Annotated in this window: 210 protein-coding genes, 2 tRNA genes and 2 pseudogenes (1 of these 214 running past the window's edge); 113 read left to right on the top strand and 101 right to left on the bottom strand. The window is 60.8% G+C overall.

The window, feature by feature from the left end; all coding sequences use genetic code 11:
* Positions 1 to 364 precede the first annotated feature (364 nt).
* The 4 genes from KVG91_RS16350 to KVG91_RS16365 are packed head-to-tail and all read left to right on the top strand — an operon-like array spanning position 365 to position 3,072.
* The gene (locus tag KVG91_RS16350; protein WP_169378559.1) at positions 365 to 655 is read left to right on the top strand and encodes a hypothetical protein; all 291 of its coding nucleotides are present in this window, start codon (positions 365 to 367) and stop codon (positions 653 to 655) included.
* Positions 655 to 1,515, top strand: a complete 861-nt coding sequence (locus tag KVG91_RS16355; RefSeq protein ID WP_169378558.1) for a DUF72 domain-containing protein — start codon at positions 655 to 657, stop codon at positions 1,513 to 1,515. The genes KVG91_RS16350 and KVG91_RS16355 overlap by 1 nt, the downstream gene beginning before the upstream one ends.
* 27 nt (positions 1,516 to 1,542) lie before the next feature.
* Positions 1,543 to 2,370, top strand: a complete 828-nt coding sequence (locus KVG91_RS16360) for an isocitrate lyase/PEP mutase family protein (protein ID WP_169378557.1) — start codon at positions 1,543 to 1,545, stop codon at positions 2,368 to 2,370.
* Positions 2,371 to 2,373: 3 nt separating this feature from the next.
* A complete protein-coding gene (locus tag KVG91_RS16365; protein WP_169378556.1) occupies positions 2,374 to 3,072 on the top strand; it encodes an extensin-like domain-containing protein in 699 nt (232 codons plus the stop codon).
* A 3-nt stretch (positions 3,073 to 3,075) separates the two neighbouring features.
* Here KVG91_RS16365 and KVG91_RS16370 read toward each other — a convergent pair whose 3' ends face one another.
* Positions 3,076 to 3,696: an energy transducer TonB gene (locus KVG91_RS16370; RefSeq protein ID WP_169378555.1), complete on the bottom strand. Its 621-nt coding sequence runs from the start codon at positions 3,694 to 3,696 to the stop codon at positions 3,076 to 3,078.
* A 96-nt stretch (positions 3,697 to 3,792) separates the two neighbouring features.
* On the opposite strand from KVG91_RS16370, the gene KVG91_RS16375 reads away from it, so the two are divergent.
* Entirely contained in the window at positions 3,793 to 4,575 is a 783-nt protein-coding gene (locus tag KVG91_RS16375) for a class I SAM-dependent methyltransferase (protein WP_169378554.1), read from the top strand.
* A 213-nt stretch (positions 4,576 to 4,788) separates the two neighbouring features.
* Here the strand turns inward: KVG91_RS16375 and KVG91_RS16380 are convergent, their stop codons facing one another.
* Positions 4,789 to 5,424, bottom strand: coding sequence for a TetR/AcrR family transcriptional regulator (locus KVG91_RS16380; protein ID WP_169378553.1), 636 nt, complete (start codon positions 5,422 to 5,424; stop codon positions 4,789 to 4,791).
* A 93-nt stretch (positions 5,425 to 5,517) separates the two neighbouring features.
* On the opposite strand from KVG91_RS16380, the gene KVG91_RS16385 reads away from it, so the two are divergent.
* On the top strand, positions 5,518 to 6,618 hold the full coding sequence (locus KVG91_RS16385) for an efflux RND transporter periplasmic adaptor subunit (protein WP_169378552.1): 1,101 nt from the start codon (positions 5,518 to 5,520) through the stop codon (positions 6,616 to 6,618).
* 5 nt (positions 6,619 to 6,623) lie between these two features.
* Positions 6,624 to 9,692 (top strand): efflux RND transporter permease subunit, encoded by a 3,069-nt coding sequence (locus tag KVG91_RS16390; protein WP_169378551.1) that lies wholly within the window; start codon positions 6,624 to 6,626, stop codon positions 9,690 to 9,692.
* A 123-nt stretch (positions 9,693 to 9,815) separates the two neighbouring features.
* Here the strand turns inward: KVG91_RS16390 and KVG91_RS16395 are convergent, their stop codons facing one another.
* Positions 9,816 to 10,271 (bottom strand): Lrp/AsnC family transcriptional regulator, encoded by a 456-nt coding sequence (locus KVG91_RS16395; RefSeq protein ID WP_169378550.1) that lies wholly within the window; start codon positions 10,269 to 10,271, stop codon positions 9,816 to 9,818.
* A 165-nt stretch (positions 10,272 to 10,436) separates the two neighbouring features.
* Here KVG91_RS16395 and KVG91_RS16400 point away from each other — a divergent pair, with 165 nt between their 5' ends.
* Genes KVG91_RS16400 through KVG91_RS16415 form a run of 4 tightly spaced genes read left to right on the top strand, consistent with a single transcriptional unit; the run spans position 10,437 to position 13,831 of the window.
* On the top strand, positions 10,437 to 11,201 hold the full coding sequence (locus KVG91_RS16400; RefSeq protein WP_169378549.1) for a HalD/BesD family halogenase: 765 nt from the start codon (positions 10,437 to 10,439) through the stop codon (positions 11,199 to 11,201).
* Positions 11,202 to 11,233: 32 nt separating this feature from the next.
* On the top strand, positions 11,234 to 12,550 hold the full coding sequence (locus KVG91_RS16405) for a serine hydroxymethyltransferase (protein ID WP_225927017.1): 1,317 nt from the start codon (positions 11,234 to 11,236) through the stop codon (positions 12,548 to 12,550).
* Positions 12,551 to 12,571: 21 nt separating this feature from the next.
* Positions 12,572 to 13,189, top strand: coding sequence for a LysE family translocator (locus tag KVG91_RS16410; protein ID WP_169378547.1), 618 nt, complete (start codon positions 12,572 to 12,574; stop codon positions 13,187 to 13,189).
* Between the two features lie 48 nt (positions 13,190 to 13,237).
* Positions 13,238 to 13,831, top strand: a complete 594-nt coding sequence (locus tag KVG91_RS16415) for a LysE family translocator (protein WP_169378546.1) — start codon at positions 13,238 to 13,240, stop codon at positions 13,829 to 13,831.
* 37 nt (positions 13,832 to 13,868) lie between these two features.
* Here KVG91_RS16415 and KVG91_RS16420 read toward each other — a convergent pair whose 3' ends face one another.
* The 3 genes from KVG91_RS16420 to plsB are packed head-to-tail and all read right to left on the bottom strand — an operon-like array spanning position 13,869 to position 17,570.
* Positions 13,869 to 14,558, bottom strand: a complete 690-nt coding sequence (locus KVG91_RS16420; protein WP_169378545.1) for a DUF4197 domain-containing protein — start codon at positions 14,556 to 14,558, stop codon at positions 13,869 to 13,871.
* Between the two features lie 39 nt (positions 14,559 to 14,597).
* A complete protein-coding gene (locus KVG91_RS16425; RefSeq protein ID WP_169378544.1) occupies positions 14,598 to 14,999 on the bottom strand; it encodes a YbaY family lipoprotein in 402 nt (133 codons plus the stop codon).
* 51 nt (positions 15,000 to 15,050) lie between these two features.
* Positions 15,051 to 17,570: a glycerol-3-phosphate 1-O-acyltransferase PlsB gene (gene plsB, locus KVG91_RS16430; protein ID WP_169378543.1), complete on the bottom strand. Its 2,520-nt coding sequence runs from the start codon at positions 17,568 to 17,570 to the stop codon at positions 15,051 to 15,053.
* Between the two features lie 182 nt (positions 17,571 to 17,752).
* Here plsB and KVG91_RS16435 point away from each other — a divergent pair, with 182 nt between their 5' ends.
* Positions 17,753 to 17,962 carry a cold-shock protein gene (locus KVG91_RS16435; RefSeq protein WP_169378542.1) on the top strand — a complete coding sequence of 70 codons (210 nt, stop codon included), beginning with the start codon at positions 17,753 to 17,755 and terminating at the stop codon, positions 17,960 to 17,962.
* Positions 17,963 to 18,100: 138 nt separating this feature from the next.
* On the opposite strand, the gene KVG91_RS16440 is transcribed toward KVG91_RS16435, so the two are convergent.
* From KVG91_RS16440 to KVG91_RS16455, 4 genes are all read right to left on the bottom strand, one after another.
* Entirely contained in the window at positions 18,101 to 18,478 is a 378-nt protein-coding gene (locus KVG91_RS16440; protein WP_169378541.1) for a hypothetical protein, read from the bottom strand.
* A 48-nt stretch (positions 18,479 to 18,526) separates the two neighbouring features.
* Positions 18,527 to 19,336, bottom strand: a complete 810-nt coding sequence (locus KVG91_RS16445) for a putative RNA methyltransferase (protein WP_169378540.1) — start codon at positions 19,334 to 19,336, stop codon at positions 18,527 to 18,529.
* Positions 19,336 to 20,487, bottom strand: coding sequence for a succinyl-diaminopimelate desuccinylase (gene dapE / locus KVG91_RS16450; protein WP_169378539.1), 1,152 nt, complete (start codon positions 20,485 to 20,487; stop codon positions 19,336 to 19,338). Before dapE ends, KVG91_RS16445 begins: the two co-directional genes overlap by 1 nt.
* A gap of 251 nt (positions 20,488 to 20,738) precedes the next feature.
* Positions 20,739 to 23,330: a glycosyltransferase gene (locus tag KVG91_RS16455; RefSeq protein WP_169378538.1), complete on the bottom strand. Its 2,592-nt coding sequence runs from the start codon at positions 23,328 to 23,330 to the stop codon at positions 20,739 to 20,741.
* Positions 23,331 to 23,547: 217 nt separating this feature from the next.
* Between KVG91_RS16455 and tcdA the strand changes: the two genes are divergently transcribed.
* The gene (tcdA, locus tag KVG91_RS16460) at positions 23,548 to 24,357 is read left to right on the top strand and encodes a tRNA cyclic N6-threonylcarbamoyladenosine(37) synthase TcdA (RefSeq protein WP_404822409.1); all 810 of its coding nucleotides are present in this window, start codon (positions 23,548 to 23,550) and stop codon (positions 24,355 to 24,357) included.
* Between the two features lie 116 nt (positions 24,358 to 24,473).
* On the opposite strand, the gene KVG91_RS16465 is transcribed toward tcdA, so the two are convergent.
* From KVG91_RS16465 to KVG91_RS16490, 6 genes are all read right to left on the bottom strand, one after another.
* On the bottom strand, positions 24,474 to 24,887 hold the full coding sequence (locus tag KVG91_RS16465; protein ID WP_169375583.1) for a SufE family protein: 414 nt from the start codon (positions 24,885 to 24,887) through the stop codon (positions 24,474 to 24,476).
* On the bottom strand, positions 24,884 to 26,089 hold the full coding sequence (locus KVG91_RS16470) for an aminotransferase class V-fold PLP-dependent enzyme (protein ID WP_169375584.1): 1,206 nt from the start codon (positions 26,087 to 26,089) through the stop codon (positions 24,884 to 24,886). Before KVG91_RS16470 ends, KVG91_RS16465 begins: the two co-directional genes overlap by 4 nt.
* A gap of 64 nt (positions 26,090 to 26,153) precedes the next feature.
* Positions 26,154 to 27,188, bottom strand: a complete 1,035-nt coding sequence (gene dapD, locus KVG91_RS16475) for a 2,3,4,5-tetrahydropyridine-2,6-dicarboxylate N-succinyltransferase (protein WP_169375585.1) — start codon at positions 27,186 to 27,188, stop codon at positions 26,154 to 26,156.
* Positions 27,189 to 27,221: 33 nt separating this feature from the next.
* Positions 27,222 to 27,530: an arsenate reductase gene (locus KVG91_RS16480; protein WP_232005376.1), complete on the bottom strand. Its 309-nt coding sequence runs from the start codon at positions 27,528 to 27,530 to the stop codon at positions 27,222 to 27,224.
* A gap of 235 nt (positions 27,531 to 27,765) precedes the next feature.
* Complete coding sequence (locus KVG91_RS16485) at positions 27,766 to 28,602, bottom strand: DUF3037 domain-containing protein (RefSeq protein WP_169375586.1); 837 nt, start codon at positions 28,600 to 28,602, stop codon at positions 27,766 to 27,768.
* Positions 28,599 to 29,345, bottom strand: coding sequence for a HipA family kinase (locus tag KVG91_RS16490; protein ID WP_169375587.1), 747 nt, complete (start codon positions 29,343 to 29,345; stop codon positions 28,599 to 28,601). Before KVG91_RS16490 ends, KVG91_RS16485 begins: the two co-directional genes overlap by 4 nt.
* A 248-nt stretch (positions 29,346 to 29,593) precedes the next feature.
* Here KVG91_RS16490 and KVG91_RS16495 point away from each other — a divergent pair, with 248 nt between their 5' ends.
* The gene (locus tag KVG91_RS16495) at positions 29,594 to 31,237 is read left to right on the top strand and encodes a Na+/H+ antiporter (RefSeq protein ID WP_169375588.1); all 1,644 of its coding nucleotides are present in this window, start codon (positions 29,594 to 29,596) and stop codon (positions 31,235 to 31,237) included.
* On the opposite strand, the gene KVG91_RS16500 is transcribed toward KVG91_RS16495, so the two are convergent.
* The 4 genes from KVG91_RS16500 to map all read right to left on the bottom strand — a co-directional run bounded on the left by KVG91_RS16500 (position 31,227) and on the right by map (position 36,964).
* Positions 31,227 to 31,961 carry a M12 family metallopeptidase gene (locus KVG91_RS16500; RefSeq protein ID WP_169375589.1) on the bottom strand — a complete coding sequence of 245 codons (735 nt, stop codon included), beginning with the start codon at positions 31,959 to 31,961 and terminating at the stop codon, positions 31,227 to 31,229. The genes KVG91_RS16495 and KVG91_RS16500 overlap by 11 nt on opposite strands.
* 121 nt (positions 31,962 to 32,082) lie before the next feature.
* The gene (gene dapC, locus KVG91_RS16505) at positions 32,083 to 33,282 is read right to left on the bottom strand and encodes a succinyldiaminopimelate transaminase (RefSeq protein WP_169375590.1); all 1,200 of its coding nucleotides are present in this window, start codon (positions 33,280 to 33,282) and stop codon (positions 32,083 to 32,085) included.
* A 134-nt stretch (positions 33,283 to 33,416) separates the two neighbouring features.
* Positions 33,417 to 36,119: a [protein-PII] uridylyltransferase gene (locus KVG91_RS16510; RefSeq protein ID WP_169375591.1), complete on the bottom strand. Its 2,703-nt coding sequence runs from the start codon at positions 36,117 to 36,119 to the stop codon at positions 33,417 to 33,419.
* Positions 36,120 to 36,181: 62 nt separating this feature from the next.
* Positions 36,182 to 36,964: a type I methionyl aminopeptidase gene (map, locus tag KVG91_RS16515; protein ID WP_065893367.1), complete on the bottom strand. Its 783-nt coding sequence runs from the start codon at positions 36,962 to 36,964 to the stop codon at positions 36,182 to 36,184.
* Positions 36,965 to 37,350: 386 nt separating this feature from the next.
* On the opposite strand from map, the gene rpsB reads away from it, so the two are divergent.
* From rpsB to ispD, 23 genes are all read left to right on the top strand, one after another.
* Positions 37,351 to 38,088: a 30S ribosomal protein S2 gene (gene rpsB, locus KVG91_RS16520; protein WP_003219330.1), complete on the top strand. Its 738-nt coding sequence runs from the start codon at positions 37,351 to 37,353 to the stop codon at positions 38,086 to 38,088.
* 191 nt (positions 38,089 to 38,279) lie between these two features.
* Positions 38,280 to 39,143 (top strand): translation elongation factor Ts, encoded by an 864-nt coding sequence (gene tsf / locus KVG91_RS16525; RefSeq protein ID WP_024073825.1) that lies wholly within the window; start codon positions 38,280 to 38,282, stop codon positions 39,141 to 39,143.
* Positions 39,144 to 39,352: 209 nt separating this feature from the next.
* The gene (gene pyrH / locus KVG91_RS16530; RefSeq protein ID WP_003189161.1) at positions 39,353 to 40,096 is read left to right on the top strand and encodes a UMP kinase; all 744 of its coding nucleotides are present in this window, start codon (positions 39,353 to 39,355) and stop codon (positions 40,094 to 40,096) included.
* A complete protein-coding gene (gene frr / locus KVG91_RS16535; protein WP_049709667.1) occupies positions 40,093 to 40,650 on the top strand; it encodes a ribosome recycling factor in 558 nt (185 codons plus the stop codon). The genes pyrH and frr overlap by 4 nt, the downstream gene beginning before the upstream one ends.
* Positions 40,651 to 40,667: 17 nt before the next feature.
* Positions 40,668 to 41,423, top strand: coding sequence for a polyprenyl diphosphate synthase (uppS, locus tag KVG91_RS16540; protein WP_169375592.1), 756 nt, complete (start codon positions 40,668 to 40,670; stop codon positions 41,421 to 41,423).
* Positions 41,424 to 42,230, top strand: coding sequence for a phosphatidate cytidylyltransferase (locus KVG91_RS16545; RefSeq protein ID WP_169375593.1), 807 nt, complete (start codon positions 41,424 to 41,426; stop codon positions 42,228 to 42,230).
* On the top strand, positions 42,227 to 43,417 hold the full coding sequence (ispC, locus tag KVG91_RS16550; RefSeq protein ID WP_169375594.1) for a 1-deoxy-D-xylulose-5-phosphate reductoisomerase: 1,191 nt from the start codon (positions 42,227 to 42,229) through the stop codon (positions 43,415 to 43,417). Before KVG91_RS16545 ends, ispC begins: the two co-directional genes overlap by 4 nt.
* Before the next feature lie 53 nt (positions 43,418 to 43,470).
* Complete coding sequence (rseP, locus tag KVG91_RS16555; RefSeq protein WP_169375595.1) at positions 43,471 to 44,823, top strand: sigma E protease regulator RseP; 1,353 nt, start codon at positions 43,471 to 43,473, stop codon at positions 44,821 to 44,823.
* A 74-nt stretch (positions 44,824 to 44,897) separates the two neighbouring features.
* Positions 44,898 to 47,285: an outer membrane protein assembly factor BamA gene (gene bamA, locus KVG91_RS16560; protein ID WP_169375596.1), complete on the top strand. Its 2,388-nt coding sequence runs from the start codon at positions 44,898 to 44,900 to the stop codon at positions 47,283 to 47,285.
* Between the two features lie 45 nt (positions 47,286 to 47,330).
* Positions 47,331 to 47,834 (top strand): OmpH family outer membrane protein, encoded by a 504-nt coding sequence (locus tag KVG91_RS16565; protein WP_033902788.1) that lies wholly within the window; start codon positions 47,331 to 47,333, stop codon positions 47,832 to 47,834.
* A gap of 3 nt (positions 47,835 to 47,837) precedes the next feature.
* Positions 47,838 to 48,893, top strand: a complete 1,056-nt coding sequence (gene lpxD / locus KVG91_RS16570; protein WP_169375597.1) for a UDP-3-O-(3-hydroxymyristoyl)glucosamine N-acyltransferase — start codon at positions 47,838 to 47,840, stop codon at positions 48,891 to 48,893.
* A 111-nt stretch (positions 48,894 to 49,004) separates the two neighbouring features.
* Positions 49,005 to 49,445, top strand: a complete 441-nt coding sequence (gene fabZ / locus KVG91_RS16575; RefSeq protein WP_003172281.1) for a 3-hydroxyacyl-ACP dehydratase FabZ — start codon at positions 49,005 to 49,007, stop codon at positions 49,443 to 49,445.
* The gene (gene lpxA / locus KVG91_RS16580; protein ID WP_169375598.1) at positions 49,442 to 50,218 is read left to right on the top strand and encodes an acyl-ACP--UDP-N-acetylglucosamine O-acyltransferase; all 777 of its coding nucleotides are present in this window, start codon (positions 49,442 to 49,444) and stop codon (positions 50,216 to 50,218) included. The genes fabZ and lpxA overlap by 4 nt, the downstream gene beginning before the upstream one ends.
* A 2-nt stretch (positions 50,219 to 50,220) precedes the next feature.
* Positions 50,221 to 51,360, top strand: coding sequence for a lipid-A-disaccharide synthase (lpxB, locus tag KVG91_RS16585; protein WP_169375599.1), 1,140 nt, complete (start codon positions 50,221 to 50,223; stop codon positions 51,358 to 51,360).
* Entirely contained in the window at positions 51,357 to 51,989 is a 633-nt protein-coding gene (gene rnhB / locus KVG91_RS16590; RefSeq protein ID WP_169375600.1) for a ribonuclease HII, read from the top strand. Before lpxB ends, rnhB begins: the two co-directional genes overlap by 4 nt.
* A gap of 106 nt (positions 51,990 to 52,095) precedes the next feature.
* The gene (dnaE, locus tag KVG91_RS16595; protein WP_169375601.1) at positions 52,096 to 55,617 is read left to right on the top strand and encodes a DNA polymerase III subunit alpha; all 3,522 of its coding nucleotides are present in this window, start codon (positions 52,096 to 52,098) and stop codon (positions 55,615 to 55,617) included.
* 151 nt (positions 55,618 to 55,768) lie between these two features.
* A complete protein-coding gene (locus KVG91_RS16600) occupies positions 55,769 to 56,716 on the top strand; it encodes an acetyl-CoA carboxylase carboxyltransferase subunit alpha (protein WP_012722607.1) in 948 nt (315 codons plus the stop codon).
* A gap of 159 nt (positions 56,717 to 56,875) precedes the next feature.
* A complete protein-coding gene (tilS, locus tag KVG91_RS16605) occupies positions 56,876 to 58,195 on the top strand; it encodes a tRNA lysidine(34) synthetase TilS (protein ID WP_169375602.1) in 1,320 nt (439 codons plus the stop codon).
* 273 nt (positions 58,196 to 58,468) lie between these two features.
* Positions 58,469 to 60,100: a CTP synthase gene (locus tag KVG91_RS16610; protein ID WP_169375603.1), complete on the top strand. Its 1,632-nt coding sequence runs from the start codon at positions 58,469 to 58,471 to the stop codon at positions 60,098 to 60,100.
* 5 nt (positions 60,101 to 60,105) lie between these two features.
* Positions 60,106 to 60,951: a 3-deoxy-8-phosphooctulonate synthase gene (gene kdsA / locus KVG91_RS16615; protein WP_169375604.1), complete on the top strand. Its 846-nt coding sequence runs from the start codon at positions 60,106 to 60,108 to the stop codon at positions 60,949 to 60,951.
* Between the two features lie 157 nt (positions 60,952 to 61,108).
* A complete protein-coding gene (eno, locus tag KVG91_RS16620) occupies positions 61,109 to 62,398 on the top strand; it encodes a phosphopyruvate hydratase (RefSeq protein WP_169375605.1) in 1,290 nt (429 codons plus the stop codon).
* Positions 62,399 to 62,569: 171 nt separating this feature from the next.
* Positions 62,570 to 62,848, top strand: coding sequence for a cell division protein FtsB (ftsB, locus tag KVG91_RS16625; protein WP_049709653.1), 279 nt, complete (start codon positions 62,570 to 62,572; stop codon positions 62,846 to 62,848).
* Positions 62,845 to 63,552: a 2-C-methyl-D-erythritol 4-phosphate cytidylyltransferase gene (gene ispD, locus KVG91_RS16630; RefSeq protein WP_169375606.1), complete on the top strand. Its 708-nt coding sequence runs from the start codon at positions 62,845 to 62,847 to the stop codon at positions 63,550 to 63,552. The genes ftsB and ispD overlap by 4 nt, the downstream gene beginning before the upstream one ends.
* Before the next feature lie 129 nt (positions 63,553 to 63,681).
* Here the strand turns inward: ispD and KVG91_RS16635 are convergent, their stop codons facing one another.
* A complete protein-coding gene (locus KVG91_RS16635; RefSeq protein WP_169375607.1) occupies positions 63,682 to 64,578 on the bottom strand; it encodes a LysR substrate-binding domain-containing protein in 897 nt (298 codons plus the stop codon).
* A 109-nt stretch (positions 64,579 to 64,687) separates the two neighbouring features.
* On the opposite strand from KVG91_RS16635, the gene KVG91_RS16640 reads away from it, so the two are divergent.
* The 8 genes from KVG91_RS16640 (at position 64,688) to rpoS (ending at position 71,810) form a co-directional block, all read left to right on the top strand.
* Positions 64,688 to 65,800 (top strand): S-(hydroxymethyl)glutathione dehydrogenase/class III alcohol dehydrogenase, encoded by a 1,113-nt coding sequence (locus tag KVG91_RS16640; RefSeq protein ID WP_169375608.1) that lies wholly within the window; start codon positions 64,688 to 64,690, stop codon positions 65,798 to 65,800.
* Positions 65,801 to 65,808: 8 nt separating this feature from the next.
* Positions 65,809 to 66,654, top strand: coding sequence for an S-formylglutathione hydrolase (gene fghA, locus KVG91_RS16645; RefSeq protein WP_078047218.1), 846 nt, complete (start codon positions 65,809 to 65,811; stop codon positions 66,652 to 66,654).
* A 54-nt stretch (positions 66,655 to 66,708) separates the two neighbouring features.
* Positions 66,709 to 67,182: a 2-C-methyl-D-erythritol 2,4-cyclodiphosphate synthase gene (gene ispF / locus KVG91_RS16650; protein ID WP_058412401.1), complete on the top strand. Its 474-nt coding sequence runs from the start codon at positions 66,709 to 66,711 to the stop codon at positions 67,180 to 67,182.
* Positions 67,179 to 68,237, top strand: a complete 1,059-nt coding sequence (gene truD / locus KVG91_RS16655; RefSeq protein ID WP_169375609.1) for a tRNA pseudouridine(13) synthase TruD — start codon at positions 67,179 to 67,181, stop codon at positions 68,235 to 68,237. The genes ispF and truD overlap by 4 nt, the downstream gene beginning before the upstream one ends.
* The gene (surE, locus tag KVG91_RS16660) at positions 68,225 to 68,974 is read left to right on the top strand and encodes a 5'/3'-nucleotidase SurE (protein ID WP_169375610.1); all 750 of its coding nucleotides are present in this window, start codon (positions 68,225 to 68,227) and stop codon (positions 68,972 to 68,974) included. Before truD ends, surE begins: the two co-directional genes overlap by 13 nt.
* A 41-nt stretch (positions 68,975 to 69,015) precedes the next feature.
* Positions 69,016 to 69,651 (top strand): protein-L-isoaspartate(D-aspartate) O-methyltransferase, encoded by a 636-nt coding sequence (locus KVG91_RS16665; RefSeq protein ID WP_010563544.1) that lies wholly within the window; start codon positions 69,016 to 69,018, stop codon positions 69,649 to 69,651.
* A 208-nt stretch (positions 69,652 to 69,859) separates the two neighbouring features.
* Positions 69,860 to 70,696, top strand: coding sequence for a peptidoglycan DD-metalloendopeptidase family protein (locus KVG91_RS16670; RefSeq protein ID WP_169375611.1), 837 nt, complete (start codon positions 69,860 to 69,862; stop codon positions 70,694 to 70,696).
* Between the two features lie 109 nt (positions 70,697 to 70,805).
* Positions 70,806 to 71,810 carry an RNA polymerase sigma factor RpoS gene (gene rpoS / locus KVG91_RS16675; RefSeq protein WP_076950045.1) on the top strand — a complete coding sequence of 335 codons (1,005 nt, stop codon included), beginning with the start codon at positions 70,806 to 70,808 and terminating at the stop codon, positions 71,808 to 71,810.
* 221 nt (positions 71,811 to 72,031) lie between these two features.
* On the opposite strand, the gene KVG91_RS16680 is transcribed toward rpoS, so the two are convergent.
* The gene (locus tag KVG91_RS16680; RefSeq protein WP_002554837.1) at positions 72,032 to 72,241 is read right to left on the bottom strand and encodes a cold-shock protein; all 210 of its coding nucleotides are present in this window, start codon (positions 72,239 to 72,241) and stop codon (positions 72,032 to 72,034) included.
* 527 nt (positions 72,242 to 72,768) lie between these two features.
* Between KVG91_RS16680 and dcd the strand changes: the two genes are divergently transcribed.
* Both dcd and KVG91_RS16690 read left to right on the top strand, forming a co-directional pair.
* On the top strand, positions 72,769 to 73,335 hold the full coding sequence (gene dcd / locus KVG91_RS16685) for a dCTP deaminase (protein WP_169375612.1): 567 nt from the start codon (positions 72,769 to 72,771) through the stop codon (positions 73,333 to 73,335).
* A 108-nt stretch (positions 73,336 to 73,443) separates the two neighbouring features.
* Positions 73,444 to 73,641 carry a hypothetical protein gene (locus KVG91_RS16690; protein ID WP_065886112.1) on the top strand — a complete coding sequence of 66 codons (198 nt, stop codon included), beginning with the start codon at positions 73,444 to 73,446 and terminating at the stop codon, positions 73,639 to 73,641.
* 3 nt (positions 73,642 to 73,644) lie between these two features.
* Here KVG91_RS16690 and pdeM read toward each other — a convergent pair whose 3' ends face one another.
* The 5 genes from pdeM to KVG91_RS16715 form a co-directional block, all read right to left on the bottom strand.
* Positions 73,645 to 74,295, bottom strand: coding sequence for a ligase-associated DNA damage response endonuclease PdeM (pdeM, locus tag KVG91_RS16695; protein ID WP_169375613.1), 651 nt, complete (start codon positions 74,293 to 74,295; stop codon positions 73,645 to 73,647).
* The gene (locus tag KVG91_RS16700; protein ID WP_169375614.1) at positions 74,295 to 76,775 is read right to left on the bottom strand and encodes a ligase-associated DNA damage response DEXH box helicase; all 2,481 of its coding nucleotides are present in this window, start codon (positions 76,773 to 76,775) and stop codon (positions 74,295 to 74,297) included. The genes pdeM and KVG91_RS16700 overlap by 1 nt, the downstream gene beginning before the upstream one ends.
* Before the next feature lie 65 nt (positions 76,776 to 76,840).
* Entirely contained in the window at positions 76,841 to 78,241 is a 1,401-nt protein-coding gene (locus tag KVG91_RS16705) for an ArnT family glycosyltransferase (RefSeq protein WP_225927018.1), read from the bottom strand.
* A gap of 8 nt (positions 78,242 to 78,249) precedes the next feature.
* Entirely contained in the window at positions 78,250 to 79,185 is a 936-nt protein-coding gene (locus KVG91_RS16710; protein ID WP_318840892.1) for a glycosyltransferase family 2 protein, read from the bottom strand.
* The gene (locus KVG91_RS16715) at positions 79,157 to 79,543 is read right to left on the bottom strand and encodes a GtrA family protein (RefSeq protein WP_169375616.1); all 387 of its coding nucleotides are present in this window, start codon (positions 79,541 to 79,543) and stop codon (positions 79,157 to 79,159) included. Before KVG91_RS16715 ends, KVG91_RS16710 begins: the two co-directional genes overlap by 29 nt.
* Before the next feature lie 114 nt (positions 79,544 to 79,657).
* Here KVG91_RS16715 and KVG91_RS16720 point away from each other — a divergent pair, with 114 nt between their 5' ends.
* Both KVG91_RS16720 and KVG91_RS16725 read left to right on the top strand, forming a co-directional pair.
* Positions 79,658 to 80,335, top strand: a complete 678-nt coding sequence (locus KVG91_RS16720) for a response regulator transcription factor (protein ID WP_217894917.1) — start codon at positions 79,658 to 79,660, stop codon at positions 80,333 to 80,335.
* A gap of 40 nt (positions 80,336 to 80,375) precedes the next feature.
* A complete protein-coding gene (locus KVG91_RS16725) occupies positions 80,376 to 81,524 on the top strand; it encodes a sensor histidine kinase (RefSeq protein WP_169375618.1) in 1,149 nt (382 codons plus the stop codon).
* Here the strand turns inward: KVG91_RS16725 and KVG91_RS16730 are convergent.
* The 12 genes from KVG91_RS16730 to KVG91_RS16785 all read right to left on the bottom strand — a co-directional run bounded on the left by KVG91_RS16730 (position 81,517) and on the right by KVG91_RS16785 (position 93,245).
* Positions 81,517 to 82,281, bottom strand: a complete 765-nt coding sequence (locus tag KVG91_RS16730; RefSeq protein WP_169375619.1) for an ABC transporter ATP-binding protein — start codon at positions 82,279 to 82,281, stop codon at positions 81,517 to 81,519. The genes KVG91_RS16725 and KVG91_RS16730 overlap by 8 nt on opposite strands.
* Positions 82,282 to 82,294: 13 nt before the next feature.
* Entirely contained in the window at positions 82,295 to 83,413 is a 1,119-nt protein-coding gene (locus KVG91_RS16735) for a succinylglutamate desuccinylase/aspartoacylase family protein (RefSeq protein WP_169375620.1), read from the bottom strand.
* 26 nt (positions 83,414 to 83,439) lie between these two features.
* Positions 83,440 to 84,150 (bottom strand): ABC transporter permease, encoded by a 711-nt coding sequence (locus tag KVG91_RS16740; protein ID WP_169375621.1) that lies wholly within the window; start codon positions 84,148 to 84,150, stop codon positions 83,440 to 83,442.
* Complete coding sequence (locus tag KVG91_RS16745) at positions 84,147 to 84,875, bottom strand: ABC transporter permease (RefSeq protein WP_169375622.1); 729 nt, start codon at positions 84,873 to 84,875, stop codon at positions 84,147 to 84,149. The genes KVG91_RS16740 and KVG91_RS16745 overlap by 4 nt, the downstream gene beginning before the upstream one ends.
* A gap of 57 nt (positions 84,876 to 84,932) precedes the next feature.
* Entirely contained in the window at positions 84,933 to 85,712 is a 780-nt protein-coding gene (locus tag KVG91_RS16750; RefSeq protein WP_169375623.1) for a transporter substrate-binding domain-containing protein, read from the bottom strand.
* 253 nt (positions 85,713 to 85,965) lie between these two features.
* Positions 85,966 to 87,600: an ATP-dependent DNA ligase gene (locus tag KVG91_RS16755; protein ID WP_169375624.1), complete on the bottom strand. Its 1,635-nt coding sequence runs from the start codon at positions 87,598 to 87,600 to the stop codon at positions 85,966 to 85,968.
* The gene (locus KVG91_RS16760; RefSeq protein ID WP_169375625.1) at positions 87,597 to 88,601 is read right to left on the bottom strand and encodes a ligase-associated DNA damage response exonuclease; all 1,005 of its coding nucleotides are present in this window, start codon (positions 88,599 to 88,601) and stop codon (positions 87,597 to 87,599) included. Before KVG91_RS16760 ends, KVG91_RS16755 begins: the two co-directional genes overlap by 4 nt.
* A gap of 298 nt (positions 88,602 to 88,899) precedes the next feature.
* Positions 88,900 to 91,341 carry a penicillin acylase family protein gene (locus KVG91_RS16765; RefSeq protein WP_169375626.1) on the bottom strand — a complete coding sequence of 814 codons (2,442 nt, stop codon included), beginning with the start codon at positions 91,339 to 91,341 and terminating at the stop codon, positions 88,900 to 88,902.
* 222 nt (positions 91,342 to 91,563) lie between these two features.
* Complete coding sequence (locus KVG91_RS16770) at positions 91,564 to 91,776, bottom strand: SEC-C metal-binding domain-containing protein (RefSeq protein WP_076950063.1); 213 nt, start codon at positions 91,774 to 91,776, stop codon at positions 91,564 to 91,566.
* Positions 91,773 to 92,255, bottom strand: a complete 483-nt coding sequence (locus KVG91_RS16775; RefSeq protein WP_169375627.1) for an LEA type 2 family protein — start codon at positions 92,253 to 92,255, stop codon at positions 91,773 to 91,775. Before KVG91_RS16775 ends, KVG91_RS16770 begins: the two co-directional genes overlap by 4 nt.
* A gap of 17 nt (positions 92,256 to 92,272) precedes the next feature.
* Complete coding sequence (locus KVG91_RS16780) at positions 92,273 to 92,743, bottom strand: YchJ family protein (protein WP_169375628.1); 471 nt, start codon at positions 92,741 to 92,743, stop codon at positions 92,273 to 92,275.
* Positions 92,744 to 92,747: 4 nt separating this feature from the next.
* Positions 92,748 to 93,245, bottom strand: a complete 498-nt coding sequence (locus KVG91_RS16785; RefSeq protein WP_169375629.1) for a DUF6231 family protein — start codon at positions 93,243 to 93,245, stop codon at positions 92,748 to 92,750.
* Between the two features lie 200 nt (positions 93,246 to 93,445).
* Here KVG91_RS16785 and KVG91_RS16790 point away from each other — a divergent pair, with 200 nt between their 5' ends.
* Positions 93,446 to 94,204, top strand: a complete 759-nt coding sequence (locus KVG91_RS16790) for a collagen-like protein (protein ID WP_169375630.1) — start codon at positions 93,446 to 93,448, stop codon at positions 94,202 to 94,204.
* Positions 94,205 to 94,260: 56 nt separating this feature from the next.
* On the opposite strand, the gene KVG91_RS16795 is transcribed toward KVG91_RS16790, so the two are convergent.
* Entirely contained in the window at positions 94,261 to 94,725 is a 465-nt protein-coding gene (locus KVG91_RS16795; protein WP_169375631.1) for a CopD family protein, read from the bottom strand.
* Between the two features lie 99 nt (positions 94,726 to 94,824).
* Between KVG91_RS16795 and dinG the strand changes: the two genes are divergently transcribed.
* The 6 genes from dinG to KVG91_RS16825 all read left to right on the top strand — a co-directional run bounded on the left by dinG (position 94,825) and on the right by KVG91_RS16825 (position 103,286).
* Positions 94,825 to 96,969: an ATP-dependent DNA helicase DinG gene (gene dinG, locus KVG91_RS16800; protein WP_012722636.1), complete on the top strand. Its 2,145-nt coding sequence runs from the start codon at positions 94,825 to 94,827 to the stop codon at positions 96,967 to 96,969.
* 88 nt (positions 96,970 to 97,057) lie between these two features.
* Positions 97,058 to 99,355 carry a beta-galactosidase gene (locus KVG91_RS16805; RefSeq protein WP_169375632.1) on the top strand — a complete coding sequence of 766 codons (2,298 nt, stop codon included), beginning with the start codon at positions 97,058 to 97,060 and terminating at the stop codon, positions 99,353 to 99,355.
* Positions 99,356 to 99,437: 82 nt separating this feature from the next.
* Positions 99,438 to 100,583, top strand: a complete 1,146-nt coding sequence (locus KVG91_RS16810) for a serine hydrolase domain-containing protein (protein WP_169375633.1) — start codon at positions 99,438 to 99,440, stop codon at positions 100,581 to 100,583.
* A 143-nt stretch (positions 100,584 to 100,726) separates the two neighbouring features.
* Positions 100,727 to 101,917, top strand: a complete 1,191-nt coding sequence (locus KVG91_RS16815; RefSeq protein ID WP_169375634.1) for an OmpA family protein — start codon at positions 100,727 to 100,729, stop codon at positions 101,915 to 101,917.
* A gap of 27 nt (positions 101,918 to 101,944) precedes the next feature.
* Entirely contained in the window at positions 101,945 to 102,592 is a 648-nt protein-coding gene (gene pdxH / locus KVG91_RS16820; RefSeq protein WP_169375635.1) for a pyridoxamine 5'-phosphate oxidase, read from the top strand.
* Between the two features lie 229 nt (positions 102,593 to 102,821).
* Complete coding sequence (locus tag KVG91_RS16825) at positions 102,822 to 103,286, top strand: outer membrane lipoprotein (protein WP_003231137.1); 465 nt, start codon at positions 102,822 to 102,824, stop codon at positions 103,284 to 103,286.
* Positions 103,287 to 104,050: 764 nt separating this feature from the next.
* Here KVG91_RS16825 and nhaA read toward each other — a convergent pair.
* The gene (nhaA, locus tag KVG91_RS16830) at positions 104,051 to 105,238 is read right to left on the bottom strand and encodes a Na+/H+ antiporter NhaA (protein WP_169375636.1); all 1,188 of its coding nucleotides are present in this window, start codon (positions 105,236 to 105,238) and stop codon (positions 104,051 to 104,053) included.
* 217 nt (positions 105,239 to 105,455) lie between these two features.
* On the opposite strand from nhaA, the gene KVG91_RS16835 reads away from it, so the two are divergent.
* Positions 105,456 to 106,550: a PLP-dependent cysteine synthase family protein gene (locus tag KVG91_RS16835; protein WP_169375637.1), complete on the top strand. Its 1,095-nt coding sequence runs from the start codon at positions 105,456 to 105,458 to the stop codon at positions 106,548 to 106,550.
* Positions 106,551 to 106,685: 135 nt separating this feature from the next.
* Here KVG91_RS16835 and KVG91_RS16840 read toward each other — a convergent pair whose 3' ends face one another.
* The 3 genes from KVG91_RS16840 to KVG91_RS16850 all read right to left on the bottom strand — a co-directional run bounded on the left by KVG91_RS16840 (position 106,686) and on the right by KVG91_RS16850 (position 109,773).
* Positions 106,686 to 108,299, bottom strand: a complete 1,614-nt coding sequence (locus KVG91_RS16840) for an NAD(P)/FAD-dependent oxidoreductase (protein ID WP_169375638.1) — start codon at positions 108,297 to 108,299, stop codon at positions 106,686 to 106,688.
* Between the two features lie 106 nt (positions 108,300 to 108,405).
* Positions 108,406 to 109,077: a COG3650 family protein gene (locus KVG91_RS16845; RefSeq protein ID WP_169375639.1), complete on the bottom strand. Its 672-nt coding sequence runs from the start codon at positions 109,075 to 109,077 to the stop codon at positions 108,406 to 108,408.
* A 96-nt stretch (positions 109,078 to 109,173) separates the two neighbouring features.
* On the bottom strand, positions 109,174 to 109,773 hold the full coding sequence (locus KVG91_RS16850) for a short chain dehydrogenase (protein WP_169375640.1): 600 nt from the start codon (positions 109,771 to 109,773) through the stop codon (positions 109,174 to 109,176).
* Between the two features lie 101 nt (positions 109,774 to 109,874).
* Between KVG91_RS16850 and KVG91_RS16855 the strand changes: the two genes are divergently transcribed.
* The gene (locus KVG91_RS16855; RefSeq protein ID WP_169375641.1) at positions 109,875 to 110,783 is read left to right on the top strand and encodes a LysR family transcriptional regulator; all 909 of its coding nucleotides are present in this window, start codon (positions 109,875 to 109,877) and stop codon (positions 110,781 to 110,783) included.
* Here the strand turns inward: KVG91_RS16855 and KVG91_RS16860 are convergent.
* From KVG91_RS16860 to KVG91_RS16900, 9 genes are all read right to left on the bottom strand, one after another.
* Complete coding sequence (locus KVG91_RS16860) at positions 110,780 to 111,265, bottom strand: DoxX family protein (protein WP_169375642.1); 486 nt, start codon at positions 111,263 to 111,265, stop codon at positions 110,780 to 110,782. The two genes, KVG91_RS16855 and KVG91_RS16860, sit on opposite strands and share 4 nt — an antisense overlap.
* Positions 111,262 to 112,038 carry an HvfC/BufC N-terminal domain-containing protein gene (locus KVG91_RS16865; RefSeq protein ID WP_169375643.1) on the bottom strand — a complete coding sequence of 259 codons (777 nt, stop codon included), beginning with the start codon at positions 112,036 to 112,038 and terminating at the stop codon, positions 111,262 to 111,264. The genes KVG91_RS16860 and KVG91_RS16865 overlap by 4 nt, the downstream gene beginning before the upstream one ends.
* A complete protein-coding gene (gene bufB / locus KVG91_RS16870; RefSeq protein ID WP_169375644.1) occupies positions 112,035 to 112,910 on the bottom strand; it encodes an MNIO family bufferin maturase in 876 nt (291 codons plus the stop codon). Before bufB ends, KVG91_RS16865 begins: the two co-directional genes overlap by 4 nt.
* Before the next feature lie 25 nt (positions 112,911 to 112,935).
* Positions 112,936 to 113,232, bottom strand: a complete 297-nt coding sequence (locus KVG91_RS16875; protein WP_169375645.1) for a BufA1 family periplasmic bufferin-type metallophore — start codon at positions 113,230 to 113,232, stop codon at positions 112,936 to 112,938.
* 246 nt (positions 113,233 to 113,478) lie between these two features.
* Entirely contained in the window at positions 113,479 to 114,180 is a 702-nt protein-coding gene (locus tag KVG91_RS16880; RefSeq protein WP_017844798.1) for an ABC transporter ATP-binding protein, read from the bottom strand.
* 1 nt (position 114,181) lies between these two features.
* Positions 114,182 to 114,949, bottom strand: coding sequence for a high-affinity branched-chain amino acid ABC transporter ATP-binding protein LivG (gene livG, locus KVG91_RS16885; RefSeq protein WP_169375646.1), 768 nt, complete (start codon positions 114,947 to 114,949; stop codon positions 114,182 to 114,184).
* A complete protein-coding gene (locus KVG91_RS16890; protein ID WP_169375647.1) occupies positions 114,946 to 116,199 on the bottom strand; it encodes a high-affinity branched-chain amino acid ABC transporter permease LivM in 1,254 nt (417 codons plus the stop codon). The genes livG and KVG91_RS16890 overlap by 4 nt, the downstream gene beginning before the upstream one ends.
* Positions 116,196 to 117,119, bottom strand: coding sequence for a high-affinity branched-chain amino acid ABC transporter permease LivH (gene livH / locus KVG91_RS16895; protein ID WP_076950084.1), 924 nt, complete (start codon positions 117,117 to 117,119; stop codon positions 116,196 to 116,198). The genes KVG91_RS16890 and livH overlap by 4 nt, the downstream gene beginning before the upstream one ends.
* 226 nt (positions 117,120 to 117,345) lie before the next feature.
* A complete protein-coding gene (locus KVG91_RS16900) occupies positions 117,346 to 118,473 on the bottom strand; it encodes a branched-chain amino acid ABC transporter substrate-binding protein (protein WP_169375648.1) in 1,128 nt (375 codons plus the stop codon).
* A 341-nt stretch (positions 118,474 to 118,814) separates the two neighbouring features.
* Here KVG91_RS16900 and KVG91_RS16905 point away from each other — a divergent pair, with 341 nt between their 5' ends.
* Positions 118,815 to 119,126 (top strand): DUF2288 domain-containing protein, encoded by a 312-nt coding sequence (locus KVG91_RS16905; RefSeq protein WP_169375649.1) that lies wholly within the window; start codon positions 118,815 to 118,817, stop codon positions 119,124 to 119,126.
* Between the two features lie 252 nt (positions 119,127 to 119,378).
* The gene (locus KVG91_RS16910) at positions 119,379 to 120,470 is read left to right on the top strand and encodes a hypothetical protein (protein WP_169375650.1); all 1,092 of its coding nucleotides are present in this window, start codon (positions 119,379 to 119,381) and stop codon (positions 120,468 to 120,470) included.
* A 36-nt stretch (positions 120,471 to 120,506) separates the two neighbouring features.
* On the opposite strand, the gene KVG91_RS16915 is transcribed toward KVG91_RS16910, so the two are convergent.
* The 3 genes from KVG91_RS16915 to KVG91_RS16925 all read right to left on the bottom strand — a co-directional run bounded on the left by KVG91_RS16915 (position 120,507) and on the right by KVG91_RS16925 (position 125,648).
* Positions 120,507 to 122,684 (bottom strand): hypothetical protein, encoded by a 2,178-nt coding sequence (locus tag KVG91_RS16915; RefSeq protein ID WP_169375651.1) that lies wholly within the window; start codon positions 122,682 to 122,684, stop codon positions 120,507 to 120,509.
* 204 nt (positions 122,685 to 122,888) lie between these two features.
* Positions 122,889 to 125,144, bottom strand: a complete 2,256-nt coding sequence (locus tag KVG91_RS16920; protein WP_169375652.1) for a putative bifunctional diguanylate cyclase/phosphodiesterase — start codon at positions 125,142 to 125,144, stop codon at positions 122,889 to 122,891.
* Between the two features lie 138 nt (positions 125,145 to 125,282).
* Positions 125,283 to 125,648: a YkgJ family cysteine cluster protein gene (locus tag KVG91_RS16925; RefSeq protein WP_169375653.1), complete on the bottom strand. Its 366-nt coding sequence runs from the start codon at positions 125,646 to 125,648 to the stop codon at positions 125,283 to 125,285.
* Between the two features lie 251 nt (positions 125,649 to 125,899).
* On the opposite strand from KVG91_RS16925, the gene KVG91_RS16930 reads away from it, so the two are divergent.
* Entirely contained in the window at positions 125,900 to 127,246 is a 1,347-nt protein-coding gene (locus KVG91_RS16930; protein ID WP_169375654.1) for a spinster family MFS transporter, read from the top strand.
* A gap of 342 nt (positions 127,247 to 127,588) precedes the next feature.
* Here KVG91_RS16930 and rapA read toward each other — a convergent pair whose 3' ends face one another.
* On the bottom strand, positions 127,589 to 130,435 hold the full coding sequence (gene rapA, locus KVG91_RS16935; protein WP_169378657.1) for an RNA polymerase-associated protein RapA: 2,847 nt from the start codon (positions 130,433 to 130,435) through the stop codon (positions 127,589 to 127,591).
* A 219-nt stretch (positions 130,436 to 130,654) separates the two neighbouring features.
* Here rapA and KVG91_RS16940 point away from each other — a divergent pair, with 219 nt between their 5' ends.
* The 3 genes from KVG91_RS16940 to ccoM all read left to right on the top strand — a co-directional run bounded on the left by KVG91_RS16940 (position 130,655) and on the right by ccoM (position 131,520).
* Positions 130,655 to 130,996 carry an aspartate-semialdehyde dehydrogenase gene (locus KVG91_RS16940; RefSeq protein WP_169378656.1) on the top strand — a complete coding sequence of 114 codons (342 nt, stop codon included), beginning with the start codon at positions 130,655 to 130,657 and terminating at the stop codon, positions 130,994 to 130,996.
* Positions 130,997 to 131,098: 102 nt separating this feature from the next.
* The gene (locus KVG91_RS16945) at positions 131,099 to 131,260 is read left to right on the top strand and encodes a hypothetical protein (protein ID WP_169378655.1); all 162 of its coding nucleotides are present in this window, start codon (positions 131,099 to 131,101) and stop codon (positions 131,258 to 131,260) included.
* A gap of 143 nt (positions 131,261 to 131,403) precedes the next feature.
* Positions 131,404 to 131,520: a cytochrome c oxidase subunit CcoM gene (ccoM, locus tag KVG91_RS27895; protein ID WP_003172387.1), complete on the top strand. Its 117-nt coding sequence runs from the start codon at positions 131,404 to 131,406 to the stop codon at positions 131,518 to 131,520.
* A gap of 275 nt (positions 131,521 to 131,795) precedes the next feature.
* Here the strand turns inward: ccoM and KVG91_RS16950 are convergent, their stop codons facing one another.
* A complete protein-coding gene (locus KVG91_RS16950) occupies positions 131,796 to 133,271 on the bottom strand; it encodes an inorganic phosphate transporter (RefSeq protein WP_169378654.1) in 1,476 nt (491 codons plus the stop codon).
* Between the two features lie 315 nt (positions 133,272 to 133,586).
* Complete coding sequence (locus KVG91_RS16955; RefSeq protein WP_003189295.1) at positions 133,587 to 133,787, bottom strand: hypothetical protein; 201 nt, start codon at positions 133,785 to 133,787, stop codon at positions 133,587 to 133,589.
* A 546-nt stretch (positions 133,788 to 134,333) separates the two neighbouring features.
* Here KVG91_RS16955 and pcaR point away from each other — a divergent pair.
* From pcaR to pcaC, 11 genes are all read left to right on the top strand, one after another.
* Positions 134,334 to 135,176, top strand: a complete 843-nt coding sequence (gene pcaR / locus KVG91_RS16960; protein WP_169378653.1) for a pca regulon transcriptional regulator PcaR — start codon at positions 134,334 to 134,336, stop codon at positions 135,174 to 135,176.
* Positions 135,177 to 135,321: 145 nt separating this feature from the next.
* Positions 135,322 to 136,662, top strand: coding sequence for an MFS transporter (locus KVG91_RS16965; protein ID WP_169378652.1), 1,341 nt, complete (start codon positions 135,322 to 135,324; stop codon positions 136,660 to 136,662).
* A gap of 180 nt (positions 136,663 to 136,842) precedes the next feature.
* Positions 136,843 to 137,700 carry a CoA transferase subunit A gene (locus KVG91_RS16970; RefSeq protein WP_169378651.1) on the top strand — a complete coding sequence of 286 codons (858 nt, stop codon included), beginning with the start codon at positions 136,843 to 136,845 and terminating at the stop codon, positions 137,698 to 137,700.
* Positions 137,700 to 138,479, top strand: coding sequence for a CoA-transferase subunit beta (locus KVG91_RS16975; protein WP_169378650.1), 780 nt, complete (start codon positions 137,700 to 137,702; stop codon positions 138,477 to 138,479). Before KVG91_RS16970 ends, KVG91_RS16975 begins: the two co-directional genes overlap by 1 nt.
* On the top strand, positions 138,476 to 139,678 hold the full coding sequence (gene pcaF / locus KVG91_RS16980; protein ID WP_178115312.1) for a 3-oxoadipyl-CoA thiolase: 1,203 nt from the start codon (positions 138,476 to 138,478) through the stop codon (positions 139,676 to 139,678). Before KVG91_RS16975 ends, pcaF begins: the two co-directional genes overlap by 4 nt.
* Before the next feature lie 23 nt (positions 139,679 to 139,701).
* Positions 139,702 to 140,406, top strand: coding sequence for a protocatechuate 3,4-dioxygenase subunit beta (gene pcaH, locus KVG91_RS16985; protein WP_169378648.1), 705 nt, complete (start codon positions 139,702 to 139,704; stop codon positions 140,404 to 140,406).
* 1 nt (position 140,407) lies between these two features.
* Positions 140,408 to 140,974, top strand: coding sequence for a protocatechuate 3,4-dioxygenase subunit alpha (gene pcaG / locus KVG91_RS16990; protein ID WP_169378647.1), 567 nt, complete (start codon positions 140,408 to 140,410; stop codon positions 140,972 to 140,974).
* A 188-nt stretch (positions 140,975 to 141,162) separates the two neighbouring features.
* A complete protein-coding gene (locus KVG91_RS16995) occupies positions 141,163 to 142,458 on the top strand; it encodes an MFS family transporter (RefSeq protein WP_169378646.1) in 1,296 nt (431 codons plus the stop codon).
* 10 nt (positions 142,459 to 142,468) lie between these two features.
* Positions 142,469 to 143,833: a 3-carboxy-cis,cis-muconate cycloisomerase gene (locus tag KVG91_RS17000; protein ID WP_169378645.1), complete on the top strand. Its 1,365-nt coding sequence runs from the start codon at positions 142,469 to 142,471 to the stop codon at positions 143,831 to 143,833.
* Between the two features lie 10 nt (positions 143,834 to 143,843).
* Positions 143,844 to 144,635, top strand: a complete 792-nt coding sequence (gene pcaD, locus KVG91_RS17005; RefSeq protein WP_169378644.1) for a 3-oxoadipate enol-lactonase — start codon at positions 143,844 to 143,846, stop codon at positions 144,633 to 144,635.
* Between the two features lie 10 nt (positions 144,636 to 144,645).
* Entirely contained in the window at positions 144,646 to 145,044 is a 399-nt protein-coding gene (pcaC, locus tag KVG91_RS17010) for a 4-carboxymuconolactone decarboxylase (RefSeq protein WP_169378643.1), read from the top strand.
* A gap of 329 nt (positions 145,045 to 145,373) precedes the next feature.
* Here pcaC and KVG91_RS17015 read toward each other — a convergent pair whose 3' ends face one another.
* The 7 genes from KVG91_RS17015 to KVG91_RS17045 form a co-directional block, all read right to left on the bottom strand.
* Positions 145,374 to 146,273, bottom strand: coding sequence for a polysaccharide deacetylase family protein (locus KVG91_RS17015; protein WP_169378642.1), 900 nt, complete (start codon positions 146,271 to 146,273; stop codon positions 145,374 to 145,376).
* Between the two features lie 117 nt (positions 146,274 to 146,390).
* A complete protein-coding gene (locus tag KVG91_RS27820; protein ID WP_169378641.1) occupies positions 146,391 to 147,854 on the bottom strand; it encodes a M91 family zinc metallopeptidase in 1,464 nt (487 codons plus the stop codon).
* Positions 147,855 to 147,992: 138 nt separating this feature from the next.
* Positions 147,993 to 149,609 carry a J domain-containing protein gene (locus KVG91_RS17025; RefSeq protein WP_169378640.1) on the bottom strand — a complete coding sequence of 539 codons (1,617 nt, stop codon included), beginning with the start codon at positions 149,607 to 149,609 and terminating at the stop codon, positions 147,993 to 147,995.
* Between the two features lie 11 nt (positions 149,610 to 149,620).
* Positions 149,621 to 151,318: a molecular chaperone HscC gene (locus KVG91_RS17030; RefSeq protein WP_169378639.1), complete on the bottom strand. Its 1,698-nt coding sequence runs from the start codon at positions 151,316 to 151,318 to the stop codon at positions 149,621 to 149,623.
* A 303-nt stretch (positions 151,319 to 151,621) separates the two neighbouring features.
* Positions 151,622 to 153,079: an AdeC/AdeK/OprM family multidrug efflux complex outer membrane factor gene (gene adeC / locus KVG91_RS17035; protein WP_169377200.1), complete on the bottom strand. Its 1,458-nt coding sequence runs from the start codon at positions 153,077 to 153,079 to the stop codon at positions 151,622 to 151,624.
* Positions 153,076 to 156,237 (bottom strand): efflux RND transporter permease subunit, encoded by a 3,162-nt coding sequence (locus KVG91_RS17040; protein WP_169377201.1) that lies wholly within the window; start codon positions 156,235 to 156,237, stop codon positions 153,076 to 153,078. Before KVG91_RS17040 ends, adeC begins: the two co-directional genes overlap by 4 nt.
* Positions 156,238 to 156,240: 3 nt before the next feature.
* Positions 156,241 to 157,386, bottom strand: a complete 1,146-nt coding sequence (locus KVG91_RS17045; RefSeq protein WP_169377202.1) for an efflux RND transporter periplasmic adaptor subunit — start codon at positions 157,384 to 157,386, stop codon at positions 156,241 to 156,243.
* A 286-nt stretch (positions 157,387 to 157,672) separates the two neighbouring features.
* Here KVG91_RS17045 and KVG91_RS17050 point away from each other — a divergent pair, with 286 nt between their 5' ends.
* Complete coding sequence (locus tag KVG91_RS17050) at positions 157,673 to 158,305, top strand: TetR family transcriptional regulator (protein WP_169377203.1); 633 nt, start codon at positions 157,673 to 157,675, stop codon at positions 158,303 to 158,305.
* Positions 158,306 to 158,664: 359 nt separating this feature from the next.
* Here KVG91_RS17050 and KVG91_RS17055 read toward each other — a convergent pair whose 3' ends face one another.
* From KVG91_RS17055 to KVG91_RS17065, 3 genes are read right to left on the bottom strand one after another with little or no spacing between them, the layout of a single operon-like run.
* Positions 158,665 to 159,720, bottom strand: coding sequence for an alkene reductase (locus tag KVG91_RS17055; RefSeq protein WP_169377204.1), 1,056 nt, complete (start codon positions 159,718 to 159,720; stop codon positions 158,665 to 158,667).
* A gap of 25 nt (positions 159,721 to 159,745) precedes the next feature.
* Complete coding sequence (locus tag KVG91_RS17060) at positions 159,746 to 160,912, bottom strand: MFS transporter (protein ID WP_169377205.1); 1,167 nt, start codon at positions 160,910 to 160,912, stop codon at positions 159,746 to 159,748.
* A gap of 14 nt (positions 160,913 to 160,926) precedes the next feature.
* Entirely contained in the window at positions 160,927 to 161,253 is a 327-nt protein-coding gene (locus tag KVG91_RS17065; RefSeq protein ID WP_169377206.1) for an ArsR/SmtB family transcription factor, read from the bottom strand.
* Between the two features lie 154 nt (positions 161,254 to 161,407).
* Here KVG91_RS17065 and KVG91_RS17070 point away from each other — a divergent pair, with 154 nt between their 5' ends.
* The gene (locus tag KVG91_RS17070; RefSeq protein ID WP_169377207.1) at positions 161,408 to 161,992 is read left to right on the top strand and encodes an acyl carrier protein phosphodiesterase; all 585 of its coding nucleotides are present in this window, start codon (positions 161,408 to 161,410) and stop codon (positions 161,990 to 161,992) included.
* Between the two features lie 109 nt (positions 161,993 to 162,101).
* On the opposite strand, the gene KVG91_RS17075 is transcribed toward KVG91_RS17070, so the two are convergent.
* A complete protein-coding gene (locus KVG91_RS17075) occupies positions 162,102 to 162,893 on the bottom strand; it encodes a lysophospholipid acyltransferase family protein (RefSeq protein ID WP_169377208.1) in 792 nt (263 codons plus the stop codon).
* Complete coding sequence (gene olsB / locus KVG91_RS17080; protein ID WP_076950140.1) at positions 162,893 to 163,648, bottom strand: L-ornithine N(alpha)-acyltransferase; 756 nt, start codon at positions 163,646 to 163,648, stop codon at positions 162,893 to 162,895. Before olsB ends, KVG91_RS17075 begins: the two co-directional genes overlap by 1 nt.
* 186 nt (positions 163,649 to 163,834) lie before the next feature.
* Between olsB and KVG91_RS17085 the strand changes: the two genes are divergently transcribed.
* Positions 163,835 to 164,908, top strand: coding sequence for a serine hydrolase domain-containing protein (locus KVG91_RS17085; RefSeq protein WP_169377209.1), 1,074 nt, complete (start codon positions 163,835 to 163,837; stop codon positions 164,906 to 164,908).
* On the top strand, positions 164,905 to 165,219 hold the full coding sequence (locus KVG91_RS17090; RefSeq protein ID WP_169377210.1) for an amidase: 315 nt from the start codon (positions 164,905 to 164,907) through the stop codon (positions 165,217 to 165,219). The genes KVG91_RS17085 and KVG91_RS17090 overlap by 4 nt, the downstream gene beginning before the upstream one ends.
* A 57-nt stretch (positions 165,220 to 165,276) precedes the next feature.
* Here KVG91_RS17090 and KVG91_RS17095 read toward each other — a convergent pair whose 3' ends face one another.
* From KVG91_RS17095 to KVG91_RS17105, 3 genes are all read right to left on the bottom strand, one after another.
* Complete coding sequence (locus KVG91_RS17095) at positions 165,277 to 165,666, bottom strand: hypothetical protein (RefSeq protein WP_169377211.1); 390 nt, start codon at positions 165,664 to 165,666, stop codon at positions 165,277 to 165,279.
* A complete protein-coding gene (locus KVG91_RS17100) occupies positions 165,663 to 167,078 on the bottom strand; it encodes a PAAR domain-containing protein (RefSeq protein ID WP_169377212.1) in 1,416 nt (471 codons plus the stop codon). The genes KVG91_RS17095 and KVG91_RS17100 overlap by 4 nt, the downstream gene beginning before the upstream one ends.
* Before the next feature lie 236 nt (positions 167,079 to 167,314).
* A complete protein-coding gene (locus KVG91_RS17105; RefSeq protein ID WP_169377213.1) occupies positions 167,315 to 167,608 on the bottom strand; it encodes a DUF3077 domain-containing protein in 294 nt (97 codons plus the stop codon).
* Positions 167,609 to 168,177: 569 nt separating this feature from the next.
* Here KVG91_RS17105 and KVG91_RS17110 point away from each other — a divergent pair.
* Complete coding sequence (locus tag KVG91_RS17110) at positions 168,178 to 168,768, top strand: YceI family protein (RefSeq protein ID WP_169377214.1); 591 nt, start codon at positions 168,178 to 168,180, stop codon at positions 168,766 to 168,768.
* Position 168,769: 1 nt separating this feature from the next.
* On the top strand, positions 168,770 to 169,927 hold the full coding sequence (locus KVG91_RS17115; protein ID WP_169377215.1) for a phospholipase D-like domain-containing protein: 1,158 nt from the start codon (positions 168,770 to 168,772) through the stop codon (positions 169,925 to 169,927).
* A gap of 23 nt (positions 169,928 to 169,950) precedes the next feature.
* On the opposite strand, the gene KVG91_RS17120 is transcribed toward KVG91_RS17115, so the two are convergent.
* A complete protein-coding gene (locus KVG91_RS17120) occupies positions 169,951 to 172,914 on the bottom strand; it encodes an autotransporter domain-containing protein (RefSeq protein ID WP_169377216.1) in 2,964 nt (987 codons plus the stop codon).
* Positions 172,915 to 173,152: 238 nt separating this feature from the next.
* Positions 173,153 to 175,444, bottom strand: a complete 2,292-nt coding sequence (bglX, locus tag KVG91_RS17125) for a beta-glucosidase BglX (protein WP_169377217.1) — start codon at positions 175,442 to 175,444, stop codon at positions 173,153 to 173,155.
* Positions 175,445 to 175,682: 238 nt separating this feature from the next.
* Between bglX and KVG91_RS17130 the strand changes: the two genes are divergently transcribed.
* The 4 genes from KVG91_RS17130 to KVG91_RS17145 all read left to right on the top strand — a co-directional run bounded on the left by KVG91_RS17130 (position 175,683) and on the right by KVG91_RS17145 (position 179,143).
* Positions 175,683 to 176,294 (top strand): LemA family protein, encoded by a 612-nt coding sequence (locus tag KVG91_RS17130; RefSeq protein ID WP_010212287.1) that lies wholly within the window; start codon positions 175,683 to 175,685, stop codon positions 176,292 to 176,294.
* A gap of 18 nt (positions 176,295 to 176,312) precedes the next feature.
* Positions 176,313 to 177,050, top strand: a complete 738-nt coding sequence (locus KVG91_RS17135) for a TPM domain-containing protein (RefSeq protein ID WP_169377218.1) — start codon at positions 176,313 to 176,315, stop codon at positions 177,048 to 177,050.
* A 28-nt stretch (positions 177,051 to 177,078) separates the two neighbouring features.
* Positions 177,079 to 177,696 (top strand): TPM domain-containing protein, encoded by a 618-nt coding sequence (locus KVG91_RS17140; RefSeq protein ID WP_169377219.1) that lies wholly within the window; start codon positions 177,079 to 177,081, stop codon positions 177,694 to 177,696.
* A gap of 244 nt (positions 177,697 to 177,940) precedes the next feature.
* Complete coding sequence (locus tag KVG91_RS17145; protein WP_169377220.1) at positions 177,941 to 179,143, top strand: class I SAM-dependent methyltransferase; 1,203 nt, start codon at positions 177,941 to 177,943, stop codon at positions 179,141 to 179,143.
* 315 nt (positions 179,144 to 179,458) lie between these two features.
* Here KVG91_RS17145 and KVG91_RS17150 read toward each other — a convergent pair whose 3' ends face one another.
* Complete coding sequence (locus KVG91_RS17150; protein WP_169375094.1) at positions 179,459 to 180,475, bottom strand: DUF4917 family protein; 1,017 nt, start codon at positions 180,473 to 180,475, stop codon at positions 179,459 to 179,461.
* Positions 180,476 to 180,598: 123 nt separating this feature from the next.
* On the opposite strand from KVG91_RS17150, the gene yiaY reads away from it, so the two are divergent.
* From yiaY to KVG91_RS17180, 6 genes are all read left to right on the top strand, one after another.
* Positions 180,599 to 181,747, top strand: a complete 1,149-nt coding sequence (yiaY, locus tag KVG91_RS17155; RefSeq protein ID WP_169375095.1) for an L-threonine dehydrogenase — start codon at positions 180,599 to 180,601, stop codon at positions 181,745 to 181,747.
* 92 nt (positions 181,748 to 181,839) lie between these two features.
* Positions 181,840 to 182,514, top strand: coding sequence for an NAD(P)H-binding protein (locus KVG91_RS17160; RefSeq protein ID WP_169375096.1), 675 nt, complete (start codon positions 181,840 to 181,842; stop codon positions 182,512 to 182,514).
* Complete coding sequence (locus KVG91_RS17165) at positions 182,514 to 183,452, top strand: LysR family transcriptional regulator (protein ID WP_169375097.1); 939 nt, start codon at positions 182,514 to 182,516, stop codon at positions 183,450 to 183,452. The genes KVG91_RS17160 and KVG91_RS17165 overlap by 1 nt, the downstream gene beginning before the upstream one ends.
* Before the next feature lie 118 nt (positions 183,453 to 183,570).
* Positions 183,571 to 184,764 carry a CaiB/BaiF CoA transferase family protein gene (locus KVG91_RS17170; protein WP_169375098.1) on the top strand — a complete coding sequence of 398 codons (1,194 nt, stop codon included), beginning with the start codon at positions 183,571 to 183,573 and terminating at the stop codon, positions 184,762 to 184,764.
* Positions 184,761 to 185,714, top strand: coding sequence for a hydroxymethylglutaryl-CoA lyase (locus tag KVG91_RS17175; protein ID WP_169375099.1), 954 nt, complete (start codon positions 184,761 to 184,763; stop codon positions 185,712 to 185,714). Before KVG91_RS17170 ends, KVG91_RS17175 begins: the two co-directional genes overlap by 4 nt.
* 59 nt (positions 185,715 to 185,773) lie before the next feature.
* Positions 185,774 to 187,105, top strand: coding sequence for an MFS transporter (locus KVG91_RS17180; protein WP_169375100.1), 1,332 nt, complete (start codon positions 185,774 to 185,776; stop codon positions 187,103 to 187,105).
* Here the strand turns inward: KVG91_RS17180 and KVG91_RS17185 are convergent.
* Positions 187,106 to 187,595: pseudogene (locus tag KVG91_RS17185) on the bottom strand (DMT family transporter).
* A 77-nt stretch (positions 187,596 to 187,672) separates the two neighbouring features.
* Between KVG91_RS17185 and KVG91_RS17190 the strand changes: the two are divergent.
* Both KVG91_RS17190 and KVG91_RS17195 read left to right on the top strand, forming a co-directional pair.
* On the top strand, positions 187,673 to 188,596 hold the full coding sequence (locus KVG91_RS17190; RefSeq protein WP_404822412.1) for a LysR family transcriptional regulator: 924 nt from the start codon (positions 187,673 to 187,675) through the stop codon (positions 188,594 to 188,596).
* Between the two features lie 92 nt (positions 188,597 to 188,688).
* On the top strand, positions 188,689 to 189,216 hold the full coding sequence (locus KVG91_RS17195) for a DUF4142 domain-containing protein (protein WP_169375102.1): 528 nt from the start codon (positions 188,689 to 188,691) through the stop codon (positions 189,214 to 189,216).
* Positions 189,217 to 189,266: 50 nt separating this feature from the next.
* Here the strand turns inward: KVG91_RS17195 and KVG91_RS17200 are convergent, their stop codons facing one another.
* The 6 genes and pseudogenes from KVG91_RS17200 to KVG91_RS17225 all read right to left on the bottom strand — a co-directional run.
* Positions 189,267 to 189,692 carry a low affinity iron permease family protein gene (locus KVG91_RS17200; protein ID WP_169376308.1) on the bottom strand — a complete coding sequence of 142 codons (426 nt, stop codon included), beginning with the start codon at positions 189,690 to 189,692 and terminating at the stop codon, positions 189,267 to 189,269.
* Between the two features lie 106 nt (positions 189,693 to 189,798).
* Positions 189,799 to 190,299, bottom strand: coding sequence for a methylated-DNA--[protein]-cysteine S-methyltransferase (locus KVG91_RS17205; protein ID WP_169376307.1), 501 nt, complete (start codon positions 190,297 to 190,299; stop codon positions 189,799 to 189,801).
* Positions 190,300 to 190,387: 88 nt separating this feature from the next.
* Positions 190,388 to 190,711, bottom strand: a complete 324-nt coding sequence (locus tag KVG91_RS17210; protein ID WP_217894918.1) for a hypothetical protein — start codon at positions 190,709 to 190,711, stop codon at positions 190,388 to 190,390.
* 77 nt (positions 190,712 to 190,788) lie between these two features.
* Positions 190,789 to 191,199: a type II toxin-antitoxin system HicB family antitoxin gene (locus tag KVG91_RS17215; RefSeq protein ID WP_169376306.1), complete on the bottom strand. Its 411-nt coding sequence runs from the start codon at positions 191,197 to 191,199 to the stop codon at positions 190,789 to 190,791.
* 22 nt (positions 191,200 to 191,221) lie between these two features.
* Complete coding sequence (locus KVG91_RS17220) at positions 191,222 to 191,404, bottom strand: type II toxin-antitoxin system HicA family toxin (RefSeq protein WP_012722731.1); 183 nt, start codon at positions 191,402 to 191,404, stop codon at positions 191,222 to 191,224.
* A 168-nt stretch (positions 191,405 to 191,572) separates the two neighbouring features.
* Positions 191,573 to 192,163, bottom strand: a pseudogene (locus KVG91_RS17225) (LysR family substrate-binding domain-containing protein); the annotation flags it as partial.
* Between the two features lie 342 nt (positions 192,164 to 192,505).
* Between KVG91_RS17225 and KVG91_RS17230 the strand changes: the two are divergent.
* On the top strand, positions 192,506 to 192,745 hold the full coding sequence (locus tag KVG91_RS17230) for a DUF6124 family protein (RefSeq protein ID WP_076950179.1): 240 nt from the start codon (positions 192,506 to 192,508) through the stop codon (positions 192,743 to 192,745).
* A gap of 80 nt (positions 192,746 to 192,825) precedes the next feature.
* On the opposite strand, the gene KVG91_RS17235 is transcribed toward KVG91_RS17230, so the two are convergent.
* The 6 genes from KVG91_RS17235 to KVG91_RS17260 form a co-directional block, all read right to left on the bottom strand.
* The gene (locus tag KVG91_RS17235) at positions 192,826 to 193,131 is read right to left on the bottom strand and encodes a DUF6482 family protein (protein WP_169376305.1); all 306 of its coding nucleotides are present in this window, start codon (positions 193,129 to 193,131) and stop codon (positions 192,826 to 192,828) included.
* A 195-nt stretch (positions 193,132 to 193,326) separates the two neighbouring features.
* A tRNA-Gly gene (locus KVG91_RS17240) sits at positions 193,327 to 193,400 on the bottom strand.
* Between the two features lie 345 nt (positions 193,401 to 193,745).
* Positions 193,746 to 194,630, bottom strand: coding sequence for an alpha/beta fold hydrolase (locus tag KVG91_RS17245; protein ID WP_169376420.1), 885 nt, complete (start codon positions 194,628 to 194,630; stop codon positions 193,746 to 193,748).
* A gap of 110 nt (positions 194,631 to 194,740) precedes the next feature.
* Positions 194,741 to 195,433: a 16S rRNA pseudouridine(516) synthase gene (locus KVG91_RS17250; protein WP_169376421.1), complete on the bottom strand. Its 693-nt coding sequence runs from the start codon at positions 195,431 to 195,433 to the stop codon at positions 194,741 to 194,743.
* Complete coding sequence (locus KVG91_RS17255) at positions 195,433 to 195,645, bottom strand: cysteine-rich CWC family protein (protein WP_169376422.1); 213 nt, start codon at positions 195,643 to 195,645, stop codon at positions 195,433 to 195,435. The genes KVG91_RS17250 and KVG91_RS17255 overlap by 1 nt, the downstream gene beginning before the upstream one ends.
* Positions 195,646 to 195,729: 84 nt before the next feature.
* Positions 195,730 to 197,352: a methyl-accepting chemotaxis protein gene (locus KVG91_RS17260; RefSeq protein WP_169376423.1), complete on the bottom strand. Its 1,623-nt coding sequence runs from the start codon at positions 197,350 to 197,352 to the stop codon at positions 195,730 to 195,732.
* A 263-nt stretch (positions 197,353 to 197,615) separates the two neighbouring features.
* On the opposite strand from KVG91_RS17260, the gene KVG91_RS17265 reads away from it, so the two are divergent.
* On the top strand, positions 197,616 to 197,981 hold the full coding sequence (locus KVG91_RS17265; protein WP_169376424.1) for a hypothetical protein: 366 nt from the start codon (positions 197,616 to 197,618) through the stop codon (positions 197,979 to 197,981).
* A 153-nt stretch (positions 197,982 to 198,134) separates the two neighbouring features.
* Positions 198,135 to 198,566, top strand: coding sequence for a DUF3757 domain-containing protein (locus tag KVG91_RS17270; protein ID WP_169376425.1), 432 nt, complete (start codon positions 198,135 to 198,137; stop codon positions 198,564 to 198,566).
* A 4-nt stretch (positions 198,567 to 198,570) separates the two neighbouring features.
* Here KVG91_RS17270 and KVG91_RS17275 read toward each other — a convergent pair whose 3' ends face one another.
* A complete protein-coding gene (locus KVG91_RS17275; protein ID WP_169376426.1) occupies positions 198,571 to 199,683 on the bottom strand; it encodes an enoyl-CoA hydratase/isomerase family protein in 1,113 nt (370 codons plus the stop codon).
* A gap of 135 nt (positions 199,684 to 199,818) precedes the next feature.
* Here KVG91_RS17275 and ung point away from each other — a divergent pair, with 135 nt between their 5' ends.
* Complete coding sequence (gene ung / locus KVG91_RS17280; RefSeq protein WP_169376427.1) at positions 199,819 to 200,520, top strand: uracil-DNA glycosylase; 702 nt, start codon at positions 199,819 to 199,821, stop codon at positions 200,518 to 200,520.
* Positions 200,521 to 201,000: 480 nt separating this feature from the next.
* On the opposite strand, the gene KVG91_RS17285 is transcribed toward ung, so the two are convergent.
* From KVG91_RS17285 to KVG91_RS17300, 4 genes are all read right to left on the bottom strand, one after another.
* Positions 201,001 to 202,029 (bottom strand): AbrB family transcriptional regulator, encoded by a 1,029-nt coding sequence (locus tag KVG91_RS17285; RefSeq protein ID WP_169376428.1) that lies wholly within the window; start codon positions 202,027 to 202,029, stop codon positions 201,001 to 201,003.
* Positions 202,022 to 203,536 carry a tripartite tricarboxylate transporter permease gene (locus tag KVG91_RS17290; protein ID WP_076950201.1) on the bottom strand — a complete coding sequence of 505 codons (1,515 nt, stop codon included), beginning with the start codon at positions 203,534 to 203,536 and terminating at the stop codon, positions 202,022 to 202,024. The genes KVG91_RS17285 and KVG91_RS17290 overlap by 8 nt, the downstream gene beginning before the upstream one ends.
* Before the next feature lies 1 nt (position 203,537).
* Entirely contained in the window at positions 203,538 to 203,996 is a 459-nt protein-coding gene (locus KVG91_RS17295; protein WP_169376429.1) for a tripartite tricarboxylate transporter TctB family protein, read from the bottom strand.
* A 127-nt stretch (positions 203,997 to 204,123) separates the two neighbouring features.
* Positions 204,124 to 205,107 (bottom strand): Bug family tripartite tricarboxylate transporter substrate binding protein, encoded by a 984-nt coding sequence (locus KVG91_RS17300; protein WP_169376430.1) that lies wholly within the window; start codon positions 205,105 to 205,107, stop codon positions 204,124 to 204,126.
* Between the two features lie 230 nt (positions 205,108 to 205,337).
* Here KVG91_RS17300 and KVG91_RS17305 point away from each other — a divergent pair, with 230 nt between their 5' ends.
* Together KVG91_RS17305 and KVG91_RS17310 are read left to right on the top strand one after the other, a co-directional pair.
* Complete coding sequence (locus tag KVG91_RS17305) at positions 205,338 to 206,009, top strand: response regulator (protein ID WP_169376431.1); 672 nt, start codon at positions 205,338 to 205,340, stop codon at positions 206,007 to 206,009.
* A complete protein-coding gene (locus KVG91_RS17310) occupies positions 206,002 to 207,390 on the top strand; it encodes a sensor histidine kinase (RefSeq protein ID WP_169376432.1) in 1,389 nt (462 codons plus the stop codon). Before KVG91_RS17305 ends, KVG91_RS17310 begins: the two co-directional genes overlap by 8 nt.
* A gap of 49 nt (positions 207,391 to 207,439) precedes the next feature.
* On the opposite strand, the gene KVG91_RS17315 is transcribed toward KVG91_RS17310, so the two are convergent.
* A complete protein-coding gene (locus KVG91_RS17315; protein ID WP_169376433.1) occupies positions 207,440 to 208,261 on the bottom strand; it encodes an HDOD domain-containing protein in 822 nt (273 codons plus the stop codon).
* Positions 208,262 to 208,297: 36 nt separating this feature from the next.
* Complete coding sequence (ygfZ, locus tag KVG91_RS17320) at positions 208,298 to 209,239, bottom strand: CAF17-like 4Fe-4S cluster assembly/insertion protein YgfZ (RefSeq protein ID WP_169376434.1); 942 nt, start codon at positions 209,237 to 209,239, stop codon at positions 208,298 to 208,300.
* Positions 209,240 to 209,378: 139 nt separating this feature from the next.
* Between ygfZ and KVG91_RS17325 the strand changes: the two genes are divergently transcribed.
* Together KVG91_RS17325 and KVG91_RS17330 are read left to right on the top strand one after the other, a co-directional pair.
* Entirely contained in the window at positions 209,379 to 209,633 is a 255-nt protein-coding gene (locus tag KVG91_RS17325; RefSeq protein WP_169376435.1) for an FAD assembly factor SdhE, read from the top strand.
* On the top strand, positions 209,617 to 210,063 hold the full coding sequence (locus KVG91_RS17330) for a protein YgfX (protein WP_169376436.1): 447 nt from the start codon (positions 209,617 to 209,619) through the stop codon (positions 210,061 to 210,063). Before KVG91_RS17325 ends, KVG91_RS17330 begins: the two co-directional genes overlap by 17 nt.
* On the opposite strand, the gene nadB is transcribed toward KVG91_RS17330, so the two are convergent.
* Positions 210,032 to 211,648, bottom strand: coding sequence for an L-aspartate oxidase (gene nadB / locus KVG91_RS17335; protein ID WP_169376437.1), 1,617 nt, complete (start codon positions 211,646 to 211,648; stop codon positions 210,032 to 210,034). The two genes, KVG91_RS17330 and nadB, sit on opposite strands and share 32 nt — an antisense overlap.
* Before the next feature lie 463 nt (positions 211,649 to 212,111).
* Between nadB and rpoE the strand changes: the two genes are divergently transcribed.
* From rpoE to KVG91_RS17355, 4 genes are all read left to right on the top strand, one after another.
* Positions 212,112 to 212,693 carry an RNA polymerase sigma factor RpoE gene (gene rpoE / locus KVG91_RS17340; protein WP_003172477.1) on the top strand — a complete coding sequence of 194 codons (582 nt, stop codon included), beginning with the start codon at positions 212,112 to 212,114 and terminating at the stop codon, positions 212,691 to 212,693.
* 32 nt (positions 212,694 to 212,725) lie between these two features.
* The gene (locus KVG91_RS17345; RefSeq protein ID WP_169376438.1) at positions 212,726 to 213,313 is read left to right on the top strand and encodes a sigma-E factor negative regulatory protein; all 588 of its coding nucleotides are present in this window, start codon (positions 212,726 to 212,728) and stop codon (positions 213,311 to 213,313) included.
* Positions 213,314 to 213,328: 15 nt separating this feature from the next.
* On the top strand, positions 213,329 to 214,291 hold the full coding sequence (locus KVG91_RS17350; protein WP_169376439.1) for a MucB/RseB C-terminal domain-containing protein: 963 nt from the start codon (positions 213,329 to 213,331) through the stop codon (positions 214,289 to 214,291).
* A gap of 233 nt (positions 214,292 to 214,524) precedes the next feature.
* Entirely contained in the window at positions 214,525 to 215,964 is a 1,440-nt protein-coding gene (locus KVG91_RS17355; RefSeq protein ID WP_169376440.1) for a DegQ family serine endoprotease, read from the top strand.
* Between the two features lie 61 nt (positions 215,965 to 216,025).
* Here KVG91_RS17355 and KVG91_RS17360 read toward each other — a convergent pair whose 3' ends face one another.
* Entirely contained in the window at positions 216,026 to 217,459 is a 1,434-nt protein-coding gene (locus KVG91_RS17360) for a M48 family metalloprotease (RefSeq protein ID WP_169376441.1), read from the bottom strand.
* Between the two features lie 94 nt (positions 217,460 to 217,553).
* Between KVG91_RS17360 and KVG91_RS17365 the strand changes: the two genes are divergently transcribed.
* Together KVG91_RS17365 and KVG91_RS17370 are read left to right on the top strand one after the other, a co-directional pair.
* Positions 217,554 to 217,793, top strand: coding sequence for a sulfurtransferase TusA family protein (locus tag KVG91_RS17365; RefSeq protein WP_010212198.1), 240 nt, complete (start codon positions 217,554 to 217,556; stop codon positions 217,791 to 217,793).
* Between the two features lie 29 nt (positions 217,794 to 217,822).
* Positions 217,823 to 218,893, top strand: a complete 1,071-nt coding sequence (locus KVG91_RS17370; protein WP_169376442.1) for an AI-2E family transporter — start codon at positions 217,823 to 217,825, stop codon at positions 218,891 to 218,893.
* Between the two features lie 193 nt (positions 218,894 to 219,086).
* Here the strand turns inward: KVG91_RS17370 and KVG91_RS17375 are convergent, their stop codons facing one another.
* A complete protein-coding gene (locus KVG91_RS17375) occupies positions 219,087 to 219,560 on the bottom strand; it encodes a peroxiredoxin (RefSeq protein ID WP_169376443.1) in 474 nt (157 codons plus the stop codon).
* 10 nt (positions 219,561 to 219,570) lie between these two features.
* Positions 219,571 to 220,131, bottom strand: a complete 561-nt coding sequence (locus KVG91_RS17380) for a glycine cleavage system protein R (RefSeq protein WP_012722773.1) — start codon at positions 220,129 to 220,131, stop codon at positions 219,571 to 219,573.
* A 272-nt stretch (positions 220,132 to 220,403) separates the two neighbouring features.
* On the opposite strand from KVG91_RS17380, the gene dapA reads away from it, so the two are divergent.
* From dapA to mntA, 6 genes are all read left to right on the top strand, one after another.
* Complete coding sequence (gene dapA, locus KVG91_RS17385) at positions 220,404 to 221,282, top strand: 4-hydroxy-tetrahydrodipicolinate synthase (protein ID WP_169376444.1); 879 nt, start codon at positions 220,404 to 220,406, stop codon at positions 221,280 to 221,282.
* Between the two features lie 17 nt (positions 221,283 to 221,299).
* Positions 221,300 to 222,415, top strand: a complete 1,116-nt coding sequence (gene bamC / locus KVG91_RS17390; RefSeq protein WP_169376445.1) for an outer membrane protein assembly factor BamC — start codon at positions 221,300 to 221,302, stop codon at positions 222,413 to 222,415.
* A 4-nt stretch (positions 222,416 to 222,419) separates the two neighbouring features.
* The gene (locus KVG91_RS17395; protein WP_169376446.1) at positions 222,420 to 223,178 is read left to right on the top strand and encodes an MBL fold metallo-hydrolase; all 759 of its coding nucleotides are present in this window, start codon (positions 222,420 to 222,422) and stop codon (positions 223,176 to 223,178) included.
* Between the two features lie 27 nt (positions 223,179 to 223,205).
* Positions 223,206 to 223,919, top strand: coding sequence for a phosphoribosylaminoimidazolesuccinocarboxamide synthase (gene purC, locus KVG91_RS17400; protein WP_027604309.1), 714 nt, complete (start codon positions 223,206 to 223,208; stop codon positions 223,917 to 223,919).
* Between the two features lie 83 nt (positions 223,920 to 224,002).
* A tRNA-Ser gene (locus tag KVG91_RS17405) sits at positions 224,003 to 224,092 on the top strand.
* Positions 224,093 to 224,213: 121 nt separating this feature from the next.
* On the top strand, positions 224,214 to 224,375 hold the start of the coding sequence (gene mntA, locus KVG91_RS17410) for a type VII toxin-antitoxin system MntA family adenylyltransferase antitoxin (protein ID WP_169376447.1). Its footprint extends 234 nt past the window's final position; the window shows 162 of its 396 coding nt (coding positions 1-162); the start codon lies at positions 224,214 to 224,216; the stop codon falls past the right edge of the window.

Here is a 224,375-nt window from a genome sequence, read left to right on the forward strand (position 1 = left end):
CAAGCGAGGTGCCGAGTGGTGGGGCAAGAGCCCTTTGGTTACTTTGGGGCTTTTCCAAAGTGACCCGCCGTAAGGGCGGAACCAATAGCCGCCGTTACCGCAGAAATGGATATGTACGCGGCCACCCCCAGCCACATGGTCGGCCTGAAGGCCGCCACGGCAGCAAGTCCCAAGGCAATACCACAGCCACACACCCAGCGAGCTGCCAAAGAAATCGCAAACGCGCGTCTATTGAGCACCAATCGTCAGAATCTGCCCCCGTTTTTAAACCTTTTTCAAATTATGTGTTCTAGTTATCACCAGAGCATTTGCGCGCAACGGAAGTCGCCACTAAAATGCCATCACTGATACCGAGTTCGCATATATGCGTATAGATGGATTTTCTTCACCGTCCTACCCCGTCAAGCGTAAGCCGCGAAAGGCCAACGTCACGGTAGACGAGTCCGTCGAGGATTCGCCGGACTTCATCGAAGTCCAATCCGAGGCGCAGGCCAACGCTCAAGCACGTATCAGCGGTCTTCCCGCCCGTCAGCAAGACATGGTCTTCCCGCGCTCAATGAGCAAAAGCGTCGCCACCGCCCTGGCCAGCTACCTGACCACCGCCGGTTTTGTCGACTGGGATATGGAAGTGCTGGGTCTCGACATCCACATCTGATGCGTTTGCCTTATTACCTCGGTTGCCCGTCCTGGAGTGAAAGCGCCTGGCGCGAGTACCTGTACCCGGCCGATGCGCGCTCCACCGATTACCTCGCGCTGTATTCCCAAGTCTTCAATGCCGTTGAAGGCAACACCACGTTTTATGCCAGACCCTCGGCCGCCACCGTGCAGCGCTGGGCCGAGATCATGCCTGCAGATTTTCGCTTCACCGCCAAGTTCCCCGGTGATATCAGCCACAGTGGCAACCTGATCGAGCAATTGCCGGCCGCCGAGAGCTTCGTCGGGTTGATGAGCCCACTGGGCGAGCGGGTTTCGCCGTTCTGGCTGCAACTGCCCGCGACATTTACAGCGCAGCGCCTGGGGGAGTTGGCGGGCTTCATCGACGGGGTCGAGCGCCCGATGGCCGTCGAAGTGCGGCACTCGGAATTCTTCGCCAAGGGCGATGCAGAACGCAAGCTCAACCGTTTGTTGCGTGACCGTGGCGTCGAGCGGATTTGCCTTGATCCACGTGCCTTGTTCAGTTGCACATCCACCGCGCCGGCGGTGTTGCATGCGCAGTCAAAAAAGCCCAAGGTGCCAACCCGCCCGGCCGCGCTGACGCAGTTTCCCCAAGTGCGTTTTATCGGCCATCCCGACCTGGACGCCAACGACCCGCTCCTCAAGCCCTGGGTGGAAAAGGTCGCGGGCTGGATCGAAGAAGGCCGTACCCCTTACGTGTTCCTGCATACCTCGGACAACCGTCTTGCCGCGCAACTGGCCCTGCGTTTCCACGACCAATTGATGGCACGCCTGCCCGGCCTGCCGCCACTGGCAACCCTGGATCGCGCTCCCGCAGGGGAGCAACTGGGGTTACTCTAGGGCTCCTTTTCCGCCCAGGAGCCAGACATGGATGCCCAAACCCTTCGCGCCGATACCTTCAAGGCCTTGCATGAACGCGACCGTGCGTTCGTGATGCCCAACCCATGGGATGCAGGCTCCGCCGTGATGCTGGGCAGCCTGGGTTTTGAAGCATTGGCCACCACCAGTGCGGGCTACGCGTTCAGCTTGGCGCGGCCCGATGCGGAAGGAGCGTTGTCCCTGGAAGACACATTGATCAATGCCGCGATGATCGTCCAGGCCACTGCGTTGCCGGTGGCTGCCGATCTGGAGAACGGCTTCAGCGACACGCCCGAAGGCTGCGCCCGGACCATCCTGCGTGCCGCTGCCACCGGTATCGTCGGCGGCTCCATCGAAGATGCCACGGGTATTGCCGCCGACCCGGTCTATTCCTTCGAGCTGTCCGTCGAGCGCGTGGAAGCCGCCGTTGCCGCCGCCCGCAGCCTGCCATTCGCCTTTACGTTGACGGCCCGCGCGGAAAATCTCCTGCACGGTCGCCTGGATTTGCCTGACACCATCCGTCGCCTGCAGGCCTACGCCGAAGCCGGTGCCGACGTGTTGTATGCGCCGGGCCTAAGCACTGCCGAGGAGGTGCTCGCAGTGGTCAAGGCGGTGGCGCCCAAACCGGTGAATGTGTTGATGTCCGGCGGCCTGAACCTCAGCGTTGCGCAGCTCAGCGCGATGGGCGTACGGCGTATCAGTGTCGGCTCGGCGCTGGCGTTGGCCGCCTATGGCGAGTTCTACCGCGCGGCCCGGGAAGTCTCTGAGTTGGGCACATTCACCTTTACCGAGCGCAAGATGCCGTTCAGTCAGGCCAACCAGTTCTTCAAGGGGTAAGCGGTGCGTTTGTTCAATGTGATCGGCGTGCTGCTGATCCTGGCTGGAGCTTTTGCCGTTGGCGTCTGGCGTGGCTGGGTGCCGCTGCCTGCGCAGTGGAACCCGTGGGCGCCGCTTGATGTGCGCGCCAACCCGAATCTGCTGACGCGCTATAAGCTGGGGCGCCTGCAGGACGACCCGGCACTGTGCGACCAAGTGCTGAAAACGTCAGGCCTGCGCGTCAGCCACCAGGCCGATTCGCCTGCCGATGCCGCTTGCCCGCTGCGCAATACCTTGCGCGTACAGGGCGCGGCGGTTGGGCTAAGCAGCAGTTTTCTCGCCAGTTGCCCACTGGCGGTGGCGTTTGCCCTGTTCGAGCGTCACAGCCTGCAACCGGCGGCCCAGGCGATCTTCAGCCAGGCGGTAACGCGGGTCGATCACCTCGGCAGCTTTGCCTGCCGCAATATGTATAACCGGGCCAGCGGGCGACTTAGCCAGCATGCCTCGGCGAACGCGTTGGACATCGCCGGTTTCCGCCTGGCGGATGGGCGCAGCATCAGTGTGCTCAAGGATTGGCCGGGGGAGGGCGATAGTGCGCGGTTCCTGCGCCAGGTGCGCGAGGGCGCCTGCGACAATTTCAACGTGGTGCTGGGCCCCGACTACAACGCGGCGCACCGCAATCATTTTCATCTGGACATGGGACGTTGGTGGGTGTGTCGCTGAGGTTCAAGCGGCCAGGCGCAGGTTCTGAGCGACCAGCGGGCGCGCCCAGTAGCAATCGAAGTCCAGCGCCTTTTGTTGCGCGATCAGTTCTTCGGTCGGGTACGGCGTGGCGGCGGGAGGCAGCAGGTCCAGCTCGAATTCGGCGATGGGCAGGTGCAATGGGCGTGGCTGCGGCGCCGGGCCCGGTTCCGGCAATGGAAGGCCGGCGGTCAGTACGATTGGCCGTACCCAGCCGCTTTCGAAGTTCTGCTGGCGTTGCTGGGCGACGATTTCTTCTGCCGGGAACGGCGTGGCGGCGGGTGGCAGCAGTTCGGTTTCGAACTCAGCGATCGGCAGGAACAACGGCTCCGGCGGGGCGATCTCGGTGTCTTTTACGTCGCACTCACGCTGGGTGAGGATCTGCGACAGCACGTCGGCGCCTTCGCTGGGTTCCACCGCCGGGTCCACCGCAGCCGGTGCTTGAACCGCGAGCGCGTCCGGCGTATCGCCGAGCTGCTCGGCCAATGCCCGGGCGAAGAAGTCCTGCCACACGTGACTCACCCCGGCCAGCGCTTGAGTATTGCGCAGGCCGTAGTGGTTGTGGGTCGGCAGTACACCGATGGTTAGGGGGAGAATGTCTGACATTTTTCTCGGTCGACGCTCAGCTCTGGCAAAATACCTGACTGTTGTTTTTATCGGCCGGTATTGGCCGATCCTTAATATTTTTGAGCGTAGCGATTGATGAGCGAACAACCAGCGGCCAGCCGCATCCAGGTCGAGGCCTTGGGCGAAGGGTTCAAGCACCGTGCCGAGCAATGGGCGCAGCAGCTTGGCTTGCCGTTAGCGGTAGCGGATGCGGAGTTTTCGTTGCAGGTTGGCGAGCATGGACTGCAGTTGCAACAGCTCGGGCCGGATGCGCCCGGGCCCGTGCGTGTGGACTTCGTCGAAGGCGGCGCGGCGCATCGACGCCTGTATGGCGGCGGCAGCGGGCAGATGATCGCCAAGGCCGTGGGCATCGCCCAAGGCGTACGTCCACGGGTGCTGGACGCCACGGCCGGCCTGGGCAAGGACGCCTTTGTGCTCGCCAGCCTGGGCTGCGAGATGAGCCTGATCGAGCGCCAACCGCTGATCGGCGCCTTGCTCGAAGACGGCTTGGCGCGCGGTGCCCGGGACAGTGAGGTGGCGCCCATCGTCGCGCGCATGAAGCTGCTCAAGGGCAACTCCATCGACGTGATGCGCAGCTGGGAAGGCGAGCCGCCCCAGGTGATCTACCTCGACCCGATGTTTCCACACCGTGAAAAAACCGCCCTGGTGAAGAAGGAAATGCGTCTGTTCCGGCCGCTGGTCGGCGATGATCCGGATGCCCCCGCGCTGCTCGCCGCCGCCCTGGCCCTGGCCAGCCACCGCGTGGTGGTCAAGCGCCCGCGCAAGGCGCCGTGCATTGAAGGGCCCAAGCCGAGCCATGCGCTGGATGGAAAGTCCAGCCGGTATGACATTTATCCCAGGAAAGCGCTCAAGCCTTGAGCCTTCACTGGTCTTGAGAAGGCCTGGGTATCTGCATAACTTTCTGTAGTGAGCGGGCTTGTCCCGCGCTGGGTGGCGAAGCCGCCCCAAAATTAGGCGCCTGAGTTCTACCTGGAAGAATGCGCCGGCCGGTTTGGGGCGGCTTCGCCACCCAGCGCGGGGCAAGCCCGCTGACTACAAATATTGTGTAGAAAGCTATGCTTATCGCGGGTTTCAAGGCCGGTACGCCCGCATAAACAACCCCACCACCTCCCGCACATGCTCCTCGGCAGCTGCTTCACTCAGCTGCCCACCGCAGCCATACAGCAAGCAAAAGTTCGCCGTGCCCTTGAGCAGGCAGAAGAAGTGCTCGGCCGCCCTGAACGGTTTGTCGATGCTCAGCGCGCCGCTCTGGTCGATCTTGCCGAGCAGGCGCTCCATGCCCTGCAGCATGCGCATGGGCCCTGCCTCGAAGAAAATCTGGGAGAGTTTCACGTCCTGATTGCCGGTGGTCATCATCAGGCGATGCAGGTTGACCGACTCTTCGCTGTTGATCAGCCGGTGAAACCCCCGCGCGATATTCAACAACACGGCCTCTACGGGCATGCCTGCGGGCAGCTCGAAGTACATCACCGGCAGCTGTTCCTCGCACTTGGCCACCACCGCAGCGGTAAACAACGTTTCCTTGTCGTTGAAGTGGCTGTAGACCGTCAGTTTCGAGACGCCGGCCTCCAGTGCCACGGCATCCATGCTGGTATTGGCATAGCCATTGCTCAAAAACAGGTTTTTTGCGGCTTCGAGGATAGCCTGGCGTTTTGCCATGTCCTTGGGGCGCCCGGGGCTATTGGTGTTTACGGGATTGTCGGACATTTTCACCTTTAATACTGGACTGGCGAGTTTGGTATTAATAACATACCCGCCAGTATAATAATTCCTCGCTTCATTTGCGAAAGGTCCTCCAGCATGCGCAGCACTTTCCTGCCCTTTGCTTTGCCTATCAGTCTGGTGTACCTGCTGGCCGGTTGCGGCCATGAAGAGGCGGTCCAGACCGCGGTTCGCCCGGCGATGGTGGTGCAGCCACAGCCTGCTTCGCAGTCGATGGACAGCTACCCCGGTGAAGTACGCGCACGCTATGAGCCGGACCTGGCCTTTCGCATCGGCGGCAAAGTCAGCAAGCGCCTGGTGGAGGAGGGTGAGCGGGTCAAGGCCAACCAGGCGTTGGCGGAGCTCGACCCGCAGGATGTGCGCCTGCAGTTGGAAGCGACTCGCGCCCAAGTCGCCGCCGCCGAGGCCAATCTGAGCCTGGTGCGTGCCGAGCGCGACCGCTACAAGACGCTGATGGACCGTCAGATGGTCAGCCGTTCCCAGTACGACAATTCCGAAAACCTCTACCGAGCAGGTGTTGCACGCCTCAAGCAGATCAAGGCGGAGTTCGACGTGGCCAGCAACCAGGCGGGCTACGCGGTACTGCGTGCGCCCCAGGACGGAGTGGTTGCCAAGCGCGCGGTGGAGGTCGGCCAAGTCGTGTCCGCTGGCCAGACCGTGTTCACGCTGGCGACCGATGGCGACCGCGAAGTGCTGATCAGTCTGCCGGAGCAGGGTTTCGGCCGCTTCGAGATCGGCCAGCCGGTATCGGTTGAACTGTGGAGCCAGCCCGACCAGCGCTTCAGCGGACGTATTCGTGAGCTGTCGCCGGCGGCCGATCCCAAGTCGCGTACGTTCGCTGCCCGCGTGGCGTTCACCGGCGGCAAGGTCCCGGCTGAGCTGGGCCAGAGCGCTCGCGTGTTCATACAGGCTGAAGGTGCTACCCCCCTGTCGGTGCCGCTGTCTGCCGTCAGCGCCGAGAACGGTGCGTCCTATGTCTGGCGTGTGCAGCGAGGCAATACCCTCAAGCGCGTGCCGGTTCGCATCGGCGCCTTTGGTGAAAAAACCGTCCCGGTGCTCGAAGGCCTGACCCCGACGGATTGGGTCATCGCCGCCGGCGTGCATGTGCTCCACGAGGGCCAGCAAGTGCGCCCGGTGGATCGCTCCAACCGTGTGGTGAATCTGGCGGCCAAGGAGTAGTCCCCATGGGTTTCAATCTTTCCGAATGGGCGTTGCGTAATCGCCAGATCGTACTGTTCCTGATGATTCTGCTGGCCGTCGTCGGCACCTTGTCCTACTCCAAACTGGGACAAAGTGAAGACCCGCCGTTCACCTTCAAGGCGATGGTGATCAAAACCAACTGGCCCGGCGCGACGGCCCAGGAAGTCTCGCGGCAAGTCACCGAACGCATCGAGAAAAAACTCATGGAGACCGGTGAGTACGAACGCATTGTTTCCTTCTCGCGCCCCGGTGAATCCCAGGTCACCTTTATGGCGCGTGACGCCATGCATTCGGCGCAGATCCCCGAGTTGTGGTACCAGGTGCGCAAGAAGATCGGCGACATCCGCCAGACCTTGCCGCCGGACATCCAGGGACCGTTTTTCAACGATGAATTCGGCACCACCTTTGGCAATATCTACGCCCTGACCGGCGAGGGTTTCGACTACGCCGTGCTCAAGGACTACGCAGATCGTATCCAGATACAACTGCAGCGTGTAGCGGATGTGGGCAAGGTCGAGCTGCTTGGCCAGCAAGACGAAAAAATTTGGATCGAACTGTCCAACCTCAAGCTCGCCACCCTCGGCTTGCCCTTGGCAGCGGTGCAACAGGCGTTACAGGAGCAGAATGCGGTCTCCACCGCCGGCTTCTTTGAAACGCCTAGCGAACGCGTGCAACTGCGCGTGTCGGGCAACTTCCAGAGCGTCGAAGAAATCCGCAACTTCCCGTTACGCGTCGGTGACCGAACCTTGCGCATCGGCGATGTGGCCGACATCCACCGTGGTTTCAATGACCCACCGGCACCGCGCATGCGCTTCATGGGGGCGGACGCCATTGGCCTGGCCGTGGCCATGCGTGACGGCGGTGACATTCTGGTACTGGGCAAAGCGCTGGAAGGCGAATTCGCACGCCTGCAGAAGAATCTTCCGGCGGGCATGGAGCTGCGCAAGGTGTCGGACCAGCCGGCGGCGGTGAAAACCAGCGTCGGCGAATTCGTGCAAGTGTTGGCCGAAGCCTTGGCCATCGTGCTGCTGGTGAGTTTCTTCTCCCTCGGTGTTCGCACTGGCATGGTGGTGGCTTTGGCGATTCCGCTGGTGCTGGCGATGACGTTTGCCACCATGTATTACCTCGGCATCGGCCTGCACAAGATCTCGCTCGGGGCCCTGGTGTTGGCGTTGGGTTTGCTGGTGGATGATGCCATCATCGCCGTGGAAATGATGGCGATCAAAATGGAGCAAGGCTATGACCGGCTCAAGGCCGCCAGCTTCGCCTGGACCAGCACCGCGTTCCCGATGCTCACGGGAACGCTGATCACGGCGGCGGGCTTCCTGCCGATTGCCACCGCGCAGTCGAGCACCGGCGAGTACACCCGTTCGATTTTCCAGGTCGTGACCATTGCGTTGCTCGCTTCCTGGGTCGCCGCCGTGGTGTTCGTGCCTTACCTGGGCGAAAAACTCCTGCCGGACCTGGCGAAAATTCATGCAGCCAAGCACGGCACCGATGGCCCGGATCCCTACGGCACACCCTTCTACCAGCGCGTCAGGCGCGTGGTGGAGTGGTGCGTGCGGCGGCGTAAAACCGTGATCGTGCTGACCTTGCTGCTGTTTATCGGTTCGGTCGCCCTGTTCCGTTTCGTACCGCAGCAGTTCTTCCCGGCGTCCGGTCGTCTGGAGCTGATGGTTGACCTGAAGCTGGCCGAAGGCACCTCGTTAAGCAACACCGCCGAGCAGGTCAAGCGCCTGGAAGGGCTGCTCAAGGGCCACGCCGGCATTGACAACTATGTGGCCTATGTCGGCACGGGTTCGCCGCGCTTTTACTTGCCGCTGGACCAGCAGTTGCCGGCCGCCAGTTTTGCCCAGTTGGTCGTAGTGGCTAAAACCATCGAGGAACGTGAAAGCCTGCGCACCTGGCTGATCGAAACCCTCAATGAACAATTCCCCGACCTGCGTTCACGCGTCACGCGGCTGGAAAACGGCCCGCCCGTGGGCTACCCGGTGCAGTTTCGCGTGACCGGCGAGCATATCGAAGAGGTGCGTGCCCTGGCACGCAAAGTGGCGGCCAGGGTTCGCGAGAATACCCACGTGGTCAATGTGCACCTGGACTGGGAAGAGCCCAGCAAGATCGTCTACCTCAATATCGACCAGGACCGCGCCCGTGCCCTCGGCGTGAGCACGGCCGACCTGTCGAAATTCCTGCAGCGTTCGTTGACCGGCTCCAGCGTCAGTCAATACCGGGAGGACAACGAGTTGATCGAGATTCTCCTGCGCGGCACCGTGCATGAGCGCACCGAACTGTCATTGCTGCCGAGCCTGGCAGTGCCCACCGACAATGGCAAAAGCGTGGCGCTGTCGCAGATCGCCACCCTCGAATACGGCTTCGAAGAGGGCATCATCTGGCACCGCAACCGCCTGCCAACGGTGACCGTCCGCGCGGATATCTATGGCAAGGAGCAACCGGCGACGTTGGTCCAGCAGATCCTGCCCACCCTCGAAGGCGTGCGTGCCGAGCTGCCGGACGGTTACCTGCTGGATGTTGGCGGTACGGTCGAGGACTCCGCCCGCGGCCAGAACTCGGTCAAGGCCGGCGTGCCGCTGTTTATCGTGGTGGTGTTGACCCTGTTGATGCTGCAACTGCGCAGTTTCTCCCGCACGGCGATGGTGTTTCTGACCGCGCCGCTGGGGCTGATCGGGGTGACGTTGTTCCTGCTGGTATTCCGTCAGCCTTTCGGCTTCGTGGCGATGTTGGGCACCATCGCGCTGTCGGGCATGATCATGCGTAATTCGGTGATCCTGGTGGACCAGATCGAACAGGACATCAAGGCCGGCCTGGCACCCTGGCAAGCGATCATCGAAGCCACCGTCCGACGCTTCCGTCCGATTGTGCTGACCGCCCTGGCGGCGGTGCTGGCAATGATTCCGCTGTCGCGCAGTGTGTTCTTCGGGCCAATGGCCGTCGCGATCATGGGTGGGTTGATTGTGGCGACGGCGTTGACGTTGTTGTTTCTGCCGGCGCTGTATGCGGGATGGTTTCGCGTCAAGAACGAAACTCGGCCATAACAAAGGGGTATTGGCTATGAGGCGTATGTAATACGCATGCGCCTGATAAGCGTTGGGAAAAGTGGGAAATGCCTGAAATCCGATAACTGCTTATAAAGCCTGAATGACGCCCACTCTAATTATCTAGAAGTTGGGCAGCTTTTTGTCGACCGTTTTAATAATTGACGTATTGGTGTCGGCCAGTGGCGTGATTTTTTGCAGCGTCAGGTCCAAGTGTCCCACCGACTCTGTATAGAGATGGCAAACGAAACTGTCTTCTCCGGTTATTTTGTAGCACACCACGCATTCGCTCATGTTTGTAAGTAACTGTTCCACCTCCTGGAACTTTCCTGTCAAGGGTTTAACCCTGACTAGTGCTTGCAGTACATACCCCAATGCCTCGGCGCCCAGTTCGACGCTGAACCCGACGATGATACCTGCCACCTCCAAACGCTTGAGGCGCTCGCTGCAACCTGGCGCGGACAGACCCACCTGACGACCCAGTGCGCGAATAGACGTGCGTGCGTTCTGATGGAGGGCAACAATCAGCGCGCTATCAATAGAGTCTAATTTATGGCCGCTCTTTGTAAGCTTTTTCATTAGGGAGACCTTACGAACATTGATGAAATAGCGTGAAATTATTACATACCACAGATCCCTAAAAAAAGAATGGATTTTTTTAAGTATCCTGCCTATGGTTTTTGTGCAGTCATGCGCAGTACTGTGCTGTTTTTTTTGACTTAATCTATTTATCGAGGAGTTCAAATGAACTACGTACTTGATGAGGCTCGTCTGCAACAATACCATGCCGATAATTTTTCCGAAAAAAGAGTGTTTGCGTTGCGTAATGAATTTTCGCGTAATGGCTTTATAAAATTGCGCGATATCGTCGATGACGCATTACGCGAAACAATAACTGCGGATGTCCATAGTCTGATCGAGCGCCAACTCGAACGTCGTGACCTGCACTTGGCAACAACCGATAACACACCGCGCTACATGAGCGTGGTACGCAGTGAATTTATTGCTGAAAACAGCCCGTTGATCGGTGCGCTGTCCAAATCCGACGTGCTACTCGGCACGTTGTCTTTAATCGCCAACACGCGGATCGTCGCTTCCGTTTCCCAGGATGAGGAGTTCCTGATCACAAAGCAGGAGCGCAAAGGCGATACCCATGGCTGGCATTGGGGTGACTACAGTTTCGCGTTGATCTGGATCATTGAGACACCTCCCATCGCCAAGGGCGGCATGTTGCAATGTGTGCCTCATACCTCATGGGATAAATCCGATCCCAGGATTCACGAACTGTTGTGCAGTAATCCGATTGCCACTTATGGCTTCACGACAGGGGATATTTATTTCCTGCGCACGGATACCACGCTGCACCGCACAATTCCACTGAATGAAGATGCCACTCGCATCATCCTGAACATGACATGGGCTGCTGAAAAAGATCTCTCCAGAAACCTGCACGGCAATGATCGTTGGTGGGAAGACCAACACGCAGAGGCTGCAAAAAGCCTGGCATAGAGCACTAAAATTCCACCCACGGGATGACGATCATGCACGATATCCGCTGCTTGCAGCACGCCAGTACCTTACTCAAACAGGCGCAGTCGCACGCGGCCATGGCTGACCTGGTTCGCGCGGCGGTAGTTCGTAATGAACAATGGCGCGGGCAGCAGTGCATTAACCTTGTGGCCGCCGAGTCACCGACCAGCCCGTCCGTGCGCGCCTTGCTGTCCAGTGAGGTCGGCACGCGCGCTTCGGGCGGGCATATTGGACGTGACAACCGTTTTTTCTCCGGTATGAAGAATATCGACGAGCTGGAATCGCTTTGCGTGGAATTATTGAAAACCACGTTTCGCGTCCAGCACGCCGATCATCGGCTGATGGGGGGCATGGCAGCCGTTCTGGCGGCGTACACGGCTTTGACCCGTCCCGAAGACAATGTCATGACCGTACCGGTGATTAGGGGAGGCGATACCAGCAATCGGACCAATGGCCCGCCTGGTGTAAGGGGGCTCAAGGTTTGGGATGTTCCCTTTGTGCACAAGACCAGTGATATCGATCTCACGCGTTTCAGCGAAGTTGCCCAAACCCTCAAACCAGCCGTGATTGGCCTCGGCATGACATTGACCCTGTTTCCCCTGCCGGTTTCTGACATCAAAGGCATCGTTTCACCCTGGGGTGGAAAGGTCTATTTCGACGCCGCCCACCAATTGGGCTTGATCAGTGCCGGCCTGTTTCAGGACCCGCTGGCGGAAGGTGCGGACCTGATGACCGGTTCTTCCGGAAAAACGTTCAGCGGCCCCCAGGGCGGTGTGATCGTGTGGAATGAGACGGCGTTGACGGCACCTGTGCATGAGGCGATTTTCCCCACGCTGACCGGCAGTCACCAGATCAACCGGGTGGCGGCACTCGCGGTGGCTGCCACCGAGATGCTGGAGTACGGGCAGGCCTACATGAAGCAAGTCGTGAGTAACGCACAGGCGCTGGCCACGCACTTGGATCTTAGGGGCGTGACCGCTTTTTATAGAGAGCAGGGTTACACCCGTACTCATCAGATTGTGATCGATTCAAAGCCTTTTGCCAGCGGTCGTGAGGCCGTGGAACGCCTGGAGGCGGCCAACATCATCACCAACGAAATGCCACTGCCGTGGGATACGGACCCCTACAAGGAATCGGGTATTCGCCTCGGTACTGTGGAAGTGACTCGGCTGGGCATGAAAGAGCGGGAGATGGCATGGATAGCCGACCAGATTGTCAGCGTATTGCTGCATAAAGAGGACCCGATGGCAGTTGCCAACGGTGTGATCGATTTCATGAAGAACTACAGAACTGTCTATTACTGCCATGAGAACGGACTACCCCGCTAGTCATTCTCAAAGGAGGCTCATATGCCCGACACCGTCGTTTCCGTTTATCAGGCCACGTTGACCTTTGCCGTCGCTGCCATCGCGTTGCTCGCCAGTCCCGGTCCGGCAACATTGGCACTGGCGGCAAGTGGCGCCGCTTATGGCCTGAAACGTTCGGTTGGGTTTTTTGCCGGGATTACGCTGGGCTTGGTGATTGCCATGACATTGGTTGCCACGGGCCTGTATGTGGTATTGCACAGCTTTCCGATAATGGCGACGGTGCTGACCGTCCTCTCCATCTTTTATATGGTTTGGCTGGCTTATCGCATTGGAACTGCGCCGCCCATCAAGGATGAACAAGCCGTCGTCACGCCAGGCTGGGGAGCCGGTTTTTTTCTGGGAGCCGCCAACGTCAAGGCCTATGCCGCGTTTGCGGCGCTGCTGGGCAGTTTTACCCTGGGTACGGCGCCAGCCTGGGAACAAGCGATGAAGGCTTTGATTTGTCTGTTGGTTTGCGTGGTGTTCGATTTCCTATGGTTATTTGCGGGGAGCAAGTTGCGCCGATTATTCATCCATCCCACTTGGAGCCGAGTACTCAACGTCAGCTTTGCGATTTTAATGATAGCGACGGTCGCCTGGTCCTTCACGCTGACGCAATAGCGCTATCGGTGGAAAAACGCTATATCATTTCCCGCCGAGGATTTACCCATGCTTGGAACCGTTTCTGCATTGGCGCTGCTGTTGGTGGTGCCTGGCCCGACCAACACGCTGTTGCTGCGCGCAGGGGTGTTGTTTGGCTTCATGGCGTCCTGGCGGCTGGCGTTCATCGAGTGCGTGGCGTATCTGATACAGGTATCGGTGTGGGGTGGCTCGCTGTTCTACCTGTCAGCCTGGTCGCCGTGGGTGGTTAGAGCGACGCAACTGGCCGCTGCATGCTATCTGCTCTTTCTCTCCTGCTCGTTGTGGCAGCGCAAGAATGGCGGAGGCAATCCTGACCGCGATCGCTTTTCAGGGCCGTCTTTCTTTTTGCTGACGGTGATGAATCCCAAGGGCTTACTGATCGTTTCATTCATCGCGCCGATGGATGCCTTCGTTACCCTGCACGGGTATGCCGCCTTCATGAGCACCCTGGCGTTGGTCATCATACCGGTGGGCTCCACGTGGATTCTGTTTGGCAGCCGAATCACCGGTACAAACAAGACTTGGCTGACGCCCCTGAAGATTAACCGGGCAACCTCCATTGCAATCGGGTGCTTTGCGACACTGATGATAGGGCGTCTGGCTGGTTCGGTCCTGCATTAGGAGCGCTCCCGGTTACGGGGAACGCTCCGCTCGGGGTTTACAGCGCCCCGAAGACCTTCTTCGCCAAACTGGTCGCGGCAGCCGCAGGGTTCTCGCGAATGGTTTCTTCCTGCTTGGCGATCATCTTGAACAACCCATCCAGCGCCTGCTCGGTCACGTAGTTTTCGACGTTGGCACTCTTGGCGTCCAGCGCGCCAAAGGCTGCGGCCTTGCCGGCCAGGGCGTTGTACTGCTGGGCGACGCCGACCTTGTCGGTGGCGGCCTTGACGATCGGCAGGAACTTGGCGCGGATCTGGTCGCGGCTGCTTTTGTTCAGGTACTGGGTGGCGGAGTCCTGACCACCACTGAGGATGCCCTTGGCGTCGGTCACGCTCATGTTCTTGACGGCGTTGACCAGGATCGGCTGTGCCTGGGTGACGGCGGTTTCCGCCGCCTTGTTCATGCTGGTTTCCAACTGCGTGACCTGGTCACCCATGCCGAACATTTTCAGCTTGTCGGCGACCTTTCCCAACTTGCCAGGCAGGCCGATCTTCACCTCCGGGTTATTGCTGAAACCGCCGGGTGTGCCCAGTTGTTTCACTGCGATCTGCGCGCCTTGGGTCAATGCGTCCTTGAGGCCGCCGCTGGCGTCACCCTGGGACAGGCTGCTCAAGTCCAGGGCCATGGCGTTGGCGCCGAACAGCAGGCTGGCACACAGGGCAGTGAGGCGAAGGGATTTACGGAGCATGGGTGCTTCCTTTTGATATGGCTTTTGTTCTAGAGGCTATCAGTGGGTCACAGCGTCAACGCGCACGCGCAACGGTTGTGGATCCTGGCCGTTGAGCTGCACCGCGTGCCGTTCGGTGGTGATGAACATTAGCTTGCCGTCCACTTCGATGCGAGCGCTGACCGAATAACGGTGGCCGGGCTTGACCTGCGCCGGGTCGTAGCTCAGGTGAAACGGCAGCGGCACCTGGCCTGTGACCGGGCCTTTCTGCTCGGCCAGGGTGACGGCCGGGGCGTCCATCACAGACACGTCTTGCAGGCTGACGCTCAAGGTCGCAGTCGGTGGCAAGGCGATGCGTTGCAGGTAGAACACTTCGCCGTCGAGGCTGGACTTGGGTATAGGGCTCATGGACTGGCAGGCTCCAAGCAGGGCAGTGAGGCCCAGGAGAATGATCTTTTTCATGGTGCAGCTCCTTTTCAACGGCGCCGGCATCCCACCGGCGCCTTTTTAAATCTAGCGGGTTTGTTCAGGATCTGGCGTTTGCGCTTCCTCGGGCGCTTCGGCTGCACCATCTACCCGGTGCAGGGCTACCTGGCGAATCGACAGGCGAATCTCCGCCGGCAACACACGCTTGGCGGCGCCTTCCGCCAGCTCGCCCAACAGATCGTGGTAGCTCAATTTGCCGGCCTCATCGCGGCGGAGCACATCTTGCTCCAGCAAGGTCTGGATGAAATGTCGGAAAAGGCTCTTGTCGAAGAATTCCGGGGCGTTGAGGCCATGCAGGATCGACAGGCGCTGGGCCATGATCGTGCACAGGTCTTCCAGCTCCTCGGCGCTGATGCTGTTCTGGCCGCTGTTGAGCAGCAGCGAGATCGCCATGTAGAAGCGTTGCAGCGTCTGGGCGATGCTCTTGGACAGCAGCGTCAATAATACAAAGTGCCGGGAGCTCGGCGCCGGGCGCAGGTAGACGTTGTTCTCGAAACGCAGCAGGCCTTGTTCGACAAAGGCGTCCAGCCACTGGTCGATCACGGTGTCCAGCTCTTCCAGCGACCAGCGGATAAACAGCTCCGATTGCAGATACGGATACAGCGCGTGGCTGTAGCGCAGAATCTGATCGCGGCTCATCCGCGAGCTGCTCTGGAAAAAGCTCGCCAGCAAGGCCGGCAGCGCAAAGATGTGCAGCACGTTATTGCGGTAGTAGGTCATCAGGACGGCGTTTTGCTCGTCCAGGTACAGAATCTTGCCCAGGGCATCACTCTGTTCCGACAACAGGCCCATGTCTTTCACATGCTTGATCAGCGCCAGGCCATCGCCATCGGGCAGGGTGGTGTGGGGCGAGTAAGGCACGCGGCGCAGCAAGGCCAGGTACAGGTCCAACTGGCGCGCCATGGCTTGCTCGTCCAGCGCCATGCGCGTGGTGGACAGCAGTGCCAGCGCCACCAGGTTCACCGGGTTCACCGCCGCGGCTTCGTTCAAATGGCGCGCCACTTGTTCGCTGAGGCGGTGGGTGGCTTGGTTGAGCCAGGCGGGCTTGTAGTTCGGGCCCAGCTCCTGCGTGCGCCAGTCCGGTTGCTCGGCGTCGAGGAATTCGGCCAGCTTGATCGGCTCGCCGAAGTTGACCGCGACCTGGCCAAAGCGCTGCTTGAGCGCGCCGACCACTTTGAAAATATCGAAGATCGACTCTTTCTTCTTGCTCGCGCCGCGCAGCTCACCCAGGTAGGTGCGGCCTTCGAGCACGCGTTCATAGCCGATATACACCGGCACAAACACGATGGGCATGCGCGAGGAGCGCAAGAAACTGCGCAGGGTAATCGCCAGCATGCCGGTCTTCGGTTGCAGCATGCGCCCGGTGCGCGAGCGGCCGCCTTCGACGAAGTACTCCACCGGAAAGCCCTTGGTGAACAGGGTGTGCAGGTATTCGTTGAACACCGAGGTGTACAACGGGTTGCCCTTGAAGGTGCGGCGCATGAAAAACGCACCACCACGGCGCAGCAGGCTGCCGATCACCGGCATGTTCAGGTTGATCCCGGCGGCGATATGCGGCGGCGTCAGGCCATTCTTGAACAGCAGGTAGGACAGCAACAAGTAGTCGATATGACTGCGGTGGCACGGTACGTAGATCACCTCGTACCCCTGGGCAACCTGTTGCACACCTTCGATGTTATTGACCTTGATCCCGTCGTAGATCTTGTTCCAGAACCAGCTCAGCACCACTTCCAGGAAGCGGATCGCCGTGTAGGTGTAGTCCGAAGCGATCTCATTGCCGTAGCGCAGGGCCTGGGCCTTGGCTTTTTCCGGGGAGATTTTCTCCCGCTCGGCTTCGTCGGCAATGGCCTGGCGCACCAGTGGCATGTTGACCAGGCCCTTCACCAGGTTACGCCGGTGGGACAGGTCGGGGCCGATCACCGCGGTCTTCAGGTTACGAAAGTGCACACGCAGGATGCGCTGGGCCATGCGCACGGTGCGTTCGTGACCTTTATTGTGCTCGATCAATTCACGCAGGTTGATAGGCGCGGAGAATTGCACGCGGGTCTTGCGCCCCAGGATCAGGATGCTCAACAACCGGCGTAGGCGCCCGGTGACCGCCCAGCTGTCGGCAAACAACAGCTTCCACGGGCTGGACTCGCTCTCGGGAGATTGGCCCCAAAACACGCTGACGGGAATGATTTGTGCATTCTCTTCGGCGTGCTCGGCCAGGGTGTTGACCAGACGGGTCAGGGTTGGCGGTGCGCCGCGCTTGTCCTGGCGGCCGAGCCAGTCCGGCTCCGGTGTGAGGTAGAAGAACGCCGCCGCCTCCATCAGCGGACCGACCGATACCGGCAGCACCGGGCGCGGCAGGCCGGCCTTGGTGCATTCGGCATCGACCACGGCCAATTCGCTGAGGGAGGGCGATTGCAGGACGTAGAACACCGGCCGGCTGCGGTCCAGGTTGAGGGTTAGGGACGACTGGTTGATCGTCTCTGAGCGGACCCAGAGGTACAACAGTCGGCGCAAGGTGCCAAACACTAGACGGCGGAACGGAGAGCGGGTCATAGGCGTGCTGCTTCAAGTGGAGAAAACCGAGCAGGCGCTCGGGCGCGTAGTGTGCCGTATTCGCCGAAAATCGGCAAAAAAGCAGCGATGTAAACTTGAGTTGATCGTTTTTGAGCCTGTCATATACTCGGCAGTTCAACACCGCTCACTCAACAATAAAAATGCATGTGGGAGTAAGACAGATGGCAGAGCGCGAAACCGGTAACGTGAAGTGGTTCAACGATGCAAAGGGCTATGGGTTTATCCAGCGCGACGACGGCAAGGATGTGTTCGTACACTACCGCGCCATTCGCGGTGAGGGCCATCGCTCCCTGGCGGAGGGTCAGCAGGTGGAATACGCCGTGGTGACCGGCGAGAAGGGCTTGCAGGCGGAGGATGTGGTGGGTCTGTAAAAACCTTGGTTTGGTAACCCAACCCATGTGGGAGCTGGCTTGCCTGCGATAGCATCACTGCGGTCTTACTGACAGACCGAGGTGTCTGCATCGCAGGCAAGCCAGCTCCCACATTTTGATTGGGTTAGCAGGTTTGGATCAGGCGGTTTTCCAAGTGATCTCTTCTTCACCGTCCGCGCTGATGCGCATCCAGCGATCAGCGCTTTCTTCACCTTCTTCCTCAACCCAGGTCCCCGGTGCGCAACGCACTTCCACGTTCAGCGCGGCAAACGCGGCGCGGGCGCAGGCGATGTCGTCGTCCCATGGGGTCTGGTCGCTTTCCAGGTACAGGCTGTTCCATTTGCCTACCGCTTTGGGCAACCAGGTCACCGGCACGGTGCCAGCCTTGCACTTGTAGGTCTGGCCCTTCTGGACCCAGTCGGTGCACGGGCCCAAGGCGGCGCCCAGCCAGGCGGCGATCGCTTTGTGGTCGACGTCGGTGTCCTTCAGGTAAATCTCGATATCGGGTTGGCGCATGGATGTTCCTCGTTGCGGGATTCGAAAATCCATTCGCGGAAAAGTCGGTTATTGAAGCACGAAATAGTCGTAGCGCATCGACACAGTGACCAGCAGCGGTTCGGCCGCCTCGATCACCTGGTTGCGGCGCTCGGCACTGGCGCGCCAGCCGTGGGGCGTCATCGCCAGCAGGTTGGCGCGGTCCTGGGGTTTGGCCAGGCTCAGCGTGAATGCCAGGGTTTCGCTGTGCGCCAGGCTCATGCCGTCCGGTACCAGGGCCAGGTGCTTGTCGTCGGTGTACTCACGCACTTCGTCGTACAGGCGTTCGCGCAGTTCCATCAGGTGGCCGCTGGTCGGCCCGACCTTCATCAAGCCGCCGCCCGGGCTGAGCAGTCGCTTGGCCTCCTGCCAGTCCAGCGGGCTGAACACGCTGGCCAGGAACTGGCAGCTGGCATCGGCCAAGGGCACGCGGGCCATGCTGGCGATCAACCAGGTCAGCGCCGGGTTGCGCTTGCAGGCGCGCTTGACCGCTTCCCTGGAGATGTCCAGCGCATAGCCGTCGGCGTGGGGCAGGGCCTCGGCAAGCTGTGCGGTGTAGTAACCCTCGCCACAACCGATGTCGACCCAGCGCGCCGGGGCACGCTCGGCGGCCAGCTCGGCCAGGCGCCTGGCCACCGGGGCGTAGTGCCCGGCGTTGAGAAAGTCGCGGCGCGCCTCGACCATCGCCAGGTTATCGCCCGGGTCGCGGCTGTTCTTGTGCTGCACCGGCAACAGGTTCAGATAACCCTGGCGCGCGCGGTCGAAACGGTGCCCGGCAGGGCAGGCCACGCCATTGTCCACCGCGTTGAGCGGTGCGCTGCAAATGGGGCAGGCGAGCATCAGGCGAGCAACTTGATCAGGGTCTGGTAATAGATTTCGGTCAACACATCGAGGTCACTGGCGAGAATGCGCTCGTTGACCTGGTGGATCGTCGCGTTGACCGGGCCCAGCTCGACCACCTGGGTGCCAAGGGTCGCGATGAAACGCCCATCGGAGGTGCCACCGCTGGTGGAGGCCTTGGTCTCACGCCCGGTGATGGCCTTGATGCTCGATGACACCGCATCCAGCAGCGCACCCGGTTCGGTGAGGAACGGCAGGCCCGACAGCGCCCACTCCACGTGCCAGTCCAGGCCATGCTTGTCGAGAATTGCCGCAACGCGTTGTTGCAGGCCTTCGACGGTCGATTCGGTCGAGAAGCGGAAGTTGAACACCGCGGTCAGGTCACCGGGGATCACGTTGGTCGCGCCGGTGCCGGAATTGAGGTTGGAGATCTGGAAGCTGGTCGGCGGGAAAAACGTGTTGCCGTCATCCCAATGCTCGGCGGCCAGTTCCGCCAAGGCCGGCGCCGCCAGGTGGATCGGGTTCTTCGCCAGGTGCGGGTAGGCCACGTGACCTTGCACACCGCGTACGGTCAGGGTCGCGCCGAGGGAGCCGCGCCGGCCGTTCTTGACCACATCGCCCACCAGCGTGGTGCTCGAGGGTTCGCCGACGATGCACCAGTCCAGGCGCTCCTTGCGCGCGGCCAGGCGTTCGATCACGGCCTTGGTGCCGTGATGCGCCGGGCCTTCTTCATCGCTGGTGATCAGGAACGCCACCGAACCCTTGTGGTCGGGATAGTCGCTGACGAAACGCTCCGCAGCGACCAGCATCGCCGCCAGGCTGCCTTTCATGTCCGCCGCGCCACGCCCGCAGAGCATGCCGTGTTCATCGATCAGTGCGTCGAACGGGTCGTTCTGCCACGCCTGCACCGGGCCGGTCGGCACCACGTCGGTGTGGCCGGCAAAACACAGCACCGGGCCGTCGTGTTTGCCATGGGTGGCCCAGAAGTTGTCCACCTCGACGATGCGCATCGGCTCGAGCGCAAACCCGGCATCGCCCAGGCGCTGCATCATCAGCTTCTGGCAATCGGCGTCGATCGGCGTGACCGACGGGCGACGGATCAGGTCGATGGCAAGTTGAAGGGTCGGCGAAAGGTCGGCATGGGCCGTCATGGGGAAACTCCGGGAAGCATTGTATGGGCGCTGGACGAATGTACAGAATCTGAAACGACGCAGGTCCACTGTGGGAGCGGGCTTGCTCGCGAATGCGGTGGTTCAGTTAAAACATCTGTGACTGACACACCGCATTCGCGAGCAAGCCCGCTCCCACAAGGGAACTCAGCGCCTGCCAGGTCTCACAAACGGCCGTTATCTTATAGCAAAACGGCGGCCACAGGCCGCCGTTTAGTGCATTGCGCAAGTTTTTACAGCGGCGTAACAGGCTCAACCTTCACCGAAGGTTTCGGCAGCGAAGACAGGAAAGCCATGATCAGCGCCGCCACATACGGCAGCGACTGCACCAGCAACATCACCACCCAGAAGCGCATGTCATTGCTTGGCAGGCCCTGCACCAGGTAGATCCCCAGCGCCGCGCCCCACAACAGCAGCATGATGAACATTTCCTCACGGGCTTCGGAAATCGCCACCCAGAAACCGTGGTTATCCGCGTTTTTCGGTGTACGAAAGAACGGAATGCTGGTGGTGAAGAAACCATACAGCACCGCCTTGGCGATGGTGTGCGACAACGCCAGGCCGGCCAGGGCCGCGCAGAACGCGTCCTTGAGATTCACGCCGACGGCGCGGCGGTACAGGAAGATGATCTTGCCCACCTTGAACACGAACAGCGCCAATGGCGGGATCGCGAAAATCAGCAGCGGCGGATCAACCCGCGTCGGCACGATGATCATCGCCGCCGACCACAACAGAGCGCCGACGGTGAAGAAGATGTTCATGCCATCCGCCACCCACGGCAACCAGCCCGCAAGGAAGTGGTAGCGCTGGCCACGGGTCAGTTCGGTGTCCTTGCCGCGCAACAGGCTGGCGGTGTGGCGCTTGATGATCTGGATCGCGCCGTAGGCCCAGCGGAAACGCTGTTTCTTGAAGTCGATGAACGTATCCGGCATCAAGCCCTTGCCGTAGCTGTCGTGGTAATACGCCGCCGACAGACCTTTCTCGAATACGCGCAGGCCCAGTTCGGCGTCTTCGCAGATACACCAATCGGCCCAGCCCAGTTCTTCGAGCACCGAGCGGCGGGTCATGGTCATGGTGCCGTGCTGGATGATCGCGTCGCGGTCGTTGCGGGTGACCATGCCGATGTGGAAGAAGCCCTTGTATTCGGCGTAGCAGAGCTTCTTGAAGGTGCTTTCGTTCTGGTCGCGATAATCCTGGGGCGATTGCACCACGGCGATTTTCGGGTCGGCGAAATGCGGCACCATGTGCTTGAGCCAGTTCGGTGACACGCAGTAGTCGGAGTCGATCACCGCGATCACTTCGGCGTCCTTGGCGGTATGCGGGATCAGGTAGTTCAGCGCGCCACCCTTGAAACCGGCCAGGGGCGCGACGTGGAAGAACTTGAAGCGCGGGCCGAGGGTTTCGCAGTAGTCGCGCACCGGCTCCCACACCGCCGGGTCCTTGGTGTTGTTGTCGATGATCAGGACTTCATAGTCCGGATAATCAAGAGCAGCAAGAGCGTCAAGAGTCTGTTTGACCATGTCCGGCGGTTCGTTGTAGCACGGCACATGGATCGATACTTTCGGGCGGTAGTCCGAATCACCCTCTACCGGCAGGAATTCACGCCGGCGCTTGTGGGTCCATACCGCTTCCGCCAGTTCGTGAGCTTCGGTCAGCAACACGATAAACACGCCCAGAGCGCCGAGGGCCAAGAGGATGCCCACGGTGACGCTGAACCAGGTGCTGTATTGCTGGCTGTAGTCGTAGCCGATCCACACCAGCACCGAACCGCACAGGAACGCGATAAAGGTGAGGAAGGTCCGGCCACGCTGGCGCAGTGCCGAGCCGTCAATCATCAACAGCGTCAGGGACAGCAGCGCGAGCACCACCGAACCGATGGCCAGTACGCGCCATTGCGGGATCGCGACCACCGGCCCTTCAAAGTTGAATTTCTGCTGGCGCGCGGCGTTGAACACGCCCCAGTAAGCGCCCGCCGAGCCTTCGTCGCTGACCTTCCAGGGCTGGTCGAAGGCCTCGATCACGAAGTAGTTGAAGCCCTGGCGGTTGAGCTTGTTCACCAGGGTGCGCAGGTAAATGGCCTGGTCTGCCGGCGACGTTTCATTCCCACCGCGCATGCGTCCGTTACTCGGCCAGCCAATTTCCGACAGCAGCAGCGGCTTTTTCGGGAACAGTTTCTTCAGGTCCCTGGCGCGGTCGAGCACGTACTGGCCGGCCTTGTCCATCGGGATGTATTCCCAGAACGGCAGGATGTGCGCGGCGATCAGGTCGACGTGCTTGGCCAGCTGTGGGTTCTTTTCCCAGATGTGCCATTGCTCGGACGTCGTCACCGGTACTTTCACGGCGGCGCGCACCCGGTCCAGCAGCACGATCAGCGCCTCGGGAGTAATCTCTTCACGGAACAGGGCTTCGTTACCGACCACCACGCGCACGACACTGCGCGAGCTGTTGGCGATTTCGATGGCGCGCTGGATTTCCCGCTCGTTGCGTTCAAGGTCCGGGCTGATCCAGATCCCCAGCGTCACGCGCAAACCGAATTCTTCCGCCAGCTTGGGAATATCGCCCAGCGTACCGTCGACCGAGTAGGTACGGATGTTGTCCGTCAGCTTGCTCATGATCTCGAGGTCGCGACGCATCTCGTCGTCGCTCGGGTACTGGGCTTTTTGTGGGTACTGGCCCTGCTGGAACGGCGAGTAGGAGAACCCGGAGATCTGCTCAGGCCAGTTAGGGGCGGTGACCGGGCGGTTGATCAACGCCCAGAAACCGGTGAACAGCGCGGCAATTGCCAGCACGATCACCAGGTTGAGTCCAAATTTACGCGATGCCATGGCTATTTCGGGTTCCAAAGGGTGTGGAACGAAAAGAGGTGTCGGCCTGCGCCAACCGGCGCGCATCCTACACCGGCCTTTCCCTGAGCGTACAGCAGACAGAGAAAAACCGGACGTTAGTCCGCGAATGTTTATCTAAGTTCTCAACTTGTCACTTGTCGCTTAAAACTTGCCGCTGCGTAGCCCATAATGCGCGCCGGTTTTTAGGGTAATGGTCATGAGCACAGAAGATCCGCGGTTTGCAGGCGTCGCCCGCTTGTATGGCATTGAAGGCCTGGAACGCTTGAAAGCGGCCCATGTGGCGATCGTCGGCGTTGGCGGGGTAGGCTCGTGGGCGGCGGAAGCGATGGCCCGTTGCGGGGTGGGCGAGATTTCGCTGTTCGACCTGGACGACGTCTGCGTGAGCAACAGCAACCGCCAGTTGCACGCGCTGGACAGCACCGTCGGCAAGCCCAAGGTCGACGTGATGGCCGAGCGCCTGCGCGGCATCAACCCGGATTGCACGGTGCATGCGGTGGCGGACTTCGTGACCCGCGACACCATGGCCGAGTACATCACCCCCGATATCGACTGCCTAATCGACTGCATCGACGCCGTCAACGCCAAGGCGGCGCTGATCGCCTGGTGCAAGCGGCGCAAGATCCAGATCATCACTACCGGCGGTGCTGGCGGGCAGATCGACCCGACGCTGATCCAGGTGTGCGACCTGAACCGTACGTTCAATGACCCGCTGGCGTCGAAAGTGCGCTCCACCCTGCGCCGTGATTACGGCTTCTCGCGCACCGTCACCCGCCATTACAGCGTGCCCTGCGTGTTTTCCACCGAGCAGCTGCGTTATCCGAAACCCGATGGCAGCATTTGTTTGCAGAAGAGTTTTGTCGGGGACGGGGTGAAGCTGGACTGCGCCGGTGGGTTTGGTGCGGTGATGATGGTGACCGCCACGTTCGGCATGGTGGCGGCGACCAAGGCAGTGGACAAGATCGTGGCCGGGGTGCGCAGGCCGTCGGAGCGGGTCAAACCCACTTAAACCTTAGATATCTACACCGCCCAAAATGTGGGAGCTGGCTTGCCTGCGATAGCGGTCTATCAGTCACAGTAGTAGTGACTGACCCACCGCTATCGCAGGCAAGCCAGCTCCCACATTCAGTTTTGTGTAAGGCTCAATTCGCGCATACGTTGCAGCACCGCATTCAGGCCATTGCTGCGCGACGGTGACAATTGGCGGGCAAGCCCCAGTTGTGCAAACCACTGCGGCAAATCAACCGCCTGCAACTCAGCCGCCGACAAGCCATTGACCCGCGCCAGCAACAACGCCACCAACCCGCGAATCATCCGCGCGTCGCTGCTCGCGGCGAACTGCCAATGGCCATCGTGCAGGCGACCCACCAGCCACACCAGGCTTTCACAGCCCTGTACCCGATTGGCCTCGACCTTCTCCTCATCGGCCAAGGCGGGCAAGCGTTCGCCCCATTGCATCAGCATGCGTGCGCGCTGTTCCCAACTGCCGACGGCTTGAAAAGCCTCCAGCGCGTTGGCGGCTTCACTGGGCAAACTCATCGCAGCATGTCCAAGGCCTGGTCCAGCGCTTCAAAGAAACGTTCCAGGTCATCGGAGTCGTTATACAGCGCCAGGGACACACGGATCGCCCCCGACAACTGCATCGCCTTGAGCAGCGGCATTGCGCAGTGATGGCCGGCGCGTACGGCAATGCCTTGCTCGGTAAGCAAGTGCGCAAGATCGGCGTTATGCACGCCATCGACGACAAAGCTGACCAAGGCCACCTCGGGCGACCCGAGCACGTGCACGCCATTGCGCGCTTTCAGGCCGCGCAGCAGATAGTCGTGCAGGGACGCTTCATGGGCGATCACCGCCTGCTGATCCAGTGAACTGAGATAGTCCAGGCTGGCACCCAGGCCGATCACGCCGGCAATCGGCGGCGTGCCCGCTTCAAAGCCCAGCGGCGCCGGGCGAAAGCTGGCGCTTTGGTAGTCCGCCTGTTGCACCATCTCGCCGCCAAACTGCCAGTGGCGCAGGTGGTGCAGGGCTTCGTTGCGGCCGAACAACGCGCCGACGCCGTCCGGGCCGTACAGTTTGTGGCTGGAAAACACATAAAAGTCGCAGCCCAGGGCCTGTACGTCATGGCGGCCGTGGACAACGCCTTGGGCGCCGTCGACTACCGTCAGTGCGCCGTGTGGCTGGGCCAGTGCCAGCAAGGCCGGCAGCGGCTGCCAGGCGCCGAGCACGTTGGACAATTGGCTCACCGCCAACAGGCGGGTGCGTGGGCCGATCAGCTCGGCCGCCGCTTGCAGGTCGATCACGCCGTCATCATCCAGTGGCAGTACCACCAGCGTCAGCGCGCGACGTTTGGCCAGTTGCTGCCAGGGCAACAGGTTGGCGTGGTGCTCCAGGGCGCTGATGACAATTTCATCGCCCGCATTGAATAAGTGCTCAAGGCCGTAGGCCAAGAGGTTCAGCGCAGAGGTCGCGCCATGGGTGAACACAATTTGCCCGCTGTCACCTGCGTTCAACCATTGCGCGACCTTGCTGCGGCTGTCTTCGAACGCCTGGGTCGCATGGGCACCTGGCAAATGCTGGGCACGGTGCACATTGGCTGCGCCATTGGCGTAGTAATGGCTGATGGCATCCAGCAGGGGCTGGGGCTTTTGCGTGGTGGCGGCGTTGTCCAGGTAAGTCTGGTCTTGCCGTTGCAGGGTGGCGATGGCCGGGAAATCGGCGCGCCAGGGGGAGGGCACTCGCATGGTGTTCAAGACTCGTATAAGCGAGCCCCAGGGTCGGGGCCCGCTAGTGGCATCGAGTGGCTGCTTAGTTGTGAGCGTGCAGCGCTTCGTTCAGTTCGATGGCCGATTTGTGGGTTTTGCATTCCACGGCACCGGTCTCGGAGTTGCGGCGGAACAGCAGGTCCGGCTGGCCGGCCAGTTCGCGCGCCTTGACCACCTTGACCAGTTGATTCTGCTCGTCCAGCAGCGCGACCTTGGTGCCAGCCGTGACATACAGGCCCGACTCCACGGTGTTGCGGTCGCCCAGCGGGATACCGATACCGGCATTGGCGCCGATCAGGCAGCCTTCGCCGACCTTGATCACGATGTTGCCGCCGCCCGACAGGGTGCCCATGGTGGAGCAGCCGCCGCCCAGGTCCGAACCCTTGCCCACGAACACGCCAGCCGACACACGGCCTTCGATCATGCCCGGGCCTTCGGTGCCGGCGTTGAAGTTGACGAAACCTTCGTGCATCACGGTGGTGCCCTCGCCCACATACGCACCCAGGCGGATACGCGCGGCGTCAGCGATACGCACGCCGCTCGGCACCACGTAGTCGGTCATTTTCGGGAACTTGTCCACCGAGAACACTTCCAGCAGTTCGCCACGCAGGCGTGCTTCCAACTGGCGCTCGGCCAGTTCGTTGATGTCGATTGCGCCCTGGCTGGTCCAGGCCACGTTCGGCAGCTGTGGGAACACACCGGCCAGGCTCAGGCCGTGGGGCTTGACCAAACGGTGGGACAGCAAGTGCAGCTTGAGGTAGGCCTCGGGCGTGGACGTCAGCGCGGCGTCTTCGGCCAGCAAGGTCGCGACCAGCGGCGTGTGGCTTTCAGCCAGGCGGCTGAGCAGGGCGGCTTGGGCGGTGTCGACGCCCTTGAGTGCGTCAGCCAGTTGCAGGGCCTGGGTCACGGTAAAGGTGATGGCCTGGTTGCCTGCGGTGTAGCCAAGGATTGGCGCGATGGCCGCGACGATTTCAGCCGATGGGTTGAGCAACGGTTGTGCGTAAAACACTTCCAGCCAAGCACCTTGGCGGTTCTGAGTGCCGACGCCGAAGCCCAGGCTGAACAGGGAATTGGACATGCTGTTACCTCTACAAAAATGGTAAGGGCTGGCCTACTTGAGGGCCGCCGAATAACTATCTGGCTTGAAGCCAATCAGGGTTCTGTCACCGAGGTCAAGCACCGGGCGCTTGATCATCGAGGGTTGCGCCAGCATCAATTCAATGGCTTTCGACTGATCGAGATCGGCTTTGCGTTCGTCTTCGAGTTTGCGAAAGGTGGTGCCCGCACGGTTCAAAACCACCTGCCAACCGTGCTCGTTGCACCATTGGGTCAAGTGTTCGCGGTCGATACCGGCCGTTTTGTAGTCGTGGAACGCGTAGCTCACCGCGTGCTCATCGAGCCAGGTGCGCGCCTTTTTCATGGTGTCGCACGCTTTGATGCCGAAAAGGTGCAACGTTTTGCTTGAAGCGGTCAAGGAATTGCCCCCTTTGAGCGAATGAAAACGAAAGGTCACGGATTATGCCACGTCAATTCGCTCGGTGGCGCGACAGTCTGTATACGGGCACGTTATGACGATTGCACTAGGTAAGGAGGGAGCATCTTAGAAAGCTTGAGAGATGCAGGCAGAAAAAGCCCGGCGCTTGGCCGGGCTGTTTCTAGTGAGGCATCTCGGGGACGCCTATCTCTATTTCTTGGAGTTTTTGTGCGTTGGGGATATGCGCGCTGATAACCCTTACACCGTCGAACTCAGCCAGTGCCCGGGTAACCTCGTTATAAGCTTTTAAAAGCTTTGTTTTTCCTGGAGCAGGCGGTTCGGCAATGAAAAGGGTGTCTTTGGCCAATTTTTCAGCCTTATTAAGACGCATGATTTTTGAAAGCCAAGCGTCACCATGCTCAAGTATTTTTGCGGACTCAGCTTGGCCAAAAAAAATCGGTTTTATGGCTTGCTCGACGATTTGGTCGGTGAGCATGACAAATGGAAACCTGACATCGTAATCTTTCGTACCCAAGCGCTGTTCTTTGTAGCGCTGTTTGAGGTTCGACGAAGCCAAAAGATTGCCAAGCTGTCGCTCCAGCACTTTTTCCTGGTATTCCTTGTTAGCAAAACTGTGATTTACATAATGCTCGAACAGTTCGTCCAAAGCCCGCCCAGCGTTTTCGGTCGCCATAGACCCTGGTTGACTGAAGCGCATCATCGTTTCACGTGGATGGATGAGGTGCTTGAAAGTGCTAGTTAGCAGGCTTGTCTCATTTTCATGGCGCGCGAAGAAATCGACCAGACGGTTGAGCTCGTCTTCAACTTCACCCTTGGCGCGTAGATAAACCTTATGCTCAAGGGTCTCGAAAAATCGGGTTACTCGCTGGCGCTTGGCAGCAATTTTGAACTTGAACTCCCCGGTATTTGCGAGCAGCACGACTCCGATATTCACGAACTCACCCGTTTCCGGGTAAGGCTGGAACCTGAGAATCGAGTAGTTACAGATAAGTTTCATAGTTGCCCCCAGAACTGCTCGTCCTTGAACCTTTCCAGTATTTGAAGTCTTTGCTGAAGGGTTGGTTCGTACTCGTCGTCGGCGTCATGGTCGCGACAAATCCATTCCTCCGGTAGAAGGGAGATGATCCTACCCCAGTCCGCGAGGGCGGCGTCAAGCATTGGCAGGTAATCCAGACGAGCGAGCAGGTTTCCCTCGAACGAGCCGAGTTGGTCTCTGAAGACGTGATACGTCCGAAATTCCTCAAAACTAAGATTCGGATCAAACGCTACATTGTGGTCAATCACGACGAGTTTGCCTTTCGGATCAAGAATCAGGTTGACGTTCCCACCAGCCTCCCCTAGGCCGCGGTCACCGTTGAGAATCCACCAGTCAAAAAGCAAGACAGTTCTTTTTAGATCGTCGGGCAGCGCGTTGAGGTTTGCCCACATGAGATCAGATGCATTTTCGACATGAAGTGACGCGAATGCGGGGCCGCCACTCAGATCTTCTACCCCGTCGATAACGCTGAAGTCGATCAAGGCCTGAGGAATGTCAATTACTCTCCATGGAGGTATGGGTAACCCGAGATGCTTACCTAGTTCTGCACTTATTGCCTCTGAAACCAGACCATTACCAAGCGCTCTGGAGAGTCCTTTCACAAAGTAGGTTTGATCGTCCTCCGCCCTTATGAGGAATGGCTGAACAGAGATGCCTTGCTGACTCTGCCTTATGATTTCCTTCGCGGTAATGCGTCCTAGCATGTGCATTCCTGGCTGATTACATGGTCGCGACAGTTGGATGGACGAAGAGGTCTGGTTGCTTGAGGCGAAAGGTCACGGATTATGCCACGACCAGCGCGTTTTGTTGCCGCTTGTCAGCGCTGTGCGACTTCTGTGCAGAAGCCAGCACGTAGCATAGACGAGTAGCATGGCCGGGCAATATGGCACTTCAACAGCCAGTTGTTGCCTGATGTGTGTCGTAGTTTGTTGATTGTCCGGGAACCTGCGTTATGCAAACCGCCTATACCGTGCTTATCCTGCTGATGCTCGTCAGCGTCTCGCGTCTGGTCGGACGTGTCATTCCTCTGCCGTTACCCCTGGTGCAGATCGCAGCAGGTGCCTTGCTGGCCTGGCCTACACTGGGTTTGCATGTCGCGCTGGACCCGGAGCTGTTTCTCTTTCTGTTCCTGCCGCCGCTGTTGTTTTCCGATGGTTGGCGCATGCCCAAGCGTGAGTTATGGCGCCTGCGCGGGCCGATCCTGACGCTGGCGGTGGGGCTCGTGCTCTTTACCGTCGTCGGTGCCGGTTACTTTATCCATTGGATAGTGCCCACGATCCCCCTGCCGGTGGCCTTCGCTTTGGCGGCGGTGTTGTCGCCGACGGATGCCGTGGCCGTGTCGGCGATTTCCCAGAACCGCTTGCCCAAGCCGCTGATGCACATGCTCCAGGGCGAGGCGTTGATGAATGACGCCTCGGGCCTGGTGACGTTCAAGTTTGCCCTGGCGGCCGCGTTGACCGGGGTATTTTCCCTGGCCGATGCGAGCCTTACGTTCGTCCTCGTGGCCGTCGGTGGCCTGGCGGTCGGCGTGGCACTGAGCTGGTTGGTCGGGCGCTTGCGTGCCTGGATGATTGCGCGGGGCTGGGATGACCCGGCGACTCACGTGGTGTTTATGTTGCTGCTGCCGTTCGCCGCGTATGTGCTGGCCGAGCGTTTGGGCGCATCGGGTATTTTGTCGGCAGTGGCGGCGGGCATGATGCAAAGCTGGCTCGATCTGCTGCCGCGCCAGACCAGCACGCGCTTGCTCAACCGCAGCGTGTGGGCGTTGCTGGAGTTTGCCTTCAACGGCTTGATCTTCCTGCTGCTGGGCTTGCAATTGCCGGACATCATCAAGGCGGTGGTGAGCCATGAACCGACGTTGTGGCCAGCGTTGTTCTACCGCTGCCTGGATGTGATCGCGATCTTCCTGGTGCTGGTGGTGTTGCGGTTTATCTGGGTGCAAAGCATCTGGCGATTGTCTGGGCTGCTGCGCAGGTTGCGCGGCAAGAGTGAGTTGACGCTGGTACCGACGGCCCGTTCCTGCTGGTTGTTGACGGTAGGCGGCGTGCGCGGTGCAGTGACCTTGGCCGGTGTGATGTCGGTGCCGTTGCTGTTGGCGCCGGGCCAGGATTTCCCCGAGCGCGACCTGCTGATTTTCATTGCTGCCGGGGTGATCCTGTTGTCGTTGGTCGCCGCCTGTATTGCCTTGCCGCTGTTGTTGCGTGGTATCGAAAAAAGTCCGGACGAAAAGCGCGATAACGAAGTCCGCGAAGCCTGGAAGAAAACGGCCGTGGCCGCCATCCATGCCCTGGAGGCCGAGGAGTCTGCGCAGACCGAAACCCAGGACGCCGCCCAGGCCGCGCTGGCGACCGAGCTCAAGGCACGATTGATGTCGGAATATCGCCATCAGTTGGACGTGTTCAACGACTCGGCCGAAGCCCAGGCGCTGGCGCAGCAGATGGACCTTCTTGAGCGCAAGCTGCGGCTGAAGGCCCTGCGGGCGCAACGATTGGCGTTGTACAGCCTGAGCCGTCACCACCAGATTGGTGATGACGTGCTGCGTGAGGTGCTGGCGGAACTGGATATGAGCGAGGCGAACCTGGGACTCAAGAAGTAGCGGGTACGGCCTTGGGGTAAGCTTTTTTTGCCCAGGCGATGTCGCCATCGCTCAGGGACCAGGATTCCGATTGACCCCAGCTTCCGTCAGTCAGACGGGGATCGATTTCATAGTGCATGACCGAGTCGCCATCGTAGGGCATGAAGTCGTATTGGCTGGAACGGGGCAGGGGTAGCACGTTATTTTGCACCCTTTGCCGGTCCCAGCCATCCGTATGCCTGTACCCCTCATACACCTTGCTCATATCCCACGGAATGTTGGCATCCGGGTGTTGATGAGCGTGATGCGCACCGAGCATGTGTCCGAATTCGTGCATCACCATGTACGCGAATCTGGGGTGCTTGTGGTCTCTTGGCAGTGACATGGTTGGGTGTGAGGCAGGGGCGTCGAGCGCTTCTGTGCCTACTGCGGATGAGCCACCCTTGTCGTCGCTTATATTCTGCGTGATGCGCACGTCGCCGGCCTCTCCAGATACAAACTCGAACTTGAGATTGATGTGGGGCAGCCATTCGCTGGCGGCTTTTTTGACGGACTGCACGTATTCGTCGTCCAGGTCGTAGTCATACATGGCGATTTTAATCGTGCTGTTCTGCGGCCAATATCTGGCGGGTTCGCCGATGTTGCGCCGGCTTCTGGAAAGGCGCTCCGCCGAGTCGGCCGTATCGTCGACGGGTGAGGCCGCGGGCGTGTACTGGAAGGGAGTTGGCGATGTGGCGCTTATCATGGGACTCTCCTGCGACGGGGGTACGAATATGAACTTATTCGTCCAGGTCGCAGCAAAGTTCCGATCGTATTGCCTGGTCATGTAAGCCCGCGTTACCTGAGGATAACGAGGGCCCGCGTGCTCAGCGGCGGCGCAGAATGAAATCCCGGATCCGCTGCGCGGCTTCCACGCATTCCGCCAATGGGGCAACCAGCGCCAGGCGCACACGCCCGGCGCCAGGGTTGATCCCATCCACGTCCCGCGACAGGTACGAACCCGGCACCACGGTCACGTGCTCTTCCACGAACAAGTCGCGGCAGAACGCGGCGTCGTCGCCATTCACCTTCGGCCACAGGTAAAAGCCGCCATCCGGGCTCTGCACGTCCATTACCGGTTTGAGGATCGCCAGCACGGCGTCGAATTTTTCGCGGTACAGATCACGGTTAGCCAATACATGGGCTTCATCCTGCCAGGCCGCGATGCTGGCCAGCTGGGTTTGCACCGGCATCGCGCAGCCGTGGTAAGTGCGGTAGAGCAGGAAGGCTTTGAGTATATCGGCATCGCCCGCCACGAAGCCGGAGCGCAGGCCCGGCAGGTTGGAGCGCTTGGACAGGCTGTGGAACACCACGCAACGCTTGAAGTCCTGACGGCCCAGTTCCACACAGGCGCTCAGCAGGCCCGGCGGCGGGGTGTGTTCGTCGAAGTACAGTTCGCTGTAGCACTCGTCGGCGGCGATCACAAAATCGTACTCATCAGCCAGGCCGATGAGTTTTTTCAGGGTGTCGACCGGGATCAGCGCGCCGGTCGGGTTGCCGGGCGAGCACAGGAACAGGATCTGGCAGCGTTTCCAGATGTCCGGCGTGACCGCATCGAAATCCGGGTTGAAGCCATTGGCGTCCAGGCACGGCAGGTAGTGCGGCTTGGCTCCGGCGAGGAAAGCGGCGCCTTCGTAGATCTGGTAGAACGGGTTCGGGCTGACCACCAGTGCGTCGTCGCCACGGTTGACCACGGTCTGGGTGAAGGCGAACAGCGCTTCACGGGTGCCGTTGACCGGCAAAATATTACGCGCCGGATCGAGCCAGCCCTTGGGCACATTGAAGCGGCGTTCGCACCAGGCGCCGATGGCCTCGCGCAATGCAGGAATGCCCAGGGTTGTCGGGTAGACGGCCATCTGGTCGAGATTGTTGCTCAGTGCTTCTGCCACGAAGGTCGGAGATTTATGCTTGGGTTCGCCGATAGACAGTGCAATCGGGCGTCTCTCCGGGTTCGGCGTGACACTGCCGAGCAGGGCGCGCAGTTTCTCGAAGGGGTAGGGCTGCAGTTGGTTCAGGGCGTTGTTCATGTAAACCTCTATTAGGGTAAACACAGACCTTGTGGGAGCTGGCTTGCCTGCGATTGCGTTGTGTCAGTCATTGGAGATGTTGACTGATCCACCGCTATCGCAGGCAAGCCAGCTCCCACAGGGATCGCGTTCAATCAAATGGTCAGGCGCGTCAGTTCGACGCCAGGTTCCAGGGTCACGCTCAGTTGCTGCACGATGGCGTCCTGCAGGCGGCGACACAGTTCCGGGTCGGACAACGGCTGGTTGTCGGCATCGGTGATGAAGAACACGTCTTCGACGCGCTCGCCGAGGGTGGCGATCTTGGCGTTCTGCAACGACAGGTCGAACTCCAGGAAAATCCCACCAATGCGCGCCAGCAGGCCGGGGCGATCCGGGGCGCTGAGCTCCAGCACCGTCACCGGACGCTGGGCGTCATTGGAAATGGTCACCTGAGGCGCAAACGCAAAATGCTTGAGCTGGCGCGGCACCCGGCGCTGGATGATGGTCGGGTAGTCGTCAGGGTTGCGCAGAGCCTCGGTCAGGCCTTCGCGGATCTTTTTTACACGCGCCGGGTTGTCGCCAATCGACTCGCCCTCGGTGTCGAGCACGATGTAGGTGTCGAGGGTGAACTGGCTGCTGGAGGTGATGACCCGAGCGTCGTGAATGTTCAGGTTGAGCTGGTCCATGGCAGCCACGGTCACGGCGAAGAAGTCATGCTGGTCGGGCGCATAGATGAAGATCTGCGTACCGCCCTCGAACTCGCGCTGCGTGGTTTCCTTGATCAGTACCAGCGGGCCGCCATCGGCTGGCTGTTGCAGGATCGCGTCGGTGTGCCAGGCCACATCGCCGGCGGTGTGGCGCAGGAAGTAATCATCACCCAACTGCGACCACAGCTGTTCGACATCGTCCGGGTCGTTGCCGCCGCGCACCAATATATCCAGGGCCGCGCTTTGGGTGCGGCGGATCTGCTCTTCGCGGTCCACCGGGTTTTCCAGGCCGCGGCGCAGGGCGCGCTTGGTCTCGGTGTACAGCTGGCGCAGCAAGCTGGCGCGCCAGGAATTCCACAGCGTCGGGTTGGTGGCGTTGATGTCGGAGACGGTCAGCACGTAGAGATAGTCGAGGTGGGTTTCATCGCCGACGATCTGCGCGAAGTCGTGGATCACCTGCGGATCGGACAAGTCCTTGCGCTGGGCGGTGGTCGACATCACCAGGTGGTTCTGCACCAGCCAGACGATCAGGCGGCTGTCCCACAACGGCAACTGATGGCGCTGGCAGAAGGCCTCGGCATCCACCGCGCCAATTTCGGAGTGATCACCGTGCCGCCCTTTACCAATGTCGTGGTATAGACCGGCCAGGTAGATCAGCTCGGGCTTGGGCAGCTTGGCCATCAGCTTGCTGGCCAGCGGGAATTTCTCTGACACCTGGGTGTATTGCAGCTTACGCAGGTGCTTGATCAGGTTCAGCGTGTGGGCGTCCACGGTATAAATGTGGAACAGGTCATGCTGCATCTGCCCGACGATAAAACCGAACTCCGGCAGGTAGCGCCCGAGAATGCCGTAACGGTTCATGCGCCGCAGGTTGCGGTGGATGCCGATCTTGCACTTGAACAGCTCGATAAACAGGCTGGTGTTACGGATGTCGTTGCGAAAATCATCGTCGATCAGGTGTCGGTTTTCCCGCAGCAGGCGAATGGTGTCGGCGCGCACGCCTTTGATCTCCGGCTGCTGGGCCATCAGCACAAAGATTTCCAGCATGGCGAACGGTGTGCGGCGGAACACGTTGTCGTTGCGTGCCTCGATATAGCCGTCGTGCAGTTGGAAGCGCGCATTGATCGGTTGTGGCGGCGCTTCGTCTTCGGGAGCGAGGATCACTTCTTCGAAGTGCTGGATGATCAGGTCACTGAGCTGGGCAATGCTCATCACCACCCGGTAATACTGCTGCATGAAGCTTTCGATGCTGGTCTTCGCGTCTTCGCCTTCAAAACCCAGCAACGTGGCGATGGAGCGCTGGTGGTCGAACAGCAGGCGGTCTTCGGAGCGCCCGGCAAGCATGTGCAGGGCGTAGCGCACTTTCCAGAGGAATTCCTGGGACGAGGCCAGCAGGGCGTTTTCACTCTCGACCAAAAAGCCTTCGCCGGCCAAAGCGCGCAGGTTAAGGGTGCCGTACTGGCGCCTTGCGACCCACAGAATCGTCTGGATATCCCGCAGCCCGCCCGGTGAGCCTTTGACGTTGGGTTCCAGGTTGTACTCGGTGTCGTTGTACTTGTGGTGCCGGGCCTTTTGCTCGGCACGCTTGGCCAGGAAAAAGTCCTTGCTCGGCCACATGTGCGCGGTGCTGGTGACTTCGAGCATGCGCTGGCGCAGGCGCTCGGGGCCGGCAATGGTGCGGCTTTCCATCAGGTTGGTAATGATCGTCAGGTCGGCGCGGGCCTCCTGGGCGCACTCGTCGACCGAGCGCACGCTCTGGCCGACTTCCAGGCCGATGTCCCACAACAGCGTGAGAAAACGCTCAATGGAATCGCGAAAAATTTCATGGTCGGCGCTTTCCAGCAGGATCAGCAAGTCGATGTCGGAGTAGGGGTGCAACTCACCGCGACCGTAGCCGCCGACCGCGACCAGCGCGATGTCGGCGTCTTCGCTCCAACTGAACTGCTCCCAGGCCTTCTGCAGGATATTGTCGACGAACCAGGCGCGGTCCTCGATCAGCCGGCGGATGTCCCGGCCGCTGCGAAAGCGCGCATCGAGTACCTCGCGGGCCTGGCGGATAGCCTTCTTGAAGGCGGCGATGGGGCTTGCCTTCAAGGCCAGCTCGGCCTGGAATTGGCCACGGTCGAAGAGTTCGGGATCCACCTGGGGCATTGATCGGCTTTCCTTTCTATCTGTCAGTCAGTCATTACACCGTGGGAAAACCTTTGCTGCCGTTACGCCGATACGCGTGGGATCGTGTCGTCGGCGCGCAGGGTGAAGATTTCATAGCCGGTTTCGGTCACGAGCAGGGTGTGTTCCCACTGGGCCGAGAGCTTGCGGTCCTTGGTGATGGCGGTCCAGCCGTCGCCCAGCACCTTGGTGTCGGCCTTGCCCTGGTTGATCATCGGCTCGATGGTGAAGGTCATGCCTGCCTTGAGCTCCATGCCGGTGCCGGCGCGGCCGTAGTGCAGGATCTGCGGCTCTTCATGGAACACGGTGCCGATGCCGTGGCCGCAGAATTCGCGTACCACCGAGAAACCGTTCTTTTCCGCGTGCTTCTGGATCACTTCGCCGATGTCGCCCAGCCGGCAGCCGGGCTTGACGATTTCGATGGCTTTGTACATGCATTCCTGGGTGACCTGGGACAGGCGCTCGGCCCACGGCGCCACGGTGCCGACATGGAACATGCGGCTGGTGTCACCGAAGTAGCGGTCCTTGATCACGGTGACGTCGATGTTCAAGGTGTCGCCGTCCTTCAGCGGTTTGTCACCTGGAATTCCGTGGCAGACCACGTGGTTGACCGAGGTGCAGATCGATTTGGGGAAGCCCTTGTAGTTCAGCGGAGCAGGGATGGCGCCTTGCACGTTGACTATATAGTCGTGGCAGATCTGGTTCAGGGTTTCGGTGGTGACGCCGGGCTTGACGTGCTCGGCAATCATTTCCAGCACGTCGGCGGCCAGTTTGCCGGCAATGCGCATGCCGGCGATGTCTTCGGCGGTTTTCAAACTTACGGTCATACAGGCTCTCTCTGGCGTAATACGCCGAAATCAATTCGGTTTACGGGCGTGCGACAAAAGGTTGCAGAGTTCGCACAAGCCACAAAAAACGCGATTCTAACAGACGATGGCGTCAAATTATGAGCCTGCGATGATCGCTTCTCTCTATGAGGTAGGGGTATGTCGGCTCTATTCAAGGGGTTGCATGAAAGCCACCGGCGGCAAATGTGATTGCGTGTTCCGTTTTTGCCGATGCTGTGGTATAAAATGCGCCGCTTTCCGGGGATACCCCGCAGAGCTTAAATCCACACACGTGTCGACACGATGACCTGGGTGCCGGAGGCTTGAAGCCGCTGGTTGGTCATTGGGATACGTGGAGGCCAAACCCGACTTATTAAGGAACTATCATGTCCCAAGTCAACATGCGCGATATGCTGAAGGCCGGTGTGCACTTCGGCCACCAGACCCGTTACTGGAACCCGAAAATGGGCAAGTACATTTTCGGCGCACGTAACAAGATCCACATCATCAACCTTGAAAAAACCCTGCCGATGTTCAACGAAGCTTTGACTTTCGTAGAGCGCCTGGCCCAGGGCAAAAACAAGATTCTGTTCGTCGGCACCAAGCGTTCCGCTGGCAAGATCGTTGCTGAAGAAGCAGCACGTTGCGGCTCGCCGTACGTCGATCACCGCTGGTTGGGCGGCATGCTGACCAACTTCAAAACCATCCGTGCTTCCATCAAGCGTCTGCGTGACCTTGAAGTGCAAGCCGAAGACGGTACCTTCGCCAAGCTGACCAAGAAAGAGGCGCTGATGCGCACTCGCGACCTGGAAAAGCTCGATCGTTCCCTGGGTGGTATCAAGGACATGGGCGGTCTGCCTGACGCACTGTTCGTTATCGACGTTGATCACGAGCGCATCGCGATCACCGAAGCCAACAAGCTGGGCATCCCTGTTATCGGCGTAGTCGATACCAACAGCAGCCCGGAAGGCGTTGACTACATCATCCCAGGCAACGATGACGCCATCCGCGCTATCCAGCTGTACATGGGTTCGATGGCTGACGCTGTAATCCGTGGTCGCAACCACGTTGCTGGTGGTACCGAGCAGTTCGTTGAAGAAGCTCCGGTAGCTGCCGCTGAGTAACTGACGCCCTGGCGTTGACTCAGTAAGCAAAAAGGGGGCTTGGCCCCCTTTTTGCCACCTCGAAAACCATTTGTCGGCAGCGCAGCTACACCATCTGTAACGTGCAGCGGCCTACAAGGGTGATTCGGGAAGAATTGATCGCCCGTTTGATCGGGTGGAATGGTTGAAAACCTATCCAAGAGGATTTTGAAATGGCAGAGATTACTGCAGCGTTGGTTAAAGAACTGCGTGAGCGTACCGGCGAAGGCATGATGGATTGCAAAAAGGCCTTGACCAAGGCCGGCGGCGACATCGAAAAAGCCATCGACGACATGCGTGCTTCCGGCGCCATCAAGGCTGCCAAGAAAGCAGGCAACGTAGCTGCTGAAGGCGCTATCGCTCTGAAAGAGGACGGCAAATCCGCCGTTCTGCTGGAAGTGAACTCCCAGACCGACTTCCTGGCTCTGCAGGACGACTTCAAGGCATTTGTTGCTGCCAGCGTTGAAAAAGCGTTTGCCGACAAACTGACTGACGCCGCTCCGCTGATCGAAGCTCAAGAAGCGGATCGCCTGGTACTGGTCGGCAAGGTTGGCGAAAACGTCAACATCCGCCGCCTGGTTCGCGTTGAGGGTGATGTGGTCGGTGGTTACCTGCACGGCAACAAGATCGGTGTGGCGGTTGTTCTCAAGGGCGGCACCGTTGAGCTTGCCAAAGACATCGCTATGCACGTAGCGGCCAGCAACCCTGAGTTCCTGCTGCCTTCGGAAGTGTCCGCTGACGCAATCGAACGTGAAAAAGCTGTGTTCCTGAGCCTGAACGCCGACAAGATCGCCGGCAAGCCAGAGAACATCGTTGAAAACATGATCAAGGGCCGTATCAGCAAGTTTCTGGCTGAAGCCAGCCTGGTTGAGCAGGCGTTCGTCAAGAACCCTGAAATCAAGGTCGGCGAACTGGCCAAGAAAGCCGGTGCTGAAATCGTTTCCTTCACTTACTTCAAAGTAGGCGAAGGCATCGAGAAGCCGGTCGACAACTTCGCTGAAGAAGTTGCCGCCCAGCTGGCTGCCGCCAAGCAATAAGACAGTTTTCAACTGTCGCCCGAAAGAGGCTGCCCGCTCACGCGCGCAGCCTCTTTTCAAATGGGAAGGCCGATTTTGATTGGCTTCCCTTCGGAACTGGCTTACAAAGCCGTGTTCCGATGGCGCTGTAGCAGCGTCTGCTGGAGTGAACGCAAGCCGTAAACGGCTCGCCATGAATTTTTTAAAATACGCCGCAGGAGAGATTCGCAATGGCTCAGCAGGGCAGTGGTTATCAGGCTCGCTATAAACGCATTCTACTCAAGCTTAGCGGCGAGGCCCTGATGGGCTCGGAAGAGTTCGGGATCGATCCCAAGGTACTCGACCGCATGGCGCTGGAAGTCGGCCAACTGGTCGGCATCGGCGTACAGGTCGGGCTGGTGATCGGCGGCGGCAACCTGTTCCGTGGCGCGGCACTGAGTGCGGCCGGTATGGATCGGGTTACCGGCGACCACATGGGCATGCTGGCCACTGTGATGAACGCCCTGGCCATGCGCGACGCCCTGGAGCGTGCCAATATCTCGGCTATCGTGATGTCGGCTATTTCCATGGTCGGTGTGACCGATCACTATGATCGCCGCAAAGCCATGCGCCACCTGAACTCGAAGGAAGTGGTGATATTCGCCGCCGGCACGGGTAATCCGTTCTTCACTACCGATTCGGCGGCGTGCCTGCGCGCCATCGAAATCGACGCCGACGTGGTGCTCAAGGCCACCAAGGTGGATGGCGTATACACCGCAGATCCGTTCAAAGACCCGCATGCCGAGAAGTTCGATCATCTGACCTACGATGAAGTACTGGATCGCAAGCTGGGCGTGATGGACCTGACGGCTATTTGCCTATGCCGCGACCACAAGATGCCGTTGCGCGTATTTAACATGAACAAGCCCGGCGCCCTGCTGAATATCGTACACGGCGGCGCAGAAGGGACTCTGATCGAGGAAGGCCAACAATGATCAACGAAATCAAGAAAGACGCTCAAGAGCGTATGCAGAAATCCCTGGACTCCCTGAACCATGCATTTGGTCAGATTCGTACGGGCAAGGCTCACCCAAGCATCCTGGGTAGCGTGATGGTGCCGTACTACGGCGCGGATACGTCCATCACCCAAGTGGCCAACATCACCGTAAAAGACTCGCGCACCCTGCAGGTCGTGGCCTTCGAGCGCAACATGCTCGGCGCCGTCGACAAGGCTATCCAGAGCGCCGGGCTGAACCTCAACCCGACCAACCTGGGCGAGTTGCTGCTGATCTCCATGCCGGCGCTGACGGAAGAAACCCGCAAGGGCTTCACCAAGCAGGCGCGCAGTGCCGCCGAAGACGCGCGCGTTGCCGTGCGCAACATCCGTCGCGATGCGCTGGGTGACCTGAAGAAGCTGGTCAAGGACAAGGAAATCAGCGAAGACGAAGAGCGTCGTGCCGTTGCTGATATCGACAAGCTGACCAAGGATGCCGAGGCCCAGATCACCAAGGCCACGGAAGAAAAAGAAAAGGACCTGATGGCCGTATAAGGGGTCAGGACGCCTTCATGGAAAAGACCAAGCAGACTGTACCCTCCGTGGTGCCGCGCCATGTCGCGATCATCATGGATGGGAATAATCGCTGGGCGAAGAAACGCTTCATGCCGGGCGTCGCCGGGCATAAAGCGGGTGTCGATGCGGTACGGGCTGTGATCGAGGTATGTGCCGAGGCCAAGGTCGAAGTGTTGACCTTGTTTGCCTTCTCCAGTGAAAACTGGCAACGGCCCGCCGAAGAAGTCAGTGCCTTGATGGACCTGTTCTTCAAGGCGTTGCGTCGTGAGGCCAAGCGCCTCAACGACAACAACATCAGCCTGCGCATCATTGGCGACCGCTCGCGCTTCCACCCGGAACTGCAGGCCGCCATGCGCGAAGCCGAGGCGATCACTGCCGGTGCCAATCGTTTTGTGCTGCAGATCGCAGCCAATTACGGTGGTCAGTGGGATATCGCCCAGGCCGCACAGCGGCTGGCCCGTGAAGTGCAAGCCGGTCATCTGCGACCCGACGACATCACGCCCGAACTGTTGCAAACCTGCCTGGTCACCGGCGACCTGCCGCTGCCGGACTTGTGCATCCGTACCGGTGGTGAGCACCGCATCAGCAATTTCCTGTTGTGGCAGCTGGCCTACACTGAGCTGTACTTCTCCGACCTGTTCTGGCCGGACTTCAAACACGATGCCATGCGTAAAGCACTGGCCGATTTCGCTTCCCGTCAGCGTCGCTTCGGTAAAACGAGCGAGCAGATCGAAGCTGGAGCCCGGGTTTAAATGCTTAAACAACGAATCATTACAGCCCTGATCCTGTTGCCGATCGCCTTGTGTGGGTTTTTCCTGCTCGAGGGTTCCGGCTTTGCGCTGTTTATCGGCCTGGTCGTCACCCTGGGTGCCTGGGAATGGGCGCGCCTGGCAGGTTTCAGTGCCCAGTTGCCGCGCGTGGTGTACGCCGCTGTCGTGGCGGCCCTGGCGTTTCTCTTGTACATCCTGCCGGACATTGCGCCGTGGGTGTTGGGGGCGGCAGTCCTGTGGTGGGCGCTGGCAACCTTCCTGGTGCTGACCTATCCGCGCACCAGCGGCAAGTGGTCCAGTGTGGCCTGCAAGTTGGTAATCGGGCTGTTGATCCTGTTGCCGGCTTGGCAAGGGCTGGTGGAGATCAAGCGTTATCCGATGGGTAACTGGCTGATCCTGGCTGTCATGGTGCTGGTCTGGGGGGCCGACATTGGCGCGTACTTCTCCGGCCGGGCGTTCGGCAAGCGTAAGCTGGCGCCCTCGGTCAGTCCGGGCAAGAGCTGGGAAGGCGTCTATGGCGGCCTGGCGTTGACGCTTGTGATCGCGCTGGTGGTCGGTGTTGTGCGTGGCTGGTCAGTGAAGGATATCCTCCTGGCGCTGGTGGCCACGGCCATTGTCGTCTTCATCTCGGTGGTGGGTGACCTCACCGAAAGCATGTTCAAGCGCCAGGCCGGGATCAAGGACAGCAGCAACCTGTTGCCGGGCCATGGCGGCGTGCTGGATCGTATCGATAGCCTGACGGCTGCGATCCCGATCTTTGCCGTGCTGCTCTGGATGACTGCCTCGTGAGCCGCCTGCAACAAGTGACCGTGCTGGGTGCAACCGGCTCGGTGGGGCTGAGCACCCTGGACGTGATTGCTCGTCATCCTGATCGCTATCAAGTTTTCGCCCTCACCGGTTTCAGCCGTTTGAGCGAGTTGCTGGCGTTGTGCGTGCGACATGTACCGCGTTTCGCCGTCGTGCCTGAAGCCATTGCTGCGCGGGGGCTGCAGGACGATCTGCGGGCTGCCGGGCTGGCCACTCAGGTACTGGTGGGGGAGGCGGGGCTGTGCCAGGTATCCGCTGATGCCGAAGTCGATACCGTGGTCGCCGCCATTGTGGGTGCTGCGGGCTTGCGTCCTACCTTGGCTGCCGTTGATGCGGGCAAGAAAATTCTGCTGGCCAATAAGGAAGCGCTGGTCATGTCCGGCGCGCTTTTCATGCAGGCGGTGCGCAACAGCGGCGCCGTGCTGTTGCCTCTCGATAGCGAGCACAACGCAATCTTCCAGTGCATGCCCGGTGACTACGCCCGCGGCTTGAGCCAGGTTGGCGTGCGTCGGATCCTGCTGACCGCCTCCGGTGGGCCGTTTCGGCAAACCCCGCTGGCGGAGCTTGAGCATGTATCGCCTGACCAGGCGTGCGCCCACCCGAACTGGTCCATGGGGCGCAAGATTTCGGTCGACTCGGCCAGCATGATGAACAAGGGGCTGGAGCTGATCGAGGCGTGCTGGTTGTTCGATGCGCGTGCGGAGCAGGTCGAAGTGGTGATTCATCCGCAGAGTGTGATTCATTCTCTGGTCGACTACGTGGACGGTTCGGTGCTGGCGCAGTTGGGCAACCCCGATATGCGCACACCGATCGCCAATGCGCTGGCCTGGCCGGAGCGGATCGACTCCGGCGTCGCGCCCCTGGACCTGTTTGCGGTGGCCCGTCTGGACTTCGAAGCGCCGGACGAACAGCGCTTCCCTTGTTTGCGCCTGGCGCGGCAAGCTGCGCAAGCGGGTAACAGTGCGCCGGCGATGCTCAATGCGGCGAATGAGGTGGCGGTGGCGGCGTTTCTTGAACGGCGCATCTGCTTTCCGCAGATCGCGAGTATCATCGAGGACGTCCTGGCACTTGAGCCAGTCGTCCCGGTGAGTGATCTGGGGGCGGTGTTCGAAGCTGATACCAAGGCCCGAGCCCTGGCACAGCAATGGTTGAACCGCAACGCGCGTTAGCCTGCAGGCGGGTTTGAGTCTTCAGGCACTGGATTGGAATGCGGAGAAATTAGATGAGTGCGCTTTACATGATTGTCGGCACCCTGGTTGCTCTGGGCGTGCTGGTTACCTTCCACGAATTCGGCCACTTCTGGGTGGCGCGGCGTTGCGGCGTCAAGGTATTGCGCTTTTCCGTCGGTTTCGGCATGCCGCTGTTGCGCTGGCATGACCGCCGTGGCACCGAGTTCGTGATTGCGGCCATCCCGTTGGGCGGCTACGTCAAGATGCTCGATGAGCGCGAAGGCGAAGTGCCGGCAGACCAGTTGGACCAGTCTTTCAATCGCAAGACCGTTCGTCAGCGTATCGCCATTGTCGCCGCCGGCCCGATCGCCAACTTCCTGTTGGCGATGGTGTTCTTCTGGGTCTTGGCCATGCTGGGCAGCGAGCAGGTGCGTCCGGTCATCGGCGCGGTCGAGTCGGACAGTATCGCCGCCAAGGCCGGGCTGGTGGCCGGGCAGGAAATTGTATCCATTGATGGCGAACCCACCACGGGCTGGGGCGCGGTCAATTTGCAGCTGGTGCGTCGTCTCGGCGAAAGCGGCACGGTCAAGGTCGTGGTGCGCGAGCAGGATTCCACCACCGAAACCCCGCGTGAGCTGGCTCTTGATCAGTGGCTCAAAGGCGCTGACGAGCCTGATCCGATCAAATCCCTGGGCATTCGACCGTGGCGTCCGGCCCTGCCACCGGTGCTGGCCGAGCTTGACCCCAAAGGTCCGGCCCAGGCCGCTGGTCTCAAGACCGGCGATCGCCTGCTGGCCCTCGATGGCCAGGCATTGGGTGACTGGCAGCAGGTGGTCGACCTGGTCCGTGTACGTCCTGATACCAAAATTGTGCTGAAAGTTGAGCGCGACGGTGCTCAAATCGACGTCCCCGTCACCCTGTCGGTGCGTGGGGAGGCCAAGGCGGCCGGGGGTTACCTGGGTGCCGGGGTCAAAGGAGTCGAGTGGCCGCCATCGATGGTGCGCGAGGTCAGTTACGGGCCGTTGGCAGCGATTGGCGAGGGTGCAAAACGCACCTGGACCATGAGTGTGCTGACCCTCGACTCCCTCAAGAAAATGTTGTTCGGCGAGCTCTCGGTAAAAAACTTGAGTGGACCGATAACCATTGCTAAAGTGGCGGGCGCTTCTGCCCAGTCGGGTGTCGCGGATTTCCTGAATTTCCTGGCTTATCTGAGTATCAGCCTGGGTGTTCTGAATTTGTTGCCCATTCCAGTATTGGATGGGGGGCATCTGTTGTTTTATCTGGTCGAGTGGGCGCGTGGTCGCCCCTTGTCGGATCGGGTGCAGGGTTGGGGGATACAGATCGGTATCAGTTTGGTGGTCGGGGTGATGTTATTAGCCTTGGTCAACGATCTGGGTCGACTGTAACGCTTCGCTGAATTGCGAATCTGCCGCATTTTGCGGCAGTTTGTTTATTGCCAGTTGGAATAAGAAAGGACTTCATGAAACGTCTGCTGCTAACTGCGGTTCTCACCGTATTGATGATCGCCGAAGTTCACGCCGAGTCCTTCACCATCTCCGATATTCGTGTCAACGGCCTCCAGCGGGTTTCCGCCGGTAGCGTCTTTGGTGCCTTACCGTTGAACGTCGGTGAACAGGCTGATGACCGTCGCCTGGTGGAATCCACTCGTGCGCTGTTCAAAACCGGTTTCTTTCAAGACATCCAACTGGGTCGCGAAGGCAACGTCCTGGTCATTACTGTCGTCGAGCGACCTTCCGTCGCCAGTATCGAGATCGAGGGCAACAAGGCGATCTCTACTGAAGACCTCATGAAGGGGCTGAAACAATCCGGCCTGGCCGAGGGCGAGATCTTCCAGCGCGCCACCCTCGAAGGTGTGCGTAACGAGTTGCAACGTCAGTACGTTGCCCAGGGCCGTTATTCCGCCACCGTGGAAACGGAAGTGGTGCCGCAGCCACGCAACCGTGTCGGTCTCAAGGTCAACATCAACGAAGGCACCGTGGCGGCGATCCAGCACATCAACGTGGTGGGCAATACCAAATTCGCCGACGAAGACCTGATCGACCTCTTCGAACTCAAGACCACCAACTGGCTGTCGTTCTTCAAGAACGATGACAAGTACGCCCGTGAGAAACTCTCCGGTGACCTGGAGCGCCTGCGCTCCTACTACCTGGATCGTGGCTATATCAACATGGATATCGCTTCGACCCAGGTGTCCATCACCCCGGACAAGAAGCACGTCTACATCACGGTCAACGTCAACGAAGGCGAGAAGTACAAGGTTCGTGACGTGAAGCTCAGCGGCGACCTGAAAGTGCCTGAAGACCAGGTCAAGGCGCTGCTGCTGGTGCAGAAGGACCAGGTGTTCTCGCGCAAGCTGATGACCACCACGTCCGAACTGATCACCCGCCGCCTGGGTAACGAAGGCTATACCTTCGCTAACGTCAACGGCGTGCCGACCCCGCACGATGATGATCACACCGTGGACATCACCTTCGTGGTCGATCCTGGTAAGCGTGCCTACGTGAACCGCATCAACTTCCGTGGCAACACCAAGTCTTCGGACGAAGTGCTGCGTCGGGAAATGCGCCAGATGGAAGGTGGCTGGGCATCGACCTACCTGATCGACCAGTCCAAGACGCGTCTTGAGCGCCTGGGCTTCTTCAAGGAAGTCAACGTCGAAACCCCGGCCGTGCCGGGTGTGGATGACCAGGTTGACGTGAACTACGCCGTGGAAGAGCAGGCGTCGGGCTCGATCACCGCCAGCGTGGGCTTCGCACAAAGTGCCGGCCTGATCCTCGGTGGTTCGATCACCCAGAACAACTTCCTGGGTACCGGTAACCGAGTGTCTATCGGCCTGACCCGAAGCGAATACCAGAGCCGATACAACTTTGGTTATACCGACCCCTACTGGACTGCCGACGGTGTGAGCCTGGGCTACAACGCCTTCTACCGCACCACCGACTACAAAGACCTCGACGTTGACGTTGCAAGCTATGCGATCGACAGCCTGGGTGCCGGTGTCAACGTGGGTTACCCGATCAGCGAGACCTCGCGCCTGACCTTTGGCCTCACTGCGCAACAGGATGAGATCAAGACCGGTGTTTACACCGTGGACGAAATCTTTGATTTCACCCGCCGTGAAGGTGACAAGTTCCTGAACTTCAAGGCGTCTGCCGGCTGGTCCGAGTCGACCCTGAACAAAGGTGTACTGGCGACCCGTGGTCACTCCCAGAGCCTGACCCTGGAAACCACCACGCCGGGCAGCGACCTGTCGTTCTTCAAGCTCGACTACCGTGGCCAGTTGTTCACGCCGTTGAGCGATAACTACACCATGCGCCTGCACACTGAGCTGGGCTATGGCGACGGTTACGGTTCGACCGATGGCCTGCCATTCTATGAAAACTACTATGCCGGTGGTTTCAACTCGGTTCGTGGTTTCAAGGACAGCACCCTGGGCCCGCGCGGTACGCCAAGCCGTGGGGTGGACCGGACCGGCAACGTCGGGACGCGACTTGATTCGGACAATGACCCGCTGCCATTTGGTGGTAACGTGCTGATTCAAGGTGGCGCAGAGATTCTTTTCCCTCTGCCGTTCGTCAAGGATCAGCGTTCCCTGCGTACTTCGGTTTTCTGGGATGTGGGTAATGTATTCGACTCCAAGTGCGAACAGATCACTAACCCGAGTGGCTTGAAATCCGACACCAAGTGCAACGACGTGAGTCTCAGCAACCTGGCAAGCTCCGTGGGTGTGGGTGTGACCTGGGTGACCGCGCTTGGCCCATTGAGCTTTGCTCTGGCCATGCCGATCAAGAAACCGGATAACGCTGAAACCCAGATTTTCCAATTCTCCCTCGGCCAGACGTTCTAAGCGTCTGACCCAAGATAACGACAACGGATTCTGTAGGAGTACATCGTGCGTAAGTTGACTCAATTGGTTCTGCTGGCAACCGTGCTGGTAGCGACCCCGGCCTTCGCCGAAATGAAAATCGCCGTGCTGAACTATCAGATGGCTCTTCTGGAGTCCGACGCGGCCAAGCGTTATGCGGTGGATGCCGAGAAGAAATTTGGTCCGCAACTGACCAAGCTCAAGACGCTGGAAAGCAGCGCCAAGGGCATCCAGGATCGTCTGGTAGCCGGTGGCGACAAGATGCAGCAAGGCGAACGCGAGCGTCTGGAGCTTGAGTTCAAGCAAAAGGCCCGTGACTACCAGTTCCAGTCCAAGGAACTGAACGAAGCCAAAGCTGTTGCCGACCGTGAAATGCTGAAACAGCTGAAGCCGAAACTCGACAGTGCTGTGGAAGAAGTCATCAAGAAGGGTGCCTTTGACCTGGTGTTCGAGCGTGGCGCTGTGATCGACGTCAAGCCTCAATACGACATCACCCGTCAGGTGATCGAGCGCATGAACCAGCTGAAGTAAGCCATGACCGCGACTATCAAGCTCGGCGAGTTGGCCGAGTTCCTGGGGGCCACGTTGCATGGCTCCCCGGAGAAGGAAATTACTGGGCTAGCCACCTTGCAGGAGGCTGGCCCAGCTCAGTTGAGCTTCCTCGCAAATCCTCAATACCGTAAATACCTGGTCGACAGCAGAGCCGCAGCCGTGTTGCTCAAAGCCGCTGACGCCGAGGGGTTTGCCGGGGAGGCGCTGGTGGTGGACGACCCGTACCTGGCTTATGCGCGGGTGTCGCACCTGTTCGATCCGAAACCCAAGGCAGCCGGCGGTATTCATCCGTCTGCGGTGATTGCCGATGATGCCCAGGTTGACCCCGCAGCCAGCATCGGTGCCTTTGCGGTGATCGAGAGCGGTGCGCGCATTGCTGCAGGTGTCACGGTCGGTGCTCATTGCTTTATCGGTGCGCGCTGTGAAATCGGCGCCGACGGTTGGCTCGCACCGCGCGTAACCCTGTATCACGATGTGCGTATCGGTAAGCGTGTGGTCATCCAGTCGGGTGCCGTGATTGGTGGCGAAGGCTTCGGCTTTGCCAACGCCAAGGGCATCTGGAACAAGATTGCCCAGGTTGGCGGCGTAGTGATCGGCGACGACGTGGAGATTGGCGTGAACACTGCTGTCGATCGGGGGGCCCTGGCCGATACCGTGATCGGCAACGGCGTGAAGCTCGATAACCAGATCCAGATCGCCCACAACGTGCAGATTGGCGATCACACCGCCATGGCCGCTTGTGTGGGGATCTCCGGCAGCACCCGGATCGGCAAGCATTGCATGCTCGCCGGCGGTGTAGGGCTGGTGGGGCATATCGATATTTGCGACAACGTCTTCATCACTGGCATGACCATGGTCACCCACTCGATTACCGAGCCCGGGGCCTATTCTTCCGGTACCGCCATGCAGCCCGCGGCTGAATGGCGCAAGAGTGCAGCGCGGTTGAGGCAGCTCGACGACATGGCTCGACGTCTCAAACAGCTGGAAAAGCGTGTTGGGGACGTGACCCCTGGCGGTAATGCTTCATCAGAAGGCTGATACCATTTCCATATCAAGTGTGCACAGCCGCTAGACTGCCTCCTTGATTTGCTAGCGGGGCGTGCGCTTAGTTCGCCCGCCCCCAATCTTTATTACAGGCTTCCCCCCGAAATGATGGACATCAACGAGATTCGCGAATACCTGCCTCACCGTTACCCGTTCCTGCTGGTGGATCGCGTAGTGGACCTCAACGTCGAGGAAAAGCGCATTCGTGCCTACAAGAATGTCAGCATCAACGAACCGTTCTTCAATGGTCACTTTCCCGCGCATCCCATCATGCCGGGCGTGTTGATCATCGAGGCGATGGCCCAGGCTGCCGGTATCCTTGGTTTCAAAATGCTCGACCTCAAGCCTGCCGATGGCACGCTCTACTATTTCGTGGGCTCCGACAAGCTGCGTTTCCGCAACCCGGTCACCCCGGGTGACCAGTTGATCCTGGAAGCCAAGTTCATCAGTTGCAAGCGCCAGATCTGGAAGTTCGAATGCCAGGCCTCGGTGGACGGCAAGCCGGTGTGCTCCGCCGAGATCATCTGTGCGGAACGCAAACTATGAGTTTGATTGACCCTCGCGCAATCATCGATCCGTCGGCCGTACTGGCCGCCGACGTTGAGGTCGGCCCCTGGTCGATCATCGGCGCAGGTGTGGAAATCGGCGAGGGGACTGTCATCGGGCCGCACGTGATCCTCAAAGGTCCGACCCGCATTGGCAAACACAATCGCATCTACCAGTTCTCCTCGGTAGGCGAAGACACCCCGGACATGAAGTACAAGGGTGAAGAAACGCGCCTGGTAATCGGTGATCACAACATCATCCGTGAAGGTGTGACCATTCACCGTGGCACCGTGCAGGACCGGGCCGAGACCACCCTGGGCGATCACAATCTGGTGATGGCCTACGCGCATATCGGCCATGACAGCGTGATCGGCAACCATTGCATCCTGGTCAATAACACCGCGCTGGCGGGCCATGTGCACGTTGATGACTGGGCGATCCTGTCCGGGTTCACCCTGGTGCATCAGTACTGCCATATCGGTGCCCACAGCTTTTCCGGCATGGGCACCGCCATCGGCAAGGACGTTCCTGCGTTCGTGACGGTCTTTGGCAACCCGGCCGAAGCGCGCAGCATGAACTTCGAGGGCATGCGCCGTCGCGGGTTCAGCGAAGAGGCCATCCATGCGCTGCGCCGTGCCTACAAGGTGGTTTACCGTCAGGGGCTCACCGTGGACCAGGCGTTGATCCAACTGGCCGAGCCGGCAGCGGCGTTCCCGGAAGTCGCTGTGTTCCGTGACTCGATCCAGTCGTCGACTCGCGGCATCACCCGCTGATCATGGCTAATCTGCGTATCGCGCTGGTGGCCGGAGAAGCTTCCGGTGACATTTTGGGCGCAGGTCTTATGCGGGCCCTCAAGGCCCAGCATCCGGCGGTGGAATTCATGGGGGTCGGCGGCCCGCTGATGCAGGCCGAAGGGCTCGTTTCCTATTTCCCCATGGAGCGCTTGTCGGTCATGGGGCTGGTGGAAGTACTGGGCCGTCTGCGCGAGCTGCTCGCGCGGCGCAAACTGCTGATCCAGACCCTGATTGAAGAAAAGCCCGACGTGTTTATCGGAATCGACGCGCCGGACTTCACCCTCACTATCGAACTCAAGTTGCGTCAGGCCGGGATCAAGACTGTGCACTACGTCAGCCCGTCCGTGTGGGCGTGGCGGCAGAAGCGCGTGCTCAAGATCCGCGAAGGCTGCGACTTGATGCTGACCCTGCTGCCATTCGAAGCCAGGTTCTACGAAGAGAAGGGCGTGCCGGTGCGGTTTGTCGGGCATACCCTGGCCGACACCATTCCATTGGAGGCTGACCGCGCCGCGGCGCGCGCCGAGCTCGGCTTGGCAGCCGGCCCGCTGGTCGCGCTGATGCCCGGCAGTCGTGGCGGCGAAGTCGGGCGCCTGGCTTCGGTATTCTTTGACGCTGCCGAGCGCCTGCAAGCCTTGAAGCCAGGCGTACGTTTCGTACTGCCCTGCGCGAGTCCGCAACGTCGTGCACAGATCGAAACGCTGCTTGAAGGCCGCAACCTGCCGTTGACCTTGCTCGACGGCCAATCGCACCTGGCGCTCGCGGCCTGTGATGCGGTGCTGATCGCTTCGGGTACGGCCACTCTGGAGGCCTTGCTGTACAAGCGACCGATGGTCGTGGCGTACCGCCTGGCGCCATTGACGTTCTGGATCCTCAAGCGCATGGTCAAAAGCCCTTACATCTCCTTGCCGAACCTGTTGGCCCAGCGCCTGTTGGTGCCGGAGTTGTTGCAGGACGATGCAACACCCGAAGCCCTCGCGAAAACCCTACTACCCTTGATTGACGGCGGTGAAGAACAGACCCGCGGTTTCGACGACATCCACCGCACCCTGCGCCGTGATGCGTCGAATCAGGCGGCGGACGCCGTGTTGACCTTGATCGGCAAAAAACAGGACGCTTTATGACGACGCAAATGGGCCTGGATTTCAGTCTGGTTGCCGAAGCCCACGAGCTGGTGGCCGGGGTTGACGAAGTCGGCCGCGGGCCTTTGTGCGGCGCCGTCGTCACGGCGGCGGTGATCCTCGATCCGAACCGTCCGATTCTCGGCCTCAACGACTCGAAAAAACTCACCGAAGCGCGCCGCGAAAAGCTCTACGACGAAATTTGTGAGAAGGCCCTGAGCTGGCACATCGCCCGCGCCGAAGTCGAAGAGATCGACGAGCTGAACATCCTCCACGCAACCATGCTTGCCATGCAGCGCGCGGTGGAAGGCCTGCATATTACCCCCAAGCTGGCGAAGATCGACGGCAACCGCTGTCCGAAACTGGCAATGCCGGCCGAGGCGGTGATTCAAGGCGACGGCAAGGTACCTGCCATCGCTGCTGCGTCGATCCTGGCCAAGGTCAGCCGCGACCGTGAAATGGCCGCGTTTGAACTGATCTACCCGGGCTACGGCATCGGTGGGCATAAAGGCTACCCGACGCCCGTTCATCTGGAAGCCCTGGCTCGCCTCGGGCCGACGCCGATCCATCGCCGCTCCTTCGCCCCGGTGCGCCAGGCTTACGAGCTGCGCGAGAGCCTCATCGAGGTATAGCCGCAAGGCTGATGTTTTTGCCAGGGCCCGGTACAATCCGGGCCTTGCTGTCTTCAAATATAGTTGTCTTCACATAGTTGTCCCCTCGTATAAGAACAGGATCATCATGCCGGCTTCATTCGTTCATCTACGCCTGCACACTGAATACTCCCTGGTCGACGGCCTGGTACGGATCAAACCGCTGGTCAAAACCCTGGTGGGCATGAATATGCCTGCTGTAGCGGTTACCGATCAGAACAACATGTGTTCCCTGGTCAAGTTCTACAAGAACGCCATGGGCGCCGGCATCAAGCCGATCTGCGGCGTCGACCTGTGGCTGTCCAACAAAGACCCGGACAACGCACTGAGCCGCATCAGCCTGCTGGCCATGAACGGCGTGGGCTATCGCAACCTCACCGAACTGATTTCCCGTGGCTTTATCGACGGCCAGCGCAACGGTTCGATCATCATCGAGCGCGAATGGGTTGCCGAGGCCAGCGAAGGGGTAATCATGCTCTCGGCAGCCAAAGAGGGCGAGATCGGTCTCGCACTGCTCGGCGGCAACCCGCACGAAGCCGAGGTGCTGGCGCGCGAGTGGATGCAGGTGTTCCCCGATCGCTTCTACCTGGAAGTGCAACGCACCAACCGCCCCAACGACGAAGAACATCTGCACGCTGCCGTGGCCCTGGCCGACAAGCTGGGCGCGCCGCTGGTGGCAACCAACGATGTGCGCTTCATCAAGAAGGAAGACTTCGAGGCCCACGAAACCCGCGTGTGTATCGGCGAAGGCCGGGCCCTGGATGACCCGCGTCGCTCGAAAAACTACAGCGAAGAGCAATACCTCAAAAGCGCCGAAGAAATGGCCGAGTTGTTCAGCGACTTGCCCGAGGCCCTGGAAAACTCCGTCGAAATTGCCAAGCGCTGCAATATCGAAGTGAAGCTGGGCAAGCACTTCCTGCCCAACTTCCCGATTCCCGATGGCATGACCATCGATGAGTACTTCCGCAAAGTATCGTTCGACGGCCTTGAGGATCGCCTCAGCGTCCTGTTGCCCAAAGACACCACCGAAGATTACGAGGCCAAACGCCAGGTCTACGTCGACCGGTTGAATTTCGAGCTGGATATCATCATCCAGATGGGGTTCCCCGGTTACTTCCTGATCGTGATGGACTTTATCCAGTGGGCCAAGAACAACGGCGTGCCGGTCGGCCCGGGCCGTGGGTCAGGTGCTGGCTCGCTGGTCGCCTATGTACAGAAGATCACCGACCTCGACCCGTTGGAATATGACCTGCTGTTCGAACGCTTCCTGAACCCGGAACGGGTCTCCATGCCCGACTTCGACGTCGACTTCTGCATGGACGGCCGTGACCGCGTCATTGAATACGTGGCCGAGAAATACGGCCGCAACGCGGTCAGCCAGATCATCACCTTCGGTTCCATGGCCGCCAAGGCGGTGATTCGCGACGTGGCCCGGGTGCAGGGCAAGTCATACGGCCTGGCCGATCGCCTGTCGAAGATGATCCCGTTCGAAGTCGGCATGACCCTTGAAAAAGCCTACGAGCAGGAAGAAATCCTGCGCGACTTCATCAAGGTCGATGAAGAAGCCGCCGAAATCTGGGACATGGCGCGCAAACTCGAAGGCGTGGTGCGTAACGTCGGTAAACACGCCGGTGGTGTGGTTATCGCTCCGACCAAGCTCACCGACTTTTCGCCGATCTATTGCGATGAAGAAGGCGACGGCCTGGTCACCCAGTTCGACAAGGACGACGTGGAGGCGGCCGGCCTGGTGAAGTTTGACTTCCTCGGCCTGCGTACCCTGACGATCATCGACTGGGCGCTCAAGACCATCAACCGCGACCGCGCCAAGGTGGGTGAAGCACCGCTGGATATCGCCTTTATCCCGCTGGATGACAAGCCGACCTACAGCCTGCTGCAAAAAGCCGAAACCACTGCGGTGTTCCAGCTTGAGTCGCGCGGCATGAAGGAGCTGATCAAAAAACTCAAGCCCGACTGCCTGGAAGACTTGATCGCCCTGGTGGCCCTGTTCCGTCCGGGCCCGTTGCAATCGGGCATGGTGGATGACTTCATCAACCGCAAGCACGGCCGCGCCGAACTGGCGTACCCGCACTCCGACTACCAGTACGAAGGCCTCAAGCCCGTACTGGCGCCGACCTACGGCATCATCCTGTATCAGGAACAGGTGATGCAGATTGCCCAGGTGATGGCTGGCTACACCCTGGGCGGCGCCGACATGCTGCGTCGTGCAATGGGTAAGAAAAAGCCCGAGGAAATGGCCAAGCAGCGCGGCGGTTTCATTGAAGGTTGCGCCACCAACAATATCGATGCGGACCTGGCCGGTAACATCTTCGACCTGGTGGAAAAATTCGCCGGTTACGGCTTCAACAAATCCCACTCCGCCGCCTACGGCCTGGTGTCGTACCAGACCGCCTGGCTGAAAGCCCATTATCCGGCGCCGTTCATGGCCGCGGTACTCTCGGCGGATATGCACAACACCGACAAGGTCGTGACCTTGATCGAGGAAGTGCGCACCATGAAGCTGCGCCTCGATGCGCCGGACGTGAACGCTTCGGAGTTCAAGTTCACGGTGAACGACGAAGGCCGCATCATCTATGGCCTCGGCGCGATCAAAGGCGTGGGCGAGGGGCCGGTGGAAGCGATCACCGAAGCGCGCCAGGACGGGCCGTTCAAGGACTTGTTCGATTTTTGCGCGCGGGTGGACCTCAAACGCATCAACAAGCGAACCCTCGATGGCCTGATCCGCAGCGGCGCGCTCGACCGTCTCGGCCCGTATTTCCATGACGAGCCCAAGGCTTACCAGGCAAATATCGACCGCAACCGCGCGGTGTTGCTCACCGCGATGGAAGAGGCGATCAAGGCGGCCGAACAGACCGCCCGCACCCATGACAGCGGCCACGCCGACCTGTTTGGCGGGCTGTTCGTCGAAGAAGATGCGGATGTGTACGCTAACCACCGCAAGGCCAAGGAACTGACCCTCAAGGAACGCCTCAAGGGCGAGAAAGACACCCTGGGCCTGTACCTCACCGGTCACCCGATTGACGAATACGAAGGCGAGATCCGCCGGTTCGCCCGTCAGCGCATCATCGACCTCAAGCCCGCGCGAGACACCCAGACCGTCGCCGGCATGATCATCGCCCTGCGGGTGATGAAAAACAAAAAGGGCGACAAGATGGGTTTTATCACCCTAGACGACCGCTCGGGCCGCATCGAAGCGTCGCTGTTTGCCGACGCGTTCCACTCCGCCCAGTCGCTGCTGCAGACCGACGCCATGGTGGTGGTGGAAGGGGAGGTCAGCAATGATGATTTCTCCGGCGGCCTGCGCCTGCGGATCAAGCGGGTGATGAGCATGGAAGATGCGCGTACCAATTTGGCCGAGAGTCTGCGCTTGAAGGTCAAGACCGAAGCGCTCAAGGGCGATCAGCTACGCTGGTTGGGTGATTTGCTCAAACGCCACCGTGGCGCGTGCCCGGTGACCATGGAGTACACCGGCAACGACGCCAAGGCCATGTTGCAGTTTGGCGAGACGTGGCGAATTGATCCGGCTGATGGCTTGATTCAAGCATTGCGTGACCAGTTCGGCCGTGACAACGTCTTCCTCCAATACCGTTGATGGCCAGGCGCTTTCTTTTTTATACGGAAAATCGCCTGATCTCGACGAAACATTTAATCTCGACCTGGACGCGCCTCTCCCTTAAGGTAGGGCGCGAACAGACAACCGGCTGGCCAGGCACCCCCTGGCCGTCGACCCAAGACGGACGCTTATGAACCCGAATTTTCTTGATTTCGAACAGCCGATCGCTGACCTGCAAGCCAAGATCGAAGAACTGCGCCTGGTCGGCAATGACAATTCGCTGAACATCGGCGATGAGATCGCTCGCCTGCAAGACAAGAGCAGCACGCTCACCGAAGACATCTTCGGCAAGCTGACCAGCTGGCAGATCGCGCGCCTGGCTCGCCACCCGCGCCGTCCGTACACCTTGGACTACATCCAGCACATCTTTACCGAGTTCGACGAGCTGCATGGCGACCGCCACTTCTCCGATGACGCGGCCATCGTGGGCGGTATCGCTCGCCTGGACGACCAGCCGGTGATGGTGATCGGTCACCAGAAAGGCCGCGAAGTGCGCGAGAAAGTGCGGCGCAACTTCGGTATGCCGCGTCCGGAAGGCTACCGCAAGGCGTGCCGCCTGATGGAAATGGCCGAGCGCTTCAAGATGCCGATCCTGACCTTTATCGACACGCCGGGTGCCTACCCAGGTATCGACGCCGAAGAGCGCAACCAGAGCGAAGCGATCGCCTGGAACCTGCGTGTCATGTCGCGCCTGAAAACCCCGATCATTGCCACCGTGATTGGTGAAGGTGGTTCCGGCGGTGCACTGGCTATTGGCGTCTGTGACCAACTGAACATGCTGCAATATTCGACCTACGCGGTGATCTCGCCGGAAGGTTGCGCCTCGATCCTGTGGAAAACCGCCGAAAAGGCGCCAGACGCTGCCGAAGCCATGGGCATCACTGCTGATCGCCTCAAAGGCCTGGGCATTGTCGACAAAGTGATCGCCGAGCCACTGGGCGGCGCCCACCGCGACCCGGCTGCGGCTGCCGCGACCATCCGTGGTGAGCTGGCTTCGCAACTGGCGATGCTCAAGAAGCTGGATAACGAAGCGCTGTTGGCCCGTCGTTATGAGCGTCTGATGAGCTACGGTCTCTAAGACCAGCGCAGGACCCAAATGTGGGAGCTGGCTTGCCTGCGATAGCATCACCTCGGTGCAGTTGATAGACCGAGGTACCTGCATCGCGGGCAAGCCCGCTCCCACATTTGCTTGCGTATGCTGGGATAGTGCATTCCAGATGGATGGCGGTACTTTGCTATGAAGCCCACCTTAATCGCCCAACTCCTGCAAACCCTGGCCCCCTGGCGCTCTGCCCCGGCCTGGCACATCGCGTTCTCTGGCGGACTTGATTCCACCGTCCTCCTGCATCTTCTCGTTACCCTGGCAAAAACCGAAACCCTGCCGCCCCTCAACGCCGTGCATGTCCATCATGGCCTGCAAGCCGCCGCCGATGCCTGGCCAAGTCATTGCCAGTCAGTGTGTGACAGCCTGGGTGTGCCCCTGCGCATCCTGCGTGTGCAAGTGCAACCCGGCGCCAGTCTTGAGCGTGCCGCCCGTGAGGCGCGTTACCAGGCGTTTGCCGAGGTGACTGGGGTAGGGGAGGTGTTGTTCACCGGCCAGCATCGCGATGACCAGGCTGAAACCCTGTTGTTCCGCCTGCTGCGCGGGGCTGGCGTGCGAGGGGTGGCGGCAATGCCGGCACAGCGGCCATTGGCGGGTGGTTATCTGGTGCGGCCTTTACTGGAAGTGCCACGGGTCGAGCTGGAGGCCTACGCTCAGGAGCACCCGCTCAAGTGGATCGAGGACCCGTCCAACGCCGATTCACGCTTCTCGCGCAACTACCTGCGCCACAAAGTGTTCCCTGCGCTGACGCAGCGGTGGCCGCAAGCGGTATCGAGCCTGGCACGTACTGCCGAGCACTTGAACGAAGCTCAGGGCCTGCTGGACGAATTGGCCCGCATGGACCTGCACGCCGCCGATCGACCTTCCCCGTTTCCCTGGCTGCACGTGCCGTCCCTGGCGCTGGCGCCACTGCGCGAGCTTTCCGACGCCCGTCAGCGCAACGCCCTGCGCCATTGGCTGACGCCGCTGACACGTCTGCCCGACAGCGACCATTGGGCCAGTTGGCTTTCCCTGCGTGATGCCAAGCGCGACGCACAGCCTGTATGGCGCCTGGCCGACGGCGAGTTGCACCGTAGCGGCGAGCGTCTCTGGTGGTTGCCCGCCACTTGGTCGGAATTTTCCGACGCAACGGTGAGCTGGCCTGATCAGCAAAACCCACTAGAGTTACCCGGCAATGGTCAGTTGAAGCTCATGGGCAACGCGCTCGAAGGTCCGTTGCAGGTCCGTTACCGTCAGGGCGGTGAAGTCATCGAAGTGCCAGGTCGCGGTCGGCGCGACCTGAAGCGGCTGCTTAACGAAAGCGGGCTGCCGGGCTTCGTGCGTGGCAGATTGCCGCTGCTGTATCGGGGCGAGCAATTGCTGGGCGTGCCCAGCATCGCTGGGCGCTGGGCGGTGCCGAGTGAGGGTTGGCAATTACATTGGATGCCACAGAGCTGCGATCAAGGTTTGAGCTGATAGCGCCTTTCCGGTAGACTACGCTCCCTTCTTGATACAACTTCTGTGGATTCGCCTGAATCACAGCGGTTGCCGATTACCAAGCAGTCTTTGCTGGGCGATTCCAAAAAATGTGTAGCGATCAACGTACCGGTGTTTCATTGCTGGTCTGTCACCACGCGGCGGTTTTTTTGAAAGGTGCACTGTGATTAATGCAGGTGATCGGGGGCTTCGGCCTCTCTTCGTTTTCCCCGGCGGCTCGGACCGCTTTAACGCAGACTTCTAGGGTTTTTCATGACGCGCTACATATTCGTCACGGGCGGTGTTGTTTCTTCATTGGGGAAAGGCATTGCCTCCGCTTCATTGGCGGCCATCCTGGAGGCGCGGGGGCTTAAAGTCACCATGCTCAAGCTGGACCCGTACATCAACGTCGACCCGGGCACCATGAGCCCGTTCCAGCACGGTGAAGTGTTCGTCACGCACGACGGCGCCGAGACCGACCTGGACCTGGGCCACTACGAGCGGTTCATCCGCACGACCATGACCCAGAACAACAACTTCACCACCGGCCGTGTCTACGAGCACGTGCTGCGCAAGGAGCGCCGCGGTGACTACCTGGGTGCAACCATCCAGGTCATCCCGCACATCACCGACGAAATCAAGCGCCGCATCATCAAGGGTGCAGGCGACGCCGACGTGGCGATGGTCGAGATCGGCGGCACCGTGGGTGACATCGAATCCCAGCCGTTCCTCGAAGCCATCCGCCAGTTGCGTTTCGAAGTCGGCGCCAAGCGCGCGATGCTGATGCACCTGACCCTGGTGCCGTACATCGCCACCGCCGGCGAAACCAAAACCAAGCCTACCCAGCACTCGGTCAAGGAGCTGCGTTCAATCGGCCTGCAACCGGACGTGCTGGTGTGCCGCTCCGATCACCCGATCGACATTTCCTCGCGTCGCAAGATCGCGCAATTCACCAACGTTGAAGAACGTGCGGTGATCGCGCTGGAAGACGCCGACACCATCTACAAGATCCCGGGCATCCTGCACTCGCAAGGCCTGGACGATTTTGTGGTCGAGCGTTTCGGCCTGCAATGCAACGGCGCGGACCTGTCCGAGTGGGAAGCCGTGGTCGACGCCAAGCTCAACCCCGAGCATGAAGTCACCATCGCCATGGTCGGCAAGTACATGGAGCTGCTGGACGCGTACAAGTCGCTGATCGAAGCGATGAGCCACGCCGGCATCAGCAACCGTACCAAGGTCAACCTGCGCTACATCGATTCCGAAGACATCGAGAACCAGGGCACTGCGTTGCTCGAAGGCGTTGATGCGATCCTCGTGCCCGGCGGTTTCGGCCTGCGTGGCGTGGAAGGCAAGATCACCGCGGTGCAGTTCGCTCGTGAAAACAAGGTGCCGTACCTGGGTATCTGCCTGGGCATGCAAGTGGCCGTCATCGAGTTCGCCCGTAACGTGCTGGGCTGGAAAGACGCCAACTCCACCGAGTTCGACAGCAAGAGCGGCCACCCGGTCGTGGGCCTGATCACCGAGTGGGAAGATGCCACCGGTGCCGTCGAGGTCCGTACCGAAGCCTCCGACCTGGGCGGCACCATGCGCCTTGGTGCGCAGGATTGCCTGCTGGAGCCGGGCTCGCTGGTTCACGATTGCTACGGCAAGGACGTGATCGTCGAGCGTCACCGTCACCGCTATGAAGTGAACAACAACCTGCTGCCGCAAATCAAAGAGGCCGGCCTGAAAATTTCCGGTCGCTCCGGTGATGGCGCGCTGGTTGAAGTGGTCGAGGCGCCGGATCACCCTTGGTTCGTGGCCTGCCAGTTCCACCCTGAGTTCACCTCGACGCCGCGCGACGGTCATCCGTTGTTCAGCGGCTTCGTCAAGGCAGCACTGACCCAACATCAGAAGAAGGCGTAACCCTGATGGCCCAGAAGATCATTCGCGTAGGCGACATCGAAATTGCCAACGACAAGCCCATGGCGCTGTTCGGCGGCATGAACGTACTGGAAAGCCGCGACATGGCGATGCAGGTCTGTGAAGAGTACGTCAAGGTGACCGAGAAACTCGGTATTCCTTACGTGTTCAAGGCCAGCTTCGATAAGGCCAACCGTTCGTCCGTGACTTCCTATCGCGGCCCGGGCCTTGAAGAAGGCATGCGGATCTTCCAGGACATCAAGCAAGCCTTCGGCGTGCCGATCATCACCGACGTCCACGAGCCTGAACAGGCTGCCGTGGTCGCCGAAGTGTGCGACATCATCCAGTTGCCGGCCTTTCTGTCGCGCCAGACCGACCTGGTCGTCGCGATGGCCAAGACCGGCGCGGTGATCAATATCAAGAAAGCCCAGTTCCTCGCGCCCCAGGAGATGAAACACATCCTGAACAAGTGCGTGGAAGCGGGTAACGACCAGTTGATCCTCTGCGAGCGTGGTTCGAGCTTCGGCTACAACAACCTTGTGGTGGACATGCTCGGTTTCGGCATCATGAAGCAGTTCGAATACCCGGTGTTCTTCGACGTGACCCACGCGCTGCAAATGCCCGGTGGTCGCGCCGATTCCGCTGGCGGGCGCCGTGCGCAGGTACTGGACCTGGCCAAGGCGGGCATCAGCCAATCCCTGGCCGGCCTGTTCCTGGAAGCTCACCCGGACCCGGACAACGCCAAATGCGACGGCCCATGCGCCCTGCGCCTGGACAAGCTGGAGCCATTCCTGGCCCAACTCAAGCAGCTGGATGAACTGGTCAAGAGTTTTCCGACGGTAGAGACCGCGTAACCGCCGTTTCTCCGGTAGACTTTCCTCTGCTTTTTGCTCGGGTCCTCAAGGGCCTGGGCCCTGGACCTGCAAGCCTGCCCGTTGTTCCGCCCTTGCGGTCGGTCAAAAGATTTCCTTCAGCTGCGTCGTTTTCGTCAACTTTGGAGTGTTTACAACAATGGCAAAAATCGTCGACATCAAAGGTCGTGAAGTTCTCGATTCCCGTGGCAACCCCACCGTCGAAGCCGACGTGCTTCTCGATAACGGCATCATCGGCAGCGCCTGCGCGCCGTCCGGTGCTTCCACCGGTTCGCGCGAAGCGCTGGAACTGCGTGATGGCGACAAGAGCCGTTACCTGGGCAAGGGTGTACTCAAGGCGGTAGCCAACATCAACGGCCCTATCCGTGACCTGTTGCTGGGCAAGGACCCGCTGGACCAGAAAGCCCTGGACCACGCGATGATCCAGCTTGATAACACCGAAAACAAAGGCAGCCTGGGCGCCAACGCCATCCTCGCCGTGTCCCTTGCCGCTGCCAAGGCGGCTGCACAGGACCAGGACCTGCCGCTGTACGCACACATCGCCAACCTGAACGGCACCCCGGGTGTGTATTCGATGCCGGTGCCGATGATGAACATCATCAACGGTGGCGAGCATGCCGATAACAACGTCGACATCCAGGAATTCATGGTCCAGCCGGTGGGCGCCAAGTCGTTCTCCGAAGGCCTGCGCATGGGCACCGAGATTTTCCACCACCTCAAGGCAGTGCTGAAGGCCCGTGGCCTGAGCACAGCAGTGGGTGACGAAGGCGGTTTCGCACCGAACCTGGCGTCCAACGAAGATGCACTCAAAGTGATCTCCGAAGCCGTGGCCAACGCCGGCTACACGCTGGGCACCGACGTGACCCTGGCCCTGGACTGCGCGGCCAGCGAGTTCTATGAAGACGGCAAGTACAACCTGTCCGGCGAAGGCCAGGTGTTCAACTCCGAAGGTTTCGCTGACTATCTGAAGGGCCTGACCGAGCGCTACCCGATCATCTCGATCGAAGATGGCCTGGACGAGTCCGACTGGGATGGCTGGAAAGTTCTCACCGACAAGATCGGCGAAAAAATCCAGCTGGTGGGCGACGACCTGTTCGTGACCAACACCAAGATCCTGAAAGAAGGCATCGATAAAAAGATCGCCAACTCGATCCTGATCAAGTTCAACCAGATTGGCACGCTGACCGAAACCCTGGAAGCCATCCAGATGGCCAAGGCCGCGGGCTACACGGCAGTGATCTCGCACCGCTCCGGCGAAACCGAAGATTCGACCATTGCCGACCTGGCCGTGGGCACGTCGGCAGGCCAGATCAAGACCGGTTCGCTGTGCCGTTCCGACCGCGTCTCCAAGTACAATCAGTTGTTGCGTATCGAAGAGCAACTGGCTGGCAAGGCCAAGTACAACGGTCGCGGCGAGTTTCGCGGCTGATCGATAAGTGATAAAAAGTCGGCGGATTGCGTCGTAAAACTCACGAGAGTGTGGGTTTTGGCGCTAATCTGAGGACTATCATGCACAAGCCTGGTTCTTCCAGGCTTCGTGCTATCAGTTGCTTTGAAAGTTTTGCATGGCTGTCTTTTTTCACTGGATACCCGATATTCGATGCGCAGTCCCAATTGGTTGTTCCTCGTCTTGCTCTTGTTGCTGGCTGGCCTGCAATACCGCCTATGGGTGGGTAATGGCAGCTTTGCGCAGGTAAAAGACCTGACCGAGCAAATTGCTGCACAGCACGCCGAAAACGAAGTCCTGCTGGAGCGTAACCGCGTCCTCGATGCCGAAGTGCTTGAGCTGAAAAAAGGTACGGAGACCGTTGAAGAGCGGGCTCGTCATGAATTGGGCATGGTCAAGGAGGGCGAAACCCTCTACCAGTTGGCCCAATGAGCAACAGCTTGCCGGCCTTCTGGGCCGTGATTCCTGCCGCGGGCGTCGGTGCCCGTATGGCGGCGGACCGTCCCAAGCAATATTTGCAACTGGGCGGGCGCACTATTCTCGAACACAGCCTTGGCTGTTTTCTCGATCATCCATCGCTCAAGGGCCTGGTGCTCAGCCTGGCTGGCGATGATCCCTATTGGCCTACCCTGGCATGTGCCACAGACCCGCGCATCCAGCGTGCAGACGGCGGTTCGGAGCGTTCAGGCTCTGTGCTCAACGCGTTGTTGCACCTGCACGGGCAGGGTGCAAGCGATGACGATTGGGTGCTGGTGCATGATGCTGCACGGCCCAACCTCAGTCGGGATGACCTGGACAAGCTACTAAGCGAACTGGCCAACGACCCGGTCGGTGGCCTGCTGGCCGTGCCGGCCCGCGATACCCTCAAGCGCGTCGACAAGCATGGCCGGGTCGTCGAGACCGTCGACCGCAGCTTGATCTGGCAGGCTTACACGCCGCAGATGTTCCGGCTCGGCGCATTGCATCGGGCCTTGGCCGACAGCCTGGTGGCGGACGCGGTGATCACCGATGAAGCGTCGGCCATGGAATGGTCCGGCCAGGCGCCGCGCCTGATTGAAGGGCGCTCGGACAATATCAAGGTGACCCGGCCGGAGGATCTGGAGTGGCTCAGGTTGCGGTGGGCTAACCGGCGGTAGCCAGTTGCACCGCGTCGACTTCATCGCAGGCAAGCCAGCTCCCACCTTCGATCACCTTTTCCTCAGATAACTCGGTCAACTGTGGGAGTCGGGCTTGCCCGCGATGGGGCCGGTACAGGCAACCCATGATCAACCGCTGTACTCCGGCCGCCCAGCCAACCCCTCCTTCAAGAAATCCACCAGCTTCCTGACCTTCGGCGACAAATGCCGCTGTTGCGGATACAGCGCCCACACCGCCGTATTCGGCGGCTGATGCGCCTGCAGCAACGACACCAGCGCGCCACTGTGCAGATGCTCCAGCACGTAATAATCCGGCAACTGGCACAACCCGACACCTTGCAACGCTGCGTCGAGCACCGCTTGCCCGCTGTTGCAGCGCCAGTTTCCTTGCACGCGCTGGGAAAATTCGCGCCCGTCCTGGGCCAGTTGCCAGATATCCGAGCTGCCGATCAGGCAGTTATGCCGACTCAGTTCCGACACGCTATGGGGTCGACCATACCGCGTCAGGTAGGAGGGCGAAGCGCATACATACATGCGCCTCGGCGCCAGGCGGCTGGCGACCATGCGCGAATCCTGCAGGCGCCCCAAGCGGATCGCCAGGTCGAGGCCCTCGTGCACCAGGTCCAGTTGACGGTTGCTCAATTCAATATCCACGCGCAATTGCGGGTAAAGCCCCATGAACCGGGTGACCAGCGGCACGATAAAGCGCTCGCCGTAAGCCACGGCGCAGGTCATGCGCAGCATGCCCTTGGGTTCGCTGGCCAGGTCGCCCACCGCGCGCAGGGCCTCTTCGCGACCGTCCTGCAGCCGTTGGCAATGTTGCAGGAAGGTCTGGCCCGCTTCGGTCAGGGTGACCTTGCGCGTGCTGCGGTACAGCAGTCGCGTTTGCAGGCGCTCTTCAAGGCGCGCCACCTGCCGGCTGATATGGGACGACGACACGCCGAGCCGCTCCGCGGCAGCGGTGAATTGACTGCATTCGGCGACGGCGACGAACTCATCGATGCCTTCCCAGCGGTTCTCCAACATGATGATTGTCCCTGTACAGCAATAATGTTTTGCTTTTGCCTGGATTATTAATCAAGAGGCCATGTTTTACACTGGTTCCATCAGTTTTCAACTCAATGGAGAAACCCGGATGATCAAGTCCCGCGCCGCCGTAGCTTTCGAAGCCAAGAAACCCCTCGAAATCGTTGAAGTGGATGTCGCCATGCCCAAGGCTGGCGAGGTGCTGCTGCGGGTCGTTGCGTCCGGCGTGTGTCATACCGACGCCTACACCTTGTCGGGCGCGGATCCGGAGGGCATCTTCCCGTCGATCCTCGGCCATGAAGGCGGTGCGGTGGTTGAAGCGATCGGCGAGGGCGTGACCTCGGTGGCCGTTGGCGACCACGTGATCCCGCTGTACACCCCGGAATGTGGCCAGTGCAAATTCTGCCTGTCGGGCAAGACCAACCTGTGCCAGGCGATTCGTTCCACCCAGGGCAAAGGCCTGATGCCGGACGGCACCACGCGTTTTTCCTACAAGGGCCAGCCGATTTTCCACTACATGGGGACCTCGACTTTCTCCGAATACACCGTGCTGCCGGAAATTTCCGTCGCCAAAATTCCTAAAGAAGCACCGCTGGAAAAAGTCTGCCTGCTGGGTTGCGGCGTCACCACCGGCATCGGTGCGGTGCTTAATACCGCCAAGGTCAAGCCGGGCGACACCGTGGCCATCTTCGGCCTGGGCGGTATCGGCTTGTCGGCGGTGATCGGCGCGGTCAAGGCCAAGGCCGGCCGCATCATTGCCATCGACATCAACCCGGCCAAGTTTGAAATTGCCAGGCAACTGGGCGCGACCGACTGCATCAACCCGAAAGACTACGATCGCCCGATCCAGGACGTGATCGTCGACCTCACCGATGGCGGTGTGGACTTCTCCTTCGAATGCATCGGCAACGTGCATCTGATGCGCGCCGCCCTTGAGTGCTGCCACAAAGGTTGGGGCGAGTCGGTGATCATCGGCGTGGCCGGCGCCGGCCAGGAAATCGCCACCCGTCCCTTCCAATTGGTGACCGGCCGCGTCTGGCGCGGTTCGGCCTTCGGCGGCGTGCGCGGCCGTACCGAACTGCCAAGCTACGTGGAAATGGCCCAGACCGGCGAGATCCCGCTGGATACTTTCATCACCCACACCATGGGCCTGGAAGACATCAACAAAGCGTTTGACCTGATGCATGAAGGCAAAAGCATTCGTACCGTCATCCACTTCTGAGGTCGGCCATGAGTCTGGAAAACCTGTCGTGCCAGAAAAGCTTCGGCGGCTGGCATAAACGCTACAAGCATCATTCCGATGTGCTCGGTTGCGACATGACTTTCGCCGTCTACCTGCCGCCGCAAGCGGAGCAGGGCGGCAAGCTGCCGGTGCTGTACTGGCTGTCGGGCCTGACCTGCACCGATGAAAACTTCATGCAGAAGGCCGGCGCCCAGCGCATGGCCGCCGAGCTCGGCTTGATCATCGTCGCGCCGGACACCAGCCCGCGTGGGCCAGGTGTACCGGGCGACCCGGATAACGCCTGGGATTTTGGCCTTGGCGCGGGTTTCTATCTGAATGCCACCCAGGAACCCTGGGCCAAGCACTATCGGATGCATGACTACGTGGTGCAGGAATTACCTGCATTGGTTGAAGCGCATTTCCCGGCTTCCGATAAGCGCGGCATCAGCGGCCACTCCATGGGGGGGCACGGCGCGCTGGTGTGTGCGCTGCGCAATCCCGGGCGTTACCAGTCGGTCTCGGCGTTTTCGCCGATCAACAACCCGATGGATTGCCCGTGGGGCCAGAAAGCTTTCTCCCGGTACCTGGGCGAAGAACGCTCCAAGTGGCGCGAATGGGACGCCTGCGTGCTGATCAGCGAAGCCTCGGAAAAACTGCCACTGTTGGTGGACCAGGGCGATCGCGACGATTTTCTAGCGGTGCAACTCAAGCCTGAAGCCCTGCAGCAAGCGGCCAAGGCGGCCAACCATCCGCTGGAACTGCGCCTGCAACCTGGCTATGACCATAGCTACTTCTTTATCGCCAGCTTCATCGAAGATCATTTGCGACACCATGGCCGTGCTTTGCTCGGTTAATCCGGGGCAAAAGTAGGTAGAATCACGCCCTGAATTAAATCGGGGCGTTTTTTTATGCGTATTGGCCACGGCTACGATGTGCACCGTTTCGCTGAAGGCGATTTCATCACCCTGGGCGGTGTGCGTATCGCGCACCATCATGGGCTGCTGGCTCATTCCGACGGCGACGTTGTGCTGCATGCCTTGAGCGATGCCTTGCTCGGCGCGGCCGCGTTGGGCGATATCGGCAAGCACTTTCCGGACACTGACCCGACGTTCAAGGGCGCGGACAGCCGTGTCTTGCTGCGCCACGTGGTCGGCCTGATCCATGCCAAGGGCTGGAAGGTCGCCAATGTCGACAACACCATCGTGGCCCAGGCGCCGAAAATGGCCCCTCATATCGAGTCGATGCGCGCGCTGATTGCCGCGGATCTGCAAATAGAACTGGATCAAGTGAACGTGAAAGCTACCACCACCGAAAAACTTGGGTTCACCGGTCGTGAGGAGGGCATCGCCGTGCACTCCGTTGCCTTGTTGCTGCGCGCATGAATGACTTGCAACTGCTAGGCCCGCGGGCTTATGGCGAGGCTTTGGGCAGCGCGGTGCTGAAGGCGACTGCCGAAGATTTCCAGGTCGACGAGGTGCTGGACATCCCCCTGAGCGGCGAGGGGGAGCACCTCTGGTTGTGGGTGGAAAAGCGGGGCCTTAATACCGAGGAAGCCGCGCGGCGGATCGCCAAGGCAGCCGGCGTGCCGTTGCGCACCGTCAGTTATGCCGGGCTCAAGGACCGCCAGGCGTTGACGCGCCAATGGTTCAGCGTGCAACTGCCCGGCAAGGCCGATCCGGACCTGAGTGCCGCGCAGAACGACACCCTCAAGATCCTCAAGACCGCCCGCCACAAGCGCAAGCTGCAGCGGGGTGCGCATTCGGCCAATGGTTTTACCCTGCGCCTGACGCAGTTGGCCGGTGATACCGGCGCCATTGACGCGCGGTTGCGCTTGGTTGCCCAGCATGGCATCCCCAACTATTTCGGCACCCAGCGCTTCGGCCACAACGGCGGCAATGTCGTTGACGCCCGCGAGTGGGCTGCGCGCAAGGCCTTGCCGGAGCAGCGCAACGTGCGGTCGCGGCTGCTCTCCACCGCCCGAAGCTTGCTGTTCAACAAAGTGCTGGCGGCACGTGTGGCTGACGGTTCGTGGCAGCGTGCCCAGGTCGGCGACCTGCTGGCCTTTACCGACAGCCGCAGTTTTTTCCCGGCGGGGGAGGCTGAATGCAGCGACCCGCGCCTGGCAATCCTGGACCTGCATCCGACCGGGCCGCAGTGGGGCGAAGGCGATTCGCCTGCCGGTGGTGCGACCTTCGCGCTGGAACAGGCGGTTGCCGCCGGTGAGGCCGACCTGCGCGATTGGCTGGTGAATGCCGGCATGAGCCAGGAACGTCGCATTCTGCGACTGCCCATTGGCGGTTTGACGTGGCATTATCCCTCGCTGGACATTCTGCAATTGGAATTCGTCCTGCCGGCCGGATGCTTCGCCACTGTCTTGGTGCGCGAGCTTGTTGATCTGGTGCCGGTGGGGCAGACGGACAACCCATGCGTATTCTGATATCAAACGATGACGGTGCCACCGCACCCGGTCTTGCCGCGCTCTATGCCGCGCTGCAGGATTATGCCGAGTGCGTGGTGGTTGCCCCCGACCAGGACAGGAGCGGCGCCAGCAGTTCGCTGACGATCAACCGTCCGCTGCATCCGCACACCCTGAGCAACGGCTTTATCAGCGTGGACGGTACGCCCACCGATTGTGTCCACCTGGCGATCAACAGCCTGCTGGACCCGGCGCCGGACCTGGTGGTGTCGGGCATCAACCTCGGGGCGAACCTGGGCGATGATGTGCTGTATTCGGGTACGGTGGCGGCGGCCCTCGAAGGGCGGTTCCTGGGGCGTACCGGGTTTGCCTTTTCGTTGGCTTCGCGCCAATTGGACAACCTGCCGACTGCCGCCTTTTACGCACGCAAGCTGGTGGAGGCCCATGGTTCCCTGGACCTGCCGCCGCGTACGGTGCTCAACGTCAATATCCCGAACTTGCCCCTCGACCATATTCGCGGTATCCAGCTGACGCGCCTGGGCCACCGTGCCCGTGCGGCGGCGCCGTTGAAGGTGGTCGATCCGCGTGGCAAGGAAGGCTATTGGATCGCCGCTGCGGGCGACGCCGAAGATGGCGGCCCGGGCACGGATTTTCATGCGGTGATGCAAGGCTATGTGTCGATTACCCCATTGCAGTTTGATCGCACCTTCAGTGATGCCTTCAGTGGTCTCGATGGCTGGCTGGAGGGGTTGCGCTGATGGGCCGTGAACAAGACGACTTGCTGCGTCGCGGTATCGGGATGACGTCCCAGCGTACCCGCGAACGCTTGATCCAGCGCCTGTATGAGGAGGGTCTGTCCAACGCGCAGGTGCTGGAAGTGATCCGCCGCACGCCTCGGCATCTGTTTGTCGATGAAGCCTTGGCCCACCGTGCCTACGAAGACACGGCGCTGCCCATCGGGCATAACCAGACCATCTCCCAGCCCTACATGGTGGCACGCATGAGCGAGCTGCTGCTGGCGGCGGGCCCCTTGGACAAGGTGCTTGAGATCGGCACCGGCTCCGGCTACCAGACCGCCGTGCTGGCGCAACTGGTGGAGCGGGTGTTCTCGGTCGAGCGTATCAAGGTGCTGCAGGATCGCGCCAAGGAACGTCTTGTGGAGTTAAACCTGCGCAATGTGGTGTTTCGTTGGGGCGATGGTTGGGAAGGCTGGCCGGCGCTGGCGCCGTACAACGGCATCATCGTGACCGCCGTGGCCACCGATGTTCCCCAAGCGTTGCTCGACCAACTCGCCCCCGGCGGGCGCCTGGTGATCCCGGTCGGCTCCGGTGAAGTGCAACAATTGATGCTCATCATCCGTGAGGACGAAGGCTTTTCGCGGCATGTACTGGGCGCTGTTCGTTTTGTGCCGTTGCTCAATGGCCCGCTGGCCTGATCAATTTTTGCCAGCGGTGAATTCCGCTGGCGGGGATGTGTCTTACGTCGGGGTCTATTGAATCAACATCCTCGGCGCGGCGATTCAACACGCTGAATGTTTCGTTTCAAGCGTGTGCCCGTAAAACTCCAATGCCCAGTTATACTTGCGTCATATTTCAAGCCTGATACAGGCATTCCATGTTCAGCCACCACAAAGGGAGCGGCGGGTGAGTCTCACAGGTCTTGCGCAGCGTATGGGTAAAACAAGCTTTCATCGACTGGTGCTTGGCCTCGTCTTCAGTTCTGTGTTGGTAGGGTGTTCCAGTTCGCCAAGCAGCGGCGCGCGGGTGGTTGACCGCAATAACGCAGCGCCGCAACGACCGACGGTCACTACCGGACAATATGTGGTGCGCAAGGGCGACACGCTGTTTTCCATCGCCTTCCGTTACGGATGGGACTACAAGGCGCTCGCAGCTCGTAACAATATTCCCGTGCCCTATACGATCCATCCGGGCCAGACGATTCGCTTCGATGGACGCTCCGGTTCCGCGCCTACGGCAGTTGTGACAAACACTGGATCTTCTCCGTCTTCTTCAAGCAAAACCACCATCATCACCCGCCCTGCAGGCACCGCCGCGCCGACGCCTTCGAGCAAGCCGGCACCCGCGCCGCTGCCACCTGCAGGGCCCGCGCCGACCGGCTGGGGATGGCCTTCCAACGGCGTGCTGATTGGAAAATTCTCTTCAAACGGCAGTTTGAATAAAGGCGTTGATATCGCCGGGGATTTGGGACAGCCTGTTTTAGCTGCGTCTGATGGGACAGTGGTGTACGCCGGGAGTGGTTTACGGGGCTACGGCGAGCTGGTCATCATCAAACACAGCGATACCTACGTCAGTGCCTACGGTCATAACCGCAGGTTGTTGGTTCGGGAGGGACAGCAAGTCAAAGTCGGGCAGACAATTGCCGAAATGGGATCAACGGGTACGGACCGGGTGAAACTGCACTTTGAGATTCGCCGTCAGGGGAAGCCTGTAGATCCGCTGCAATTTTTACCCCGTCGTTGATGTTGTTGTTGCCAGCCTGTTCCCTCACGTAGAAGGAACAGGCTCCAGCGTTGCCAAGGATAAGGGCGCCGCTTGAGCTTGAGGTCGAACTCACCAAAGGACTATAACAATGGCTCTCAGTAAAGAAGCGCCGGAGTTTGACATCGACGATGAGGTTCTCCTGATGGAGGCCGGTATCGATACGGAATCGATGTCGAATGAGGGACCTGCTGTACCTTCAGTTCGCACCAAATCCAAGAACTCCACCGCGTTAAAGCAACACAAGTACATCGATTACACGCGGGCGCTCGATGCGACCCAGCTGTACCTCAATGAAATCGGTTTTTCCCCTCTGCTGACCCCCGAAGAAGAAGTCCATTTTGCGCGATTGTCGCAAAAGGGCGACCCGGCCGGGCGCAAGCGCATGATTGAAAGCAACCTGCGCCTGGTGGTGAAAATCGCCCGACGCTATGTCAATCGTGGGCTGTCCCTGTTGGACTTGATCGAGGAGGGCAACCTGGGCCTGATCCGAGCCGTGGAGAAATTCGACCCCGAGCGGGGGTTCCGCTTCTCGACCTATGCCACCTGGTGGATCCGTCAGACCATCGAACGGGCGATCATGAATCAGACCCGTACGATCCGGCTGCCGATCCATGTGGTCAAAGAGCTCAACGTCTACCTGCGGGCGGCACGTGAGCTGACCCAGAAACTGGATCACGAACCCTCGCCTGAAGAAATCGCCAACCTGCTGGAAAAACCGGTAGCGGAGGTCAAGCGCATGCTGGGCCTTAACGAGCGCGTGTCTTCTGTCGACGTCTCGCTGGGTCCGGATTCGGATAAAACCTTGCTGGACACCCTCACCGATGATCGCCCTACGGATCCTTGCGAGCTGTTACAGGATGATGATCTTTCCCAAAGTATTGACCAGTGGCTGTCGGAGCTGACGGACAAGCAGCGTGAGGTGGTGATTCGCCGCTTCGGCCTGCGTGGCCATGAAAGCAGTACCCTGGAGGATGTAGGCCTGGAGATCGGGCTGACCCGTGAACGGGTGCGGCAGATCCAGGTGGAAGGGCTCAAGCGCTTGCGTGAGATCCTGGAGAAGAATGGCTTGTCGAGTGAGTCGTTGTTTCAATAACAACGCACGATGGGGTGTGGAAGCTGGGCTTGTGTGGGAGCTGGCTTGCCTGCGATAGCATCACCGCGGTGTATCTGGATACACCGAGGTGTCAGCATCGCAGGCAAGCCAGCTCCCACATAAAGCGCTCTTCCACATTTTTTGTGCCTGTGTCATTAAATCCCAGGCATAAAAAAACCCCGCTTTTAAGGGCGGGGTCTTTTCGACTAAGTCAGTACAAGTTAGATAACTTGAACTTCTTCAGCTTGCATGCCTTTTTGACCGCGGGTAGCGATGAAAGAAACCTGTTGGCCTTCTTTCAGGCTTTTGAAGCCGTCGGATTGGATAGCTTTGAAGTGAACGAACAGGTCGTCACCGGATTGTGGAGTGATGAAGCCGAAGCCTTTTTCATCGTTGAACCACTTAACGGTACCAGTTTGGCGATTAGACATGGTGTAACTCCTTGAACAAAGTTAACTGCGACTCAGGAAAAGCCCTGGCCGAGACTGAGTGCAAAGAGCAGGAAAAATTCTTGGAGATGGTTGGATCGAAATTCAACATATCGTGTAGAGATTCTCAGTGACACAAGCAACACAGTGACGTCACCTTAACCGTTTTTCCCGGATGTGCCAATGGTATTTCCGAAGGTTTCTCTATTTTCGTGACTGGCGGTGGTGTTTGCGCACACCGTTCGCAGCGACGCCAACCCCGGCACCACTGGCTGCGGCTGTAGTGAGCGGGCTTGCCCCGCGCTGGGTGGCGAAGCCGCCCCAATCAAGACACCGCCGAACTCCAGATAGAAGCAATCGCCTGGACTGGGGCGGCTTCGCCACCCAGCGCGGGGCAAGCCCGCTCACTACAGGGTTCTTGTTGCAGCGCGTGCATTCGTCAAAAAAGGCCCATGGCCTTTGAACCCCAACGTCCGCCCCGGTAAGATGCCCCACAGAATTTTTCCACCTCGCTATTCAGGACACACGCCATGAGCATCAAATCGGACAAGTGGATTCGCCGCATGGCGCAAGAGCACGGCATGATCGAACCGTTCGTCGAGCGCCAGGTTCGTGGCCAAGGCGATGCCCCTGTGATTTCCTACGGTGTCTCCAGCTACGGTTACGACGTGCGCTGCGCCGATGAATTCAAGGTGTTCACCAATATCAATTCGGCGATCGTCGATCCGAAGAACTTCGACGAAAAGAGCTTTGTCGACGTCAAGAGCGACGTGTGCATCATCCCGCCAAACTCCTTCGCCCTGGCACGTACCGTGGAGTTCTTCCGTATTCCCCGCGACGTGCTGACCATCTGCCTGGGTAAGAGCACCTACGCGCGTTGCGGCATTATCGTCAACGTGACACCGCTAGAGCCTGAGTGGGAAGGGCACGTGACCCTGGAGTTCTCCAACACCACCACGCTGCCGGCGAAAATCTATGCCAACGAAGGCGTGGCGCAGATGCTGTTCCTGCAGTCCGACGAGGCCTGTGAAGTGTCCTACAAAGACCGCGCGGGCAAATATCAGGGCCAGCGCGGCGTCACCCTCCCACGCGCTTGATCGAAAGGTCTTACGTAGTAAGGGAATTAGTCTGCATAAATCGACTCTATCTAGGTGTACTGCCTCGGCGCGTGTAAAACGCGCCGAGCCACGCTTGAGGAGTACCTTATGAAGATCAACCCGCGAATCAGCGCAGAACTCGCCAGGCTTGAACCCAATCAGATCGGCGTTCTGGCCTGGTCCCTGATGGCCGACCCTGCTTATGCAGGCGGCATCCCCGGCCAACCTGAGCCGGATTACCCGCAGCCCACCGAGCCCGGTGAGCCGACCCTGCCGGATGAGCCGCCACCCGCGCCTGTCGCCTGATAGTCAGCCCACTGGCCAGACTTCACGGTCGCCGATCACGAATATTCGGCGATCATTCTCCTGTTCGACCGCAAAGCCGCCGGTAAACGCACCAAACGCCGGCAGCAGGCTGACCCGCGGCCCGATCTGGAAGCATGGCAAGCGCAGGCTTTGCCGGCCCTTGCCGCGCAAGCGGTACACCGGATGCACATGCCCGGCCAACACGTGGTGGCTGGGATGCGCGTCCGGTTCGTGCTGCAGGGCGAAAGGGCCCATCAGCAGCGGCTCCGGGACGACCTCAATCCCCAGGTCGACCGGCGGGTCACCTGCGCGCTTATCGTGATTGCCGCGAATCAGGGTCATGTGCAGGTCCGGATTGAGCGCTCGCCAGGCTCTTAACGCGCTGAGCGTGCCGCTGGCGTGTGAGCCGGGGCCGTGCAGGAAGTCGCCGAGAAATATCACCTGCGTGCACGGATACGCCGACAGCACTCGGTCCAGCCGTTGCAGGTTCTCAGTGGTGGTCCCCTGTGGCACCGGTTGCCCGAGGCTGCGGTACGCTGAGGCCTTGCCGAAATGCGCATCGGCAATCAACAGACACTGACGTGCTGGCCAATAGACGGCCTTGTCCGCCAGCAACCACAATTCTTCTCCCTCAAGTATGACCGAGCACACCATCAGCGCTTCCCGTTATCCGCGACCTTTTCCAGGTCCTTGACCATACGCGCGATGCGCTCCGAGAGTTTTTCCGAACTCATGCTTTCGCGCATGCGCTCCACCAGCAGCGGAAAGGCCAGGGGCGTAGGCCGTTCGATGAGATGCAGGTCCAGTTCCAGCGCCGATAGCGTGCGCAATGTCTCTTCCAGCCGACGAATATCCAGTTCGTCACGCAGGACTTCTTCCCCGGCCTGGGTCAGCAGCAGGTTCTGTGGGTCGTACTGCTTGAATACCTCAAAGAACAACCCGCTGGACGCTTGCACCTGACGCGTACTTTTAGGCGCTCCCGGATAACCGGCAAACACCAGCCCGGCGATACGCGCGATTTCGCGAAAGCGGCGCAGGGCCAATTCACCGGCATTCAGGCTGGCGACGACATCCTCCAACAGGTTCTCGGGACTCAACAGGGCCTGGTTCAACAGTACTGGCCATTCCACCTCAGTGGCACTCAACAATTCCAGTCCGTAATCATTCACCGCAATCGAGAAGGTCACCGGCTGCGCCTGGCTCACGCGCCACGCCAACAGGCTCGCCAGCCCCAGGTGCACCTGGCGCCCGGCAAAAGGGTAGAGAAACAGGTGCCAGCCCTCGCGCGATTTCAGCGCCTCGGCCAACAAACGCCCGCGCGTCGGCAGCCCGGACCAGCGTAACTGCGTCTGCAGCAACGGGTACACCGCCTGCATTTCCGGCCCTTCATAGCGCCCGTGCGCCGCCGCATCAAAGCGTTCCACCACGGCTTGAGCCAGTTCATTGGAAAGCGGCATGCGCCCGCCATTCCAGCGCGGCACGGCGGCTTTTTTCGCGGTGCTGCGACGTACATAAGCTGTCATGTTTTCCACGCGCACCAATTCCAGCAAGCGGCCGGCAAACAGGAAACCGTCTCCCGGTTTGAGCCGTGCGATAAAACCTTCCTCGACACTGCCGAGGTTTTTGCCACCACCGCCTTTGCTCCAGAATTTGAGCTGGATGCTCGCATCACTGACGATGGTGCCCACGCTCATGCGATGCCGGCGCGCCAACCTCGCATCCGGAACCCGCCAGATACCGTGCTCGTCCGGTTCCACGCGACGGTAATCCGGGTAGGCGGTCAGCGACAGGCCACCATGGCGTACAAACCCCAAGGCCCAGGCCCAGTCGGCGTCGTTGAGGTCTTGATAGGCCCACGCGCCACGCACTTCCTGCAGCAATGCATCCGGCGTAAACCCACCGCCCAGCGCCATGCTGACCAAGTGCTGGACGAGTACATCCAATGGTTTGCGGGGCGATTGACGGGCTTCGATGCGTCGCTGCGCAATCGCGTCCTGGGCGGCGGCGGCTTCGACCAGTTCCAGGCTGTGGGTTGGCACCAGCGTCACCCGTGAAGGTCGCCCCGGCGCATGCCCCGAGCGACCCGCACGTTGCATCAGGCGCGCCACGCCTTTGGCCGAGCCGATCTGCAACACCCGCTCGACCGGCAGGAAATCCACCCCCAGGTCCAGGCTTGACGTGCATACGACAGCCTTGAGCTGACCTTCCTTGAGCGCTCTTTCCACCCAGTCACGGGTTTCCCGCGACAGGGAACCGTGGTGCAGCGCGATCACCCCGGCCCAATCGGCACGGGCCTCGAGCAACGCTTGATACCAGATTTCGGATTGCGCCCGCGTATTGGTAAACACCAGGCAACTGCTGCTGGCGTCCACTTCGGCCACCACTTGCGGCAGCATCTTCAAACCGATATGCCCGGCCCAGGGAAAGCGTTCGGTGACGGGTGGCAGCAGCGTGTCGACCAGCAACTGTTTGGCGGTTTGCCCCTGCACGTTGACCCCTCCACCCTGTGGGACCAACACCTCTAAAGCGTGAGCCTGATTACCCAAGGTCGCCGAGATACCCCAGACGATCAACCCGGGATGCCAACGCCGCAACCGTGCCAACGCCAGTTGCAGTTGCACGCCGCGTTTATTGCCGATCAGTTCGTGCCACTCATCCACGACCACCATGCGCAGGTGTCCCAGGCTGGCCTCGCTGTCGGCGCGCGCGAGCATCAGCGTCAGGCTTTCGGGCGTGGTGACCAGGGCGGTGGGCTGGCGGCGGGTCTGCCGTGCGCGTTCGCTGCTGCTGGTATCGCCGGTGCGCAGGCCGACGCTCCAGGGAATCTGCAAGGCTTCAAGCGGCGCCTGGAGGGCGCGAGCGGTGTCGGCGGCGAGGGCGCGCATGGGGGTGATCCACAGCACGGTCAGCGGTTCGGCGGGCGGTTTGCGTTTACCGGTAACGGGCGCTCGACTGATGGCGAAACAATTGAGCGCGGCAAACCACAGTGCGTACGTCTTGCCGGCGCCGGTGCTGGCATGCAGCAAGCCCGAGCGGCCCGATTTGACCGCCGCCCAGACATCTTTCTGAAAGGTAAACGGCTTCCAGCCCTTGGCGGCAAACCATGTTTTGGCGAAATTGGGGGAAGTTGCCATACAGCAGCTGATGCTCAGGAGGGCCTATCTCACAGACCCTCCGGGCACGCCAAAGGTTTAACCCGTCATGGCGGCCCGACGCGGCAATAGTACAAATCGCTGGCATTGGCTTGGCCCACCAGCGCGCAACTGGCGGACGTCGGCGGGGCCAGCGGCTGATCGCCCAGGCGGTGGACCCGATAAAAGTCTTGCGAAAGTGGCAGCTGTTCGGTGTGGCGTGCCCAGCCGCTGCTATAGAATTGCGCCGAGTAGGAGCGCGAGCCCGGATAGATCAAGTCGCCAGGCGCCGCCGCTTGTTGTGCCTTCCACAAGGCAACCACCGTTTTTTGGTTTTGCGGGCGATCATCGACCTTGCCGCTGATGAGCAGGGCGCAGCTCGCCACCGGCAGTGCCAGCGCCACGATCGTGATGACCGATGTGCGAACCTTCCGGCAAATCACCTCGGCCAGCAGTAGCGCCCAGGCCGGCAGCGCGGGCAGCACGTAGGTCCAGAGGATGTTGGTCGACAGGGTAAAGAACAGCGGCGTTGAAATCGCCCATGTCAGCACAAAGATGAAATATTCACGCTGGCCCTGCAGCGAGGCACGCCATTTGACCAGCAACGGTAAGAACAGGGCCCAGGGTACAAGCGCGCCCAGCAGGTGCACCCAGATCATCGCCAAGGGTTCGGCATGTGCGCTGCCGTAGAGATCACCCTGCCATTTGCTGATCACGTAGCGACTGAAATGTTCGCCGACGATGAAGTATTCCAAGAACCCCGGCGTCTTTTGTTCCGCCAGCCAATACCAGGGCAAGGCCACGGCGCTCATCAAGGCGATGCCAGGCAGCCAAGGCAAACAGAGCAACCGGCGCCAGTGGCCAGTGAGCGCCAGCCAGAGGGCGGCCGGCAACGCAATCAACACCAGTGCCAAGGGGCCTTTGGTGAGCAGGCCCAGGCCCAATCCGAAAAAGCCGAGCAGCGCCCACCCTCGATCCGCGTGCGCCAACCCACGCCACAGGCCAAGGTGTGCGAGCAAAAGGGCGAACGCCAGCGCGCCGTCGGTCAGGACCGCACCGCTTGCAAAGAAGCCCAGGGCGCACGTCGAATAGATAATGGCAGCGGTCAAGCCGACCGGCAGGCTGCGTTCGCGGGCGGCGAACTGCACGATGAGCAAGCAGCTCGCGGCATGCAACAGCCAGGAAGAAAAACGGCTGGCGAATTCGTTGATGCCCAACAGCCTCATGCTCAACGCTTGCAGCCAGAATGACAGCGGGGGTTTGCCCCAGAACGGTACGCCATGATCGAACATCGGCGTGATCCAGTCATTGGACACCAGCATCTTGCGGGCGATTTCCGCGTAGCGGGCTTCCGATGTGTCCATGATCGGATACAGGCCGAGCGTACCCAGGCGCACCAGCAGCACCGTCAACAGGATCGCCCAGAGCAAACGTATGGACGCGGGAGGGTTCATGCCGGCAGTTTTCATGGAAGGATTCATGGTTGATGACGTCTATGCAGGGCGTTGGGCCTTGGATTGACCACCGTCAGTACCCGGCCGACGTATTCGCCGACCACGGCGGTACCCAGGCACAGCAGCAGAATTGATTGCGCCAGAAGATGCGCTTGGGTCAGTTCGCCCAACGTTGCGTCCACGGCGATCCACAGTGAGCCAAGCAGAAAACTGCTGACACTCAGGTAGCTGTACATCCGCAACGGGCGGGTGGAAAAGGCGAGAATCGAGTCCACGCACAGGTCCAGCAACGACAGTGGGCTCCACTTGGTCCTGCCCGCCTGGCGCGGCTTGCGGTCGTAGTTCACTTGGGTGCTCGGGTAACCAAGCCAACTGACCAGCAGCTTCAACACCCCCGCGTTGTCATCCATGGCTCGAATGGCGGCCAGGGCGTTCGGCCCGATGAGCCTGAAATCACTGACTTGCTGTGGCACTTCGAAGTCGTCGATCAACTGGTCCATCGTGGCGTAATAGAGCTGCGCGGCCATACGCTTGGCCCAGGAGTCGCAGCGCCGCGAGCGACGTTGCATGTTCACGATCTCATAGCCCTTTCGCCATTCCTGCACCATCAGCGGGATTAATTCCGGCGGGTCCTGCAGGTCGCAGTCCATGATGATCACCGCGCCGCCCTGCACGGCGTTGATACCTGCGCGCATGGCCGCTTCCTTGCCGAAGTTGCGACTCAAATGCAGGCAGGTGACGCGAGGGTGCTGGGAAAACTGATCGATGATTCCGGCTGTCTGGTCTTGGCTGCCGTCATTGATATAAAGCACTTCGGTGTTGGTATTTAACCGTTCAATGATTGCCATCAGGCGCGAATGAAATTCCGTTATAACGCACTGCTCGTTAAAGCAAGGGACCAGTATCGTAAGTTTCATGGCTGGCAACGGTTCAGCGTAAAGGCGCGCGCTTGATGTCATGTTTGAATACCCACAAGTGATTAATCGTAACGCCCTGAAGGGTCACGGCTGCCGTTGCCACTATTTGCGCAATTAATGCGGGTGCGCCCCAGTGGGTCAGTAAGTTGACAATCAGTGTGTTGGATAAAACCTGGCTGGTGGCGGTTATCAGGAATCGCCAGGAATTGCAGTTGCGCTGTGCAAAGACCCAATGCCTGGACAGGCAGAAGGCGACCATCGCCCCCGTAACGGCTGCGCAGAGCGTGGAGGAAGTTGGGCCGTAGTAAGGCAGCAAACAGACAAACACCACGAAATGAACCAACGTGGCAATGACGCCCGCGCCCAAGTAACGAATGAATAATCGAAGTTTTTTTTGCATGGTCAAAGTGTATAAAATCAAATGTGAACCAGTTGTCACGTCATGAAATGAAATTTGTGTTCGTGCTTTGAAGGAATTTTCTTAATTGTTTGTATGACTGTGGAGTTTGTACTAGTGGAAATATTACTAGTGGAAGATGACCATGAATTGGCGGGGTCGCTGGGGGATTATCTCGGCGAGTTTGGCTATGAAGTAGACTTCGCGCGCGATGGCCGAAGTTGCTTGGAGCGTGTGCAGCAGCAGGCATACGACCTCATTGTTTTGGATGTCGCGATGCCTCGGATGAGCGGTTTTGACACCTGTCGGCAATTGCGGCGCGAGCAGAACCACACCCCCGTTATATTCCTGACCGCGCGTGACGCACTGCCCGATAAACAAGAGGGTTACGAGGCGGGCGGCGACGATTATCTGGTCAAGCCCTTCGAGCCCCAGGAGTTGCTATGGCGCATCCGCGCGTTGATCCGGCGAGGCTCGCCGCGCCAGCCGCGCTGCGCAAAACAACTGGGCGACCTGGTGATCGATCCGGTCTCGCAGGCGTTGATCCACAACGGTGTGGTCACGGTGTTGCCCGCGTTGCCGTTCAGCTTGCTCAACCTGTTGGCCGATGAGGCACCGGAACCCGTCAGCCGGCGCAGACTGGAGACGGCGTTGTGGCCCGATGGCGATCCGCCGGACAGTGACGCATTGCGCACCTATATCTACCGGCTCCGGCAAGCCCTGGGCAAACCCTACGGTAACGATCTGATTCGCACCGTCCACGGAAAGGGCTATCGCCTTGCGATTCCCTACTGATTCCTTCTTTGCGCGAATCCTTTGCGCGCTGCTGCCGTTCATGGCAACCATCACCGTGTTTTACAGCGCCCTGATCTGGGCCACCGTCAATCTGACGGAGGACTACATCATTGCCAGTTATCTGAAGCTTGAGGCCCAGGCGTTCGAGGAACGGCACGCCCTGCAAGGGGCGACTACCGCCATGCCCAACAGCATCTACCTTCAAGGCTACTGGTCGGGGGATGTTGACGTGCCTGGCTTTGCGCGGCCATTGCCCGCAGGCCATCATGAAGTGGATGGCGAGGATGTGCATGTGTTCGTGAGTCAGGTGCCGGGGGCGTCGCAGCGCTTGATTCTGGTGCTGAACGAGTCCGAGCTCAGTCAGACCGAAGGCTACCGCGCGCAGATTTTCGGCTTGTTGTGCGCACTGGCCGGGTTGATCCTGATCCTGGGGACAGTTCTGGCCATCGCGATTGCCCGCGCCATCGCCCAGCCTGTCAGCCAGTTGGCGGCGGACATGGCGGCTGCACCGCGAGCGTCATTCCGATTCAGTGGGTTCGACCGCCAGGATGAAATCGGTACGTTGAGCCGCACGCTGTCGTCCCTGGTGACCCAGCAGAACGCCGCGCTGCAGCGCGAGCGGGCGTTTACCCGGCACGTCAGCCATGAGTTGCGTACCCCCTTGAGCATCTTGAACAACAGCCTGGCGATCCTGCGCTTGCCGGGGTGTGATGCGCAAAAGCATGCTCGCAGCCTGCTGCGCATGGAGGGCGCGCTGGCCGGGATGAAGATGACCATCGAGCTGTTTTTATCCCTGGCCCGTGAACCGCGTAAAGTGCCCCATGAGGCGATTGACCTGGCCGCTGTCGTCACCGAGCAGATCGAAAAATACCAGCAGCTCTACCCCCTTGCGGCAGGCGCGCTGGTGTATGCCGGTGCACCGGCAATCACCTTGCAGGTCCATGAAGCCATCGCCCGCAGCGTGGTGCAGAACCTGCTCGGCAACGCCGTCCAGCACGGTGCCGGAAAGATCCGGGTGATCCTCACCGGGCAGCGTCTGGTGATCATCAATAACCGTGTGGCACAGCTGACGTCACCAGGCTTCGGCTTTGGCCTGGAAATCGTCGCCCGCGCCTGCACGCACGCCGGCTGGCGCCTTGAAACCCGGCGCACCCTTCATACGTTCCGGGCGCACGTCACGTTCACTTGAGGTTGCCGCTGAGGAACTGCTGCAAGCGCTCGCTCCTGGGATTGCCCAGCACCTCTTGCGGCGCGCCTTGTTCTTCCACCAGGCCCTGGTGCAGGAACAGCACTTGGCTCGACACCTTGCGTGCAAAGCTCATCTCGTGGGTCACCATGATCATGGTGCGGCCTTCCTCGGCCAAGCCCTGGATCACTTTCAACACTTCGCCCACCAGCTCCGGGTCGAGGGCCGAGGTGGGTTCGTCGAACAGCATCACCTCCGGTTCCATGGCCAGCGCGCGGGCGATGGCGACGCGTTGCTGCTGGCCTCCGGAGAGGAACGCCGGGTACTGATCGGCCACGCGCGCCGGCAGGCCGACCTTGTCGAGGTAGAGACGGGCACGGTCCTCGGCGTCCTTCTTGCTGCACCCCAGCACTCGACGCGGGGCCATGGTGATATTTTCCAGCACGCTCATGTGGCTCCACAGGTTGAAGTGCTGGAATACCATGGCCAGCCGCGTGCGCAGGCGCTGCAGTTCGGCTTCATCGGCCACGCGCATGCCATGGCGGTCGCTGACCATGCGGATCACCTGACCATCGAGGCTCATGGCGCCATCATTGGGAGTTTCCAGGAAGTTGATGCAGCGCAAAAAGGTGCTCTTGCCCGAGCCGCTGGCGCCGATCAGGCTGATCACGTCACCGGTCTTGGCCTTGAGCGAAACACCTTTGAGCACCTCATTGTCGCCATAGCTTTTATGCAGGCCTTCAACGGTCAATTTGTACATGGGGCGTGCATCCTCAAGGCGAAAGTAGATAGCCGCTGCGGTAGGCCTCGGTGCCTGCGACATGGGCGATGACCATCCCGGCAGTGGCCATGCGGCGCAGCGAACGGGCGTAAAGCAGGCCGGCCTTGCGGCAGTGCACGGGCGTTACGCGGTCGGAAATGGGGTCGATGATTTCGGCGATTAATTGCCCGGCCTCCAGGTACTCGCCGGGCAGGGCGCTGAACACCAGCAGGCCGCCCACCGGGGTCGCCACCGGTTCAACACCGGCCAGCGGCGTGGCCGGGCTGGGCAGGTCGGGCAGCGGTGCGGCATCGCCGGCAATGGCGCCGAAGCGAATCAGGTAATTGATGATCGCCTGGCAGTCGAGGCTGGCCAGGCCGTGGTTGACGTCACCTTGCCCGCGCAGTTCGACGGTCACCGAAAAGCTGCCCATGGGGATCGGGAAGCGCTCGCCGAAGCGTTGCTGCAATTGCCACCACACCAGGGTGAAACACTCATCGAAGGATTGGCCGCCGGAATCGGTGGCCAGCAAGTTCGCCTGCGAACCGATATACCGCGCCAGCGGCTCCACCTGCGGCCACGCCTCGGGTGTGGTGTACAGGTGCGCCACGGCTTCGAAGTCGCAATGCAGGTCCAGCACCATGTCGGCATTGCAGGCCAGGCGTTGCAGCACCAGGCGCTGGGAGTGCAGTTGGGTGTCGGCGGTTTGCGCGGCGAGGGCGGCGGCCAGCGCGGTGCGGATCAGTGCGACGTTGCGCCGGGGATCTGCCCCGAGCAGATCTTCGACATGGTTGCCTACTTCTTCACTGAGGTCGATAAACAGCCGATTGAAGTTCTGCCCGCTTTCCAGCTCGTAGCGGCCCAGCGGGATATCCATCAATACCTGTTCCAGGCCCACCGGGTTGGCGATGGGCACCAGCACAATCTCGCTGCGCAAGCGCCCGGCGGCCGCCAGCTCCGCCAGGCGCGCCTTCAAGTGCCAGGCCACCAGCATGCCCGGCAGTTCATCGGCATGCAGCGAGGACTGGATGTAAATCTTGCCTTCGGCCTGCTCCGGGCCGAAGTGAAAACTGTGAATCTGCCGCGCCGTGCCGGGCACCGGGGCGATCAGTTCATGGACGTGATGCCGCATGAATGCTCCTGAAAATGAAAGGCGCCTTAATGGCTCGGCCCGAGAAACGCCAGCCAGCGGCGCTCCGCCAGACGAAACAGACCCACCAAAGCAAAGGTCACGCTCAGGTAGATCAGCGCGGCGATACCGAATGATTGAAAGGTCATGAAAGTGGCCGAGTTGGCATCCCGCGCCACCTTGAGGATGTCCGGAATCGTCGCGGTGAAGGCCACGGTGGTCGAGTGCAGCATCAGGATCACTTCATTGCTGTAGTAAGGCAACGAGCGGCGCAGCGCCGATGGCATGATCACGTAGGCGTACAACTTCCAGCCGCTCAAGCCGTAGGCCTTGGCCGCTTCGACCTCACCGTGGGCCATGCTGCGAATCGCCCCGGCGAAAATCTCCGTGGTGTAGGCGCAGGTGTTAAGGGCGAAGGCCAGGATGGTGCAATTCATTGCGTCGCGAAAGAACGCATTCAGCAACGGTTGTTCGCGCACGGCGGCGATGCTGTAGATGCCGGTGTAGCAGATCAGCAGCTGGATATAGAGCGGTGTGCCACGGAACAGATAGGTATAGAACTGCACCGGCCAACGCACCAGGCGCTTGCGCGACACACGGGCGATGGACAACGGGATCGACACCAGAAAGCCGATGATCAGGGCGGCGGTGAGCAGCCACATCGTCATGGCGAGGCCGGTGATGTGCTGGCCGTCGCTATAAAGGAAGGGGCGCCAGTATTCCTGCAAGAGTTCGATCATCGCACGGCCTCCCGGGCGCCAGCGGAGTAGCGACGTTCAAGGCGACGCAGGACGAAGTTGGACGCGCTGGTGATCAACAGATAGATCAGTGCGGCGAGTACCAGGAAATAGAACAACTGGTAGGTGCTCTTGCCCGCATCCTGCGCGGCTTTGACCAGATCGGCCAGGCCGATGATCGACACCAGGGCCGTGGCCTTGAGCATCACCATCCAGTTATTGCCGATGCCCGGCAGGGCAAAGCGCATCATTTGCGGAAAGGTCACGTAGCGAAACCGCTGGCCGCGCTTGAGGCCATAGGCCGTGGCGGCTTCCAGTTGGCCGCGCGGTACTGCGAGGATCGCGCCGCGAAAGGTTTCGGTGAAGTAGGCACCGTAGATAAAGCCCAGGGTGATGACCCCGGCACTGAAGGGGTCGATCTCGATGTATTCCCACTCCATGAAATCGGTAAAACCGGTGAGCCAGGTTTGCAGGCTGTAGAAGATCAGCAGCATCAGCACCAGGTCGGGTACACCGCGAATTAACGTGGTGTAGAGCTGGGCGGGGATACGCAGGAAGGGCAGGCTGGACAATTTGGCGCTGGCGCCGAGCAGGCCGAGCAATACGCTGACGGCCAGGGACAGCACCGACAACTTTATGGTCATCCAGGTGCCTTGCAGCAACAGCGGGCCGAAACCCTTCAAGCTGAACGCGCTCAGCCCGAGGGTTTGCAACAGATCTTCGAACATAAATCAGGACCTATGGCGATAAAAAAGCGCCCCTGCGTGGGAGGGGCGCCCCGGGCATTATTTGCCGCTGTACAGGTTCAGATCGCCAAAGTGTTTCTTCTGGATGGTGGCGTAGGTGCCATCATCGTGTAACGCTTTGATACCTTTATCCAAAAGCGCCTTCAACTCAGTGTTACCTTGTTTGATACCGATGGCGGTTTTCGACGGCAGCAATGGGTCGTCGATGGCGGCGCCCACTTCGTAGCCGGCACCGGCTGGCGACTTCAAAAAGCCCAGTTCGGCTTGCAGCATGTCTTGCACGGAAGCATCGAGACGGCCGGAAGTCAGGTCGGCATACACCTGATCCTGGTTGGCGTAGGCCTTGGTGGTCACACCGGCTTTATCCAGTACGGCCTTGGCATAGGCTTCCTGGATGGTGCCTTGCTCGTAGCCCACGGATTTGCCCTTGAGCGACTCCGGCGTCGAGTAGCCGGCGCCTTTCTTGAACACCAGGGAAGTAGGGCCGGAGAACAGCTCGTTGGAGAAGTCGATGGCCTTCTCACGCACCGGGGTCACGGTCATGGACGAAATCACGCCGTCGAATTTGTTGGCCTTGAGACCTGGAATCATGCCGTCGAAATCGCTTTCGACCCACTTGCATTTCACTTTCAGCTCGGCACAGATCGCATTGCCCAAATCTATATCGAAGCCCACCAGGCTGCCGTCGGCCGCCTTGGATTCAAACGGCGCGTAGGACAGATCGACACCAAAACGCAGTTCCTTGTATTCCTTGGCCAGCGCGGTACCGGCGGCCATGCACAGAGCCAGTGCAGAAAGGGTCAGCAATGCTTTTTTCATTATGTAATCCCTGGAAACCAAGATGAGCGCTTGTGGCGCGTTTAGGACCGTTACCGAACGGTGTCAGACGCATCACCGGAAGCAATTTCTGCACCATAGTTCCGAATGGGTGGTTTAAAAGGTGGGATAAGGGCGTTGTGAGCGTAGGCTATGCCCGAAAATGGGCGGTGAAAAATCAGCGCACCATTTCAGGTCGCATGAAGATTTAAAACTGTGGGAGCTGGCTTGCCAGGTCCCACAGGGGGAATCGTGTTCAGGCCAGCAGATCTTGCAGGGTAGCCAGGTTGTCGGCTTCTTCCACCGACTTATCCTGGCGCCAGCGCAGCATCCGTGGAAACCGCACCGCAATCCCGCTCTTGTGCCGCTTGGACAGGGCAATCCCCTCAAAGCCCAGCTCAAACACCATGCTCGGCGTCACGCTGCTTACCGGCCCGAATTTTTCCACCGTGGTCTTGCGCACAATGGCGTCGACCTTGCGCATCTCTTCATCGGTCAGCCCTGAATACGCCTTCGCGAACGGTACCAAGGTGCGTTCGCTGCCGGGCGGGCCGTCCCACACCGCGAAGGTGTAATCGCTGTAGAGACTGGCGCGTCGACCGTGGCCGCGTTGGGCGTAGATCAGCACTGCGTCGACGCTGAACGGGTCGACTTTCCACTTCCACCACAGGCCCATGTCCTTGGTGCGACCCACGCCGTAGAGACCCTGGCGGTCCTTGATCATCATGCCTTCCACGCCGAGGCTGCGTGAGGCTTCGCGTTGTTCGGCGAGGTCCTGCCAGCTGCTGCCCGTCAGCAAGGGTGATACGCGCAACACGGGCTGGTTGCACTGGGCGATCACCTGTTCAAGTTGCGTGCGGCGCACAGCCTGGGTGTGGTTGCGCCAATCATCATTGGCATATTCCAGTAAGTCGTATGCCAGGACTGCGACGGGAGCATCCTCAAGCACCTTTTTGCTCAGGGTCTTGCGGCCGATCCGCTGCTGCAGAAGCGCGAAAGGTTGCACCGCGTCTTTCCACACGACGATCTCACCGTCGATCACCGTGCCATCGGGCAACCCGCTCACCAGGCTGTGAAGTTCGGGGAAGCGTTCCGTCACCAGTTCTTCGCCGCGTGACCAGACCCACAGGCGGCCCTCACGTTTCACCAGTTGCGCGCGGATGCCATCGTACTTCCACTCCACCTGCCAATTCGCGGGAGGGCCGAGCAAGGTGTCGAATTGCTCCACCGGTTGCGCCAACCCATGCGCAAGAAAAAACGGATAAGGCTGCCCGCCACGTTGCGCATGTTCATCGGACGATTCGGCGGCGATCAGCTTCAGGTAGCCCTCGGGTGTAGGACGGTTGGACAAGTCGGTGTAGCCCACCAGCCGCTGCGCCACGCGCTTGCTGTCCAGGTCGGCCATTGCGGCGAGGGCACGGGTGACCAACAGCTTGGACACACCGACGCGGAAACTGCCGGTGATCAACTTGATGCACACCATCAGGCTGGGCTGGTCCAGTTGCGCCCATAACGCGGGTAGGCGTTCAGCCAGTTCCAAGGGCGGCAGGCCACGCAGCGGCAGGAGTTTTTCCTCCAGCCACACCGCCAGGCCGTCCTGCGAGGTGTAGGTCGACTCCGGTAACAACAGGGAAATGGTCTCCGCCAAGTCACCCACGGACTGGTAGCTTTCTTCGAACAGCCACGGCTCGATGCCGGACGCTTCGGTGGCCATGTCCCGCAGCAGACGCGTGGGCACCAATTGCCGAGGCCGACCGCCGGACAAGAAATACACGGCCCACGCGGCATCGTCCGGTGCCGCTTGCCGGAAGTAGGTCTGCAACGCGGCAAGCTTGGCGTTGCTGGAGGTGGTGGCGTCGAGGTTGGCGTACAGTTCGGCAAAGGCCTTCATGTGCTGGGTTCCTCTTCGTCATCGCCGTATTCGGTGACGAAGCCTTGGGCATCCAGGCCTTTCTCGCGCAGATGACGCACCAGAACGCCGACAGAACCGTGGGTAACCATCACCCGCTCCGCGCCGGTTTGCTCGATGGCCCACAACAGGCCGGGCCAGTCGGCGTGGTCCGACAGCACAAAGCCCCGGTCCACACCGCGCCGCCGCCGAGTGCCGCGCAAGCGCATCCAGCCGCTGGCGAATGCGTCGCTGTAGTCGCCGAAGCGCTTGATCCAACTGCTGCCGCCCGCGGACGGCGGGGCGATGATCAAGGCTTGGCGCAACAGCGGATCAGTCTTGTTGAAGTCACCGGCGTAGAGGGTTTCTGGGATGTAGACACCGGCCTCGCGGTACACCCGGTTCAGCGGTTCGACCGCGCCGTGACTGAGGATCGGGCCGATGCTGGCGTCGATGCCATGCAGGATGCGCTGGGCCTTGCCGAAGGAGTAACAGAACAACACGCTGGCTTTGCCTGCCGCGATATTCGCCTGCCACCACTCGTTGATCCCGGCGAAGATCTGCGCCTGGGGCTGCCAGCGATAGATCGGTAGGCCGAAGGTGGACTCGGTGATGAACGTGTGGCAGCGCACCGGTTCGAACGGCGCGCAGGTGCCGTCGGGCTCGACCTTGTAGTCGCCGGACGCGACCCAGACTTTGCCTTTGTATTCCAGGCGCACCTGGGCCGAACCGAGCACGTGCCCGGCCGGGTGAAAACTTAAGGTCACGCCGTGGTGAACCAATTGCTCGCCGTAGGCCAGGGTTTGCAGGTTGATGTCCTGGCCCAGGCGCGAGCGCAGGATGCCTTCGCCGGGCGCGGCGGCGAGGTAATGCTCGTTGCCGGTGCGGGCGTGGTCGCCGTGGGCGTGAGTGATGACCGAACGTTCAACCGGGCGCCAGGGATCGATGTAGAAATCACCGGCGGGGCAGTAAAGGCCTTCGGGCCGGGCGATGACAAGGTCCATGGGGTGACCGGGGCGGTGGGCTTGTTACTTATGAGGCGGGGCTGGGCGCAGAAGTTCTATCGGAATGCATGCAGGACACAGGCGGGAGCTGGCTTGCCTGCGATGAACAACCTGTAGTGAGCGGGCTTGCCCCGCGCTGGGCGGCGAAGCCGCCCCGATAAAGCCACCGCCGAGTTCCAGATAGAGCCAGGTCGCCTGGGTTGGGGCGGCTTCGCCACCCAGCGCGGGCGGTGCGACGATTCGACAAGCCCGCTCACTACACGGGATTTGTCAGCCGCAGCTCCCACATTAAATCCGCTTATTTGCCGGGCGTCAGGGTAAGCCTTGCCTTGCCATACACCTTTTCAAAGTTCTGCGGCTGCATCGGGAAGCTCAGGTATTGCGCCTTGAGCGACGGGTCGATGCCATTGGCATAATTCGGGCTGGCAGGGTTGCCGGACTGGCCGATGCCACCCTGGCCCACCATCGGTTCCACCTGGCCGAAGTCGACAATCATGCGCAGCGCCGGTACCTGGCTGGTGTTGAAGTCCTGGCCCCAGCGGTACGGCGCCGGGTTCAAGGTGTTGTGATCACCGCCCGACGCCAGCGGGCCGCGAATCACCTGGCCATCGGCGCTTTTCCAGGTGGTCATGTGCAATTTGCCCCACTGCCAGGCTTTGTGATCGGCACCCAGTTGGCTGTCCCCGGCGCTGATCGCGGCGGCCAGGCTGCGGGCGAGGATCGCCGGCTTGTCTTCTTTCTGCGGGGTTCGCACGTCGTCCCAGAACGGGCTGTCTTCACGTCCCAACAGGTGGTCGGCCTGGGCGGCGTAGGACAGGCTGGCGTTGCTGACAAACGCTTTCCAGCTCGCGCTGTTTTCCGGACCCAGTTCGTCGAGGAAGATCTGCCGGGTGCTTTCCTGCAGGAACAGTTCGTAGAGCGCGGCATCGGCGGAGGTTGCCAGCAGCCGGCCGTCGAAGGCCATCAGGCGATTCAGCGCTTCGCGCGCCTTGGCCTGCTCGGCAGCCGGCAGCGCGTCGATCGCCTGTTTCAGCGGCTGGGCCATGCCCGGCGCCTGGAACATGGTCTTGAGCTTGGCGGCGAAGGGGGTGGTCTGATCGTATTGCATGGCGATCATGCTGCGGCTGTCATGCTTGCCGGCATTGGCCAGTTGCGCCAGGCGCTCGCTGCGCTCCGGCGCATCCCAGGAATTGGACAACTGCATGCCGTAGCCGCGCGGCGCGGTACGCTGGTTGGCGGTGCCGATCCAGCCTTGGGCCGGGTCCTGGTCATAGGGGTGCAGCATTGCGTCGGCGTAACCGTCCCAGTCAAAGCGCGTGTCCCAACCCGGCGATGGCAGCAAGCCTTCGCCTTCGCGGCGGTTGGGGAAACGGCCGGTGACTTGCCAGCCGATGCTGCTGGCGTCGGCGAACACCATATTCAGCGCTATGGCGCGAATCTCACGGGTCGCGTCCGAGGCCTTGCCGGCGTTTTGCGCACGGGACAGGTCGAAGAACGCATCCAGGCTCTTGTCGTCTTTGAAGTCGGCGGTCTGCAGGGCCAGGCCTAGGCCGGTGGTCAGTGCCTGGCTGCTGTTGAGCAGGGCGCCATGCCGGGTTTCGTACACCACTTCACGAATCGAGCGCTGGCCCTTGATGAAGAAGGTCTCGTTACGTACGCCCGCAGGGAGCCATTTGCCGTTGTTCTCGTAGTACAACGCGCTGCCCTGGCGCCTGACTTTTTCCAGAAACAGGTCTTGGGTATCGCCTTTGACCGTGCTCATGCTCCACGCGACTTTGCCGTTGAAGCCGGACAGCAGGGTCGGCAGACCGGCAATCGAGGCGCCGACGGCCTGATATTTCGGTGCGCGGATTTGTACATAGCTCCAGGGCGACGGTGCCAGCGGCTGGGCGGCGAGATCGCCTGCCAGCAGGCTTTTACCGCTGCGGCTGCGTTGCGGGCCAATGGCCCAGTTGCTCGAGGTGCTCACTGCCAGCGAGTTGAGGCTGGCCAACTGCTGGCTGACCGCATCCAGCCCGGCCAGGCCCGTGACCTGGCCCAGGTTCACGCCCTTGAGTTTCTCGGCCTCGGCCAGGGGGATCGATTCATCCGGCGCGCTGGGCGTGAGCCAGGCGAGTTTGTCGACGCCGACTTTCTGTGCCAGCACCAGGGAGGAAATTTCTTCCTGCAGGTTGGCCGATTCGCTGAAATTCAGCAGGCAGAACAGCAGCGCCGAATCTTCCGGCTTCCAGTACTCGGGCGTGTAGCCGGTCTGGGCCAGGTCCGGCGGCAGCTTGTCGCGGTAGCGGAACAGGTAGGCGTTGACGCCACGGGCATACACTTCAAAGAAGCGCTTGAGGCGTGGCGAGGAGGCGTTATAGAGCTCGCCGGCGCTTTTTTTCAGGTTGACCGCGCGCATGAACCGGTCGACGTCCAGCACTTCAGGGCCGGACATCTCCGCCAGGCGGCCCTGGGCCAAAAGGCGCAGGGTGACCATCTGGGTGATGCGATCACTGGCGTGCACATAACCGAGGCTGAACAACGCGTCATGGAAGGTGTTGCTTTCGATCAACGGCATGCCTTGGGCATTGCGTTGCACGGAAACATTCTGTGCCAGGCCCTTGATCGGCTGCACGCCGGCAATCGGCGGCAGGGTGTCCTGGGTGCTCTGGAGCTGGCAACCGGCCAGGCCTAACGCACTGGCCACTGCCGCGGCTACGCCGAACCGGGGAAGAAAATGTGAGAGGGCTGGCGAGGCCATGGCAAAGCTCCTGCGGGGGGTAGCGTCAGTAAAGGCGCTACGTTAGTGAGCGCGGCGAAACGACGCAAGCGGGAGTTTTGGCAATTACATGAGAACTTGAAACAGACACTGATCAATGTGGGAGCTGGCTTGCCTGCGATGGCGGCGGTTCAGTGACTGATGGGCTACTGGCAGAGCGCTATCGCAGGCAAGCCAGCTCCCACACTGACCGCATTCAAGAGGTTATGCCCCGTGGCACTTCTTGAATTTCTTCTCGCTGCCGCACGGGCAAGGGTCGTTGCGACCCACGTCCTTCAGGGCGTTGCGCACCGGTTCCTGGTGAGCGTGGCCGCAGTTCGGGCCGTGGACATGGCCGTGCTCGTGGTCGTGGCTGTGATCATGGTGATCGTGATCGTGGTTGCAGTCAGGACCATGGACATGGGGTTGCTGAGTCATCGATGTCGCTCCGGAATAAAATCGCCGGGGATTATCTCGCCATTGTGGTTCACCTGCACGTCATAACCGATGAATAATCCGGTTTTCAGTTCGCCTTCCAGGCGATACGGCACGGGGCGGTCGGGTTTCTTCAGCATCTGCACCACATCGCGGATCTGCGGCCAGAGGTTGGTACGCACCGATACGCGAAAAAACTTATGACCACGCGGCGGTACGGTCAGCCACTCGTCGGACTCACCTTCGGTCAACACGAAGTTGCCCAGGGAAACCTTGTAGATCAGGCCGCGCACGGTCAGGTCGGCGTCGTCGCGGTTGTCCACGCGAAAGTACAGCTTGAATTTCTGTTCCAGCAACTTGGCGCGCACCACCTCGACCTTCACCAGCGAGACATGGGGCGGTGGCGAATCGTCCTCGAACCATGACGCGCAGCCGGTCAGGCCGAGGGTTAACGCCAGCATCAAGCTGTACATCCGGAGCATGGCGTCAGTCCTGTGGGTTAGAGGTAGCTGGAACAACACTTCTTGAATTTCTGCCCACTGCCGCACAGGCAGGCATCGTTGCGTCCGGCCTTCACTTCCACCGTCGGATCAATGAAGTACCAGCGTCCATCATTCTGTACGAAAGAGGAGCGCTCGCGGTGGCTATGTTCACCGGTAGCGTCATGCCAGCGTGCAGTGAAGGTCACGAAGGCGTGTTCGGGCTGGCCACCGAACACTTCGGAGCTTTCCACTTCAAGGCCAAGCCAGGTGCTCTGTGCGCTCCAGGCAGCGATGGCATTGCGATCCAGGCCGGCTTGTTGCGCCGGGAGCGTCGTGGCGACCAGGTAGTCCACCAGGCCCAGCACGTAGGCGCTGTAGCGTGAACGCATCAGCGCGGCGGCGCAGGGCGCCGGGTGCCCGGCGTGATAATGGCCGCAGCAGGCATCCAGCAGGTTGCCACTGCCGCAGGGGCAAATGGATGTACTCATCGGGTTACCACCAATACTTTCCGAAATTTTCCGGGTTGGCCCAGAAGCGGGCGTTGAGCCAGTCCGGCACCTGTTTATAGTCAAGCAGATCGTAGGTAAACAGCGTCAGGACCTGCTCATCACGCTGGAAACGTTCGCCGGCCTGCAGGGCCAGGGAGAAGAAGTCAGTGTCTTTCCAGTCGCAGGCGGCCAGGTCCACCAGCACCGCGATGCGGCTGGCATTGAGGTTGCGGATGCCACCCAGCAGCGTCAAGCCCTGTGGTTTCGACAGGTGCTCCAGGCAGTCCACCACCAGCGCCAGATCAAACCGTTGCGCGGCAAGCGCTGCGGGCAGCGCGCCCGGAGCCGCGACGGACACTTGGGTCTGCGGGTGGGCTTGTTGAAAAGCCTCCAGCGCCGGAAACTGGCTGGCGCCCAACAGCAGCAGGCGTTTTGGCTGGTGCAGATCAAGCAAGGCGGCCAGGGCTTGCTGGGGAGTACGGGCAGAAATACCGGCGGTCATCAGAGATCCTCACATCAGGAGACTAGAGACTAGCGCGGCTAAGCGTGCGGGCCTAGCGCGGTTGACTGCGAAAAGGTCTGCAGCGTGGACATTCCTCCCTTTATTAACTTTTTTGATCCTTCACTGGCAAAGCGCCTGTGGAAGTCGTTACTGTGCGTCCAAAGAAAAAACTAGAAATGAAAAATTAGGGGAGCCCCATGATGCGTAAGGTTTTACTGTTGGCCCTGCTGGTCAGCCCCGTTGTTCTGGCCCAGAGCGTCAGTGTCGAAACCAATTCGTTGATGCGCCTGCCCAGCAGCACCAGCGTGCTGCAACTGGAACGACTGGATGTGGCGGACTACGGCACCTTGCTGATTCCCGCGACCATCAGCCAGGTCACGGTGGATGAGCTGCATCTTGGGCGCGATGCGCGCATCGCCATTGTGCCGGGTAACACCGCGCTTCAATTGCAGGTACGTCATGCGCAGCTGGACCAGGGCAGCCAGATCACCTCGCGCGGCGCGCCCGGCACCCACGAAAAGCCGGCCAAGGCCGGGCGTGACCTGACCTTGCGCATCGATTCGCTGAACGCTGAAGAACTTTCCGTAGACGCCCGTGGCGGTGCCGGTGCCAAAGGCTATGCCGGTCTGGACGGCGCCAATGGCGAAGACCCGGGCTGCACCTGGGGCTCGGCGGGGCGTGGTTTTAACGGCGACAACGGTGGCGATGGCCTGCCGGGGGCGGCGGGCGCGACCGTGCGGGTTGAATTGCCACGGGACTTCCCTGCGGGGCAGATCAAGGTTTGGGTTGACGGTGGGCCTGGCGGTTTGGCCGGTACTGCGGGTAAACCGGGCAAAGGCGGGCAATCCAAAGGCTGTGTCGTGTACCGCGCCGGCGGAGGCGAGAAGGGCCGCCCAGGCTTGGAAGGGCAACCTGGACCGGCGGGGCCAGCGGGTTCCGTGACCATTCAGCGGCTTTGAGTCGCCTGGCCTGACGCCATCGCGGGCAAGCCCGCGATGGCGGTGTCCGAGTCGCCTCAGAACATCGGCCGAGCCGAAGCGATTGCCACCACCAGCAACCCCACAATCAAATTGATCCCCACCAACCTGCGAATCTGCCCCAGCACCGCGGCCCCCGCCGGCCAGTCCTCAGCGGCCACCGCGTTGCGCAACGCCGGAAGCTTCAACGCCTGGACACGGATAAACAACGCCGTCATCACCAGATACAAACCCATCATCACCTGCACATAACGCGGCGCGGTCTCAAACCCGTTGAAGCGCAGATGCAGCAGGCCGATGCCGCTGATCGGCAAAACGGCCACCGCAATCCACACCCATACGAAAAAACGTTGAAACACATTCGCCCATAGCGTTAGCCGGGCAGGGCCTTCAAGTGCCGCCCCGGCGGCGGGGCGCAGGATCATCCAGGCGAAAAACATGCCGCCGACCCACACCAGGGCGGCCAATACATGCAGCGTATAAGCGAGGTTAAACACGGTCATTGAAGTACTCCGTTCTGCGCGGGATTAATTAGCGGGGTATGATAGCGGCCGATCCGAACCACTGAAAATTTATCCAGCGTTTTTTGCGCCCGACTATCCATGATCAGCACTGAACTCAAAACCACGATCCAGGGTGCCTATTCGCGTTTTCTCGAAGCCAAGAGCTTGAAACCGCGCTACGGCCAACGCCTGATGATCGCCGAAGTGGCCAAGGTCCTCGGGGATATCGACACCGACGACGAAGGCCGCCGCGAGGGCGAGCCCGCGGTCGTGGCCGTCGAGGCCGGCACCGGTACCGGCAAGACCGTGGCCTACAGCCTGGCCGCAATCCCGACCGCCAAGGCCGCCGGCAAGCGCCTGGTGATCGCCACCGCCACCGTCGCCCTGCAGGAGCAGATTGTCTACAAAGACTTGCCTGACCTCATGCGCAACAGTGGCCTGAACTTCACCTTCGCCCTGGCCAAAGGCCGCGGCCGTTACATGTGCCTGTCCAAGCTCGACGTGCTCTTGCAGGAAGGCCATGCGCAAACCGCCACGGCGTCGCTGTTCGAGGAGGAAGGCTTCAAGATCGAAGTCGATGAAGTCAGCCAGAAGCTGTTCACCAGCATGATCGAGAAGCTCGCCGGCAATAAGTGGGATGGCGACCGCGACAGCTGGCCCACCGCCCTGGAAGACGCCGATTGGGCGCGCCTGACCACCGACCACAGTCAGTGCACCAACCGCCATTGCCCCAACTTCGGCCAATGCGCCTTCTACAAGGCGCGCGAAGGCATGGGCAAGGTCGATGTGATCGTCACCAACCACGACATGGTCCTGGCCGACCTGGCCCTGGGCGGCGGCGCCGTATTGCCGGACCCGCGCGACACCCTCTACGTCTTCGACGAAGGCCATCACCTGCCGGACAAGGCTATCGGCCATTTTGCCCACTACACGCGCCTGCGTTCCACCGCCGACTGGCTGGAAACCACCGCCAAGAACCTCACCAAGTTGCTGGCCCAGCACCCGCTGCCCGGCGACCTGGGCAAGCTGATCGAGCAAGTGCCGGAGCTGGCACGGGAAATCAAGACCCAACAGCAGTTCATGTTCAGCGCCTGCGAGCAGGTGGCCGATTTCAAGCCCGGTGAAGACGTCGAAGGCCGTGAGCGGCCACGTCATCGATTTGTCGGCGGGTTGATCCCCGAGCATATGCGCGAGATGGGCATCGAGTTGAAGAAAGGCTTCTCACGCCTGACCGACCTGTTCACCCGCCTCACCGACCTGCTCAAAGAGGGTATGGATGGCGAGGTCAACATCGGCATCGCCAGCAACCAGGCCGAGGAATGGTACCCGCTGTTCGGCAGCCTGTTGTCCCGCTCCCAGGGCAACTGGGAGCTGTGGACCGCCTTCACCGTCGAAGACCCGGAAGACAACCCGCCCATGGCCCGCTGGCTGACGCTGTCGGAAAGCGGCGCGCTGTTTGACATCGAGGTCAACGCCAGCCCGATCCTGGCGGCGGAAATGCTGCGGCGCAATCTGTGGAACGTGGCCTACGGCTGCCTGGTAACTTCGGCCACGCTGACGGCCCTGGGTACTTTCGACCGGTTCCGCATGCGCGCCGGCCTGCCGAAAAAGGCCGTCACCGCGGTGGTGCCGAGCCCGTTCCATCACGCCGACGCAGGCGTACTACGGGTGCCGGACCTCAAGGCCGACCCACGGGACGCGCCAGCGCACACCGCTGCAATCATTCGTGACCTGCCGGGGTTGGTGGAAGGCTCGCGCGGCACTCTGGTGCTGTTTTCGTCGCGCAAACAGATGCAGGACGTGTTCGACGGCCTCGACCGCGACTGGCGCAAACAGGTGTTTATCCAGGGCAACCTGTCCAAGCAGGAAACCCTGAACAAGCACAAGGCGCGAGTCGACGGCGGAGACTCCAGCGTGCTGTTCGGCCTGGCGAGTTTCGCCGAAGGGGTGGACTTGCCCGGCGCCTACTGCGAACACGTGGTGATTGCCAAGATCCCGTTTTCGGTGCCGGACGATCCCGTCGAGGCCGCGCTGGCCGAGTGGATTGAAGCGCGGGGCGGTAATCCGTTCATGGAAATCTCGGTGCCGGATGCTTCGTTGAAGCTGGTCCAGGCCTGCGGTCGCTTGCTGCGCACCGAAGAAGACCGGGGCACCATCACCTTGCTCGACCGCCGTCTGGTCACCCAGCGCTATGGCAAGGCCATCCTCAACGCCTTGCCGCCGTTCAGGCGCGAAATTTCTTAAGCCACCGTGGGCGAATGCGCCCACTTCGTGGTCTACCTCGATTATGTCATCAGGCCATTTACCGGCCGTCTGGGAGAACCTTGTCTGTATGATTCGCACGCTGCCCGCTCTTTTTGCCCTGCTGTTCACCGCGCCATTGATGGCTGCGCCCGCCGGGCAACAGACCTTGTTCAACTTCGTCCGGCCTGCCGATGTGGTCAAGGTGGCGACCCAGGACGCCAGCCTGCCGCAATACAATGCCGAACAGACTGCCGAAGGCGAAGTGCTGCGCCGCATCACCTTCAGCCCGGCTGCCGAACCGAGCCTGGTGCTCAGCCCGCAAACCGGCACCTGGGACTGGTCCCAGTCGGGCGCGATGAGCCTGCGCATACAAAGTGCAATGGACTGGGCGTTGACCCTCTACGTCAAGGTGCAGAGCGCTGACGGCCGTACCTTGGTCAGCCGCATCGACCTGCCTGCGGGCCCGGCCCAGACCCTGTTGGTCCCGCTGCAAGCCAACTCGCCGTTGAGCCAGGGCATGAAGGCTGGCCCGCCGATGCCGATCACCGTGGACGGCCAGCGCGTATTGCTGGCCAGCAGCGCCGGTGAAATCGACCGCGGCCAAGTGGTCTCGGTGACCTTGTCGATGATCAGGCCCAATGCCGCCCAAAGCATCCTGCTGGAGCGCTTTGGCGTGCAGGACAGCGAGCCGGTGTTGAAAGCGGCCTACAGCGAGTTGGTGGACGCCTATGGTCAATCCACCCGCGCGCGCTGGCCCGAAAAAGTCAGCAACGACGAACAGCTCAAGACCGCCGCGGCCAAAGAGCAGCAACAGCTCCAGAGCTGGCTGGCGACGCGGGATAAAGCCGCGTTGGACCCCTATGGCGGCTGGAACAAAGGCCCGGCGTTCGAGCCCAGCGGTTTTTTCCGCACCGAGAAGCGCGACGGGCGCTGGTACCTGGTGACGCCGGATGGTCATCCGTTCTATTCCTTGGGCGTCAACACCGTGGCGCCGGACAACAGCCAGACTTACGTGGCCGGCCGGGAATGGATGTTTGCCGCGTTGCCCAAGGCGGGCGAGCCTTTCGACAAGTACTACGGCAGCGGCGACAACCGCACCGGCAACGGCGCGGGCGAGGGCCGCAGCTTTGGCGCCGGACGTTGGTATGACTTCTATGGCGCCAACCTGCAGCGTACTTACGGCGGCGAGGGTTTCGACCAGAAGCGCTGGGTCGCGCACACCCTTGACCGCCTGCAGGCCTGGGGTTTCAACACCGTGGGCAACTGGAGCGAACCGGACCTGGCGAGCGCCGACCGCGTGCCGTACACCTTGCCGCTGTCGATCGTCGGCGACTACGCCAGCATCAGCACCGGCACCGATTGGTGGGGCGGCATGCCTGACCCGTTTGACCCGCGCTTCGCCATGGCCACCGAGCGCGCCGTGGCCATTGCTGCCCGCGATCACCGTGACGACCCGTGGCTGATCGGTTTCTTCGCCGATAACGAGCTGGCGTGGGCCGGCCCAGGCGATGCGCCGAAATCGCGCTACGCCCTGGCGTACGGCACGTTGCGCATGACCACCGATGTCCCGGCCAAGCGCGCGTTTCTCAAGCAACTGCGCGACAAATACCGTAACGAAGAAGGCCTGTCCAAGGCCTGGGGTATTCACTTGGCCGGTTGGGAGCTGTTGGAGGACCCTGGCTTCGAACCGCCGATGCCTGACCCTGAACACCCTGAAATAGAAGCTGACTTCAAACACTTCCAGAAGACCTTTGCGGACGCCTACTTCAAAACCATCTCCGACTCGCTCAAATGGCACGCGCCCAATCAACTGCTGCTGGGCGGCCGTTTTGCGGTGAGCACGCCTGAAGCCGTGGCGTCCTGTGCGCAGTATTGCGATGTACTGAGCTTCAACATGTACACCCTCAAGCCCCAGGACGGTTACGACTTCGCGGCCTTGCGTGCGTTGGATAAACCGGTGCTGATCACCGAATTCAATTTTGGCTCGGCCGACCGGGGGCCGTTCTGGGGCGGCGTGACGCAGTTGGCCAAGGAAGAAGATCGTGGCGCGGCGTATGCCAACTTCCTCAAGCAGGCCATGGCCGAGCCGTCGATTGTCGGCGTGCATTGGTTCCAGTACCTGGACCAACCCGTGACCGGGCGTTTGCTGGACGGCGAGAACGGCCATTTCGGCCTGGTGGGCATCACCGACCTACCGTTCCAGGGCTTCGTCGACAGCGTGCGCAAGAGCAACTTGGCAGCGGTTGATCAACTGGGCAAGGAAGCGCAGAAGGCCAAGGCTGTCGGAGCCGTGCATGAAAGCGAAGGGGGCAGGGCCGGCCAAGAAGGCAAAGGCCCGGGGCAGGGCGCCGGGCATGCCGGTGGGCATGCTGGGAATGGTCATTGATTGAGTGCTGACGGGTTCCCAAAACCCACAAGGGCTGGAACAATGTCGGCCACTTTTTGCTGTGTTTTCCGAGGGTGTTCAGGTGCAGATCCAAGGTCATTACGCACTCCAGTTCGAAGCGGTACGTGAAGCGTTTGCCGCGTTGTTCGATGACCCGCAGGAGCGGGGTGCCGGGCTCTGCATCCAGATCGGCGGTGAAACCGTCGTCGACCTGTGGGCCGGCACCGCTGACAAGGACGGTCTCGAGGCCTGGCACAGCGACACCATCGTCAACCTGTTCTCCTGCACCAAGACCTTTACTGCCGTGACGGCCCTGCAACTGGTTGCCGAAGGCAAATTGCAGCTGGACGCACCGGTCGCTCACTACTGGCCGGAGTTCGCCGCCGCCGGCAAGGAAGCCGTCACCCTGCGTCACTTGCTCTGCCACCAGGCCGGGTTGCCGGCGATCCGCGAGATGTTGCCTGTCGAGGCGCTGTACGACTGGCAACTGATGGTCGATACCCTGGCGGCCGAAGCCCCGTGGTGGACACCGGGCCAAGGCCACGGCTATGAGGCGATCACCTACGGCTGGCTGGTGGGCGAGTTGCTGCGGCGCGCCGATGGGCGCGGACCGGGAGAGTCCATCGTGGCGCGGGTAGCGCGGCCACTGGGGTTGGATTTCCATGTAGGCCTGGCGGATGCAGAGTTTTATCGCGTGGCGCATATTGCGCGCAGCAAAGGCAATATGGGTGATGAAGCCGCACAACGTTTATTGCAAGTAATGATGCGTGAACCTGCGGCCATGACGACGCGTGCATTTGCCAATCCACCGTCCATTCTGACCAGCACTAATAAACCTGAATGGCGGCGCATGCAGCAGCCGGCGGCAAATGGCCACGGCAATGCGCGCAGCCTGGCGGGGTTTTATAGTGGACTATTGGACGGTAGTTTGCTGGAAGCCGACATGCTCGAACAGTTGACCCGTGAACACAGTGTCGGGCCGGATAAAACATTACTGACCCAAACCCGTTTTGGCCTGGGCTGCATGTTGGACCAGCCGCAGTTGCCCAATGCCACCTTCGGCCTGGGGCCGCGTGCTTTCGGGCATCCCGGCGCAGGCGGTTCGGTAGGGTTTGCCGACCCGGAGCACGATGTAGCGTTTGGTTTCGTGACTAATACATTGGGCCCTTACGTACTTATGGACCCACGGGCGCAGAAGTTGGTCGGAATATTGGCCGGTTGTCTGTAAACCCCTTGCTGTTTCACATTTTTTTGTTACAAAGGCAACTATAAGAAGGCGCTGAACGAAATGATGTAACTTAAATGTTCTGTAAGCGTCTGTTTAACGGGTCACCCGGACCCCCGTTTCTTTTCTCATTTTGTGGATATCTCATGTTATCGAACAAGTCCTTGGCGCTGGCGCTATGTCTCACTATTACCGGTTGCGCACAAACTCCACAAAATGATGCCGGCGGGCATTGGTGGTCATTTGGGTCAGACAAGGCGGCTGCCAAGGACGCAGTGACCCAAACCGACGCCAAGCCGGATGCCAAGCCCGCCGCCGGCGCCAAGCCTGCTGCGCCTGCCACTGCTGCAGCCGCGCCTGCCACTGCCGCAGCGACTGCCCCCGCGCCTGCCGACGCCGCGCCTGCGCCAGCGGCCAAGGCCGACACGGGTTTCAACTGGTGGCCGTTTTCCTCCAAGAGCGCCGACGACAAGGAAGCCGTTGCCAAGGCCGACTTGAAAGCTGACCTCAAGGCTGCCGATCCAGGCCCTGTGGTCGCCAAGACCGACACCGAGACCCATTGGTGGTGGCCGTTCGAAAGCAAGCCAAAGCCGCTGGCCAAGGTTGATGTCAGCAACGTGCCGATGCCCGACCCGAAAATCACCCAAGCTTGGCTGGACGACTACGAGCCACGTCTGCGCGCTGCCATCAAGGACAGCAACCTGCAGCTGGAACGTCGCGACAACGTGCTCGTCGTGATTGCCCCGGTAGACGGCTCCTACAATCCGAAACGCCCGGCCATGTTGCTGCCGGTCACCCTGGGTCCGTTCACGCGTGTGGCCAAGGCTGTTGAAGCCGACCCGAAGACGGCCGTTCTGGTGCTGGGCCACGTCGATGCCACCGGCACCGCCCCGGCCAGCCAGGCGTTGACCAAGGAGCGCGCGCAATCCATCGCCTCGATCTTCAGCCTCAGCGGCCTCAAGCAAGACCGTTTGATGCTGCGCGGCATGGGCGACCTGATGCCACGTGCCGCCAACGACAGCAACCAGGGTCGCGCCCTGAACCGTCGTATGGAAATCATGTTCACCCAGCGCTCGACCATGTTGGCACTGTTGAGCAACTACAATTCCGGCAAGACGCCGCCTGTGGCTGAAATGGTTGCCGTGCAGAATGTTCCTGCCCCGGCGCCTGCCGCCAAGGCCCCGGCCAAAAAAGCGGCTGCCAGCAAGGCAACCAGCAAGAAAGCCGCTGCCAAGCCAGCCGCCAAAAAGGCCCCGGCCAAGCCTGCTGCCAAGAAGCCGGCTGCGGCCAAAGCCAAGGCTGATGCGCCCGCGCCGAGTGACCAGGCGAAAAACTGATCCGCTGAACCAGAAGGATAAAGCCGCATGACCCAGGCACTGGCCGATATGCGCCGTGACTACACACGGGACGGTTTGAGCGAGGCCCAGGCCCCGAGCGAACCGTTTGCCTTGTTCCACCAATGGTTCGCCGATGCGGTGAAAACCGAGCAGCCACCGGTGGAAGCCAATGCCATGACCTTGGCCACGGTCGACCAGGACGGTCGTCCGCACTGCCGCATCCTGTTGCTCAAGGGCCTGGATGCGCAGGGCTTTACCTTCTTTACCAATTACCAGAGTGCCAAGGGCCAACAGCTCGCGGCGCGGCCGTTTGCGGCCATGACCTTCTTCTGGCCGACTCTGGAGCGCCAAGTACGCATCGAGGGGCGGGTGGTCAAGGTCACGCCTGAGGAATCGGACGCTTATTATCAGGTCCGCCCGCTGGGCAGCCGCCTGGGCGCCTGGGCTTCGCCGCAGAGCCAGGTCATTCGTGACCGCGAAGCATTGCAGGACCTGCTCAAGGCCACCGAGCAGCGTTTCAGCGACACCCAGCCCGATTGCCCCGAGCACTGGGGTGGCTATCGTTTGCTGCCCGAGCGCATCGAGTTCTGGCAAGGCCGCGCCAGCCGCCTGCACGATCGCCTGAACTATCGCCTGCAAGGGGCCGATTGGACACGTGAGCGCCTGGCGCCCTGAGCTGCACCTTTCGTCACTTTGCCTGAATGTTGCCGATCACTTCGAAGTCTCTATAAGGGGCTTCGGGCGACTGCTGCGCGGCGTCGTCCAGCCAATGCGACCGTTCGTCGAGTTTTGTGGTGCGCGCAGTCTGTACTCAGGCTGAATGAACGCAATTTTCTGCGGTGCTTGCCGTGACAGGCGTCAAGCTGCAGCGTTTAATGAACACCTGTCCTTTGGAGTTGATGCTATGCGTAAGTCTGTTTTACTGGTTGCCTGCTTTACCACCCTGTCGTTGTTGTTGGGTGGCTGCGCCTCGAGTCTGACCGGCGACTCATACTCCCGTGACGAAGCGCGTCGTGTACAAACCGTGCGCATGGGCACCATCGAGTCCCTGCGCCCGGTGAAAATCGAAGGCACCAAGACCCCAATCGGCGGCGCTGCCGGCGCGGTCATCGGCGGTGTTGGCGGCAGCGCCATCGGCGGCGGGCGTGGCAGCATCGTTACCGCAGTGATCGGCGCTGTCGCCGGCGGCCTGCTGGGTTCGGCCACTGAAGAAGGCCTGACCCGCACGCAGGGCGTGGAAATCACCGTTCGCGAAGACGACGGCAGCACGCGCGCCTATGTGCAGGCCGTGCAGGAGAACGAAATCTTCCGCATTGGTGACCGTGTGCGCATCATGACGGTTGATGGTACGAGCCGCGTTACGCGTTAAGCGCGGGGTGTAGAAACACAACCCCCAACCGGGTGACCGGTTTGGGGGTTTTTGGTTTATGGGGCCAATATTCCAGGACGGTATTGGGGGTTGAGTGTCGGCGACTGAGTAGGGCAAAAAACGGGCAATAAAAAACCGCCTTAGTAGGGCGGTTTTTTATTGCAAACCCGATTTTCATCAAGGCTTGCATCCTCTAGGACGCAATGACATGGACGGATACTACTGTTGCTCGGCGTTCGCCACAAGATGCGGCGATGAGCGGTGATCAACCTTTCTTATACATTTCTTGTCGGCGGTGATTGCAAAAAAGCGAAATAACTTGAGCAACGTTTTTTGGCGTTCTTGCGCCGTTGGACACACTTCAACCCGCACGCTCAGTTAGTATCGACCCCGTTCTGCGATCGTCATTCTGTACGTGTGCTGGGTATCTACGCAGGTTTTGGACCGACCGCCACGGGCTAGTAATCCGTGCCGGATTCATGCGGAAGGCCCATTAACCCAGCCGCCTCATAGGACGCAATGACAGCATCCAAAGGCTCACATGTTCCGGTAAGTGCGCTGGAGGTAAGGCCCAACATTTGGAGGGCCGAGTATGTCTAAGTTTGCACGACGTACGTGGAACCTCGTAGTGAATGCCCTGCGTGTTTATCACGTCTGGACGTTCCTGCGGGACAGCTTCGATGACCTGTAAGGTCTGAAGAAGTGGAGCCGCCTCGGTGTACGCCGAGGCGGCTTTTTGGTTTTTGGCTCGTCAGTTCACACTGTCAAACTGAAGGTATAGCCTTCTTGCGACTCGCCAGCGCCGTCACCGCATACCCGATACACGCTGCCAGTATCGACCCGGTCAGAATGCCCATCCGGTCTTCTCCGGCAAACTCACTGGCTCCCGGCACAAATGCCAGGGACCCGACAAACAGGCTCATGGTAAAGCCGATGCCGCACAGGATCGCCACGCCAAACACCTGGCCCCAATTCGCGCCGCTGGGCAGGGCGGCAATGCCGGTCTTGATGGCCAGCCAGGTGAGGCCAAACACGCCGATGGTCTTGCCGATCAGCAGGCCTGCGGCGATGCCCATCGGTACATGGTGGGTAAAGCTTTCCAGGCTGACGCCGGTCAGGGACACGCCCGCGTTGGCGAAGGCGAACAACGGCAGGATGCCGTAGGCCACCCACGGGTGCAGGGCGTGTTCCAGGGTGAGCAGCGGCGACGGCTCGGCGTTTTTGGTGCGCATCGGGATGCAGAACGCCAATGTCACGCCGGCGAGCGTCGCGTGAACGCCGCTCTTGAGTACGCACACCCACAGGATCAGCCCGATGATCAGGTAGGGCCCGAGCTTGATCACGCCCAGTCGGTTCATCGCGATCAACGCAATCAGGCAGGCCCCCGCACCGGCCAGGGCGGCGCCGGACAAGTCGGCGGAATAGAACACGGCGATGACGATGATCGCGCCCAGGTCATCGATGATGGCCAGGGTCATCAGGAACAGCTTGAGCGATACCGGTACGCGCTTGCCCAGCAAGGCCAGCACACCGAGGGCGAAGGCAATGTCGGTGGCCATGGGGATCGCCCAGCCCGACAGCGCGGCAGGGTAGTCCTTGTTAATCGCCCAATAGATCAGCGCCGGCACCACCATGCCGCCGATGGCTGCCGCGCCAGGCAGCACTACCTGCGACGGCTTGGACAGGTGGCCGTCGAGCAGCTCGCGCTTGACCTCAAGGCCGATCAACAGGAAGAACAAGGCCATCAGGCCATCGTTGATCCATAGTAGTGCCGGTTTGGCGATTTTCAATGCGCCAATCTGCGCCACTACCGGTACGTCGAGAAACGCGCCGTACAGGTGCGACAAGGGCGAATTGTTAATGATCAAGGCCAGTGCCGCAGCTGCGATCAACAATAGACCGCTGGCGGCTTCCAGCTGGAAGAAACGGGTGAAAGTGCTACGCAGAGGCAAGGGACGCTCTCCAATCCAAGATTCAATAGGTGGGTACCCTAACCCGTACCGTTAGTTGTTAAAACAAAAGTTATATTCTTATTTGTTATAACCAGAGGTCCGCGATGACGCTTCGGCTAAGCCCGGCAATTGTGTGTCTTATTGAGTCGGCACTGTATCTGTCTGGCGTGTAGGAAACCCCCTAAAATCGGGGCTTACACCCTCAGAGAAACACGCCATGAGCGACCACCGTCCCTGGGCCCGCGAAGCCATTCGTATCATTGAAGCAGACTTCCAGCGCAGCGCCGACACGCACCTGATCCCCTTGCCGCTGCCAGGTTTGCCGGGCACCGAGCTGTACTTCAAGGATGAGTCCAGTCACCCGACCGGCAGCCTCAAGCATCGGCTGGCGCGTTCATTGTTTCTGTACGCGCTGTGCAATGGCTGGCTCAAGCCCGGCGCCCCGGTGATCGAAGCGTCCAGCGGTTCGACGGCGATTTCCGAAGCCTATTTCGCCCGTCTGCTCGGCCTGCCCTTTATTGCGGTGATGCCGGCGACCACCTCCCAGGAGAAGATCGCGCAAATTGCCTTCTATGGCGGTAGAAGCCACCTGGTACAGGACCCGACGCAGATTTATGCTGAATCTGAACGCCTGGCACGGGAAAGCGGCGGTCACTTCATGGATCAGTTCACCTACGCCGAACGCGCGACCGACTGGCGGGCCAACAACAATATTGCCGAATCGATCTTCCAGCAGATGCGTTTTGAGCAGTATCCGGAACCGAGCTGGTTGATCTCCAGCCCCGGTACCGGCGGCACCACCGCGACCCTGGGTCGTTATGTGCGTTATCGCCAGCATTGCACGCGCGTGCTGTGTGCCGATGCCGAGCGTTCGGTGTTCTTTGATTTCTACCAGAGCGGCGACGCGAGCCTGCGTCTGGACTGTGGTTCGCGCATCGAAGGCATTGGCCGGCCACGGGTTGAAGCGTCGTTCCTGCCGGCGGTGATCGATGCAATGGTCAAGGTGCCGGATGCGCTCTCGCTGGCGGCCATGCATTACCTGGCCGAACGGCTGGGTCGCCGGGTCGGCGGCTCCAGCGGGACCAACCTGATTGGCGCGCTGGTAGCGGCGCAGCAGATGAAGGCAGCGGGAGAGTCGGGATCGATCGTGGCGATCCTGTGCGATGGGGGCGAGCGGTATGCCACAACCTATTACGACCAGGCGTGGTTGGCGGGGCAGGGGTATGAACTGGATGGTTTGATCAAAGAGGTTGCGGCGAGTGTGGAGCGTGGTGAGCCGCTGCCGAACAGCATCCAGCGCGCCAACATCTGACACCACACAAAACCAAATGTGGGAGCAGGCTTGCCTGCGAATGCGGAGTGTCAGTCGCAGAGTGTATCGACTGAACCACCGCAATCGCAGGCAAGCCAGCTCCCACATTTGATAGGTGTTGTCAGCAAAGAACTATCAGGCCTCGATGCCCAACATATCCCGCGCCAACGCCTCGGCAATCCGGATCCCATCCACGCCCGCCGACAGAATCCCGCCGGCATAACCCGCACCTTCACCGGCCGGGAACAGGCCTTTCACGTTCAAGCTCTGCATCGATTCATTTCGGGTAATCCGCAGCGGCGATGAGGTGCGCGTCTCGATACCGGTCAACACCGCATCGTGCAGCGAGTAGCCCTTGATCTGCTTCTCGAACGCGGGCAGTGCTTCGCGGATCGCCTCGATGGCGAACGCCGGCAAGGCCAGGGCCAAGTCACCCAGGGACACGCCGGGCTTGTAGGAAGGTTCCACACTGCCAATAGCCGTGGACGGCTTGCCTGCAATGAAATCACCGACTAACTGCGCCGGGGCGTCGTAATTGCTGCCGCCGAGGAGGTAGGCGTGGGATTCCAGGCGTTCCTGCAGCTCGATCCCCGCCAGCGGACCGCCCGGGTAATCCACCTCAGGGGTGATGCCGACCACGATGCCGGAGTTGGCATTGCGTTCGTTACGCGAGTACTGGCTCATGCCGTTGGTCACGACGCGGTTCGGCTCGGACGTCGCCGCCACCACGGTGCCGCCTGGGCACATGCAGAAGCTGTAGACCGAGCGGCCGTTCCTGGCGTGGTGCACCAGTTTGTAGTCTGCGGCCCCCAATTTCGGGTGCCCGGCGTATTTGCCCAGGCGCGCGGCGTCGATCAACGACTGCGGGTGTTCGATACGAAAACCTACCGAGAACGGCTTGGCTTCCATGTACACGCCACGGCCGTGGAGCATGCGGAAGGTATCGCGGGCGCTGTGGCCCAAGGCCAGGATCACATGCCTGGAAAGGATCTGTTCGCCGCCATCGACGACCACGCCGTTCAACTGCCCGTCTTCGATCAGCACGTCGGTAACCCGCTGTTCGAAGCGCACTTCACCGCCCAGGGCGATGATCTGCTCACGCATGTTTTCTACCACGCCGGTCAGGCGGAAGGTGCCGATGTGCGGCTTGCTGACGTAGAGGATTTCTTCCGGCGCACCGGCCTTGACGAACTCGTGCAGGACTTTGCGGCCGTGGAACTTCGGGTCCTTGATCTGGCTGTAGAGCTTGCCGTCGGAAAACGTCCCGGCACCGCCTTCACCAAACTGCACATTGGACTCAGGGTTCAGCACGCTTTTGCGCCACAGGCCCCAGGTGTCCTTGGTGCGCTGGCGCACTTCCTTGCCGCGCTCGAGGATGATCGGCTTGAAGCCCATTTGCGCCAGCAACAGCCCGGCAAAGATGCCGCACGGGCCAAAACCCACCACGATCGGACGTTCGACCAGACCTTCCGGCGCCTGGCCCACCACTTTATAGCTGACATCCGGCGCCGGGTTGACGTTGCGGTCATCGGCAAACTTGAGCAGCAGGGCGGCTTCGCCCTTCACGTTCAAATCGATGGTGTAGATGAAGCACAGCTCCGAGGATTTCTTGCGCGCATCGTAGCTGCGTTTGAACAGGGTGAAATCGAGCAGGTCATCACTGGCGATGCCCAGGCGCTGCAGGATCGCAGGGCGCAGGTCTTCTTCGGGATGGTCGATGGGCAGCTTGAGTTCGGTGATTCGTAACATGACAGGATCCGGTAGGCGGCGGGCTGAGTGGCCGGCTGTTTTGCAAACCGGCGATTATAAGCCCCAATGGCCGTTTCCCGTCATGTTAAAACAGCGCAGTGCCCAGTCAGTCGTCGCGCGAACCGCCAAACGAGGCGCAGCCCCGTTGCACCTGGCCGTTAACCCGCAACTCGGCGGTCATGTGCTGCAGGCTGCCGCTGACGCTGTCGATGCAACGTTGCGGGGCGACCCACAATTCGACGTGCTGGTTGTTGGCTTCGGTCATCAGGTTGAAGCGGCCGTCACCGATCTGCTCTTCCACATAGGGCACCGCCAGGGGTGGCTGGCCTTCGCGCTGCAGTACCATGCCCTTGGCCGTGACGTTCATCGCCCAGGCTGGATTGTGGCCGTTGGCGCGCAGGATCATGCGCTTGAAATCCGGGTCGGCGCAGGCCGAGGTCGAGCGCTCGACGCGGTAGAGCTGCTGCAGGTCGACGCTGCCCTGGGTGCCGCTGGCGACCCCGGAGAATTTGCCACGCAGGTCGGCGAACAACGCACCTTGCTGGCCGGCCAGGGACGCCGCTTCCTGCAGGATGCTGGTGCCGCCCGTGTCGTTGACCACGTAGTTGCGTTTGTCATTGCACGGCTGGAACAGCAGCTTATCGCCGACCGCCGTGAGTTCGCCCTGCATGCGGGTCAGCCCGGCCAGAGACGGCGTGGCCGGCTCCTTGTCGAACATCTGGCAGGCGGCGAACAGGGGGAACAAGGCAAACAGAGCAAGGGTATGGGCGGCACGCATGATCGGGTCTCCAGACAAGTGCCGCCACGTTACGCAGGCCGGCGTCGCATCACAACCCCGCCCGGCAGCTTAAGGCGATTCTGACAGACGCCGGGTTCAGCCGACGATAAAGGTCTGACCCGTTTGCAGGCCTTCGACACTTTTTGCGTAGGCCAACGCCACGTCGGCGCCTGCTGCCGGTTTGAAGCCGCGGAAGTACGGCGCATAGCTGCCCATGGCTTCGAGCAGGACCGTCGGGCTCACCGAATTGACGCGCAGTCCTCTAGGCAACTCGAGCGCCGCCGCCTTGACGAAGGCATCCAGCGCGCCGTTGACCAGGGCCGCCGAGGCGCCGGTGCGGATCGGGTCGCGGTTGAGAATGCCGCTGGTGAAGGTGAACGAGGCGCCGTCGTTGGCGTACTCACGACCGATCAACAGCAGGTTGACCTGGCCCATCAGCTTGTCACGCAGGCCCAATTCAAAATCGTCTTCGCTCATGTCGCCCAGCGCCACGAAGTTCACGCTGCCCGCCGCGCAGACCAGCGCGTCGAATCGGCCGGTCTGCTCAAACAGTCTGCGGATCGACGTGCTATCGCTGATATCCACTTGATAGTCACCGCTGCTGCGGCCGATGCCGATCACTTCGTGACGCTGGGCCAGCTCGGCCTTGACGGCCGTGCCGACGGTGCCGCTGGCGCCAATCAACAGGATTTTCATGGTGTTGTTCCTCCGGGTGAATGAAGGCTCAGTCTAGAGTGGCTTTTTCGCTGGATAAACGCACTAATAGGCAACCTTTGGTTTTCATTTGGAAACAATCCATGAGCGAGATGGATGATCTGGCGGCCTTTGCCGTGCTGATCGACGCCGGCAGTTTTACCGTGGCTGCGGAGCGATTGGGCTGCAGCAAAGGGCAGTTATCCAAGCGCATCAGCCAACTGGAGGCGCGGTTCAGCGTGGTACTGCTGCACCGCACCACGCGCAAACTCAGCCTGACGGCAGCCGGTGCGGCGTTGCTGCCCCAGGCCCAGGTTCTGGTGGTACAGGTGGAGCGCGCCCGTCAGGCATTGGCCCGGCTCAAGGACGATCTGGTCGGAGCGGTACGTATGACCGTTCCGGTGTCGTTGGGCGAAACCTTCTTCGACGGCTTGCTGCTCGAATTTTCCAAGCACTACCCGCAGGTGCAGATCGAGTTGGAACTCAATAATAGCTATCGCGATCTGGCGCGGGACGGCTTCGACTTGGGGGTACGCTCAGGCGCGATTGAAAACGAGCGCCTGGTGGCCAAGCCATTGCTGGCCTGGCATGAGGTGACCTGCGCGAGCCCGGCCTACCTGGAGCAATACGGCGAACCTGGGACGCCGGCCGACCTGGCCGCCCACACCTGCCTGCTCAACAGCCACTACAGCGGCCGTGAAGAGTGGCTGTACCACCAGCAGCACGAGCTGTTGCGGGTGCGGGTCAGCGGCACCTTCGCCTCCAACCATTACAACCTGTTGAAAAAGGCGGCGTTGGTGGGCGCCGGTATCGCACGCCTGCCGTCCTACCTGTTGCCGACGGAATTGGCTGACGGCCGCTTGCGCTGGCTCCTGCGCGATTATCAGACGCGGAGCATGCCGATGTACCTGGTGCATCCCTATCAGGGCGGCCTGCCGCGTCGCACCCAGGTGTTGGCCGATTACCTGGTGGACTGGTTCAAGCGCAGCGGCGAGGCCTTGGATCGGCTTTAAGCGTAGCGACGCGCGATCAAGTGATCGATGGACAGTCGCCCCGGACCCTTCGCCACCAGTAGCAACAGCAGCGCAAGCCAGGTGCCGTGGGTCGGGTAGGCATCCGGGTAGACGAACAGCTGAATCACAAGCGTCATGCCGATCAGGGCCAAGGCCGAAAAGCGCGTGGCGAAGCCAACCAGGATCAGCACCGGGAAAAAGTGCTCGGCAAAGGCCGCCATGTGCGCTGCCACCTCCGGTGACAGCAAAGGCACGTGGTATTCGCTGCGAAATAGCGGCAATGTCGAAGCTGCCAGTTTCGGTTCACTCAGTTGGAAGGTGCCGCTGATGATATCCACCGCGAAACCTTCCACTTTGGTCTGCCCGGATTTCCAGAATACCGCGGCCATCGAAAACCGTGCGAGAAAGGCAATCAGGCTGTAAGGGATTTGCTCGAAGAGTGCGATGACCCGATTGACCAGGCCCGATGGACGAGTGTTCATGGCGATACCTTTTGTGCTGGATGCAGATGAGTGATGGCGTTGTGGCTGATCAGCAACGTCAGGCAGTGGTGCAGATCGAACTCGGCACTTGCTTCAAGCGCATGCTCCACGGCTTTTTCCAACGGACTGCCCTGGGCCAGGCTGTTGATAAACGTCACAGAGCCACTGTCGATGACGAACACCCTGACCTCCAGCCCCTGGCGCAATACCAGCGCAGCCTGGGCGTGCCAGGGGTTCAGGGTGGCCAGGGCACCTTCGGATTGATGCGCGGCCCATACCGCCACCACCGCGTAGGCAGAATTCAAGGTGGCAAGGGATGGATGCAGCTGCACGCGCAATTTTCCGACGTTTGTCTGGCCTTGCATGGCGTGAAGAATCGCCTGCTGGTCCAGCTGCTCGGTGTCCGCTGCGTGGTAGGCACGCACACGCAGCCGCTCCAGGCGTGCGATATCGGCCAGGTAGGGCACGCTGGTGGCAGGCTCGAAGTCTTGGATAAACGCTGGAAACGCACTGCCGTACTCGCTGATCAGCGGGCTGGCGGGAGGGCAAGCCTGTACGAACAGGCCGGCCATTGCGCGGAAAAATTCCTTGCCCACCAGTTGCAATGTCACGGGATAGGCCGCCGCCAGCGCGTCGATCAACGAACGGTGCACATTATTGCGATACACCGAAAATCGACTGTTCGGATCGGCTCCGTTGCGGCTGAACACGCCATCGGGGCAGGCCTGCTCAGGCGACAGTAAGGCTGCGGCAAAGTCGGCATAAAGGCTCATGGGGCCATCTGCGACAGATGCCACTCGGCCTGGTGCGCCTCGGCCAGCAATACGCTGAATGCCGGCACCTGGTTATCCCGTTCGATCAACGTTGGCAACGGACCGACTTGCGCCAGTACCTTTTCGTACAGTTGCCACACGGCGTTATCGATCGGAGCGCCGTGATCATCAATCAGCAGGCGATCACCGAGGCTGTCAGTGTCTTCGGCAAAACCGGCCAGATGAATCTCACCCACCCTGTGCAATGGCAGTGCGTCGAGGTAGGAAAGCGGATCGCGCTGATGATTGACGCAGGACACGTAGACGTTGTTCACGTCCAGCAGCAAACCGCAGCCGGTGCGACGGATGATTTCGCTGATGAAGTCGGTCTCGTCCAGGGTTGAACCCTCCAATTGCAGGTAGGTCGACGGGTTTTCCAGCAGCATTGGCCGCTTGAGGGTGCTCTGTACCTGATCAACGTGTTCGCACACCCGTTGCAGGGTGGCGTTGTCGTAGGCCAGGGGCAGCAGGTCATTGAGGAACACCGGGCCATGGCTCGACCAAGCCAAGTGTTCAGAGAAAGCGTGGGGTTGGTAGCGCTCGATCAACCTGGCCAACCGTGCCAGGTGCGCAGGGTCCGGCGGGCCTTCGCCGCCGATGGACAGGCCTACGCCATGCAACGACAGCGGGTATTGCTCGCGGATCAAGTTCAAATAATGATGAAACGGGCCGCCGGCCACCATGTAGTTTTCGGCGTGCACTTCAAAAAAACCGATGTCGGGCGAAGTTTCGAGCACTTCAGTGAAGTGCTCATGCTTGAGCCCCAGCCCGGCCCGGCGAGGGAGGCCGGGCGCCTGAGCCTGGGCGATGGCTCGCAAGGATGAAAGGGTCATCGTCAGTACTCAGGTTTCCCGTGGGTCAGGACTTGGCCGTGAAGGCCGCTTCCTGGCCGAAACCGGTCGGCGAGGTGGAGCTAGGCGTTTTGAGGCAGGTGCCGGCGGGGACGAGTTTCCAGGCATTGGCCTGGTCTTTGGTTTTCGAGGAGCCGGCGCAGGACGTGCCAGCGCCAGCGGCGCAGTCGTTCTTGCCGGCTTCGGCGACACCGAAGCATTTCTGCATGTCATCGGCAGCGTGGGCGGTGGTGGTCAGGGCGGACAGGCTCAGGGCGGAGCCGAGGGCCAGGACGAGAGTGGCGGCGGACAGTTTGGTGGTCATGGTGTGTCTCCAGTAGTGGCGGGCGTGTTTGCCTGCTTGGACCACTAGAGACGGCGGGGTGAACTTTGTTACACGTCTGCCGAAAATAATTTCGGGTTTCACCAATTATCAGGTTCGCACACAACAAATGTGGGGGCTGGCTTGCCTGCGATAGCATCACCTCGGTGTTACTGAAAACTCGAGGTGTCTGTATCGCAGGCAAGCCAGCTCCCACATTTTTGATTGGGTTCCTACAGCAACCGTTTCTTAACCGCCCAGGTAAGCCTCACGCACTTTCGGATCCGTCAGCAACTGCTCGCCGGTGCCCTGCATGACCACTCGGCCGTTTTCCAGCACATAGGCACGATCAGCGATCTTCAGCGCCTGGTTGGCATTCTGCTCCACCAGAAATACTGTCACACCGTCCTTGCGCAGCTGTTCGATGATGTCGAAGATCTGCTGGATGATGATCGGGGCCAAGCCCAGGGAAGGTTCGTCCAGCAGCAGCAGCTTGGGTTTGCTCATCAACGCGCGACCGATGGCGAGCATCTGCTGTTCGCCGCCGGACATGGTGCCGCCGCGTTGACTGAAGCGTTCCTTGAGGCGCGGGAACAGGTGCAGCACCTTGTCCATCTGCTCCTGATAGTCGCCCTTGTCGGTAAAAAAACCGCCCATGGCCAGGTTCTCCTCCACGGTCAGGCGCGAGAATACGCGACGGCCTTCCGGCACCACCGCGATGCTCTTGCGCATGATGTGCGACGACTGCTGGCCCACCAGTTCTTCACCCATGTAGCGGATGCTGCCACTGTGGGCCTGGGGCGAACCGCACAGGGTCATCAACAGGGTCGACTTGCCGGCGCCGTTGGCGCCGATCAGCGTGACGATTTCACCCTGGCGAACCTCCACGTTGACGCTGTGCAGCGCCTGGATCTTGCCGTAGAAAGTGGAAACGTTTTCGAATTGCAGCATTTTACGCTTCCCCCAGATAGGCTTTGATCACTTCGGGATTGTCACGGATCTGCTCCGGACTCCCGCTGGCCAAAGGCGTGCCCTGGTTGATCACGACAATGTGGTCGGAAATGCTCATGACCAGTTTCATGTCGTGTTCGATCAACAGCACGGTGGCGTTGTTTTCCTCGCGCAGCACGCTGATCAGCGCCTTGAGGTCTTCGGTTTCCCTGGGGTTCAGGCCGGCGGCCGGTTCGTCGAGCATAAGGATGCGCGGGCGGGTCATCATGCAGCGGGCGATTTCCAGGCGACGTTGCTGACCATAGGCCAAGGTGCCGGCCGGACGGTTGGCAAACTCGGTGAGGTTGACCTTGTCCAGCCAGTACTCGGCGTATTCCATGGCCTCGCGCTCGCTTTTGCGGAACGCCGGGGTCTTGAACAAGCCTGCGAAGAAGTTGGTGTTCAAGTGACGGTGCTGGGCGATCAACAGGTTCTCGACCGCCGTCATGTCCTTGAACAAGCGCACGTTCTGGAAGGTCCGCACCACGCCTTTGCGAGCAATTTCGTGACCGGCCAGGCCCTGGATCGGCTGGCCGTCCAACAGGATGCTGCCGCCGCTCGGCTTGTAGAAGCCGGTGAGGCAGTTGAACACCGTGGTCTTGCCGGCACCGTTGGGGCCGATGAGCGCCACGACCTGTTTCTCTTTAACGGTCAGGGCCACGCCATTGACCGCCAGCAAGCCGCCGAAGCGCATGCTCAAGTTTTCGACTTTCAGGATCTCGCGGCTCATTTGCGCAGCTCCATGTGTGGACGTTGCATGGGCAGCAGGCCTTGAGGGCGCCAGATCATCATCAGCACCATGAGGGCGCCGAACATCAACATGCGGTATTCACTGAACTCGCGCATCATTTCCGGCAGCAGGATCATCACGATCGCCGCCAGGATCACGCCCAGTTGCGAGCCCATGCCACCCAGTACCACGATGGCGAGGATGATCGCCGACTCGATAAAGGTGAATGACTCCGGCGTCACCAGCCCTTGGCGCGCGGCGAAGAAGCTGCCGGCGAAACCGGCGAACGCAGCACCCAGGGTAAAGGCGGAGAGCTTGATGATGGTCGGGTTCAGGCCCAGTGCGCGGCAGGCGATCTCATCTTCGCGCAGCGCTTCCCACGCGCGGCCGATCGGCATGCGCAGCAGGCGATTGATCACGAACAGTGCGGCCAGTGCCAGCAGCAGCGCCACCAGGTACAGGAACACCACTTTGCTTACAGGGTTATAGGCAATCCCGAAGTATTCGTGGAAGGTCTGCATGCCCTCTGCGGCGGTGCGGTCGAACGACAGCCCGAAGAACGTCGGCTTGGGGATGCTGCTGATACCGTTGGGGCCACCGGTGATATCGGTGAGGTTACGCAGGAACAGGCGGATGATTTCCCCAAAGCCCAGGGTCACGATCGCCAGGTAGTCGCCGCGCAGGCGCAGTACCGGGAAGCCCAGCAGGAAGCCGAACGTGGCCGCCGCCATGCCCGCCAGTGGCAGGCAGATCCAGAAGCTCCAGCCCAGGTAATGCGAGAGCAGCGCGTAGGTGTAGGCACCCACGGCATAAAAACCCACATAACCCAGGTCGAGCAGGCCGGCCAGGCCGACCACGATGTTCAGGCCCAGGCCCAGCAACACGTAGATCAGGATCAGGGTGGCGATATCGACTGCGCCGCGCGAGCCGAAGAACGGCCAGATCAGCGCGGCCACGATCAGGCCGATGATGATGTAGCGCTGGGTACGCGGCAGGGTCAGGAATTGGCTGACCTTAGGCGATACCAACGGGCGACGGTTGCCCTTGAACAAGGCCCCGACCTGCTGGGTGAACAGCACGCGCAGGAACATCAGCACCGAGCACAGGGCGATGATGGTCAGGGTCACGGGACCGGTGCCATGCACTTCCAGATTGATGCCGACAATGCTGAGCTTGAGGCCCAGTACCGGAAAGGCCACGGCCCATACCAGCAAGGCGCTGAAAAACGCCGATTTAAGATATCTGCTCATACTTTCTCAACCTCCGGACGGCCCAGGATGCCGGTCGGACGGAACAACAGCACCAGAACCAACAGGCCGAACGCCACGACGTCCTTGTACTGGTCGCCGAAGATATCGGCGCCAAAGGCCTCGGCAACACCCAGCACCAGGCCGCCGAGCATCGCGCCCGGAATGCTGCCGATGCCGCCCAATACCGCCGCAGTAAAGGCCTTGAGGCCCACCAGGAAACCGGCGTTGGGGTTGATCACGCCGTACTGCATGCTCAGCAATACCGCCGCGACGGCCGCCAGTGCGGCACCGATCACGAAGGTCAGGGCGATGATGTTGTTGGTGTTGATGCCCAGCAGGTTGGCCATCTTGATGTCTTCGGCGCAAGCCCGGCAGGCGCGCCCCAGACGGGAGCGGGAGATGAACAGGGTCAGGCCCAGCATGGCCACCAGGGTGACGACGAAGACCAGGATCTGCATGTAGGAAACCAGCACTTCCTGCGCGCCACCCGGGCCGAAGGAGAAACTCCCCGGGATCAGGTTGGGGATGGATTTGTCCTTGGAATCCTGGGACAGCAATACGGTGTTCTGCAGGAAAATCGACATGCCGATGGCGGAAATCAGCGGGATCAGGCGGTTGCTGCCACGCAAGGGGCGATAGGCAACGCGCTCGATACTGTAGCCATAGGCACTGGTCACGATGATCGACGCAAGGAACGCGGCGGTCATTAACAGCGGCAGGGAGTGGATCCCCATCATGGCCAACCCGGCAAGGGCGATAAAGGCCACATAGGAACCAATCATGTACACCTCGCCATGGGCGAAGTTGATCATTCCAATGATGCCGTAAACCATTGTGTAGCCAATGGCTATCAAGGCATAGGTGCTGCCAATGGTCAGGCCATTAACCAGCTGTTGGAAAAAATGATAGAGCTCAGGCATTACAGCGCTCCTAAAAACCCGATACGCATTTCACTGGTGGAGTCATTTCCGGCCCGTGCCCTGTTCTATGACCAGGTTGCACACAGCGTTTGCCAGCGAACCGCTGGTGACGGTTTTAAGATTTTCAGGTGAGCCAGCACCCGGATCGCGGGTGACAGGCCCATAAACCTCGTAAAACAAAGCCCACTGCTCTCACAGTGGGCTTGCAGGGCCAGTAACGCCTGGCTTACTGAGGGGATACTTCGGTTTTCGGTTTGCCGAAGTGCCATTCGTAAACCACGAATTTGAAGTCCTTCAGGTCGCCCTTGGCGTCGAAGCTCAGGTCGCCGGTTGGGGTCTTGAAGGTACCCGCGTGAATGGCTTCGGCCACTTTGGCGGTGTCTTCGCTTTTGGCGGCTTTGATGCCACCGGCGATGACTTCAATGGCCGAGTAGGCCGGGAATACGAACGGACCGGTTGGGTCCTGCTTGTTCTTGGCGAACGCTTCGACGATGGCTTTGTTGGCAGGGTCGGTGTCGAAGGATTTAGGCAGGGTTACCAGCAGGCCTTCGGAAGCGCCCTGGGCGATTTGCGAGATGGAATCGTTGCCGACACCCTCTGGGCCCATGAACTTGGCGTTCAGGCCTTTTTCCTTGGCTTGGCGCAGGATCAGGCCCAGCTCAGGGTGGTAGCCGCCGTAGTAGACGAAGTCGACATTGGCTTGCTTGAGTTTCTGGATGATCGAAGAGAAGTCCTTGTCACCGGCGTTGAGGCCTTCGAAGACGGCAACCTTGGTGCCTTTTTCTTCGAGGGTTTTCTTCACGGCGCTGGCGATGCCTTCACCGTATTGCTGCTTGTCGTGCAGGACGGCAACGATCTTCGGCTTCACGTGGTCGGCGATGTAGTTGCCGGCTGCTGGGCCTTGGGCGCTGTCCAGGCCGATGGTGCGGAAGATCAGCTTGTAGCCACGGGCGGTGATTTCCGGGCTGGTGGCGGCCGGGGTAATCATGATCACGCCTTCGTCTTCGTAGATATCGGACGCAGGCTGAGTGGAGCTCGAGCAGAGGTGGCCGACCACGAACTTGACGCCGTCGTTGACCACTTTGTTGGCAACGGCAACGGCTTGTTTAGGATCGCAGGCGTCGTCGTATTCCTTGGCCTCAAGCATCTTGCCGTCAACGCCGCCCTTGGCGTTGATGTCGGCGATGGCTTGCTTGGCACCCATGAATTGCATGTCGCCGTATTGCGTCACCGGGCCGGTCTTAGGGCCGGCGATGCCGATCTTGATGGTATCGGCGGCGAACGAATGGCCGGCAACCCCAGCCAGGACCATAGCGGCAAACAGTTTGGAAATCTGCTTAGTAGCCTTGTTCATAGTGCTCCACTCTTACTGTTGTATTTTTTATAGTTCTAGCGGCCTTGTGAGCTGCAGAACCGGATCGGATATCCCGGATATCCCCCCGGCAGTGCCCTGGCAACTGTACCGGTACAGTGTAGAGCGCCGGTTGATCGCTTGAAAAGCTGGCTGCTGGGGGCAACACCCAAGTGTGTCGCTTAAATGAAAGAAAAAGACAGAATTGCGGCGGGGTGATGCCAGAGTTCCAGGCAATCCTTGGCTTTGCTGACACTTTCTCTCGATGACTCAATTGCAACTGGGTTTTTCTACCTCGGCCGCGACGTTATGATTGCGCCGATTTTTTCCCAAGGTGAACTCCCATGACGCAAGAACCTAGCACCCTCTATGCCAAGCTGCTCGGTGAAACCGCCGAAATATCCTGGAAGGAGCTTGAGCCGTTCTTTGCCAAGGGTGCCCTATTGTGGGTCGACGCCCGACTGGATTTGATCGAGGCCGCCGAAGGAATGGCCGAAGACAAGCGTGACAAAGTCGCCGCCTGGCTGGCCTCGGGCAACTTGGCCGAAGTGTCTGCCACGCGGGCGCTGGACCTGGTGGAGCGCGATCCGAGCTTATGGGCGGTGGTGGTTTCGCCGTGGATACTGATCCAGGAAAGGGCAGTGCCTGCGCAGTAAGCCCCGAAACGGTGCGCGATGTTGCGCTTTGAAAGTGTGTAGCGGAGTAACCGCTGCGCCCGTGCTGGCATCTTGCCGTGAAGAAAGATCACAGCCGAGGATGACGCGCACGGCATGGGAACAGTTTTCGCTCCGCTCAAAATGCGGGAAAATTGTTTCTCTGTGTAAACAAAAGCCCGGCAATTTTCAGATCATAAGGGTAGGAAGGGCCCAAATCCGGTAAAGTTCGCCGCTTGTCATCCGGAGCTCGTCATGCCGTCAGCGCTGCCCCTCTCAGCAAAACCCTCGCACCAGTTGCTTTACCTTATCTACGGTCAACAAGAAGTTTACCGGCGCGAAGCCAAGTTCAGCATTCTCACCGCCCTGGCGCAGCTCAAGCCCGGCGAGTCGCTGTGCATCCGGGTCATGACTGACCGGCCTCAGGATTTCACCGGCTGGCCGGTGGAAACCCTGGCGCTGGACGAGCAGACCCTGACCCGGTGGCAGGGTGACAACGGTTATACCCACCGGCGCAAGGCCTGTGCGATTGCGCAGGGATTGAAGCTGGCGGACAAGACGCTGTTTGTCGATACCGACACATTGTTCCTCAAGTCCCCGCAGGGCGTATTCGAACTCATCGCGCCTGGCCAGTATGTGATGGACGAATTCGAATACGACTGGAGCTATGTCTGCAATCGCCCGGATTACCTCAAGCTGGGCACGCACCTGCGCGCCCATGGCGTGTCTGCGAGCAACAGCTTCAGGCTCTACAACAGCGGCCTGTGCGGTGTGTGTGACACGGATACGGCGCTGCTCGACACCTCGATCAGCCTGATCGACGCATGGACCGAGGGTTCGTTCGACATCCACACCATCGAGCAAGTCGCCATTTCCTTCGCGATGCATGGCAAGACGGTCCGCGAGTCCAGCAAGTGGGTCTATCACTATTACGCCGAGAAGCGCTTCTTCCACGCCATGCAGGCGCATTTTTTCAACCTTTATGGTGAAGCCTTCGGTCCCGAATTGGTCGCGCGTTGCCTGGACGTACCTCAGGTCAAGCCCACGCCTTCCGCCTGGCAGCGGCTGCTGATCAAATGGAAGCTGCGCAATCAGCGCAAACATCTGAAGAGGGTTGGCCGCGACTTGCTCTATGGCAGCGCGGCGCCTGAGAACCCTTATTACGATGTGTGTCGACAGGGCTGGTGGGAATCGGCCTCGCGTGAAATCCACAGATGGGATAAGGCTGAGCAGGAGGCGTTCTTCGGTACGCACGAGGCGGCGTGGCCCAAGCAGTTGCCCCGGCCTGCAAAGGCCGCCGACGAGCACGCCATCGTCGCCTACCTGCACCAACGACGGGCCCAATGAGGCCGCGACGGCGCCTGAGGGCGCCGTCGCATGGCTTCAGCCGGTCTTGCCAGTGTGGTTGTTCAGCGAAATAACCTTGGTTTTGCCAATGCGATGGCGGTAGATCTCACGCAGGTACTTGATCGCCTTCTTCACGCAGTCCCGTGACAGGCGAATATCGTTGATCGACACAAACTTGTCCTTGTCGTTGATCAGCTCGCGGTACTTCTTCTCATACATCGGCTTGATCGCGTACCAGTTGGTATCGAGGATCTTTGCCGGGTTCTCGAACTCATTGAGCAGTTCGTCGATGCGGTCTTCGTCGAAGTCCTCGTGGATGATGAAATCCAGGATCGAGTTGTCCAGCGTGTCGTCAAAGCGGTACGGGTTGCGCGCAAAGCAGCGTTTGATAAACGCCACGATCAAGGTGAGGAAGTCGTCCGACAGGCACGGGCTTTTCGCGATCAGGGTGGTCAGCGACAGGTTGGCCGAGGCGCCGATCACCAGGGCGTAGCGCTTGAGGGTGGTGTTGGGGAACAGGCTGTTGAGGTGAGTCTTGAGCCGGTTCAGGTCCATATAGGACAGCTTGTAGTCCTTGGGCAAGGACACGATGGACACCACCGACGAGCAGTTCTTGAAGAAGTGCAGGTCATGCAGCGCCGCTGCGTCGTAACCGGAGTTCTTGTACTGCTCCAGGGACGCCTTGTAGCGCTTGGACTCGATCGGCAGCAGGCTGATGCCTTCGATGGCCTGGGTGACCTTGTTGAAGTGCGGCAGGTCGATGGAACGGAAGAACAGGTCATCGATGTTCAGGCGCTGTGGTTCTTTTTCGAACACCTTGAATTTGTCGCTGGACGGTGCCGGCGTTTCGGGAACCACGGACTCGGCGTAGGCAATCGCCACCGGGCCGGCCAGGCTCATGAACAGGTCGTTGGCATCCAAGCGGATGGTTTCGCCGATGTCGATACCGGCGCGCCGGAAGTAGTTCTGGTCGTAGTCGGTGGTCACGGCCTGGGCGGTGAGGATGTTGAAGATCTGCTGGGAGATGTACTGGTTGGCGTGTTTTTCCATGGCATTGACGTCAATGTTCTGGATATTGCCGTCATCGCTTTCTTCGGCATAACGCATGATGTCGTTGGAGATCAGCATCATCGCGTTCCACGGGCGGATACGCCCTTTCACACTGGCTTCGCTGCTGTCTTCATTATCGAAGTTGTATGAGAAGTCCCATTCTTCCGAGAGGTATTTGCACAGCAGCCGTCCGGCGTTGATGTGCAGCGCTTCGGACATTTCGCTGCGGTGGTCGGAGATATTCGGCAGCACGCAGATGCCGCTGGTGAAGATCGGCTCGAATACAAAGGCGTGGCCGCTCTTGCTGTCGTGCTCGTCGGCGGGCTTGGTGTCGAACGTCTTGTTCATGTACGAATGCTGCTGCGCCAGGCCGAATTCGGAGGCCATGCCCGAGCCAGTACCGCCGCCGGCGCTGAAGATCGAGAAGTACAGGCGCGACTGGTTGGCCTTGATGCCGCAGGAGTCGATCAGGTACGAGTGGATCATCTTCCAGTCGGGGCTGGAAAAACGCTGGGTGTCTTTGTTGAGGATGATCTTGGCCAGGTACTGCCCCAGGATCGGCGCGTTACCGGCGCCGCCGGCATGGACTTCCGACAGGTCCATGATTTTCATCTTGCTGTAGTCGCGCAGGAAACCGCTTTTTTCGCCCTTGCGCGAGAAGCGGATGCGCCCGGCGATGTCTTTGTCCAGGTCGCCCAGCATCACCAGCGGTTCCACCAGGAACACCGGTTTGCTCGCCTTGCCGCTGCCCAGGCGCAAGTTGTTGCGTAGCCACTGGGCCGGGCTGTAGCCCTTGTCCGGCGACTTGTCTTCGTTGCTGAATTCGTTCAAGTAGAACTTGCGCGCGTTGTACACCAGTTCCGCCACGTCCAGCGCGATGTTCGACCCGCAGCGGCCCAGGCCGATCAGGCACACCGAGGGAAATTCCTGTTCGCTGCGCGGGTCGCTGTCATCTTCCAGATGGGGCGGGCGCGGGAACACCATGTCGCGCAGGCCGTCGAGGTTTTCGAGGATGCGGTCGGTATTGGTTTCGGTGAAGTACAGGTATTGCTGGGTGGCCAGCGGGCGGGCAGTGCTCAATGACTTTGAACCTGAGGGATTGTCCGCAGGCGCTGGGAGCAACACGTCGGATACCACGGTGGCAGAGCTATTTTTAGAGGTCATTGTGCGCCATGTGCCTGGGCGGATGGCTAAAGAAATCAAGGGGCCATCACGCAATGGGTGTTCGCGACTTTTCAGTGCGTCCTTGTCCTGGACGAGCGGGTTCACCCCCTGATGTGTTCAGGGAAACCCAGGCCGGACTCTGATGGATCGGCCGTTCGTCGGGGTTCTTTAGGCAAATGATGGCGAAATGCCAAAGTTTAGGCGTCAGCGAATTGGCCCTGCCATGGAGGTGGGGCTGTCGCGGCTCGGGGTGGGCTCTGATGCCGAGCTGGTGTCCTTTGCAGCCGACGCGCCAGGCAGGTTGCGCAAGTTGATACCCTGGATCACGCCGATGATATCGCTGGCCGCCACCGCCGGGCTCAGCAGGTAGCCCTGGACGAAATCACAGCCATGCTTGAGCAACAGCTCGAACTGCGCCTGGGTTTCCACGCCTTCGGTGACCACCTGCAAGTGCAGGGTGTGGGCCATGCCGATAATCGCCTGGACGATCTCGATATCGGCCATCGACTTGGGAATATCCTGGATAAACGAGCGGTCGATCTTCAAGGTATTGAGTGGCAGTCGTTTGAGGTAGGCGAGGGACGAGTAGCCGGTGCCAAAGTCGTCGATCGCCAGCGATACGCCCAGCGCGCGGATTTGCCGCAGCAGTGCCAGGGTGCTGCTGATGTTGCCCATCAGCGCATGTTCAGTCACTTCCAGTTCCAGGCGGGTGGCGGCAATGCCACTCAAGCGCAGCGCGTCTTCGATTTCGTCCGCCAGCTCATCGCGGGCCAGGTTCAGGGCCGAACAGTTCACCGACATGGTCAGTTCCGTGTAGCCACGGTCAGACAGCAGGCTCAGGTCATGACAGGCCTGGCGCAGCACCCAATGATCCAGCTCGGCGATCAGCCCGTTGCTTTCAGCGATGCCGAGAAACCGGTCCGGTCCCAGCAGCCCATGCTGGGGGTGTTGCCAGCGCACCAAGGCTTCCAGCCGCGTGACCTTGCCCTGCTTCATGTCGAAGATCGGCTGATAGAACAGCACCAGTTGATTGCGCGCGCGCAGGGCGCCGCGCAGTTCCTCTTCCAGTTGCAATTCCAGGGACGCGCGGGTTTTCAGGTTGGAGCTGAAGAAGTTCAGGCTGTTGCGCCCCATGTCCTTGGATTGGTACAGCGCCAGGTCGGCGGTTTTCAGCAGCTCCTCGCAGGTCAGGCCATCATCGGGGAACAGGCTGATGCCGATGCTGGTGGTCATCACCATGCGCCGTCCGGCCAGTTCGATGGGCTCTTTCATCTGCTGCATGATGCGCTGAGCCAGGTGCCGGGCTTCGTCGCGGTGGTGGATGCTGATCAAGATGCAGAACTCATCGCCGCCAAACCGCGCAACCACATCGGCGTGGCTGCGCACCGAGCCTTTGATATGCCCGGCCAAGACAGTGAGCAACTGGTCGCCGGCGTCATGCCCAAGGCTGTCGTTGATGCGTTTGAAGTGGTCGATATCAAGGAAGATCACCGCCATCATGCCGTGGGAGGCGGTTTTATCGGCGAGCTTCTCCGCGAAGATCTGGTTGAAGCCCCTGCGATTCAGCAGGCTGGTCAGGGCGTCGTAGTGGGCCACTTGCTGCAGTGAGGCGCGAGCCTGGTCGAGTTCGCTGAGCAGGGCATTAACCCGGCGCAAATCACGTTCCTTGTGTTGCAGCTTCTTGTCGGCCAAGGCGGCGCTGATGCTGCTGCCGATCACCAGCAGGGTGATGACGGCCACCGACAGGCCCAGTTGGATGGGGTTATTGCCCGCCGGCAACGACAGGTCCGCGCCGGTGGGAACGATCAGTTGCATCGCCGCCATGCCGGTAAAGTGCATGCTCAGTATGCCCGCGCCCAGCACCAGGCTGGCGGCGTATTTGAGCAGTTGATGGAACACGCCGGTACCGGTGCGCAAGTAGCTCGACAGCAACAAGGCCGCGAGGCTTGAGCCCATGGCGATACCCACCGAAGCCATGAACAGCCCCGGCTCAAAATACACCTGGGCCTGGGAACGCATGGCCGACATGCCCACGTAGTGCATCAAGGCGATGCCAAGCCCCATCCAGACCGACGCGAGCAAATACTGATGCAAGCGCAGGGTGGAATGACTGAGGGTCTGCATGGCGAACAACGAAGCGATCAGGGCGATCAGCAAGGACACGAACGTCATCACCAATTCGTAGTGGATCGCAATGGGCGCCTGGAAGGCCAGCATGCTGATGAAGTGGGTTGACCAGATTCCGCCCGCCAGGCAACCGGCGCCGAGCCAGCGCCAGTGGCGCCGCGCGGTGGGGTCCTCGACATGGCCGACGCGTTCAGCCATGTCCAGCGTACCGAAACCCGCCGCGCAGGCGACCAGATAGGCCAGTAGCACCAGGAACGGGTTATGACTGCAATTGAGCAATAAATGCCCGTGTTCTGGAAGCTCAGTAAAAAAATGCAGACCCAGCCATTCCATAGCATGCCCTGTCATAGCGTCACGTCACTGCCAGAGGCGATGACCTATGCGGTCGAGTATAGAAGCCTGGCGGAATTTTCCATCGCTAATGGCACTTTGCTTTGAATTATTTTGGCATCTACCGCATAGCGCCGGGTGCTAAGCGCTGATGGGCAGCTCCAGTTCGAAAGGGGCTTCCAGGGGCGCCAGGCCAAAGGCGGCGCGAGCAGCGTCACAATCGACATTCTGCACGCCCTGGCTCCAGGACGAATCAAACTCGCGGCAGACACTGGAGCGTTCTTCGTAAATCGTGCAACGGGTTGCTTGGCCCACTTCACCCTCGAGGCTGCAGCAGCGCGCGGGTTTCTGGTCGGTGCCGATCATGGCCACGCGGGTGTGGTTGATCTGCACCACCAGGTCGTCGGGCACCGTGCCCCCTGACGAGGCGCACTCACCCCAGAAGAAAGACACACGAAAGTATGAACAGCAGGCACCGCAATTCAGACACGGACTGGCTTCGGACATGGGCGTCATCGATTAGGAAGGTAAGTAGGGGGACTACGGGAAGGCTCGCCATTCTATCCGGGCCATGGCCGTTGGGAAGGGGGGCATGTACTTATATTTTCGTAGGCAAAGTGCCGCAGCGCCGGGTCAAATCATGCCCTATCAGCTTTACGAATCATTACAGACAAGCGCCCTTCGCCTGACTATGTTGCAGGTACCGGGCGGGATGCATCGGGCATCGCAGCTCTCATAACAATAAAAGAGACGGACCCATGCAGAACTCGACCCAAGCGGCGAATGCCTGGCGCATTCTGTTCCTGCTGTTCCTCGCCAACCTCTTCAACTTCTTCGACCGTACCATCCCGGCGATCATCATCGAGCCGATCCGCATGGAGTGGCACCTGAGCGACTTCCAGCTCGGCATCATCGGCACCGCCTTCACCATCGTCTACGCCATTGCCGGCCTGCCGCTCGGGCGGTTGGCCGACACCGGTTCGCGCAGCAAACTGATGGGCTGGGGCCTGTTCGCCTGGAGCGGGCTGACGGCGGTCAATGGCCTGGTCGGCAGTTTCTGGACGTTCCTGCTGGTGCGCATGGGCATCGGCATTGGCGAAGCCAGCTACGCGCCGGCCGCCAACTCGCTGATTGGCGATCTGTTTCCCGCCCATCGCCGTGCGCGTGCCATGGGGATTTTCATGCTGGGCCTGCCGTTGGGCCTGTTGCTGGCGTTCTTTACCATCGGCTGGATGGTCAAGGCGTTCGACAGCTGGCGCGCGCCGTTTTTCATCGCCGCCGTGCCGGGGATGATCCTTGCGGTGTTCATGTTCTATATCAAGGAGCCCAAGCGCGGCGCGGCGGAAACCGTGCAAGTCTCCCAGGAACGCGTCGACCGCCCGATTCGCCGCGTGCTGGCGGTACCGACCTTTTTGTGGCTGGTGCTGGCCGGGCTGTGCTTCAACTTCGCGACGTATGCCTGCAACTCGTTCCTTGTGCCGATGTTGCAGCGTTACTTCCTGATGCCATTGCAGGACGCTGCGGTCGCCACTGGCGTGATCGTCGGCCTCACCGGCCTGGTGGGCCTGACACTGGGTGGCTGGATCGCCGACAAGATCCACCAGCGTGTCGCCAATGGCCGGCTGTTGTTTGCAGCGTTCAGCCTGATCATTTCCACCGTGACCACTGGCTGGGCGCTGCACGCCGGGCGCATTGAGATCGGGGTGTTTGTGGCGCTGTTCAGTGTGGGCTGGTTGTTTGCTTATAACTTCTATACCTGCGTGTACACGGCGATCCAGGATGTGGTCGAGCCGCGCTTGCGGGCGACCGCAATGGCGCTGTTCTTTGCCGGGTTGTACCTGCTGGGCGGTGGGATGGGGCCGATCGTCGTGGGAGGTCTTTCCGATCATTTTGCACACTCGGCGATGTACGCGGCAGGGGCCGAGCAGATGACCGAGGCTTACAAGGCGGTGGGTCTGCACGACGCCATGTACCTGATTCCGGTGGCGTTGTTCCTCACCATGCTGTTCTTGTTCCAGGCCTCGCGCAGTTTTGTGCGCGATGCCAAGCGGATGAAAGACGGGTTGGTGGCGGTAGAGGTGCCGGTGCGGGCGGTCACCGCTTGAGACCGGGTAGACCCCTTCGCGAGCAAGCCCGCACACATTTAAATGCATTCCCCCTGTGGGAACCGGGCTTGCTCGCGACCTACACATCTTTGTAGTGAGCGGGCTTGTCCCGCGCTGGGTGGCGAAGCCGCCCCAATAAAGACACCGCGCAGTTTCAGGCAAACCCAATTCGCCTGGTTTGGGGCCGCTTCGCCGCCCAGCGCGGGACAAGCCCGCTCACTACAGGGAGATTTTTCAGCCTTTAAAAATTGTGTAGATAGCTATGCCGCGATGAGGCCCGTGAAGCCTATAAAAAAGGCCCGCATCGCGCGGGCCTTCTTGTTCAGCAGGGCAGGGCGGCGATCAACCCGCCACTAACACCCGGATCGCTTCCAGTCGCAGGGCGGCCTTATCCAGCATGGCCAACCCTTGCTCGCGCTGGTTGCGCAGGGCGACCAGCTCGCTGTCGCGCACGGTCGGGTTGACCGCTTGCAACGCGGTCAGGCGCGCCAGTTCTTCGTCGGTATCCGCAGCCAGGCGACGCTTGGCCTCGGCCACGCGCTCGGCGTGGCGCGGGGTGATCTTTTCTTCGCCGGCGTTGATCCGTGGCGTCAGCTGGTCACGCTGAGCCTGGATGAACTTGTTGGCGCTGGCCCGTGGCACGCTTTCCAGCTGGTCGTTCAAGGTTTCGAACGACACGCGGCCCGACAGGTCGTTGCCGTTGGTATCCAGCAGGCAGCGCAGCGCGGCCGGCGGCAGGTAGCGGCCCAGTTGCAGCGAACGCGGTGCAACCACTTCGCTGACGTAGAGCAGTTCCAGCAACACGGTGCCCGGCTTGAGCGCCTTGTTCTTGATCAACGCCACGGCGGTGTTGCCCATCGAGCCGGACAGCACCAGGTCCATGCCACCCTGCACCATCGGGTGCTCCCAGGTGATGAACTGCATGTCTTCGCGCGACAGCGCCTGGTTTCGGTCGTAGGTGATGGTCACGCCTTCGTCGTCGCCCAGGGGGAAGCTGGCGTCGAGCATTTTCTCGCTGGGCTTGAGGATCAGTGCGTTTTCCGAATGGTCTTCGCTGTCGATGCCGAACGCGTCGAACAGGGTTTCCATGTAGATCGGCAAGGCGAACTGGTCGTCCTGCTCAAGAATATCCTCGACCAACGCATCGCCTTCGCCCGCGCCGCCGGAATTGAGTTCCAGCAGGCGGTCGCGACCGGTGTGCAGCTCCTGCTCCAGACGCTCGCGCTCGGCACGGGCCTCGTCGATCAGGGCTTGCCATTCGCCGTCGTCGGCGTTTTCCAGCAGCGGCAGCAGGCGTGGGCCGAACTGGTGCTGCAAGGCGTTGCCGGTCGGGCAGGTATTGAGGAAGGCGTTCAGCGCTTCGTGGTACCACTGGAACAGACGCTCTTGCGGGCTGGTTTCCAGATACGGCACGTGCAGTTCGATCACATGCTTCTGGCCGATCCGGTCCAGGCGGCCGATGCGCTGTTCCAGCAGATCGGGGTGGGACGGCAGGTCGAACAGCACCAGGTGGTGGGAGAACTGGAAGTTGCGACCCTCGCTGCCGATTTCCGAGCAGATCAGCACCTGGGCGCCGAATTCTTCATCAGCGAAGTAGGCGGCGGCGCGGTCACGCTCAAGGATGTTCATGCCCTCGTGGAACACCGTGGCCGGAATGCCGGAGCGCACGCGCAGGGCGTCTTCCAGGTCCATGGCGGTTTCGGCATGGGCGCAGATCACCAGGACTTTGGTGCGCTTGAGCATCTTCAACTGGTCGATCAGCCATTCGACCCGTGGGTCGAAGCGCCACCAGCGGTTCTCTTCTTCGATATCCGGCTGTGACTGGAAGCTGACTTCCGGGTACAGCTCAGCGTGCTCGCCCAGCGGCAATTCCAGGTATTCGTCCGGGTTCGGCAGCGGGTAGGCGTGCAGCTTGCGCTCGGGGAAGCCTTGCACGGCGGCGCGGGTATTGCGGAACAGCACGCGGCCGGTGCCGTGGCGGTCGAGCAACTCGCGCACCAGGCGTGCGCTGGCTTCGGTGTCGCCATCGTTGACGGCGGTGAGCAGCGCTTCACCTTCATTGCCGAGGAAACCCTGGATGGTCTTGTGCGCGGCGGGCGACAAGCGGCCCTTGTCCAACAGCTCCTGCACGGCTTCGGCCACCGGGCGATAGTTCTCGCTTTCGGCGCGGAAGGCCTTGAGGTCGTGGAAGCGGTTCGGGTCCAGCAGGCGCAGACGTGCGAAGTGGCTGTCCTGGCCCAGTTGTTCCGGAGTGGCGGTGAGCAGCAGTACGCCCGGGATCACTTCGGCCAGTTGCTCGACCAGCGAATACTGCGCGCTGGCTTTGTCTTCATGCCACACCAGATGGTGGGCTTCGTCGACGACCAACAGGTCCCAACCGGCGGCAAACAGCGCGTCCTGAGCCTTCTCGTCGTCCACCAGCCATTCCAGCGCAACCAAGGCGAGCTGGGTGTCTTCGAACGGGTTGGTGGCATCGCTCTCGATAAAACGTTCTTCGTCGAACAGCGCAACCTGCAGGTTGAAACGGCGGCGCATTTCCACCAGCCACTGGTGCTGCAGGTTTTCCGGAACCAGGATCAGCACGCGGTTGGCGCGGCCCGACAGCAGTTGGCGATGGATCACCAGGCCGGCTTCGATGGTCTTGCCCAGGCCCACTTCGTCGGCCAGCAGAACCCGTGGCGCGATACGGTCAGCGACTTCACGGGCGATGTGCAGTTGGTGCGCGATGGGTTGCGCACGTACGCCGCCCAGGCCCCACAATGCGGACTGCAGTTGGCGGCTGGTGTGTTCCAGGGTGTGGTAGCGCAGCGAGAACCAGGCCAGCGGGTCGATCTGCCCGGCGAACAGGCGGTCGCTGGCCAGGCGGAACTGGATGAAGTTGGAGAGTTGGGTTTCCGGCAGGGTGACCTGTTCGTTCTGCCCATTGAGGCCGTGGTAGACCAGCAGGCCGTCGACGTCGTCGACTTCCTGTACGGTCATTTTCCAACCTTCGAAATGAGTGATGCTGTCGCCCGGCGAAAACCTCACGCGGGTGAGGGGCGCATTCCGTAGCGCATACTGGCGAGTGTCGCCAGTGGCCGGATAGAGCACGGTCAACAAGCGGCCGTCCTGTGCCAGAACGGTGCCTAACCCCAGCTCCGCTTCGCTGTCACTAATCCAGCGTTGCCCCGGTTGATACTGCTGCGCCATGCTGCCTGACTCCCGCCGTGAAAAAGCCGACTATGTTAACGGAACAAGGCCCCACCCCCAAGGACTCTGACAAAAACTACTGCCTCTGGGGAGCGTATCCATCGCCGGATCGACGGGTGGCGGGCACTTGCGAGTGTCGACTGGGTCACAGCTTGGCAAGCCTGCGCTCAAGTCGCCCTGGCATCCGCCGACAGCCTGTTGATCAGGAGAATAACCATTATGCTGCCACCCATGCTGCCCGTCAGCGTTGTGCCGGTCACGTCACAGCTCGATCCGGTGCGCCAAAAGCCGGATATCCCGCCGGTGGTGCCCGTTCAGCCGGGCTCCAACGAAAGCACCATCGACCTGAAAAAAGGTGATGCCGAGACATCGACTTTTTTACTGCGCGAAGAACAGCGGCGCCAGCAGGAACAGCACAGACGCCAGCGTGAAGCCGACGAAGACCCGGAGGCGCATCTGGCCATTCCGGGGGATGTGCTCAATGCCGACAACACCGTTCCGGTTATCCCCTTGATCGAAGATGCGCCGCGTCAGGGTTTGTGGGTAGACGTCGAAGTTTAGTCGCACACAACGCCCTCACCTGCCTTTTGTCGCTCGCTGATTTGCCGTTGAACGGAGCAGGCCGCATTATTGGGCTATCTCCTCCACGACGTAAGCCAAGCCATGAGTGAAGACGACAAGCTGATCGACCTGAATGCCGAGCGCGCCAAGCGCGTGCATGAGCTCAATGACAAGCGCCTGAATGAAGTACGCCAGGCGTTTGAGCAGGCGATGCCGCTGGGCAAAGTGAAGAAGAAATCGAAGAGCAAGCCAAAAAAGCGTTGAAACAACCTGCATCCCTTGATGCAGGTCAGTTATTTCCCTTCTTTTCGCCCCGTCGTGGGCGACATTGACCCCGGTCAATTTTCCAATCCGCCTTCTCCATTAACTTAGCCCTATCGCAACAGGGCAAGTGCAGGAGGCCGGTCATGTTCATCGATAATGTGGTGTTTGCCGGGGTGCTGACTGTAAGCCTCATGGTGTTGTTTTTTGTTGGGTTTGGAATTTTTATCTGGAAAGACGCGAACAAGCGTAAAAAACCTTAGGTTTTTCCAGGTTATACGGGCACGCAAGGCATTTTGGGCGACTTCGGTCGCCCTTTTTTTTTGGCGAGATTTAATTAACGCCTCAGAACTTTTGTGGGAGCGGGCTTGCTCGCGAATGCGGTGGGTCAGTCGCACATGTATTGACTGACACTCTGCATTCGCGAGCAAGCCCGCTCCCACATTTTGATTTATGTCGGGTTTGAGACCTGCTGAGTCCATGCAATAAAAAAGGCGCGACCCTTGCGGATCGCACCTTTTTTGTGGCGGGCGGCTTATCAGCTGCCGAGTGCCATGGATGCCAACCAGAACAACCCGGCCGACAGGGCCACGGTGGCGGGCAGGGTCAGCACCCAGGCCATCAGGATGGTCTTCACGGTACCGCCTTGCAGGCCACTTTTGTTCGCGACCATGGTGCCGGCCACGCCCGAAGACAGCACGTGGGTAGTGGATACCGGCAGCGCGAAGATATTGGCAAAGCCAATCATGGTCGCGGTGGTGATCTGCGCCGACATGCCCTGGGCATAGGTCATGCCCTGCTTGCCGATTTTCTCACCGATCGTCAGTACCACGCGCTTCCAGCCCACCATGGTGCCCAGGCCCAACGCCAGTGCGACGGCCAGGATCACCCAGAACGGTGCGTATTCGGTGGTGGCAGTCAGGTCTTTGCGCAGTTTGTCGAGGTCGGACTTGTCACGCGCCGGCAAGCCTGGCAGTTTGCCGACTTTCTTCGCGGTGTCATCGAGGCAGAGCAAGTAGCGACGCACTTCGATACGATGATCGGCCGTCAGCGAATGGTAGTCGGAGACGCCTTTCAGGGTGCCCAGCAGCGCGTTGATGGTCGGTTCGGTCTGTTGCGGGTTGCAACGGAACTTGCCCGGCAGATCGTCCTGTACGCTTTTTCCCAGCGACAGGAACTCGCCGAGGGTCTCGTGGTTGCGCTGGTAGAACTGGTTCAAGTGCAAGGTGGCGTCGCGGGTACGTTCGATCTGGTAGGTGGTACTGCCCAGGTCCAGCACAAACTGCGCCGGCACGATACCGATCAGCACCAGCATGATCAGGCCGATGCCTTTCTGACCATCGTTGGAGCCGTGCACGAAACTCACGGCCATGGCGGAAATCACCAGCACCAGGCGGTTCCAGAACGGCGGGTGTTTCTTGTCGTCGAGCTTGCGGCGCTGGTCCGGGGTCTTGTGCATCTTGGACAGCGGGCGCCACCACTTCAAGCCGATCAGCACCAGGGCTGCGACCAGGAAGCCAGCCATTGGCGAGAACACCAGGGAAGCACCGATATCCACCGCTTTCTGCCAGTTAACGCCGTCAGCCAGGGGGATGTCGTTGATCAAGGCATTGGCCAGGCCGACACCGAGGATCGAGCCGATCAGGGTGTGGGAGCTGGAGGCGGGGATACCAAAGTACCAGGTGCCCAGGTTCCACGTGATCGCCGCCGCCAATAAGGAGAACACCATTGCCAGGCCATGGCCGGTGTTCACATTGATCAGCAACTCCACCGGCAGCAAGTGCACGATGGCGTAGGCGACACCGACACCACCGAGCAACACGCCAAGGAAGTTGAACACCCCCGAGAAGAACACGGCCAGGTGCGGCGGCATGGCTTTGGTATAGATGACTGTGGCCACCGCGTTAGCGGTGTCATGAAAGCCATTGATGAACTCGAAGGCGAGGACAAAGGCCAGGGCGAGCAATAGGCTCACTAGAACCCACGCATCCAGTCCGCTGAATAAATCGATCATGAAGGTTTTCTGACCCGGTCGTAAGGGGGCGCGATTATGCCAGAAAACCTCGGTAATCGATGCACTAGCTGCTCATCGGTCACATTCTTCCCCGGAAAAAAAACCTGGATCGGGGTGGATCCCCGTGTTTCCGGGGCCTTGGCAAGTCTTTGATTTATAAAGCGCAGGCAGATTGCGAGGGGTATTGTCACAAAAGCGTCACGCCTGAAACATTTGTATGAAATTTTACCGCAGGTGGTGCGATGCAAGGGAGCCGGCTGCTAGCTATGTGCTAGTAGCCGGACCCGGAACCTTGAGGATCCAAACCTGATCCGCTTATGGCTCCTCGGTCTTGAGTTCCTGTTCGATCTTTTGGATTTCCTGGGCAAATGCCTGGTCGAGGAGGCTGGCTCGCTTGCGCCATGGTTTGCGTTCAGGTTCAGGCTGGGCGGCGTAGGTGGTGACTTCCCCGCCGTAAACGTCCTTGTAACGTTGCTCCTGGCGCTCAAGTTCTGCGCGCAGTTCATCTTTCGTCACATTGTTACCTAATTGAGTTGAGTAAATACATTGCAGCGTTGTGCTGAAATGCGCCCACAGGCAGTCCCAAGTTGAGCGGTGGAAACGTTCAAGTTTGGAGTAAGCCGGGCGGCCACTTATTTAGTGCGGTCATTCCAAGCAATAGTTGCAACAGGCAATGCACGGCTTGTGCAGCGCTTCGCGAGTTCCGGTTCCGATAGTCATACCGGGCGGATCCATGCAAGCGTGCATTATAGCGAGGCATTTGAATAACACTATCTGCATAAAGTTAAAAACAGTCAACTTATGTGAGGGTCCTGTTTCGTAACACGCGGGATGATTGCGCGATTCCTGACGTCAAGCGTGCAACCGAGCTCACATTAATTCAGCGCGTTAATGTGAGTACGGTGCAGCGAGCCCACGCTTGGCGGCGTAAATTGCGATAATCGAATGACCGCCCGATAATCGCACGATGTGACCAGCCCTGCCTTGCGCGCGCAGGCCGACGCGTCTTGTAATAGAAGGCAAGCCTCCCCTGCGGTTGGCAATAAGACAAAGGATCCCGACATGAACGATCAATTGCGCAACTCTTTCGCGTCAGTGGCGCCGCCGATCGTCGCTTCTGCGGCCAAGCGTATCCAGGCCTTTACCGGTGATCCAGACTTCATGACCTCCCTGGCCCGTGGCCTGGCTGTGGTGCAGGCCTTCCAGGAACGCAAGCGCCACCTCACCATCGCCCAGATCAGCCACCGCACGGAAATCCCCCGCGCCGCCGTGCGCCGTTGCCTGCATACCTTGATCAAGCTCGGCTATGCCACCACCGACGGGCGTACCTATTCGCTGCTGCCCAAAGTCCTGACCCTAGGCCATGCCTACCTGTCGTCCACGCCACTGGCCGTGTCGGCCCAACCTTACCTGGACCGCATGAGCGAGCAGCTCCACGAGGCCTGCAACATGGCCACCCTTGAAGGCGACGACATCTTGTACATCGCCCGTTCGGCCACCACCCAGCGCCTGATTTCGGTGGACCTGTCGGTCGGCGGGCGGCTACCCGCCTATTGCACCTCCATGGGCCGCATTTTGCTTGCGGCGCTCGATGATGCCTCGCTGCAGGATTACCTCGACCACGCCGACCTGCAAACCAAGACGAGCCGCACCCTCACGACGACCGAGGCGCTGTTCGAATGCCTGCAACAGGTGCGTCAGCAGGGCTGGTGCATCGTCGACCAGGAACTTGAGCAAGGCCTGCGCTCCATTGCCGTGCCGGTGTACGACGCGTCGGGCCAGGTGTTGGCCGCGCTGAACGTGAGCACCCACGCCGGACGGGTCAGCCGCAGCGAACTGGAGCAACGCTTCCTGCCCAGCATGCTCAGTGCCAGCCGCGAGCTGAGTGCGCAGCTGTTCGCCTAAGCTGTTCGGTGACCGCACAGATCCTGGTCTGATCAATTGACGGTGTTTCCCCTGGCTTATTAATGTGCGGCAGCGCTGTGCGCGCCGCCCATAATAAATGACGGCCTCAGGCCATCAGCCCGCCATCGGTGTGGAAATAAAAATAATGAATCAGCCCTCTGTCGGTACCCCGTTGGATGTCCAGTCCTTCATCAACAACCAGCCCCTTTCGCGTTATCAGTGGCGCGTGGTGATCCTGTGTTTCCTGATTGTGTTCCTCGATGGCCTCGACACTGCCGCCATGGGCTTCATCGCGCCGGCGCTGTCCCAGGACTGGGGCATCGACCGCGCCAGCCTTGGCCCGGTGATGAGCGCCGCGTTGATCGGCATGGTCTTCGGCGCACTGGGCTCCGGCCCGCTGGCGGATCGCTTCGGGCGCAAAGGGGTACTGGTGGGCGCGGTGCTGGTGTTTGGCGCGTTCAGCCTGGCGTCCGCCTACAGCAGCAATGTCGACCAGTTGCTGGTACTGCGCTTCCTGACCGGGCTGGGCCTGGGGGCCGGCATGCCGAACGCGACGACGCTGCTGTCTGAATACACGCCCGAGCGCCACAAGTCGTTGCTGGTGACGAGCATGTTCTGCGGCTTCAACCTGGGCATGGCCGGCGGCGGGTTTGTTTCCGCCAAGCTGATCCCGGCGTTCGGCTGGCATAGCCTGCTGCTGATCGGCGGCGTCCTGCCGTTGATCCTGGCGGTGGTATTGCTGGTGTGGCTGCCGGAATCGGCGCGTTACCTGGTGGTGCGCAATCGGGGTACCGACAGGGTGCGCAAGGCCCTGTCACCCATCGAACCGTCCATTGTCGCCCAGGCCACCCATTTCAGCGTGCCCGAGCAAAAAACCGTCAAGGCCCGCAATGTGTTCGCGGTGATTTTCTCCGGTACCTACAGCGCCGGCACCTTGTTGCTGTGGCTCACTTACTTCATGGGCCTGGTGATCGTGTACCTGCTCACCAGTTGGCTCCCAACCCTGATGCGCGACAGCGGCGCCAGCATGGAGCAGGCCGCGTTTATCGGCGCATTGTTCCAGTTTGGTGGCGTCTTGAGCGCGGTGGGGGTGGGATGGGCGATGGATCGGTTCAACCCCCACAAAGTCATTGGCACTTTTTACCTGCTGGCTGGGGTGTTTGCCTACGCGGTGGGGCAGAGCCTGGGCAATATCACCGTGCTCGCGACCTTGGTGCTGATCGCCGGGATGTGCGTCAACGGTGCGCAGTCGGCCATGCCGTCTCTGGCTGCGCGCTTCTACCCGACCCAGGGCCGCGCCACCGGCGTGTCGTGGATGCTCGGCATCGGCCGTTTCGGCGCAATCCTCGGCGCGTGGATGGGCGCCACCTTGCTGGGCCTGGGCTGGAACTTCGAGCAGGTACTCACGGCGTTGGTGATACCGGCGGCATTGGCGACAGCAGCAGTCGTCATCAAAGGCATGGTCAGCCATGCCGATGCCACCTGAGGCGAGCGCAGCTCCCACCATTAGCCATGTTCGGCTGAATGATAGCCAGACAACAATCGGTTCGGTAATCGAACACTCAGTCGATTATCGGATTGTTTGGCTCATCCCTCCGGCTTAATCTCCAAGCACTTCGGCGCCACCTCAGCGCCTTTTTCGATCCACACCGGGAGTCCGAACCCCATGGCTGAAATTCTCGCGCTGCGTGACGCGGTGGAGCAATGTGTGAATGACGGCGACACCGTCGCGCTGGAAGGCTTCACCCATCTGATCCCTACGGCAGCGGGTCATGAAATCATTCGTCAGGGCAAGAAAGACCTGACGCTGGTGCGTATGACACCTGACCTGATCTACGACCAGTTGATCGGTGCCGGTTGCGCTCGCAAGCTGATTTTCTCCTGGGGCGGCAACCCGGGCGTGGGCTCCCTGCATCGGCTGCGCGACGCGGTCGAGAAGCAGTGGCCGCAGCCGCTGGACATTGAAGAACACAGCCACGCCGACCTGGCCAATGCCTACGTCGCCGGCGCGTCGGGCCTGCCGTTCGCCGTACTGCGTGCCTACGCGGGCTCCGACCTGCCCAAGGTCAACCCGCTGATCAAGACCGTGACCTGCCCGTTCACCGGCGAAGTGCTGGCGGCGGTGCCGTCGGTGCGCCCGGATGTCACGGTGATCCACGCACAAAAGGCCGACCGCAAAGGCAACGTATTGCTCTGGGGCATCCTGGGTGTGCAAAAGGAAGCGGCGCTGGCCGCCAAGCGCTGCATCGTTACCGTCGAAGAGATCGTCGATGACCTCAACGCGCCGATGAACAGCTGCGTGTTGCCGACGTGGGCCCTGACTGCGGTGTGCCATGTTCCCGGTGGTGCGCATCCGTCCTACGCCCACGGCTACAACGAACGTGACAACCGCTTCTACCAGGCGTGGGATCCGATTGCCCGCGACCGTGGGACCTTTACCGCCTGGATCGATGAATACATCCACGGCACCGCCGACTTCACTGAATTCCAGGCCAAGCTGGCCAGCGCGCAGGAGGCCAAGTAATGGCTTACTCGACCCATGAAATGATGACCGTCGCCGCCGCGCGCCGCCTCAAGAATGGCGCCGTATGCTTTGTCGGCATCGGCCTGCCGTCCAAGGCGGCGAACCTGGCGCGCCTGACCTCGTCGCCGGACGTCGTGCTGATCTACGAGTCCGGCCCGATTGGCGCCAAGCCATCGGTGCTGCCACTGTCCATCGGCGACGGCGAACTGGCGGAAACCGCTGACACCGTCGTGCCCACCGGTGAGATCTTTCGCTACTGGCTGCAGGGCGGGCGCATTGACGTGGGCTTTCTCGGCGCGGCCCAGGTTGACCGCTTCGGCAACATCAACACCACCGTGGTCGGTGATTACCACCAGCCCAAGGTGCGTCTTCCGGGTGCCGGTGGCGCGCCGGAGATCGCAGGTTCCGCCAAGAGCGTGCTGATAATCCTCAAGCAGTCGGTGCGTTCGTTTGTCGACAAACTCGACTTCGTCACCTCGGTGGGCCACGGCGAGGGCGGCGACTCGCGCAAACGCCTGGGCCTGCCGGGTGCCGGGCCGGTCGGAATTATTACCGACCTGTGCATCATGGAGCCGGAAGAGGGCACCCATGAGTTCGTGGTCACTGCGCTGCACCCTGGCGTGACCCGAGAACACGTGGTGGCCGCCACTGGCTGGGCGATTCGTTTTGCCGACCAGGTCCAGACCACCGCCGAACCGACTGACGTTGAGCTGACCGCCTTGCGTGACCTTGAAGCACGCACCGCAGCCGCCCATGGCCAAGCGCCCGGAGAAGCCTGATGCGTGATGTGTTTATCTGCGATGCCATTCGTACGCCCATCGGCCGTTTCGGCGGTGGCCTGTCCACCGTGCGCGCCGATGACCTGGCGGCCCTGCCGATCAAAGCGCTGATCGAGCGCAACCCGTCGGTGGACTGGACCGCGGTCGACGAAGTGTTCCTCGGCTGCGCCAACCAGGCCGGTGAAGACAACCGCAACGTGGCGCGCATGGCGCTGTTGCTGGCCGGCCTGCCGCAGAACGTTCCGGGCGTGACCCTCAATCGGTTGTGCGCCTCGGGCATGGACGCCATCGGCACGGCTTTTCGCGCCATTGCCAGCGGCGAGATGGAGCTGGCGATTGCCGGTGGCGTCGAGTCGATGTCCCGCGCGCCGTTCGTGATGGGCAAGGCCGACGCAGCGTTTTCGCGCAACATGAAACTGGAAGACACCACCATCGGCTGGCGGTTTATCAACCCGTTGATGAAGGCGCAGTACGGCGTGGACGCGATGCCGCAGACTGGCGACAACGTCGCCGACGATTACATTATCTCCCGTGCCGACCAGGACGCCTTCGCCCTGCGCAGCCAGCAACGCGCCGCTGCCGCGCAAGCTGCGGGCTTTTTCGCCGAGGAAATCGTGCCGGTGCGGGTGGCCCATAAAAAAGGCGAAACCGTGGTGGAGCACGATGAGCATCCGCGGGACACCAGCCTGGAAGCCCTCGCCAGACTAAAACCGGTCAACGGTTCCGACAAGACCGTCACCGCCGGCAATGCCTCGGGGGTGAATGACGGCGCGGCGGCGCTGATCCTGGCGTCCGCCGAAGCCGTCAAGCAGCATGGCCTGACTGCCCGCGCCCGCGTATTGGGCATGGCCAGCGCCGCTGTCGCGCCGCGCGTGATGGGCATCGGCCCGGTGCCGGCGGTGCGCAAACTGGTGGAGCGCCTTGGCCTGGCGGTCACCGACTTTGACGTGATCGAACTCAACGAAGCCTTCGCCAGCCAAGGCCTGGCAGTGCTGCGTGAACTGGGCATCGCCGATGACGCGCCGCAGGTCAACCCAAACGGCGGTGCCATTGCCCTTGGCCACCCGCTGGGCATGAGTGGCGCGCGCCTGGTGCTGACCGCCCTGCATCAGCTTGAAAAAACCGGCGGCCGCAAAGGTCTGGCGACCATGTGCGTGGGTGTCGGCCAAGGCCTGGCCCTGGCGATCGAACGCGTCTAAGTCTAATAAGAGAGGATTGCTCCATGAGTGACAAGCCCGGATACCGGCGCCCGCAAGCGGGCACTCAACCGGATTACCTGCACCCGGCCTACCAGTCGACGAACCTGCGTTCGCCGTCCAAGCCCTTGGTATTCCTGCCGCATTCCTTGTCGGAAATCACCGGCCCGACCATAGGTGCCGAGCGTATCAATGCGTCGGATAATGACCTGACCGCCCAGCATGACGGCGAGCCCCAGGGCGAACGCATCATCATTCACGGCCGTGTGCTGGACGAAAACGGCCTGCCGGTCCCCGGCATCCTGGTGGAGATCTGGCAGGCCAATGCCGCCGGCCGCTACAACCACCCGCGTGACCTGCACGACGCGCCGCTGGACCCCAACTTCACCGGCACCGGTCGCACCGTCACCGACGCCGAGGGTTGGTACCAGTTCCAGACCATCAAGCCCGGCGCCTACCCGTGGGGCAATCACCCCAATGCGTGGCGCCCGGCGCATATCCACTTCTCGCTGTTCGGGCCGAGCGTTTTGACGCGGCTGGTCACGCAGATGTACTTCCCCGGCGACCCGCTGCTGGCCTACGACCCGATCTACAACTGCGTGCCGGACACCTCGGCCAAGGAACGTTTGATCGCCCGTTTCGACTTGGAAAAAACCATTCCTTCCTATGCCCTTGGCTACCGCTGGGACATCGTCCTGCGCGGCCGCGACGCCACGCCGATGGAGAAATGAGATGACACTCAACGCGACCACATCCCACACCGTCGGGCCGTATTACCACATCGGCCTGACCTGGCTGAACCGCGAAGACTTGACTGTGGCCGCCACCCTTGGCGAACGCGTGGCGATCAGCGGGCAGGTGGTGGATGGCAACGGCGACGTGGTCAACGACGCCATGTTGGAGGTCTGGCAGGCCAACGCCGCCGGCAAGTATGACCACCCGGAAGATGAGCAGGACCAGGCGCTGGACCCGAATTTTGACGGGTTCGGCCGCGTGCCGGTGGATGCAAAAGGGCGGTTTCGCTTTACCACCATCAAGCCGGGCGCCGTGCCGGGATTGAAGGGCACGACCCAGGCGCCGCACCTGGTGGTGCTGGTGTTTGCGCGGGGGCTGGTGAAACATTTGCTGACGCGGATTTATTTTGACGGCGAAGCGTTGAATGGGGATGACCCGTTGTTGGCGTGTGTGCCTGGCGAACGCCGTGGCACCTTGATTGCAAAGCAGGGTACGGACGGTCTGTATCAGTGGAATGTGGTTTTGCAAGGAACAGATAAGGAAACGGTATTTTTCGATTACTGAGTTGGCCGTGAAGGCCCTATCGCAGGCAAGCCAGCTCCCACATTTTACGGTGTTCACAAATCAAAATGTGGGAGCTGGCTTGCCTGCGATGAGGCCCTCCCAGTCGATGCATACCCATAAGTCTGCTTGCGGAACGAGCTTGTTGCAAAGTATGTCTAGGCTATAACCGTTCCCACTGAGTAAAAACCATGACAACAAAAACCAGTCATTACACCGGAGAAGAACGCAGCAAGCGGATTTTTGCCATCGTCGGCGCGTCCTCCGGCAACCTCGTCGAATGGTTCGACTTCTACGTCTACGCCTTCTGCGCCATCTATTTTGCCCCGGCGTTTTTCCCCTCGGATAACCCCACCGTCCAATTGGTGAACACCGCTGGTGTGTTCGCCGCCGGGTTCCTGATGCGGCCCATCGGCGGCTGGCTGTTCGGTCGAGTCGCCGACAAGCACGGTCGCAAGAACTCCATGATGATTTCGGTGCTGATGATGTGCGCCGGGTCCCTGGTGATCGCCTTTCTGCCGACCTACAACGACATCGGCGTGTGGGCACCGATCCTGCTGTTGATCGCACGTCTGTTCCAGGGCTTGTCGGTGGGCGGCGAGTACGGCACCACTGCGACCTACATGAGCGAAGTGGCGCTCAAGGGCCAGCGCGGTTTCTTCGCCTCGTTCCAGTACGTGACCCTGATCGGCGGCCAGTTGCTGGCGGTGTTGGTGGTGGTGATCCTGCAACAGATTCTCACCGAAGAAGAACTGCGGGCATGGGGCTGGCGGATTCCGTTCGTGATCGGCGCCGTCGCTGCGGTGATTTCCCTGCTGCTGCGGCGCACGCTGAAAGAAACCACCAGCAAGGAAATGCGCGAAGACAAGGACGCCGGCAGCATCGCCGCGCTGTTTCGCGACCACAAGGCCGCGTTCATCACCGTGCTGGGTTATACCGCCGGCGGTTCGCTGATTTTCTATACCTTCACTACCTACATGCAGAAGTACCTGGTCAACACCGTGGGCATGCATGCCAAGACCTCGAGCTACATCATGACCGGCGCCTTGTTTCTCTACATGTGCATGCAGCCGCTGTTCGGCATGTTGGCGGACAAGATCGGCCGGCGTGACTCGATGTTGTGGTTTGCAGGCCTCGGCACCTTGTTTACCGTGCCGATCCTGCTGACCCTGAAAACCGTCAGCAACCCGTTCCTGGCCTTTGTGCTGATCACCCTGGCGCTGGCGATTGTCAGCTTCTATACCTCTATCAGCGGCCTGGTCAAAGCGGAAATGTTTCCGCCCCAGGTGCGTGCCTTGGGCGTGGGCCTGGCGTATGCGGTGGCCAACGCGATCTTTGGCGGTTCGGCGGAGTTCGTCGCGTTGAGCCTCAAGTCCATCGGCATGGAAAACAGCTTTTACTGGTACGTCACGGCGATGATGGCGATCGCTTTCCTGTTCAGCTTGCGCTTGCCGAAACAGGCGGCGTACTTGCACCACGATCTGTAAGGGATGAGCTATGACACTGCGCACGAGCAACCAATTGTTCGACGCTTACTTCACGGCCGACAGCATGGCGCAGGTGTTCTGCGACCAAGGACGCCTGCAGGGCATGCTCGATTTTGAGGCGGGGTTGGCCCGGGCGCAGGCCCAGGCCGGGCTGATTCCCCAGGCCGCCGTGGCACCGATTGCCCAGGCGTGCCTGGCGTCGTTGTACGACGTGGATGCCCTCGGCGTGGCGATCGCTGCGGCGGGGAACTCCGCGATCCCATTGGTGAAGGCGCTGGGCAAGTTGATTGCCGCTGAAGACGCCGACGCGGAGCGCTATGTGCATCTGGGCGCGACCAGCCAGGATGTGATGGACACCGGCCTGGTGCTGCAAGCGCGGCGGGCGGTGGAACTGATCGAAGCGGACCTCGAGCGCCTGGGCAACGTCCTCGCCGCCCAGGCCCAGCGTTATGCCAGTATGCCGCTGGCCGGACGGACTTGGCTGCAACACGCAACGCCGGTCACCCTGGGGATGAAAATCGCCGGTTGGCTGGGCGCGGTAACGCGCAGTCGCCAGCGCCTGAAAGAACTTAAGCCGCGCCTGCTGGTGCTGCAATTTGGCGGGGCATCCGGCACCCTCGCAGCGCTCGGCGAGCAGGCCATGCCGGTGGCCGAGGCGCTGGCAAAAGAGCTGCAGCTGACCTTGCCCGAACAACCCTGGCACACCCAGCGCGATCGCCTGGTGGAGTTCGCCAGTGTGCTCGGGCTGATCGCCGGTAGCCTCGGCAAACTGGGGCGTGATATCAGCCTGCTGATGCAGACCGAAGCGGCGGAAGTGTTCGAGCCGTCGGCGCCGGGCAAGGGCGGGTCGTCCACCATGCCGCACAAACGCAACCCGGTGGGCGCGGCGGTGCTGATCAGCGCCGCCACCCGTGTGCCGGGCCTGGTGGCGACGATGTTCAGCGCCATGCCCCAGGAACACGAGCGCAGCCTGGGGTTGTGGCATGCCGAATGGGAAACCCTGCCGCAGATTTGCCGCCTGGTATCCGGCGCATTGCAACAGGCGTTGCTGGCCAGCGAAGGCTTGGAACTCGACCCGCAGCGCATGGCGCAAAACCTCGACCTGACCCAGGGCCTGGTGTTGGCTGAAGCGGTCAGCAGCGTGCTTGCCCAGCGCCTGGGCCGTGAAACCGCGCACCACTTGCTGGAGCAATGCTGCAAGCGCGCCGTCGCAGAGGGGCGGCACCTGCGCGCGGTATTGGCCGATGAACCGCAAGTCACCGCCGAACTGTCGGCGGCTGAGCTGGACCACTTGCTCGACCCCGCGCACTACCTGGGCCAGGCGCAAACCTGGGTGACGCGTGCCGTGACTGAACATTTCGCGTTGACTGCCTGAGGAGACCACCGTGGCATTCGTACAACTCGCCGAAGGCGAACTGCATTACCAACTGGACGGCCCTGTGGATGCGCCGGTGCTGGTGCTTTCCAACTCGCTGGGCACCGACCTGCACATGTGGGACATCCAGATCCCGGCGTTCACCCGGCACTTTCGTGTGCTGCGCCTGGACACCCGGGGCCATGGCAAATCCCTGGTCACGCCGGGGCCGTACAGCATCGAGCAACTGGGTCGCGATGTGATCGCTCTGCTGGATGCGCTGGGGATTGCGCGCGCGCACTTCTGCGGCTTGTCCATGGGCGGCTTGATCGGCCAATGGCTGGGGATCAACGCGGGCCAGCGCCTGCACCGCCTGGTGGTGTGCAACACCGCTGCCAGAATCGGCACGCCCGAGGTGTGGAACCCGCGTATCGAGACGGTGCTGCGCGACGGCGCAGCGGCAATGGTGGCCCTGCGCGATGCGTCGATTGCACGTTGGTTCACCGCCGACTTTGCTGCGGCTAACCCGCATCAGGCCAGGCAAATCACCGATATGCTCGCAACGACGTCACCCGAGGGGTACGCCGCCAATTGCGCGGCGGTGCGTGACGCCGATTTCCGTGAGCAGTTGGCCTCGATCAAGGTGCCGACCTTGGTGGTTGCCGGCACTGAAGATGCCGTGACACCGCCGGCCGGCGGCCACTTTATCCAGAACCATGTGCGGGGAGCGCAATACGCCGAGTTCTATGCGGCGCACCTGTCCAACGTCCAGGCCGGGGCTGCGTTCAGCGACCGTGTGCTGGACTTCCTGCTGGACTGCTGAGGAGCTTTTCGTGGACGAGAAACAACGTTACGCCGACGGCCTGCAAGTGCGCCGCGAAGTGCTGGGTGACGCCCATGTCGACCGCAGCCTCAACGCCCTGACCGAATTCAACGGCGAGTTCCAGGAAATGATCACCCGCCATGCCTGGGGCGACATCTGGACCCGCCCCGGATTGCCCCGGCACACCCGCAGCCTGATTACCATCGCCATGCTGATCGGCATGAACCGCAACGACGAACTCAAGCTGCACCTGCGCGCCGCCGCCAGCAACGGCGTGACCCGTGCCGAGATCAAGGAAGTGCTGATGCAGAGCGCGATCTACTGCGGTATTCCGGCGGCGAATGCGACGTTTCACTTGGCCGAGTCGGTGTGGGATGAGCTGGGCGTGGAGTCGCGGCAGCAGACCTGAACCTGAAATGCGATCAAATGTGGGAGCTGGCTTGCCTGCGATAGCCATAGGTATCTACACAACGTTGGCTTGACGCTTAAACCCCAGTAAATAAGGCTGTTGTGGCGAGCGGGCTTGCCCCGCGTTGGGCTGCGAAGCAGCCCCAGTAAGCAGAACGCGGTGTATCAGATGCCTCGCGGAGGCTGATTTTGGGGCTGCTACGCAGCCCAACGCGGGGCAAGCCCGCTCGCCACAGAGAGGTTCGCCAGCCTCTGATAGTTGTGTAGATACCTATGGCTATCGCAGGCAAGCCAGCTCCCACAGGAGATCAGATCTTCCTGCACCGGGAATCAGTGCGAGTCGGCATCCCACACCCAGTTCCACACGCCCGGCAGGTTTACCTCTTCAGTCACATCCTTCACCGTCCGCGCCAGCGCGGCGCGCTGAAGCCCGGCGGTGTCGGTGTAGAACGGTTCGGCGGCGGTTTTCAGGCTGTTGACTTGCGCGCTGTCCAGCAGGATCTGCAAGTACTCCTGCATATGGATCGCGGTGTAGCGGTTGATGTCGTGGAAGGTCACCACAACTGGAATCACCCCGTCCACGGTTGGCAATTCGCCCAGGGCGATACGCTCGCGCACCACCGACAGTTGCCGATACAGGTTGGCGCGGCGGCGTGGGCTGGCGTTGAAGCCCCAGATCTTGCCATCATTGGCGCTCAAGTCGGTCAACAATACTTGCATGCCATGGCGCTGGTAAGCGGCGAAGGTACGGCGGTCGTAGTTCCAGAAAGGTGGACGGACCAGCAGGGGCGGGCTGCCAGTGATCGCGGCAAGGTCGGCCGCGCCCTGGGTGAGGGTGCGCTCCAGTTCGGCGTCGTTCAGCCAGCGGTGGTTGGTATGGAACGCGGTGGCGGTGTGGAACGCCAGGATATGCCCGCCGGCGTATTCACGCTCCATGGTCTTGCGCCCGCGGGCACTGCCGCCGGAGCGCGCGGCTTCGGTCTGCAGGAAAAACACCGCCTTGATCCCCGGCAGCACCGGGTTCCGCGCCAGGTCAGCGACCACCGAACGGCTCGGGTTGTTGTAGCCCGAGGCACTGGGGCCGTCATCGAAGGTCAGCAAGAAACGGATCGGCGCCTGGGCCTGCAGGCGCTGCTCGGTCTGTGCTGTCAGCGCAATGGGCGAACCGGTGCAGCCACTAAGGATCAAGGCGAGGGCAAGCCCTGCGAATGCGATGGCAAGGTATTTCATGGTGGGCGCGGGCTCGAGTGAAGGCCGCTGCTGTCTGGATCAGCAGCGGCAGGCGCGCACCATACCGCAAGACGGAGGCTGTGAGGTTACCGGCTGACAAACGAGCGCCGGCAGCGATCAGTCAACGTATTGGCTGCGCAGCGGCGTGCCCATTTCTTCATGCAAGGCGTTTTCAGTGAGGGCTTTGGGGTTGGGCGTAGACGCTGGCGTAGTGGGCAGACCCGCGGCTTGAAGTTCGCTGTTGGACGTCTCGTAGAGCTTGCCATCAAGCGTCTCGATGGTCGAACCCGCCAAGGAAGTGCCATGACCTGCGTTATAGGCGTGCACCATTTCGTGATAGAGCGCCGTGATCGGCGAATAAGTCACGCCTGCCAATACGTCCAGGTGGGAGCGGTTGTAAACGATTTCAGCTCGGTCAGCGCGTGACCCCGGCACGCCGTCGACCATAAAACCCCACTTGGGGTCGTCGCCGACTATGGGCGCGCGTTCGTATTGCAGCAATGTCTTGAGTGCCTGGCTGCCATAGATGTAGCCGCTGCCCGTATCCACCAGATCCTCCACAATGGTTACCGGCGCGCCGTTACGTTGGGCCAGCGCATTCATCTCGGCAAGCATTTGCTTGCCATGTGGCGAGCTGCGCAGCAAGGCCAGGTCGTCTTCAACCCGTTGGATAAATTCGGCCGAGCCCTTTATCACAAAGCCTTCGAGCGGCGACGGGTCGGCCGAATCGCCGGCTTGCGCGTAGATCAGGTCGCCAGGACGATTGGCGATCACCGTGTCGTGACCCGTGCCGGTATAGAAGGTATTGCGGTCGTGACCCACCAAGCGATCATCACCGTCGCCGCCGTGCAACACGGTATGGCCGTTGCCGGCATACAGACGGTCATTGCCGTTACCGCCATCCAGGTAGCTCGTTTTAGTTTTTGTCCCCCCACCTGCGTAGAGACGGTCGTTGCCGTTGTTGCCATAAAGAACGTTATCGCCGCTGCCGCCGAAGATCAGGTCATCGCCGTCGTTGCCTTCGGCGTAGCCCACGCCGCTGCCAAAGCGCAGGACGTCATTACCCTTGCCACCAAACAGGCGCGTATAACCACCACCGGCGTGCACTCGGTCGTCGCCATCCCCGGCATCCACCGTGATGGGCTGAGTCACGTTGGCGTCAATGCGAAGAGTGTCGTTACCGTCGTGAGTCTTGAAGTGGAAAGTGAGTGGCTTGCCTTCTCCATCGTTGCTGTCGAAACGATACAGCTGACCGTTGATCTGAACATTCAATTGATCGGGACGTGTCTGGCTGATATGAACTTGATCCGCCTTGTTACCTGTTTCAAGAATCAGACTGTTGATCACGCTGTAGGAGATGTCCAGTTCCCACACCGACTGGCCGCTGGCTTTCAAATTGCCGTCATCCAGAAAGAGATGACGGTGAGCTAGAACCGGATTGTCGGGCGTGAGTGCCGGCCGAGGACGCTGGGCAGGGGTGTAGTGGCTGTTGTTGAAGACCGTGGGCGGTGCGGTCGTCGAACTGTGGGCGCCAACAGGCGGGGTGGGGGGCGAGAGTGTAAAACGGTTTGAACCGTCCATGTGTAATCCCTATCGGAGGGCCAGGTGTTGACCCTGTCTCTTGGAGTTGGCCGGACGCGTCGAATGGTTCCTTGATAGATGTAATGGAGTTTTACGCAGGTGACCTGTTCGCCGGGCGCTGGCGCCCGGCACGCGGGGCTAGCGCTTGGGCAAGTCCAAGTGGGTCCAGGGCACTTGCGGCAAGTAGTGTTGCGCAGCAACGATCAATGCCACCATCACCACCAGGAACACCGCTTGCCAGGGGCTCCAGAATGCCCAGTGCAGGCCGTTCAGCCACGGGTAGCTTTCGCTGAACTTCTGGCTCATGTGGCCGATGCGTTTTTTGTGCAACAGGCTGATCAGGATCATGCCGGCGTAGGTCACCATGCCCAGCACGCCGAGCATCAAGCCGCAGGCTATGAGCATGATCACCTGCGGCACACCGTGGCGTATGACCAGCCAGTAGTCATTGGGGTTGAGCCGCTTGGGAATCAAATACTGGGTCAGCCACACATCCTGGACCCGATAGGTTGAGCTCATTGCGGCCCATTGCTGAGTGACGCGAAAGCCAACCCCCGCCGGCAGGAGGGCCATGAGCATAAAAATGACCAGCGACATCCCGTCCAGGTTGTCGGGTTTATCGTGGGCGATGCTCAGGCCCAATCCCAACGCGAACACGGCCCACAGCCGGATAAGCACTTGGGTATAAATTGGCCGCGGCACGTATTTGCGCCAGAAGAACAGGTCGGTCTGGGGCAGCCGCTCAGCCAGCTGCGGGTAGCGCCAGGTCAGGGTTTCAGCCAGGTACCGGCAGGCGTTCCACTCGTTTTCGCCAAAGCCGTCGATCATGCGTTTCTGCTGGGTGGCACTCATCGGCGTCAGCAACAAGCGCGCGGCCAGGGCGTCGGCTGACATGCGCCGTTTATCCTGGGCCTTGTCTTGCAGGTGAGCGTAGAAACTTTCCTGCTCACAGCGCGACACCAGCTCGCGCCACATCCAGGCCGGTTCCGGGTATACGCCTTTCTGGTCGTCCCAGCCGAACACCTGGCACACCCGCTCGAACAGTGGCACGCTCCAGGTGGTGTCGTGGAGCAACTGCAGGATAAGACGTTGCCACTGCTGTTGCAGGTCGAACACCCGCAGCCAGGGTTGGTTGTTGTAGTGCGTGAGTTCCGTGACGAACTCGCGCTCGGCCTTTTGCTCCAGCAGCGCCTGCAAACTGCGACGGTAGTCCTGCAGCAGCTCGCCGCTGAGCACATCGTGCTGCCACGGCGTCATGGCGACCTGTTGCCAGGGCGTCAGCCATTCCAGGTGGTTCACTGCCCAACGGGCTATCGCAACGCGCTCGCCCGGATGATCGAAGCAATGACGCAACAAGCCCGCCTGGTAGGCCTCGGTGCAATCCTGTTGAATGGCCAAGACCCAGCGCTCGATGAAGTTACTGGCGTTGAGGCCACTGAGCAGTGCCTGCGCGGGGTCAGGCTTGGGCGCTTCCACGGCGGCAGGTTGCAGGACGCTGACGTCCATCAGCTCCGCGAGATCGTTGAGGTTGGCGTAGGCGGGTTCGGCAAGTGGCGTTACAGCGACGGGTTGTTCCTCTTCAGCGTCGGCTCGCCAGCGCGCGTGGGCCAGTGCTTCTTCATAGGCTTCGCGCAGTCGCTGGAAGCCTGCCGCGTCGTCATCCGGCCGGCAGTTTTTGAGCAGGCGCGCATAGCTGCGCTTGATGGTGCGCTCGTCGGCGTTTTCCGGCAGTTGCAGCAGGGTCCAACATTCCATGTCGTGGTCTCTCAGCGCCAGAACCCGTTGTCGAGTTGCTCAAGTTGACGGGTCAGTTCACTGCGCGCTTCGCGAATGCGCCGTTCATCCTGGGTGTCGAGCACTTGCTGGAACTGCCCGGCCCAATGCCCAAGCTGCTCGCGAAGCTCACCCAGGCTTTCCTGATAGAGCCGTTCCAGGCGTGCAATGAGCACGGTGTTGACCTGCTGGTCGCGCGGGTGAACCTTCAACAGCGCCAAGGCTTGCAGGCGTTGCTGGATTTGATCCGGGCTAAGCACGCCAGGGGTGTTCTCGATGACCAGCGAGTGCTGCTCGCCGGTCAGCGGAATACTCACCTGGGCTTCCAACAGGCCGTTGTTGTCGTAAGTGAAGCGCACATCCAGCGAGACTTCGCCGGCCTTGCGCTTGGGCACGGGAATGTCCAGTTGGCCCAACTCGATGTTGTCTTTGACCAGGCGGCTTTCACCCTGGTAGATCTTCAGCAGTACGCGCTGCTGGTCATCATGCAAGGTGACCACACTTTTGACCCGGCTCACCGGCACGCTGCTGTTGCGCTCGATCAACGGCAGGTAGTGGCCGCTCTCGATATGGCTGCCGTACTGGTTCGAGGTTTCGATGCCCAGGGTGTAGGGGCACACGTCGGTCAGCACCACTTCTTCGAGTGCGGCGCAGCGAGCCTTGAGCGCAGCCTGGATCGCGGCGCCGTGGGCGACCACTTGGTCCGGGTCGAGGCTGATGGAGGGGAAGCGTCCGAACAGACCGGCGGCGAGTTTGCGCACCAGCGGCATGCGCGTGGTGCCGCCCACCAGCAGGATTTCATCGAGGTCGCCGACCCGAATCCGCGCATCACGCAGGGCCCGTTCGATGGGCGCGCGCAGGCGTTCGAGCAACGGCGTGTAGAGCTTGGTCAGTTCCTGTTGGGTGATGGTTTTCACCCATTGCTGGCCGTCGACGCGCAGGGCGAAGTCGGCGCTGTCGTCCTGCCCAAGGGCCTTGCGCACGCGCTCGGCTTCGCGGCGCAGGGCTTGCAGCACGCTGCGGGTGGGCGGGAAACCCTGGGCATTGCGCTGGCTGTCAACGAAGTGCTCCAGCAACAAGGTGTCGAAGTCTTCGCCACCGAGGAAGTTGTCGCCCGCGCTGGCGCGGACTTCCATCACGCCGTCGAACAGCTCGATGATCGACACGTCGAACGTACCACCACCCAGGTCGAAGACCAGGAACGAGGTCTCCTTGTCGCGCTGATGCAGGCCGTAGGCGAGGGCGGCGGCCGTGGGTTCGTTGATCAGCTTTTCGACGTTGAGCCCGGCCAGTTCACCGGCGATGCGCGTGGCCTTGCGCTGTCCGTCGCTGAAGTAGGCGGGCACGCTGATCACGGCTTCGATGACGGCCTGGCCGTAGGTGCGCTCGATGTCTTCCTTGAGGCTTTTGAGCACCAGCGCGGACAGTTCTTCCGGACGGAACGAGCGGTCGCCCAAGCGCACTTCGGTGGCGCTGCCCATGTAGCGCTTGAACAGCGAAGTGGTCAGGTGCGGATGGGTGTGCAGGCGCTCTTTGGCGGCCTGGCCTACCAGGACACGGCCTTGATCATCCAGCCCGACCACGCTTGGGGTCAGCAACTGGCCAAGGGCATTGGGCACCATTTCGGCGGCATCACCGCGCCAGACGGCCGCGAGGCTGTTAGTGGTCCCCAGGTCGATTCCTACGATCATTACGACAAGCTCCCTCTGTGGTCTGTAAGAATCTGTTACCAATTTTACCCCGAAAGGTTGAAGAAAAAGCAAGGCGACTGACGTTGCATGGATCACAGATTGTAGTGAGCGGGCTTGCCCCGCGCTGGGTGGCGCAGCCGCCCCAAACCGATCGCCCTAATTTCACCTGACACACCGCGGCGGTCCTATTGGGGCGGCTTCGCCACCCAGCGCGGGGCAAGCCCGCTCACTACAGACGTCGGTAAATCAGGCATAAAAAAACCGCCTCCGGTGAGGGAGGCGGTTTTGTTTGCTGCGGTGCTATCAGAACAACTTCAGTGCCGGGGCGTCTTCTTTCGAGCGCTCGTTCTGTGCGGTCTGCTCGTTCCAGCCACCGCCGAGGGCCTTGTACAGGTTGACCTCGCTGGTCAGCTGCGCCAGGCGGTCGGTGATCAGCGACTGCTGGGCACTGAACAGCTGGCGCTGGGCATCGAGGAACGTCAGGTTGCTGTCGACACCGATGCGGTAGCGACGCTCGGCCAGGCGGTAGTAATCCTGGTTGGCCGCGACGAAGCCACGCTGGGCCTCCAGTTGCTGCTTGTAGGTCTCACGCGCGGCGAGGCCGTCGGAGACTTCCTGGAAGCCGGTCTGGATCGCCTTCTCGTAGTTCGCCACGTTGATCTCTTTCTGGATCTTGGAGTAATCCAGGCTGGCGCGCAGGCTGCCGGCATTGAAGATCGGGATGTTGATCTGCGGGGCGAACGACCAGGTGCCCGAGCCGCCTTTGAACAGGCCACCGAGGTCCGGGCTCAGGGTGCCGGCGTTGGCCGTCAAGCTGATGCTCGGGAAGAACGCGGCACGGGCCGCGCCGATGTTGGCATTGGCCGCCTTGAGGTTGTACTCGGCCTGCATGATGTCAGGACGACGTTGCAGCAGGTCCGAGGGCAACCCGGCCGGTACTTCGCTGAGCAGGTCATCCGACAGCGGCTTGCTGGCGATATTCGCCGGCAGGCCGGTGCCCAGCAGCAGGGTCAGGCTGTTTTCGTCCTGGGCGACCTGGCGCGTATACCGGGCAAGCTGCACGCGGGCGTTTTCCACCGAGGTGCGCGCCTGGCTCAGGTCGAGGGCTGACGCCACGCCGACTTCGTTGCTGCGCGAGGTGAGCTTGAAGCTCTGCTCGAACGCGCCCAGGGTGTCCTGGGTGAGCTTGAGCAGTTCCTTGTCGGCCTGCCAGGTCAGGTAGGCATTGGCCACGTTGGCCACCAGGCTGATCTGGGTGCTGCGGCGCGCTTCTTCAGTCGCAAAGTACTGTTGCAGCGCTTGCTCACTCAGGCTACGCACCCGGCCGAACAGGTCCAGCTCATAAGAGCTGATCCCGAGTGTGGCCGAGTACTGGCTGGTGATGCCGGCTTCACCGGTCTGCGAGGCACGGGCCGGCACCCGCTGGCGGCTGCCGCTACCCGTGGCCGAAATGGCCGGGAACAGGTCGGCACGCTGGATGCGGTATTGCGCCGCGTACGCGTCGATGTTCAGGGCCGCGACGCGCAGGTCACGGTTGTTCACCAGCGCGGTCTGGATCAGCTGTTGCAGGGCAGGGTCGTGGAAAAACTGCTTCCAGCCCTGCTCGGCAGCGGCCTGGTTCGGCGCCTGGGCCGACGAATACGCCGGGCCCTGGGGGAACTGTGCCGCCACCGGCGCTTCGGGGCGCTGATAGTCAGGTATCAGCGAGCAGCCACTGAGCACGAATGCAGCGACGGCTAGGGAGAGTAGCGACTTGCTCATTGGCCAGCCTCTTTAGGAGTTTGCTTGGTTTCTTTCGGTTTGCGATCGCCGATGGCGGACACGGTTGCAAAGAACAACGGCACCCAGAAGATCGCCAGGACAGTGGCCGTGATCATACCGCCAATCACGCCGGTACCGATGGCGTGCTGGCTGCCTGAACCCGCGCCCGAGGAGATCGCCAACGGCAATACGCCGAGGATGAACGCCATGGACGTCATGATGATCGGGCGCAGACGCATCCGCGAGGCTTCGATGGCGGCTTCGACGATGCCCTTGCCTTGTTCGTGGAGCTCTTTGGCGAACTCCACGATCAGGATGGCGTTTTTCGCCGCCAGGCCCACCGTCACCAACAGGCCCACCTGGAAGAACACGTCGTTGGACAACCCGCGCATGCTGGTGGCGATCAACGCCCCCACCACGCCCAACGGCACGACCAGCACCACCGCGATCGGAATCGACCAGCTTTCGTACAGCGCCGCCAGGCAGAGGAACACCACCAGCAGCGACAGGGCGTACAGCGCAGGCGCCTGGGAGCCGGAGAGGCGTTCTTCGTACGACAGGCCCGTCCAGGCATAGCCAACGCCCGCCGGCAGTTGCTTGGCGAGACGTTCGACTTCGGCCATGGCGTCACCGGTACTGTAGCCCGGTGCCGGGGTGCCGAGGATTTCCATCGCCGCCACGCCGTTATAACGCGAGAGTTTGGGCGAGCCGTAGATCCACTTGCCCGAGGCGATGGCCGACAGCGGCACCATCTTCCCGGAGTCGCTGCGCACGTACCATTTGTTCAAGTCTTCGGGCGACATGCGGCTGGCCGCTTCACCTTGCACGTAGACCTTCTTCACACGGCCACGGTCGATGAAGTCGTTGACGTAGCTGCCGCCCAGGGCAATCGCCAGGGTCTGGTTGATGTTGGACAGCGTGATGCCTTGGGCGCTGGCCTTTTCGTCGTCCACGGTGAGTTCGTATTGCGGCTCATCGTTCACGCCGTTGGGGCGCACACCGGCCAGGATCTTGCTCTGGGCCGCCATTCCGAGGAACTGGTTGCGCGCCGCCATCAACTTATCATGGCCGACACCGCCCTGATCTTGCAGAAACACGTCGAAACCGGTGGCGTTACCCAACTCCAGCACGGACGGCGGCACGATGGCAAACACCATGGCGTCCTGGAAGGTCTGCATGAAGTAGCCTTGGGCACGCTTGGCGATTTCGAATACCGACGTGGACGCATCACGCTCATCCCACGGCTTGAGCATCACGAACGCCAGGCCCGAGCTTTGGCCACGACCGGCGAAGTTGAAGCCGTTCACGGTAAACACCGATTTCACGCCTTTGCCTTCGCCTGGCTCGCCTTCCTTGTCGTTGAGCAGGTAGATACGCATGTCGTCGATGACTTTTTGCGTACGCTCGGCGGTCGAACCGACCGGCGTCTGCACCTGGGCAAAGATCACGCCCTGGTCTTCATCGGGCAGGAAGGCTGCAGGGATGCGCATGAACAACCAGATCATGCCGGCGAAGATCAGCAGGTACACCAGGAACGCCGGGATCTTGTGCTTGATCATGTTGCCCACGCCGCGCTCGTAGCTCAGTACGCCACGGTCGAAGGTGCGGTTGAACCAGCCGAAGAAGCCGCGCTTGGGTTGGCCATGCTTTTCCGGGTCGATCGGCTTGAGCATGGTGGCGCACAAGGCCGGGGTGAAGATCAGTGCAACCAGTACCGACAACGCCATGGCCGAAACGATGGTGATGGAGAACTGTTTGTAGATCACACCGGTGGAACCGCCAAAGAACGCCATTGGCAGCAGTACCGCCGACAGAACCAGGGCAATACCCACCAGGGCGCCCTGGATCTGGCCCATGGACTTGACCGTCGCCTCCTTGGGCGACAGGTGTTCCTCGGCCATCACCCGCTCGACGTTTTCGACCACCACGATGGCGTCGTCCACCAGCAAGCCGATGGCCAGGATCATGCCGAACATGGTCAGGGTGTTGATGGTGAAACCGAACGCCGCGAGGATCCCGAAGGTACCCAGCAAGACCACCGGCACCGTCATGGTGGTGATGATGGTGGCGCGGAAGTTCTGCAGGAACAGGAACATCACCAGGAACACCAGCACGATCGCCTCGACCAGGGTGTGAACCACACCGGAGATCGATTCGGTCACTACGGGGGTGGTGTCATACGGCACCACCGCCTTCATGCCCGGCGGGAAGAACGGCTCAAGGGATTTCACCGTTTCGCGGATGGCCTTGGCCGTGTCCAATGCGTTGGCGCCGGCAGCCAGCTTGATCGCCATGCCCGAAGCCGGGTTGCCGTTGAACTGCGCGCTGATGCTGTAGGTCTGGCCGCCCAGTTCGATACGCGCGACGTCCTTGAGGCGAACCTGGGAACCGTCGGTGTTGACCTTCATCAGGATGTTGCCGAACTGCTCTGCGGTCTGCAGGCGAGTCTTGCCGATGATGGTAGCGTTCAGCTGAGTGCCGGGCAGGGCAGGCAAGCCGCCCAACTGGCCGGTGGCCACTTGCACGTTCTGCGCCTGGATCGCGGCGCTGACGTCCACCGGCGTGAGCTGGTAGTTGTTCAGCTTGGCCGGGTCGAGCCAGATGCGCATCGCGTACTGCGAACCGAACACCTGGAAGTCACCCACACCTGCGGTCCGCGAAATCGGGTCCTGGATGTTGGACACGATGTAGTTGGACAGGTCGTCCTTGGTCATGCTGCCGTCTTCGGACACCAGACCGATCACCATCAGGAAGTTCTTCACTGACTTGGTGACGCGGATACCCTGCTGCTGCACTTCCTGCGGCAGCAGGGGGGTGGCCAGGTTCAGCTTGTTCTGCACCTGAACCTGCGCGATGTCCGGGTTGGTACCCTGGTTGAACGTCACGGTGATGGTCATGCTGCCGTCGGAGTTACTGTCCGAGGACACATAACGCAGGTTGTCGATACCGTTGAGCTGTTGCTCGATCACCTGCACCACGGTGTCCTGCACGGTTTGTGCGGACGCGCCTGGGTAGGCCACCTGGATGTCGATGGCGGTTGGCGCGATGGCCGGGTATTGGTTGATGGGCAACTTCAGGATCGACAGTGCCCCGACCAGCATGATCACCAGGGCAATTACCCAGGCGAAAATGGGACGGTCGATAAAAAATTTCGACATGGATTACTCCCCTTTGCCGGCAGCGGCGGCAGGAGCAGCGGAACCGGCAGGCTTGGCGTTGTCAGCCTCCTTGACCTTGACCTCGGCGCCCGGCTTGACGTACTGCAAGCCTTCGGTGATCACACGGTCACCGGCGTTCAAGCCTTTCTCCACCAGCCAGTAGGCGCCGTAAGTACGGTTGGCCACCAGCTCACGCTGCTCGACCTTGTTGTCGGCATTCACGATCAGCGCCGTCGGGGTACCCTTCAGGTCGCGGGTCACGCCTTGCTGCGGTGCCAGGATCGCCTTGCTGTTCACGCCGGCTTGCAACTGGGCGTGCACGAACATGCCTGGCAGCAGGGTGTGATCGGGGTTGGGGAACACGGCGCGCAGGGTTACCGAGCCGGTGGTCTGGTCGACCGACACTTCGGAGAATTCCAGCTTGCCGTCCTGGCCGTACTCACTGCCGTCTTCCAGCGTGAGCTTGACCTTGGCGGCATTCGCGCCGGCTTTCTCCAATTGGCCGCTTTCCAGGTCGCGGCGCAGTTTCAGCATTTCGGCCGAGGACTGCGTGACGTCGACGTAGATCGGGTCCAGTTGCTGGATCACGGCCATGGAGTCGGCCTGGCCATTGCTGACCAGCGCGCCTTCGGTGACCGAAGAACGGCCGATACGCCCGGAAATCGGCGCGTACACCTTGGTGTATCGCACGTTGATCTGCGCGGTTTGAACGTTGGCTTCGGCCGTCATGCGGTTGGCCACAGCGGTGTCGTATTCCTGACGGCTCACGGCTTGCTCATCGACCAACTGCTTGTAGCGGTCGGTGATGGATTTGGTCTGGGTCAGGGTGGCTTGCGCGCTTTTCAGGGTGGCTTCATACACCGACGGGTCGATCTGGTAGAGCTGTTGCCCTTCCTTCACGTCCGCGCCTTCCTTGAACAGGCGCTTGAGAATGATGCCGTTGACCTGCGGGCGAACTTCCGCGATGCGGTAGGCGGTGGTGCGGCCCGGCAGCTCTGTCGTCAGGGTAAAGGCTTGCGGTTGTAGGGTGACCACGCCGACCTGAGGGGTTTGAGCGGGCGGAGCCGCTTCTTCCTTTTTACATCCGCTGAGCAGCGATGCCAGGGCGACGGCAGTGACCAGAGCGGTAACAGCTGGCTTAAGTTGCATGAAGATCCTCGGGTCAGGCGCGCAGGGTGCGCACAAGAAGTGTGGAAGGGTAAAAAACAAACGGTGAGTAGATAAGTAGCTTGCTACGCAATATACTTACGTTCATGGTTGTTTGTAAACTCTTGACAGGCTTCGCGCAATGTTGACAAAGCAACGCGCTACGCCTCGATTTCATTACGTTCGGCACCCATGACGGTGCCGTCCCACAAATATTCAGATGATCGTGACCGGGCATTAATGCTGCGTTAACGATTGTCTCAAGTGCCCTGATTGAGGTTTTACTGCCATGGTTCGTCGTACCAAAGAGGAAGCTCAGGAAACGCGCAACCAGATTCTCGACGCCGCCGAGCAAGCCTTCTATGCGCGCGGCGTTGCGCGCACGACGCTGGCGGACATCGCCGCGCTGGCCGGTGTGACGCGGGGCGCCATCTATTGGCACTTCAGCAATAAATCCGACCTGCTGCAGGCGCTGCTCGACACGCTGCATGAGCCGCTGGACGAACTCGCCAGGGCCAGTGAGAGCGAGGATGAGCTCGATCCGCTGGGCTGCATGCGCAAACTGTTGATTCATCTGTTCCATCAAGTGGCCCTGGACCCGAAAACCCGGCGCATCAACGAGATCCTGTTTCATAAGTGCGAATTCACCGATGAAATGTGCGACATGCGCCGCCAGCGCCAAACCCATAGCCTGGAATGCAACCTGCGCATCGGCCTCACCTTGCGTAACGCGGTCCATCGCGGGCAACTGCCGGAAAATCTCGATACCACCCGTGGCGCGGTGTGCATTCACGCCTACATCAACGGGCTGATTGGCCAGTGGCTGTTGGTTCCCGACAGCTTCCAGCTGCATCAGGACGCCGAACGCTGGGTCGACGCAGGGCTGGACATGCTGCGCTGGAGCCCCAGCCTGCGCAATTAAGACAAAATGCGTAATTGCATCAGGTTGTGTCAACAGTAAAGCCCAAGGACAGTCAATCGTCCTTCTGCCTGATAGGTGGGATGACTTTATATACGGGCTGGCGGGCAGTTGGTAGGAAGCTGCCTAAGTATTTTGTAGCGATTTTGTTGCCATTCTGTGAAGTCCTGTTACTTAAGAACAGCGCCTATTCAAATGTGGGAGCGGGCTTGCCCGCGATGGCAGCGTGTCAATTACGAAAAGTGTGACTGAGCCACCGCTATCGCGGGCAAGCCCGCTCCCACATTGGGTAGGCGGTGGATGCCAGGTAGATGTGAAAAAGCCCCGGTTGTTACCAGCCGGGGCTTTTGCGTTTCAGGCAATTACAGCGCCAGCGTTGGGTAGTCGATATACCCAACCGGGCCCTTGGCGTAGAAGGTTTCCGGACGCGCTTCGTTCAGCGGCGCATCCGCCTTCAAGCGCGCCGGCAGGTCAGGGTTGGCGATGAATGGCACGCCCCAGGCCACTGCATCCGCCTTGCCCTCTGCCAGCCAGGCATTGGCGCTGTCCTTGGTGAAGCGCTCGTTGGCGATGTACATGCCACCGAAAGCCTTCTTCAGTTGTGGGCCAAGGCTGTCCGCACCTTCCTTTTCACGCGAGCAGATGAAGGCAATGCCACGCTTGCCCAGTTCGCTGGCGACGTAGGTGAAGGTCTGGGCCGGGTTGTCATCGCCCATGTCGTGTGAATCGGCGCGTGGGGCCAGGTGCACGCCCACACGGCCGGCGCCCCAGACTTCGATGGCGGCGTCGGTGACTTCCAGCAGCAGGCGCGCACGGTTTTCCAGGGAGCCACCGTAGTTGTCGGTGCGCTGGTTGGTGCTGCTCTGCAGGAACTGGTCAAGCAGGTAACCGTTGGCACCGTGGATTTCCACGCCATCGAAACCGGCGGCCTTGGCGTTCTCGGCACCGGTGCGGTAGGCGTCGACGATGTCGGCGATTTCAGCGGTTTCCAGGGCGCGGGGGGTCGGGTAGTCGGCCATTGGGCGCACCAGGCTGACATGCCCTTTGGGCTGGATCGCGCTCGGAGCCACCGGGGTTTCGCCGTTCAGGTAGGATTCGTGGGAGATGCGGCCCACATGCCACAGTTGCAGGAAAATCTTGCCGCCCGCGCCATGCACCGCCTTGGTGATGTTGGCCCAGCCACGTACCTGATCGTTGGACCAGATGCCGGGCGTGTCGGGGTAACCCACGCCCATTGGCGTGACCGAGGTGGCTTCGCTGAGGATCAGCCCGGCGGAGGCGCGTTGCACGTAGTACTCGGCCATCAGCGCATTGGGTACGCGACCGGCGTCGGCACGGCAGCGGGTCAGCGGCGCCATGATGATGCGGTTCGACAGTTCCAGGTCGCCCAGGGTGATCGGATCGAAAATAGTCGTCATGGGATACACCTTTCTTTAAGTTTGATCAGTTAGTCACGGGGGCCAGGTCGGCATTGCCGCTCTGACGGAAGGTAATCAAGGTCACCACCAGCGCCAGGATCGCCAGGGCCGCCGCGGCCAACGGCACGCGGGCCAGGCCGAAACCGTGGGCGATCACACTGCCGCCGACCCAGGCGCCGAGGGCGTTGCCGATGTTGAAGGCGCCGATGTTGAGGGTCGACACCAGGTTCGGCGCGGCCTTGCCGAAGGTCACCACGTTGATCTGCAGCGCAGGCACGGCGGCAAATGAGGCGGTGGCCCACAGGAACAAGGTGATTTCGGTCGGGATCAGCGCGACGCTGGTCCAGCTCAGCGCCGTGGAAACCACTGCCATGCTGATGAACACGCCGATCAGCGTGGCGGCCAGGCGCTTGTCCGCCAGCTTGCCGCCAATGATGTTGCCCACAGTGAGGCCCAGGCCGATCAGCAGCAGGGTCCAAGTCACGCCCTTGGGCGACACGCCGGTGACATCGCCCAGCAGCGGCGCGACATAGGTAAAAAGGGTGAACATGGAGGCGGCAAACAGTGCGGTCATGCTCAGCGACAGCCAGATCCCGGCGCCTTTGAGCGCGGCGAGTTCGGCGCGCATGTCGAGTTTCTCTTCGTCACGCTTGGCTGGGAGGAAGCGGATCAGGCCGATCAACGCCACCACACCAATCACCGTCACCGCCCAGAAGGTCGAGCGCCAGCCGGCTTCCTGGCCCAGCGCGGTGCCCAGCGGAACGCCGAGTACGTTGGCCAGGGTCAGGCCGGTGAACATCAAGGCCACGGCCGATGCACGCTTGTTGGCCGGCACCAGGTTGGCCGCTACGACTGAACCAATACCGAAGAACGCACCGTGGCACAGCGCGGTGACCACACGAGCAAACATCAGCACGTTGTAGTCACTGGCCAGGGCGCACAGCAGGTTGCCGACAATGAAGATACCCATCAACGCAACCAGGGCCGCCTTGCGTGGCAGCCTGGCGGTGGCCAGCGCCATGAAAGGCGCACCGATGGCCACGCCCAGGGCGTAGCCGGTCACCAGCCAGCCGGCGCCGGGAATCGACACACCCAGGTCCGCTGCCACATCGGGCAGCAAGCCCATGATGACGAACTCGGTGGTGCCGATGGCGAAGGCGCTGAGGGCCAGTATGAGTAGCGAGAGGGGCATTATCGTTTCCTTGCTTACAGCGCCGCGGTGTCGTCAGCGCCGAGTTCAGTGATGAGCGCCGCGAGGAAAGCCTGGATGGTCGCCTCGTTGCGTTTGAAAAAGTGCCACTGGCCGGCCTTCTGGCTGCTGATCAATCCCGCCCGTTGCAAGGTGGCCAGGTGGGCCGACACGGTCGACTGGGACAAGCCGCAGCGCTGGTCGATCTGCCCGGCGCAGATGCCGTATTCGTGGTTGTGCAGTTGCTCGGGAAACTGCACTTTCGGGTCTTTGAGCCAGTTGAGGATGTCTCGTCGTACTGGGTGCGCCAGGGCTTTTATTATTTCGTCGAGGTCGATGGACATGGCAGGTGCTCGGTGTCGTACAGCGTTATATCGCGATGAGGCGAACTTTAAATCGGTGTATCCCGATATACCAATATGATTTTGATCTGATGTCAGACTGAATCGGTATATCGGGTTATAACGATACGTTGGTGGCAGTGCTAGACTGCGCGCCATGAATTATCTCGCACATCTGCATTTGGGCGGTCACCTTCCTGAGCAACTGCTGGGCAGTCTGTACGGCGACTTCGTCAAGGGTCGCCTGCAGGGCCAGTTCAGCCCGCCAATCGAAGCGGCGATCCAATTGCACCGCTCGATCGACCGCTTCACCGACAGCCATCCCTTGGTGGGGGCGGCGTTGTCACGCTTTAGCCTGACCCGCAGGCGCTATGCCGGAATCGTCCTCGATGTGTTTTTCGACCACTGCCTGGCGCGGGACTGGGCACAGTATGCCGACCAGCCATTGGAGCGCTTCACCGCGCAGGTGTACCGCGTGCTGGCGGCCGAGCCGCAGTTGCCCGGGCGGCTGGCGCAGATTGCGCCGTATATGGCGGCGGATGATTGGCTGGGTTCGTACCGCGAATTTGCGGTGATGGAGCAGGTATTGCGGGGGATTTCTCGGCGGCTTACGCAGCCGGAGGAGTTGGGCCATGCGATGCAGGAGTTGCGCGCTTTATATGAGCCGTTGAGTGAAGACTTTCGGATGTTCTATCCCGAACTGCAGGCCTTTGCCAAAACCCAACTGATCACAGAGGTCTAAATGTGGGAGCTGGCTTGCCTGCGATAGCGGTCTGCCAGTTGATGATTTTTTTGCTGACCCACCGCCATCGCAGGCAAGCCAGCTCCCACATTTTTCAACCGTGCCCGCGTTACGCCGCGAATGCCGGTCGAACCGCGATCTGCTCCGCCTCCGGCACCGGCCCAAACAACGCCTTCTGCACCGCCTGCTGCGCCTGATACGCCAGCGCCGCGCGCTCCTGCCCGGCGCAGGCAATCGGTTTGAGCAGGTGAATCTCCACGTCGCCCTGATCATTGGCGTACAAACGCATCAGGTGCGAGAGCAAATCATCATCGCCGATAAAAGGTGCCAACCGGTCCACCTGCCCATCGCGCAGGTAACGGATCGCTACCGGTTGCAGCGACACATCCGCATCGATTGCACTGGCCAGTAAACGCCCGTGGAAGGTGCGCAGGCTGCGCCCGTCGGTGGTGGTGCCTTCCGGAAACATCAGCAACGGATGCGCGTGTTCCAAGTGGCGGGTCATCTGCTTGCGGATCAACTGGCTGTCGCCCGAACCGCGGCGGATAAACAGGCTGCCGGCCTTGGCCGCCAACCAGCCCGCGACCGGCCAGGTGCGCACTTCGGCCTTGGACAGGAACGACATCGGCGTGACCATGCCCAGCAGCGGAATGTCGGTCCACGACACGTGATTGCTTACCCACAGCATCGGCGTTTGCGGCAGCTCTCCGTGCACCGTCACGCGAAAGGGCAGGGCGTTGGTCAGCCGCGCCATGAAGAACCGTGACCAGCGCTGACGTCGCGCCATCGAGTTGGCGATGCCCATGCGCTCGAACACGCCAAACACACTGGCCATGCTCAAGCCCAGCGCCACCACCACCAGTACCCGGGCAATGCGCCCGTACACACGTAGGCGGCTCATCACATGGCCGCCTTGAAGTGGCGGGCATAGCGCGGGCACAACTCATCACGCTTGAGCAGGATGAACACGTCGGCCACCTGGAAATCTTCATCCCAGCACGGCTCGCCACAGATCTTCGCGCCCAGGCGCATGTAGGCCTTGAGCAGCGGCGGCATTTCGGCGATCACGTTGGACGGCAGGTCCAGCGCCGGCAGCGGTTTTTTCGGTTCGGCGCGCAAGTGTTCGTTGCACAGGTAGCGTTCGCGCAGGCGTTGCATGATCGCGTGGGCCTGGATACCGCCGTCGTGCATCGGGATGCTTGCGCAGCCCATCAAGTAGCTGTAACCGCCCTGGTTGAGCACTTCGGCCAACTCACCCCACAACACGGCGATGGTGCCGCCATTGCGGTAGGCCGGGTCGACGCACGTGCGGCCGATCTCCAGGATCGGGCCTTGCAGGTGTCGCAGGCCGTGCAGGCTGAACTCTTCCTCGCTGTAGAACCGGCCCAAGGTGCTGGCGGCCTGGTGGTCGAGCAAACGGGTGGTGGCGACGAGTCGACCGCTGTTCAAATCCCGCACGCCGATGTGGCTGCAGTGAACATCATAGTCATCCATGTCCAGGCCCAGCTCAGCGCCTTTCAGCTTGGCGTTGAACTCGCCGCTGAACACGTTGAACCGCAGGGCCTGGGCTTCCTGCAACGCCTGTGCGCCGATCAGGCGTTCGGCTTGCAGGCGGCGTTCATTGCCGGTGTCGCTGATGCGGGCGATCTGAGTCATGGCGAGTCTCCGAGTGCCGGCCACGATTTCGGCCGGTCGACTTTGTTGTCCAAAGTCAGGCTATGGAGGCCCGGTGTCATCTCCATGAAGTTATGGTGACGCTTGGATGACAGCGCTCTGTGTCGCAAATCTGTCATCGGCGCAGGCTACGCTCGCGGGCTTGAATGCCCCCTTGAGTCTGCGTCCATGGTCAGAGGCCTGCTGTGCGTTGTGCTGCTGTTTTTCACCGTTACTGCCCATGCCGAAGCCTGGCCCGATAAGGACTGGACCACAGGCACACCGCTCACGGGCCCCGCTGTCGAGGCCTTGGAGGCCTACGCTTTCCCCGCCCGGGACGACACTACCCGCCAAGGCATTCGCACCGACGCGTTGCTGGTGATTCGCGACGGCGTGGTGATCTATGAACGTTATGCCGCGCCCACCACCGCCAGCACACCGCACCTGACCTGGTCCATCAGCAAAAGCCTGATGGCCACCGTGCTGGGCGTGGCCTACGGCGATAATCGCTTCAAGTTGACCGACCCGGTGGCGCGCTTCTACCCGCCGATGAAGCAGCACCCGATGGTGACCATGGCTGACTTGCTGCACTGGGCTTCCGGACTGGACTGGCAGGAAGACTACGAATACGCGCCGCTGAAATCCTCGGTGGTGGCGATGCTCTACACCCGTGGCCGCGCCGATATGGCTGACTTTGCCGCGGATACGGAGGCGGCCAGCGCACCCGGCCAGGCCTTTCGTTACTCCAGCGGCGACACCAATATCCTGTCCGCCGCGCTCAAAGGCATGCTCGGCCTCAAGGCCTACCTGAGCTACCCCTGGGACGCGCTCTTCAAACCCTTGGGCATCCGCACCGCCACCTGGGAAACCGACGCCGATGAAACCTTTGTCGCCTCGTCCTACGCCTACCTCACCGCCCGCGACCTGGCGCGCGTCGGCCTGCTCATGGCGCGGGATGGTCGTTGGGGCGATCAACAGTTGCTGCCAAAGGATTGGGTGACCTTCAATCGCCAGCCGTTCGATAAATACAAAACCGGCCAGGACGAAGCCGTCCCCGGTGGCCATTGGTGGCTCAACCAAGGCGCACCGCAGCCCTGGCCCGACGCACCCGCCGACACCTTCGCCGCTCTCGGCCACTGGGGGCAGGCGCTGTACGTGATGCCCGACGAACGCCTGGTGATCGTGCGCTACGGTGACGACCGCGACGGCACTTATCGCCATAACGAACTGCTCAAGCGCGTGCTCGCGGCGGTGCAGCCATGATTCGTCGTCGACCGTTTACCAGCCTGCTGCTGGTGCTGCTGCTCGTGTTGCTGGGCTGGATCTGGCACGAGCGCGTCAACCTGCAAGCCTTCCCCGACATCATCGCGGCGTACACGGCCAAGGAATATTGCTCGTGCCGGTATGTGATGAATAATCCTGCGCAGTATTGCCTGGGGTATGTGAAACAGTACGTGCCGACCAGTGCGTTCAGCGACAACCCGGAGCGCAGTGAAGTGACGGCGAGTGGGTTGGGGAGGACGCACAGTGCACGGTGGTTAGGGGATCGGCAGGGGTGTCGGCTGTTGCCGTGAGGTTTCATTGGGCACTTCCACTTAATCAATCCCAATAGGCGGTCCTCCCCGCCTGGATCACCGAAACTCCACCAGCACGGCTGCAACTATCGCCCAAGGTAAAGCAATGAACGCCAGCGTAATAATTGAAAGCAGATGACGTTTCAGGTGAGGTGGAAAGTTTTTCAGATCGATTGGGTCAAGTTCTCCGTTGATGAGGGATGCCCTTGGCCACACTATCATCCCGGCGATTTTTGCCATCTCCAATAGGGACCAAATCAAACCTCGTTTCCCCAGGCTATCGCCCCAGATATAGATATAACGGCTGTTCTTTAAGGCTTGTTTTATGGACTCCAAGTGACGGTGGGTAAGATATAGGCTGTAGGAAAGGCCGACAGCGGATAGCAGAGTTGGCCCTCCCATAACAATGATCGCAATCCAAGTTGGCCAAGTATCGATACTGGTCATGGTTCTGTTGCCTCATATATTTTCTCACCTATGTATTCGCCACTCTTACCGCCGATAGTCGTACCTATCCATGCGCCAGCCCCTACGATGGCCGCGACACAGATAACTCCACCGATTCCCCCAGTGGCGACGCCAATCCCTAGGCAGATCGAACCACTGGCAGAACCGGCTGCCAATCCACTAAAAGCGCCAACAAATGTAGACCCAACAAACTTGCCCGCTTCAGTAAACTTGATCTTCTCGCAAGCCGCCTCAGAACCACTGCTGCATACCTGCTCAATAGCCAGCACCGAAGAAACGCCGCCAATGCCAATGGCAAGATAGCCTCCCGCCTTCATATATTGGGTGGCACGACTGATCGCCTCCACATGAGCGGAATACCCCGGAATCTGCCCTGGGGCTCCGGCCTTGTCCCAATGGTGTACCAAACTTCGGCTGGAAATACCGAGCGCAGTTTTCAGCTTGGGATGATCGCCCAGCGTGGTCTGGCCACGCAGTCGAGTGGAGTTCAACAGGTGGGCGTCCAGTTTAGCGAGCAGACGCTGGCGTTCGGCGAAGAACTGCGGCGATTTGAGGTGGCCGTGCAGGCGATATTGTTCTTGATGCAAGCGCTCGATGGCTTGCAAGGTGTTGCGCAGGTTGGTCAGATGCGTCTCCATCACCATGGCACTGACGCCCAGCCAGGTCGAGGTGTGGCCGATGAAGCCAGCTATTTCGGCGCCGTGCCGATGCAGGAAGTCAGCCTCATCCGGCGTGAGGGAATCAAGGGCCGCGTCCACCTGTTGAGCGGCCTGCATCAGTTGCGATTCCTGATAGGTGCAGGAGGTATTGTCGGGGTCGCTGAGCACTATCATCGAGCCGGCTTTAACGCTTGCGGTGCCAGGATTGAGCGCCTGGAATTTGCGCATCACAGCCGGATCAGGCGTGGGAAAGAGTATTTTCTCCAAAGCTTCGCGGCTCATGCTCTGGGGTACGATATAGAATCCGGGTTCCTGGCCTGGTTGGCCTTTAAATGCAAGAGGCGGCACATTGTTTGACGCTGCAAAGTTGGATTGTTGCGGCAATGCCGAGTGATGACTTGCCGATGATGGAGTCGGTTCAGGGTTACGCCTGTTTGATTGCGATGGATAACCTTCGTTGCTGTAGGTGGCGGTGTACACCGAGGGAATCAGCTTGGCTCGGCATGGGCAACTGCTGAAGCTGTCCAGTGTGCCAGCCACAAGCTTGCCATGGCTTTCAAAATGCGAAATCCCGCCGAGAATTTGGTAGGTCCCTTCATGCTTCCCACAAGTAACCCGGTCACCTTCGCGGGCATGGAGGAGACCATGTATATCTACTCTTGGATCACCGTCCAGAACTTCTCCGCCGCAGCTGGTTTTGTCACCCTTGCCAATGAAATAACCTTCGATCATTGTTTTGCCCTTTATCCATGGAGTTTTTGGCCATACTTTCCTGCTTGTCTCGATAAGAAAATTTATGCGTGATGCATTTCAATCGAGGTAATCGAGTAAGAAGAAGTCAGTGGCAAGCCAAACTTTGGAGAGGGATTTACTTAGGGTAAAGTCGGACGGTTCCCATGGTTCCGTCGTAAAAGTCTGATAGATCAGCGGCGCCCGGTGCAGTGCACCGGGCGGGTACTAATTACTGCTTACTGCGGGTTTGGAGCCTCGGGCTGCATCGCCAGCAGCAGGTCATCAACGATGGCTTTACCCATTTCGCCCAGGTAATGCGAAGCGAATGCAAATTTCTCTGCCTTAGGGTCCATGGCGGCCTCAAGCGAGAGCATTTTGGCGTAATAGAGCACGTGGGATGCGTGTTCGAGGGCTTCCACAATCGGAACTCCGGCATTGACGCGGAACACTTTCAAATGGCTTTTGTTTTCACCGCAGTCTGCGAAGGTCACGGCACCGACGGTTTCGGCTGAGGGTATTTCGTACGGCATAAGCTTGCTCCTTTGGTACACCAAAAAAGCTGCCAGTCACGATTCCAAGCGTGGGGGTGGCAGCTGTACGCAGGTTGGAATCCGAGAAGAAGCGACTCGGCAGGCACAAGGCCTCCCACGCACAGCCGCCATAAAGCACAAACAGCGGGCACAAAAAAGCGCCGACTGATTGCATGACGACGCTGTAGCGTCTTCTTTCTCGGGATTCCACGCCCGGTCGCTGATGAGCAGCGACGCGGCAGAGGTTAACGCTATATAGGTGGTGTCGCAACCCAGTGGCAAATTGCTTTCCTGTGGGAGTTGGCTTGCCTGCTATACAGACACCTCGGTGTGACGGCAGGACCGCAGTTGATCGTTCCCACGCTCCGCGTGGTAATGCATCCCGTGACGCTCTGCGTCACCTTGTACCCATCGAGCTATTCGGCGGGACGCGGAGCGTCCCAGGCGGCATTCCCACGCAGAGCATGGGAACGATCAAAAATCGTCGCACCGCCGCTCCCACATTGGATTTGCGCCACTCATTCGATTGCGCTTAAGGTTCGTCCAGGTTTTTCGCCCCACGAGTCTTTATGTTCAACGCTTCTGTCATCAAACCCCTGGCCCTCGCCCTGCTGGCCGCTGCCACCGTGCCTGCCCACGCCGACTGGTACCTGGATAACGAATCCTCACGCCTGTCGTTCGCCACCACCAAAAACACCGAGATTGCCGAGGTGCATCGCTTCCTGGTGCTGCACGGCAAGGTCGACGGCAAGGGCGCGGCGCATGTGGAGGTGGAGCTGGAGTCGGTCAACAGCGGTATCCCGTTGCGCGATGAGCGCATGCGTAATCAGCTGTTCGAGATCAAGACCTTTCCCGAAGCGCTGATCAGCACGCAGATCAATCTGCAACCGATCAATGACCTGGCTCCCGGCGCGCAGTTGGAGTTGCGCCTGCCGCTGAACGTCACTCTCCACGGCAAGACCCAGACCTACAGCGCCGAGCTGCTGGCGACGCGCCTGGACGACCGCCGCTTCCAGGTGGTGACCCTGGAGCCGGTGGTGCTGCATGCCGAGGATTTCGACCTCGCGCCAGGCGTGGCCGCGCTGCGCAAGGCCGCAGGGCTTAAATCGATCAGTTTGTCGGTGCCGGTGGGTGCGGTGCTGATTTTCACGGCGCGCTGACATGGGCGGCGCGGTGTTCCCGTGGCGCAGCGCCAATCGTTTCGAGTTGCTTATCGACGGGCCGAGTTTCTTCCCGCAGATGTTGGTGGGCATTGCCCGGGCTGAGCGGCAGGTCGACCTGGAGTTGTACCTGGTGGAAGCCGGCGCCTGCGCCGAGGCGATGGTGCAAGCGTTGGTACTCGCCGCCGAGCGTGGCGTGCGGGTGCGTTGCCTGTTCGATGATTACGGCAGCCTGGCGTTTACCCTCGGCCTGCGCAAACGCCTGACCGAAGCCGGTGTGGAGCTGCGGTTCTACAACCGCCTGAGCTGGCGGCGCTGGATGCGCAACCTGTACCGCGACCACCGCAAGCTGCTGTTGATCGACCAGGGCATCGCGGTGATCGGTGGCACCGGGGTGACGGATGAGTTCTGGACGCCGGGCCAGGACACCGCCGACTGGCATGAAGTGATGGTGCAGATCAGCGGCCCGCTGGTGCTGGATTGGCAGGCGCTGTTCGACCGCCAATGGCACGCCAATGCCGCCCGCCGCGAGTGGAAACCCGCCACCCATTTCGGTTTGCCGCGTTTGCCCAAGGTCCCGGCAACCGGGCCGGGCCTGGGACGGGTAGCCTATGCCGACGCCCGTCAGCATCGTGATATCCTGCAATCGCTGATCCGCGCCTTGAACAGCAGCCAGCAGCGTATCTGGCTGGCCACGCCTTACTTCCTGCCGACCTGGAGCGTGCGTCGCGCGCTACGCCGGGCGGCGGGGCGTGGCGTCGATGTACGCCTGCTGCTCACCGGCCCGCGTACCGATCACCCATCCGTGCGTTACGCCGGGCACCGTTATTACCCACGGTTGCTGCGCTCGGGGGTGCAGATCTTTGAATACCAGCCGTGCTTCCTGCACCTGAAAATGGTGCTGGTGGACGATTGGGTCAGCATCGGTTCGTGCAACTTCGACCACTGGAATTTGCGTTTCAACCTGGAAGCCAATCTGGAAGCGTTGGACCCTGAGTTAACGCGGGCGGTGGCGGGCAGTTTCGAGCGCGACTTTGCCCAGAGCCAGGCGGTGAGCCTGGAGGCGTGGAAGTCACGGCCGTTGTGGCGGCGGGTGAAGCAGAGGTTGTGGGGGTGGGTCGATCGGTTGGTGGTCAACCTGTTGGATCGGCGAGGGTAGGGGCCCCCGCCTTTGCACGCGGTTTAAAACTGCAACGAATATTGCGCCGTGATGTTCTGGTCACGTGACCGCTCGCCGCGCTGTTGGCTGAAGCTCAGGTCCAGCGCGCTGTTGCGGGTCAGGCGCGCGGTAGCACCCAAGTCCAGCCGGGCGCTGAGCCGATCCAGCGGGGCGCCGCTCACCTTGAAGGCGTGTCCGCCATCCCAGGCCAGTTGAGCTTGCGATTGTCGGTCGCCGCCGGCATGGGTATAGGCCAGGCCACCACGCAGGCTCAACCATGACGGGCCGGTCTGTGCCTGAGCCAGGTCGAGGTTCACGCGCACACCGCCGGTGGTCAGGTTGACGGTGTCTTTCGAGCGCTGGCCGCGCAGTGCCGCCATGCCGCCGCGTTCGGTGAAGCCGTCGTTGCGCTGCTGCACAGTGGCCAGCTGCAGGTAGGGCTGCCAGTCCCAGAAACCGTGATCGAAGCGATAGTTGGCCTCGGCGAACGCCTGCACGGTACGGCTGGTGTAGTCGGCAGACAGCCGATTCTCCACGCCTGGGAAGCTGACTCGGCGCTTGGTTGCGATCTGATGCTGCGCATAGGCGATGCCGCCGTACAGGCCCAGAGCGTCCCAGGTGTGCCCCACGTGCAGGCCCAATTGGTAGCTGTCGATACTCGCTTTGCCGCGAGCGCCGGCCTTCACGTCGCCAGTGCTCTTGCCCACAACCATCCCCACGCGTGTGCCTCGTTCCAGCTGGTGATCGAACCCGACCAACAGGCCTGTGCTGCTGTGGGACGCGCGTGCGGTGTTGCTATCGCCTTGCAGTTGGCCGGTCTGGCGCGGCAGTTGCACCCAGGCGCCCTCGTTCAGTGCTTCGGCCTCGGTAGCGCTACGACCATGGGCGTTACGCTGCCGGTCGAGTACGGCTTCACGCACTACCCGGCTGTTTTCGATCAGTGCCGCTTGGGTACTGGCATGCAACTCGCCGCTCAGTTGGTCCAGGGCCGAGGGGGCCTGCTCGGGGAACAGTGCGGTGAGGCGCTGCAGCAGCGGGGTCGGCGCGGCTTGAGCGTCGGCGGCCGTGGCGACGGCACGTTGGTTGGCGGTGTTTGCCGCAGAAGCCAGTGGCCTTCCGCGGGCAAACTCGACCAGCAGGTTATTGGCTTGCTTGACTTGGGAAACGCTGAGGAAGGGCGAGAACTCTCGATGGTCGATCGCGGCAAACTCGCCGCTCACGGCACCTTTTGCCTGGAGGATGCTGTAGCGCTGGCCCAAGGGGTAGGTGCCGGGTTGTGCGCTCAGGTACAGCGTGCCGCCGTTGACAGTGGCCTGGTTATCGACCTGCAGTTTTGCCGGCCGGTCCTGGACGACCAGCCCAGTCATCAAGGTAGCGCCGGGCGCTTGACGGTAGTCACCCTCGACGGCCAGGGAGCCGTTCAGGCGCAGAACGCCGCCTTCGAGGTTCACATCGCCCTTGAAGGTGTTATTGCCGTCCAGCTCCAGAATGCCTGCGTTGAGCGTGGCCCCGGCAAAACTGTTGTTGCCGCTCAGGCGCAACCAACCGGCGCCGCTTTTTTCCAGGCGCCCGGGGCCGCTGATATCGTTGCGCCAATCGTCCCATGCGCCGCCTTGCCAAACCACGGCACCGCCGGCGGGGCGGTCCATGTTTACCTGCGTGTCTACCCGCAGTTGGCCGGGCCCGTCGATGGCTTTTTTCAGGTCTATCAGGCCCCAGCCGTACACATCGTCGACGCCAGGCTCACCCAGGTCGGCGGCGGTGGTCAGCAGCACGTCGCGGATTTGCGGGTTGTCGAGGTAGGGGAAGCGCTCGATCAGCAGCGCCAGCGCACCGGTCACGTGAGGCGCGGCGAGTGAGGTGCCGGAAGCGGTGAAGTCTGTAAATTCGGGTTTGTCGTCGGTCACTTTGAAACCGTCGGCGTCGCCTTCTTTGTCGTAGTGAATTTCGGTTTCTATGGCGCCTGTGACCCGGATAGCGGTGATATCCGTTCCCGGCGCCGCCAGGCACCAGTCCTTGCTGAAGCCACAGCGGTACGAGCCATCGCTCAAGGTCAGCGCCTGGTTGACGTTGACCACGCTCAACCAATAGCGCTCGAGTTCGGCGACCGCGCGCGGCAGGCTGGGATAAACCCCGGCAAAGGGCGCCGCTTGCGGCGTTGCGTTGGGGGTAAGTGTATTGCCCGCTGCCCATACCTGGAGCATGCCGTATTTGACGGCTGCGTCGGCGATTGCCTTTAACTCTTGATGGTCTGCTGTATGGGTTTGGTCCAGTCCCTTGTCCAGTGCCGCCTCATCCGCCGGGGGGTCTGAAGGCCCCCAGCTATGGTTGACCACTCGCACATTCTGCTCGTGCAGTTGGGCGTAGGCGGTGGTAACCGCCTCCGGCGCAGGGGCGTCAACCTTGTACAGTCGCACACCAGGGCCGTCCTGGTAAGTGTTGCTGAACCTGCGCAGCGCACTTACATTGGCCCCGAAGGCTACGCCATGGGCTCCGGCGCCATTTCGGTTGGCGAGTACGTTGGCGGCCACGAAGGTGCCGTGCCATTCATAGCGAGCCCCTACGTTTTTCAGATAGTCATCCACTTGTTCGCGGGTGAAGTCACCGTTGGCGATTCCCTCCTCCACTTCGAGCAACGCTTCAGGCGGCAACGCCTCAAACACATGCACGGCCGAACGATCACCCTCACTGAAGAAGCAGCCTTCGAACAGCACCGTATCGCTCTTGCATCCGGGGTCTGCCAGGCGCACGCCGGAATGTGGTTTGCCGGCAAACTCGTCATGGCGCAAGTCGGTGCCCGAATCATAGACCCCCACGTGCACGCCCGCGCCACTCAACCCCCTGGCATAGGCGTAATCGGCACCGATAGCGCCCAGCCCCCAGCTTTTTTTGAACTCATCGCTGCGCCAGCTGGCGGCGTCGTGCAGCCGGCCCTGTTCGCTGTAGCTCGCGGCTTCAACGGCTATGCCCGGCAAACTCCCGAGCATGCACAGCGCGAGCGCCTTTCGTTTGAACGATGAATAAAGGGGGGCGTTTTTCGTGGGCGACATAGTCCACCTGCACAGTGATTTAGGGCAGACAGGGTGTGCGAGCAGGCTGGGGAAGGGATGTAGGGCGCAGCTGAGAGGGAAGAACGAAAGGTGACTTTATGCTGACTGAGACAGGCGCGCGGCGATGCGGCGACCCGGCAAGCCCCCTCTTCAAAACAAGAGGGGGCTGTGGGCGTTACAACAACTCGAAAGTCTGCTGCTGCACAGCCTGGGAATCCAGCCCGATCTGCACATTGAACTCGCCCGGTTCTGCGGCGAACTTGAGCTGGGTGTTATAGAACTTCAAATCGTCCTCGGTGATGGTGAAGTGCAACGTGCGCTCCTCGCCAGCCTTGAGCATGACTTTCTGGAAGTTCTTCAACTCCTTGATCGGGCGGATCATCGAACCGGCTACATCCTGGATATACAACTGCACGACCGTTTCGCCATCTACCTTGCCGGTGTTGGTCACCGTCACACTGGCGTCGAGCTTGCCACTCTTGTTCAGCGTTGTAGACGACAGCGCCATGTCCGACAGGCTGAACGTGGTGTAGCTCAAGCCATACCCGAACGGAAACAGCGGCCCGGTGGTGTCGTCGAAGTACTGCGACGTGTAGTTGCCAGGCTTGCCTGGGGTGAACGGCCGGCCGATGGTCAGGTGGTTGTAGTAGGTCGGAATCTGCCCTACCGAACGTGGGAACGTGATCGGCAGCTTGCCCGACGGGTTGTAGTCACCAAACAGCACGTCGGCGATGGCGTTGCCGCCTTCGGTGCCGGCGAACCAGGTTTCCAGGATCGCGTCCGCCTGTTGGTTCTCTTCCAGAATCGACAGCGGGCGGCCGTTCATCAGCACCAGTACCAGCGGTTTGCCGGTGGCTTTGAGGGCCTTGATCAGGTCGCGCTGGCTTTGCGGGATGTTCAGGTCGGTGCGGCTGGAGGATTCATGGGACATGCCACGGGACTCACCCACGGCAGCCACCACCACATCGGCATCCTTGGCGGCCTTGACGGCCTCATCGATCATCACTTGGGCCGGGCGGGTGTCATCCACCACTTCCGGGGCATCGAAGTTGAGGAAGTTCAGGTAGTCGACCACGGCCTTGTCATTGGTAATGTTGGCGCCACGGGCATAGATGATCTTGCCTTTTTCGCCGATCACCGCGTTTAAGCCGTCGAGCAGGGTGACCGATTGTTCCGGTTTGCCGGCGGCGGCCCAACTGCCCATCATGTCGATCGGCGCCTTGGCCAGCGGGCCGACCAGGGCGATGGTCGCGGATTTCTTCAGCGGCAGGGTGTTGTTGCGGTTTTTCAGCAGGACCAGGCTGCGGCGTGCGATGTCGCGCGCCTCGCTGCGGTGCAGGCGGCTTTCGGCGTAGGTGTCGGCCGGGTCATCCTCGGCTTTGCCGATGCGCAGGTACGGGTCCTTGAACAGACCCATGTCGTACTTGGCGCCGAGCACTTCGCGCACGGCGTTGTCGATGTCGCTCTGCTCGATCTCGCCGGATTTGAGCAGGCCGGGCAATTCCTTGCCGTACAGCGAGTCGTTCATGCTCATGTCGATGCCGGCCTTGATCGCCAGCTTGGCGGCTTCGCGCCCGTCCTTGGCCACGCCGTGCTTGATCAACTCGAAGATCGCGCCATGGTCGCTCACGGTCAGGCCCTTGAAGCCCCAGTCGCGGCGCAGCAGATCGTTCATCAGCCAGGTGTTGGCGGTGGCGGGGACGCCGTTGATCGAGTTGAGCGCCACCATCACGCCGCCGGAACCGGCCTTGATCGCCGCGTGGTAGGGCGGCAGGTAGTCCTGGTACATCTTGACCGGGCTCATGTCGACCACGTTGTAGTCACGCCCGCCTTCCACCGCGCCGTACAGGGCGAAATGCTTGACGCTGGCCATGATGCTGTCGGCATTCGCGGCGCTCACGCCCTGGAATGCCTTGACCATCACTTCGGCAATCCGCGAGACCAGGTAGGTGTCTTCACCGAAACCTTCGGAGGTGCGGCCCCAGCGCGGGTCGCGGGAAATGTCGACCATCGGCGCGAAGGTGATGTCGAGGCTGTCGGCAGCGGCTTCCTGGGCGGCGATGCGCCCGGAGCGGCCGATGGCGTCCATGTCCCAGCTGGACGCCAGGGCCAGGCTGATCGGGAAAATCGTGCGGTGGCCGTGGATCACGTCGTAGGCGAAGAACATCGGGATCTTCAGCCGGCTGCGCATGGCCGCGTCCTGCATCGGACGGTTTTCCGCGCGGGTGATGGAGTTGAACGTGCCGCCGATGCGGCCGGCGGCGATTTCCTTGCGGATCAGCTCGCGGGGCATCTCGGGGCCGATGCTGATCAGGCGCAACTGGCCGATCTTTTCGTCCAGGGTCATCTGCTGGAGCAGCTCGCTGACAAAGGCGTCCTTGTCTTTAAGCGCGACAGGCTTTGTTTCTGCCCATACGGGCTGGGTGGCCAGCGTGGCAACAAGGCCGAGCAAACACAGCTTCTTCATGAATATCCTTTTTCGGCTCATTGCACAGCGATGAGGCTGATCGGCCAAAATGTGGGGAGCGTCTATTGTTGTTCGGGTGTTGTTCAGATAAATGCAGCACACTCTGAACTCTTTTTCGCGCTGGGCATCTTTGTAGCTGATTGGCTCGACGCAATCCAGTGGTGGCGGATTATGCCCCAAGCGCGTGGTTTATAGGGTTAGTCGTCAAATTCCATCAAGATTGGGCAGGAGAAACACCATGCAAGCAGCACAAGGTTACCGCTGGGGCTTGAAAGCCGCGGCTTTGCTATTGATCAGCACAGTGCTGAGCGGTTGTGGCATCAACAACATCCCGACCCTGGATGAACAGGCCAAGGCCGCCTGGGGCCAGGTGCAGAACCAGTACCAGCGCCGCGCCGACCTGATTCCCAACCTGGTGGAGGTGGTCAAGGGCTACGCCGCCCATGAGCAGGACACCCTCACCGCCGTGATCGAAGCGCGGGCCAAGGCCACCTCGATCCAGGTGGATGCCAGCACCCTCGACAACCCGGAAAAACTCAAGCAGTTCCAGCAAGCCCAGGACGGCTTGAGCGGTGCACTGAGCCGCTTGATGGTGGTGTCCGAGCGCTACCCGGACCTGAAGGCCAACCAGAACTTCCTGGCCCTGCAGTCGCAGCTTGAAGGCACCGAAAACCGTATCGCCGTGGCCCGCCGCGACTTTATCCAGGCGGTGCAGGCCTACAACACCGAGATCCGCACCTTCCCTGGCCGTCTGTGGCACAGCGTGATGTACAGCGACCTGCCGATTCGCGCCACGTTTGAAGCCACCAGTGCCGATGCCGATAAAGCGCCGCAAGTGAAGTTCAAATAAGGCTGCATTGAGGTGCCGATGCGTTTATTAAGGATAGGCCTGGCGCTGTGGCTGTTGGCCTGCGTGGGCGTGGCCCAGGCGGCGCTGACCTTCCCGGCGCTGACCGGGCGGGTGGTGGATAACGCCCAGATGCTTGACGAAGCCACGCGCCAGCGGCTGATGCAACAGTTGCAGGCGCTGGAGCAGACCACCGGCAACCAGGTCGTGGTGATCACCGTGCCCGATTTGCAGGGCGTGCCGATTGAGGACTTCGGTTATCAATTGGGCCGCCACTGGGGCATCGGCCAGAAGGGCAAGGACAACGGCGCGCTGTTGATCGTCGCTCGCGATGAGCGCAAGTTGCGCATCGAAGTCGGCTATGGCCTGGAAGGCGTGCTCACCGATGCGCAGTCATGGGTGATCATCAACCAAGTGATTGCCCCCAAGTTCAAGGCCGGCAATTTCAGCCAGGGCATCAGCGACGGTGTGGCGGCGATGGTGCAGGTGGTGGGCGGCGAGCCGTTGGCGGTGCCGGCCCATGTGGCGGACGCCAACTTTGCCAAGGATAATCCCGGGTTTTCCATTGGCCTGTTTATCCTGTTGATCGGCGTGTTGTGGCTGTGCAATCGCATGGGGCTGCCGGTCGGCGCGATCCTGCTGGCGATTCTCAGCAGCAGCGGGCGCGGCGGCGGAGGTGGTGGAGGTGGTGGAGGCGGCGGCGGTTTCCGGGGCGGCGGTGGCGGCTTCGGCGGCGGCGGGGCTTCGGGCGGGTGGTGATGACAATAATCAGAGAGCAACTACAACCATGGCATTACTGACTGAACACGAGCAGCGCCAAGTCGCCGAAGCGATCGCCCGCGTGGAAAAAACCACCGACGCAGAACTGGTGACCGTATTGGCCGCCCGCGCGGATGACTACGCCTACATCCCGCTGCTGTGGGCCAGCCTGATCGCGTTGGTGGTGCCGGGTGTGGTGCATTACTTGTCGGGTTACCTGACCATGTACACCTTGCTGTTGGCGCAATGGGCGACATTCATTGTGTTGTGCCTGGTGTTCCGCTTGCCCAAGGTCACCACGCGGTTGATCCCCCGCTCGGTGCGCCACTGGCGCGCATCCAACCTGGCGCGGCGCCAGTTTCTGGAGCAGAACCTGCACCACACCGTGGGCAGCACCGGGGTGCTGATTTTTGTCAGCGAAGCCGAGCGGTATGTGGAGATTCTGGTGGATAACGGCATCTCCACGCGCCTGGATGACAGCAGTTGGGATGCGATCGTCAAGGCGTTTACCCAGCAAGTGAAACAAGGGCAGACGTTGGCCGGGTTTATCAGTTGCATTGAAGCCTGCGGCGAGTTGCTGAAGGTGCACGTGCCGATGACGCAGGCGCGCAATGAGCTGCCCAATCGGCTGGTCGTACTCGAATAGTCCAGGCATCTGCGGTTCAAAAAGTGGGAACTGTTTTGTGTGGGAGCTGGCTTGCCTGCGATGCGGGCACCTCGGTCCATCAGGCAAACCGAGGCGATGCGATCGCAGCGATGCGGCGACCCGACAAGCCAGCTCCCACATGTGTTGCGCAGTGTCTGATCGACCGTTGATCAAATAACCCCGTGCCCAAAACCCCCATCCCCCCTAAAATGCCCGGCATTCCCTGCCCGAGGCGTTTTTGTTCATGTCTGTCACTGCTCAACCGGATCATCACGCCCAGTTCATCGAACTGCTGAGCGCAAGCCTCGCGCAAAACGCTTTCATCAAGCTGGTGCTGGCCAAGTACGTGGGCGAGGAAGCCGAATTACAGCGGCTGATCATCAAGCAGGTCGCGGTCAAGGAGCAGCCATGCCTGTCCTTCGTCTATCGCTACAAGACCCGCGACATCACCAAGAACTTTGCTGTGGCAGAAGGCGTGGCGGCGATTGCCGAGCTGCTGCCGGCTCAGTTCAAGAACGCGCACCTGCTGTCGCTGACCGACGAAGCCCAGCTGGAATACAGCAAGAAGAACAAAAGCTCGCTGTTCAAAAGTAAGCCCCAGCAACTGCGCGAAGCGCCTTCGGCCGAGCATAACCGCGAGAAAAATCGTTTTCTCGACCTGAGCCGGCCGTTCCTCGCCGACCTGGGCGTGACTGACGCCAAGCAGGCGCTGATCCCGTCGATGTCGCGCAAGTGGAAACAGATCAACAAGTTCATCGAAGTGTTCAGCCATGCGCTGACCTCGTCACCCTTGAAGCTGGATCAACCGGTGCGCGTGGCGGACTTTGGCTCAGGCAAGGGCTACCTGACGTTCGCTATCCACGACTACCTGCGCAACACCCTCAAGGCCGAGGGCGAAGTGACCGGTGTGGAATTGCGCGAAGACATGGTGGCCCTGTGCAACACCGCCGCCGCGCGCCTGGAACACCCGGGGCTGGTGTTCAAATGTGGCGATGTGCGCAGCGTGGCGCCCAGCGAGTTGGACGTGATGATCGCCCTGCATGCCTGCGACATTGCTACCGATTATGCGATTCACACCGGCATCCGCTCCGGCGCGTCAATCATCATGTGCTCGCCGTGCTGCCACAAACAGATTCGCCTGCAGATCCAGAGCCCGGTGCTGCTCAAGCCGATGCTGCAATACGGCCTTCACCTGGGCCAGCAGGCGGAAATGGTCACTGACAGCCTGCGCGCGTTGTTCCTAGAAGCCTGCGGTTACGAGACCAAAGTGTTCGAGTTTATCTCGCTGGAACACACCAACAAGAACAAGATGATCCTCGCGGTCAAGCGCGCCGAGCCGTTGGATAACGCGCAGTTGCTGGAGAAAATCCAGGAGCTGAAGGCGTTCTACCACATCACCGAGCACTGCCTGGAAACCCTGCTGCGCGCCGATGGTTACCTGACCTGAGAGCGGGCGCGGCCCCTGTGGGGGCTTGCTTGCCTGCGATGACGATGGGTCAGCACCTGCCAGGTGTCTGATGCTCCGCTACCACATTTTTTTGTAGTGAGCGGGCTTGCCCCGCGCTGGGCTGAAGCGGCCCCAAACCAGACGAATTGGGTTTGCCTGAAACTGCGCGGTGTCTTTATTGGAGCGGCTTCGCCACCCAGCGCGGGACAAGCCCGCTCACTACAGGGAAATTTTTCAGCCTTTGAAAGTTGTGTAAATACCGATGGCTATCGCAGGCAAGCCAGCTCCCACATTTGATCTTCTTAGTTCAGACGATCAGCGTTCGACAGGTACCGACAGCGCCGGATTGCCCAACGGATGCGTACGCGCGGCAAAGAACTTCAGCGCCACCCCAGTGCCATCGAACAACGCCGAATACCGGCGCTTCTGCTGGCGAATGAACCCGTCGCTACGCCCCGACACCGAGATCGCCAGGGTCGTCAATTTGGCCTGGCGAATCGCATCCACCAGGTGCTTATCCTGCGCCCCTAGATCATGGCCGAAGATGCACAGCGCGCCCTCGTGGCTCAGCAACTGCTCATAGCAGAACGACAGATAATCCGAACTGCGGATGGTCTTGAGCTTTTCCTCAACCTTGCCCTCACTGACAAACAATGGCACGTCATCCAGGGTCTTGATGGTGTTGTTGATGGCAAAACTGCTGAGCAGGGTGCTGTCGGTGGTCGGCAGTTTGCGTGCGGTGCCGTCGAGGTTGCGCACCAGGTGCAGGCCGCCGTGCAGGTAGAGAATACGCGTGGCGTTTGTGCGGGTGTCGCGCAAGTCGAAGCTGGCGTCGGCACTGCGGAACAGGTCGTCGATGCCCGGCGCGTGCAGGATCGCCCAGTAGTTGAGCAGGTCGTAGTTGCTGGTGAACACCGTGGGGTAATTCGCCAGTTCGCGGTTGATCGTCGCCAAGGTCGAAGACTGCACCAGGCGCCACGGGATGTGCACGGCGTGGATGGTGTTGATCAGCGCTTCCTTGATTGCGTAGTAGCGATTGCGCGGCGCCGCCGAACTGACCGCCAGGGCCTTGTTGACCCGGCTGGTGGTCTTCAGCGCACCCAGCGCCTGTTCGAAACTACGGGTTTGCAAGGCGTCGAACACGCTGAGTTCGGATTGGCTCAGGGGTTTTTCTTCGACGGTACGTGCGTTTTCGAACAGCGAGTCGTAGGCGAAGTCTTCCCAAATCGTGCGGCTGGCGCCGTTGCCGATCAGAATCCCGCTGAAGTCGAGGCTCGCGCGCACGGCGCTCCAGTCTTCAAGGTGGGCGTCAATATCCTGGAAATCCTTCATTGGTGCGGGTCTACTCGAAATCGGCTGAGCGGTGACTTTATCACGGCCAGGCGTTGATCCTGATCAAGATGCCGCACGCGTCATCGGTTGATTCTGTAGGCATAACGCCTCTGAGGATTCGCCATGAGCAGCACCTTCTTCATTCCCGCCGTGAACATCATGGGCACCGATTGCCTCGACGAAGCCATGATCGCCATCCGCAACTATGGTTTTCGCAAGGCACTGATCGTCACCGACGCCGGTCTGGCCAAGGCCGGCGTAGCGAGCATGATTGCCGAGAAACTGGCGATGCAGGACATCGACTCGGTGATCTACGATGGCGCCAAGCCCAACCCCAATGTGGACAACGTGGAGAAAGGCCTGGCGCTGTTGCAGCAAAGCGGCTGTGACTTCGTGGTGTCGCTGGGCGGCGGCTCGCCCCACGACTGCGCCAAGGGTATCGCCCTGTGCGCCACCAACGGCGGGCATATTGGCGACTATGAAGGCGTCGATCAATCGAGCAAGCCGCAACTGCCGCTGGTGGCCATCAACACCACCGCCGGCACTGCCAGCGAGATGACCCGTTTCTGCATCATCACCGACGAAAGCCGCCACGTGAAAATGGCCATCGTTGACCGCAACGTCACGCCGCTGCTGTCGGTCAACGACCCGAGCCTGATGGTGGGCATGCCTAAGGGCCTCACCGCCGCCACTGGCATGGACGCGCTGACCCATGCCATTGAAGCCTACGTATCCACCGCCGCCACACCGATCACCGATGCCTGCGCGATCAAGGCCATCGAACTGATCAGCGCCAACCTGCGCCTGGCCGTTCGCGATGGCAGCGACAAGGCCGCGCGGGAAAACATGGCCTACGCGCAATTTCTCGCCGGGATGGCCTTCAACAATGCGTCCCTGGGTTTCGTGCACGCCATGGCGCACCAGCTCGGCGGTTTCTACGACCTGCCCCACGGCGTGTGCAACGCGGTGTTGCTGCCCCACGTGCAAAGCTTCAACGCCAGCGTCAGCGCCAAGCGCCTGAGCGATGTGGGCCGCGCGCTGGGCGCCGAGATCAAGGGCAACACTGACGAAGAGGGCGCCCAGGCGGCCATCGCGGCCATTCGCAGTCTGGCCCATGACGTTGAAATTCCCGCCGGATTGCGGGAGTTGGGCGCCAAGTTGCAAGACATTCCGCTGCTGGCAACCAATGCGTTGAAGGATGCGTGTGGGCTGACCAACCCACGCCGGGCGGATCAGCGTCAGATCGAGGAGATCTTTCGCAACGCGTTCTGAATGGGGCAGTTGTGAGCCGCAAGCGGTAAGCTACAAGCTGAACTGCATTCAACTTGAGCTTTAAGCTTGCGGCTTGCCGCTGAGGTCCCTTAATGAGAGTTCTGTTATTCGGCGCCACTGGCATGGTCGGCCAGGGCGTGCTGCGCGAGTGCCTGCTGGCTGCCGACGTCCAGGAAGTTGTCGCTGTCGGCCGCACGCCGTTGACCCAGGAGCACGGCAAGCTGCACCAGGTGTTGCACAGCGACATGCTGGACTTCCAACCGCTGGAAAACCTGCTGCAAGGTTTCGATGCGTGCTTCTTTTGCCTCGGTGTTTCCTCGGCGGGGATGAATGAAGCCCGGTACACCCACCTCACTTATGACCTCACCCTGGTTGCCGCCAGCACCCTGGCGCGGCTCAACCCGCAGATGACGTTTGTGTATGTCTCCGGGGCGGGCACCGACAGTTCCGAGGCGGGCAAGTCGATGTGGGCACGGGTTAAGGGCAAGACTGAAAACGCCTTGCTGCGACTGCCGTTCAAAGCGGTGTATGTGTTTCGGCCAGGAATGATCCAGCCGCTGCATGGCGCGCGCTCGAAGACGCCGCTGTATCAGGTTTTTTATACGGTACTTGGGCCGTTGTTGTCGGTTGTGCGACGGATCAGACCCGATTGGGTGGTGAGCACTGAGACGGTGGGGCGGGCGATGCTGCAGGCTTCAAGCCACGGAGCGCCGCAGCCGGTGGTGGAGCAGGCGCAAATCAATCGCTTGGCCGGCGAACGTCGCTGATGCTGCACAGGAGCCTGGTGCGTCGCCTGGACCTGATTACGCTGCAGCTGTTCGTTGCGGTGTTCGAGGAGGGGACGCTGACCCGGGCCGCCAACCGCGAGGCCATTGCCGTGTCGGCTGCCAGCAAGCGCCTGATGGAGCTTGAGCAGGTCCTGGGCGTGAGCCTGTTCGTGCGGCGGGCCAAGGGCATGGACCTGACGGCCGCCGGTGAAACCTTGCTGCACCACGCGCGGCAGATGCTGTTCAACGTCGAGAAGATGGGGCTGGAGCTGGGCGAGCACAGCCATGGCGTGCGCGGGTATGTGCGGATGCTGGCCAATCTGTCGGCGATCATTGAGTTTCTTCCCGAGGACTTGCGGGATTTTTCCGAGTTGCATCCCGAGGTTAAAACCGATCTGGAGGAACGCCCCAGCAATGGCGTGGTGCAGGGCGTGCTGGATGGCGTGGCGGACCTCGGGATCTGCTCCAGTGACACCGACACCAAAGGCCTGCCCAGCGTGACCTATCGCCACGACAAACTGGTGGTGCTGATGCCGGCGGATCACCCGCTGGCGGCACGCGAAAGCCTGGCTTTTGCCGAAACCCTGGGCAGCGATTACGTCGGCCTGCACGCCGCCAGCTCCATTAATATGCGCACCCACGCCGCTGCGCGCGAGGCCGGCAAGATGCTGCGCCTGCGCATTCATGTGCCGGGGTTCGATGCCATGTGCCGGATGGTCCAGGCCAATATGGGCATCGGTATCCTGCCGCATAAGGCGTATGAATTGTTTGGTCGCGCACTGGGGTTGCATGCCGTGCCCCTGACGGATGCCTGGTCGGATCGCAGCTTGATCCTGGTGGTGCGCGATGAAGCCGTGTTGTCGCCCGTCAGTCGATTGCTGTTCGATTACCTGAGAATGGTAGCGCCTGTTCCAGAGCGGCCCGGCAGCCTGGTCTGACAGACTATTCCCTGATCGTTCGCGTTTCGCGAACGCTCCTTGCCAACTGACGGTTGGATTTCTCTGGCGGCTGTCCTCTAGCCTTGGTCGTACATGCCAAGAATAAGAGGTGCATTCCATGACGGCTCCCCTGAGCGGTATCAAGGTGATCGAGATCGGCACGCTGATTGCCGCGCCGTTCGCCGCCCGGTTGATGGCCGACTTCGGCGCCGAGGTGATCAAGATCGAAGCCATGGGCCAGGGCGATCCGCTTCGCAAATGGCGAAAGCTGCACGAAGGCACCTCGCTGTGGTGGTACCTGCAGTCGCGCAACAAGAAGTCGCTGGCGCTGGATCTCAAATCACCTGAGGGCCTGGAGCTGGTCAAGCAGCTGTTGGGCGACGCCGATGTACTCATCGAAAACCTGCGCCCCGGCGGCCTGGAAAAACTCGGGCTGGGCTGGGATGTGTTGCACGCGCTCAACCCCAAGCTGACCCTGGTGCGCATCTCCGGCTACGGCCAGACCGGCCCGTATCGCGACCGTCCGGGCTTCGGTGCCATCGGTGAGGCCATGGGCGGCATTCGCTACACCACCGGCAGCCCGGATTCGCCGCCGGCGCGGGTCGGCGTGAGCCTGGGTGATTCGCTTGCTTCGTTGCACGGCGTGATCGGTGCGTTGATGTCGCTGTTGCGCGTCAAGACCGGCCAGGGCGAGGGGCAGGTTATCGATGTGTCGCTGGCCGAAAGCGTGTTCAACCTGATGGAAAGCCTGGTGCCGGAATACGACATGCTCGGCCATGTGCGTGAACGCAGCGGCGGTGCCTTGCCCGGCATTGCGCCGTCCAATACTTACCTGACCGCCGACGGCGCCTATGTGGTGATCGCCGGCAACAGCGACCCGATCTACAAGCGCCTGATGACCGCCATCGGCCGTGTCGACCTGGCTGATGCCCCCGAATTCGCTCACAACGATGGCCGCGCCGCCCAAAGTGGTGTGCTCGACGCCGCCATTACCCACTGGACCAGCAGTCTGCCCATCGATCAGGTGCTCAGTGCCCTGGAAGCGGCGCAAGTGCCGGCGGGGCGTATTTACTCGGTGGCCGATATCGTCAGCGACCCGCATTACCAGGCGCGCGATATGTTGCTTGATGCCCAGTTGCCGGGCGGTGTGTCGGTGAAGATGCCCGGTATTGTGCCCAAGCTTTCGGACACCCCCGGCGGCGTGAACTGGCAGGGCCCAAGCCTGGGCCAGCATACGGACGATGTCCTTGGCAGCCTGGGCCTGACGGCTGCCGATATTCAGCGGCTGAAAGCCTCGGGAGTGGTGCAATGATCACAGACTATGGCGACCGGCTGATCGTGCAGGAGGTGTCCCCGCGCGACGGTCTGCAAATCGAGCCGACCTGGGTTGAAACGGCCGACAAGATTGCCTTGATCGACCAGCTTTCCCTGGCGGGTTTTTCGCGTATCGAAGCCGGTTCGTTTGTCTCGCCCAAGGCCATCCCGGCGTTGCGCGATGGCGAGCAAGTGTTCCAGGGCATCGCGCGCAACGCCGGCGTGATCTACGTGGCGCTGATCCCCAACCTCAAAGGCGCGCAGCGTGCGATCGGGTCCCGGGCCGATGAGTTGAACCTGGTGATGTCCGCCAGCCAGACCCACAACCTGGCCAATATGCGCATGCGCTGCGAGGCCTCATTGGCGGCTTTTGCCGATATCACACGCTTCGCCGCCGACCACCCGGTGCGCCTCAACGGCAGCATCGCCACCACGTTCGGTTGCCCGTTCGAAGGCAAGATCGATGAAGACCGTGTGCTGCATATCGTCGAGGCGTATCAGCAACTTGGTATCCAGGGCATCAGCCTGGCCGACACCACGGGCATGGCCAATCCACGTCAGGTGGAGCGCCTGGTCAAACGTGTACTGGAGCGTGTTTCGGCCAGCGACCTGACCTTGCATTTCCACAACACCCGCGGCCTCGGGTTGTGCAATGTGCTGGCCGCTTACGAAGCCGGTGCCCGGCGGTTTGACGCGGCGCTCGGTGGCGTGGGCGGCTGCCCGTTTGCGCCCGGTGCGTCGGGCAATATCTGCACCGAAGATTTGGTCAACCTGTGTGAGGAGGTTGGGATCCACACCGGGATCGACCTGCCGCACCTGCTGCAAATGTCCCGCCGCTTGCCGGCCCTGCTCGGCCATGAACTGCCGGGCCAGGTGGCCAAGGCCGGGCGCAATTGCGACCTGCATCCACCACCGGGCCACATAGCAGGTTCTATCGCCACGCTGTAACGCCCTGCCAGACAACAAAAACAATCGGACGCCTGTGAGCAGTCCGCTGGAGAGAAACCATGAGCACTAATACGTTGGAGGCCGGCGCGCGCCCGGCCGCTGAGATCAATGCCGAAAAAGCCCTGGTCAGCAAGGTCGCCTGGCGCCTGATGCCGCTGATCATGGTGTGCTACCTGTTTGCATTTTTTGACCGGATCAACATCAGCTTCGCCAAGTTCCAGCTGCAAGCGGACCTTAGCCTGAGCGATACCGCCTACGGCCTGGGCGCCGGGTTGTTTGTGGTGGGCTATGTGATCTTCGAAGTGCCGAGCAACATGATGCTCTACAAGGTCGGCGCCCGGCGCTGGATCGCGCGGATCATGATGTCGTGGGGGCTCGCCACCGCGGCCATGGTGTTTGTCACGGCTGAATGGCAGTTCTATGTCCTGCGCTTCATCATTGGCGCGATGGAAGCGGGTTTCGCGCCAGGCGTGCTGTATTACCTGACGCTGTGGTTCCCACAGCACTTCCGTGGGCGGATCACGTCGATGCTGTTCCTCGCGTCAGCCTTTGCCGGGCTGGTGGGCGCGCCGTTCTCCGGGCTGGTGCTGGAGCATCTCGATGGCGTGCTGCAAATGCGTGGCTGGCACTGGTTGTTCCTGCTTGGCGGCTTGCCGTGCGTTGGCCTGGGGTTCATGGTGTTGACGTTGCTCAAGGACCGCATTGAAGACGCCCATTGGTTGAGCCCGGCTGAGAAGACCTTGTTGGCGAGCCGTATTGCCAAGCATGAGCCGAACCAGCATGGGGGCTCGCTGTTGTCGGCGATCCGCATTCCTGGCTTTTTGATGCTGGGCTTTATCTACTTCCTGATCCAGGTAGCGTCGTACGGGCTTAATTTCTGGGCGCCGCAACTGATCCGCAGCGCCGGCACCCAGAGCCCGGTGATGATTGGCCTGCTCACGGCAATTCCTTATGTGTGCGGCGCGATCACGATGGTCGTGATCGGGCGGCTGTCGGACGCCACCGGTGAGCGTCGCAAGTTTGTCTGCGGCTTGGTGGTGCTCGGCGCGCTGGGCTTCTTCAGCGCCGGGATCTTTGCCGACCACACCACCTTCCTAATCATCGCCCTGGGCATGCTGGGCGCCGGCATCATTGCCTCGATCCCGACCTTCTGGACGCTGCCACCCAAGTTGCTGGCCGGTGCGGGGGCAGGCGCGGCGGGCGGTATTGCGGTGATCAATACCCTCGGTCAATTCGGTGGCATTGTCAGCCCGGTGATGGTGGGGCGGATCAGGGACCTCACCGGCAGCACCACGCCGGCGCTCTACGTGATCGGCGTGTGCGCGCTGCTGGCGGCGGCGCTGCTGCTGTGGGGGCTGCCGCAGAAGTTGCGCACGCTCGACAAAGGTTGATCAGCTCGCCGTTGCCAGGGCACGGGCGGGGGGGGGCGCTGAACTGGATCAACACCACCCCGCCGATCAACAACAACGCCCCCAATACCCGGGGCGTTGTGAGTGGGCGCTCAACCAGGCCGAACAGGCCGAAATGATCCAGCACCAACGACGCCAGGATCTGCCCGGCCATGGCCAAGGCGATAAACCCTGATGCGCCCAGCTTTGGCAGCAACATCAACGCCAGGGAAATAAAGCACACGCCAAACGCGCCACCGGCCCAGATCCACAGAGGAGCCTGAGTGATGAACGTCAGGCTCGGCAACGGCAAGCGCAGCGCCAGGATCACCGGCAGCAATACGATTACGCTCACCAGCAGCGACGCCAGGGTGGCCCATAACGGATGGCCGAGGCCGCGCCCGAGGTTAGCGTTGATCGCACTTTGAAACGGCACCACCGCCCCGGCGATGATCGCCAGCGCCAACGACCCCACCCAATGCAACGTCGTCATTTCAGATCTCCCAGAGGTTTTGCTGGACTCTAGGCTATTCGTGCGGCAAATTTAAATTCCAAATTATTATGCTTGGCATGCAGCTGATGAATGATCTGCGTCGCATCGACCTTAACTTGCTGGTGATCCTCGACGCCTTGCTCAGCGAACAACACGTCACCCGCGCGGCCGAGCGCCTGCACCTGAGCCAGCCGGCGGTCAGCCACGCCCTGGCACGTTTGCGTGACTTGCTTGGCGATTCGTTGCTGGTGCGCCAGGGCGGGAGCCTGGTGCCGACCGCTCGCGCACTGGAGTTGGCTACGCCACTGGCTGAAGCCCTGGCCCAGGTGCAGGCCCTGCTGGCGCCGAATCGCTTTGATTCTGCTTCAGCCAAGCGCAGATTTCGTGTGGCGATGTCTGACTACAGCGCGGCGATTTTCCTGCCTGACCTTGTGCGTACGTTGCGCAGTGAAGCGCCGGGTATCGATCTGCAAATCATCCAGGCCAGCCGTGAAGGCATGGTCGACGGGGTGGTCAATGGCGACCTCGACCTGGCGGCGGGTGTCTTTCCCGACATCCCCGCCGAATTGCGCACGACGCCGTTGTTCGAAGAACACTACACCTGCCTTGTGGACCGCAACAGCCTGCCGGCAAGTGGCACGTTGGATCTGCCGACTTACGTGTCACGCCCCCACGTATTACTGGAAATGCGCGGCAGCGGCACGCCGGAAATCGAGCGGGCGCTGACGGCGATTCGTGAGCGGCGGCATGTGGCGGTCAGCCTGCCGCATTGGGGCGTGGCGCCGCAGTTGATTCAAGGCACCGACTTGATCCTCACCGTCTCGTCCCGAGGTTTGCTCAATATCGATCACCGGCACTTGCTGGCGGTACCGCCGCCGTTTCACATTCCATCGTTTGCGTTCGAACTGGCCTGGCATGCGCGGCGGGGTGGAGACGCGGGGTTGCAGTGGTTGATCGGGCGGGTGCAGGGAGGGCTTGAAGACGACCGTTCGTCGTATTAACAAGTTTTTTCTAAACCTTTACCGCCCCAAAAATTCGAATTGAGGGCGGGGTGTGCTCTCCCGCACTTATTTTCAGCCTGGAGGAACCCATCATGAGCCGCATGGCTATCCGGTTACGCACCGCCAGTTTAGCGATGCTGCTGGGCCTCGGCGCCAGCAGTGCTTTCGCCCAGTCGCCCGCAGAATTCATCGAGCAGGCTTCGGCCAAAGGCATGGCCGATATCGAAACCAGCCGCATGGCCCACGCCAAAACCTCGTCTCAGGAAATCAAGGATTACACCATCGAGGTGATCAACGAGCGGACCCTGGCCAACCAGCATCTGGCAGCCATTGCCAAGAAGCTCGACCTGCCCGTGGCACCGCGGGAAAAGATCGTTGATAAGGCCGAAACCCTGATGCCCGAACTCAAGGACGGCGACTCCTTTGACGCGGCCTACACCGCGCAGCAGGTCAAGGAAAACGAAGACGCCATCGCCTTGTTCAAACAGGAAGGTGCGGCGTCGAGTGTGCCGGAAATAAAGGCCCTGGTGGACGAGACGCTGCCCAAGCTGGAAGAGCGTCTACAGAAAGCCCGCGCATTGGCGTCGACCTACGGCAAAAGTCATCAAGGCGACGGTTAACGTTTATCAGAATGAAAAACGGCGGTTGGATCAACTCCAACCGCCGTTTTTTATGCCTGGTTCAAATCGGTTTTGCTTGGCGCGGCATCGTCTGCGGCGTGGCCACAACTGCTGTTGAGGTTCACGGTGCCGGCCTTGCCGATGCTGCGGTATTCCTGGCGCAGTTTTTCCAGTTCCTTGCGATCCAGCCCGTCCAGGCTGAGCACGGCATTCTGCGCATCCTTGGACACCCGCAATAGCTCGTCGATCTTGATGTGCAGGATGTCGTTGTCGCGGTTCTGCGTATTCTGGATCAGGAACACCATCAGGAACGTGATGATGGTCGTCGAGGTGTTGATGATCAATTGCCAGGTGTCGTTGTAGTGGAAATAAGGCCCGCTCAAGCTCCACGCAAGGATCAGCGCCACCGCCGCGTAGAACGTGCGTGGGCTGCCTGCCCAGCGGGACAGGGATTGGGAGACTGCGGAGAATTTCATGACCGTTTTTTCCTCTTGAAGGGGTGATGAAATAATGGACCGCAGGGACTCTTTGAAATTTCTTTTTACATTTGCTCCACGACAATGCCGTACATCGCCTGCCGACTTAAAAGGCCAGTTCGGCCTGACCGAAGCCTTCGAGCGCCAGCAGGTACTGCTTGGCTGCCAGGCCCCCGGCGAACCCGGTCAGCCCGCCCGACGCGCCGATGACCCGGTGGCACGGCGCAATGATCGAGATTGGATTGCGCCCATTGGCTGCGCCCACTGCGCGTACGGCATTCGGGTTGCCGATCTGTCGGGCAATCTGGCTGTAGCTGCGGGTTTCGCCAAAGGGAATCGTCAGCAACGCTTGCCAGACTTGTTTCTGGAACGCGGTGCCGGTGAAGTCCAATTCCAGCTCGAAACGGTCGCGGCTACCGGCAAAATACTCTTGCAACTGGCGTTCGGTTTCCAACAGCACCGGGTTGCCATTGGCCTCGCGCAATTCACCCAGGCGCACACGGTTGGCGCGCTCTGTTTCCCACAGGATGGCGCCGAGTTTGCCATTGCGCGCCACTAGGGTGAGTTGGCCAACAGGGGAGGGCATGAGCGTGTATTCGCAGGGCATGGGCTTATTCCTTGAAGAGGTGCGTTGCCACTATCCAACGTACGAACCTGGCGTAAAAGCTGTTTCTTGCGGTGAAATTCCGTAACCGTTAGAAACGCCCGTAGTACCACCAGCTCGACCCATATAGTCGGGCGAGTATGAAGACGAACCAGATTATGGAAGCCGTCCCCATTGCGACCAGCGAGAGCAAATTGAGCAGCGCCATAAGGGTCGCGCCGATTGCCAGGCTTCGACTGGTATGCTGCCACGCGTACCATGCGCCATAGAGGGATCCCCCAACGGTGGCTATCGCTACATAGCGGCCCAGGCCTAAAGGAGCCCGCATCAGTGGGAGCAACAGCGGGATGATCAGTACCAGCGCCACGACTTTTCTGAACGCCTGCGTCGACGTTTTTTGTGTATGGGGGAGCATTCTGGTTGGTCCTCCGGCGGCCAGGTATTTCCCATACTGATAGGCGACTTTTCTAATGTTTGTAGGGATTGGCTTAATCAGTGCTCCTGCTGGAGCACCTTCAACGCTGCCGACGCCAGGAACCCTGAGCGGCTTTTTTCTTCGGGATGGTGCAATACATATTCATCGATGCGGTTGAGCAGGTACCCAGGCAGCGTGATATTGAGCTTCTGCGCCTTGCCCAGGTACTTGGTGACATCGATGTCCACCACGGCCCACGTGCAGCCTGCGTACTGGGGGTTGGCGGCATGCAAGGTGACCTTTTGCGCGCTGGGAATCGGCGCGCCGTCTTCCGCGAGGAGCTCGAAGTGCCCCTCGATGGCTTCGCGGGCCATCGCCATGGCGTCGTCCAGGTCGTCGCCGGCGGAGAAGCAGCCTGGAATATCCGGCACCTCCACGCCCCATGCGTGATCGTCGTCACCGGTTGAAATTGCAATCGGGTAAAGCATGTCTGTTGTCCTCCTCGGACGGTTAACTCAACAGAGCCTGTTTCAAAATGCTCTTGGCTGTCTTGTCCAGCAGGTCCTTCTTTGGATGAGGAATCGTTACCAGCCCCGGTTTCGTCGGATGCTTGAAGTGGTGATGACTGCCTCTGATGCGCGCCAGGTACCAACCGTCCGCAACGATGTGACCTATCAAATATCGGCTATCCACAGCACCTCCTTGTGGTGTGTGATGGTGGCGACTATAACCACTTGATTAAAATTATCAACACTCTACCTACCGGTGGTCGATGACCAGCAGTTCAATAGGCGGTAAATGCAGTGTATGAGCGGCCAGGAATGGCGCCGGAGAGAGGTATTGCGGGGTTTTACGAAGGCGTTACCGGGTGTGTAGGGATCGCGCAATGACGGCGAGAAAGGCATCAACCAGAACACTTTTTGTTTCAGATCGAGTCAGTACCAAAAGCTGCGCACACGCATCCCGTTCCACCAACGGCCTGTACGTCACGCCTTTATTCATCAAGCTCTGCGTGCATTCCGGCACCAAGGCCACGCCTTGCCCAGCCGCCACCAGCGCAATGATCGAGGTGACCTGCCGTCCGGTTGGCCCTGGGCGCAGGGGCAGCCCATGGCGCCGGTAAAGCTGTTCGATGGACGTGTTGAGCCCCGACCCATAGTCGGCAGGAAACAGTATCAACGGGTAGGCGCTCAGCTGTGCCAGGTTGACGCTTGGCTGACTGGCCAGTGAGCTGTCGCTGGACACGGCGGCCACCAGCCTCTCTTCGCCCAAGGACAGTGCTTGCACCTCTTCACCCTGCGGCGACAGGCGACTCAACCCGACATCCAGCCGCCCATCCGCCACCTGTGCGCCGAGGCTGCCGGAGGCGCACTCCCCCAAGGTCAATTGCACATCGGGAAAGCGTTGGGCAAACGCCTGGATCGCCTGGCTGAACAGGTCCGACAAGGCAATGAGCGGGCCCAGGCGTTGTGAAGGCTCACTGGCGCGTGTTTTTGAACCTTGCGGCATTGCCTACACAACGATCAGAATCGTCTGAGTTGTGCGCCTTGGGCGACCTCTTTAAGGTTCGTCTGCCGCTGCCCATCAGCGGTCGGGTTTAGTAGCCCGATGAAAATTTATCCGGCGTACGGCTGTCCTTATTTGTCAGGCATTTCATGCCTGTGCTTATTGGTAGTTGTACGTAGGGCGTCTTCGGGCGCGCCGGTTTTTTCGGATGAATTTTCCCGGTCTACTAACCTGCGTACAGCTGCCACCCTAACCCTTCGGGTGGCGGTCCTTATCGAGGATCAACAGATGTGTAATGACTCATGTAATCCATCCGTAAAACTCTTCAGCGTCCGTCCCGAAGCCAACACCGAAGCGTTGCTCGCCAACGCCTATGAAACCATCGCTGGCGCCGGGGCCATGACCAATGAGTTCGCCGAAACCCTGCCTTCCCAACAGCGCTACCTGGCCCTGGCCATCCAGCAAATGATCGAGTTGGGGCTGATGCTGGTGGAAGCGGCGCAAGACCGCGTGGACCGCGCCGCGTAAGTCATTTCGCGCAGTGCCCAGGCTTGCCTTCCCAGGCCGCCCATACCAAGGGGGAGGGGAGCCAGAAAACGCCACGCCCCTTAAAGGGACGAGGCCAGCGTAAAGGGAATGCGCAGGGCGCCGATCGGCCCTTCCCGAACACCGCACATTTCATCGTGCACGCACTGCTGCACCAGCACGCAGGGAAACGGCGGGACCCGTTGCAACAAGTCGCGCAAATGCGTGGTGGAGCCGATGCGCAGCGGCTTGGCATCATCGCCCAGCAACGTCACCACGCCGTGATCGAGCCTGACGCGCGCGATGTAGAAGCCACCCTCCAGCGACAACAACTCCAGCTCACGAACTTCTCCTTTTACCGCCGATTCAGTCAACATTTGCACATTCATGATTCACCTCAATGCGGGTCATTTCACCGTCCGACGACTGATTGGAAAGATACTTGTACAAAAATACTGATTTGTACAGGTTGGCGGGCGAGCGACTGATGTGCCTTAAATCGCAGCCATAAAAAAACCGGCCACAAAGGACCGGTTTTTTATGCATCCCCGTCAAGATAACCTGACATGGAACGAGAATCTGAGTGGAGCGGGTAGAGGGAATCGAACCCTCAACTAAAGCTTGGGAAGCTTTCGTTTTGCCACTAAACTATACCCGCTCAGAGCGGCTGACTTTGTACCAGATGTTCGCCTGGATTTGAAGTTTTTCTTCAAAAATGTGTGGGTTGAGGCGCTTCAGGCACTCCTTAGTGGTGCTATCGCAGCATAGGTATCTACACATTTTTTGTAGTGAGCGGGCTTGTCCCGCGCTGGGCTGAAGCGGCCCCAAACCAGGCGAATTGGGTTTGTCTGAAACTGCGCGGCGTCTTTATTGGGGCGGCTTCGCCACCCAGCGCGGGACAAGCCCGCTCACTACAGGGAATTGTCAGCCTCTGAAAGTTGTATAGATACCTATGGCTATCGCAGGCAAGCCAGCTCCCACCGTGCCAGCGGAAAACCGCGTTTCAAAGGGCAAAGGCCTGCTGCGTCTGGCCCCCTTGATAACGCGACCGGTTGACCCGCCGCTGCGCCGTCAGGAAGCCCACCACCGCGTTCCGGCTGTCCCGGCACGCTGCCTTGTGCTCCATGTCCAGAAAATGCCCGGTGGCCTGGATGGTGCTGAAGCTGCTGTTCGCCACAAGCTGGCCAAACAGCTTGGCATCCTGGGCACTGGTGTACTCGTCCCATTCGCCGTTGAGAAACAACACCGGAATGTCGATCTGCCTGGCTGCCTTGAGGTAGCACGAGCGATCGCTGTTCAACACATGGCTGATGTGAAAATGCATCTGCCCGTATTCGTGCTCGGCCAGGCTGCTTACGTGTTTGTGATTAAAGCGTTTGAACAGCGACGGCAGGTGTTTGCCGAGGGTGCTGTTGACCAGGTGGCCGACGCGGTCGCGGTCGAGGTTACCGAGGTAGTCGACGCCGCGTTCAAGGTAGTCGCGCATCGGAGCGTTGATCACCGGTGAGAACGAACTGATCACCGCCTTTTCCACGCGGCGAGGGCGGTGGGCGAGGGCGACCAGGGCTGCAGCGCCGCCCCAGGAGAATGACAGCACATGTTCGGCGGCGAAATGGTCGATGAGCTCCAGCAGGATCTGGCCTTCGACTTCCTTTGTCAGCATCTGCTCATGGCGGTTATGGGTCTTGGAACGCCCAGCGTAGGGCTGGTCGTATAACACCACATTGAACTGTGGGTACAGGCTTTTCACGGTCTGTCCGAAGGACGCCGTGGTGGCCATGGAGCCGTTGACCAGGATGATGGTCTTTGCAGCAGCGTCCGCGCGATAGCACTCCGTGTAAACCCGATACTGACCCTGTATATCCAACACTGCGATTTCTGGCCTCATGTCGTCAGACTCCTGGCAAGCGGGTAGTGCGCGCAGATCACTTTGCACGGGCTTTATGACAGGTAGGCATACGTCTGGAGAGGGACGCGTCGTGGCGTTCCGAACGGTCGTCAGATTTGTCGGATTTCTTCGTCGGTCAGCGGCCGGTACTGGCCCGGCGCAAGCTCGGCGTCCAGCACCAATGGGCCCATTCGCTCGCGATGCAGGCTGACCACCTTGTTGTCGAAATGCCCGAACATGCGCTTGACCTGGTGATAGCGCCCTTCGAGGATGCTCAACCGCGCGGTCCTCGGCCCCAGCAGCGCCAGCTCGGCGGGTTGGGTGGTGAGGTTTTCAAACGCAAAGTACAGGCCCTCGGCAAATGTCGTTGCGTACTCAGGGCCAATGTCCTGCTCGGTCCCTACGAGGTAGACCTTGGGCAACTTGGTCTGCGGTTGCGTCAGGCGTCGCGACCACTGGCCGTCGTTGGTGATCAGCATCAGGCCGGTGGTGTTGAAATCCAGGCGCCCGGCGATATGCAATTGGGCCTTGTCCGGCTCATCCAGTAGATCAAGGACGGTCGGGTGTCGCGGATCCTCCGTAGCGCTCACGCAACCCTGGGGTTTGTGCAGCATAAAATAACGCGCAGGTTTGCCCGCTTGCAGCACTTCCCTGTCAACGCATACACGGCTGAATTCGCGCACCTCATGATGAGGGTCGCTGACCGCCACGCCATCGACCCAAACCCGCCGGTCAGCCAGCAACAGGCGCACTTGCCTGCGATTGAAACGTGGCAAATTGCTGAGGAAACGATCCACTCGCATTACGTCGGCTCAGCCCCACGCAAGTGTTCCTCGACCTGGGCACAGCGCGGGCACAAACAGGCCTTGTTGCGTTGTTCAGGCGGCAGCGCTTCGAGCACGGCCGGGTCGATGGAGACGCCGTAGCACCAGCACGCCTGGTCGACGGTTTGTGGGTCGGCCAGGGTGCAGGCGTTACGGGCACCGCAGGCGGGGCAGAGGGTTGGCGTGGTCATGGTCGGGTTCGGGCTGGATCGGGCAAGGTTGCGCAGATTCTGCGCGCGCCTTGCACGATACAGGGCCGACCCGGCCCAGGCTACTCAGAGCTGGAACTTGCTGACCAACACATTGAACGAGGTGGCCAGGCGCGACAGGTCCTGGCTGGATGCGCTGGTCTGGTGGGCACCGGCGGCCGTCTGGGTGGACAGGTCCTGGATATTGAGCAGGTTGCGGTCCACTTCACGGGCGACCTGGGCTTGCTCTTCCGAGGCCGAGGCGATCACCAGGTTGCGTTCGTTGATCTTCGCCACGCTGGCGGTGATGCGCTGCAACGCTTGGCCGGCATTCTGTGCCAGGGTCTGGGTGTTGTTGGCCCAGGTCAGGCTCTTGTTCATCGCCGCCACCGCACCATCGGCGCCGGTCTGGACTTCGCCAATCATCTTTTCAATGTCGACGGTGGACACTTGCGTACGGTGGGCCAGCGCCCGCACCTCATCGGCCACCACCGCAAATCCACGGCCTTGCTCACCCGCGCGGGCCGCTTCGATGGCGGCGTTGAGGGCCAACAGGTTGGTCTGGTCGGCGATGCCTCGGATCACATCGATCACCTTGCCGATTTCCCGCACCTGCCCGGCAAGATCGGCCACCGATTGCGTGGAATCGTTGATCTCTCCCACCATCGCGCTCATGCCGGACACGGCCTGCTCCACTTGCTGGCGGCCGTCCTCGGCCTCGGTGGTGGCTTGGCGCGAAGCCTGCGAGGTCGACACGGCGTTGCTCGCCACTTCGTCCACGGCGGCGGTCATCTGGTTGACGGCGGTGGCGGCTTGTTGGATTTCGTCATTCTGGCGCGTCAGGCCGCGGCTGCTTTCATCGGTGACCGCACTCAACTCTTCGGCGGCAGAGGCCAACTGGTCGGAGGCGTTGGCGATTTCCACGAGGGTACTTTTCAAACCGCCCTGCATCTGCGACAGCGCCATCAACAGTTGCCCGGCTTCGTCGGTGCGTTCGGTGATGATGGCTTGGGTCAGGTCGCCCTTGGCGATGCGTTGCGCGCTCTGCACGGCCTGGGCGATGGGGCGGGTGATCAGGCGGGTGATCAGCACGCCTACGGTGATGGCAATGATAAAGGCCAGGACAATGCCGCTGATCATCCACGCCAACGCGCTGGCGCGCAGCGCTTCAGCGGCGACGGTGCCTTCCTTGATCTGACGGTCATTGGACTCGATCATTACACGGATCAGCTCGCGGGCCTGACGGAAGAGTTCATTGTTGGTGGTATTGAGCAGGGCACGGGCCTGGTCGACCTGGCCGCCGTCAAGCAGCGACATGATGCGTTCGGAGCTGCTGATGTAGGCGGGCCAGATCTGGTCGAGTTTGTCTCCCGCCGCCCGTTCGTCATTGTCCAGTGGCGTTGCACGGTAGGTGGCGTAAGACGCCTGGCTGCGCTTGAGCTCGTTGGCAATGTCCTGGCGCACGCGGTCGCGGTCCTGGGACGCAACGTCGCCTTTGCTGGCGTCCATCAATCGGTACAGCCCGCGGTTGTGGGCTACCAGGCTATTGAGCGTGGCCGCCGTGTTGCTGACGGAGACCAGGTTGTTGGAGAAGGTCAGCTCCAATGCCGTGGCGAGGCGTACCACCCCTTTGATGCCGAGCAGGCCTACCCCGAGGGTAACTAACGCGCACAGTAGAAACGAAAGCAGCAGTTTGGTAGAGATGTTCATGGGGTCGAGTCCGGCAATAGTTGCGAAGGGCGCACGCTAGAGCCTCCCTGGCGCTGTGCGATGTCATAGTGACATCATCGCAATTGAGAAAGTTGCTCGCCAGAAAAATTTACTGAATCGATTAATCTGGCGTAGATGTATCAAGCTGTTGCTTGAACGCACCAGATTCTGTTTTTGATGTCAGATACTTCGTCATTCGGTGAAAGCCGAATGCCGCACTCCAGCGTCGCTGGAGATGCTCTTCCGCGGTCCAGGAGGCCGCCATGTATCGACGACTGCTGCTCAGCGCTTTACTCGGTCTGACCCTTTGCGCTTGCGTCCCCTATTACGAAGGAGGCCAAAGTTATTACCGTTCTGAGGTCTACACCTCACCGGCACCGGTGTATTACTACGGCGGTGGCGCAGCGTACCCTTACCGTCGTGAGTACTATCGCGCGCCACGCTATTACGCCCCGCAACCGCGCTACTATTCGGCACCGCGTTATTACCAGCCGGCACCGCGCTACTATCCCGCCGGACCGCGTGCCGGTTACCGGCCTTACCCCAACCAAGGCTGGGGCGGGGAGCACTGGAGTAACGGCGGGCACGGTCGTGGCGACCATAGAGGTGGCCGCGGCGGTCACCGTTGACAGACTTTTTGCAAGCGGCGCAGTGGCGCCGCTTTTTTTATTCTACCGTTTATCATAACTGTCAGATTTAACAGCTATCTTAGGCGTTCCAGATGAGCTTCACTGGAGACGAAGCCGTTGTGCTTCCTACTACCAGTGATATGGAACTTCCTAATGATCAAGCATGTGGTGTATGCGTTCTTCCTGAGCTGCTTTGTTATCGCATCAGCTAAAGCGGCGCAGGGGTGCCCCTATGCTTCAGCGATTAATTACGCTGACGATGCCTATCAGTCCAGCGGTGGGGGGAAGCTTTGGCAAAGTCAAAAAGTAAAAGAGCGGGATTTTATTGACCGTTTCATTGGAGCTATCTTTTTTCCTGATAAAGACGACGAGTTGAACGTTGGCCGTATGGAGTGCGCCTATCTTACAGGCGGTGGGCGCAGGGTGACGTTGAGATATGTGACGCAAAACGTTCACGAACGCATGTTGATGGAGTCCGACTACTATTGGCAGTCCACCGTCGATCTGCTGGGCCAAGCGGTGCACATCTGCCAGGACAGCCAGCCGGACAACTGCAAAGCCACACCCCAGAATTCCACGCCTTGATCTGTCAAAAATCGGAAATGTCTGCCAGAGGATTCCTACCTTCCCCCACCTTATTGAAATGCGCCTGCACCACCGCTTCAGGAACGGTGTTGATATCCGGCCAATGCCAATGCGGCGTCTGGTCCTTATCGATCAAACGCGCGCGCACCCCTTCGCTGAATTCCGGGTGACGGCAGCAATTGAGGCTCAGGGTGTATTCCATCTGGAACACCTCGGCCAGGGACAGGTGCCGGGCGCGCTGGATCTGTTCCCACACCAGGTGCGCGGTCAGGGGGCAGCCTTCGCTCAAGGTCTTGCCGGCACGGCTGAACAAAGGATCGGCATGCTCGCGCAGTTGGCTCAATGCGCGCCACGCACCCTGCACATCGCCCACATCCAGCCATTCGTCGATCTGCCGGCGGCGCGGCAGCCATTGCGCGTCAGGTTGCTGATCGACGGCTTCCTGGGCCAGCGCCTTGAGCAGGCTATTGAGTTGCATCGAAGTCTGTTCCTGCCAGTTCAGTTGCAGCAGGCCGTCGAGCAATTCGTCTTGCTGGTCGTCGCGCAGGAAGCGGTCGGCAAGGCCCAGGTCCAGCGCGTCACGGCCGTTGATATGGGCGCCGGTAAGGCCCAGAAACAAACCGAGTTTGCCCGGCAGGCGCGACAGGAACCAGCTGGCGCCGACATCCGGGTATAAACCGATGCTGATCTCCGGCATGGCCAACCGGCTGCTCGGCGTGACGATGCGCACTGACGCACTTTGCAGCAGGCCCATGCCGCCGCCCAGCACGTAGCCGTGGCCCCAGCAGATCAAAGGTTTTGGGTAGGTATGCAGGGAATAATCCAGGCGATACTCCGCCGCAAAGAACTGTGCGGCCAGCGCCGGCACGGTACCGGGTTGCTCTCGACAGGCCATCGCCAGGCTGCGCACTTCACCACCGGCGCAAAACGCTTTGGGGCCGTTGCCGCGCAGCAGTACACAGACGATGTTCGGGTCTTTGGCCCAGGTATCCAGGCGTTCGCTCAGGGCCAGGATCATTGGCAAGGAGAGGGCATTCAGGGATTTTTCAGCGTCGAGGCTGGCGATGCCAATGCGGGCACCGTCGCTGCCGGTCAGTTCTTCGAAGTGCAGGTTCATCGTGACCTCAATCGAGAAGGTGAAAGGATGAGTATGATCGCTTGGCAGGAAAGTGCCGTGATGTGTCAGATCAATTGACAAGCAAGGTCGGCTTTCCTAGGGTTCGCCTCATTCTTATTACAAGACAATTCAACTATGACCGAAGAAGACCGTATCAAACTCGAACCCAGCTGGAAACACGCCTTGCGCGATGAGTTCGACAAGCCCTACATGACCCAGTTGCGTGAATTCCTGCGCCAGGAACATGCCGCCGGCAAAGAGATCTACCCGCCCGGCCCGCTGATTTTCAACGCGCTCAATTCCACACCACTGGACAAGGTGAAAGTGGTGATCCTGGGCCAGGATCCTTACCACGGCCCCGGCCAGGCCCATGGCCTGTGTTTCTCGGTGCAGCCGGGCGTGCCGGCGCCGCCTTCACTGGTCAATATCTACAAAGAACTCAAGCGCGACTTGAACATCGATATCCCTAACCACGGCTACCTGCAAAGCTGGGCCGACCAGGGCGTGCTGATGCTCAACACCACCATGACGGTGGAACGCGCCAATGCCAACGCCCATGCGGGCAAGGGCTGGCAGTTCTTTACTGATCGTATTATCGAGGTGGTCAGCGAGCATCAGCCGCATCTGGTGTTTTTACTGTGGGGCGCGCATGCGCAGAGTAAGCAGAAGCTGATCGACGCGACCAAGCATCTGGTGCTGACGTCGGTGCATCCGTCGCCGTTATCGGCGTATCGCGGATTCCTGGGCTGTGGGCATTTCAGCCGCACCAACAAGTTTCTCGAGCAGAATGGCGAGACGCCGATCGAGTGGCGGTTGCCGCCGATTCACACCGCTTAAAGCCTGACTCTGGCGATCGTATTGTTGCCGCTATTGGCTACAAAAGCCGTGCGACCATCCCGAGTAGCGGCAATGCCTCTGGGTTTGTTGTATTGATTGTGTTGACCAGGCTATGGGTTCCCAAACGGACGATTAACCAACCTGCGTACCCTTTTGCCAAGTGGGCATATGCATTGCCAGGAGCAATTGTGATTGTGTCAGGGGCATCGAAGATTCTCAGTTTTCTCCTTTGGCTTGGGTTGCTGGTAGTGATGGCATTCAGGTCCCCGGCTCTATCGGGAGCATAAAGTCGCAATCCATTCGAAGGTGCCGTGACCTGTGATGGTATGTATGACGGTATTGCTGAAAGTGTTGATGCCCAGGGCGATTAAACCTGAAGTTCTGGGGAGTGAGCCTTCGTTGTCTCGGCTTTACTAGCTGTCAGAGTTGACAGTTCAGACAAATGGTGGAAGTTCTGCCAGGGCCACGGCTCAAGGGCGATCAAGGTTGGCGGTCCCACCGCCGAAACAACGGCTCCGCCAGAAACAACACCAACAACAACCGCATCACCTGCATCGCCGTCACCAGCGGTACCGACAGTTGCAGGGTCTCGGCCGTGAGGCTCATCTCCGCAATGCCGCCGGGCATCATGCCCAGGGTCAACGAGCGCAGATCCAGATGAGTCAGGGCGCTCAAGCCCACCGCCGCCAATGTCGCCAATGCCATGGTCAAGGCCGTGCCAATCAAGGTGCGGCCCATGAACGACGGTGCACTCCGGAAGAACTCCCGGTTGAAATGGCAGCCCAATCCGCTGCCGATCAACCACTGGCCCATCTGGCTGCCGCCGTCGGGCAAGCCGATGTGCAAGTCCCAGACAACACTGGCCGTCGCACTGACCAACAACGGCCCAAACAGCCACGGGTTCGGCTGTCGCAAACGCTGCCAACCCCAGGCCACCAGCGCGCCCATCGGAAACAGCATCAATAGCCAAAGCCAGCTCACCGGTGCCGGATGAAACTGCGGCGCGCCGCCTTCCAGTAGATACTTGAAGATCGCCGGCACACACAGCACCACCACCAGCACCCGGAGGCTTTGCCCTGCCGCGACGCGGCTGAGCACCGCGCCGTTGCGCGCCCCAAGGTTGACCATCTCACCGGAACCGCCCGGCATGCTCGAGAAAAACGCGGTAGCGCGGTCTTCCCCGCTGCGGCGCATCAGCCACACGCCAACCACGCTCGACAGGCTGGTGACCAGCGCGCCGAAGAAGATCAGGCCGAAGTGGCTCATCACTTGCTCGATCACCAGCGGGGTGAAGTGCAGGCCGATGCCGATGCCCACCACCCATTGGCCGCATTTGCGTCCGCCGGGAATCTCCGCCAACTGCCATGGCGTGAGGCAACGCACCAGGATGATCGCCAACAACGAACCGACCATGTACGGCAACGGCCAGCCGACGAGGCTGGCCAGGTAACCGCCGGCCAGGCCGACCAGCGGTGTTGCCCACCAATGTTTAAAAGTGACCTCAGACATCGGCCAGGGCACGACGCTGCAAGGCACGTTTACGGTAGATGCGCACCAGCGGGAACATCAGCATCAACGCGGTCAGTACCCACACGCCAAAGGTGATCGGGCTCGACCACAGGATCTCCAGCGCACCGTTGGAGATCGACAGCGCGCGGCGCAGGTTCTGCTCCATCAGGCCGCCGAGGATAAAGCCCAGCAGCACCGGCGACAGCGGGAAGTCGAGCTTGCGCAGGATGTAGCCGAAGATGCCGATGCCGACCATCAGGAACAGGTCGAAAGTGGTGGCGTGCACCGCGTATACACCAATCGCGGTGATGATCGCGATCACCGGCACCAACGCCCAGTTCGGCACGGCGAGGATGCGCGTGAAGATGCGGATCATCGGGATATTGAGGATCACCAGCATGATGTTGGCAATGAACAACGAGGCGATCAGGCCCCAGACAATGTCCGGTTGCTGTTGGAACAACAGCGGGCCCGGGGTGATGTTGTACAGCGACAGCGCGCCGATCATCACCGCCGTGGTGCCCGAACCCGGTACGCCCAGCGTCAGCATCGGCACCAGCGCACCGCAGGCGGAGGCGCCGATCGCGGTTTCCGGCGCGGCGAGGCCGCGCATGTCGCCCTGGCCGAATTTACCGCTGGCGCCGGCCAGGCGTTTCTCGGTCATGTAGGCAACCGCCGAGGCCAACGTAGCCCCCGCGCCCGGCAGCACACCCATGATGAAACCGAGCAGGCCGCAACGAATGTTGACTACGAAAACGGAGGACGCTTCCTTCAGGTTGAACATCATCCGGCCGGTGGCTTTCACGGCTTCCTGGCCACGGTGGGTTTTTTCCAGCAGCAACAGGATCTCGCTGATGGAGAACAGGCCCAGCACCAACACCACAAACTGGATGCCGTCGGTCAGGTGAATGTTATCCCCGGTAAAACGGTACACACCGCTGTTGGCGTCGATGCCCACCGCCGAAAGGAACAGGCCGATCAGCGCCGCTACAAAAGTCTTCAGCGGTTTGTCACCGGCCATGCCGCCCAGGCACACAATCGCGAACACCATCAGGACGAAATATTCAGCCGGACCGAAGGCAATCGCCCATTTGGCCAGCAGCGGCGCAAACAGCACCATGCCGCAGGTGGCGATGAATGCGCCGATGAACGAACTCCATGCCGACAGCGAAAGGGCCACGCCGGCCAGGCCTTTGCGGGCCATCGGGTAGCCGTCGAGCGTGGTCATGACGGTGGAGGCTTCGCCCGGGATGTTCAGCAGGATCGAGCTGATACGGCCGCCGTACTCGCAGCCCAGGTACACGGCGGCCAGCAGGATCAAGGCCGACTCCGGCGGCAGGCCGAGGGCGAAGGCGATGGGGATCAGCAGCGCCACGCCGTTGATCGGCCCCAGCCCCGGCAACAGGCCGACCACCGTGCCGATCAAGGTGCCGCATAACGCGGTTATCAGGTTGTAAGGGGACAGTGCAACGCCGAAGCCCTGGCCCAAATAGCCGAAAGTATCCATGTCAATTCTCCAGAACGTCGAGCAGGCCAAGGGGCAGCGGCACATCCATGACTTTATCGAACAGCAGGTAAAGACCCACGGCCATCAGGCCGACGATGACCACGCTGGGCAACCAGCGGCCGCCATACAGGCGTGCCATCGGGATGCCGATCAGCAGGCTGCTGAGGATGAAACCCAGGGGTTCGAAGGTGCCGGCGAACACGATCAACAGCGCGACGCACACGCCGATCTTGACCAGGGTGTCGCGGTCCAGCGCCGGTTCTTCTTCGGTGTGTTTGGTCGCTTGCGGGCGAATCAGCATGTAGATCAGCGCCAGGCTCATCAGCCCGAGCATCAGCAATGGGAAGGCGCGTGGCCCGACCGGCTCGTAGGAAAAGGCTGCTTGATACGGCCAGGCCATCAGCGCGAGGCCGGCACAGGCCAGCAGCAGCACGGCGGCAAAAATGCGTTGTATGAGCATAGGAAACTCCAAGGCTACGCTTCCAGAAGCGAGCAAACTCGCGAAGAACTCAAAAACCGTGCATCCACATAGCGCGCGTTATCGTTGAGGTCTTTCGCGAGCGAGCCCGCTTCCACAGGGAGGACGGTTACTGGATCAGGCCGAACTCTTTGGCCAGCACTTTGTAGTCCGCCACCTGTTTCTTCACGTAGGTGTCCAGCTCCGGGCCGGTCATGGCGAACGGGAACAATTCGCGCTGGTCACGCAGCTTGGCGAACTCGTCGGAGGCCAGCAGCTTGTCGAAGGCATCTTTCCACCAGGCGTAGTCGGCATCGCTGACTTTTGGCCCGAGGTAGAAACCGCGGACCACTGGCCAGACGATGTCGTAGCCTTGCTCTTTGGCGGTCGGAATGTTCTTCATTTCCGGCTCGTCCAGGCGCTTTTCGGAGAACACCGCCAGCAGGCGCATGTCGCCGCTCAAGATATGCGGCATGGAGTCGGAGATGTCGGTACTGCCCACCTGGATGTGACCGCCGAGCAGGGCGGTGGCGATTTCACCGCCGCCTTCCAAGGCCACGTAGCGCAGCTCGCGCGGGTTGATCCCGGCGGCCTTGGCGATCAGTGCGGTTTGCATCCAGTCCTGGCTGCCGACGGTGCCGCCGGAACCGATCACCACGCTGCCCGGGTCTTTCTTCAAGGCTTTGACCAGATCGTCGAGGGTCTTGTAGGGCGAATCGGCTTTCACGGCGATGGCGCCGTAGCTGGTGCCGACCGCCGCCAGCCAACGCACGGCGCTCTCATCGAAGCGCCCGAACTTGCCCTGGGCCAGGTTAAGCAACGAACCGCTGGACCACGCCACCAGGGTGCCGCCGTCCGCCGGGCGCTGGGCGACCACGGCGTTGTACGCCACCGCGCCCACGCCACCCGGCATGTAGGTCACGCGCATCGGTTTGCTCAACAATTTCTCGTTGACCAGTGCGCTTTGCACCAGTTTGCAGGTCAGGTCGAAACCGCCGCCAGGGGAGGCCGGGGCGATGCATTCGGGGCGCTTGGGTTCTTCGGCGGCCAGCAGGTGGCCGGCGAACAGCATGCAGCCGGCGGCGAGGGCGAGTTTACGTAGGGGGAACGTCATGTGTGTCTCCATTTATTGTTCTTATTTGGCGAAAACGCTTCGAGGCGTTTTTCGGGTGCTATCGCTCAATAGCTTGGCGGGCGTAACCTGCCGTCGCCTGATGCTAAACGGCGAAGCTTTCAGTAACCTTTCAACTGTCTTTCACTGTTTTCGGGCTTCACAGGGCAGTCGGCGCCTGTAAACTGCCTCGCAAAGCGTGGCGCCGACCACCCCGAATAAGGTAGAAATCCATGCGTGTCCTTCTGGTTGAAGACCACCTGCAGCTCGCCGAAAGTGTGGCCCAGGCGCTCAAGAGCACGGGTTTGACCGTCGATGTGCTGCACGATGGCGTGGCCGCGGACCTCGCCCTGAGCAGCGAGGAATATGCGGTGGTCATCCTTGATGTGGGCTTGCCGCGCATGGACGGTTTCGAGGTGCTCGCACGTTTGCGCAGCCGTGGAAAAAACCTGCCGGTGCTGATGCTGACCGCGCGCAGTGATGTGAAGGACCGCGTTCACGGCCTGAACCTTGGGGCTGACGACTACCTTGCCAAACCTTTCGAACTGACGGAATTGGAAGCGCGGGTCAAGGCACTGCTGCGACGCAGCGTGTTGGGCGGTGAGCGTCAGCAGACCTGCGGTGTGCTGGTCTACGACCTCGACACGCGGCGGTTCACCGTGGGCGGCGAGTTGATGACGCTCACCTCCCGTGAACAGGCGGTGCTGGAAGCGCTGATCGCCCGTCCGGGACGGGTGATGAGCAAGGAACAGCTGGCCTCCCAGGTGTTCGGCCTCGACGAAGAGGCCAGCCCCGATGCCATCGAGATCTACGTGCACCGCCTGCGCAAGAAACTTGACGGCCAGCCCATCGCCATCGTGACCTTCCGTGGCCTCGGCTATTTGCTGGAAGCCCGCGATGTATAAGCCCAGCAGCCTGCGCTGGCGCTTGCTGTGGAACCTGGCGTTGTTGCTGGTGCTGTTGATGTTGGCCAGCGGCATGAGCGCCTACTGGAATGGCCGCGAAGCCGCCGACACCGCTTACGACCGTACGCTGCTGGCCTCGGCGCGCACCATCGCCGCCGGCTTGACCGAGGTGGACGGTACCTTGAGCGCCAATGTGCCCTATGTGGCCCTGGACACCTTTGCCTACGACAGCGCCGGGCGTATTTATTACCAGGTCAATGACATCGACCAGAAGCTGATCTCCGGCTACGAAAACCTTCCCGGCCCGCCACCCGGCACGCCACGCACCGACGACTATCCGGCGCTGGCGCGCTTCTACGACGCCACCTACCAAGGCCAGCAGGTGCGCGTGGTCAGCCTGCTCAAGGCGGTTTCAGAACCGAACATGAACGGCATGGCAGAGGTCCGTGTCGCCGAAACCGATGAAGCGCGCGTAAGCATGGCCCGCAGCCTGATGGCCGATACGTTGCTGAGGTTGGGAATGCTTGCTATCGGTGCCTTGTTGCTGGTGTGGTTTGCCGTGAGTGCGGCGCTGCGTCCGCTGGAGCGCCTGCGCACGGCGGTCGAAGAGCGCCAGCCTGACGATCTGCGGCCGCTGCCATTGGTGGAAGTGCAAGACGAGTTTGGCCCGCTGGTGCGCTCCCTCAACCACTTCACCGAACGCCTGCGCGCTCAGTTCGAACGCCAGGCGCAGTTTATTGCCGATGCCGCCCATGAACTGCGCACGCCGCTGGCCGCGCTCAAGGCCCGGCTGGAGCTGGGCTTGCGCGCGCAGGAACCCGCCACCTGGCGCAGTACGCTGGAAACCGCGGCCCAGGGCACTGACCGCCTGACTCATCTGGCCAATCAACTGTTGTCCCTGGCGCGTATCGAGAACGGCGCCCGGGCGATTGCCGAAGGCGGGGCGCAGTTGCTCGACCTCAGCCAGTTGGCCCGGGAACTGGGCATGGCGATGGCGCCGTTGGCGCACGCACGTGGCGTGGCGCTGGCGCTGGAAGCCGACGAGCCGGTGTGGCTGCGTGGAGAGCCGACGCTGTTGAACGAGTTGCTGAGCAACCTGGTGGACAATGCCCTGGCCCACACGCCACCCGGCGGCAATGTGATCCTGCGGGTGACGGCGCCGGCGGTACTGGAAGTTGAAGACGATGGCCCCGGTATCCCGCTGGATGAACGGGAACGGGTGTTCGAGCGTTTCTATCGCCGCAGTCAGCAGGGGATGGGCTCGGGGCTGGGGCTGGCGATTGTCGGTGAAATCTGTCGGGCGCATCTGGCGCAGATCAGCCTGCACGATGGCGAGCAGGCGGGGTTGAAAGTGCGGGTGAGTTTTATCGCGGCAGTGTAGGAGCGAGCTTGCTCGCGAAAATCGTTAACGATGACTGGGTAACCTTGAATCAATAAAGCATTGAGCGTGCTTCATCCAGCTCCGCGCGCAGCTTTTCGCTGTAAGGGTCAACCCGCAGCTTTTTCATTGCAGGCACGCTGGAGACGTCCACTTTCGCCAAGGGGTGTTCGGTGCCGCGATGGCAATACAACACGGCGACCTGTACCAGGTCGATGTAGTCGAGGCTGGCCGAGTCGCGTTCCAGGTCCAGGTACAGGCCGGGCAATTTTGCCAGCATTTCCGGAAAGTCCCAGACGCCTAACAATTTGTCGCCCAGGAGCGGGTGAATGCTTTCGATAACGTGGTTGAGGCTGACCGGGTCCGCGAGCAACTCGTAGTGGTCTTCGGCATAGGTCAGGATCGGCAGTACGCCGATCTGGTGCACCAGGCCGCCAAGGGCCGCCTGGTCCGGCTTCAGCTGGCTGTGGCTGCGGCACAGGGCGTAACTCACCCCCGCGACTTCCAGGCTACGGCGCCACACATCACGCATCTTTTGTTCGACCACGTCGGAGCGAGCATGGAAGATCTGCTCCATCACCAGGCCGATCGCCAGGTTGCTGCTGTAGTTGGTGCCCAGCCGGGTGATGGCGGTGTGCAGGTCGGTGACTTCCTGGGTGGCGCGCAGCAACGGGCTGTTGACCACTTTGATCAGGCGCGCCGACAGTGCGGTGTCGCGACCGATGACTTTGCTCAAGTGGCTGATACTGATTTCCGGGTCTTCAGCGGCCTGGCGAATATTCAGCGCCACTTCCGGCAATGTCGGCAGAACCAGGTCATCGTTGTCGATGGCCTTCACCAAAGCCTGTTGGACTTTTTCCGCCAGCTTGTTCATTCATGATCTCTAGGGTGTTGCAAAAAGGTACGGCGACTAACGCTGGATCTCTCGATCACGGTCGAGTGTGTAAGGAAGGTCGAGCAGGTGCAAACCGGGGCCTTCCAGTGTGCCTATATGCACATCGCCACTATCGGCAGCTTCGGCTTGCAACACGGCCAGAAGTTCAATGGTGCGGTCAGCTTTCGCTGCAATTACCACTTCGCCGATTGAGCTGTTGTGGCTGGGTGAAAACAGTGGCGTGCCTGGCTCGGGTATTTCAGCCGCATCTAGGCGCAGGCGGTACAGGCGGCGCTTGAGCTTGCCCAGGTACTGCATGCGCGCAACGATTTCCTGGCCGGTGTAGCAACCCTTCTTGAAGCTGACGCCACCCACGGCTTGCAGGTTGAGCATCTGCGGGATGAACAATTCGCGTGTCTGCGGCATGACCTGGCCGATGCCTGCACGGATTTGGCCCAGCAGCCATTCATTCAAGGCAGCTTGTTGCAGGTGTGCGGCCAGTTGGCTGCGCACGCTCTCGGCTTGCTCGGCAGGTACCCAGAGTTCGGCACGGCCAGGGGAAACGCGAATGACGATCAATGCATCGCGGCGGGCGACGCTGTCGGTCTCGGCCGGCAACTCAAGGCCAAGGCTGGCCAGGGCCGGGTCGGCATTGACCAGGCCGAAACGCACCCAGGCGGCGCTTTCGTCGGTGAGTTTGGATTTGGAGAACACCGCGTATTTTTTCAGGTCCGCCAGTTGCGGCTCCAGCAGCTCGCTGGCCATGGCCAGCACCACGCCGTCGCCTTGCAGCAGGATGCGAAAGCTCGATTGCATACGCCCTTTTTGTGTGCAGCGCGCGCCGAGGCTGGCCTGGGTCTCGCTCAGGTAGTTGAGGTTACACGTCAGTTGGCCCTGAAGGAATTTGGACGCGTCGGCGCCGCGGACGGCGAGAACGCCTTCGTGGGACAGGGGGCAGAAGAAAGCAGAGTCAGCCATGGGTCATCGCAGTTCAATAAGTCATAGGTGCATCATAGAGGCGCGCCCGGCAAATGGATAGTTTCGTCGTGGGCGACCAAAGCCGACTGTTCCGGTGCCGTCCGGCCTGTATACTTGCGCCCTATTTGAGGAGCGCTCCATGGTCGAAGAAGTCGAAATCAATCGTCTCTACTGGCACAGCCGTCGCGGCATGCTGGAGTTGGACGTGTTGCTGGTACCGTTCACCAAAGAGGTGTACGCGACGCTCAATCAGGCAGATCGCGGCCTTTATGTGCGGCTGCTGGAATGCGAAGACCAGGACATGTTCGGCTGGTTCATGGAGCGCGCGGAGTCCGAAGACCCGGAGCTGCAGCGCATGGTCCGGATGATTCTGGATCGTGTCCAGCCCAAGTAATGCTTTCGAATGCCGCTGGCAGGCCTCACGGCTGCTGCTGGCGGTGTACCTCCTCGCCCAGTTGTTCGCGCTGGGTGCGCTGTCGGCGATTGAGCTGCCTTATTCAAGCCTCGGCATGCTGCTGTGTGTCGCGCACGCCGCCTGGATCTTGCCGCGTTTTATCCTGCTGACTCACCGTTCGTCTGTTCGTGGCCTGCGCCGTGATGCGGATGGCTGGCAGCTGTACAGCGCTGAGCGAGGTTGGCACAGCGTGCAGTTGCGTCCCGACAGCCTGGCCTTGCCATTGATCGTTGTGCTGCGATACCGGGCGCAGGGGGAGTGGCGGGTGCGCACGATCTGCGTGCCCAGGGATGCACAGGCCGCCGATGTGCATCGGCGCCTGCGGGTACGCCTCAAGTTCAGCCGCCGTAGGTGGCTGGCACCAGGATAGTGTCGCGGGCCTCGGGCAGCATCTGCGGGTAGTCGAGGGTGTAATGCAGCCCTCGGCTTTCCTTGCGTTCCATGGCTGAGCGGATCATCAGTTCGGCGACTTGGGCCAGGTTACGCAGCTCGATCAGGTCGCGGCTGACCTTGTAGTTGCTGTAGAACTCGTCGATCTCATCCAGCAGCAATCGCACGCGGTGCTGCGCCCGTTGCAGGCGTTTGTTGGTGCGCACGATTCCTACGTAGTCCCACATGAAGCGGCGCAACTCGTCCCAGTTGTGGGCGATGATCACGTCTTCGTCCGAGTCGGTCACCTGGCTGGCGTCCCAGCGGGGCAGGGCGGCAGGCACCGAAATGCGGGGCAATTGTTCGAGAATGTCCGCCGCTGCGGAGCGCGCATAAACAAAGCATTCAAGCAGCGAGTTGCTGGCCATGCGGTTGGCGCCGTGCAGGCCGGTGAAGCTGGTTTCGCCAATCGCATACAGACCGGGTACGTCGGTGCGGCCATGCTTGTCGACCATCACGCCGCCGCAGGTGTAGTGCGCGGCTGGTACCACGGGGATCGGGCCTTTGGTGATGTCGATATTGAAGGCCAGGCAACGCTCGTACACCGTGGGGAAGTGGGTCTTGATGAAGGCCTCGGGCTTGTGGCTGATGTCCAGGTAGACGCAGTCGACGCCCAGGCGCTTCATTTCATGGTCGATGGCGCGGGCCACGATATCGCGGGGCGCGAGCTCGGCGCGCGGGTCGAAGCGCTGCATGAAACGCTCGCCGTTGGGCAGTTTCAAGTGTGCGCCTTCGCCGCGCAGGGCTTCGGTGATCAAGAAGCTTTTGGCCTGCGGGTGATACAGGCAAGTAGGGTGGAACTGGTTGAACTCCAGGTTGGCCACGCGGCAGCCGGAGCGCCAGGCCATGGCGATGCCGTCGCCACAGGCGCCGTCCGGGTTACTGGTGTAAAGGTAAACCTTGGCTGCGCCACCCGAGGCCAGGATGGTGAAGCGCGCGCCGTAGGTGTCGACTTCTCCGCTGCCACGGTTGAGCACGTAGGCCCCGAGGCAGCGGTCTCCGTCCAGTCCCAGGCGTTTTTCAGTGATCAGGTCGACGGCGACACGCTGTTCCAGTAATTCGATATTGGGGCGTTGCCTGGCCTGTTCGAGCAGCGTCTTGAAAATCGCAGCGCCGGTGGCGTCGGCGGCGTGGATGATTCGGCGGTGGCTGTGGCCGCCTTCGCGGGTCAGGTGGAATTCGAAACCGCCGTCGTCGCTGCCCGCGTGTTCGTCTCGGGTGAACGGCACGCCCTGGTCGATCAGCCACTGGATGGCTTCGCGGCTGTGCTCGACGGTGAAGCGTACCGCTTCTTCATCACACAGGCCGCCGCCGGCGTTAAGGGTGTCTTCGACATGGGATTGCACCGTGTCGGTGTCGTCCAGCACGGCGGCAACCCCGCCTTGGGCCCAGAACGTCGAGCCGTTGGCCAGGTCGCCTTTGCTCAGCACTGCAATGCGCAGGTGGCTGGGAAGGGTCAGCGCAAGGCTCAAGCCGGCCGCGCCGCTGCCAATCACCAGGACATCGTGTTGAAACTGTTGGCTCATTTAAGGGATTCCGCAAAAAGCGATCCGAAGGGCTGGCGCAAACAGGACGCCTGGATCGGCGAATCAAAGGGTCACACGGGCCACTAGTATATAGAGGGGTGGAGCGGCACAATAGCCGGGCATTCGTGGCAATCTGCGATTACAGTGCACGGCTCGGGTAAAATTGGCCGGTTTTGAGACGGGAACTTTTTGCATAAGCCCCGACTCAATAGCAGGTTGCCCGAAAGCTGGGAAAACGTTGAGTTTATTGGCCCGTCGGGAGCATTGGACGCGTCAGAAAAACCGGCGACAAGATTATTCGCGCAGCCGGCGTTGCCCGCGCTGCGTTTTTCGTGTGTGCCAAATCAGTGCGTGCCGGAAACTTGCTTGAAGGGGGAGAACTTTTGCGAAAAGACCGAGTCTATGTTTGCAAGCCTGATCGTTTAGTTATGCAAGCCTCCTACGAGCACAACGAGGAGTGTTCATGCTAACCCAGGAAGAGGATCAGCAGCTGGTCGAGCGCGTACAACGTGGCGACAAGCGAGCTTTTGATCTGCTAGTGCTGAAATACCAGCACAAAATTCTCGGGTTGATCGTGCGGTTTGTGCACGACACCCATGAAGCGCAGGACGTTGCACAGGAAGCCTTTATCAAGGCTTACCGTGCACTTGGTAACTTTCGCGGTGATAGTGCGTTTTACACGTGGCTATACCGAATCGCCATCAACACGGCGAAGAACTATCTGGTGTCTCGCGGACGCCGCCCACCGGATAGCGATGTAAGTTCAGAAGATGCGGAATTTTACGATGGTGATCACGGGCTCAAGGATCTCGAGTCCCCGGAGCGCGCATTGCTGCGCGACGAGATCGAAGGCACCGTTCATCGCACAATTCAGCAATTGCCAGAAGATTTACGTACGGCGTTAACTTTACGTGAATTCGATGGTCTGAGTTACGAAGACATTGCGAGCGTCATGCAGTGTCCGGTGGGGACTGTAAGGTCACGGATTTTCCGGGCCAGGGAAGCCATCGATAAAGCCTTGCAACCGTTGTTGCAAGAGAACTAAAGACAGCGGCGACAGCCAAGAGAGGAACCGCCATGAGTCGTGATGCCCTGCAGGAATCGCTGTCCGCAGTGATGGATAACGAAGCGGATGAACTGGAACTTCGTCGAGTGCTCAATGCATTTGATGATGCCGAAACCCGTGATACCTGGTCTCGTTACCAAGTCGCTCGGGCGGTGATGCACAAGGATCTTCTAATCCCTCGTCTGGATATTGCTGCGGCCGTTTCTGCCGCGCTGGCTGATGAAGCCGTTCCGGCAAAAGCTGCTCGTGGTCCTTGGCGTAGCCTGGGTCGCCTGGCAGTGGCTGCCTCGGTAACTGTTGCCGTGCTGGCGGGTGTTCGCCTGTACAACCAGGACGAAATCGCCGGTGCCGAACTGGCCCAGCAGACTCAGCAGCCGGTCATGGCCGGTCCGCAAGTCAAAGGCCCAGCGGTATTGGCCGGCTACAAGGAAAGCTCCGACAGCACCGGGCCTATGGCCAACGGTGTATTGCAAGGGCAATCCGGCTGGCAAGACCAGCGTCTTCCAGGCTACCTGCGCCAACACGCACAGGAATCGGCCCTGAAAGGCACTGAAACCGCTCTGCCCTATGCTCGCGCAGCAAGTCTGGAAAACCGCTAATCCGTAAGGAGCTCTATGCGAGCCATACCGCTCCTTACGCTTTTGCTCAGTGGTTGCTTAGCACTCCCCGCCCATGCCGATGAAGCCCAAGACTGGTTGACTCGACTTGGGCGTGCAGAGCAGCAGCAAAGCTTCCAGGGTACATTCGTCTACGAACGTAACGGCAGTTTTTCCACCCATGACATCTGGCACCGCGTCCAGAATGGTCAGGTCCGTGAACGGCTCTTGCAGCTCGACGGTTCTGCCCAGGAAGTTGTGCGAGTGGATGGCCGCACGCAATGTGTCAGCGGCACCCTTGTCGCAGGCCTTGGCAATTCCCCTGACGCACCCTCACGTGCGCTGGATCCGCAAAAACTCATTCAATTCTACGAACTGGCCGTCATTGGCAAATCCCGTGTGGCCGGTCGAAATGCGGTGATCGTGTCGATTACGCCGCGCGATCAATACCGCTATGGTTTTGAGCTGCACTTGGACCATGAAACTGCGCTACCGCTTAAATCCTTGTTACTGAGTGATAAAGGCCAGTTGCTTGAGCGCTTCCAGTTCACGCGACTGAACACGTCAGTCGTGCCGGATGACCGCGATCTGCAGCCCAGTGCCGAATGCGCACCGATTGCCGTCGCCAGTAGTAAAGCAGCCAAGGTGCAGTCCACTGAGACGTGGCATATGGAATGGTTGCCGCCAGGTTTCCAGCTGACCACCCGCAGTGCCCGTAAAGACATCCACACCAAAACGACCATAGACAGCCTGATGTATAGCGACGGGCTGGCGCGTTTCTCTGTGTTCCTGGAACCGGTCAGCGACGCGGGCGTCACGGAGGCTCGCACTCAGCTAGGGCCGACGGTGGCTGTGTCTCGCCGCTTGAATACAGTGGATGGCGAAATGATGGTCACGGTGGTGGGTGAGATCCCTGTCGGCACTGCGGAACGTATCGCGCTGTCGGTGCGCGGTGAAAAAAAGTCAGCCGCCCAGCCGTGAATCGTTAATCTTATGTTCATCCTGACGTTTCAGTGTAGGTGCATGCCTGGTGGGTCGCCGAGAGCATGAAATGTCTGGATCAGCATTTTCACTTGCAAAAATCACTCATGTTTTTTATAGGTCAGGGCTTGTCGGCGCTGGCCTTGTTTTGTTCGCGGAACAAAGATGCCGGTCGCATTACCGGCGTTTCTTGAACCCTGTCGCTCAACCCTGCTCGTCGTAACGGGAGCTGTATGTCGATACCACGTTTGAAGTCTTACCTATCCATAATCGCCACGGTATTGGTGCTGGGCCAGGCTTTGCCTGCGCAAGCAGTCGAGTTGCCTGACTTTACCCAATTGGTTGAGCAGGCCTCGCCGGCCGTGGTGAACATCAGCACCACGCAAAAACTGCCGGATCGCAAAGTCTCCAACCAGCCAATGCCGGACCTTGAAGGCCTGCCGCCGATGCTGCGCGAGTTCTTCGAGCGCGGCATGCCCCAACCGCGCGCGCCGCGGGGTGGTGGTGGCGGCCAGCGTGAAGCGCAGTCCCTGGGCTCGGGCTTCATCATTTCGCCGGACGGCTACATCCTGACCAACAACCACGTGATTGCCGACGCCGATGAGATTCTGGTGCGCCTGGCCGATCGCAGTGAGCTCAAGGCCAAGCTGGTAGGCACCGACCCACGTTCCGATGTGGCCCTGCTGAAAATCGAAGGCAAAGACCTGCCGGTGCTGAAACTGGGTAAATCCCAGGACCTGAAAGCCGGTCAGTGGGTCGTCGCCATCGGTTCGCCGTTTGGTTTCGACCATACCGTGACCCAAGGCATCGTCAGCGCCATCGGCCGCAGCCTGCCGAACGAAAACTATGTACCGTTTATCCAGACCGACGTGCCGATCAACCCGGGTAACTCCGGTGGTCCGCTGTTCAACCTTGCGGGTGAAGTGGTAGGGATCAACTCGCAGATCTACACCCGTTCCGGTGGTTTCATGGGCGTATCGTTCGCTATCCCGATCGACGTGGCCATGGACGTTTCCAACCAGTTGAAAAGCGGTGGCAAGGTCAGTCGTGGTTGGTTGGGTGTGGTGATCCAGGAAGTGAACAAAGACTTGGCTGAATCCTTCGGCCTCGACAAACCGGCCGGTGCCCTTGTTGCGCAGATCCAGGACGACGGCCCGGCTGCCAAGGGTGGCTTGCAGGTCGGCGATGTGATCCTGAGCATGAATGGCCAGCCGATCGTCATGTCGGCCGACCTGCCGCACCTGGTGGGTGCACTCAAGGCTGGCAGCAAAGCCAAGCTGGAAGTGATCCGCGATGGTAAGCGTCAGAACGTGGAGTTGACCGTAGGCGCCATCCCCGAAGAGGGCGCAACCCTGGATGCCCTGGGTAACGCCAAGCCGGGTGCCGAGCGCAGCAGCAATCGTCTGGGCATTGCCGTGGCCGAGCTGACCCCTGAGCAGAAGAAGACCTTCGACCTCAGGAGCGGCGTCGTGATCAAGGAGGTGCAGGATGGTCCTGCCTCGCTGATCGGCCTGCAGCCCGGTGACGTGATCACCCACCTGAACAATCAGGCGATCGACAGCACCAAGCAGTTCACCGACATCGCCAAGGCGTTGCCGAAGAATCGTTCGGTGTCGATGCGCGTACTGCGTCAGGGACGTGCAAGCTTCATTACGTTCAAGCTGGCCGAGTAAGTCGGTAAAAAAAGCCCCGCCTTCGTTTAACGAAAGCGGGGCTTTTTTGTGCGCGATGGGTTTAGCTCATCATCCCTTTGACCAGGCGTTCCTGCTCGATCAGTTCGCGCTGGCGTGCGTCAATACGGGAAGACAGGGGGAAATTGCTGCCGGCCCTGCGCTTGGCAAAATCCAATTGCTGGATCGCTTGCTGGAAATCGCCCACCAGCGCGAAGTACTCGGCACGCGCTTGATGCAGGCCAATGATGTTGCCGGACAAGCCGCGTGTTTCGGCGACCTGGTACCAGACGTCGGGATCGTCTGGGCGGGATTTGAGCAGTGCGTCCAAGGCTTTCTCGGCATCGGCGGTGCGGTTCTGCTTGAGCAACAGGTCGACCCGAATCTGATTCAGCGGATAGTTGCCCGGATACTGGGTGAGCAGCCGATCCGTGCGTTGCTGGGCATCAGGCAGGCGATTGTTGTCGATATCCAGCTGGATCTGCGCCAGGTTGTAGGTGATGTCGTTTGGCGCCTTGGCCAGCAGCGGCGCCAGGCTGTCCCGCGCCTGCTTGAACTGAGAGGCTTTGATCTGAGCGATGGCCAGGCCGTAACGCGCCACATCGTTTTTCGGGTTCTCGTCCAGTTGCGCCTGGAAGCGCTTGGCGGCCAGGCCTGAGGTGTCTTCGTACTGCAACTGCACCCGTGCGCGAATCAATTGATAGCGCAGACTGTCTTCCTTGCCGCCCGGTTTGGCTTGTTCGGCACGGTTGCGGGTGTCGGCGATACGCGATTCGGTGACCGGGTGCGTCAGCAGGAACTCCGGTGGCTTGGCGTCGAAGCGGTATTGGCGGCCCAGGCGCTCGAACATGGTCGGCATGGAGCGTGGATCGTAGCCGGCCTTTTCCAGGTTGACGATACCGATGCGGTCGGCCTCTTGTTCATTTTGCCGAGAGAACCTGCGCTGCTCCTGGATCGCGGCGGCCTGGGTGCCGGCGATCGCCGCGATGCCGGCATCGCCAGCGCCTGCCGCCGCCGCGATGATACCGCCAAGCAGGGCAGCCATCATTGGGATCTGCATGCGCTGCTGCGCTTCCACGCCACGAGCGAAGTGACGTTGGGACAAGTGCGCCAATTCATGGGCCAGCACCGAGGCATACTCCCCTTCGGTCTGGGCATTGAGAAATAGCCCGCCGTTCACCCCCACGATGCCGCCTGGCGCCGCAAAGGCGTTGAGTTGCGGGCTGTTGATCAGGATGAACTCCAGGCGCCGGTCATTGACCTGGCTGGTCTCCACCAGTTTGTACACGCTGGTTTCGACGTAATCCTTGAGCTGCGGGTCGTTCAGTTGCGAGACCTGCCCGCGCAGATAGGCCAGCCATGCGCGGCCCAACTGGTATTCCTGTTGTGGCGAGACAATGGCAGAACTGGCGTCGCCAAGTGACGGCAGGTCGTCAGCGAAGCCTGGGGAGGCCAGCAGGCAAGCCAGCGTCAGCAGGGTGGGGCGCAAAAAAGTCATGCACAGGGCCTTTCGACAAAGAGCTTACTGTAGCCGGACACTGAGCTTCGGACCAGATATTCTAAGCGCCCCCATGCGTGCCCGGAGTTAAACCATGACCGACGCTGTAGCCTTTGATGCCGAACTTGACGCCAGCGGCCTCAATTGCCCGTTACCCTTGCTCAAGGCCAAGCTGGAGCTCAATCGCTTGGCCAGTGGCGCGGTGCTCAAGGTGATCGCGACGGATGCCGGCTCCCAGCGGGATTTTCGCACGTTCGCCAAGCTGGCCGGCCACACCCTGTTGCATGAAGAAGACGCCGCCGGTGTGTACCGTTACTGGTTGCGCAAGGCCTGAACCGTTTGCCCACCCTCCGAGGTTGATTGATGTTCAAAGTGTTACGAGACTGGATTCAGCGCTACTTCTCCGATGAAGAAGCGGTGGTGCTGGCGGTCCTGCTGTTTCTGGCCTTTACGGCCGTGCTCACCTTGGGTGGCATGCTGGCGCCGGTACTGGCGGGGATGGTGCTGGCGTATCTGATGCAGGGCCTGGTCACCTCCCTGGAACGCTTGCGCTTGCCGGGCGCGGTCGCCGTGGGGCTGGTGTTCGCTTTGTTCATGGGCCTGCTGGTGCTGTTTATCGTGGTGGTGCTGCCGTTGTTATGGCACCAACTGATCACCCTGTTCAATGAATTGCCGGGCATGCTCGCCAAATGGCAATCCCTGCTGCTGCTGTTGCCGGAGCGCTACCCGCACCTGGTCTCGGATGAACAAGTGCTGCAAGCCATCGAAGTGGCGCGCGGTGAGATCGGAAAATTCGGGCAATGGGCGTTGACCTTTTCCCTGTCCAGCCTGCCGCTGCTGGTCAACATCATGATCTACCTGGTGCTGGTGCCGATCCTGGTGTTCTTCTTCCTCAAGGACCGCGTCATGATCGGCCGCTGGGTACGTGGCTACCTGCCGCGCGAACGTGCGCTGATCACTCGCGTGGCTGAGGAAATGAACCGGCAGATCGCCAACTATATTCGCGGCAAGGTCATCGAGATCATTATCTGCGGGGGCGTGACCTACATCGCTTTTATTGCCCTGGACCTGAACTACGCGGCTTTGCTGGCGCTGCTGGTGGGGGTTTCGGTGGTGGTGCCGTACGTCGGCGCCGTGGTGGTGACGGTACCCGTGACTTTGATCGCACTGTTCCAGTGGGGCTGGAGCGACCAGTTCATCTATTTGATGGCGGTCTACGGGATCATCCAAACGCTGGATGGCAACGTGCTGGTGCCGCTGCTGTTCTCGGAGGCCGTCAATCTGCACCCGGTGGCGATCATCTGCGCGGTGCTGCTGTTCGGGGGGCTGTGGGGATTCTGGGGCGTGTTTTTTGCGATACCGCTGGCGACGCTGTTCAAGGCCGTGCTGGATGCGTGGCCGCGCAAGGAGCCGGTTGTAGCACCGTTATTATAATTCTGTCGCGCGGCAAACCAGTGGCGAGCGGGCCTTTTGTGGCGAGCGGGCTTGCCCCGCGTTGGGGGGCGAAGCACCCCTATGCAAGACGCATGCGGTGTATCAGACACTCCGCAGAGGCTGGTTTTGGGCTGCTGCGCAGCCCAACGCGGGGCAAGCCCGCTCGCCACAACAGCTCGCTCCAGAGCGAAATTCAGGCCTTGTTCAACGCCTGGGCCGCGGCCAGAACAGCCTCCACATGCCCCGGCACTTTCACGCCGCGCCATTCCTGGCGCAACACGCCGTCCTTGTCAATGAGGAAGGTGCTGCGATCCACACCCAGGTATTCCTTACCGTATAGCTTCTTGAGTTTGATCACATCAAACAGCTGGCAAACCGCTTCATCCTTGTCGCTGATCAGCTCGAAGGGGAATGCCTGTTTGCCCTTGAAGTTCTCGTGAGACTTCAGGCTGTCGCGCGATACGCCGAACACCTCGGTGTTGGCCGCCTTGAACGCTTCATGCTGGTCCCGAAAACCCTGGCCCTGCGTGGTGCAGCCCGGCGTGCTGTCTTTCGGGTAGAAGTAGATCACCACCTGTTTGCCCTTGAGGGCGGCCAGGCTGAAGGTCTGGCCGCTGGTGGCCTGGGCTTCGAAATCGGCGACCGGTGTATCAATGACTACCGCCATGAAAACTTCCTTACATTGGGTTCTGTGGGCGCCAGGGTTCGATCAGTGCGTCGAGGTTCAACGCATCGGCGAAATCCAGGAACTGGTCGCGCAGCCAGCTGATCTGCACGCCGGCCGGCAAGGTTACGGTGAACGTGGCGTTCAGCATGGTGCCGCCGGTCTGCGGGGCCAGGTAGGTGTCGCAGGTCAGGTTTTCCAGCTCGACGTTGTGGTCGATAAAGAACTGGCACAGTTCGTTGACGATGTCCGAACGATAGGCCGAGCTGACATACGCCACGTAGGGTAGGGCCTGTGGGCGATTCTCCAGGGCGGCGCTGCGCACCACGTTGACCGTGAAGTCGTGCTTCTTGGCCAGGCCCGGCAGGCCGGTCTCCAGGCGCGCCAGGGCATCCCAGGTGCCGGAGATCTGCAAGACCAGTGCACTGCACTCGCCGTGGCGGGTCAGGCGCGAGGTTACGACGGCGCAGCGGTTTTCATGGCTGGCGCGGCACAGCACGTTGGTCAGCTCCATGGGGTTGGCGCCGAGGGCACTGATAACAAGGAATTGTTCGCGAACTGTGGGGGTGGACATGCAGCCTTCCTAAAACGATGAGCGGTCGATACTGTGAGGCCGTATCGATCAAAGGATGAAGGGTAGCGAAAAGCGCCGCCAAGGGATAGGAGGTGGCGTTTTCATTGCGTGATCGGTCCTATTTCATCGTGCTTCAGCACGTGCTTTGGTCCAATGATGGCCTTGCCTGTCGTTTAGTTGCGCCAGAACGCATCCTCAGGCGGTACTTCGCTTGTGCAAGCATCTTGGCGCCAGTACCATTACCGCTCTCTTTTTCCGGCAGGAGCGGTTGCATGATTGCGGGCAGTATGGTGGCACTGGTCACACCCATGGATGCACAAGGTCGTCTCGACTGGGACAGCCTGGGCAAACTGGTGGACTTCCACCTGCAAGAAGGCACCAATGCCATCGTGGCGGTCGGCACCACCGGTGAATCGGCCACCCTCGATGTGGAAGAACACATCCAGGTGATCGAGTTCGTGGTCAAGCGCGTTGCGGGACGTATCGCCGTGATCGCCGGTACGGGCGCCAACTCGACGCGTGAAGCCATCGAGCTGACCAAAAACGCCAAAAAGGCCGGCGCCGATGCCTGCCTGCTGGTGACCCCGTACTACAACAAGCCGACGCAGGAAGGCCTGTACCAGCACTTTCGCGCCATTGCCGAAGCCGTCGATATTCCGCAGATCCTCTATAACGTACCGGGTCGTACCGCGTGCGATATGAAGGCCGAGACCGTGATCCGCCTGTCCACCGTGCCGAACATCATCGGCATCAAGGAAGCCACGGGTGACCTGCAGCGCGCCAAGGACATCCTGGCCGGCGTGAGCAGCGACTTCCTGTTGTATTCCGGTGACGACGCCACCGCCGTGGAACTGATCCTGCTGGGCGGCAAAGGCAACATCTCCGTGACCGCCAACGTGGCCCCGCGTGCCATGAGCGACATGTGCGCCGCCGCCATCGCCGGCGACGCCGTGACCGCCCGCGCGATCCACGAGAAGCTGATGCCGCTCAACAAGACACTGTTTATCGAATCCAACCCTATTCCCGTGAAATGGGCGCTGACTGAAATGGGCATGATGCCGGACGGTATCCGTCTGCCGCTCACCCGTCTCAGTGAAGCCTGTCACGAACCGCTGCGACAGGCCCTGCGCCAGTCCGGCGTCCTGGTTTAATTGAGGAAGCACTACGCATGAAGCGATTGGCCGGACTTTCCGCACTTGCCTTGATTATCTCCAGCACCAGTGGCTGCGGTTGGATCTGGGGGCCGGAAGGCTACTTCCGTGACCGCGGTAGCGATTACCTGGAAGCCCAACCCACTAAACCCATGGAATTGCCGCCGGGCGTCAATGTCGCCAAGCGCCTTGACCCGTTGCTGCCGATTCCGCGCAACGTCGCCGACGACACCACCAGGGGCGAGTACGTGGTACCGCGTCCGCAGCCGATCGCTTCCGTGGCGGATGCCAGCGACTACAGCCTGCAGAAGAGCGGCGACTCCCGCTGGATCGTGGCCCAGCGCCCGCCTGCCGAAGTCTGGCCGGTGGCCGTGCAGTTCTTCCAGGACAATGGTTTCCGCATCGACGAACAGCGCCCGCAGACCGGTGAATTCACCACCGCATGGCAGCAGGGCAGCGAACTGTCGGCCACCCTGGCCAAGCGTCTGCAGGCCGGCGGTGTAGCCGCCGACAGCGAAGCCCGCGTGCGTGTGCGCATCGAGCCAGGCGTGCAGCGCAATACCAGTGAAGTCTACGTGGTCAGCGCCGAGCGTCCTGCCGGCAGCACCGCCAACGTTGATTTCACCAACCGTTCGGTCAACAGCGGCGTCGACTCCGCATTGGTCGACGAAATGCTGGCCAGCATGAGCCGTATCTCCGAGAAGGGCGGTTCCGTATCCCTGCTCGCCGCACGTGATTACGACACCCCGAGCCGTGTCAGCCTCACCGAAGATGGCAGCGGTAACGTGGTGCTCAACCTGGGTGAAGACCTCGACCGTGCCTGGGCCAGTGTTGGCCGTGCGCTGGAGCAGGGCCCATGGCGCGTTGAAGACATCAACCGCAGCCTGGGCCTGTACTACATCAACGTGGCCGAGAAGGCCGAGCGTAAAGATGAAGAGCCCGGTTTCTTCGGCAAGCTGTTCGGCAGCCAGCCGACCAAGGAAGAGATCGAGACCCGCGCCGAGCGTTACCAGGTTCGTTTGAGCAAGGTAGGCGACGCCGTGCAAGTCACCGTCGAGAAGAACATCAATACCGTTGCGCCCGCTGAAACAGCGCGCAAAGTATTGGGCGTGATTCAGGACAACCTGGGCTGATCCGATGCGTTTTGCCGTTCTCGGCAGCGGTAGCCAAGGGAACGGCACGCTGGTCGCACATGACGAGACCTATGTGCTGGTGGATTGTGGTTTCTCGCTACGGGAAACCGAGCGGCGCCTGCTGCGGCTGGGGGTTCACCCCACGCAGCTGAGCGCGATTCTGGTGACCCACGAGCATGCCGACCACGTGCATGGCGTGGGTTTGCTGTCTCGGCGCTACAATCTTCCGGTCTACCTCAGTCGCGGCACCTTGCGCGGGATGCGCAAACCCATTGAACCCGCAGGTTTCCTGGCCGGTGGCGAGCAACTGCAGATCGGTGCCTTGGGCATCGATGTCATTGCCGTTGCGCACGACGCCCAGGAGCCGACGCAGTACGTATTCAGTGATGGCGAGCGGCGCTTCGGCGTACTCACCGACCTGGGCTCCTACTGCGCCAAGGTGCTGGACGGTTACCGGAACCTCGATGCGCTGATGATCGAGTCCAACCACTGCCGAGACCTGCTGGCGCGCGGGCATTACCCGTACTTTCTCAAGCAGCGGGTGGGCGGCGAACGGGGGCATTTGAACAACCATCAGGCGGCGTACCTGGTGTATGAGTTGGGCTGGCAAGACTTGCAACACCTGGTCCTGGCCCACCTGAGCAGCAAGAACAACCTGCCGACGCTTGCCCGGCAATGTTTTGTCGACACCCTCGGGTGCGACCCGGACTGGCTGCAACTGGCCGATCAAGATTCAGGGCTCGACTGGCGACACATCGCCTAGCCCACCATTTAGCAAGCGGAGCCCATCATGGAAAAACGTGAAGAACTCTACCGCGGCAAAGCCAAGTCGGTGTACAAGACCGACGACGCCAACCGCCTGATCCTGCTGTTTCGCAACGACACCTCGGCGTTCGACGGCAAGCGCATTGAACAGCTCGATCGCAAAGGCATGGTGAACAACAAGTTCAACGCCTTCATCATGCAAAAGCTCGAAGCGGCCGGCATTCCGACGCAATTCGACAAACTGCTGGGCGACAACGAGTGCCTGGTGAAGAAGCTCGACATGATCCCGGTGGAATGCGTCGTGCGTAACTACGCCGCCGGCAGCCTGGTCAAGCGCCTGGGCGTGGAGGAGGGCCTCAAGCTCAACCCCTACACCTTCGAACTGTTCCTGAAGGACGACGCCAAGGGCGACCCGTTCATCAACGAATCCCACGTCGTGGCGTTCGGCTGGGGCACCGCTGAGCAACTGGCGCGCATGAAGGAGTTGTCCCTCAAGGTCAACGACGTGCTGAGCAAGCTGTTCGACGATGCAGGCCTCTTGCTGGTGGACTTCAAGCTTGAATTCGGCGTGTTCCACGACGGCTCCATCGTCCTGGGCGACGAATTCAGCCCGGACGGCTGCCGCCTGTGGGACAAGGACACCAAGAAGAAGATGGACAAAGACCGCTTCCGCCAGGGCCTCGGTGACGTGATCGAAGCCTACGAAGAAGTCGCCAAGCGCCTCGGCGTACCGCTTTAATCGACGCAAGCATCTGATAGCACGGAAAAAAATCGCCTCGGCGCTTTGCATCCACGAATCATGCTGTTATGATGCGCGCCGTTGGAGAGATGCCAGAGTGGCCGAATGGGACGGATTCGAAATCCGTTGTACCTTCACCGGTACCTAGGGTTCGAATCCCTATCTCTCCGCCATTATTTGTAAACGAGAACCCCCAATAACTTAAATGTTGTTGGGGGTTTTTGTTTTTGTAGCAGAAAGGGTCAGGTGAATTCTGCTACGGTCATCATCACCGGATGCCAATGCGGGTCGATCATGAACTTTGAAACAGTGCTCACGCATTTACGGGCGAACCTCCCTGGTCTGTTGGCGGTGTACGCGTTTGGCAGCCAGGTAGCGGGCGAGGCACAGGCAGACAGTGACCTTGACCTGGCTGCTCTGGTTGAGGGGCGTATTGACCCACTGCAGTTGTGGCGT

Origin of the sequence: Pseudomonas azadiae, from assembly GCF_019145355.1 — a bacterium.
Taxonomy (GTDB): domain Bacteria; phylum Pseudomonadota; class Gammaproteobacteria; order Pseudomonadales; family Pseudomonadaceae; genus Aquipseudomonas; species Aquipseudomonas azadiae.

What these genes read in the sequence shown, in the direction of transcription:
- KVG91_RS16765 (WP_169375626.1), bottom strand. Translation starts at nt 91,341, where the DNA reads ATGGCCTCGCCAGCCCTCTCACATTTTCTTCCCCGGTTCGGCGTAGCC.
- KVG91_RS17305 (WP_169376431.1), top strand. Translation starts at nt 205,338, where the DNA reads ATGCGTGTCCTTCTGGTTGAAGACCACCTGCAGCTCGCCGAAAGTGTG.
- KVG91_RS16745 (WP_169375622.1), bottom strand. Translation starts at nt 84,875, where the DNA reads ATGTTCGAAGATCTGTTGCAAACCCTCGGGCTGAGCGCGTTCAGCTTG.
- KVG91_RS17235 (WP_169376305.1), bottom strand. Translation starts at nt 193,131, where the DNA reads ATGAATGTGCAAATGTTGACTGAATCGGCGGTAAAAGGAGAAGTTCGT.
- KVG91_RS16725 (WP_169375618.1), top strand. Translation starts at nt 80,376, where the DNA reads ATGGCAACCATCACCGTGTTTTACAGCGCCCTGATCTGGGCCACCGTC.
- KVG91_RS16355 (WP_169378558.1), top strand. Translation starts at nt 655, where the DNA reads ATGCGTTTGCCTTATTACCTCGGTTGCCCGTCCTGGAGTGAAAGCGCC.
- KVG91_RS16665 (WP_010563544.1), top strand. Translation starts at nt 69,016, where the DNA reads ATGACGTCCCAGCGTACCCGCGAACGCTTGATCCAGCGCCTGTATGAG.
- bglX (WP_169377217.1), bottom strand. Translation starts at nt 175,444, where the DNA reads ATGAAGAAGCTGTGTTTGCTCGGCCTTGTTGCCACGCTGGCCACCCAG.
- KVG91_RS16715 (WP_169375616.1), bottom strand. Translation starts at nt 79,543, where the DNA reads ATGCAAAAAAAACTTCGATTATTCATTCGTTACTTGGGCGCGGGCGTC.
- KVG91_RS17040 (WP_169377201.1), bottom strand. Translation starts at nt 156,237, where the DNA reads ATGTCGAAATTTTTTATCGACCGTCCCATTTTCGCCTGGGTAATTGCC.
- KVG91_RS17160 (WP_169375096.1), top strand. Translation starts at nt 181,840, where the DNA reads ATGAGAGTTCTGTTATTCGGCGCCACTGGCATGGTCGGCCAGGGCGTG.
- KVG91_RS16780 (WP_169375628.1), bottom strand. Translation starts at nt 92,743, where the DNA reads ATGAGTACATCCATTTGCCCCTGCGGCAGTGGCAACCTGCTGGATGCC.
- KVG91_RS16825 (WP_003231137.1), top strand. Translation starts at nt 102,822, where the DNA reads ATGCGTAAGTCTGTTTTACTGGTTGCCTGCTTTACCACCCTGTCGTTG.
- kdsA (WP_169375604.1), top strand. Translation starts at nt 60,106, where the DNA reads ATGGCCCAGAAGATCATTCGCGTAGGCGACATCGAAATTGCCAACGAC.
- KVG91_RS16395 (WP_169378550.1), bottom strand. Translation starts at nt 10,271, where the DNA reads ATGAAAAAGCTTACAAAGAGCGGCCATAAATTAGACTCTATTGATAGC.
- rpoS (WP_076950045.1), top strand. Translation starts at nt 70,806, where the DNA reads ATGGCTCTCAGTAAAGAAGCGCCGGAGTTTGACATCGACGATGAGGTT.
- ygfZ (WP_169376434.1), bottom strand. Translation starts at nt 209,239, where the DNA reads ATGGCTGACTCTGCTTTCTTCTGCCCCCTGTCCCACGAAGGCGTTCTC.
- KVG91_RS16940 (WP_169378656.1), top strand. Translation starts at nt 130,655, where the DNA reads ATGCTGCCACCCATGCTGCCCGTCAGCGTTGTGCCGGTCACGTCACAG.
- KVG91_RS16930 (WP_169375654.1), top strand. Translation starts at nt 125,900, where the DNA reads ATGCAGAACTCGACCCAAGCGGCGAATGCCTGGCGCATTCTGTTCCTG.
- KVG91_RS16735 (WP_169375620.1), bottom strand. Translation starts at nt 83,413, where the DNA reads ATGCGGCATCACGTCCATGAACTGATCGCCCCGGTGCCCGGCACGGCG.
- KVG91_RS17145 (WP_169377220.1), top strand. Translation starts at nt 177,941, where the DNA reads ATGTCTGTCACTGCTCAACCGGATCATCACGCCCAGTTCATCGAACTG.
- rseP (WP_169375595.1), top strand. Translation starts at nt 43,471, where the DNA reads ATGAGTGCGCTTTACATGATTGTCGGCACCCTGGTTGCTCTGGGCGTG.
- pyrH (WP_003189161.1), top strand. Translation starts at nt 39,353, where the DNA reads ATGGCTCAGCAGGGCAGTGGTTATCAGGCTCGCTATAAACGCATTCTA.
- KVG91_RS16965 (WP_169378652.1), top strand. Translation starts at nt 135,322, where the DNA reads ATGAATCAGCCCTCTGTCGGTACCCCGTTGGATGTCCAGTCCTTCATC.
- KVG91_RS16640 (WP_169375608.1), top strand. Translation starts at nt 64,688, where the DNA reads ATGATCAAGTCCCGCGCCGCCGTAGCTTTCGAAGCCAAGAAACCCCTC.
- KVG91_RS16855 (WP_169375641.1), top strand. Translation starts at nt 109,875, where the DNA reads ATGAGCGAGATGGATGATCTGGCGGCCTTTGCCGTGCTGATCGACGCC.
- KVG91_RS17325 (WP_169376435.1), top strand. Translation starts at nt 209,379, where the DNA reads ATGGTCGAAGAAGTCGAAATCAATCGTCTCTACTGGCACAGCCGTCGC.
- pdeM (WP_169375613.1), bottom strand. Translation starts at nt 74,295, where the DNA reads ATGGTGTGCTCGGTCATACTTGAGGGAGAAGAATTGTGGTTGCTGGCG.
- KVG91_RS17090 (WP_169377210.1), top strand. Translation starts at nt 164,905, where the DNA reads ATGATTCGTCGTCGACCGTTTACCAGCCTGCTGCTGGTGCTGCTGCTC.
- KVG91_RS16835 (WP_169375637.1), top strand. Translation starts at nt 105,456, where the DNA reads ATGAGCGACCACCGTCCCTGGGCCCGCGAAGCCATTCGTATCATTGAA.
- KVG91_RS16690 (WP_065886112.1), top strand. Translation starts at nt 73,444, where the DNA reads ATGAAGATCAACCCGCGAATCAGCGCAGAACTCGCCAGGCTTGAACCC.
- dinG (WP_012722636.1), top strand. Translation starts at nt 94,825, where the DNA reads ATGATCAGCACTGAACTCAAAACCACGATCCAGGGTGCCTATTCGCGT.
- KVG91_RS16760 (WP_169375625.1), bottom strand. Translation starts at nt 88,601, where the DNA reads ATGGACCTTGTCATCGCCCGGCCCGAAGGCCTTTACTGCCCCGCCGGT.
- KVG91_RS17205 (WP_169376307.1), bottom strand. Translation starts at nt 190,299, where the DNA reads ATGCCCTGCGAATACACGCTCATGCCCTCCCCTGTTGGCCAACTCACC.
- KVG91_RS16420 (WP_169378545.1), bottom strand. Translation starts at nt 14,558, where the DNA reads ATGCTCCGTAAATCCCTTCGCCTCACTGCCCTGTGTGCCAGCCTGCTG.
- uppS (WP_169375592.1), top strand. Translation starts at nt 40,668, where the DNA reads ATGGAAAAGACCAAGCAGACTGTACCCTCCGTGGTGCCGCGCCATGTC.
- KVG91_RS17230 (WP_076950179.1), top strand. Translation starts at nt 192,506, where the DNA reads ATGTGTAATGACTCATGTAATCCATCCGTAAAACTCTTCAGCGTCCGT.
- KVG91_RS16440 (WP_169378541.1), bottom strand. Translation starts at nt 18,478, where the DNA reads ATGCGCCAACCCGATATCGAGATTTACCTGAAGGACACCGACGTCGAC.
- KVG91_RS17395 (WP_169376446.1), top strand. Translation starts at nt 222,420, where the DNA reads ATGCGTTTTGCCGTTCTCGGCAGCGGTAGCCAAGGGAACGGCACGCTG.
- KVG91_RS17245 (WP_169376420.1), bottom strand. Translation starts at nt 194,630, where the DNA reads ATGAGGCCAGAAATCGCAGTGTTGGATATACAGGGTCAGTATCGGGTT.
- bamC (WP_169376445.1), top strand. Translation starts at nt 221,300, where the DNA reads ATGAAGCGATTGGCCGGACTTTCCGCACTTGCCTTGATTATCTCCAGC.
- map (WP_065893367.1), bottom strand. Translation starts at nt 36,964, where the DNA reads ATGACCGTAAGTTTGAAAACCGCCGAAGACATCGCCGGCATGCGCATT.
- KVG91_RS17135 (WP_169377218.1), top strand. Translation starts at nt 176,313, where the DNA reads ATGCGTTTATTAAGGATAGGCCTGGCGCTGTGGCTGTTGGCCTGCGTG.
- KVG91_RS16815 (WP_169375634.1), top strand. Translation starts at nt 100,727, where the DNA reads ATGTTATCGAACAAGTCCTTGGCGCTGGCGCTATGTCTCACTATTACC.
- KVG91_RS16785 (WP_169375629.1), bottom strand. Translation starts at nt 93,245, where the DNA reads ATGACCGCCGGTATTTCTGCCCGTACTCCCCAGCAAGCCCTGGCCGCC.
- truD (WP_169375609.1), top strand. Translation starts at nt 67,179, where the DNA reads ATGAATGACTTGCAACTGCTAGGCCCGCGGGCTTATGGCGAGGCTTTG.
- KVG91_RS17165 (WP_169375097.1), top strand. Translation starts at nt 182,514, where the DNA reads ATGCTGCACAGGAGCCTGGTGCGTCGCCTGGACCTGATTACGCTGCAG.
- KVG91_RS16925 (WP_169375653.1), bottom strand. Translation starts at nt 125,648, where the DNA reads ATGTCCGAAGCCAGTCCGTGTCTGAATTGCGGTGCCTGCTGTTCATAC.
- eno (WP_169375605.1), top strand. Translation starts at nt 61,109, where the DNA reads ATGGCAAAAATCGTCGACATCAAAGGTCGTGAAGTTCTCGATTCCCGT.
- KVG91_RS16510 (WP_169375591.1), bottom strand. Translation starts at nt 36,119, where the DNA reads ATGCCCCAGGTGGATCCCGAACTCTTCGACCGTGGCCAATTCCAGGCC.
- KVG91_RS16775 (WP_169375627.1), bottom strand. Translation starts at nt 92,255, where the DNA reads ATGCTCCGGATGTACAGCTTGATGCTGGCGTTAACCCTCGGCCTGACC.
- KVG91_RS16850 (WP_169375640.1), bottom strand. Translation starts at nt 109,773, where the DNA reads ATGAAAATCCTGTTGATTGGCGCCAGCGGCACCGTCGGCACGGCCGTC.
- surE (WP_169375610.1), top strand. Translation starts at nt 68,225, where the DNA reads ATGCGTATTCTGATATCAAACGATGACGGTGCCACCGCACCCGGTCTT.
- KVG91_RS16865 (WP_169375643.1), bottom strand. Translation starts at nt 112,038, where the DNA reads ATGAGCCTTTATGCCGACTTTGCCGCAGCCTTACTGTCGCCTGAGCAG.
- lpxA (WP_169375598.1), top strand. Translation starts at nt 49,442, where the DNA reads ATGAGTTTGATTGACCCTCGCGCAATCATCGATCCGTCGGCCGTACTG.
- KVG91_RS16910 (WP_169375650.1), top strand. Translation starts at nt 119,379, where the DNA reads ATGCCGTCAGCGCTGCCCCTCTCAGCAAAACCCTCGCACCAGTTGCTT.
- lpxB (WP_169375599.1), top strand. Translation starts at nt 50,221, where the DNA reads ATGGCTAATCTGCGTATCGCGCTGGTGGCCGGAGAAGCTTCCGGTGAC.
- ftsB (WP_049709653.1), top strand. Translation starts at nt 62,570, where the DNA reads ATGCGCAGTCCCAATTGGTTGTTCCTCGTCTTGCTCTTGTTGCTGGCT.
- ispF (WP_058412401.1), top strand. Translation starts at nt 66,709, where the DNA reads ATGCGTATTGGCCACGGCTACGATGTGCACCGTTTCGCTGAAGGCGAT.
- olsB (WP_076950140.1), bottom strand. Translation starts at nt 163,648, where the DNA reads ATGACTCAGATCGCCCGCATCAGCGACACCGGCAATGAACGCCGCCTG.
- fabZ (WP_003172281.1), top strand. Translation starts at nt 49,005, where the DNA reads ATGATGGACATCAACGAGATTCGCGAATACCTGCCTCACCGTTACCCG.
- KVG91_RS16350 (WP_169378559.1), top strand. Translation starts at nt 365, where the DNA reads ATGCGTATAGATGGATTTTCTTCACCGTCCTACCCCGTCAAGCGTAAG.
- KVG91_RS17025 (WP_169378640.1), bottom strand. Translation starts at nt 149,609, where the DNA reads ATGGAATGTTGGACCCTGCTGCAACTGCCGGAAAACGCCGACGAGCGC.
- KVG91_RS16995 (WP_169378646.1), top strand. Translation starts at nt 141,163, where the DNA reads ATGACAACAAAAACCAGTCATTACACCGGAGAAGAACGCAGCAAGCGG.
- KVG91_RS16795 (WP_169375631.1), bottom strand. Translation starts at nt 94,725, where the DNA reads ATGACCGTGTTTAACCTCGCTTATACGCTGCATGTATTGGCCGCCCTG.
- pcaR (WP_169378653.1), top strand. Translation starts at nt 134,334, where the DNA reads ATGAACGATCAATTGCGCAACTCTTTCGCGTCAGTGGCGCCGCCGATC.
- rpoE (WP_003172477.1), top strand. Translation starts at nt 212,112, where the DNA reads ATGCTAACCCAGGAAGAGGATCAGCAGCTGGTCGAGCGCGTACAACGT.
- nadB (WP_169376437.1), bottom strand. Translation starts at nt 211,648, where the DNA reads ATGAGCCAACAGTTTCAACACGATGTCCTGGTGATTGGCAGCGGCGCG.
- KVG91_RS17085 (WP_169377209.1), top strand. Translation starts at nt 163,835, where the DNA reads ATGGTCAGAGGCCTGCTGTGCGTTGTGCTGCTGTTTTTCACCGTTACT.
- KVG91_RS16790 (WP_169375630.1), top strand. Translation starts at nt 93,446, where the DNA reads ATGCGTAAGGTTTTACTGTTGGCCCTGCTGGTCAGCCCCGTTGTTCTG.
- KVG91_RS17270 (WP_169376425.1), top strand. Translation starts at nt 198,135, where the DNA reads ATGATCAAGCATGTGGTGTATGCGTTCTTCCTGAGCTGCTTTGTTATC.
- KVG91_RS16740 (WP_169375621.1), bottom strand. Translation starts at nt 84,150, where the DNA reads ATGATCGAACTCTTGCAGGAATACTGGCGCCCCTTCCTTTATAGCGAC.
- KVG91_RS17000 (WP_169378645.1), top strand. Translation starts at nt 142,469, where the DNA reads ATGACACTGCGCACGAGCAACCAATTGTTCGACGCTTACTTCACGGCC.
- KVG91_RS16880 (WP_017844798.1), bottom strand. Translation starts at nt 114,180, where the DNA reads ATGCTGCAATTCGAAAACGTTTCCACTTTCTACGGCAAGATCCAGGCG.
- KVG91_RS17100 (WP_169377212.1), bottom strand. Translation starts at nt 167,078, where the DNA reads ATGATCGAAGGTTATTTCATTGGCAAGGGTGACAAAACCAGCTGCGGC.
- KVG91_RS16495 (WP_169375588.1), top strand. Translation starts at nt 29,594, where the DNA reads ATGCAAACCGCCTATACCGTGCTTATCCTGCTGATGCTCGTCAGCGTC.
- KVG91_RS17345 (WP_169376438.1), top strand. Translation starts at nt 212,726, where the DNA reads ATGAGTCGTGATGCCCTGCAGGAATCGCTGTCCGCAGTGATGGATAAC.
- KVG91_RS16970 (WP_169378651.1), top strand. Translation starts at nt 136,843, where the DNA reads ATGGCTGAAATTCTCGCGCTGCGTGACGCGGTGGAGCAATGTGTGAAT.
- KVG91_RS16900 (WP_169375648.1), bottom strand. Translation starts at nt 118,473, where the DNA reads ATGAACAAGGCTACTAAGCAGATTTCCAAACTGTTTGCCGCTATGGTC.
- plsB (WP_169378543.1), bottom strand. Translation starts at nt 17,570, where the DNA reads ATGACCCGCTCTCCGTTCCGCCGTCTAGTGTTTGGCACCTTGCGCCGA.
- KVG91_RS16710 (WP_318840892.1), bottom strand. Translation starts at nt 79,185, where the DNA reads ATGACATCAAGCGCGCGCCTTTACGCTGAACCGTTGCCAGCCATGAAA.
- KVG91_RS17050 (WP_169377203.1), top strand. Translation starts at nt 157,673, where the DNA reads ATGGTTCGTCGTACCAAAGAGGAAGCTCAGGAAACGCGCAACCAGATT.
- KVG91_RS16770 (WP_076950063.1), bottom strand. Translation starts at nt 91,776, where the DNA reads ATGACTCAGCAACCCCATGTCCATGGTCCTGACTGCAACCACGATCAC.
- KVG91_RS17105 (WP_169377213.1), bottom strand. Translation starts at nt 167,608, where the DNA reads ATGCCGTACGAAATACCCTCAGCCGAAACCGTCGGTGCCGTGACCTTC.
- KVG91_RS16455 (WP_169378538.1), bottom strand. Translation starts at nt 23,330, where the DNA reads ATGGCATCGCGTAAATTTGGACTCAACCTGGTGATCGTGCTGGCAATT.
- ispD (WP_169375606.1), top strand. Translation starts at nt 62,845, where the DNA reads ATGAGCAACAGCTTGCCGGCCTTCTGGGCCGTGATTCCTGCCGCGGGC.
- rnhB (WP_169375600.1), top strand. Translation starts at nt 51,357, where the DNA reads ATGACGACGCAAATGGGCCTGGATTTCAGTCTGGTTGCCGAAGCCCAC.
- livG (WP_169375646.1), bottom strand. Translation starts at nt 114,949, where the DNA reads ATGAGCCGCGAGATCCTGAAAGTCGAAAACTTGAGCATGCGCTTCGGC.
- KVG91_RS17275 (WP_169376426.1), bottom strand. Translation starts at nt 199,683, where the DNA reads ATGAACCTGCACTTCGAAGAACTGACCGGCAGCGACGGTGCCCGCATT.
- tilS (WP_169375602.1), top strand. Translation starts at nt 56,876, where the DNA reads ATGAAGCCCACCTTAATCGCCCAACTCCTGCAAACCCTGGCCCCCTGG.
- dapA (WP_169376444.1), top strand. Translation starts at nt 220,404, where the DNA reads ATGATTGCGGGCAGTATGGTGGCACTGGTCACACCCATGGATGCACAA.
- KVG91_RS16410 (WP_169378547.1), top strand. Translation starts at nt 12,572, where the DNA reads ATGCCCGACACCGTCGTTTCCGTTTATCAGGCCACGTTGACCTTTGCC.
- KVG91_RS17295 (WP_169376429.1), bottom strand. Translation starts at nt 203,996, where the DNA reads ATGCTCATACAACGCATTTTTGCCGCCGTGCTGCTGCTGGCCTGTGCC.
- KVG91_RS17045 (WP_169377202.1), bottom strand. Translation starts at nt 157,386, where the DNA reads ATGCAACTTAAGCCAGCTGTTACCGCTCTGGTCACTGCCGTCGCCCTG.
- KVG91_RS16635 (WP_169375607.1), bottom strand. Translation starts at nt 64,578, where the DNA reads ATGTTGGAGAACCGCTGGGAAGGCATCGATGAGTTCGTCGCCGTCGCC.
- KVG91_RS17180 (WP_169375100.1), top strand. Translation starts at nt 185,774, where the DNA reads ATGAGCACTAATACGTTGGAGGCCGGCGCGCGCCCGGCCGCTGAGATC.
- KVG91_RS17380 (WP_012722773.1), bottom strand. Translation starts at nt 220,131, where the DNA reads ATGTCCACCCCCACAGTTCGCGAACAATTCCTTGTTATCAGTGCCCTC.
- KVG91_RS16380 (WP_169378553.1), bottom strand. Translation starts at nt 5,424, where the DNA reads ATGTCCGACAATCCCGTAAACACCAATAGCCCCGGGCGCCCCAAGGAC.
- KVG91_RS16385 (WP_169378552.1), top strand. Translation starts at nt 5,518, where the DNA reads ATGCGCAGCACTTTCCTGCCCTTTGCTTTGCCTATCAGTCTGGTGTAC.
- KVG91_RS17350 (WP_169376439.1), top strand. Translation starts at nt 213,329, where the DNA reads ATGCGAGCCATACCGCTCCTTACGCTTTTGCTCAGTGGTTGCTTAGCA.
- KVG91_RS16915 (WP_169375651.1), bottom strand. Translation starts at nt 122,684, where the DNA reads ATGACCTCTAAAAATAGCTCTGCCACCGTGGTATCCGACGTGTTGCTC.
- KVG91_RS16975 (WP_169378650.1), top strand. Translation starts at nt 137,700, where the DNA reads ATGGCTTACTCGACCCATGAAATGATGACCGTCGCCGCCGCGCGCCGC.
- KVG91_RS17310 (WP_169376432.1), top strand. Translation starts at nt 206,002, where the DNA reads ATGTATAAGCCCAGCAGCCTGCGCTGGCGCTTGCTGTGGAACCTGGCG.
- pcaG (WP_169378647.1), top strand. Translation starts at nt 140,408, where the DNA reads ATGACACTCAACGCGACCACATCCCACACCGTCGGGCCGTATTACCAC.
- rpsB (WP_003219330.1), top strand. Translation starts at nt 37,351, where the DNA reads ATGTCCCAAGTCAACATGCGCGATATGCTGAAGGCCGGTGTGCACTTC.
- KVG91_RS17115 (WP_169377215.1), top strand. Translation starts at nt 168,770, where the DNA reads ATGGGCGGCGCGGTGTTCCCGTGGCGCAGCGCCAATCGTTTCGAGTTG.
- KVG91_RS17075 (WP_169377208.1), bottom strand. Translation starts at nt 162,893, where the DNA reads ATGAGCCGCCTACGTGTGTACGGGCGCATTGCCCGGGTACTGGTGGTG.
- KVG91_RS16600 (WP_012722607.1), top strand. Translation starts at nt 55,769, where the DNA reads ATGAACCCGAATTTTCTTGATTTCGAACAGCCGATCGCTGACCTGCAA.
- KVG91_RS17060 (WP_169377205.1), bottom strand. Translation starts at nt 160,912, where the DNA reads ATGCCCCTCTCGCTACTCATACTGGCCCTCAGCGCCTTCGCCATCGGC.
- KVG91_RS16750 (WP_169375623.1), bottom strand. Translation starts at nt 85,712, where the DNA reads ATGAAAAAAGCATTGCTGACCCTTTCTGCACTGGCTCTGTGCATGGCC.
- KVG91_RS17170 (WP_169375098.1), top strand. Translation starts at nt 183,571, where the DNA reads ATGACGGCTCCCCTGAGCGGTATCAAGGTGATCGAGATCGGCACGCTG.
- KVG91_RS16370 (WP_169378555.1), bottom strand. Translation starts at nt 3,696, where the DNA reads ATGTCAGACATTCTCCCCCTAACCATCGGTGTACTGCCGACCCACAAC.
- KVG91_RS16700 (WP_169375614.1), bottom strand. Translation starts at nt 76,775, where the DNA reads ATGGCAACTTCCCCCAATTTCGCCAAAACATGGTTTGCCGCCAAGGGC.
- KVG91_RS17300 (WP_169376430.1), bottom strand. Translation starts at nt 205,107, where the DNA reads ATGACGTTCCCCCTACGTAAACTCGCCCTCGCCGCCGGCTGCATGCTG.
- dapD (WP_169375585.1), bottom strand. Translation starts at nt 27,188, where the DNA reads ATGTCCAATTCCCTGTTCAGCCTGGGCTTCGGCGTCGGCACTCAGAAC.
- KVG91_RS17370 (WP_169376442.1), top strand. Translation starts at nt 217,823, where the DNA reads ATGTTCAAAGTGTTACGAGACTGGATTCAGCGCTACTTCTCCGATGAA.
- dapE (WP_169378539.1), bottom strand. Translation starts at nt 20,487, where the DNA reads ATGACGGCCCATGCCGACCTTTCGCCGACCCTTCAACTTGCCATCGAC.
- KVG91_RS16705 (WP_225927018.1), bottom strand. Translation starts at nt 78,241, where the DNA reads ATGAAAACTGCCGGCATGAACCCTCCCGCGTCCATACGTTTGCTCTGG.
- pdxH (WP_169375635.1), top strand. Translation starts at nt 101,945, where the DNA reads ATGACCCAGGCACTGGCCGATATGCGCCGTGACTACACACGGGACGGT.
- KVG91_RS16920 (WP_169375652.1), bottom strand. Translation starts at nt 125,144, where the DNA reads ATGGAATGGCTGGGTCTGCATTTTTTTACTGAGCTTCCAGAACACGGG.
- frr (WP_049709667.1), top strand. Translation starts at nt 40,093, where the DNA reads ATGATCAACGAAATCAAGAAAGACGCTCAAGAGCGTATGCAGAAATCC.
- KVG91_RS16360 (WP_169378557.1), top strand. Translation starts at nt 1,543, where the DNA reads ATGGATGCCCAAACCCTTCGCGCCGATACCTTCAAGGCCTTGCATGAA.
- KVG91_RS16610 (WP_169375603.1), top strand. Translation starts at nt 58,469, where the DNA reads ATGACGCGCTACATATTCGTCACGGGCGGTGTTGTTTCTTCATTGGGG.
- KVG91_RS17190 (WP_404822412.1), top strand. Translation starts at nt 187,673, where the DNA reads ATGCAGCTGATGAATGATCTGCGTCGCATCGACCTTAACTTGCTGGTG.
- KVG91_RS17215 (WP_169376306.1), bottom strand. Translation starts at nt 191,199, where the DNA reads ATGCTTTACCCGATTGCAATTTCAACCGGTGACGACGATCACGCATGG.
- KVG91_RS17315 (WP_169376433.1), bottom strand. Translation starts at nt 208,261, where the DNA reads ATGAACAAGCTGGCGGAAAAAGTCCAACAGGCTTTGGTGAAGGCCATC.
- lpxD (WP_169375597.1), top strand. Translation starts at nt 47,838, where the DNA reads ATGACCGCGACTATCAAGCTCGGCGAGTTGGCCGAGTTCCTGGGGGCC.
- KVG91_RS17200 (WP_169376308.1), bottom strand. Translation starts at nt 189,692, where the DNA reads ATGAAATTCTCCGCAGTCTCCCAATCCCTGTCCCGCTGGGCAGGCAGC.
- dnaE (WP_169375601.1), top strand. Translation starts at nt 52,096, where the DNA reads ATGCCGGCTTCATTCGTTCATCTACGCCTGCACACTGAATACTCCCTG.
- KVG91_RS16545 (WP_169375593.1), top strand. Translation starts at nt 41,424, where the DNA reads ATGCTTAAACAACGAATCATTACAGCCCTGATCCTGTTGCCGATCGCC.
- KVG91_RS16905 (WP_169375649.1), top strand. Translation starts at nt 118,815, where the DNA reads ATGACGCAAGAACCTAGCACCCTCTATGCCAAGCTGCTCGGTGAAACC.
- KVG91_RS16840 (WP_169375638.1), bottom strand. Translation starts at nt 108,299, where the DNA reads ATGTTACGAATCACCGAACTCAAGCTGCCCATCGACCATCCCGAAGAA.
- KVG91_RS17195 (WP_169375102.1), top strand. Translation starts at nt 188,689, where the DNA reads ATGAGCCGCATGGCTATCCGGTTACGCACCGCCAGTTTAGCGATGCTG.
- KVG91_RS17150 (WP_169375094.1), bottom strand. Translation starts at nt 180,475, where the DNA reads ATGAAGGATTTCCAGGATATTGACGCCCACCTTGAAGACTGGAGCGCC.
- KVG91_RS17360 (WP_169376441.1), bottom strand. Translation starts at nt 217,459, where the DNA reads ATGACTTTTTTGCGCCCCACCCTGCTGACGCTGGCTTGCCTGCTGGCC.
- KVG91_RS17030 (WP_169378639.1), bottom strand. Translation starts at nt 151,318, where the DNA reads ATGATCGTAGGAATCGACCTGGGGACCACTAACAGCCTCGCGGCCGTC.
- KVG91_RS16375 (WP_169378554.1), top strand. Translation starts at nt 3,793, where the DNA reads ATGAGCGAACAACCAGCGGCCAGCCGCATCCAGGTCGAGGCCTTGGGC.
- KVG91_RS16860 (WP_169375642.1), bottom strand. Translation starts at nt 111,265, where the DNA reads ATGAACACTCGTCCATCGGGCCTGGTCAATCGGGTCATCGCACTCTTC.
- tsf (WP_024073825.1), top strand. Translation starts at nt 38,280, where the DNA reads ATGGCAGAGATTACTGCAGCGTTGGTTAAAGAACTGCGTGAGCGTACC.
- adeC (WP_169377200.1), bottom strand. Translation starts at nt 153,079, where the DNA reads ATGAGCAAGTCGCTACTCTCCCTAGCCGTCGCTGCATTCGTGCTCAGT.
- KVG91_RS16480 (WP_232005376.1), bottom strand. Translation starts at nt 27,530, where the DNA reads ATGAAAAAGGCGCGCACCTGGCTCGATGAGCACGCGGTGAGCTACGCG.
- KVG91_RS17365 (WP_010212198.1), top strand. Translation starts at nt 217,554, where the DNA reads ATGACCGACGCTGTAGCCTTTGATGCCGAACTTGACGCCAGCGGCCTC.
- KVG91_RS16400 (WP_169378549.1), top strand. Translation starts at nt 10,437, where the DNA reads ATGAACTACGTACTTGATGAGGCTCGTCTGCAACAATACCATGCCGAT.
- KVG91_RS17290 (WP_076950201.1), bottom strand. Translation starts at nt 203,536, where the DNA reads ATGGATACTTTCGGCTATTTGGGCCAGGGCTTCGGCGTTGCACTGTCC.
- KVG91_RS16415 (WP_169378546.1), top strand. Translation starts at nt 13,238, where the DNA reads ATGCTTGGAACCGTTTCTGCATTGGCGCTGCTGTTGGTGGTGCCTGGC.
- KVG91_RS17375 (WP_169376443.1), bottom strand. Translation starts at nt 219,560, where the DNA reads ATGGCGGTAGTCATTGATACACCGGTCGCCGATTTCGAAGCCCAGGCC.
- fghA (WP_078047218.1), top strand. Translation starts at nt 65,809, where the DNA reads ATGAGTCTGGAAAACCTGTCGTGCCAGAAAAGCTTCGGCGGCTGGCAT.
- ung (WP_169376427.1), top strand. Translation starts at nt 199,819, where the DNA reads ATGACCGAAGAAGACCGTATCAAACTCGAACCCAGCTGGAAACACGCC.
- purC (WP_027604309.1), top strand. Translation starts at nt 223,206, where the DNA reads ATGGAAAAACGTGAAGAACTCTACCGCGGCAAAGCCAAGTCGGTGTAC.
- KVG91_RS16730 (WP_169375619.1), bottom strand. Translation starts at nt 82,281, where the DNA reads ATGTACAAATTGACCGTTGAAGGCCTGCATAAAAGCTATGGCGACAAT.
- bufB (WP_169375644.1), bottom strand. Translation starts at nt 112,910, where the DNA reads ATGACCCTTTCATCCTTGCGAGCCATCGCCCAGGCTCAGGCGCCCGGC.
- KVG91_RS16470 (WP_169375584.1), bottom strand. Translation starts at nt 26,089, where the DNA reads ATGCGAGTGCCCTCCCCCTGGCGCGCCGATTTCCCGGCCATCGCCACC.
- ccoM (WP_003172387.1), top strand. Translation starts at nt 131,404, where the DNA reads ATGTTCATCGATAATGTGGTGTTTGCCGGGGTGCTGACTGTAAGCCTC.
- KVG91_RS16890 (WP_169375647.1), bottom strand. Translation starts at nt 116,199, where the DNA reads ATGAGCAGATATCTTAAATCGGCGTTTTTCAGCGCCTTGCTGGTATGG.
- KVG91_RS17055 (WP_169377204.1), bottom strand. Translation starts at nt 159,720, where the DNA reads ATGACGACTATTTTCGATCCGATCACCCTGGGCGACCTGGAACTGTCG.
- livH (WP_076950084.1), bottom strand. Translation starts at nt 117,119, where the DNA reads ATGCCTGAGCTCTATCATTTTTTCCAACAGCTGGTTAATGGCCTGACC.
- KVG91_RS17260 (WP_169376423.1), bottom strand. Translation starts at nt 197,352, where the DNA reads ATGAACATCTCTACCAAACTGCTGCTTTCGTTTCTACTGTGCGCGTTA.
- KVG91_RS16390 (WP_169378551.1), top strand. Translation starts at nt 6,624, where the DNA reads ATGGGTTTCAATCTTTCCGAATGGGCGTTGCGTAATCGCCAGATCGTA.
- KVG91_RS17250 (WP_169376421.1), bottom strand. Translation starts at nt 195,433, where the DNA reads ATGCGAGTGGATCGTTTCCTCAGCAATTTGCCACGTTTCAATCGCAGG.
- KVG91_RS16945 (WP_169378655.1), top strand. Translation starts at nt 131,099, where the DNA reads ATGAGTGAAGACGACAAGCTGATCGACCTGAATGCCGAGCGCGCCAAG.
- KVG91_RS27820 (WP_169378641.1), bottom strand. Translation starts at nt 147,854, where the DNA reads ATGGACGGTTCAAACCGTTTTACACTCTCGCCCCCCACCCCGCCTGTT.
- KVG91_RS17120 (WP_169377216.1), bottom strand. Translation starts at nt 172,914, where the DNA reads ATGCTCGGGAGTTTGCCGGGCATAGCCGTTGAAGCCGCGAGCTACAGC.
- KVG91_RS16435 (WP_169378542.1), top strand. Translation starts at nt 17,753, where the DNA reads ATGGCAGAGCGCGAAACCGGTAACGTGAAGTGGTTCAACGATGCAAAG.
- yiaY (WP_169375095.1), top strand. Translation starts at nt 180,599, where the DNA reads ATGAGCAGCACCTTCTTCATTCCCGCCGTGAACATCATGGGCACCGAT.
- KVG91_RS16425 (WP_169378544.1), bottom strand. Translation starts at nt 14,999, where the DNA reads ATGAAAAAGATCATTCTCCTGGGCCTCACTGCCCTGCTTGGAGCCTGC.
- KVG91_RS16950 (WP_169378654.1), bottom strand. Translation starts at nt 133,271, where the DNA reads ATGATCGATTTATTCAGCGGACTGGATGCGTGGGTTCTAGTGAGCCTA.
- KVG91_RS16445 (WP_169378540.1), bottom strand. Translation starts at nt 19,336, where the DNA reads ATGCTCGCCTGCCCCATTTGCAGCGCACCGCTCAACGCGGTGGACAAT.
- KVG91_RS16485 (WP_169375586.1), bottom strand. Translation starts at nt 28,602, where the DNA reads ATGAAACTTATCTGTAACTACTCGATTCTCAGGTTCCAGCCTTACCCG.
- KVG91_RS16680 (WP_002554837.1), bottom strand. Translation starts at nt 72,241, where the DNA reads ATGTCTAATCGCCAAACTGGTACCGTTAAGTGGTTCAACGATGAAAAA.
- KVG91_RS17065 (WP_169377206.1), bottom strand. Translation starts at nt 161,253, where the DNA reads ATGTCCATCGACCTCGACGAAATAATAAAAGCCCTGGCGCACCCAGTA.
- bamA (WP_169375596.1), top strand. Translation starts at nt 44,898, where the DNA reads ATGAAACGTCTGCTGCTAACTGCGGTTCTCACCGTATTGATGATCGCC.
- KVG91_RS17140 (WP_169377219.1), top strand. Translation starts at nt 177,079, where the DNA reads ATGGCATTACTGACTGAACACGAGCAGCGCCAAGTCGCCGAAGCGATC.
- KVG91_RS17095 (WP_169377211.1), bottom strand. Translation starts at nt 165,666, where the DNA reads ATGACCAGTATCGATACTTGGCCAACTTGGATTGCGATCATTGTTATG.
- rapA (WP_169378657.1), bottom strand. Translation starts at nt 130,435, where the DNA reads ATGGCGCAGCAGTATCAACCGGGGCAACGCTGGATTAGTGACAGCGAA.
- KVG91_RS16490 (WP_169375587.1), bottom strand. Translation starts at nt 29,345, where the DNA reads ATGCTAGGACGCATTACCGCGAAGGAAATCATAAGGCAGAGTCAGCAA.
- KVG91_RS17210 (WP_217894918.1), bottom strand. Translation starts at nt 190,711, where the DNA reads ATGCTCCCCCATACACAAAAAACGTCGACGCAGGCGTTCAGAAAAGTC.
- KVG91_RS17015 (WP_169378642.1), bottom strand. Translation starts at nt 146,273, where the DNA reads ATGAAATACCTTGCCATCGCATTCGCAGGGCTTGCCCTCGCCTTGATC.
- KVG91_RS17255 (WP_169376422.1), bottom strand. Translation starts at nt 195,645, where the DNA reads ATGACCACGCCAACCCTCTGCCCCGCCTGCGGTGCCCGTAACGCCTGC.
- KVG91_RS17175 (WP_169375099.1), top strand. Translation starts at nt 184,761, where the DNA reads ATGATCACAGACTATGGCGACCGGCTGATCGTGCAGGAGGTGTCCCCG.
- KVG91_RS17355 (WP_169376440.1), top strand. Translation starts at nt 214,525, where the DNA reads ATGTCGATACCACGTTTGAAGTCTTACCTATCCATAATCGCCACGGTA.
- tcdA (WP_404822409.1), top strand. Translation starts at nt 23,548, where the DNA reads ATGAGCACAGAAGATCCGCGGTTTGCAGGCGTCGCCCGCTTGTATGGC.
- pcaH (WP_169378648.1), top strand. Translation starts at nt 139,702, where the DNA reads ATGAGTGACAAGCCCGGATACCGGCGCCCGCAAGCGGGCACTCAACCG.
- KVG91_RS17285 (WP_169376428.1), bottom strand. Translation starts at nt 202,029, where the DNA reads ATGTCTGAGGTCACTTTTAAACATTGGTGGGCAACACCGCTGGTCGGC.
- dcd (WP_169375612.1), top strand. Translation starts at nt 72,769, where the DNA reads ATGAGCATCAAATCGGACAAGTGGATTCGCCGCATGGCGCAAGAGCAC.
- KVG91_RS16845 (WP_169375639.1), bottom strand. Translation starts at nt 109,077, where the DNA reads ATGCGTGCCGCCCATACCCTTGCTCTGTTTGCCTTGTTCCCCCTGTTC.
- KVG91_RS16405 (WP_225927017.1), top strand. Translation starts at nt 11,234, where the DNA reads ATGCACGATATCCGCTGCTTGCAGCACGCCAGTACCTTACTCAAACAG.
- KVG91_RS17265 (WP_169376424.1), top strand. Translation starts at nt 197,616, where the DNA reads ATGTATCGACGACTGCTGCTCAGCGCTTTACTCGGTCTGACCCTTTGC.
- KVG91_RS16805 (WP_169375632.1), top strand. Translation starts at nt 97,058, where the DNA reads ATGATTCGCACGCTGCCCGCTCTTTTTGCCCTGCTGTTCACCGCGCCA.
- KVG91_RS16465 (WP_169375583.1), bottom strand. Translation starts at nt 24,887, where the DNA reads ATGAGTTTGCCCAGTGAAGCCGCCAACGCGCTGGAGGCTTTTCAAGCC.
- KVG91_RS17130 (WP_010212287.1), top strand. Translation starts at nt 175,683, where the DNA reads ATGCAAGCAGCACAAGGTTACCGCTGGGGCTTGAAAGCCGCGGCTTTG.
- dapC (WP_169375590.1), bottom strand. Translation starts at nt 33,282, where the DNA reads ATGAACAACGCCCTGAACCAACTGCAGCCCTACCCCTTCGAGAAACTG.
- KVG91_RS16755 (WP_169375624.1), bottom strand. Translation starts at nt 87,600, where the DNA reads ATGAAGGCCTTTGCCGAACTGTACGCCAACCTCGACGCCACCACCTCC.
- KVG91_RS16500 (WP_169375589.1), bottom strand. Translation starts at nt 31,961, where the DNA reads ATGATAAGCGCCACATCGCCAACTCCCTTCCAGTACACGCCCGCGGCC.
- KVG91_RS17070 (WP_169377207.1), top strand. Translation starts at nt 161,408, where the DNA reads ATGAATTATCTCGCACATCTGCATTTGGGCGGTCACCTTCCTGAGCAA.
- KVG91_RS16875 (WP_169375645.1), bottom strand. Translation starts at nt 113,232, where the DNA reads ATGACCACCAAACTGTCCGCCGCCACTCTCGTCCTGGCCCTCGGCTCC.
- KVG91_RS17110 (WP_169377214.1), top strand. Translation starts at nt 168,178, where the DNA reads ATGTTCAACGCTTCTGTCATCAAACCCCTGGCCCTCGCCCTGCTGGCC.